This is a genomic window from Nocardioides phosphati (assembly GCF_014646375.1).
GTDB lineage: Bacteria > Actinomycetota > Actinomycetes > Propionibacteriales > Nocardioidaceae > Nocardioides > Nocardioides phosphati.
This window is the reverse complement of sequence record NZ_BMNI01000003.1, coordinates 183256-406696: the sequence shown is the minus strand read 5'-3', so window position 1 is coordinate 406696 and position 223441 is coordinate 183256. Positions and strand designations below refer to the sequence as shown.

General features: G+C 72.2%; 217 protein-coding genes, 2 tRNA genes, 1 other RNA gene and 2 riboswitches (2 of these 222 running past the window's edge). Of the genes, 89 read left to right on the top strand and 131 right to left on the bottom strand.

The annotated features are described in order from the left end of the window. The 4 genes from IEX47_RS09205 to ffs all read right to left on the bottom strand — a co-directional run. On the bottom strand, window positions 1-11 hold the 5' portion of the coding sequence (locus IEX47_RS09205; RefSeq protein ID WP_188783698.1) for a glycoside hydrolase family 25 domain-containing protein. Its footprint begins 967 nt before the window's first position; only the first 11 of its 978 coding nucleotides appear in the window; it begins with the start codon at window positions 9-11; its stop codon lies beyond the left edge, outside the window. Window positions 12-20: 9 nt separating this feature from the next. Then, window positions 21-1091 carry a DUF2252 family protein gene (locus IEX47_RS09200; protein WP_188783697.1) on the bottom strand — a complete coding sequence of 357 codons (1071 nt, stop codon included), beginning with the start codon at window positions 1089-1091 and terminating at the stop codon, window positions 21-23. Next, on the bottom strand, window positions 1088-2257 hold the full coding sequence (locus IEX47_RS09195) for a cation:proton antiporter (RefSeq protein ID WP_188783696.1): 1170 nt from the start codon (window positions 2255-2257) through the stop codon (window positions 1088-1090). The genes IEX47_RS09200 and IEX47_RS09195 overlap by 4 nt, the downstream gene beginning before the upstream one ends. A 13-nt stretch (window positions 2258-2270) precedes the next feature. Next, window positions 2271-2361, bottom strand: an RNA gene (gene ffs, locus IEX47_RS09190) — signal recognition particle sRNA small type. A 97-nt stretch (window positions 2362-2458) separates the two neighbouring features. On the opposite strand from ffs, the gene IEX47_RS09185 reads away from it, so the two are divergent. Beyond that, a tRNA-Ser gene (locus IEX47_RS09185) sits at window positions 2459-2546 on the top strand. A gap of 62 nt (window positions 2547-2608) precedes the next feature. Here the strand turns inward: IEX47_RS09185 and IEX47_RS09180 are convergent. Beyond that, window positions 2609-3235, bottom strand: a complete 627-nt coding sequence (locus IEX47_RS09180; RefSeq protein ID WP_188783695.1) for a TetR/AcrR family transcriptional regulator — start codon at window positions 3233-3235, stop codon at window positions 2609-2611. Window positions 3236-3333: 98 nt separating this feature from the next. Between IEX47_RS09180 and IEX47_RS09175 the strand changes: the two genes are divergently transcribed. Together IEX47_RS09175 and IEX47_RS09170 are read left to right on the top strand one after the other, a co-directional pair. After that, the gene (locus tag IEX47_RS09175; RefSeq protein WP_188783694.1) at window positions 3334-4788 is read left to right on the top strand and encodes an MFS transporter; all 1455 of its coding nucleotides are present in this window, start codon (window positions 3334-3336) and stop codon (window positions 4786-4788) included. A 176-nt stretch (window positions 4789-4964) separates the two neighbouring features. Then, window positions 4965-5414 carry a cyclic nucleotide-binding domain-containing protein gene (locus IEX47_RS09170; RefSeq protein ID WP_188783693.1) on the top strand — a complete coding sequence of 150 codons (450 nt, stop codon included), beginning with the start codon at window positions 4965-4967 and terminating at the stop codon, window positions 5412-5414. A 72-nt stretch (window positions 5415-5486) separates the two neighbouring features. Here the strand turns inward: IEX47_RS09170 and IEX47_RS09165 are convergent, their stop codons facing one another. From IEX47_RS09165 to IEX47_RS09125, 9 genes are all read right to left on the bottom strand, one after another. After that, on the bottom strand, window positions 5487-5891 hold the full coding sequence (locus IEX47_RS09165; protein WP_188783692.1) for a hypothetical protein: 405 nt from the start codon (window positions 5889-5891) through the stop codon (window positions 5487-5489). Beyond that, window positions 5888-7036 carry a serine/threonine-protein kinase gene (locus IEX47_RS09160; protein ID WP_188783691.1) on the bottom strand — a complete coding sequence of 383 codons (1149 nt, stop codon included), beginning with the start codon at window positions 7034-7036 and terminating at the stop codon, window positions 5888-5890. Before IEX47_RS09160 ends, IEX47_RS09165 begins: the two co-directional genes overlap by 4 nt. Before the next feature lie 55 nt (window positions 7037-7091). Beyond that, the gene (locus IEX47_RS09155) at window positions 7092-7892 is read right to left on the bottom strand and encodes an alpha/beta fold hydrolase (protein ID WP_188783690.1); all 801 of its coding nucleotides are present in this window, start codon (window positions 7890-7892) and stop codon (window positions 7092-7094) included. Between the two features lie 141 nt (window positions 7893-8033). Then, the gene (locus IEX47_RS09150) at window positions 8034-8759 is read right to left on the bottom strand and encodes an acyltransferase (protein WP_188783689.1); all 726 of its coding nucleotides are present in this window, start codon (window positions 8757-8759) and stop codon (window positions 8034-8036) included. Between the two features lies 1 nt (window position 8760). Next, complete coding sequence (locus tag IEX47_RS09145) at window positions 8761-9354, bottom strand: TetR/AcrR family transcriptional regulator (protein ID WP_188783688.1); 594 nt, start codon at window positions 9352-9354, stop codon at window positions 8761-8763. Window positions 9355-9394: 40 nt separating this feature from the next. Continuing rightward, entirely contained in the window at window positions 9395-9772 is a 378-nt protein-coding gene (locus IEX47_RS09140; RefSeq protein ID WP_188783687.1) for a hypothetical protein, read from the bottom strand. 18 nt (window positions 9773-9790) lie between these two features. Then, entirely contained in the window at window positions 9791-10576 is a 786-nt protein-coding gene (locus IEX47_RS09135; protein WP_188783686.1) for a CbtA family protein, read from the bottom strand. Further along, on the bottom strand, window positions 10576-10761 hold the full coding sequence (locus IEX47_RS09130) for a CbtB domain-containing protein (RefSeq protein WP_188783685.1): 186 nt from the start codon (window positions 10759-10761) through the stop codon (window positions 10576-10578). The genes IEX47_RS09135 and IEX47_RS09130 overlap by 1 nt, the downstream gene beginning before the upstream one ends. A 21-nt stretch (window positions 10762-10782) precedes the next feature. Then, window positions 10783-10949: riboswitch (cobalamin riboswitch) on the bottom strand. A 148-nt stretch (window positions 10950-11097) separates the two neighbouring features. Continuing rightward, window positions 11098-11295 (bottom strand): hypothetical protein, encoded by a 198-nt coding sequence (locus tag IEX47_RS09125; protein WP_229662748.1) that lies wholly within the window; start codon window positions 11293-11295, stop codon window positions 11098-11100. A 209-nt stretch (window positions 11296-11504) separates the two neighbouring features. Here IEX47_RS09125 and IEX47_RS09120 point away from each other — a divergent pair, with 209 nt between their 5' ends. Further along, on the top strand, window positions 11505-12086 hold the full coding sequence (locus tag IEX47_RS09120; RefSeq protein ID WP_188783684.1) for a DUF421 domain-containing protein: 582 nt from the start codon (window positions 11505-11507) through the stop codon (window positions 12084-12086). Here the strand turns inward: IEX47_RS09120 and cobC are convergent. From cobC to IEX47_RS09085, 7 genes are all read right to left on the bottom strand, one after another. Further along, window positions 12048-13508 (bottom strand): Rv2231c family histidinol phosphate aminotransferase CobC, encoded by a 1461-nt coding sequence (gene cobC, locus IEX47_RS09115; RefSeq protein ID WP_188783683.1) that lies wholly within the window; start codon window positions 13506-13508, stop codon window positions 12048-12050. The genes IEX47_RS09120 and cobC overlap by 39 nt on opposite strands. Then, a complete protein-coding gene (locus IEX47_RS09110) occupies window positions 13505-13801 on the bottom strand; it encodes a DUF1905 domain-containing protein (protein ID WP_188783682.1) in 297 nt (98 codons plus the stop codon). Before IEX47_RS09110 ends, cobC begins: the two co-directional genes overlap by 4 nt. Beyond that, on the bottom strand, window positions 13798-15180 hold the full coding sequence (locus IEX47_RS09105) for a cobyrinic acid a,c-diamide synthase CobB (protein WP_188783681.1): 1383 nt from the start codon (window positions 15178-15180) through the stop codon (window positions 13798-13800). Before IEX47_RS09105 ends, IEX47_RS09110 begins: the two co-directional genes overlap by 4 nt. Before the next feature lie 7 nt (window positions 15181-15187). After that, window positions 15188-15802: a cob(I)yrinic acid a,c-diamide adenosyltransferase gene (gene cobO / locus IEX47_RS09100; RefSeq protein WP_188783680.1), complete on the bottom strand. Its 615-nt coding sequence runs from the start codon at window positions 15800-15802 to the stop codon at window positions 15188-15190. After that, window positions 15802-17826: a magnesium chelatase subunit D family protein gene (locus IEX47_RS09095; protein ID WP_188783679.1), complete on the bottom strand. Its 2025-nt coding sequence runs from the start codon at window positions 17824-17826 to the stop codon at window positions 15802-15804. Before IEX47_RS09095 ends, cobO begins: the two co-directional genes overlap by 1 nt. Continuing rightward, window positions 17823-21425, bottom strand: coding sequence for a cobaltochelatase subunit CobN (gene cobN / locus IEX47_RS09090; protein ID WP_188783678.1), 3603 nt, complete (start codon window positions 21423-21425; stop codon window positions 17823-17825). Before cobN ends, IEX47_RS09095 begins: the two co-directional genes overlap by 4 nt. Window positions 21426-21477: 52 nt before the next feature. Continuing rightward, window positions 21478-21562: riboswitch (cobalamin riboswitch) on the bottom strand. A 106-nt stretch (window positions 21563-21668) separates the two neighbouring features. Then, window positions 21669-22673, bottom strand: a complete 1005-nt coding sequence (locus IEX47_RS09085; protein WP_188783677.1) for a Gfo/Idh/MocA family protein — start codon at window positions 22671-22673, stop codon at window positions 21669-21671. 55 nt (window positions 22674-22728) lie between these two features. Between IEX47_RS09085 and IEX47_RS09080 the strand changes: the two genes are divergently transcribed. From IEX47_RS09080 to IEX47_RS09070, 3 genes are read left to right on the top strand one after another with little or no spacing between them, the layout of a single operon-like run. Beyond that, window positions 22729-23955: a ferredoxin-like domain-containing protein gene (locus IEX47_RS09080; RefSeq protein ID WP_188783676.1), complete on the top strand. Its 1227-nt coding sequence runs from the start codon at window positions 22729-22731 to the stop codon at window positions 23953-23955. After that, window positions 23955-24587, top strand: a complete 633-nt coding sequence (locus tag IEX47_RS09075; protein ID WP_188783675.1) for a precorrin-8X methylmutase — start codon at window positions 23955-23957, stop codon at window positions 24585-24587. Before IEX47_RS09080 ends, IEX47_RS09075 begins: the two co-directional genes overlap by 1 nt. Next, window positions 24584-26113: a precorrin-2 C(20)-methyltransferase gene (locus tag IEX47_RS09070; protein ID WP_188783674.1), complete on the top strand. Its 1530-nt coding sequence runs from the start codon at window positions 24584-24586 to the stop codon at window positions 26111-26113. Before IEX47_RS09075 ends, IEX47_RS09070 begins: the two co-directional genes overlap by 4 nt. A gap of 10 nt (window positions 26114-26123) precedes the next feature. Here IEX47_RS09070 and IEX47_RS09065 read toward each other — a convergent pair whose 3' ends face one another. Continuing rightward, entirely contained in the window at window positions 26124-26837 is a 714-nt protein-coding gene (locus IEX47_RS09065) for a cobalt-precorrin-6A reductase (protein WP_188783673.1), read from the bottom strand. Window positions 26838-26873: 36 nt separating this feature from the next. Between IEX47_RS09065 and IEX47_RS09060 the strand changes: the two genes are divergently transcribed. Further along, complete coding sequence (locus tag IEX47_RS09060) at window positions 26874-28016, top strand: cobalt-precorrin-5B (C(1))-methyltransferase (RefSeq protein WP_188783672.1); 1143 nt, start codon at window positions 26874-26876, stop codon at window positions 28014-28016. A 12-nt stretch (window positions 28017-28028) separates the two neighbouring features. On the opposite strand, the gene IEX47_RS09055 is transcribed toward IEX47_RS09060, so the two are convergent. Further along, a complete protein-coding gene (locus tag IEX47_RS09055; RefSeq protein ID WP_229662747.1) occupies window positions 28029-29027 on the bottom strand; it encodes an AraC family transcriptional regulator in 999 nt (332 codons plus the stop codon). A gap of 45 nt (window positions 29028-29072) precedes the next feature. Between IEX47_RS09055 and IEX47_RS09050 the strand changes: the two genes are divergently transcribed. Continuing rightward, complete coding sequence (locus IEX47_RS09050; RefSeq protein WP_188783671.1) at window positions 29073-29324, top strand: DUF4242 domain-containing protein; 252 nt, start codon at window positions 29073-29075, stop codon at window positions 29322-29324. A 19-nt stretch (window positions 29325-29343) separates the two neighbouring features. On the opposite strand, the gene cobM is transcribed toward IEX47_RS09050, so the two are convergent. From cobM to IEX47_RS09015, 7 genes are read right to left on the bottom strand one after another with little or no spacing between them, the layout of a single operon-like run. Then, window positions 29344-30090 carry a precorrin-4 C(11)-methyltransferase gene (gene cobM, locus IEX47_RS09045; protein ID WP_188783670.1) on the bottom strand — a complete coding sequence of 249 codons (747 nt, stop codon included), beginning with the start codon at window positions 30088-30090 and terminating at the stop codon, window positions 29344-29346. Further along, a complete protein-coding gene (gene cbiE / locus IEX47_RS09040; RefSeq protein ID WP_188783669.1) occupies window positions 30087-31298 on the bottom strand; it encodes a precorrin-6y C5,15-methyltransferase (decarboxylating) subunit CbiE in 1212 nt (403 codons plus the stop codon). Before cbiE ends, cobM begins: the two co-directional genes overlap by 4 nt. After that, window positions 31295-32776, bottom strand: coding sequence for a cobyric acid synthase (locus tag IEX47_RS09035; protein WP_188783668.1), 1482 nt, complete (start codon window positions 32774-32776; stop codon window positions 31295-31297). The genes cbiE and IEX47_RS09035 overlap by 4 nt, the downstream gene beginning before the upstream one ends. 4 nt (window positions 32777-32780) lie before the next feature. Then, complete coding sequence (locus IEX47_RS09030) at window positions 32781-33788, bottom strand: cobalamin biosynthesis protein (protein WP_188783667.1); 1008 nt, start codon at window positions 33786-33788, stop codon at window positions 32781-32783. Window positions 33789-33813: 25 nt separating this feature from the next. Further along, a complete protein-coding gene (locus IEX47_RS09025) occupies window positions 33814-35037 on the bottom strand; it encodes an EsaB/YukD family protein (RefSeq protein ID WP_188783666.1) in 1224 nt (407 codons plus the stop codon). A 2-nt stretch (window positions 35038-35039) separates the two neighbouring features. Next, window positions 35040-35333 (bottom strand): WXG100 family type VII secretion target, encoded by a 294-nt coding sequence (locus IEX47_RS09020; protein WP_188783665.1) that lies wholly within the window; start codon window positions 35331-35333, stop codon window positions 35040-35042. 9 nt (window positions 35334-35342) lie between these two features. Continuing rightward, complete coding sequence (locus IEX47_RS09015) at window positions 35343-35657, bottom strand: WXG100 family type VII secretion target (protein ID WP_188783664.1); 315 nt, start codon at window positions 35655-35657, stop codon at window positions 35343-35345. Between the two features lie 168 nt (window positions 35658-35825). Here IEX47_RS09015 and IEX47_RS09010 point away from each other — a divergent pair, with 168 nt between their 5' ends. After that, entirely contained in the window at window positions 35826-38573 is a 2748-nt protein-coding gene (locus IEX47_RS09010; RefSeq protein ID WP_188783663.1) for an FtsK/SpoIIIE domain-containing protein, read from the top strand. On the opposite strand, the gene IEX47_RS09005 is transcribed toward IEX47_RS09010, so the two are convergent. Then, entirely contained in the window at window positions 38551-40293 is a 1743-nt protein-coding gene (locus IEX47_RS09005) for a helicase HerA-like domain-containing protein (RefSeq protein ID WP_188783662.1), read from the bottom strand. The two genes, IEX47_RS09010 and IEX47_RS09005, sit on opposite strands and share 23 nt — an antisense overlap. A 51-nt stretch (window positions 40294-40344) precedes the next feature. Next, on the bottom strand, window positions 40345-40992 hold the full coding sequence (locus tag IEX47_RS09000) for a LysE family translocator (RefSeq protein WP_188783661.1): 648 nt from the start codon (window positions 40990-40992) through the stop codon (window positions 40345-40347). 54 nt (window positions 40993-41046) lie between these two features. On the opposite strand from IEX47_RS09000, the gene IEX47_RS08995 reads away from it, so the two are divergent. Both IEX47_RS08995 and IEX47_RS08990 read left to right on the top strand, forming a co-directional pair. Further along, window positions 41047-41343 carry a type II toxin-antitoxin system VapB family antitoxin gene (locus IEX47_RS08995; RefSeq protein ID WP_188783660.1) on the top strand — a complete coding sequence of 99 codons (297 nt, stop codon included), beginning with the start codon at window positions 41047-41049 and terminating at the stop codon, window positions 41341-41343. Window positions 41344-41354: 11 nt separating this feature from the next. Continuing rightward, window positions 41355-41867 (top strand): LytR C-terminal domain-containing protein, encoded by a 513-nt coding sequence (locus tag IEX47_RS08990; RefSeq protein ID WP_188783659.1) that lies wholly within the window; start codon window positions 41355-41357, stop codon window positions 41865-41867. A gap of 30 nt (window positions 41868-41897) precedes the next feature. On the opposite strand, the gene IEX47_RS08985 is transcribed toward IEX47_RS08990, so the two are convergent. Continuing rightward, on the bottom strand, window positions 41898-43403 hold the full coding sequence (locus IEX47_RS08985) for a potassium/proton antiporter (protein WP_188783658.1): 1506 nt from the start codon (window positions 43401-43403) through the stop codon (window positions 41898-41900). Window positions 43404-43504: 101 nt separating this feature from the next. Here IEX47_RS08985 and IEX47_RS08980 point away from each other — a divergent pair, with 101 nt between their 5' ends. After that, window positions 43505-44677: a glycerophosphodiester phosphodiesterase gene (locus tag IEX47_RS08980; protein ID WP_188783657.1), complete on the top strand. Its 1173-nt coding sequence runs from the start codon at window positions 43505-43507 to the stop codon at window positions 44675-44677. 175 nt (window positions 44678-44852) lie between these two features. Here the strand turns inward: IEX47_RS08980 and IEX47_RS08975 are convergent, their stop codons facing one another. Next, a complete protein-coding gene (locus tag IEX47_RS08975; RefSeq protein WP_188783656.1) occupies window positions 44853-46268 on the bottom strand; it encodes a vWA domain-containing protein in 1416 nt (471 codons plus the stop codon). A 3-nt stretch (window positions 46269-46271) separates the two neighbouring features. Continuing rightward, entirely contained in the window at window positions 46272-47144 is an 873-nt protein-coding gene (locus IEX47_RS08970) for an AAA family ATPase (protein ID WP_188783655.1), read from the bottom strand. Between the two features lie 136 nt (window positions 47145-47280). Here IEX47_RS08970 and IEX47_RS08965 point away from each other — a divergent pair, with 136 nt between their 5' ends. Next, window positions 47281-47445: a hypothetical protein gene (locus tag IEX47_RS08965; RefSeq protein WP_188783654.1), complete on the top strand. Its 165-nt coding sequence runs from the start codon at window positions 47281-47283 to the stop codon at window positions 47443-47445. Between the two features lie 34 nt (window positions 47446-47479). Here IEX47_RS08965 and IEX47_RS08960 read toward each other — a convergent pair whose 3' ends face one another. Genes IEX47_RS08960 through IEX47_RS08945 form a run of 4 tightly spaced genes read right to left on the bottom strand, consistent with a single transcriptional unit; the run spans window position 47480 to window position 52204 of the window. After that, complete coding sequence (locus IEX47_RS08960; protein ID WP_188783653.1) at window positions 47480-48961, bottom strand: flavin-containing monooxygenase; 1482 nt, start codon at window positions 48959-48961, stop codon at window positions 47480-47482. Then, window positions 48961-49800, bottom strand: coding sequence for an SDR family oxidoreductase (locus IEX47_RS08955; protein ID WP_188783652.1), 840 nt, complete (start codon window positions 49798-49800; stop codon window positions 48961-48963). Before IEX47_RS08955 ends, IEX47_RS08960 begins: the two co-directional genes overlap by 1 nt. Next, window positions 49797-51263: a flavin-containing monooxygenase gene (locus IEX47_RS08950; RefSeq protein WP_188783651.1), complete on the bottom strand. Its 1467-nt coding sequence runs from the start codon at window positions 51261-51263 to the stop codon at window positions 49797-49799. The genes IEX47_RS08955 and IEX47_RS08950 overlap by 4 nt, the downstream gene beginning before the upstream one ends. After that, the gene (locus IEX47_RS08945; protein WP_188783650.1) at window positions 51260-52204 is read right to left on the bottom strand and encodes a patatin-like phospholipase family protein; all 945 of its coding nucleotides are present in this window, start codon (window positions 52202-52204) and stop codon (window positions 51260-51262) included. The genes IEX47_RS08950 and IEX47_RS08945 overlap by 4 nt, the downstream gene beginning before the upstream one ends. A 77-nt stretch (window positions 52205-52281) precedes the next feature. Here IEX47_RS08945 and IEX47_RS08940 point away from each other — a divergent pair, with 77 nt between their 5' ends. Further along, window positions 52282-52929, top strand: coding sequence for a TetR/AcrR family transcriptional regulator (locus tag IEX47_RS08940; protein ID WP_188783649.1), 648 nt, complete (start codon window positions 52282-52284; stop codon window positions 52927-52929). Window positions 52930-53077: 148 nt separating this feature from the next. Further along, window positions 53078-53881 (top strand): zinc metalloprotease, encoded by an 804-nt coding sequence (locus IEX47_RS08935; protein ID WP_188783648.1) that lies wholly within the window; start codon window positions 53078-53080, stop codon window positions 53879-53881. 227 nt (window positions 53882-54108) lie between these two features. On the opposite strand, the gene IEX47_RS08930 is transcribed toward IEX47_RS08935, so the two are convergent. The 4 genes from IEX47_RS08930 to IEX47_RS08915 form a co-directional block, all read right to left on the bottom strand. Further along, window positions 54109-54969 (bottom strand): oxygenase MpaB family protein, encoded by an 861-nt coding sequence (locus tag IEX47_RS08930; protein ID WP_188783647.1) that lies wholly within the window; start codon window positions 54967-54969, stop codon window positions 54109-54111. A 1-nt stretch (window position 54970) separates the two neighbouring features. After that, complete coding sequence (locus IEX47_RS08925; protein WP_188783646.1) at window positions 54971-55849, bottom strand: oxygenase MpaB family protein; 879 nt, start codon at window positions 55847-55849, stop codon at window positions 54971-54973. A gap of 67 nt (window positions 55850-55916) precedes the next feature. Further along, entirely contained in the window at window positions 55917-56195 is a 279-nt protein-coding gene (locus tag IEX47_RS08920; RefSeq protein WP_188783645.1) for a hypothetical protein, read from the bottom strand. A gap of 118 nt (window positions 56196-56313) precedes the next feature. Next, a complete protein-coding gene (locus tag IEX47_RS08915; protein ID WP_188783644.1) occupies window positions 56314-56943 on the bottom strand; it encodes a TetR/AcrR family transcriptional regulator in 630 nt (209 codons plus the stop codon). Window positions 56944-57066: 123 nt separating this feature from the next. Here IEX47_RS08915 and IEX47_RS08910 point away from each other — a divergent pair, with 123 nt between their 5' ends. Then, window positions 57067-59103, top strand: a complete 2037-nt coding sequence (locus IEX47_RS08910) for an SDR family oxidoreductase (RefSeq protein WP_188783643.1) — start codon at window positions 57067-57069, stop codon at window positions 59101-59103. A 122-nt stretch (window positions 59104-59225) separates the two neighbouring features. Here IEX47_RS08910 and IEX47_RS08905 read toward each other — a convergent pair whose 3' ends face one another. The 4 genes from IEX47_RS08905 to IEX47_RS08890 form a co-directional block, all read right to left on the bottom strand. Next, complete coding sequence (locus IEX47_RS08905) at window positions 59226-60191, bottom strand: DUF6159 family protein (RefSeq protein ID WP_188783642.1); 966 nt, start codon at window positions 60189-60191, stop codon at window positions 59226-59228. Between the two features lie 131 nt (window positions 60192-60322). Next, a tRNA-Ser gene (locus tag IEX47_RS08900) sits at window positions 60323-60412 on the bottom strand. A 57-nt stretch (window positions 60413-60469) separates the two neighbouring features. Beyond that, window positions 60470-60904, bottom strand: coding sequence for a nucleoside deaminase (locus IEX47_RS08895; protein ID WP_188783745.1), 435 nt, complete (start codon window positions 60902-60904; stop codon window positions 60470-60472). Window positions 60905-60930: 26 nt separating this feature from the next. Beyond that, complete coding sequence (locus IEX47_RS08890; RefSeq protein ID WP_188783641.1) at window positions 60931-61413, bottom strand: tRNA adenosine deaminase-associated protein; 483 nt, start codon at window positions 61411-61413, stop codon at window positions 60931-60933. 71 nt (window positions 61414-61484) lie between these two features. Here IEX47_RS08890 and upp point away from each other — a divergent pair, with 71 nt between their 5' ends. Next, window positions 61485-62126 carry a uracil phosphoribosyltransferase gene (gene upp / locus IEX47_RS08885; RefSeq protein ID WP_188783640.1) on the top strand — a complete coding sequence of 214 codons (642 nt, stop codon included), beginning with the start codon at window positions 61485-61487 and terminating at the stop codon, window positions 62124-62126. A gap of 79 nt (window positions 62127-62205) precedes the next feature. Here the strand turns inward: upp and IEX47_RS08880 are convergent, their stop codons facing one another. The 3 genes from IEX47_RS08880 to IEX47_RS08870 form a co-directional block, all read right to left on the bottom strand. Beyond that, complete coding sequence (locus tag IEX47_RS08880) at window positions 62206-63051, bottom strand: hypothetical protein (protein WP_188783639.1); 846 nt, start codon at window positions 63049-63051, stop codon at window positions 62206-62208. A 32-nt stretch (window positions 63052-63083) separates the two neighbouring features. Continuing rightward, entirely contained in the window at window positions 63084-65255 is a 2172-nt protein-coding gene (locus tag IEX47_RS08875) for a HelD family protein (RefSeq protein WP_188783638.1), read from the bottom strand. Between the two features lie 80 nt (window positions 65256-65335). After that, window positions 65336-66088: an enoyl-CoA hydratase family protein gene (locus tag IEX47_RS08870; RefSeq protein WP_188783637.1), complete on the bottom strand. Its 753-nt coding sequence runs from the start codon at window positions 66086-66088 to the stop codon at window positions 65336-65338. 89 nt (window positions 66089-66177) lie between these two features. Here IEX47_RS08870 and IEX47_RS08865 point away from each other — a divergent pair, with 89 nt between their 5' ends. The 9 genes from IEX47_RS08865 (at window position 66178) to IEX47_RS08825 (ending at window position 75707) form a co-directional block, all read left to right on the top strand. Beyond that, window positions 66178-67770 carry a molybdopterin-dependent oxidoreductase gene (locus IEX47_RS08865; protein WP_188783636.1) on the top strand — a complete coding sequence of 531 codons (1593 nt, stop codon included), beginning with the start codon at window positions 66178-66180 and terminating at the stop codon, window positions 67768-67770. A gap of 97 nt (window positions 67771-67867) precedes the next feature. Then, window positions 67868-68485 carry a fasciclin domain-containing protein gene (locus tag IEX47_RS08860; RefSeq protein ID WP_188783635.1) on the top strand — a complete coding sequence of 206 codons (618 nt, stop codon included), beginning with the start codon at window positions 67868-67870 and terminating at the stop codon, window positions 68483-68485. 28 nt (window positions 68486-68513) lie between these two features. Beyond that, window positions 68514-69113 carry an ECF RNA polymerase sigma factor SigK gene (sigK, locus tag IEX47_RS08855; protein ID WP_188783634.1) on the top strand — a complete coding sequence of 200 codons (600 nt, stop codon included), beginning with the start codon at window positions 68514-68516 and terminating at the stop codon, window positions 69111-69113. Beyond that, a complete protein-coding gene (locus IEX47_RS08850; protein ID WP_188783633.1) occupies window positions 69110-69811 on the top strand; it encodes an anti-sigma factor in 702 nt (233 codons plus the stop codon). Before sigK ends, IEX47_RS08850 begins: the two co-directional genes overlap by 4 nt. Beyond that, window positions 69811-71808 (top strand): FAD-dependent oxidoreductase, encoded by a 1998-nt coding sequence (locus tag IEX47_RS08845; protein WP_188783632.1) that lies wholly within the window; start codon window positions 69811-69813, stop codon window positions 71806-71808. Before IEX47_RS08850 ends, IEX47_RS08845 begins: the two co-directional genes overlap by 1 nt. Then, a complete protein-coding gene (locus IEX47_RS08840; protein WP_188783631.1) occupies window positions 71805-73121 on the top strand; it encodes an SAM-dependent methyltransferase in 1317 nt (438 codons plus the stop codon). The genes IEX47_RS08845 and IEX47_RS08840 overlap by 4 nt, the downstream gene beginning before the upstream one ends. Beyond that, window positions 73118-74413: an SAM-dependent methyltransferase gene (locus IEX47_RS08835; RefSeq protein ID WP_188783630.1), complete on the top strand. Its 1296-nt coding sequence runs from the start codon at window positions 73118-73120 to the stop codon at window positions 74411-74413. The genes IEX47_RS08840 and IEX47_RS08835 overlap by 4 nt, the downstream gene beginning before the upstream one ends. Further along, complete coding sequence (locus tag IEX47_RS08830) at window positions 74413-75216, top strand: DUF1295 domain-containing protein (RefSeq protein WP_188783629.1); 804 nt, start codon at window positions 74413-74415, stop codon at window positions 75214-75216. The genes IEX47_RS08835 and IEX47_RS08830 overlap by 1 nt, the downstream gene beginning before the upstream one ends. Beyond that, window positions 75213-75707, top strand: a complete 495-nt coding sequence (locus IEX47_RS08825; protein ID WP_188783628.1) for a glutathione peroxidase — start codon at window positions 75213-75215, stop codon at window positions 75705-75707. Before IEX47_RS08830 ends, IEX47_RS08825 begins: the two co-directional genes overlap by 4 nt. Before the next feature lie 15 nt (window positions 75708-75722). Here IEX47_RS08825 and IEX47_RS08820 read toward each other — a convergent pair whose 3' ends face one another. Continuing rightward, window positions 75723-76196, bottom strand: a complete 474-nt coding sequence (locus IEX47_RS08820; RefSeq protein WP_188783627.1) for a GNAT family N-acetyltransferase — start codon at window positions 76194-76196, stop codon at window positions 75723-75725. A 152-nt stretch (window positions 76197-76348) separates the two neighbouring features. Between IEX47_RS08820 and IEX47_RS08815 the strand changes: the two genes are divergently transcribed. Further along, window positions 76349-76699, top strand: coding sequence for a DUF6054 family protein (locus tag IEX47_RS08815; protein ID WP_188783626.1), 351 nt, complete (start codon window positions 76349-76351; stop codon window positions 76697-76699). Between the two features lie 72 nt (window positions 76700-76771). Here the strand turns inward: IEX47_RS08815 and IEX47_RS08810 are convergent, their stop codons facing one another. From IEX47_RS08810 to IEX47_RS08775, 8 genes are read right to left on the bottom strand one after another with little or no spacing between them, the layout of a single operon-like run. Further along, window positions 76772-77938 carry an acyl-CoA dehydrogenase family protein gene (locus IEX47_RS08810; RefSeq protein WP_188783625.1) on the bottom strand — a complete coding sequence of 389 codons (1167 nt, stop codon included), beginning with the start codon at window positions 77936-77938 and terminating at the stop codon, window positions 76772-76774. Next, window positions 77938-79920, bottom strand: coding sequence for an acetyl/propionyl/methylcrotonyl-CoA carboxylase subunit alpha (locus IEX47_RS08805; RefSeq protein WP_188783624.1), 1983 nt, complete (start codon window positions 79918-79920; stop codon window positions 77938-77940). Before IEX47_RS08805 ends, IEX47_RS08810 begins: the two co-directional genes overlap by 1 nt. 11 nt (window positions 79921-79931) lie before the next feature. Then, window positions 79932-81545 carry an acyl-CoA carboxylase subunit beta gene (locus IEX47_RS08800; RefSeq protein ID WP_188783623.1) on the bottom strand — a complete coding sequence of 538 codons (1614 nt, stop codon included), beginning with the start codon at window positions 81543-81545 and terminating at the stop codon, window positions 79932-79934. Next, window positions 81542-82711 carry an acyl-CoA dehydrogenase family protein gene (locus tag IEX47_RS08795; RefSeq protein ID WP_229662746.1) on the bottom strand — a complete coding sequence of 390 codons (1170 nt, stop codon included), beginning with the start codon at window positions 82709-82711 and terminating at the stop codon, window positions 81542-81544. Before IEX47_RS08795 ends, IEX47_RS08800 begins: the two co-directional genes overlap by 4 nt. After that, window positions 82708-83877 carry an acyl-CoA dehydrogenase family protein gene (locus IEX47_RS08790; protein WP_229662745.1) on the bottom strand — a complete coding sequence of 390 codons (1170 nt, stop codon included), beginning with the start codon at window positions 83875-83877 and terminating at the stop codon, window positions 82708-82710. Before IEX47_RS08790 ends, IEX47_RS08795 begins: the two co-directional genes overlap by 4 nt. Beyond that, complete coding sequence (locus IEX47_RS08785; protein ID WP_188783622.1) at window positions 83874-85622, bottom strand: acyclic terpene utilization AtuA family protein; 1749 nt, start codon at window positions 85620-85622, stop codon at window positions 83874-83876. Before IEX47_RS08785 ends, IEX47_RS08790 begins: the two co-directional genes overlap by 4 nt. Continuing rightward, window positions 85619-86461 (bottom strand): TIGR03084 family metal-binding protein, encoded by an 843-nt coding sequence (locus IEX47_RS08780; RefSeq protein WP_188783621.1) that lies wholly within the window; start codon window positions 86459-86461, stop codon window positions 85619-85621. Before IEX47_RS08780 ends, IEX47_RS08785 begins: the two co-directional genes overlap by 4 nt. Beyond that, a complete protein-coding gene (locus IEX47_RS08775) occupies window positions 86458-87069 on the bottom strand; it encodes a TetR/AcrR family transcriptional regulator (protein WP_229662744.1) in 612 nt (203 codons plus the stop codon). The genes IEX47_RS08780 and IEX47_RS08775 overlap by 4 nt, the downstream gene beginning before the upstream one ends. Window positions 87070-87158: 89 nt before the next feature. Here IEX47_RS08775 and IEX47_RS08770 point away from each other — a divergent pair, with 89 nt between their 5' ends. The 3 genes from IEX47_RS08770 (at window position 87159) to IEX47_RS08760 (ending at window position 89272) form a co-directional block, all read left to right on the top strand. Further along, window positions 87159-87671, top strand: a complete 513-nt coding sequence (locus tag IEX47_RS08770; RefSeq protein ID WP_188783620.1) for an RDD family protein — start codon at window positions 87159-87161, stop codon at window positions 87669-87671. Between the two features lie 81 nt (window positions 87672-87752). Then, on the top strand, window positions 87753-88352 hold the full coding sequence (locus IEX47_RS08765; RefSeq protein WP_188783619.1) for an RNA polymerase sigma factor: 600 nt from the start codon (window positions 87753-87755) through the stop codon (window positions 88350-88352). Further along, entirely contained in the window at window positions 88349-89272 is a 924-nt protein-coding gene (locus IEX47_RS08760) for a hypothetical protein (protein ID WP_188783618.1), read from the top strand. Before IEX47_RS08765 ends, IEX47_RS08760 begins: the two co-directional genes overlap by 4 nt. Before the next feature lie 94 nt (window positions 89273-89366). On the opposite strand, the gene IEX47_RS08755 is transcribed toward IEX47_RS08760, so the two are convergent. Genes IEX47_RS08755 through IEX47_RS08745 form a run of 3 tightly spaced genes read right to left on the bottom strand, consistent with a single transcriptional unit; the run spans window position 89367 to window position 93264 of the window. Next, window positions 89367-91946, bottom strand: a complete 2580-nt coding sequence (locus IEX47_RS08755) for an FtsX-like permease family protein (RefSeq protein WP_188783617.1) — start codon at window positions 91944-91946, stop codon at window positions 89367-89369. Then, window positions 91943-92671 (bottom strand): ABC transporter ATP-binding protein, encoded by a 729-nt coding sequence (locus IEX47_RS08750; RefSeq protein ID WP_188783616.1) that lies wholly within the window; start codon window positions 92669-92671, stop codon window positions 91943-91945. Before IEX47_RS08750 ends, IEX47_RS08755 begins: the two co-directional genes overlap by 4 nt. Continuing rightward, a complete protein-coding gene (locus tag IEX47_RS08745; RefSeq protein WP_188783615.1) occupies window positions 92668-93264 on the bottom strand; it encodes a PadR family transcriptional regulator in 597 nt (198 codons plus the stop codon). The genes IEX47_RS08750 and IEX47_RS08745 overlap by 4 nt, the downstream gene beginning before the upstream one ends. 137 nt (window positions 93265-93401) lie before the next feature. Here IEX47_RS08745 and IEX47_RS08740 point away from each other — a divergent pair, with 137 nt between their 5' ends. Beyond that, window positions 93402-93917: a hypothetical protein gene (locus IEX47_RS08740; protein WP_188783614.1), complete on the top strand. Its 516-nt coding sequence runs from the start codon at window positions 93402-93404 to the stop codon at window positions 93915-93917. Window positions 93918-94007: 90 nt separating this feature from the next. On the opposite strand, the gene IEX47_RS08735 is transcribed toward IEX47_RS08740, so the two are convergent. The 6 genes from IEX47_RS08735 to IEX47_RS08710 all read right to left on the bottom strand — a co-directional run bounded on the left by IEX47_RS08735 (window position 94008) and on the right by IEX47_RS08710 (window position 102021). Continuing rightward, on the bottom strand, window positions 94008-96185 hold the full coding sequence (locus tag IEX47_RS08735) for a 3-hydroxyacyl-CoA dehydrogenase NAD-binding domain-containing protein (RefSeq protein ID WP_188783613.1): 2178 nt from the start codon (window positions 96183-96185) through the stop codon (window positions 94008-94010). Between the two features lie 30 nt (window positions 96186-96215). Continuing rightward, a complete protein-coding gene (locus tag IEX47_RS08730; RefSeq protein ID WP_268238964.1) occupies window positions 96216-97427 on the bottom strand; it encodes an acetyl-CoA C-acetyltransferase in 1212 nt (403 codons plus the stop codon). A 109-nt stretch (window positions 97428-97536) separates the two neighbouring features. Continuing rightward, window positions 97537-98073 carry a DUF4334 domain-containing protein gene (locus IEX47_RS08725; protein ID WP_188783612.1) on the bottom strand — a complete coding sequence of 179 codons (537 nt, stop codon included), beginning with the start codon at window positions 98071-98073 and terminating at the stop codon, window positions 97537-97539. Then, entirely contained in the window at window positions 98070-99752 is a 1683-nt protein-coding gene (locus IEX47_RS08720) for a GMC oxidoreductase (RefSeq protein WP_188783611.1), read from the bottom strand. The genes IEX47_RS08725 and IEX47_RS08720 overlap by 4 nt, the downstream gene beginning before the upstream one ends. Next, a complete protein-coding gene (locus tag IEX47_RS08715) occupies window positions 99749-101218 on the bottom strand; it encodes a flavin-containing monooxygenase (protein WP_188783610.1) in 1470 nt (489 codons plus the stop codon). Before IEX47_RS08715 ends, IEX47_RS08720 begins: the two co-directional genes overlap by 4 nt. Next, entirely contained in the window at window positions 101215-102021 is an 807-nt protein-coding gene (locus tag IEX47_RS08710; RefSeq protein ID WP_188783609.1) for an alpha/beta fold hydrolase, read from the bottom strand. The genes IEX47_RS08715 and IEX47_RS08710 overlap by 4 nt, the downstream gene beginning before the upstream one ends. A 90-nt stretch (window positions 102022-102111) precedes the next feature. Between IEX47_RS08710 and IEX47_RS08705 the strand changes: the two genes are divergently transcribed. Further along, entirely contained in the window at window positions 102112-103137 is a 1026-nt protein-coding gene (locus tag IEX47_RS08705; protein ID WP_188783608.1) for an AraC family transcriptional regulator, read from the top strand. Window positions 103138-103144: 7 nt separating this feature from the next. Here the strand turns inward: IEX47_RS08705 and IEX47_RS08700 are convergent, their stop codons facing one another. From IEX47_RS08700 to IEX47_RS08690, 3 genes are read right to left on the bottom strand one after another with little or no spacing between them, the layout of a single operon-like run. Continuing rightward, window positions 103145-104752, bottom strand: a complete 1608-nt coding sequence (locus tag IEX47_RS08700; protein WP_188783607.1) for an acyl-CoA carboxylase subunit beta — start codon at window positions 104750-104752, stop codon at window positions 103145-103147. Next, entirely contained in the window at window positions 104749-105351 is a 603-nt protein-coding gene (locus IEX47_RS08695; RefSeq protein ID WP_188783606.1) for a TetR/AcrR family transcriptional regulator, read from the bottom strand. Before IEX47_RS08695 ends, IEX47_RS08700 begins: the two co-directional genes overlap by 4 nt. A 45-nt stretch (window positions 105352-105396) precedes the next feature. Next, window positions 105397-105945: a TIGR03086 family metal-binding protein gene (locus IEX47_RS08690; RefSeq protein ID WP_188783605.1), complete on the bottom strand. Its 549-nt coding sequence runs from the start codon at window positions 105943-105945 to the stop codon at window positions 105397-105399. A gap of 67 nt (window positions 105946-106012) precedes the next feature. Here IEX47_RS08690 and IEX47_RS08685 point away from each other — a divergent pair, with 67 nt between their 5' ends. Continuing rightward, window positions 106013-106285, top strand: a complete 273-nt coding sequence (locus IEX47_RS08685) for a DUF7218 family protein (RefSeq protein ID WP_188783604.1) — start codon at window positions 106013-106015, stop codon at window positions 106283-106285. Window positions 106286-106336: 51 nt separating this feature from the next. Beyond that, complete coding sequence (locus tag IEX47_RS08680; protein WP_188783603.1) at window positions 106337-107227, top strand: NAD(P)H-binding protein; 891 nt, start codon at window positions 106337-106339, stop codon at window positions 107225-107227. Between the two features lie 53 nt (window positions 107228-107280). Here IEX47_RS08680 and IEX47_RS08675 read toward each other — a convergent pair whose 3' ends face one another. After that, window positions 107281-107967 carry a CPBP family intramembrane glutamic endopeptidase gene (locus IEX47_RS08675; RefSeq protein WP_229662743.1) on the bottom strand — a complete coding sequence of 229 codons (687 nt, stop codon included), beginning with the start codon at window positions 107965-107967 and terminating at the stop codon, window positions 107281-107283. Window positions 107968-107999: 32 nt separating this feature from the next. Here IEX47_RS08675 and IEX47_RS08670 point away from each other — a divergent pair, with 32 nt between their 5' ends. Next, window positions 108000-108866: a prephenate dehydratase gene (locus IEX47_RS08670; protein WP_229662742.1), complete on the top strand. Its 867-nt coding sequence runs from the start codon at window positions 108000-108002 to the stop codon at window positions 108864-108866. 150 nt (window positions 108867-109016) lie between these two features. On the opposite strand, the gene IEX47_RS08665 is transcribed toward IEX47_RS08670, so the two are convergent. The 3 genes from IEX47_RS08665 to IEX47_RS08655 all read right to left on the bottom strand — a co-directional run bounded on the left by IEX47_RS08665 (window position 109017) and on the right by IEX47_RS08655 (window position 112732). Then, entirely contained in the window at window positions 109017-110573 is a 1557-nt protein-coding gene (locus IEX47_RS08665) for a DEAD/DEAH box helicase (RefSeq protein WP_188783600.1), read from the bottom strand. Between the two features lie 182 nt (window positions 110574-110755). Next, window positions 110756-111760, bottom strand: a complete 1005-nt coding sequence (locus IEX47_RS08660) for a family 43 glycosylhydrolase (protein WP_188783599.1) — start codon at window positions 111758-111760, stop codon at window positions 110756-110758. Window positions 111761-111937: 177 nt separating this feature from the next. Next, window positions 111938-112732, bottom strand: a complete 795-nt coding sequence (locus IEX47_RS08655) for a crotonase/enoyl-CoA hydratase family protein (protein ID WP_188783598.1) — start codon at window positions 112730-112732, stop codon at window positions 111938-111940. A 69-nt stretch (window positions 112733-112801) separates the two neighbouring features. Between IEX47_RS08655 and IEX47_RS08650 the strand changes: the two genes are divergently transcribed. Then, a complete protein-coding gene (locus tag IEX47_RS08650) occupies window positions 112802-113593 on the top strand; it encodes a transglutaminase-like domain-containing protein (protein WP_188783597.1) in 792 nt (263 codons plus the stop codon). Between the two features lie 25 nt (window positions 113594-113618). Here the strand turns inward: IEX47_RS08650 and IEX47_RS08645 are convergent, their stop codons facing one another. The 4 genes from IEX47_RS08645 to IEX47_RS08630 all read right to left on the bottom strand — a co-directional run bounded on the left by IEX47_RS08645 (window position 113619) and on the right by IEX47_RS08630 (window position 119574). After that, on the bottom strand, window positions 113619-114524 hold the full coding sequence (locus tag IEX47_RS08645; protein WP_229662741.1) for a transglutaminase family protein: 906 nt from the start codon (window positions 114522-114524) through the stop codon (window positions 113619-113621). Further along, complete coding sequence (locus tag IEX47_RS08640) at window positions 114521-117082, bottom strand: circularly permuted type 2 ATP-grasp protein (RefSeq protein ID WP_188783596.1); 2562 nt, start codon at window positions 117080-117082, stop codon at window positions 114521-114523. The genes IEX47_RS08645 and IEX47_RS08640 overlap by 4 nt, the downstream gene beginning before the upstream one ends. A 79-nt stretch (window positions 117083-117161) precedes the next feature. Continuing rightward, window positions 117162-118400, bottom strand: coding sequence for a fatty acid desaturase family protein (locus tag IEX47_RS08635; RefSeq protein ID WP_188783595.1), 1239 nt, complete (start codon window positions 118398-118400; stop codon window positions 117162-117164). Window positions 118401-118428: 28 nt separating this feature from the next. Next, the gene (locus IEX47_RS08630; RefSeq protein ID WP_188783594.1) at window positions 118429-119574 is read right to left on the bottom strand and encodes a ferredoxin reductase; all 1146 of its coding nucleotides are present in this window, start codon (window positions 119572-119574) and stop codon (window positions 118429-118431) included. A gap of 95 nt (window positions 119575-119669) precedes the next feature. On the opposite strand from IEX47_RS08630, the gene IEX47_RS08625 reads away from it, so the two are divergent. Continuing rightward, window positions 119670-120809 carry a PucR-like N-terminal domain-containing protein gene (locus tag IEX47_RS08625; RefSeq protein ID WP_188783593.1) on the top strand — a complete coding sequence of 380 codons (1140 nt, stop codon included), beginning with the start codon at window positions 119670-119672 and terminating at the stop codon, window positions 120807-120809. Between the two features lie 122 nt (window positions 120810-120931). Then, window positions 120932-122035 (top strand): lysozyme family protein, encoded by a 1104-nt coding sequence (locus tag IEX47_RS08620; RefSeq protein WP_188783592.1) that lies wholly within the window; start codon window positions 120932-120934, stop codon window positions 122033-122035. Window positions 122036-122097: 62 nt separating this feature from the next. On the opposite strand, the gene IEX47_RS08615 is transcribed toward IEX47_RS08620, so the two are convergent. Further along, window positions 122098-122940 (bottom strand): DUF72 domain-containing protein, encoded by an 843-nt coding sequence (locus IEX47_RS08615; protein WP_188783591.1) that lies wholly within the window; start codon window positions 122938-122940, stop codon window positions 122098-122100. Between the two features lie 33 nt (window positions 122941-122973). Between IEX47_RS08615 and IEX47_RS08610 the strand changes: the two genes are divergently transcribed. Then, window positions 122974-124431 carry a flavin-containing monooxygenase gene (locus IEX47_RS08610; RefSeq protein ID WP_188783590.1) on the top strand — a complete coding sequence of 486 codons (1458 nt, stop codon included), beginning with the start codon at window positions 122974-122976 and terminating at the stop codon, window positions 124429-124431. Between the two features lie 12 nt (window positions 124432-124443). Here the strand turns inward: IEX47_RS08610 and IEX47_RS08605 are convergent, their stop codons facing one another. Beyond that, on the bottom strand, window positions 124444-125592 hold the full coding sequence (locus IEX47_RS08605) for a CaiB/BaiF CoA transferase family protein (protein WP_188783589.1): 1149 nt from the start codon (window positions 125590-125592) through the stop codon (window positions 124444-124446). Window positions 125593-125708: 116 nt separating this feature from the next. After that, the gene (locus IEX47_RS08600; protein WP_188783588.1) at window positions 125709-126221 is read right to left on the bottom strand and encodes a DUF4396 domain-containing protein; all 513 of its coding nucleotides are present in this window, start codon (window positions 126219-126221) and stop codon (window positions 125709-125711) included. 104 nt (window positions 126222-126325) lie between these two features. On the opposite strand from IEX47_RS08600, the gene IEX47_RS08595 reads away from it, so the two are divergent. Both IEX47_RS08595 and IEX47_RS08590 read left to right on the top strand, forming a co-directional pair. After that, window positions 126326-126892, top strand: coding sequence for a PadR family transcriptional regulator (locus tag IEX47_RS08595; protein WP_188783587.1), 567 nt, complete (start codon window positions 126326-126328; stop codon window positions 126890-126892). After that, window positions 126892-128925: an NADPH-dependent 2,4-dienoyl-CoA reductase gene (locus IEX47_RS08590; protein ID WP_188783586.1), complete on the top strand. Its 2034-nt coding sequence runs from the start codon at window positions 126892-126894 to the stop codon at window positions 128923-128925. Before IEX47_RS08595 ends, IEX47_RS08590 begins: the two co-directional genes overlap by 1 nt. Window positions 128926-128997: 72 nt before the next feature. On the opposite strand, the gene IEX47_RS08585 is transcribed toward IEX47_RS08590, so the two are convergent. From IEX47_RS08585 to IEX47_RS08575, 3 genes are all read right to left on the bottom strand, one after another. Further along, window positions 128998-130041: a hypothetical protein gene (locus tag IEX47_RS08585; protein ID WP_188783585.1), complete on the bottom strand. Its 1044-nt coding sequence runs from the start codon at window positions 130039-130041 to the stop codon at window positions 128998-129000. A 121-nt stretch (window positions 130042-130162) separates the two neighbouring features. Further along, complete coding sequence (locus tag IEX47_RS08580; RefSeq protein WP_188783584.1) at window positions 130163-130840, bottom strand: pirin family protein; 678 nt, start codon at window positions 130838-130840, stop codon at window positions 130163-130165. Window positions 130841-130901: 61 nt separating this feature from the next. Further along, entirely contained in the window at window positions 130902-131798 is an 897-nt protein-coding gene (locus IEX47_RS08575; protein WP_188783583.1) for a diacylglycerol/lipid kinase family protein, read from the bottom strand. 104 nt (window positions 131799-131902) lie between these two features. On the opposite strand from IEX47_RS08575, the gene IEX47_RS08570 reads away from it, so the two are divergent. Further along, complete coding sequence (locus IEX47_RS08570) at window positions 131903-133168, top strand: AAA family ATPase (protein WP_188783582.1); 1266 nt, start codon at window positions 131903-131905, stop codon at window positions 133166-133168. Between the two features lie 82 nt (window positions 133169-133250). Next, a complete protein-coding gene (locus IEX47_RS08565) occupies window positions 133251-134645 on the top strand; it encodes a LuxR C-terminal-related transcriptional regulator (protein ID WP_188783581.1) in 1395 nt (464 codons plus the stop codon). A gap of 1 nt (window position 134646) precedes the next feature. Here IEX47_RS08565 and zwf read toward each other — a convergent pair whose 3' ends face one another. From zwf to IEX47_RS18105, 4 genes are all read right to left on the bottom strand, one after another. Next, window positions 134647-136083, bottom strand: coding sequence for a glucose-6-phosphate dehydrogenase (zwf, locus tag IEX47_RS08560; RefSeq protein ID WP_188783580.1), 1437 nt, complete (start codon window positions 136081-136083; stop codon window positions 134647-134649). A gap of 63 nt (window positions 136084-136146) precedes the next feature. Then, the gene (locus IEX47_RS08555) at window positions 136147-137541 is read right to left on the bottom strand and encodes an NAD-dependent succinate-semialdehyde dehydrogenase (RefSeq protein ID WP_188783579.1); all 1395 of its coding nucleotides are present in this window, start codon (window positions 137539-137541) and stop codon (window positions 136147-136149) included. A gap of 64 nt (window positions 137542-137605) precedes the next feature. After that, window positions 137606-138871 carry an MFS transporter gene (locus tag IEX47_RS08550; RefSeq protein WP_188783578.1) on the bottom strand — a complete coding sequence of 422 codons (1266 nt, stop codon included), beginning with the start codon at window positions 138869-138871 and terminating at the stop codon, window positions 137606-137608. 189 nt (window positions 138872-139060) lie between these two features. Beyond that, window positions 139061-139189, bottom strand: a complete 129-nt coding sequence (locus tag IEX47_RS18105; protein WP_268238963.1) for a hypothetical protein — start codon at window positions 139187-139189, stop codon at window positions 139061-139063. A 242-nt stretch (window positions 139190-139431) separates the two neighbouring features. Between IEX47_RS18105 and IEX47_RS08545 the strand changes: the two genes are divergently transcribed. Further along, entirely contained in the window at window positions 139432-140250 is an 819-nt protein-coding gene (locus tag IEX47_RS08545; RefSeq protein ID WP_188783577.1) for an alpha/beta fold hydrolase, read from the top strand. Between the two features lie 4 nt (window positions 140251-140254). After that, the gene (locus IEX47_RS08540; protein WP_188783576.1) at window positions 140255-141955 is read left to right on the top strand and encodes an FAD-binding dehydrogenase; all 1701 of its coding nucleotides are present in this window, start codon (window positions 140255-140257) and stop codon (window positions 141953-141955) included. A 118-nt stretch (window positions 141956-142073) separates the two neighbouring features. Here the strand turns inward: IEX47_RS08540 and IEX47_RS08535 are convergent, their stop codons facing one another. The 4 genes from IEX47_RS08535 to IEX47_RS08520 all read right to left on the bottom strand — a co-directional run bounded on the left by IEX47_RS08535 (window position 142074) and on the right by IEX47_RS08520 (window position 145729). Continuing rightward, window positions 142074-142478 carry a DoxX family protein gene (locus IEX47_RS08535; protein ID WP_188783575.1) on the bottom strand — a complete coding sequence of 135 codons (405 nt, stop codon included), beginning with the start codon at window positions 142476-142478 and terminating at the stop codon, window positions 142074-142076. A 212-nt stretch (window positions 142479-142690) separates the two neighbouring features. After that, window positions 142691-144613 carry a DEAD/DEAH box helicase gene (locus IEX47_RS08530; RefSeq protein WP_229662740.1) on the bottom strand — a complete coding sequence of 641 codons (1923 nt, stop codon included), beginning with the start codon at window positions 144611-144613 and terminating at the stop codon, window positions 142691-142693. Between the two features lie 76 nt (window positions 144614-144689). Then, window positions 144690-144929 (bottom strand): hypothetical protein, encoded by a 240-nt coding sequence (locus tag IEX47_RS08525; RefSeq protein ID WP_188783574.1) that lies wholly within the window; start codon window positions 144927-144929, stop codon window positions 144690-144692. Window positions 144930-144973: 44 nt separating this feature from the next. Continuing rightward, window positions 144974-145729, bottom strand: coding sequence for an SDR family oxidoreductase (locus IEX47_RS08520; protein WP_188783573.1), 756 nt, complete (start codon window positions 145727-145729; stop codon window positions 144974-144976). A gap of 180 nt (window positions 145730-145909) precedes the next feature. Here IEX47_RS08520 and IEX47_RS08515 point away from each other — a divergent pair, with 180 nt between their 5' ends. The 5 genes from IEX47_RS08515 (at window position 145910) to IEX47_RS08495 (ending at window position 151335) form a co-directional block, all read left to right on the top strand. Continuing rightward, on the top strand, window positions 145910-146086 hold the full coding sequence (locus IEX47_RS08515) for a YegP family protein (protein WP_188783572.1): 177 nt from the start codon (window positions 145910-145912) through the stop codon (window positions 146084-146086). Window positions 146087-146239: 153 nt separating this feature from the next. Continuing rightward, entirely contained in the window at window positions 146240-148375 is a 2136-nt protein-coding gene (locus IEX47_RS08510) for an MMPL family transporter (protein WP_188783571.1), read from the top strand. A gap of 333 nt (window positions 148376-148708) precedes the next feature. Beyond that, window positions 148709-150274: an SDR family NAD(P)-dependent oxidoreductase gene (locus tag IEX47_RS08505; protein ID WP_229662739.1), complete on the top strand. Its 1566-nt coding sequence runs from the start codon at window positions 148709-148711 to the stop codon at window positions 150272-150274. Window positions 150275-150332: 58 nt separating this feature from the next. Further along, window positions 150333-150773 carry an SRPBCC family protein gene (locus tag IEX47_RS08500; protein WP_188783570.1) on the top strand — a complete coding sequence of 147 codons (441 nt, stop codon included), beginning with the start codon at window positions 150333-150335 and terminating at the stop codon, window positions 150771-150773. Window positions 150774-150906: 133 nt separating this feature from the next. Then, a complete protein-coding gene (locus IEX47_RS08495; RefSeq protein ID WP_188783569.1) occupies window positions 150907-151335 on the top strand; it encodes a VOC family protein in 429 nt (142 codons plus the stop codon). Window positions 151336-151453: 118 nt separating this feature from the next. On the opposite strand, the gene IEX47_RS08490 is transcribed toward IEX47_RS08495, so the two are convergent. From IEX47_RS08490 to IEX47_RS08470, 5 genes are all read right to left on the bottom strand, one after another. Then, window positions 151454-153277, bottom strand: coding sequence for a CocE/NonD family hydrolase (locus IEX47_RS08490; protein ID WP_188783568.1), 1824 nt, complete (start codon window positions 153275-153277; stop codon window positions 151454-151456). An 81-nt stretch (window positions 153278-153358) separates the two neighbouring features. Next, complete coding sequence (locus IEX47_RS08485; RefSeq protein WP_188783567.1) at window positions 153359-153526, bottom strand: hypothetical protein; 168 nt, start codon at window positions 153524-153526, stop codon at window positions 153359-153361. Between the two features lie 82 nt (window positions 153527-153608). Then, entirely contained in the window at window positions 153609-153773 is a 165-nt protein-coding gene (locus IEX47_RS08480; protein ID WP_188783566.1) for a hypothetical protein, read from the bottom strand. Window positions 153774-153843: 70 nt separating this feature from the next. After that, window positions 153844-154614: a crotonase/enoyl-CoA hydratase family protein gene (locus IEX47_RS08475; RefSeq protein WP_188783565.1), complete on the bottom strand. Its 771-nt coding sequence runs from the start codon at window positions 154612-154614 to the stop codon at window positions 153844-153846. Then, complete coding sequence (locus IEX47_RS08470; protein ID WP_188783564.1) at window positions 154611-156263, bottom strand: acyl-CoA dehydrogenase family protein; 1653 nt, start codon at window positions 156261-156263, stop codon at window positions 154611-154613. The genes IEX47_RS08475 and IEX47_RS08470 overlap by 4 nt, the downstream gene beginning before the upstream one ends. Before the next feature lie 58 nt (window positions 156264-156321). On the opposite strand from IEX47_RS08470, the gene IEX47_RS08465 reads away from it, so the two are divergent. After that, a complete protein-coding gene (locus tag IEX47_RS08465; protein ID WP_188783563.1) occupies window positions 156322-157068 on the top strand; it encodes a PaaX family transcriptional regulator C-terminal domain-containing protein in 747 nt (248 codons plus the stop codon). A gap of 3 nt (window positions 157069-157071) precedes the next feature. On the opposite strand, the gene IEX47_RS08460 is transcribed toward IEX47_RS08465, so the two are convergent. Beyond that, entirely contained in the window at window positions 157072-157917 is an 846-nt protein-coding gene (locus IEX47_RS08460) for a hypothetical protein (protein WP_188783562.1), read from the bottom strand. A gap of 165 nt (window positions 157918-158082) precedes the next feature. On the opposite strand from IEX47_RS08460, the gene IEX47_RS08455 reads away from it, so the two are divergent. Together IEX47_RS08455 and IEX47_RS08450 are read left to right on the top strand one after the other, a co-directional pair. Further along, window positions 158083-159258, top strand: coding sequence for an alpha-hydroxy-acid oxidizing protein (locus IEX47_RS08455; protein WP_188783561.1), 1176 nt, complete (start codon window positions 158083-158085; stop codon window positions 159256-159258). A 40-nt stretch (window positions 159259-159298) separates the two neighbouring features. Then, a complete protein-coding gene (locus tag IEX47_RS08450; RefSeq protein ID WP_188783560.1) occupies window positions 159299-159535 on the top strand; it encodes a DUF1272 domain-containing protein in 237 nt (78 codons plus the stop codon). A gap of 3 nt (window positions 159536-159538) precedes the next feature. Here IEX47_RS08450 and IEX47_RS08445 read toward each other — a convergent pair whose 3' ends face one another. Further along, window positions 159539-159877 carry an ArsR/SmtB family transcription factor gene (locus IEX47_RS08445; protein WP_188783559.1) on the bottom strand — a complete coding sequence of 113 codons (339 nt, stop codon included), beginning with the start codon at window positions 159875-159877 and terminating at the stop codon, window positions 159539-159541. 171 nt (window positions 159878-160048) lie between these two features. On the opposite strand from IEX47_RS08445, the gene IEX47_RS08440 reads away from it, so the two are divergent. Both IEX47_RS08440 and IEX47_RS08435 read left to right on the top strand, forming a co-directional pair. Continuing rightward, window positions 160049-161872 (top strand): phosphoenolpyruvate carboxykinase (GTP), encoded by a 1824-nt coding sequence (locus IEX47_RS08440; RefSeq protein ID WP_188783558.1) that lies wholly within the window; start codon window positions 160049-160051, stop codon window positions 161870-161872. Window positions 161873-162066: 194 nt separating this feature from the next. Continuing rightward, window positions 162067-162462: an SRPBCC family protein gene (locus IEX47_RS08435; protein WP_188783557.1), complete on the top strand. Its 396-nt coding sequence runs from the start codon at window positions 162067-162069 to the stop codon at window positions 162460-162462. Window positions 162463-162491: 29 nt separating this feature from the next. On the opposite strand, the gene IEX47_RS08430 is transcribed toward IEX47_RS08435, so the two are convergent. From IEX47_RS08430 to IEX47_RS08420, 3 genes are all read right to left on the bottom strand, one after another. Then, a complete protein-coding gene (locus IEX47_RS08430) occupies window positions 162492-162935 on the bottom strand; it encodes a DUF4383 domain-containing protein (protein ID WP_188783556.1) in 444 nt (147 codons plus the stop codon). Between the two features lie 72 nt (window positions 162936-163007). Further along, window positions 163008-163958 carry a succinylglutamate desuccinylase/aspartoacylase family protein gene (locus tag IEX47_RS08425; RefSeq protein ID WP_188783555.1) on the bottom strand — a complete coding sequence of 317 codons (951 nt, stop codon included), beginning with the start codon at window positions 163956-163958 and terminating at the stop codon, window positions 163008-163010. Continuing rightward, a complete protein-coding gene (locus IEX47_RS08420; RefSeq protein ID WP_229662738.1) occupies window positions 163948-164463 on the bottom strand; it encodes an ATP-dependent zinc protease family protein in 516 nt (171 codons plus the stop codon). Before IEX47_RS08420 ends, IEX47_RS08425 begins: the two co-directional genes overlap by 11 nt. Window positions 164464-164489: 26 nt before the next feature. Here IEX47_RS08420 and IEX47_RS08415 point away from each other — a divergent pair, with 26 nt between their 5' ends. Further along, a complete protein-coding gene (locus IEX47_RS08415; protein WP_188783553.1) occupies window positions 164490-165680 on the top strand; it encodes a RimK family alpha-L-glutamate ligase in 1191 nt (396 codons plus the stop codon). A 14-nt stretch (window positions 165681-165694) separates the two neighbouring features. Here the strand turns inward: IEX47_RS08415 and IEX47_RS08410 are convergent, their stop codons facing one another. Further along, a complete protein-coding gene (locus tag IEX47_RS08410) occupies window positions 165695-166534 on the bottom strand; it encodes a metal-dependent hydrolase (RefSeq protein WP_188783552.1) in 840 nt (279 codons plus the stop codon). Window positions 166535-166586: 52 nt separating this feature from the next. Between IEX47_RS08410 and leuE the strand changes: the two genes are divergently transcribed. Beyond that, entirely contained in the window at window positions 166587-167240 is a 654-nt protein-coding gene (gene leuE, locus IEX47_RS08405; protein WP_188783551.1) for a leucine efflux protein LeuE, read from the top strand. Window positions 167241-167255: 15 nt separating this feature from the next. Here leuE and IEX47_RS08400 read toward each other — a convergent pair whose 3' ends face one another. Beyond that, the gene (locus IEX47_RS08400) at window positions 167256-167651 is read right to left on the bottom strand and encodes a DUF4870 domain-containing protein (protein WP_188783550.1); all 396 of its coding nucleotides are present in this window, start codon (window positions 167649-167651) and stop codon (window positions 167256-167258) included. A 136-nt stretch (window positions 167652-167787) separates the two neighbouring features. Here IEX47_RS08400 and IEX47_RS08395 point away from each other — a divergent pair, with 136 nt between their 5' ends. The 3 genes from IEX47_RS08395 to IEX47_RS08385 all read left to right on the top strand — a co-directional run bounded on the left by IEX47_RS08395 (window position 167788) and on the right by IEX47_RS08385 (window position 168981). After that, the gene (locus tag IEX47_RS08395) at window positions 167788-168174 is read left to right on the top strand and encodes a hotdog fold thioesterase (RefSeq protein WP_188783549.1); all 387 of its coding nucleotides are present in this window, start codon (window positions 167788-167790) and stop codon (window positions 168172-168174) included. Next, window positions 168171-168542 carry a hypothetical protein gene (locus tag IEX47_RS08390; protein WP_188783548.1) on the top strand — a complete coding sequence of 124 codons (372 nt, stop codon included), beginning with the start codon at window positions 168171-168173 and terminating at the stop codon, window positions 168540-168542. Before IEX47_RS08395 ends, IEX47_RS08390 begins: the two co-directional genes overlap by 4 nt. 76 nt (window positions 168543-168618) lie before the next feature. Beyond that, on the top strand, window positions 168619-168981 hold the full coding sequence (locus tag IEX47_RS08385; RefSeq protein WP_188783547.1) for a hypothetical protein: 363 nt from the start codon (window positions 168619-168621) through the stop codon (window positions 168979-168981). Window positions 168982-169003: 22 nt separating this feature from the next. Here IEX47_RS08385 and IEX47_RS08380 read toward each other — a convergent pair whose 3' ends face one another. After that, window positions 169004-169444 carry a MarR family winged helix-turn-helix transcriptional regulator gene (locus IEX47_RS08380; RefSeq protein WP_188783546.1) on the bottom strand — a complete coding sequence of 147 codons (441 nt, stop codon included), beginning with the start codon at window positions 169442-169444 and terminating at the stop codon, window positions 169004-169006. A 38-nt stretch (window positions 169445-169482) separates the two neighbouring features. Between IEX47_RS08380 and IEX47_RS08375 the strand changes: the two genes are divergently transcribed. The 4 genes from IEX47_RS08375 (at window position 169483) to IEX47_RS08360 (ending at window position 172919) form a co-directional block, all read left to right on the top strand. Next, window positions 169483-169911 (top strand): organic hydroperoxide resistance protein, encoded by a 429-nt coding sequence (locus IEX47_RS08375; RefSeq protein ID WP_229662737.1) that lies wholly within the window; start codon window positions 169483-169485, stop codon window positions 169909-169911. Between the two features lie 95 nt (window positions 169912-170006). Then, complete coding sequence (locus IEX47_RS08370) at window positions 170007-170528, top strand: DUF2231 domain-containing protein (protein ID WP_188783544.1); 522 nt, start codon at window positions 170007-170009, stop codon at window positions 170526-170528. Between the two features lie 2 nt (window positions 170529-170530). Then, window positions 170531-170989, top strand: a complete 459-nt coding sequence (locus tag IEX47_RS08365) for a hypothetical protein (RefSeq protein ID WP_188783543.1) — start codon at window positions 170531-170533, stop codon at window positions 170987-170989. A 4-nt stretch (window positions 170990-170993) separates the two neighbouring features. Continuing rightward, on the top strand, window positions 170994-172919 hold the full coding sequence (locus IEX47_RS08360; RefSeq protein ID WP_188783542.1) for a glycoside hydrolase family 15 protein: 1926 nt from the start codon (window positions 170994-170996) through the stop codon (window positions 172917-172919). A gap of 16 nt (window positions 172920-172935) precedes the next feature. Here IEX47_RS08360 and IEX47_RS08355 read toward each other — a convergent pair whose 3' ends face one another. After that, the gene (locus IEX47_RS08355) at window positions 172936-173715 is read right to left on the bottom strand and encodes an SDR family oxidoreductase (protein ID WP_188783541.1); all 780 of its coding nucleotides are present in this window, start codon (window positions 173713-173715) and stop codon (window positions 172936-172938) included. A gap of 24 nt (window positions 173716-173739) precedes the next feature. Continuing rightward, window positions 173740-175197 (bottom strand): MFS transporter, encoded by a 1458-nt coding sequence (locus tag IEX47_RS08350; protein ID WP_188783540.1) that lies wholly within the window; start codon window positions 175195-175197, stop codon window positions 173740-173742. 103 nt (window positions 175198-175300) lie between these two features. Here IEX47_RS08350 and IEX47_RS08345 point away from each other — a divergent pair, with 103 nt between their 5' ends. From IEX47_RS08345 to IEX47_RS08335, 3 genes are all read left to right on the top strand, one after another. Beyond that, window positions 175301-176056, top strand: a complete 756-nt coding sequence (locus IEX47_RS08345; RefSeq protein ID WP_188783539.1) for a TetR/AcrR family transcriptional regulator — start codon at window positions 175301-175303, stop codon at window positions 176054-176056. A gap of 59 nt (window positions 176057-176115) precedes the next feature. Next, the gene (locus IEX47_RS08340) at window positions 176116-176961 is read left to right on the top strand and encodes an aldo/keto reductase (RefSeq protein WP_188783538.1); all 846 of its coding nucleotides are present in this window, start codon (window positions 176116-176118) and stop codon (window positions 176959-176961) included. Between the two features lie 203 nt (window positions 176962-177164). Then, window positions 177165-178763 (top strand): ABC-F family ATP-binding cassette domain-containing protein, encoded by a 1599-nt coding sequence (locus IEX47_RS08335; protein WP_188783537.1) that lies wholly within the window; start codon window positions 177165-177167, stop codon window positions 178761-178763. Here IEX47_RS08335 and IEX47_RS08330 read toward each other — a convergent pair. Both IEX47_RS08330 and IEX47_RS08325 read right to left on the bottom strand, forming a co-directional pair. Further along, complete coding sequence (locus IEX47_RS08330; RefSeq protein WP_188783536.1) at window positions 178760-179995, bottom strand: MFS transporter; 1236 nt, start codon at window positions 179993-179995, stop codon at window positions 178760-178762. The two genes, IEX47_RS08335 and IEX47_RS08330, sit on opposite strands and share 4 nt — an antisense overlap. Before the next feature lie 79 nt (window positions 179996-180074). Further along, on the bottom strand, window positions 180075-180962 hold the full coding sequence (locus IEX47_RS08325) for an HpcH/HpaI aldolase/citrate lyase family protein (protein WP_188783535.1): 888 nt from the start codon (window positions 180960-180962) through the stop codon (window positions 180075-180077). Between the two features lie 168 nt (window positions 180963-181130). On the opposite strand from IEX47_RS08325, the gene IEX47_RS08320 reads away from it, so the two are divergent. Beyond that, window positions 181131-181373 carry a hypothetical protein gene (locus tag IEX47_RS08320; RefSeq protein ID WP_188783534.1) on the top strand — a complete coding sequence of 81 codons (243 nt, stop codon included), beginning with the start codon at window positions 181131-181133 and terminating at the stop codon, window positions 181371-181373. A gap of 12 nt (window positions 181374-181385) precedes the next feature. On the opposite strand, the gene IEX47_RS08315 is transcribed toward IEX47_RS08320, so the two are convergent. The 5 genes from IEX47_RS08315 to IEX47_RS08295 form a co-directional block, all read right to left on the bottom strand. Next, window positions 181386-181859, bottom strand: coding sequence for an FBP domain-containing protein (locus tag IEX47_RS08315; RefSeq protein WP_188783533.1), 474 nt, complete (start codon window positions 181857-181859; stop codon window positions 181386-181388). A gap of 65 nt (window positions 181860-181924) precedes the next feature. Beyond that, the gene (gene map / locus IEX47_RS08310) at window positions 181925-182701 is read right to left on the bottom strand and encodes a type I methionyl aminopeptidase (protein WP_188783532.1); all 777 of its coding nucleotides are present in this window, start codon (window positions 182699-182701) and stop codon (window positions 181925-181927) included. 70 nt (window positions 182702-182771) lie between these two features. Continuing rightward, window positions 182772-183530 (bottom strand): NUDIX hydrolase, encoded by a 759-nt coding sequence (locus tag IEX47_RS18145; protein ID WP_188783531.1) that lies wholly within the window; start codon window positions 183528-183530, stop codon window positions 182772-182774. Then, on the bottom strand, window positions 183527-184147 hold the full coding sequence (locus tag IEX47_RS08300; RefSeq protein WP_188783530.1) for an isochorismatase family protein: 621 nt from the start codon (window positions 184145-184147) through the stop codon (window positions 183527-183529). Before IEX47_RS08300 ends, IEX47_RS18145 begins: the two co-directional genes overlap by 4 nt. 1 nt (window position 184148) lies before the next feature. Beyond that, window positions 184149-185519: a nicotinate phosphoribosyltransferase gene (locus tag IEX47_RS08295; protein WP_188783529.1), complete on the bottom strand. Its 1371-nt coding sequence runs from the start codon at window positions 185517-185519 to the stop codon at window positions 184149-184151. A 154-nt stretch (window positions 185520-185673) separates the two neighbouring features. On the opposite strand from IEX47_RS08295, the gene IEX47_RS08290 reads away from it, so the two are divergent. After that, window positions 185674-186306 carry a class I SAM-dependent methyltransferase gene (locus IEX47_RS08290; RefSeq protein WP_188783528.1) on the top strand — a complete coding sequence of 211 codons (633 nt, stop codon included), beginning with the start codon at window positions 185674-185676 and terminating at the stop codon, window positions 186304-186306. Between the two features lie 8 nt (window positions 186307-186314). Here IEX47_RS08290 and IEX47_RS08285 read toward each other — a convergent pair whose 3' ends face one another. Next, window positions 186315-186941, bottom strand: coding sequence for a TetR/AcrR family transcriptional regulator (locus tag IEX47_RS08285; RefSeq protein WP_188783527.1), 627 nt, complete (start codon window positions 186939-186941; stop codon window positions 186315-186317). 123 nt (window positions 186942-187064) lie between these two features. Between IEX47_RS08285 and IEX47_RS08280 the strand changes: the two genes are divergently transcribed. Continuing rightward, window positions 187065-187931 (top strand): lipase family alpha/beta hydrolase, encoded by an 867-nt coding sequence (locus IEX47_RS08280; RefSeq protein ID WP_188783526.1) that lies wholly within the window; start codon window positions 187065-187067, stop codon window positions 187929-187931. 28 nt (window positions 187932-187959) lie between these two features. On the opposite strand, the gene IEX47_RS08275 is transcribed toward IEX47_RS08280, so the two are convergent. From IEX47_RS08275 to dnaB, 3 genes are read right to left on the bottom strand one after another with little or no spacing between them, the layout of a single operon-like run. After that, complete coding sequence (locus IEX47_RS08275) at window positions 187960-188412, bottom strand: GNAT family N-acetyltransferase (RefSeq protein ID WP_188783525.1); 453 nt, start codon at window positions 188410-188412, stop codon at window positions 187960-187962. A gap of 4 nt (window positions 188413-188416) precedes the next feature. Then, the gene (locus IEX47_RS08270) at window positions 188417-189202 is read right to left on the bottom strand and encodes a DUF6498-containing protein (protein WP_188783524.1); all 786 of its coding nucleotides are present in this window, start codon (window positions 189200-189202) and stop codon (window positions 188417-188419) included. Between the two features lie 10 nt (window positions 189203-189212). Continuing rightward, window positions 189213-190634, bottom strand: a complete 1422-nt coding sequence (dnaB, locus tag IEX47_RS08265) for a replicative DNA helicase (RefSeq protein WP_188783523.1) — start codon at window positions 190632-190634, stop codon at window positions 189213-189215. Between the two features lie 398 nt (window positions 190635-191032). On the opposite strand from dnaB, the gene IEX47_RS08260 reads away from it, so the two are divergent. Together IEX47_RS08260 and IEX47_RS08255 are read left to right on the top strand one after the other, a co-directional pair. Continuing rightward, window positions 191033-192406 carry an MATE family efflux transporter gene (locus tag IEX47_RS08260; protein WP_188783522.1) on the top strand — a complete coding sequence of 458 codons (1374 nt, stop codon included), beginning with the start codon at window positions 191033-191035 and terminating at the stop codon, window positions 192404-192406. Then, a complete protein-coding gene (locus tag IEX47_RS08255) occupies window positions 192403-192966 on the top strand; it encodes a hypothetical protein (RefSeq protein ID WP_188783521.1) in 564 nt (187 codons plus the stop codon). The genes IEX47_RS08260 and IEX47_RS08255 overlap by 4 nt, the downstream gene beginning before the upstream one ends. A 338-nt stretch (window positions 192967-193304) precedes the next feature. Here IEX47_RS08255 and rplI read toward each other — a convergent pair whose 3' ends face one another. From rplI to IEX47_RS08230, 5 genes are all read right to left on the bottom strand, one after another. Then, window positions 193305-193754: a 50S ribosomal protein L9 gene (gene rplI, locus IEX47_RS08250; RefSeq protein ID WP_188783520.1), complete on the bottom strand. Its 450-nt coding sequence runs from the start codon at window positions 193752-193754 to the stop codon at window positions 193305-193307. Window positions 193755-193768: 14 nt separating this feature from the next. After that, the gene (gene rpsR / locus IEX47_RS08245) at window positions 193769-194005 is read right to left on the bottom strand and encodes a 30S ribosomal protein S18 (protein ID WP_107701205.1); all 237 of its coding nucleotides are present in this window, start codon (window positions 194003-194005) and stop codon (window positions 193769-193771) included. A 95-nt stretch (window positions 194006-194100) separates the two neighbouring features. After that, window positions 194101-194685, bottom strand: coding sequence for a single-stranded DNA-binding protein (locus IEX47_RS08240; RefSeq protein WP_188783519.1), 585 nt, complete (start codon window positions 194683-194685; stop codon window positions 194101-194103). 85 nt (window positions 194686-194770) lie between these two features. Then, complete coding sequence (rpsF, locus tag IEX47_RS08235; RefSeq protein ID WP_188783518.1) at window positions 194771-195058, bottom strand: 30S ribosomal protein S6; 288 nt, start codon at window positions 195056-195058, stop codon at window positions 194771-194773. Between the two features lie 104 nt (window positions 195059-195162). Beyond that, entirely contained in the window at window positions 195163-195621 is a 459-nt protein-coding gene (locus IEX47_RS08230; protein WP_188783517.1) for a hypothetical protein, read from the bottom strand. Between the two features lie 57 nt (window positions 195622-195678). On the opposite strand from IEX47_RS08230, the gene IEX47_RS08225 reads away from it, so the two are divergent. Both IEX47_RS08225 and IEX47_RS08220 read left to right on the top strand, forming a co-directional pair. Then, the gene (locus IEX47_RS08225; RefSeq protein WP_188783516.1) at window positions 195679-196479 is read left to right on the top strand and encodes a deoxyribonuclease IV; all 801 of its coding nucleotides are present in this window, start codon (window positions 195679-195681) and stop codon (window positions 196477-196479) included. An 80-nt stretch (window positions 196480-196559) separates the two neighbouring features. Further along, window positions 196560-197621: an alanine racemase gene (locus IEX47_RS08220; RefSeq protein WP_188783515.1), complete on the top strand. Its 1062-nt coding sequence runs from the start codon at window positions 196560-196562 to the stop codon at window positions 197619-197621. On the opposite strand, the gene IEX47_RS08215 is transcribed toward IEX47_RS08220, so the two are convergent. Further along, window positions 197571-198980: a glycosyltransferase family 87 protein gene (locus IEX47_RS08215; protein ID WP_229662736.1), complete on the bottom strand. Its 1410-nt coding sequence runs from the start codon at window positions 198978-198980 to the stop codon at window positions 197571-197573. The two genes, IEX47_RS08220 and IEX47_RS08215, sit on opposite strands and share 51 nt — an antisense overlap. Continuing rightward, window positions 198977-201184, bottom strand: coding sequence for a transglycosylase domain-containing protein (locus IEX47_RS08210; protein WP_188783514.1), 2208 nt, complete (start codon window positions 201182-201184; stop codon window positions 198977-198979). Before IEX47_RS08210 ends, IEX47_RS08215 begins: the two co-directional genes overlap by 4 nt. Window positions 201185-201472: 288 nt before the next feature. Here IEX47_RS08210 and IEX47_RS08205 point away from each other — a divergent pair, with 288 nt between their 5' ends. The 3 genes from IEX47_RS08205 (at window position 201473) to IEX47_RS08195 (ending at window position 204996) form a co-directional block, all read left to right on the top strand. Continuing rightward, window positions 201473-202048 carry a PadR family transcriptional regulator gene (locus IEX47_RS08205; protein WP_188783513.1) on the top strand — a complete coding sequence of 192 codons (576 nt, stop codon included), beginning with the start codon at window positions 201473-201475 and terminating at the stop codon, window positions 202046-202048. 42 nt (window positions 202049-202090) lie between these two features. Further along, window positions 202091-203173 (top strand): inositol-3-phosphate synthase, encoded by a 1083-nt coding sequence (locus tag IEX47_RS08200; RefSeq protein WP_188783512.1) that lies wholly within the window; start codon window positions 202091-202093, stop codon window positions 203171-203173. Between the two features lie 152 nt (window positions 203174-203325). Next, a complete protein-coding gene (locus IEX47_RS08195; RefSeq protein ID WP_229662753.1) occupies window positions 203326-204996 on the top strand; it encodes a TIGR03767 family metallophosphoesterase in 1671 nt (556 codons plus the stop codon). Between the two features lie 12 nt (window positions 204997-205008). On the opposite strand, the gene IEX47_RS08190 is transcribed toward IEX47_RS08195, so the two are convergent. Then, complete coding sequence (locus IEX47_RS08190; protein WP_188783511.1) at window positions 205009-206457, bottom strand: CCA tRNA nucleotidyltransferase; 1449 nt, start codon at window positions 206455-206457, stop codon at window positions 205009-205011. A gap of 46 nt (window positions 206458-206503) precedes the next feature. On the opposite strand from IEX47_RS08190, the gene IEX47_RS08185 reads away from it, so the two are divergent. The 8 genes from IEX47_RS08185 (at window position 206504) to IEX47_RS08150 (ending at window position 216724) form a co-directional block, all read left to right on the top strand. Next, on the top strand, window positions 206504-208771 hold the full coding sequence (locus IEX47_RS08185; RefSeq protein ID WP_188783510.1) for a DUF6049 family protein: 2268 nt from the start codon (window positions 206504-206506) through the stop codon (window positions 208769-208771). Then, window positions 208768-210438 (top strand): murein biosynthesis integral membrane protein MurJ, encoded by a 1671-nt coding sequence (murJ, locus tag IEX47_RS08180; RefSeq protein WP_188783509.1) that lies wholly within the window; start codon window positions 208768-208770, stop codon window positions 210436-210438. The genes IEX47_RS08185 and murJ overlap by 4 nt, the downstream gene beginning before the upstream one ends. A gap of 102 nt (window positions 210439-210540) precedes the next feature. Continuing rightward, the gene (locus IEX47_RS08175) at window positions 210541-212346 is read left to right on the top strand and encodes a protein kinase family protein (protein ID WP_188783508.1); all 1806 of its coding nucleotides are present in this window, start codon (window positions 210541-210543) and stop codon (window positions 212344-212346) included. A gap of 13 nt (window positions 212347-212359) precedes the next feature. Continuing rightward, the gene (sigM, locus tag IEX47_RS08170) at window positions 212360-213022 is read left to right on the top strand and encodes an RNA polymerase sigma factor SigM (protein WP_188783507.1); all 663 of its coding nucleotides are present in this window, start codon (window positions 212360-212362) and stop codon (window positions 213020-213022) included. Between the two features lie 27 nt (window positions 213023-213049). Further along, window positions 213050-213823, top strand: coding sequence for a hypothetical protein (locus IEX47_RS08165; protein WP_188783506.1), 774 nt, complete (start codon window positions 213050-213052; stop codon window positions 213821-213823). Between the two features lie 84 nt (window positions 213824-213907). Beyond that, window positions 213908-214891 (top strand): thioredoxin-disulfide reductase, encoded by a 984-nt coding sequence (gene trxB, locus IEX47_RS08160; RefSeq protein WP_188783505.1) that lies wholly within the window; start codon window positions 213908-213910, stop codon window positions 214889-214891. A 120-nt stretch (window positions 214892-215011) separates the two neighbouring features. Beyond that, window positions 215012-215338 (top strand): thioredoxin, encoded by a 327-nt coding sequence (gene trxA, locus IEX47_RS08155; RefSeq protein WP_308423263.1) that lies wholly within the window; start codon window positions 215012-215014, stop codon window positions 215336-215338. A gap of 165 nt (window positions 215339-215503) precedes the next feature. After that, window positions 215504-216724 carry a pyridoxal phosphate-dependent aminotransferase gene (locus IEX47_RS08150; protein ID WP_188783504.1) on the top strand — a complete coding sequence of 407 codons (1221 nt, stop codon included), beginning with the start codon at window positions 215504-215506 and terminating at the stop codon, window positions 216722-216724. 120 nt (window positions 216725-216844) lie between these two features. Here IEX47_RS08150 and IEX47_RS08145 read toward each other — a convergent pair whose 3' ends face one another. Next, window positions 216845-217708, bottom strand: coding sequence for an endonuclease domain-containing protein (locus IEX47_RS08145; protein ID WP_188783503.1), 864 nt, complete (start codon window positions 217706-217708; stop codon window positions 216845-216847). 87 nt (window positions 217709-217795) lie between these two features. Next, complete coding sequence (locus IEX47_RS08140) at window positions 217796-218440, bottom strand: GNAT family N-acetyltransferase (protein ID WP_229662735.1); 645 nt, start codon at window positions 218438-218440, stop codon at window positions 217796-217798. Between the two features lie 29 nt (window positions 218441-218469). Here IEX47_RS08140 and IEX47_RS08135 point away from each other — a divergent pair, with 29 nt between their 5' ends. The 3 genes from IEX47_RS08135 to IEX47_RS08125 all read left to right on the top strand — a co-directional run bounded on the left by IEX47_RS08135 (window position 218470) and on the right by IEX47_RS08125 (window position 221616). Further along, window positions 218470-219795, top strand: a complete 1326-nt coding sequence (locus tag IEX47_RS08135) for an aminotransferase-like domain-containing protein (RefSeq protein ID WP_188783502.1) — start codon at window positions 218470-218472, stop codon at window positions 219793-219795. 26 nt (window positions 219796-219821) lie between these two features. Then, on the top strand, window positions 219822-220793 hold the full coding sequence (locus IEX47_RS08130; protein ID WP_188783501.1) for a D-alanine--D-alanine ligase family protein: 972 nt from the start codon (window positions 219822-219824) through the stop codon (window positions 220791-220793). Between the two features lie 61 nt (window positions 220794-220854). Beyond that, a complete protein-coding gene (locus IEX47_RS08125; RefSeq protein WP_188783500.1) occupies window positions 220855-221616 on the top strand; it encodes a lysophospholipid acyltransferase family protein in 762 nt (253 codons plus the stop codon). Between the two features lie 32 nt (window positions 221617-221648). On the opposite strand, the gene fdhD is transcribed toward IEX47_RS08125, so the two are convergent. Both fdhD and IEX47_RS08115 read right to left on the bottom strand, forming a co-directional pair. Further along, window positions 221649-222470, bottom strand: a complete 822-nt coding sequence (fdhD, locus tag IEX47_RS08120) for a formate dehydrogenase accessory sulfurtransferase FdhD (protein WP_188783499.1) — start codon at window positions 222468-222470, stop codon at window positions 221649-221651. A gap of 4 nt (window positions 222471-222474) precedes the next feature. Further along, window positions 222475-223441, bottom strand: partial view of an FdhF/YdeP family oxidoreductase gene (locus tag IEX47_RS08115; RefSeq protein ID WP_188783498.1) — the end only. Its footprint extends 1364 nt past the window's final position; 967 of the gene's 2331 nt are visible here — the last part of the coding sequence; its start codon lies off the right edge, out of view — the gene reads right to left on this strand; it ends in the stop codon at window positions 222475-222477.

Sequence of the window (223441 nt, the reverse complement as noted above, 5' to 3'; positions counted from 1 at the left end):
CGGAGGGGCACGAAGCGAGCCTAGGCGCGTCCGACGACGTAGGAGGCGTGGTCGGCGAGAACCACCTGGTGCATCGTCCCCACGGCCTCGCGGAACCGGTGCGGGTCGAGGGCGTGCGCCTCGGCGCGCGCCTTCTCCTGCGCGGACGCGTCGACGCCGTGGACGTCGACCGTCGCCGCTGCCATCGAGCCCAGCAGCCGGCCGCCGTCCTTGCGCCGGAGGCCGGAGAGCTCGATGCGAGCCAGGTCCGGAGCGAGGTCGCGCACCTGCCAGCCGTCGACGCGGACCGCGTCGGGCGAGCAGCCGAGCTGCTTCGTCGTGCGTGCGAAGAGACCCGCGTCGGGCTCCGGCATGCCGTCGACCTGCGTGGCCGCCCACACCGCGGTGCCGGGGCCGGTCTCCTTGGCCTCGCGGGCGTGCCAGGTGCCGTCGGCGGCCTTGCCCACCCCGACGATCCGGCGGTGCCCGAGCGAGCCGGTGCCGGCGGCGTGCACGTGCCAGGTCGGCTCCCAGCCGGGAGGGGCCGTCGCAGCCGAGGCCTTCGCGACGGCCGCCGGCACCGCGGCCGTCGCACCCTTCAGCAGCCTCCGGTAGAACCGGTCGGCGTCCGGCGGCTCCGGGAGGAGCGGGCGCAGGTGCTTCGCGTCCTTGCCAGCGAGCTCGATGCCGGCAGCCGGCCGCGCGTCGGCGTACGCCGCGAGGAGGAGGTCGCAGACGTCGTCGTCGGCGACCTTCACGTGGGGCGCGACCTGCGCCGAGACCGCGACCCGCAGCAGGTCGAGCAGCCAGGGGCCGCGGGCGAGCTCGTCGAGGTCGTTGACGCCCCAGCGCGGGGTGTCGTGGACGTCGCGCCAGGTGCCGAAGTTCTCGACGTGGAGGTCGCCGACGACCGGCAGCCGGACGGTGTCGAGCACCCAGGGCACCTGCTCGGCCACGCGCACCAGCCACAGGTAGTAGGTCCCGCGGAGGAACCGCAGCCGGTCCGTCGCCAGCTCCTCGTGCTTGCGCGCGACGTCGGCGGCGACGACCGGGATCTGCCCGGCCAGCCACCCGTCGTACGCCGCGGTGAGGGCGCGTGCGTCGCGCGTCATGCGACCGGCGCCCCCGTTGCGGGGCGGGGCGACGTGGTGACGAGTCCGCTGCGCGCGGCGAGGGCACCGCCGGCCACGGCGACCGCGATGGTCACGAGCGCGCCGAGCATGAGCGCCGCCGCCTCGCCCGGGCGGAGCACGCCGAGCTGGGTGCCGACCGTCGCCGCCGCCACGGGCACGCCGAGCTGGGCCGCCGCGAGCAGCGACAGCGAGAGCGGCTGCTTCACCGCGAGGGCGACGAGGTGGGTGAGCGCAGCACCGGCGCCGAGCATGAGCCCCAGGACGACCATGTCGGGATGGCTGCCGAACGCGCGCAGGTTGAGCGTCGCGCCGAGCCAGACGAAGAAGAGCGGCCCGAAGAATCCCTCGGTCAGCGCGAAGAGCTGCTTGGCGAGGCGCCGCGGCTCCCCCACCGCGGCGACGCCGAGGCCGAAGGCGAAGCCGGCCAGCATGATCGAGACGTGCATCTCGAGCGCGAGCGCGGCCAGGGCGAAGAGGAGCACCAGCTGGATCCGGAGCTCGGCGGCGAAGAGCCGTTCCTCGGAGACGTCGTGCACCCGGTCGCGGATGCCGCGCCGCTCGAGCCAGCCGAGCAGGAAGAAGAGCGCGACCGCGGCCGCCACGACGGTCATCGCACCGAGGGCCGCGCGCCCCGCGTGCGCAGGGTCGATGACGAGCGGGAGCGCCACGATGCAGGCCGCATCGGCCACCGCGACCTGCGGCAGCAGCCCGATGACCGCCGGGCCGCCGAGGCCGAGCGAGTCGACGACCGGCAGCACCAGCGCGGCGGACGACGACGCCATCAGCACGGCGTACAGCGGGGCGTGGTGGACGCCGGAGGCGAGCGCGACGCCCCAGCCGAGCGCAGCCGCGGCCACGGCTACGAGCACTGCGCGCACCACACCGGACCGGAGCGCGGGGCGCAGGGCGGGGTCGCGCACCGGCACGTGCGTGCCCGCCACGAACATCACCAGCGCGAAGCCGATGTCGGCCAGGAACGTGAACGTCGGGTCGGACGGGTCGACCCAGGCGATGCCGGTGCGGCCGATCGCGATGCCGGCGAGGAGCTCGCCGAGCACCACGGGCAGGTGCCACGAGCGCCGCAGCGCGAGGAGGGGCCCGGCGAGGGCGACGAGCCCGATCACCGACAGCTGGGCGAACGTCATGGGCTGAACATACAAAGGCCCCCCGTGCACCCGACAGAGCTCGCCTGCCCTTGCTGCCTTCCGGCCCTGGGGGAGTTCAGCGAGATGCCGCCGCACGGGGGGTTGCCCCGAAGTCTAGAGGGCGGCACCCGCGGGCCCAAATGGCGGGTCGGGCCGGGGGCGATTTCTCCACAGGGGCGAGCCACCGGTAACGTGCTCCACGGATCTGTCGCCTAGTGGCCTATGGCGCACGGCTGGAATCCGTGTTGGGTTAACGCCCTCGGGGGTTCGAATCCCCCCAGATCCGCCACCTGGACGCCGCTCTTCGGAGCGGCGTCCTTGCATTTCGGCCAAGTACGGCGGCGCGGGCCCTCAGGCGGCCGGGGCGGTGCCGTAGAGCATCCGCAGGACGACCTCGGTCAGCTCGTCGAGCGCACGGTCGAGGTCGTCCGGCGCCAGGTCGCTCATCGCGCGGAACCGCGCGTCGCGGACGTCCCAGACCATCGCGGCGAGCGACGCGGCCGCGATGCCGTCGGGAGCCAGGCCGGCCGCGCGGTCGCGCTCCACCTTGGCACCGAGGCCGGCCTCGAAGCGGTCCCGCAGGCGGGCGGCCCACTCGAGCACGGGCTCGTAGTCCACCGATCCACGGGCGCAGACCAGGATCTCGCGGTGACGCCGCCAGACCTCGGCGACGATCCGGTGCTGCTCACGCAGGCCGGCCCGGTCAGGCCCCTCGCTCGCGAACCACGCGTGCGAGGCACCGAAGTCGTCCCACAGCTCGGCGAGGAGCGCGGCGACGACGGCGTGCTTGGTCGGGAAGTAGAAGTAGAACGCCGTGCGGGTCACGCCCGCGGCCTTCGCGATCGCGTCGACGGTCAGGTCGGCGGCGCTCCGCTCGGCGAGCAGCGCCCGCGTCGCCTCGAGGATCTGCGCCTCGCGCTGGTCGCCCTTCGTGGGCCCGCCGCGACGACGTACGGGGGTCGTCGTCTCGGTCGTCATGCGGCCAGTGTACGGGCGCGACGCCGCGACGACAGCGGTGTTTGACGTCACGTCATAACTTTTCGACACTCCGTCAATTCTGTGTCACGCTTCTCGGCATGACCACTCACCTCGACACTGCCGTCGAGGCGCCCTCGGCGGCCCACCAGGCCAGCCCCGCGACGTACTCACGGCTCGTGCTTCCCGCCATGGCGGCGAACGTCTTCCTCCTCTCCCTGATCCAGACGATCGTCGTCCCGGCGCTTCCCCTGATCGGCCAGCAGCTGCACACCTCGGCGACGACCGTCGGCTGGGTCGCGACCGCGACGATGCTCGCGGCCTCCGCCGTCACGCCGCTCTTCGGCCGCCTCGGCGACGTCTTCGGCGCGCGCCGCGTGATCCTCGCGGCGCTCGTCCTGACCCTCGCCGGCTCGCTCATCGCCAGCCTCGGCGACTCGATCGGCGTCCTCATCGCCGGCCGCGCGCTGCAGGGCGCGAGCTTCGGCCTCTTCCCCCTGGCGATCTCCGTGATCCGCCATGAGCTGCCGCCGGCGAAGATCGCGCACGGGATGTCGATCGCCGCCTCCGCGCTCGGCTTCGGCTCCGGCTTCGCGCTCGTCGCGACCGGCGTCCTCACCCAGAACGGCGGCGACTACCACCGCATCTTCTGGCTCACCCTGGCCGCGTCGGCCGCGATGCTCGTCCTCTCGGCCCTCGTCCTCCCCCGTCGCGCCGGCCTTGGTGGTCGCGTCGACTACCTCGGTGCCGTCGTCCTCGGCGCCGGGCTCGTCGCCCTGCTCCTGCCCGTCTCGCAGGGCCACGAGTGGGGCTGGGGCTCCACCCCGACGATCAGCCTCTTCATCACCGCGCCGGTGATCCTGCTGGCCTTCGGCTTCCTGCAGGCGCGCACCGCCCAGCCGCTCATCAAGCTCTCGGTCCTCGGCCACCGCGAGGTCCTCGCGACCAACCTGGCCTCGCTCTTCGTCGGCTTCGCGATGTTCAGCGTCTTCCTCGGCGCGACGTACTTCGTGCAGTCACCCGAGGCGCTGACCGGCTACGGCTTCAGCGCGAGCGTGCTGCGCACCAGCGTCCTCTACATGCTGCCGGGCACGCTGCTCTCGATCCCGCTGGGCCCGATCGCCGGCCGCTACGTCGTGCGCCACGGCGCCCGCCTCGTACTGCTCGGTGCGGCCGTGCTCGGTGTCGCCTCGATGGCCTCGCTGGCCCTCCTCCACGCGGACACCGCGGAGTTCATCGTCGCCCTGGTCGCGGGCAACGCCGCCATCGCCGTCGCGTACGCCGCCATGCCGGCGCTGCTCTTCCAGCACGTCGCTCCGCAGGACACCGGCGTCGCCAACTCGGTGAACTCGATCATGCGCACGGTCGGCGGCGCCATCGGCTCCGCGGTCGTGATCACGATCCTGGCCGCCTCGGCGACCACCTTCGCCACGCCCTCCGGGCCGGTCGCCCTGCCCACCGAGGGCGCCTACGTGACGGCGTTCGTGCTGGGCGGGATCGCCTTCGCACTGGCCGCCCTGCTGGCGGCGTTCGGCCTGCGGCGCGACCAGCACTGACCCCGGAGCAAGCCCCTCAGGCCGTGACGGCGGTCATGGCCTGAGGGGCTCGTCACATGCCATAGACGCAGGTCACACGGTCTTTTCCTTGCTTCTGGGCACTGCCCGGAGGAGAGTTTCAGTGTACGGGTGATCACTGAGTTCACCTCGTGTTCGCACTCAAAGGAGAGTGACCCATGAACCCCACGAACAAGGCCCTCCGTAGCCAGGGCATCCCCAAGGTCAACGCCGACGCCGCCCGCATCGCGTCGCGCCTCGGCACCTTCCCGCTCTTCGCCGACGCCGAGCGCGGCGACCTCGTCGCGATCGCGGCCTCCGGTGTCGAGCTCAACGTGCCCGCCGGCTGGTCGCTGATCTGGGCGAAGACCCCGGCCGACAAGGCCTACGTCATCCTCGAGGGCGAGGTCGACATCAAGCTCGAGTCCGGCAAGACCGTCCGCCTCGGTGCGGGCGACGTCATCGGCGAGAAGGCGATCCTGGAGCACTCCCTGCGCTCCGCGACCGTCGTCGCCGCGACGCCGCTCGTCGTCCTCCACTTCACCGCGGACGCCGTCACGAGCCTGTACGCCGACGTCCCGGCGTTCCGCACCGCCATCGACACCACGCTGGCCAAGCGCGTCGCCTGATCCACCGGGCTCCGGCCCGCCGCGCAGCAACGCCCTGTCCGTCACGGACAGGGCGTTGCTCGTCTCCAGGGGTCAGTGCTTCTTGCCCTTGTGCTTCTTGCCCTTGCCGGCCGGCTTCGGCTGCGGCGCCTTCTGCGTCGTGGGCTGGGTGACCTTCGGCGCGGACGTGCTGGGCGTCGGCGTCGCGCTCGGGGTGGCCACCGGCGTGGGCAGGGCCGCGAGCAGCCGCTGCGCCGAGGCCACCACGCGGTCAGCGGCGATCTCGTCGAGGTCGCCGTCGTCGCGGGCCGCATCGGCCTCACTGATGATCCTGCGGAGCTCCGCCCTCGCCTTGTTCCAGTGATGCGCGGCCATGAGGGTGTCGACCTTCGTCAGCGCGGAGCCCAGCGCCGGCACCTGGTCGGCAGCCGTCGTCGCGGAGCCGTTGCCGCACCCCGCGAGCAACAGCACGCCGGCGGCCAGCACGGCCCGCCTCATGGCGTGCTCCCGTGGATCGCCTCGTGCAGGTCGGCCAGCGGCGCCCGCAGCCCCGAAGGTACGCCGGACGGCACCGGCGTCACGCTGCTCGCGGGCGGCGCGGGGTCGCGGAGCGCGAGCCAGAGCGCGCCCACGAGTGCCAGCACCGCGAGCACGGCAGCCGCGGCGACCAGCCGGGAGAGCCCGCTCGAGCGCGACGGCCGCTCCGCCGGGCTGGCGGCCGCGCGGGCACCACTGCCCTCCTCGGCCGCGGCCGGCGTCACGGCCAGCAGCTGCGTGCGATCGGGCTGCTCGGCCACGGCGAACGGGGCCGTCGCCTCGGGATCGGCGGGCGCCAGGTCCTCACCGTCGAACGCGGCCAGGGTCGTGGCCACCTCCTCCGCGGTGGGGCGGTCGGCAGGGGCGACGGAGGTCATCGCGCGCAGCAGCGTCGCCCAGCCCAGCGGCAGGTCGGCCGGGACGGCGGGCGGCCCCTGCAGCCGCGCATAGACCATCTCGGTCGTGGTGCCGCGGAAGGGACGCTCGCCGGTGAGCGCCTCGAGGAGGAGCAGTCCGAGCGAGTAAACATCGGTCGCTCCCGACAGCTCCCCCGCGGACGCCTGCTCCGGGGCCAGGTAGGCGGGCGAGCCGATCGCCTGGCCGACGGCGGTGTGGCGCGACGTGCCGTCGAGGAGGTGGGCGATGCCGAAGTCGGCGATGAGGGCACGCGCGCCGGGCGCGAGCAGGATGTTGCCCGGCTTCACGTCACGGTGGACGACGCCGCACGCGTGGGCGTAGGCCAGGCCCTCGGCGACCTGCCGGCCGATCTCGGCCACGTCGGCGGCGGGGACGGCTCCCCCGGCGAAGCGGGAGGCGAGCGTCGCACCCTCGACGAGCTGCATCGCGAGCCACGGCTGGTCGTCCTCGAGGCCCGCGTCGAGGAGCGTCACGACGGCGGGATGGTCGAGCCGCGCGAGCGTGTGCGCCTCCGCGGCGAAGCGCTCGCGGTCGGTCTCCGACGCGGCCTGCACCCGCAACAGCTTGAGCGCCACCGGGCGGCCCAGCCGCTCGTCGTCGGCGCGGTAGACGTCGGCCATGCCGCCACTACCGAGGAGGTCGCCCAAGCGGTAGCGGCCTGCGACGAGGGACCCAGTTGCGGCTGACATGCCCCGACCGTACCCGCCGGGGACGCGCTCGAAGCGCGGCCCCCGGGGGCCGGAATCAGGCGGCGTTGGAGGAGTGCTCGGCGCGCGCGACGGTGTCGAGGATGGTGCGGGCGACCAGCTCGGGGTCGTCCATCATCGGGACGTGGCCGACGCCCTTGAGGATGGTGTGGAACGCCTCCGGGAGCACCTTGCGGGCACGACGGCCCTGGTAGGGCAGGAGGACCTTGTCGTGCTGCGACCAGGCGATCGTGGCCGGCACGGGCAGCGGGCCCTGGAACTGGAACGCGCCCAGGAAGAGCTCGCGGACGGCCGGGCGCGCGGCGAGCATGTTGCGCAGGTCGCCGACGGCGACGTCGGCCGGGATGCGCGACGGGTGCGAGGAGAGCCAGCTGAAGCCGATCGCCTTGCCCAGCTTCGTGCGGAAGAGGTGCGGCGCGATCGGGGCCAGCAGGCCACCAGCGGTGATCATCGTCCTGAAGAGGCCACGCACGTAGAGGAAGTCGAACGTGCCCTTCCAGAAGCCGGCGGGCGAGAGCGCCACGACGGAGCTGACGTGGCCGTTCATCGCCGCCTCGAGGGCGATCAGGCCGCCGAGGCTGTTGCCGACCACGTGGGGCGTCTCGATGCCGAGCTCCTCGTAGAAGGCTTCGAAGACCTCGTGCAGGTAGACCCGTGCGCTCTTGCCCTGCGCGTCGTACGCCGGGGAGTCACCGTGGCCCGGGAGGTCGACGGTGATCACCTCGTGGCCGGCTGCGACCAGCAGCGGAACGATCGGGTCCCATCCCTGGCGCCGGTGACCGATGCCGTGGACGAGGACGATCGGAGTGCCGGAGCCGTGGCGTTCGTGGGCGAGCATCGAGACCAACCTTTTGCGTGGGGGACCGATCCGCGATGACCGGCACAACGACGCTACTCGCGACATCGAGTCACACACAGTGTCCGGCCTCACCTCGCGCACGTGACGTGCGCCACGCCGTACGCCGTTGACGAAGGCAGGTCAGGGGGTGTCGTCGCCCGACCAGGTCACGCCCTCGCGGATCACGCGCGCAGGCGTGCCCGCGACGGCCGTGCGCGCGGGGACCTTCTGGTTGCGCACGAGGCTCCGCATGCCGACGACCGCGCCGTCGCCGATCTCCACGTGGCCGCTCACGATCGCGTCGCGGCCGAGCCACACGTGGCGGCCGAGGCGGACATGGGCGCCGTACGGGTTGAGGCGGGCGCCGGTGGCGACGTCCTCGAGGCGGTGCATGTCGTCGGTGACGACGTACGCACCCGCGGCCCAGAGCTGGTCGGGCTGCGCGATGACCGAGCCGCCGTTGCGGGCGTCGACGATCGCCTTGCCGGTGGCCACGACGTGGGAGTTGAGCACGATCGTCGAGCGTGCATCGCAGTAGAGGTCGGCCGCAGCCATGAACGTCGCCGGGCCGACGAAGACGGTCGCGCCGTCGCCGCCGACCAGCAACGAGGAGAAGAACTCCATGCCCGTCGCGCAGACGACCAGCGCGTCGTGGAAGGGGTAGGTGGTCAGGACCGCGACCATCTCGGCCGGGATCGACATCCGCTCGGCGAGGTAGAGCGCGTTGCCGTTGGCGTGCCACCAGTCGGGCAGCGGCGCGGTCACCTCCTGCAGGACGAGCCCGTCGAGGACCTCGGCCAGCACCCCGGAGGCGAGGAGTCGCGTGCGGTGGTCAGGGCGCAGTGCAGCGCCGCGGGTCCACGGCACCTCAGGCGCCCGCGACGGAGCTGGTGGTGCGCTCGGCCGTGTCGACGATCAGGCCGACGCAGTAGCCGACCAGGACGTCGCGCTCGACCGGGAGGGTGCCGCTGAGGAACTGCGTGAAGAGCGAGGTGAGGGCCCCGACCAGCGCCACCGACGTCAGCCGGCGCTGCGCCGGGTCGAGCCCGTCGGGGAATGCAGCGTCGACCACCGCGAAGAAGTCGGGCATGTGGCCCAGGCCGAGCTCGGCGATCGCCGGCTCGCGGTACGGCGCGAGGAGCAGCACGCGGCCCATGTCCGGCCGGTCGATCATCAGCGCCACGAACGCGTCGACCGCGCGCGTGGCGACGTCGCGGAACTCGCCGCCCGCCGCCGACGCCGCGACCAGGGCCTGGCGGGCCTGCTCGCTGACGTCGTCGTAGACCGCCCGCGCGTAGTCGTCACGCGTTCCGAAGATCTCGTAGAAGTACCGCTCCGTGACGCCCGTCGAGCGGCAGGCCGCGCGCACGTTGACCGCCCCGGCCTCCTCGGCCCCGAGCAGGCCGATGCCGGCGTCGAGCAGTGCCCGGCGGCGTACGGCGTTGCGGTCGGTCGGCGTCACGGCTGCAGGCTACGGCCTCACGCGGGGCCGGAGCACGGCTTTAGAAAGGATCCGTCTCCCAGAATCCCGGACGCGGCGCGACCTTGCCCAGCAGCTTCGTCGGGACGTCGACGACGCCGGGGCCGCCCGCGTTGACCCAGTCGATGACCGCCTGGGTCTCGGCCGGGAAGAGGATGCGGGAGAGCCAGACCGGCTTCGCGCCCTGCTTGCGGGCCGCCGGCGTCGGCGTCACGACGACGACGTTGGAGCGCTCGCAGGCGAGGAGGCACTGCGAGACGACCACCCGACCGGAGTCGGAGAGGCCCTCCCGCAGCGCCTCGACCTGGGCGTCGTGGTCGACGCCCGGATGCTTGCGCACAGTGCCGCAGCAGCAGTCACGACAGAGCGTGACGGTGGGTCCTGCGGGTGCTGCGCTCATGCGGAGTCCTGACGAAGGTCAGGCGGCGACGGTCTCGCGCGCCTCGACCGCCGGGACCTTGCGGCCGACCAGCGCACCGAAGATCGCGCCGAGCGCACCCCACAGCACGACGAACTGGCCGAGCGAGGCCATCCGGAAGTTCCAGATGAGCTCCGGCGAGGCGTTGAGCGCGAGGGAGAAGTCGCGGCTCTGCACCGTGTCGGGGGTGTTGGGGATCAGCAGCTGCAGGCCGACACCGGCCAGCACCACGAAGGCCAGCACGAGCGCCGTGCGGACCCCGCCGTCGACCGTGCCCTGGAGCGCCTTGTCGAGCGCGAACGCCGCCAGCACGAGCACGACGCCGAGCACCATCGCACCGAGGTAGATCAGCGTGCGGTCCTCGATCGTGGACGGGTCGCCCACAGCCGGCGGGTTGCCCGGGATCGCGACGAACGGGAAGAACGTCACGCCGAAGAAGGCCAGGCCAGCGAGCGCCAGGGCCTTGGTCCGGTCGTGGTAGCCCGGGAGGCGGCCGCGCGCCGCGGCGTACACGACGGCGAAGACGAGGCCGACGAGCGCGCCGACGACGACCAGGGCGAGGACCGCGAAGAGCACCTGCTGGGGGTGGCTCACGAGCTCGTCGTGGTGGTGGACGTGGTTGCCCTTGGCGGCGACGGCCGCCGCCTCGCGTGCGTTGCGGGCGTCCTCGATGGCGAGCGCCTGGTTGATGAAGCGCTCGGTGATCAGCAGGAGCCAGACCGCAGCAAGGCAGCCGGCAGCGGCTCCGGCCGCGAGTCCGCGGCGGAGCAGGTCACCGATCTGCATCAGTGGCAGGGAACGCCGAGCGCGTGACGCGCGTCGTGCGTCAGCTCGTGCAGCCACATGGCCTTGTCGGCACCGAGGACGGCGTCGTTGGCCTGCAGGGCGAAGAGAACGGCGAAGGCGGCGAGCGCGAGGAGCGCCCAGGCCCAGGCGGGGACGCGGATCGCGGAGAGCTGCGTGGGGGTCATGGTGTTTCCTTCCAAGTGCCTCGTGGACTTACCGCTGCAGCCGGTCTCCTGGCTTCCGGATCAGCGCTCCGTCTCACCTTCCCAGCCCGGAGGCCAGTGGCTTGTCGAGGGGAGCTCCCCGGTCACAGTGGCGAGGACCACGTCGGAGTCACACCGACTTCCCGTGCACTGCAGCTTGGTCGCACTCTCTCATGGATCGCCCGGGCCTGACCACCGCGGATGAGGTCCCGGACACGACGTCCGGACATGGCCGTGGGCGTCCGTCACACGACGGACGCCCACGGGCGGTGCTCAAGTCTGTGCTGAGGTCAGCGCTGAGTTGCGCGTGGCCGCGGGTCAGGCGGTCCAGCGCACGGCGTCGTCGAGGAAGTCGGCCATCGCGTAGACACCGCGCAGCTCCTCCTTGCGGCCGAGCAGCTCGACGATCTCGCGGGCGTGGCGGGGCTCGAGGCGCTGGCGCCGGGTCGGTGCCTCGGCGAGCGTAGTGGATGCCTCGGTGGTGGTGAGGTCGGGTCGGATCTGGTGAATGGTCATCGGGGGCCCCCTTCGTGTCGTCCTTGTGGGATGCACCGATCCTTGTGGGCCCGCATGAGCACGCGGTTCACACAGGGTTACAAATGCGTAAGAGGGGCTGAGGGCTGCGTCACTCCGCCCTTTCCGGCCCGCGCAGCGATGTCGGTGACGCGCGCCCGGGCGCCTAGGCTTCCGGGGACCCACGCACGGACAGGACCTCGGGAGCCCCCATGACCAGCGAGCTCAGCAACGGCGTCTTCAGCGACCACCTGTGGACCGACATCGGGATGACCGTGCTCGTGTCGATGGCCGCCACCGTGGTGATCTACCTGGCCCTCTTCACGCTCGTCCGCGTGCTCGGCAGCCGCACGCTGGCCAACCTCTCCACCTTCGACTTCGCCTGCGTGATCGCGGTCGGAGCGGTGGTCGGGCGCACCGCGGTGCTCGGACACCCCAACCTGCTGACCGGCCTCGTCGCGCTGGTCACCCTCTTCGCGTTGCAGGGCCTCTTCGGCTGGGCACGCGGCCGGGAGCGCGGCGGCCGTCTGGTCAACCCGAAGCCGGTGGTCGTCGTGCGCGACGGGGTGGTCGATGCGGCCGCGATGCGTCGGGCACGCCTCACCGAGGACGAGCTCCGCTTCGCCGTACGCCGGGCGGGGCTGCCGGGCCTCGCGGCTGTCGGGCTCGTCGTGCTCGAGCAGAACGGCACGCTGAGCGTGGTCCGCGCCGGCGAGCGCGAGCCGTGGCTGGAGGCGGACCTCTCCGCGTCCGCGTCAGCGGGCCAGGTCGTCGAGCGCGTCGGCCAGCGCTGACGTCCCGGCCGGGCCGCGCGCGGCGAACCGGAGCCACGTGCCGTCGAGCCCGGGGAACGTGTCGGCACGGCGTACGGCGATCTTGCGGGCACGGAGCTCCTCGCGGATCCGCGTGGCCTCGGGATGCTGCGCCAGGACGAACGGACCGCGCGGGTCGTCGACGACGGTGAAGCCGCGGGCGCTCAGCGTCGCGACAAGGGCGGCGAGCTGCTCCGGGAGCTGGCGCCGGACCCCGGCGGCGTAGGCGAGACCCTCGGGGCTCACGCAGGCCTCGGCGGCGACGGCGGCGAGGGTGCTGACCGGCCAGGGGCTGCGGCGTGCGGCCAGGCGGCGGAGCACGTCGGGGTGGCCCACGAGGTAGCCGATGCGCAGGCCAGCGATCGAGTAGGTCTTGGTGAGGCTGCGGGTGACGAGGAGGCGCGGATCGGTCGCGGCGTCGCGCACGAGCGAGTCGCGCGGGGCGTCGATCGGCTCCACCACGTCGAGGAACGCCTCGTCGACGAGGACGGTCACGCCGTCCTGGGCGAATCCGCGGAGCGCGCCGCGCGGGTGGAGGCGGCTCGTCGGGTTGGTCGGGTTGCCGACGATCACGAGGTCGGCGCCGCGCGGGTCGGTGCTCGTCAACCGGAAGCCGGTCTCCGCGGTCAGGAGCAGGCGCGCGGGGTCGTGGCCGTGGGCACGGAGGGCGGCCTCGGGCTCGGTGAACTGCGGGTGCACGACGGCCGGCCGCTCCCACGGCTGCTGGGCGACGAGGCCGAACGCCTCCGCCGCACCGTGCGTGAGCAGCACGCTCTCGGGGTCGATGCCGTGCGCGCGGGCGACGGCGTGCGTCGCGCGGGTCGGGTCGGGGTAGCGGGCGAGGTCGGCGACCGCCCCGCGCAGCGCCTCGGCGAGGAACGCCGGCGGCTCATCCGCATGGACGTTGACCGCGAAGTCGAGCATCCCCGCCTCGACCTCCACGTCGCCGTGGTGCGCGAGGTCGTGGGAGGGGGCGGCCGCACCTGGTCGCGACCGGCCGGACTCCGGTCGCGCAACCTGCCCTTCAAGACCAGGTGCGGAGTTGCTCCGGCCGATGACGACGACCCAGTCGTCGGCCTTCGCGGGCTGGGCGAGCGGGGACGCACCGGCGGCGAGGACGGCAGCCTCGGCGACCGACGGCGTACCGCTGTGGGAGGCGACCGTCGCGGAGGGATGGGCGACGGGCTGGGCGGCGAGCTCGTCGGCCGTGAAGGCGCGGATGCCGGCGTCGAGGCTGACCGCGAGGAGCTGTACGCCGGGGTGACCGGCGCGTGCCTCGATGGTCGCGACCGTGTCGACGTCGGCCGGCGAGAGCCCGTGCGCGGCGAGCTGCTGCTGGACGAGCGCGACGAGCGCGCCCGGATCGGAGGAGGGGCGGCCGCCGACGCCGAGGACGACGCTCACGCCTGCTCCAGGGCGATCGCGACGGTGACGGTGTCGCCCTCGTCGATGCCCTCGGCCGTGCGGACCGCCTTCTTGACCGGCAGCACGTAGGGGCCGGCCTTGCCCTCGGGAAAGAGGCTCGTCGCCCAGCTGCTGGCGCCGATCGCGACCTCGACGCGGACCGAGCCGAAGCCGCCGGGCGGCCCGGTCAGGGTCTCGCGGACGTCGTCGCTCAGCTCCTGCGGCAGCCGCACGAAGAACCACGACGCGTCCGGCTTCCACCGGAAGAGCTCGGCGTCGAAGCTCCAGCTCACGCCGGCACGCTCGCGGCGTACTGCCGGGCCGCCTCGACCAGGCGGGCGGCGTGCTCGGGGTGGCCGGCGCCGTGGACGTGGAGGTACGACGCGTGGACGCTGCCCCGGACCCAGCCCTCGGTCGCGGAGGTGCCGTCGTGCAGCTCCCACCGCCAGGCGGGGTTGGCGGCGTCGGTGTCGTAGGTGACGGCCGTCTTGTGGAACTCGTGGCCGGTCACCTGCTCCCCCGCGCGCACGATCGGGCCGTCGACGAGGGCCGTCGCGCGGCGGTAGCCCAGGGTGAGGCGCCGCGTCATCTCGGCCGACATCGGCACGGCACCGGCCATCGCGACACCGTCGAGCGCGCGGCCGAGGTAGAGCAGGCCGGCGCACTCGGCGACCGTCGGGCCGCCGGCCTCGACGAAGCCGCGGACGTCCTCGAGCAGGTCGGCGTTGGCCGCCAGCGCGTCGAGGTGCATCTCCGGGAAGCCACCGCCGACCACCAGGGCGGCGGTCCCGAGCGGGAGGCGGTCGCCGGCGAGCGGGTCAACCGTCACCACGTGGGCGCCGGCGGCGGTGAGCTGCTCGACGTTCTCGGCGTACGTGAAGGAGAAGGCGGGGCCCCCGAAGACGGCGACCGTCGGCCCGGTGGTATCGACAGGCTCACCCACGGTCGGCGACCAGGGGGTGGCGTGCAGGTCGGGAGCGGTGCGGGCGAGCTCGAGCAGCGCGTCGAGGTCGACGTGCTCACCGATCAGGTCGGCGAGGGCGTCGACGGCGGCGACGGCCTCGGGGGTGCGCTCGGCGACCGGGATGAGGCCGAGGTGCCGGCTGGGCACGACGATCTCGGGGAGCCGCGGGACGACACCGAGCACCGGGATGCCCACGATCGAGGCGCGGACCTCGGCCTCGTGGCGCGGGGAGGCGACGTTGTTGAGGATGACGCCGGCGACGCGCACCTCGGGGTCGTACGTCGTGAAGCCGTGCACCACGGCGCCGACCGAACGCGAGGCGGCGGCGCAGTCGACGACGAGCACCACGGGAGCGGCGACCAGGCGGGCCACATGTGCCGTCGACGAGAAGCCCTCTCCCCCGAGCTGGCCGTCGAAGAGGCCCATGACTCCCTCGATGACCGCGACGTCGGCGACGGTCGGTGTCGACGCACCGTGGAGCAGCAGCGGGACGATCCGCTCCTCCCCCTGGAGCATCGGGTCGAGGTTGCGACCGACCCGGCCGGCGGCGAGCCCGTGGTAGCTCGGGTCGATGTAGTCCGGCCCGACCTTGTGCGGCGACACCTCGAGGCCCCGGGCACGCAGCGCAGCCATCAGCCCGGTCGCGATCATCGTCTTGCCGTGCCCGGAGCCGGGCGCGGCGACGACGAAGCGAGGAAGTCGCGTCACCACAGGGTCACCACTCGATGCCCTTCTGGCCCTTCTGGCCGTTGTCCATCGGGTGCTTGATCTTGGTCATCTCGGTGACCAGGTCGGCGACCTCGATGATCTCCGGCGCGACGTTGCGGCCGGTGATGACGACGTGCTGGTGGCCGGGTCGGTTCTTGAGGAACTCCGCCACCTCGGCAGCGTCGACCCAGCCCCACTTCACCGGGTAGGCGAACTCGTCGAGGATGTAGAGGTCGTGCTCCTCCGCGAGGATGCGGCGCTTGATCTCCTCCCAGCCGTCGCGCGCGACCTGGGCGTGGTCCTCGTCGTCACCCTTCTTGCGCGACCAGGACCAGCCGTCGCCCATCTTGTTCCACTGCACGGGGCCGCCCTGGCCGGTCTGCTCGTGGATCTGGTTGAGGGCCAGGTAGGCGTTCTCCTCGCCGACCTTCCACTTCGCCGACTTCACGAACTGGAAGACCGCGACGTTCCAGCCCTGGTTCCAGCCGCGCAGGCCGAGGCCGAACGCCGCCGTGCTCTTGCCCTTGTTCTCGCCCGTGTGGACCATCAGCAGCGGCCGGTTGCGGCGCTGGCGGGTGGTCAGGCCGTCATCGGGGACGGTGGTGGGGACTCCCTGCGGCATTACGCGGCTCCTCGCTCACGGACGATCTTCTTCAGGGTGGTGGCGGCGACCTCGCCCAGCGGCAGGTGGTCGGCACCGAGGCGGGTGGCCAGGTCCTGCGCCAGCCCCAGGCGTACGACGGCCCGCGGGTCCTCGGCGTCCACGACGACCCACGGGGTCTGGTGGGTGCCGAGCACGTCGGCGACCTGCTGGGCCCGCGCGAGCGCGCCCTTGCCGGACGTCGCGCGGCCGTCGGTCACGAGGACCACGAGCGGCCGGCGCTGGGGGTCGCGCGCCCGCTCGCGGCGTACGACCTGCTCGGCGGAGACGAGCGCCTCGGCGAGCGGGGTGCGGCCGCCGGTGGGGACGTCGCCGAGCATCCGCTCCGCGCGGTCGACCGAGCTGGTCGGCTCGAGCGCAACCGTCGCGCGGTCACCACCGAACGTCACGACGGCGACCTTGTCCCGGCGCTGGTAGGCGTCGAGCAGCAGGCTGACGACGGCGGTCTTGACCTCCCTGACGCGCTTCGCTGCGCCCATCGAGCCGGAGGTGTCGACCACGAAGACGACGAGGTTGCCCTCCTTGCCCTCGCGCAGGCTGCGCCGCAGGTGCTCCGGCCGGAGCACCATGCCGTCGCGGGCAGCGGCGAGGAGGGTGCCGGTGACGGAGAGCCCCTGGCCCTGCGGGTGCTCCAGCGGTACGGCGCGGAGGTGGCGCCCGACCGTCGTGATCGCGGTCGAGCGCTTGCCGGTGACACCCTGGCCGACGCGGTCGACCTGGATCAGCCGGGCCTGGAACGGCGTGCCCGCGGCCTCGCGGGTCCGCTCGGCGGCGTCCTGGCTGAGGTCGGCCCCGCGATCCTGCGGCTCGCCCTGCGGCAGCTGCGGAGCGGGCACGTCCATCGACGGCGCGTCGGAGTCCGGCGTCCGGTCGGTCTGCTCGGCCGAGCGGTCCGGCCCGACGTCGGGGTCGCCCTCGGGACCGTCGCCGCCGCCGTCGGGCGGCGTCGGGTCGTCGTCCGGGTCGATCTCCGGCTTCTCGGGGGCGTGCTCGTCGAGCAGCTCCTCGAGGTCCTGGCCGGAGTCGTGGGAGTCGAACGGGTTGCGGCGCCGGCGGTGGGGCAGCGCGAGGCGGGCGGCGACGCGCACGTCTTCGGCCGTGACCACCGTGCGGCCGCACCACGCAGCGTGGGCGACGGCCGTGCGGGCGGTGACCAGGTCACCGCGGAGGCCGTCGACGTCGTAGGCGGCGCAGAGCGTCGCGATCTGGACGAGGACCTCATCGGGCAGCGACACCGACGGCAGCAGGGCCTGGGCCTTGGCGATCCGGTCGGAGAGCTCGCTGTCGGCGTCGGAGAACCGCGCCTCGAACGACGCCGGGTCGGCCTCGAAGGCCATCCGCCGGCGAATGACCTCCACGCGCTCCGACGGCTCCCGCGAGGCGACCACGTCGACCGCGAGACCGAACCGGTCGAGGAGCTGCGGGCGGAGCTCACCCTCCTCGGGGTTCATGGTGCCGACGAGGACGAACGACGCCGCGTGCGAGACGGAGACCGCCTCGCGCTCGACGCGGGCGCGCCCCATGGCCGCCGCGTCGAGGAGCGAGTCGACCAGGTGGTCGGGCAGCAGGTTGACCTCGTCGACGTACAGCAGGCCGCGGTGGGCGCGGGCCAGCAGTCCGGGCTCGAACTCCACCGAGCCGGAGCCGACGAGCTTGTCGAGGTGCAGCGAGCCGACGACGCGGTCCTCGGTGGCACCGACCGGGAGCTCGACGAGCGAGACCGGCCGCGTCAGGACGCCCGATCCGTGCACCGACGCGTCGGGGCAGGACGGGTCCGGCGCGTCGGGCGCGCACGAGAAGCGGCAGCCCTCGACGACGTCGATCGGCGGCAGCACCGAGGCCAGGCCCCGGACCATCGTCGACTTGGCGGTGCCCTTCTCGCCGCGCACCAGCACGCCGCCGATGCCGGGCGAGACCACGGCCAGTGAGAGCGCCAGGCCGAGGTCGTCCTGCCCGACGACCGCGGAGAACGGGAAGGTGGTCACGAGCGACCCTCGATCTCGCCCTCGGTCTCGAGCAGGACCTCCGCGAGCGCCTGCTTCATCTCCGCGGGCGGCTCCTCCCAGAGGCCACGGGCCTGCGCCTCGAGCAGCCGCTCGGCCATGCCGTGCAGCGCCCAGGGGTTCGCCTCCTCGAGGAACTTCCGGTTCTCGTCGTCGAGGACGTAGGACTCGGTCAGCTTCTCGTACATCCAGTCGGCGATGACGCCGGTCGTGGCGTCGTACCCGAAGAGGTAGTCGACGGTCGCGGCCATCTCGAAGGCGCCCTTGTAGCCGTGGCGGCGCATCGCCTCGATCCAGCGCGGGTTGACGACGCGGGCACGGAAGACGCGGGAGGTCTCCTCGACCAGCGTGCGCGTGCGCACCGACTCCGGGCGCGTCGAGTCACCGATGTACGCCGCCGGCGCGGTGCCGGTGAGCGCACGCACGGTCGCGACCATGCCGCCGTGGTACTGGAAGTAGTCGTCGGAGTCGGCGATGTCGTGCTCGCGGGTGTCGGTGTTCTTGGCCGCCACCGCGATCCGCTTGTACGCCGTCTCCATGGCGTCGCGGGCCGGCTCGCCGTGCTGGTCGCGGCCGTACACGTAGCCGCCCCAGGTCGTGTAGACCTCGGCCAGGTCCGCGTCGGTGCGCCAGTCCTTGGAGTCGATCAGCTGCAGCAGGCCGGCGCCGTACGTGCCGGGCTTGGAGCCGAAGATGCGGGCCGTGGCTGCAGACGGCTCGGTGCCGGCGGCGACGTCCTCGGCGACGTGGGCGCGGACGTAGTTGTCCTCGGCCGACTCCTCCTGCGCGGCGGCGAGCTTCACCGCGTCGTCGAGGAGCGCGACCACGTGCGGGAACGCGTCGCGGAAGAAGCCGGAGATGCGCATCGTGACGTCGATGCGCGGGCGGCCGAGCTCGGCGAGCGGCACGACCTCGAGGTGCGTGACGCGGCGCGAGGCCTCGTCCCAGACCGGGCGGACGCCCAGGAGCGCGAGGCACTCGGCGATGTCGTCGCCGGCGGTGCGCATGGCCGACGTGCCCCACATGGAGAGGCCGACGGACTTCGGGTAGGCGCCCGTGTCGGTCTTGTGGCGCTCGAGCAGCGACTCGGCCAGCAGCACGCCGGTCTCGTAGGCCAGCTGCGACGGGATCGCCTTGGGGTCGACCGAGTAGAAGTTGCGGCCGGTCGGCAGCACGTTGACCAGGCCGCGCAGCGGCGAACCGGACGGGCCGGCCGGCACGAAGCCACCACGGAGCGCGTTGACGATGTTGGCCAGCTCGTCGGTGGTCTGCTCGAGGCGCGGGGCGACCTCGGCGATCGCGAACTCGAGGACCCGGCGGACCTCAACAGCGTCGGCGCCGGTCGGGACCAGCTCGAGCGCCTTGTCGATCGCGGCGTCGGACCAGCCGCCACCGTCGATCGCGACGAGCATGTCGCGCGCGATCGCCTCGAAGCGGTCGGCACCGGCGCGGTCGCGTGCCGACTCGTCGAGGCCGAGCGCCTCGCGCAGGCCGACCACGTGGGCGTTGCCGCCCCAGAGCTGACGGGCCCGCAGGATCGCCAGGACCAGGTCGATCTTGGCCTGGCCCGCCGGCGGGGCGCCGAGGACGTGCAGACCGTCGCGGATCTGGGAGTCCTTGATCTCGCAGAGCCAGCCGTCGATCTGCATGATGATGTCGTCGAACCGCTCCTCGTCGGGCTTGTCGATCAGCCCGAGCTCGCGGTCCATCTTGGCGGCCTGGAGCAGCGTCCAGATCTTGCCCTGGAGCGCCGGCACCTTGGCGGGGTCCATCGTGGCGACGTTGCCGTACTCGTCGAGGAGCTGCTCGAGGCGGCTGATGTCGCCGTACGACTCGGCACGGGCCATCGGCGGCACGAGGTGGTCGACGAGCGTCGCGTGGGCGCGGCGCTTGGCCTGCGTGCCCTCGCCCGGGTCGTTGACGAGGAACGGGTAGATGACCGGCAGGTCGCCGAGGATCGCGTCGGGCGCGCAGTCGGCGGAGAGGCCGGCGTTCTTGCCCGGGGTCCACTCGAGGTTGCCGTGCTTGCCCAGGTGGATGATCGCGTCGGCGCCCCAGCCACCCTCCTCCTGGCTCGCCTCGAGCCAGCGGTACGCAGCCATGTAGTGGTGGCTCGGCGGCAGGTCGCCGTCGTGGTAGATCGCGATCGGGTTCTCGCCGAAGCCGCGCGGCGGCTGCACGAGGACGACGACGTTCTTGCTCTGGATCGCGGCCAGGATGATGTCGCCGTTGTCGACGAAGAGCTCGCCCGGAGCCGCGCCCCAGGTCTCCTCCATGTCGGCGCGGAGCCCGGCGGGCACCTTCTCGAACCACTTCGCGTACGTCGACGCGGGCACGCGGTTGGTGTTGGCGTCGAGCTGGCCCTGGGTCAGCCAGTCCTGGTCGTAGCCGCCGGCCGCGATGAGCGCGTGGATCAGCTTGTCGCCGTCCTTCTCCGCCACGCCGGGGAGCTCGTCGGCGCCGACCCAGCCCTCGTCGGCGAGGCCCTGGAGCAGGGCCATCGCGGAGGCGCCGGTGTCGAGGCCGACCGCGTTGCCGATGCGGGCGTGCTTGGTCGGGTAGGCGCTCAGCACCAGGGCGATGCGGTGCTCCGCGGGGTCGACGTGGCGCAGCCGGCCGTGGCCGATCGCCAGGCCGGCGACGCGCAGCGCACGCTCCGGGTCGGCCACGTAGGCGGGCAAGCCCTCCGTGTCGAACTCCTTGAAGGAGAAGGGCACGGTGATGATCCGGCCGTCGAACTCCGGCACCGCGATCTGCGTCGCGGCGTCGAACGGCGAGACGCCCTCGTCGTTCTCCTCCCACGCGTCGCGGGAGGAGGTGAGGCAGAGGGCCTGGAGGATCGGGCGGTTGAGACGCGAGAGCGCACCGGCGTCCCACGACTCGTCCTCGCCGCCGGCCTGGGCCTTGGCGGGGGTCGTGCCGCCGGCCGCGAGGACCGTGGTGACGATGACGTCGGCCTCGCCGAGCGCCTCGATCAGGGTGGCGTCGGCGTCGCGGAGGCTCGCACACCAGATGGGGAGGGCGACGCCTCCCTTGGCCTCGATCGCGTCGGCGAGCGTGTGCACGAACGCCGTGTTGCCGGACATCTCGTGGGCCCGGTAGTAGAGGACGGCGACCTTGGTGCCGGTCGTCGTGGTGGCCTCGCGCTCGAGGCGGCCCCACGCGGGAGCGGCAGCGGGGGCGTCGAAGCCCTCACCGGTCAGCAGCACGGTGTCGGAGAGGAAGCGCGCCAGGTGCTCGAGGTTCGCCGGACCACCGTGGGCCAGGTAGGCGTGCGCCTGTGCCGCGACACCAGCCGGCACGGTCGAGTGGCCCATCAGCTCCGCGTCGGGCGCCTGCTCACCGGTCAGGACGACGACCGGCTTGCCGGAGGCCAGCAGGGTGTCGAGGCCCTCGGCCCAGGCCTGGCGGCCGCCGAGGAGCCGCACGACGACCAGGTCGGAACCATCGAGCAGCGCAGGCAGCTCGTCGAGCGCGAGTCGCGCGGGGTTGGCGTAGCGCCAGGCGACCGGCGCCCCGGCGGCGTTGGCCGCGCGGGCGCTCATCAGGTCGGTGTCGGAGGTCGACAGGAGCAGCAGCACTTCGATCCCTTCGTGGGGTTTCCTCGCCCCGGAGTGCAGGGTGGGGCGACGGGAGTTCCTGACTCACGACCACCCTCATGGCTGGGGGCGGGTCGCTCACAGTGGCGGGACCGTGCCGGAGTCGCACCGGCTTCCTCGCTCGTCACCCAACGTTCTGGGTCGTGCACCCGGCCGGGCGCACGCCCGATGAGCATAAACCGGGTGCCCCGGGCCACGCCTAACCCGGACGGACCGGACGCGGGGTCAGCCGCGGGGCGCCTCGACCACGTCGCGGCCGACCTCACGGAGCATCTCCTCCAGCACCCACTGGACGGCGAGCGTGTCCTCCAGCGGCACGACAGGGCTCTCGGTCAGGCCCGCGCGCAGGCAGCGGTTGACCTCCTCGACCTGGTGGCTGTAGCCGTGGCCGGTCGGGGCCAGCTCCTCGACGACCGGCTCCTGGCCCGCGCGGGTCAGCGTGATGGTGGCCGGGCGGTGCACGGTCGGAGTCACCTCCAGCGTGCCGGCGGTGCCGATCACGAGACCGCGGTTGGGGCCCCCGGCCTGCAGCGTACTGGTCAGCGTCGCGGAGCGGCCGTCGCGCCAGCGCAGCAGAGCCGAGACCGTCGCGTCCGCGCCGTTGGGGAACGTCGTGCCCGCCGCGTGCACCTCGTCGGGCCGGCCGAGGAAGTGCTGCGCGAACGACGCGACGTACACGCCGAGGTCGAGGGTGGTGCCGCCGCCGAGCTCGAGGTTGAAGAGGCGGTCGGCCTCGTCGTACGCACGGAAGGCGCAGAAGCTGGCCTGCACCGCCTGGGGGTGGCCGATCGCGCCGCCGAGGACGAGCTCGCGCGCCCGGACGAACGCCGGGAGGAAGCGCGACCACATCGCCTCCATGAGGAAGACGCCCTTCGTGCGGGCGAGCGCGACGACCTCCTCCGCACCCGCGAGGGAGACGGTGAACGGCTTCTCGACGAGCACCGCGACGCCGCGCTCGATCGCCGCCAGCGCGAGGCCGTAGTGCTGCGGGTGGGGCGTGGCGATGTAGAGGACGTCGATGGCGTCGTCGGCGACGAGGTCGGCGTAGCTGCCGTGCGCACGCGCGACGCCGTGCGCCTCCGCGAAGGCCTGCGCGCTGGCGAGGCTGCGCGAGCCGACCGCGACGAACTCGACGTCCTCGAGGTGGCGGACGTCCTGGACGAACTTCGCCGCCATCCGCCCGGTGCCGGCGACGGCCCAGCGGATCGTGGGCGGATACGTGGCGCTCATCCCGCCATCGTGCCCGAGAGCGGGTGACCCGCGCGCGAGCGCATACCCTTCCGGGGTGCCCGACCTTCCTGCCCGTCCCTCCGCGGACGACCGCTGCCCGGGTGCGGTGCGCCTGCACTCGGCCGACGACGGCTTCGTCGCGCGGGTGCGGATCCCCGGCGGACGGGTCTCGCCCGCGCAGCTGGTCGCGCTCGCCTCGCTGGCGTCGTCGCTCGGTGACGGGATGCTGTACCTGACGTCGCGCGGCAACGTGCAGCTGCGCGGCCTCGCCTCCGGATGCGGCCAGGACGTCGCCGATGCGCTGTACGCCGCCGGGCTGCTGCCGTCGCTCACCCACGACCGCGTGCGCAACGTGGTCGCCTCGTCGCTCTCGGGGCTCGGTGGTGTGGCGGACGTCGAGGACGTGCTTCGCGAGCTGGACGATGAGCTGCTCGCGGACGAGGCTCTGGTGGCGCTGTCCGGCCGGTTCCTCTTCGGCATCGATGCCGGCGAGGGCGATGTGCTGGCGCTCGAGCCGGACGTGGCGGTCGCGCTGGAGACGTCGACGGACTCGGCCAGCGGCAGTGCCTCGACCAACGACGGCTCGACCGACGACAGCCTGTGGCGGCTCGTCATTGCGGGGCAGCCAACGGCGGTCACCGCGCCGCACGACCTGGGGGCCGATCTCCTGATCGGTGCGGCCCACCGCTTCCTGGCGCTGCGCGCCGAGCACGCGCCGAACGCCTGGCGTGTGAAGGAGCTGCCCGCCGAGGCCCTCGCCGAGCTCGCCCCCGGTCGCCCGGGGCCCGTCCTCGCGCCCGTGCACCGAGACCCCGTGAACCGAGCAGTACGAACGGTCTCGGAGGCAGATGACGTTCGTACTGCTCGGTTCACGGTGCGGGACGGATGGGCGGAGGCCGGCGTCCCGCTTGGCAGCGCGCCCGCCGAGGCGTGGCTCGCGATCGCGGAGCTGACCAACGACCTCCGGGTCACCCCGTGGCGCTCGGTGGTGCTCGTCGACCCGGCGCCGGGCGCCGAGGACGTGCTGCGCGCGCATGGCTTCCTGCTCGACGACGCGGACCCGCTCGCCCAGGTCACCGCCTGCATCGGCAAGCCGGGCTGCGGCAAGGCGCTCGCCGACGTCCGCGCGGACGCTGCCGGGCTGGCGCGCGCCCACCCCGGCGTCCGGCTTCACCTGTCCGGGTGCGACCGCAGGTGCGGGCACCCGACGGGACCCCACCTCGCGGCGGTCGCGACCGCCGCGCCTGACGGCACCACGAACTACAGCCTGGAGCAGCACTGATGCAGTACGAGAAGGACGGCAACGCGATCTACGAGGAGTCGTTCGCGATGATCCGGCGGGAGTCGGACCTGGCGCGGTTCGACGAGCTCACCGAGCCCGTCGTCGTCCGGATGATCCACTCGTGCGGCCAGACCGACCTGCCCGCCGACGTCGCGCACTCCCCCGGCTTCGCCCGCGCGGCACGGGAGGCACTCAAGGCCGGCGCGCCGATCATCACCGACGCCAACATGGTCGCGTACGGCGTGACCCGCGCCCGGCTCCCGAAGGACAACGACGTGCTCTGCCTGATCCGCGACGAGCGGGTCGCCCCGCTGGCTGCGGAGCTCGGCACGACGCGGTCGGCGGCGGCGTTCGAGCTGCTCCGCGACCGGCTCGAGGGCTCCGTCGTCGCGATCGGCAACGCGCCCACCGCGCTCTTCCACCTGCTCGAGATGATCGAGGCGGGCGGCCCCCGCCCGGCTGCCATCCTCGGCATCCCGGTCGGCTTCGTCGGCGCGGCCGAGTCGAAGCAGGCACTCGCCGACTCCGACCTGGGCCTCGAGTGGCTCGTCGTTCACGGCCGCCGCGGCGGCTCCGCCATCACCGCGGGCGCGCTCAACGCGCTCGCCTCGGACGTGGAGATCATCCGATGACTGGAAAGCTCTATGGCGTCGGCCTCGGCACCGGCGACCCCAAGCTGATGACCCTGCGGGCCGTCGAGGTGATCCAGGCCGCCGACGTCATCGCCTACCACTCGGCGAAGCACGGCCGCTCCAACGCGCGGCGCATCGCCGCGGCGTACATCCGCGAGGACCACGTCGAGGAGCACCTGGTCTACCCGCTCACGACGGAGACCACCGACCACCCGGGCGGCTACCGCGGCGCGATCGAGGAGTTCTACGAGGAGGCCGCTGCCCGGCTCGCCGCGCACCTCGACGCCGGTCGCTCGGTCGCGATCCTCAGCGAGGGCGACCCGCTGATCTACTCGTCGTACCAGCACATGCACAAGCGCCTCGCGCACCGCTACGAGACGGAGACCGTCCCGGGCGTCTCCTCGATCCAGGCGAGTGTCGCGGCGCTCGGGGTGCCGCTCACCGAGGACCGCGAGGTGCTCACCGTCCTGCCCGGCACGCTGCCGGCGGAGGAGCTCGCGGCGCGCATCGCGTCCACCGACTCCGCCGTCATCCTCAAGATGGGCCGCACCTTCCCCGCGATCCGTGAGGCCCTCGAGGCGGCCGGTCGCCTCGACGACGCCTGGTACGTCGAGCGCGCGACGATGGCGGAGCAGCGCGTCGAGCGGCTGGCCGACGTCGATCCCGAGACCGTCCCGTACTTCTCGATGGCCGTGCTGCCGTCGAAGGTCGCCGGCCTCGCGGTCGAGGACTACCTGCCGACCCGCGCCGGGACCTCCTTCGCGGAGCGCCCGACGAAGCCCGGCAAGGTCACCGTCGTCGGCACCGGCCCGGCCGGACCGCTCTGGCTCACCCCCGAGGCCAAGGGCGCGCTCGCCGCGGCCGACGACCTCGTCGGCTACACGACGTATGTCAGGCGGGTGCCCGAGCGCGCCGGCCAGGTCCGTCACCTCAGCGACAACAAGGTGGAGTCGGAGCGGGCGGAGTTCGCGCTCGACCTCGCCTCGCGCGGCCGCAACGTGGTCGTCGTGAGCTCCGGTGACCCGGGCGTCTTCGCGATGGCCACCGCCGTGCTCGAGGTCGCCTGCGAGGAGCGCTGGTCGGGCATCGAGGTCCGTGTGCTGCCCGGCATGACCGCCGCCCACGCCGCCGCCTCGCGCGTGGGTGCGCCGCTGGGACACGACTACGCGACGATCTCGCTCAGCGACCGGCTCAAGCCGTGGGACGTCATCGCTCGCCGCATCAGGGCAGCCGCCGAGGCCGACCTCGTGCTCGCGATCTACAACCCGGCGAGCAAGGAGCGCCGCCAGCAGGTCGTCGACCTCAAGGACCTCCTCCTCGAGGTGCGCAAGCCCGACACCCCCGTCGTCCTCGCGCGCGACGTCGGCGGCCCGACCGAGGTGATCCGGATCCAGACGCTCGGCGACCTCGACACCGACGTCATCGACATGCGGACCCTGATCCTGGTCGGCTCCTCGCAGACGCAGAAGGTCGACCGGGCCACCGGCGAGACCGTCGTCTGGACGCCGCGGCGCTACCCCGACTGAGCCGGCGCCCTCAACGGGCGAGGACGTGCATGACGTCCTCGACCGTGGGGACCACCTCGGCGCCATCGGGCGCGGGGGGCCGGGCGACGACGATCACCTCGATGCCGAGCTGGGCCGCGGCCTCGAGCTTCGCGGCCGTCGCGGCACCGCCGGAGTCCTTGGTCACGAGGGTGTCGACCCCGTGGCGCTGCATGAGCTCGATCTCGTCGTCGAGCGCGAACGGCCCGCGCTCGAGGAGCAGCACGTGGTGCTTGGGCAGCACGCTCGGCGGGTCGATCGCGCGGATCACGAACTTCGCGTCCACGTGCCCGAACGCCGCCACCTGCTGGCGCCCGATCGTCAGGAAGACCACCGCCCCCGGTGGCAGCACCTCCGCTGCCGCGTGGACGTCGGGAACCACGACGTACTCCTCGCGGAGGGGGAAGCCGGGGCGGCGCAGCAGCAGGTGCTGCGTGCCGGTCTCGCCGGCTGCGGCGAAGGCGTTGGCGGAGATGTGCTCGGCGAACGGGTGCGTCGCGTCGACGAGCGCGTCGACCTGCTCCTCGACGAGGTACGACGCGAGGCCGGCGGGTCCGCCGAAGCCGCCGACACGGACCTCGCCGTCGGGAAGGTTGGGTGCGCCGATCCGGCCCGCGAGGGAGCTGACCACGTCGTGGCCGGCGTCGGCCAGGCGCGTGGCGAGCTCGCGCGCCTCCGACGTTCCGCCCAGCAGCAGGATCCTCACGCCTGACACAGTAGCCGCGTCGTTAGGCTGGCCGACGTGACCAGCGAGCCGGAATCTGCCGCAGCTGGCGAGGCCACGCCCAGCGGGCGCCCCGCCCAGCTCGAGCGCACCGGCCTGCGCAGCGGCTGGACCACCGGCGCCTGCGCCACCGCGGCGACCAAGGCGGCGTACGTCGCGCTGCTGACGGGCGAGTTCCCGGACCCCGTGACGATCACGCTGCCGACCGCCTCTCCGGCGTTCGCGCTGACGGTGGAGTCGCTCGCCGCGGACGGGTCGTCCGCGATGGCGGGCATCACCAAGGACGCCGGCGACGACCCCGACGTCACACACCTGGCCCTGGTCCGCTCGACGGTGCGCCGCGGGGCGCCGGGCTCCGGGGTGACCTTCGTGGCCGGACCGGGTGTCGGCACCGTGACCAAGCCGGGCCTGCCGCTGGCCGTCGGCGAGCCGGCGATCAACCCCATGCCGCGGCAGTTCATCGCGGAGCACGTCGCCTCGGTCGCCGCCGAGCTCGGCGACCCGGGCGACGTCGTCGTCGAGATCTCGATCGACAACGGCGAGGAGCTGGCCCGCAAGACCTGGAACCCCCGCCTCGGCATCCTCGGCGGCCTGTCCGTGCTCGGCACGACGGGCATCGTCGTCCCCTACTCCTGCTCGGCGTGGATCGACTCGATCCGCCGCGGCATCGACGTGGCGAAGGCCGCGGGACACACGCACGTCGCCGGGTGCACGGGCTCGACGTCGGAGAAGGTGGCTGTCGCGGAGTACGACCTGCCCGACGACGCGCTCCTCGACATGGGCGACTTCGCGGGTGCGGTGCTGAAGTACCTCCGCCGCCACCCGGTCCCTCGCCTGACCATCGTCGGCGGCTTCGCCAAGCTCTCCAAGCTAGCCGCCGGCCACCTCGACCTCCACTCAGGGCGGTCGCAGGTGTCGCTCGCACACCTCGCGTCTCTTGCCGCGGCGGGTGGCTACGAGCTCGACCTGGCCGACTGCAACACCGGCCTCGAGGCGCTCCACCGGGCGCAGGCCTCCGGCGTACCGCTCGGTGACCTGGTCGCGGCTGCCGCTGCCGACGAGGCCCTCGCAGTCCTGCGCGAGGCCCCCGTCGCCGTCGACGTGGTCTGCATCGACCGCGCCGGCACCATCGTCGGTCGCTGCGAGCCGCGCTCGCGCTGACCCGCGGCCGGCTCAGCCGCGGGCGCCGCTCGGCGAGACGCCGTGGGCTCGCTTGAAGGCGCGGCTGAACGCCTCCTCCGACGCGTAGCCGACCCGGTGCCCGATCGCGGCGATGCCGAGGTCGGTCGAGCGGAGCAGCTCGCGCGCCACGTGCATGCGCCAGGCGGTCAGGTAGCGGATCGGGGCGAGGTGGAGCACGGCGCGGAAGCGTTCGTCGAGGAAGGAGACCGACACGTTCGCCTCCCGCGCCAGGCTGCCGACGCTCCACGCCTCCTCCGGTGCGGCGTGCATCGCGGCGAGCACCGGCGCGAGCACCGGGTCGCGGAGCGCGGTCAGCCACGCCGACTCGTACGACGGGGCGCCGGCCAGGTGGAGCCGGAGCACCTCGCGCACCAGCAGCTCCGGCAGCTGCGTCGGGCCCTGGAGCCCTCCCGCGGCCGCGGGCGAGGTCTGCTGCAGTGCGTAGCCGATGCTCGCGCGCACCCAGTCACGGGCCGGGCCGTCGGGCGGCCGGACCACGAAGAGCGGCGGCAGCGCGCCGAGACGCCGGTCGAAGAGCGGGTCCTCCGCGTGGAGGTAGCCGCAGATGACATCGGTGCGCGAGCCACCCTCGCCGTGGCGGATCACCGGCATCGCGGACCACGGCGGCGGCTCCAGCAGGGCCGCCATCGAGACGGGTGCCGCGTCCGTCGTACCGCCCATGGTGTGGAGGTCGCCGTAGGGCAGGACGATGACGTCGCCGGCCTCGGCCCAGTGGCGCACGCCGTCCTCGAGCGCGACCCAGCAGCGGCCCGCGCCGACGACGTGGAACAGGGCGACGCTGGTCGCTCCGGGCTGCAGGACGGCGGCGGTCTGCTCCGGGGGAAGGGCCGTGTAGGACCAGGCCTCGGAGTACTCACCGCGCAGGAAGACCGCCCCCTGCAGGTGGACCCGGCCGAGGATCGCGTCGAGCGTGGCGTCCGGGTCAGGGGCTGCGGGGACGCGGTCATGGTCGTCGAGCCGCGCCGGCACAAGACTCAGTGTGTCAGCGAAACCACCCACCGTCAGGAGAAGACGATGCCCCTCTTCATGGACGTCCACGAGAACCTTCCCGGCGCCACCGCGGCCGACGTCGCCGGCGCGCACGCCAAGGACCTGGCCATCCAGGAGCAGTACGGCGTGAGCTACCGCAGCTACTGGGTCGACGAGGCCAACGGCAAGGTCTTCTGCCTGGTCGAGGCGCCCGACGCGGAGTCGGCCAACAAGGTCCACCAGGAGGCGCACGGCCTGGTCGCCGACCGGATCCACGAGGTGGTGGAGGGCTCCTGAGGCTGCGACAGGCGAGGGGTCAGGCCTCGCGCACGCGGTCGCAGCTGTAGAGGTGCGAGTCGCGGAAGCCGGCAGCCGCGAGGGAACGGCCGACGAGGATGACGGCCGAGCGCTTGAGGCCGGCGTCCTTGACCTGCTGGGCGATGTCGCCGAGCGTGCCGCGCAGGATCAGCTGGTCGGGCTGCGAGGCCTGGAAGACGACGGCCGCGGGGCAGTCGTCGGCGTAGTTCGGGCGGAGCTCGGCGACCACGTCGTCGACGAGGTGCGTCGCGAGGTGGAGCACGATCAGCGCGCCCGCGGAGCCGAGGTTGGCCAGCGTCTCGCGCGGCGGCATCTTGCTCGCCTGGCGACTCAGCCGCGTCAGCACGACGGACTGGTTGACCTCGGGCACGGTCAGCTCGACGCCCAGCGCGGCCGACGCCGCGGCGTACGCCGGGACGCCGGGGCACAGGTCGTAGTCGATGCCGAGGTCCTCGAGGCGGCGCACCTGCTCGGCGACCGCGGAGTAGAGCGACAGGTCGCCCGAGTGGAGGCGTACGACGTCCTGCCCCGCGGCGTGCGCCTCGGTGAAGACGCCGACGATCTCGGCGAGGTCGAGGTGCTGCGTGTCGATCTTGCGCGCGTCGGCGGGCACCTCGGCGAGGAGCTCCTCGGGGACCAGCGCGCCGGCGTACATGACGACCTGGGCGCTCTGGAGCAGCCGGAGGCCGCGCACGGTGATGAGGTCGGGGGCACCGGGGCCCGCACCGACGAAGTGAACGGTCACTGCTTCTCCTTCTGGGCGATCCACTGGACCACCGTCATCGCCGCGCGCCAGCCGGTGAACCCGCCGATCGGGGTCGTCTGGGCCACGTCGACCTTGACCAGCTCGCCCCCGTGCTCCTTCTGCAGCCGCATGACCATCGCCTGCGACTCGAGCGTGACCGCGTTGGTGACGAACCGGCCGCCGACGGGCAGCGCCGCCCAGCACGCGTCGAAGACGCCATGGGCGGTCAGGCCGCCGCCGACGAAGACGACGTCGGGCGCCGGGAGGTCGACCAGCGCGTCGGGTGCGGCGCCGGTGACGACCTGGAGCCGCGGCACGCCCAGCGAAGCGGCGTTGCGGACGATCCGGCCGACGCGGGCCTGGTCGCGCTCGACGGTGATCGCGCGGGTGGTGTCGTGGGCGCGGAGCCACTCGACCGCGATCGAGCCGGAGCCGCCGCCGACATCCCAGAGCAGCTCGCCCGGTCGCGGCGCGAGCGCGGCGAGGGTGAGCGCGCGGACGTGGCGCTTGGTCAGCTGGCCGTCGGTCTCGAAGAGGTCGTCCGGCAGCCCGGGCGTCTCCTGCACGGCGCGTGGCCCGGCGAACTCCACCGCGCTGACGCTGACGCTCTCCGGCAGCTGGCCGGCCCAGTAGTCGGCCTGGTCGGCGAAGCCGCGCAGGCTCCGCTCGGCGCCACCGAGGTCGGCCAGCACGGTGATGCGCGAGCCGCCGAAGCCGTGCGCGGTGAGGAAGGCGGCGAGGGCCGCGGGCGTCGACGTGTCGCGGTTGAGGACGAGCAGGTGCTGCCCGGCACCCGCGTGGCGCATGACGACCGCGAGCGGAGCGGTCAGCGTCGAGACGACCGGCGTCGACTCCACCGGCCAGCCCATCCGCGCGCAGGCGAGGCTGACCGAGCCGGGGTGGCTGATCACCTTCACCGCGTGGGGGCCGAGCTCCTCGGTCAGGGTGCGGCCGATGCCGTGGTGCATGGGGTCGCCGCTGGCCAGCACGACCATGCCGCGCTCGGCGTACTGCTCGGCGAGCTTCTTCACCGCAGGGCGCAGCGGAGACGGCCAGGTGACGCGCTCCGCGGTGACGGTCTCGGGCAGGAGGTCGAGCTGGCGCGGGGCGCCGACGACGACGCCTGCGCTCTCGACTGCTGCGCGGGCGGGGTCGGTGAGGCCGGCCCAGCCATCAGCGCCGATGCCCACCACGACGATGCGGTTCATGCCTGCACTCCTCCGTCGACCAGGTCGAGCAGCGGCTGGAAGCCCACGGCGTCGTCGAGCGCGTCGGCGAGGCGGTCGAGCATGTCCTCGCGGCGGTCGGCGTAGCCGGGAGCGCCGGGCTCCGGCGTCCACGGCGAGCCGCTGCGGGAGGCGACCTCGGTGAGGAAGGCGCGGCGGAAGCCGTCGGACTCGAACGCTCCGTGCCACGTCGTGCCCCACACCGCGCCCCGGCTGAAGCCGTCGAGGAACGCCTCTGCGTCGTCAGCGCCGGCCTGCTGCGGGTCGAGCGTCGTCAGCCCGTGGTGGATCTCGTACGCCGCGACGTGCTCGCCGCGCCACGTGCCGGTCGGGCGGCCGAGGAGCTTCTCGACGCCGAAGTCGACCCGGGTCGGGAGCAGCCCCAGGCCCTCGGCGCGGCCGCCGGCCTCGATGCCGTGCGGGTCGTGGATTGCGGCGGCGAGCATCTGGTTGCCACCGCAGATGCCCAGGACCGGCTTGCCCTCGGCGGCGCGCTTCGCGATGGCGGTGTCGAGGCCGCGCGACCGGAGCCACGCGAGGTCGCTCATCGTGGCGCGGGAGCCCGGCAGGACGACGAGATCGGCGTCGGCGAGCTCGCTGGCGGAGGTGGTGAAGGCGACCTCGACGCCGGGCTCGGCGGCGAGCGCGTCGAGGTCGGTGGCGTTGGAGATCCGCGGGAACCTGATCGCAGCGACCCGCAGCGTCGCGTCGACGGCGTGCTGCCAGCCGGCGATCGCGAGGGCGTCCTCGGAGTCGAGCCAGAGGTCGGTGAGCCACGGGACGACACCGAGCACCGGGCGACCGGTGCGCTCCTCGAGCGTGGTGAGGCCGGGCCGCAGCAGCGCGAGGTCGCCACGGAACTTGTTGACGATCCACCCCTTGAGGTGGACCTGGTCCGCGGGGTCGAGCAGGCCGAGCGTGCCGAACATCGCCGCGAGCACGCCACCGCGGTCGATGTCGCCGACCACGACGACCGGCAGGCCCATCTCGCGGGCGAGGCCCATGTTGACGTAGTCACCGCCGCGCAGGTTGACCTCGGCCGGGCTGCCCGCGCCCTCGGCGAGGACCACGTCGTAGCGGCTGGCGAGGTCGCGGTAGGCCTCGAACGCCGCCTTGGCGAGGTGTGCCCGGCCGGTCGCGAATTCGCCCGCCTCGAGCGTGCCCGCGGGCTGGCCGAGCAGCACGATGTGGCTGCGGCGGTCGGAGCCGGGCTTGAGCAGCACGGGGTTCATCGCGGTCTCGGGCTCGGCGCCGGCCGCGACCGCCTGGAGCCACTGCGCCCGCCCGATCTCGGAGCCGTCGGCGCAGACCATCGAGTTGTTGCTCATGTTCTGGCTCTTGAACGGCGCGACCTTGATGCCGTTGCGCGCGAAGAGCCGGCACGCCGCCGCCGTCACGAGGCTCTTGCCCGCGTCGGAGGTCGTGCCGGCGAAGAGCAGCCCGCGCGTCTGGGTGGTCACGGCGTCATTCTCGTCCACGACGGCCGATCGCGAGCGCGGTGCCCGCTGCGACGAGCACCGCGGCTGCTGAGACCTGCCGCGAGAGCCGGTTGGCACGGGCGACGTCACGCACCTCGACCGGGCGCCCGTCACCGAGCACGCCCCGCGCTTCGGCCTCGCCGTCGTAGGTGTTCGTCCCTCCCAGCCGTACGCCGAGTGCTCCCGCCGTCGCCGCCTCCACCGGGCCGGCGTTGGGCGACGGGTGCAGGCGGGCGTCGCGCCGCCAGACGCTGAGCGCCTCCCGCCGACCCGTGACCACGAAGACCAGGAGGGCGGCAAGTCGGGCGGGCAGGAGGTTGAGCAGGTCGTCGAGGCGGGCACTGGCCCAGCCGAAGCTGCGGTAGCGCTCGGACCGGTAGCCGACCATCGCGTCGAGGGTGTTGGCCGCGCGGTAGCCGAGCAGGCCCGGCGCACCGAGCACGGCGCCCCACACCAGCGGGGCGACGACGGCGTCGGAGGTGTTCTCCGCGAGCGACTCGACCGTTGCCCGGGCGAGGTCGTCAGGGGTCAGGTCGGTGGCGTCGCGGGCACAGAGGTGGCTGAGCCGGCGTCGCGCGCCGGGCACGTCACCGGACTCGAGCAGCCGGGCCATCTCGTCGCCCTCGCGGACGAGTGACGTGCCGCCCAGCGCGACGAACGTGGCCGTCGCGACGGTCAGGAACTCGGCCGCGGGCCGGCCCCGACGGGGGCCGCGTTCGGGGCCGCGACGGGGGCCGCTCGGGGCCAGAGCGCCGACCGCCCGCTGGGTCGCGAGCTGTACCGCGGCGGTGCCGAGGAAGGTCCCGCCCACCAGGGCCGCGGTGTAGCCGGCACCCACCGCACGCGAGTCGGCATGGACCCGCTGCTCGAGGCGACGGGCGGCGGTGCCGAAGAGCGCAACCGGGTGGTGCCGCTGCGGGTCGCCGAGGGCGACGTCGAGCGCGTAGCCGGCCAGCAGGCCGGCTGCACGTGCAGCCCCGGAGTTCGCGTTCACGGTCGGCGAGCCTACGTCGTCGCGCTCATCGGTGGACCAGCCCGGTCACGAGCGGGACGACCCGGCCGACCCCGACGAGCAGGGGAACCAGCGCCACCAGGGCCGCCGCCTCGAGTCGGTCGACCGCCAGCGCGAACCGGGGGCCGCCGCCCGTCACAGCAGGCCCACACAGGGCGGCCGCACAGGCTGCTCCCGCGCACACGAGGCAGCTCACCCCGACCACGCCTGACCACCCGGGATGGACAAGCGTGGTCACGACCGCGGCGACCAGGACGATCACCACACCGGTGACGAGCGCCGTCGCCACCTCGACCGCGCCGTGGTGGCGCGAGCCGCGGCACACGACCAGGACCCCGACCACCGCGGCGAGCGCTGCCCCCGCTCCCCCGGACGCTGCCGTCGGTGCGGCGAGCACGACCATGACGACCGCCATCGCCCCGAGCAAAGCACGCAGCAGCTCACGGGCTGGGCCGGCACGGTCGCGCGCGGCAGCGAGGGCCAGCCTCGGGAGCGCCGGAACCAGCAAGCCAGCGGCGCTGAGGCCCAGTGCCGCGACCAGTCCGGCAGCCAGCCCGGTGCTCCCCGCCAGGAGCGCGAGGCCGCCCAGGAGCACTGCCGCGCCGCCGGCAGGGAGCAGGAGAACCCCGACGTCGCGGAGCGCCCGGGCCAGGACCAGCGCCATCCCGGCGGCCGCGATGCAGGCGGCGACCGGGCCGGCGTACTGCTGGCCGGCGATCGCGGCGAAGCCGGCCGCACCCCAGCCGGCAGCGACCGCCAGCAACCGGTCGTGGCGCCGCCGGGCCACTCCCGAGGCGCCCGCCAGCAGCACCACCGCCGACGCCGCGACCGCCCCGGACCAGGCAGGTCCGCGGGCGAGCGCCGCCCCACCCACGACCAGCAGGAGGAACGCCACGGCCAGGGCGACCGGCCGCAGCAGCCGGACGTGCCAGCCGAGGACCTCGGCCGTCACCCGGGCGGCGAGCGCGCAGGCTGGGTCGTCCACCGGAGGGTCACCGACGTCTGCGCGCACCAGGGCGAGGACGGCGCCGTCGGCCACCTCCTGCTCGGACAGACCGGCTGCGACCCCCAGCTCGCGCCCGGCCGCCGTGACCAGCCGGGCCGCGAACGTGAGGCGCGCAAGCCGGGCGAGCTCGGGCAGCAGGTCGGCCACAGGCACCGCACCCGGCAGCGCGAGGTCCAGGGCCGCGCCTGCCTCGGGCACCACGCGCACGCGGACCAGGCCAGCCATGGTCAGCCGCCGAACCTGCGGGCGTTGGCCGACTCCGCCGCCCGGTACTCGTCATTGGCCGACGCGACGGCCAGGCCGATGGCGTGGAGCACCTCCTTCATGTCCCGCATGGCGGCGTCCCAGCGGTGCCGGGCCTCGTCGAACGAGTCCGAGGCGTGCCCTGTCCACTCCGGGGCACGGCCGGCCAGCCGCCGGGCGAGGTCGTCGAGGGTCGTCTCGATGCCTGCCGCTGCCGACCGCAGGCCCGCAGACGCGTCGTCGAGGGCGGCGTGACCGACCTTCAGCATTCCGCTCATCACGACCCCTCAGCCCCGGCCCGCGAAGCGACCGAGCGCGGCAGCGACCTGGTCCTCCGCGTCGTCGTACGTCGACTCGGTGGCACGCAGCTGCGCCTCGAAGTCGTCGAGGCTGCGCACCACACGGTCGGCCGTCGCCTGCCAGGAGTCGACGGCGTTCATGAAGGCGCGGTGGCCGCGCCCCTCCCACTGGCCCGCGAGGTCGTCGAGCCGTGAGCGCAGGGCGGCGAGGTCGCCCTGCAGCTCTGCCCTCGTCTGTCCCACGTCGGCCGCGGCCGCGAGGACCACCCCGTCGGCCTTGCCGATGCCGGCACCACTGTTCATCGCGCATCCCTTCGTCCGGCCACCTCTCGTGGCGTCGTACGGGTGGATGCCCAAGTGGCGTCGCCACCATCCAGCGGTTTCCACAGGCGCGCTCCGCGCAGGTTGTTCTCCACAGGCCGGCCGGCGCCCGGCAGACGGACGTCGGTGCTTCGACCTAGCGTCACCGCCATGACCACGACCGACCAGCGACCGGTGCTGCGCCTGCCCCCGCCGCCACCGATGCGCCCCCGTGAAGGTGGGGCGCTGCTGATCGCGCTGCCCGCACTCGGCGGCGTCGGCTCGGCCGTCTTCGTGGCCTCCTCCAGCCTGGGCGACTCGGGCGCGATGCGCACGCGCAGCCTCGTGGCGGCCGGGCTCTTCCTCGTGGTGACGGTCGCCTTCGTCGTCCTCCAGGTCGAGCGCCAGCGACGGCAGCGCCGCGACCACACCGGGATGAGCCGCGAGGACCACCTCGCCCATCTCGCCCGGGCCCGCGCCACCGTCGGCGCCGCCCGCAGCGGCCAGCGCGAGCGCACCCTGGCCCGCCACCCACCCCCGGCCCTCCTGCTCACCAGTCCGCTGCCCACGCCGCGCACGACCCTCGACGTGCGCATCGGTTCGGCGACCGGGCCGCTCACGCTCGGCCTCGAGGTCCCCGAACCGGTCCCCGGGCAGCCGGCCGACCCGGTCGCACAGCGGGCGCTCGACCGCTTCGTCGCTGCACACGGCCACGTGACCGATCTACCCGTGGAGGTGGACCTGGCGGCCACACCCGACATCGTCCTGACGGGGCCGACCGAGGCCACGCGCGCCAGCGCCCGCGCGCTCGTCTGCTCGGCCGCGCTGGGGCGCGACGCCTCCACGCTGCGGATCGCCGTCCTGCTCGATCCGGGTGACAGCGAGGCTGCGGCAGCGTGGGCCTGGCTCGCCTGGCTCCCGCACCACGGCTCCCCCATCGAGGTCGACGGCGTGGGGGCCACCCGCCTCGTCCTCGACTCCCGGGAGGCACTGGAGACGCTGCGCACACCCGGCGCGCACCTCCTCGTCGTCGACGAACGCAGGCAGGACCCGCGAGGCACGGACCGCCCGGTCACCACCCTGGTCCGGCTCGGCGGTGCCCCGACCTCCACGAGCACAGCGCTCGTCCTCGGGCCCGCAGCCCGCGTGCTCCGCGGCGGCGCCGACGTCACCCCGACGGCGTACGTCGCCGACAGCTGCGACACCGCCACCGCCGGCGCCTTCGCGCGCCGTCTCGCTCCCCTCTCGCGTGGGCAGGTCACGGAGGACGTCCTGACGCTCCTGCGCCGCGGTCCCCATGAGCCGCTCCGCGTCCCGATCGGCACCGACGAGAGCGGCGGAGTCACGCACCTCGACCTGCGCGAGCCGGCGGCGGGCGGCCACGGGCCGCACGGGCTCGTCATCGGCGCCACCGGCAGTGGCAAGTCCGAGCTGCTGCGCACGCTCGTCACCGGGCTCGCGCTCGCGCACCCGCCGGAGCAGGTCAACCTGCTGCTCGTCGACTTCAAGGGCGGCGCGACGTTCGCGGGGCTCGCCGAGCTGCCTCACACGGCCGGGCTGATCACCAACCTCGCCGGCGACCTGGCGCTGGTCGATCGCATGCAGGACGCCCTGGCCGGCGAGCTGACCCGGCGCCAGGAGCTGCTGCGCACGGCCGGGCGCACCACTGCACGCGAGCTCGACGGCGGTCCGCCCTCGCTGGTGGTCGTCGTCGACGAGTTCACCGAGCTGCTGGCCGCGCGCCCCGACCTGGCCGAGCTGTTCGCTGCCATCGGCCGCGTCGGACGCTCGCTGGGCGTGCACCTGCTCCTCGCCTCACAGCGGCTCGACGAAGGACGACTGCGCGGCCTGGAGTCACACCTCGGCTTCCGGATCGCGCTCCGCACCTTCTCCGCGGCCGAGTCACGCGCGGTCATCGGCGTGCCTGACGCGCACCGCCTCCCGTCGGCCCCGGGCGCCGGCTACCTCGCCACGGGGCCCGACGCGCCTGTCCGCTTCCAGGGCGTGCTGGTCTCCGCCCCGGGCCGCACGACGGTCCCCGGCGGCACCGTTCTCCCCTTCACCGCAGCCCGCGTCGACGACCCGGGCGCGCGGGTGGTCGAGACGCCGCCCCTCCTCCAGCGCGTCGTCGCCTCCGCGCGGGAACGCGCCGGCTCCGGTCGGCAGGCACGTCGGCTCTGGGTGCCCCCACTCGCCACCCCGGTCGCACTCGATGACCTGCTGTCCTCGGTCCCGGGCGCGGGAGCCGAGCGGCTGCCGGTGGGCATGGTGGACCTCCCGCGCGAGCAACGACACGAGCCGCTCCTGCTCGACCTGACGGGAACGACCGGGAACCTCGTCGTCGTCGGCGCGCCACGCACCGGCCGGAGCACGCTGCTCGCCACCGTCGTCAGGAGCCTCGCGGCGACGGCACCCGCCGGCAGCCTGCGCTTCGCGCTCGCCGACCTCGGCGGCGACCTGGCGGCGCTCGGCGACCTGCGCGACGTGGCGAGCCACGTCGACCGTAGCCAGCCCGCACAGCTGCGGGCGCTGGTCGAGCAGCTCTCGGCGGAGGCCTCACGCCGACGGAGCAGCCCCCGCACCGACGATCCCGAGGTGTACGTCGTGGTCGACGGCTGGTCGACCCTCCGCGACCGGTGGCCCGACGTGGAGCACGACCTGACCGCACTCGCGCAGGAGTCGCTCGCGGTCGGCATCCACCTCCTGGTGAGTGCAACCCGCTGGGGCGACCTCCGCCCGGCGCTCCGCGACGTCCTCGGCACGAAGCTCGAGCTCCGGCTCGGCGACCCGGCGGAGTCGGTCCACGGCCGTCACCGCGCCCAGGCCGTGCCGGCTCGGCCGGGCCACGGCCTGACGCCGGGCGGCCACCACTTCCTGGCGGCCGCCCCGGCAGCCGTCAGCGCCGGAAGACGCCCTTGAGGATGTTGGTCACGTTGCGGGCCAGCTGCTTCTTGCCGCGCGGCGCGAGGGCCGCAGCGATGTCGTCGGCGCTGTTCCACGCGGCGTCCGCGAAGGCGCCGCTGTGCTTGCCCTTGGCCTTCGGAGCGGGCTTCGCGGCCTGCTTCTCCTCCGCGGCCTTCTCCTTCGCCTGGGTCGCCTGGGCCGCAGCCTCGTCCGCCGCCTTCGCCGAGGCCGCCTCCTGGGCGCCGAGCTTCTCGGCTGCCGACTCGCTGTCCTGGACCTGGGAGTACTTCGCGTACAGCGGGCTCGCCTTCACCGCGGCCTCCATGCCTGCGGCCGGTGCGGCGTCCATGAGCGACTCGGGCGCACGCAGCCGGGTCCACGCGACAGGCGTCGGCGCGCCGCGTTCGTTCATGACCGTCACGACGGCCTCACCGATGCCGAGGGACGTGATCACCTCACCGAGGTCGGCGTACTCGCTGTCGGGGTACGTGTTGACCGTCGCCTTGAGCGCCTTGGCGTCGTTCGGGGTGTGGGCGCGGAGCTGGTGCTGGACGCGCGAGCCGAGCTGGGCCAGGACCTCGTCCGGCACGTCGGTGGGCGACTGGGTCACGAAGAAGACGCCGACACCCTTCGAGCGGATCAGGCGGACGGTCTGCGTGATGAGCGTCAGGAAGTCCTTCGACGCATCGGCGAAGAGCAGGTGGGCCTCGTCGAAGAAGAAGACCAGCTTCGGCTTGTCGAGGTCGCCCTCCTCGGGCAGCGAGCGGAAGAGCTGCGCGAGCAGCCACATCAGGAACGTCGAGAAGACAGCCGGCCGGTCCTGCAGGTTGGGCAGCTCCATGAGCGAGATGACGCCCTTGCCGTCGTGCACCTGGAGGAAGTCGGCGACGTCGAACTGCGGCTGGCCGAAGAAGAGGTCCGCGCCCTGGTCGGAGAAGGCGATCAGCTCGCGCAGGATGACGCCGGCGGTCGCCGAGGACAGGCCGCCGAGGTCCTCGAGCGCCGGCTTGCCCGCGTCGCTGGTCAGGAACTTCACGACCGCGCGGAGGTCCGCCAGGTCGACGAGCTCGAGACCGGCCTGGGCGGCGTAGTGGAAGACGAGTCCGAGGCTCGACTCCTGGGTCTCGTTGAGGCCGAGGACCTTCGCGAGCAGCGTGGGGCCGAACTCCTTCATCGTGACCCGGACGGGAGTGCCCGTGCCCTGGCCGCCGAGGGCGAAGAACTCGGTCGGGAACCCCTGCGCCTTCCACTCCTGGCCGACGGAAGCCGCCCGGGCGGTGATCTTGTCGCCGCCCTCGCCGGGCACCGAGATGCCGGAGAGGTCACCCTTGATGTCGGCTGCGAAGACCGCGACGCCGTTGCTGCTCAGCTGCTCCGCGAGGAGCTGCAGCGTCTTGGTCTTGCCGGTGCCCGTCGCGCCGGCAACGAGGCCGTGGCGGTTGAGCATGCCGAGCGGGATCCGGATGTGGACGTCGGTCAGCGTGTCCGCGTCGGCCATCAGGCCGCCGAGCTCGAGCGCCGCACCCTCGAACGCGTAGCCGGGCCGGATGGCGTCGGCGAGCTTGCTCCCACCGGCGGGAGCAGCGGGCGCTGCCTCGGGAACAGGCGCGGCGGGCGCCGCGGCAGCAGGTGCCGGAGCGGCCTCAGGAGCAGCGGCCGGAGCCTCGGCGGGAGCGGGGGCAGCGGGGGTCTCGGCCGCAGGGGCGGCGGGCTGCTCGGCAGGCGTGTCGGTCATGGCGCGAAGCCTAGATCTCACTCCACCACGAGCACAGCAGGTCGCGCCGTGTCAGTGCGACGCGGATCCCGTGGTGGCGAGCGTGGCGCCGAGGCCGATCATCATCACGCCACCCGCCGTCCCCATCCGGTCGAGCCGCTGCGGCTCGCGGGCAAACCAGTCACGCGCCCGCGAGGCGACCAGCACCCAGACCGAGTCGGAGGCGACGGCCATCGCCGAGAAGACGATGCCGAGCGCGAGCAGCTGCGGCGCCGCTGCTGCCCGGTCGTTGAGGAACTGCGGCAGGAACGCCGCGAAGAAGACGATCGTCTTGGGGTTCGTCGCCCCCACGACGAAGCCGGTGCGCACCGACCCCGCCGCCGACGTACGCCGGACCCCGCCGCGGGCGGCGAGCATCGCAGCGCGCGCGTCCCCGCGGTGGCGGATCGCCTGGACGCCGAGCCAGACGACGTACACCGCACCGACGAGCTTGAGCGCGGTGAAGGCGGCCGCGGAGGCGGCGACGAGCGCGCCGAGGCCGAGCGTGACCCCGAGGACCTGCACGAAGAGGCCGAGCGCGTTGCCGACGACGGACCACAGCGCGTCGGATCGCCCGACGGTCAGCGCGCGCCCGAGGGTGAAGAGCAGCGACGGGCCCGGCACCTGGATGAAGAGGATCGAGGCGACGAGGAACGTGGTCAGCTGGGCGAGGTCGGGCACCTCCCGATTGTGGGCGGCGTCCGGTCCGCAGGCAATCGGATTAGGATCGCGGGCGTGATCTTCAAGCGCGTCGGCGATGGCCGGCCCTATCCGGAGCACGGGACGACCTCCCAGGCCTGGACCAAGGTGCCGCCGCGACAGGTGCGCCTCGATCACCTGGTGACGACCAGGGACACGCTCAGGCTCACCTCGCTGCTCGATGAGGACTCGACCTACTTCGGTGACCTCTTCGCCCACGTGGTGCAGTGGCGTGGCGAGCTCTTCCTCGAGGACGGCCTGCACCGCGCCCTGCGAGCCGCACTGCAGCAGCGCAACGTCGTCCACGCCCGCGTGCTCGAGCTCGACGACTGATCAGGAGCGACATGGACCCGCACGAGACCTCCGGCCGCACCCTCGCAACCCTCGCCGGGTTGACGGTGCTGATGCTGGTGCTCGGCCTCTACTGGACGACCCGGCCGTTCCCTTCGCTGAGCAACTACAGCGACTCGTCGGCGTGCGCCGACACGCAGGTCACCGCGGGCCAGAAGGTGCACCCGAGCGAGGTCGTCGTCAGCGTCTACAACGCCGGCCGCAAGGCCGGCGGCGCGAGCACCGCGATGAAGAAGCTGATGAAGCGGGGCTTCGTGCCCGGCGACACCGGCAACGCAGGGACGGCCGACGTGAAGCGGGCCCAGGTCTGGGCCGACCCGAGCAGCCCCGCCGCGAAGCTGGTGGCGGCGCAGTTCGGCCCCGGCACCCAGATCCTCGACGGCAAGCCCGCGCTCGGCGACGGCATCGTGGTCGTCGTCGGCGACAACCTCCGCCGCTGGCACCCCCGCGTGGCGGCGGTCGTCGCCCAGGCTGACACCTTCATCTGCGGCCCCAAGGTCCCCTGAGCCACTCCGCGCGTACGACGGCCGACCCGGCTACTCGGCGGGCTCGCTGCCGAGCCACTGGGCGAGGCGACCCCCGCGGGAGACGAGGCGGAGCCGTTGCTCGGTGGCGTGGCGTTGCTTGCGCGGGGTGACGACGAGGAGCTCGTCGCCGTGGCGCAGGACGGTACGCCGCTCGGGCACCTTCATCTCGCCGTCACGGATGACGAGGGAGACCGAGGCGCCCTTGGGCAGGCGGAGCTCGCCGACCTCGACGCCGTGCATCTTCGACCGCGAGGTGACCCGGACCTGCAGGAGGTCGGCGGCGATGCGCTCGAGCGGCGCGGCTTCGATGGCGACCTCGCGCGGCTCGGCACGCTCTGCGACCCGGAGGAGCCGGGCGACGTACGGCAGCGTCGGGCCGGTGACGAGGGTGAAGACGACGACCATCACGAAGACGATGTCGAAGAGCCGCTGCGACCCGTCGATGCCCTCGGCGAGCGGGATCGTGCAGAAGACGATCGGCACCGCGCCGCGGAGGCCGGCCCACGACAGGAAGACCTTCTCGCGCCGGCCGAGCCCCGAGCCCAACGCCGACAGGTAGACCGACAGCGGCCGGGCGACGAGCGTCAGCAGGGCGCCGGCGGCCAACGCCAGCGCGATCGTCCCGAGCGTGATCCGCCCGGGCGAGAGCAGCAGGCCGAGCATGACGAAGAGCCCGATCTGCGCCATCCACGCGACGCCCTCGGCGAACGACCTCGTGCTGGCCCGGTGGGGCAGCTCGGCGTTGCCGAGCACCAGAGCGGCGACGTACACCGCGGCGAAGCCGGAGGCGTGGATGAAGGCTCCGCCGCCGTACGCGAGGATGCAGAAGGAGAGCACGGCCAGCGGGTAGAGGCCCGACGCCGGCAGCGCGGCGCGGCCCATCGTCCAGGCGCCGAGGTAGCCGACCGCGAGGCCGAGCAGCACGCCGACGACGAGCTCGTAGACGACCAGGCCGACCATGGCGGCGATGCCGTGCGACGAGCCGGCGCCCGACGACAGCAGCACGACGAGGACCACCACCGGCGCGTCGTTGAGGCCCGACTCCGCCTCCAGCGCGCCCGTGATGCTGCGGGGTAGGGGAACCGTGCGGAGCACGCTGAAGACCGCGGCCGCGTCGGTCGCGGAGATGGCGGCGCCGAGGAGAGCCGCGAGGTGCCAGTCGAGGCCCAGCAGGTAGTGCCCGAAGAGCGTCATCAGGCCGACCGAGACCGCGACGCCGACCGTCGCCAGCAGCACGCCCAGCCGCATCGCCGGCTTGATCGACTCCCACGACGTGGTCAGGCCGCCCTCACCCAGGATCAGCACCAGCGCCGCGAAGCCGAGTGCGTGCGCGAGCTCCGCGTCGTCGAACGGGATGCCGATGACCGACTCGCCGAGGACGACGCCCATGAGCAGGTAGAGCAGCAGCGACGGCAGGCCGAGACCGGCCGAGAGGCGCACCGCGAGGATCGCCAGGAGCGTGATCGCCGAGCCGGCCAGCAACGCGATGTCGAGCTGGTGGGCGTCGAAGGTCAAGAGGTCACCTCGGCGTCATAGGCGGCGGGATCGAAGTCTAGCGGCGCAGCGTTCACCCGGCTGCGACGTTGACGTCACCCGCGCCTGCTTGCCTCGACCCCATGAACCTCCGCCGCTCGGGCCGCGCCATCGCCCTCGTCCTCACCACCGCCTCGCTCTCGCTCACCGCCACCACCGCGTACGCCGCGTCCCCGGCACCCGCGCCCACGCCGACGCCGTCCGCCTCGGCCGCCACGAACGCCTCGGCCGCCACCGCGACCACCGCGCCCCTCGTCACCCGGCCGCTCGTCATCGGCCACCGCGGCGCCTCGGGCTACCGGCCGGAGCACACGCTGGCGTCGTACCGCCTCGCGATCGCGCAGGGCGCCGACTACGTCGAGCCCGACCTCGTGTCGACGAAGGACCACGTCCTCGTCGCGCGCCACGAGAACGAGATCAGCGGCACCACCGACGTCGCCGACCACCCGGAGTTCGCCGCCCGTCGCACCACGAAGGTGGTCGACGGTGTCTCCGAGACCGGCTGGTTCACCGAGGACTTCACCCTGGCGGAGCTCAAGACGCTGCGCGCCAAGGAGCGCCTGCCGCAGGTGCGGCCGGCCAATACGGCGTACGACGGGCGGTTCGAGATCCCGACGTTCCAGGAGGTGCTCAACCTGGTCCGCGCCGAGTCGAAGCGCTACGGCCGGACGATCGGCGTGTACCCCGAGACCAAGCACCCGTCGTACTTCGCCTCGATCGGGCTCAGCCTCGAGGAGCCCCTCGTCGCCGCGCTGCGCAAGGCCGACCTCGACGATGCCGACGACCCGGCGTTCATCCAGTCGTTCGAGACCGCCAACCTGCGCGAGCTCGACGGCCTGGTCGACACCCCGCTCATCCAGCTCGTCGACGCCTCCGGCTCCCCGTGGGACCTCACCGCCGCCGGCGACCCGCGCACCTACCGCAACGTGGTCTCGCCCGCCGGCCTCGCCGACGTCGCGACGTACGCCGACGGCATCGGCGCCAACAAGAACCTCGTGCTCCCCCGCACCGCCGGCGCCATCGGTACGCCGTCGAGCCTCGTCGCGGACGCCCACGCCGACGGCCTGCTCGTCCACGTGTGGACCATGCGCCGCGAGAATCAGTTCCTGCCGACCAACTTCCGCATCGGCACCGACCCGAACGCCCCCGGCGACCTCCCCGGGGAGACCCGCGCGTTCCTCGACGCCGGCGTCGACGGCGTCTTCAGCGACAACCCCGACCTCGCCGTCACCGCCCGCAACGCCTGGCTCAGCTGATCGCCCGGCCGGCCGGCGCAGCCGCGCGAGGGGGCCTGGCGGCCGGCCGGCTCCGGCAGGACGAGGTGCCCCACCCCCGGCACTTGGCGCCAGGAGCGAGGAACGAGCGGATGGTGCCAGCCGGGCGGTGGGGCGGCCTCGGCCGGCTGGAGCCGGGCGGCCACACCGACCCGCCTCAGAGGATGTCGTGCACGAACTCCGAGAGCTGGGTCAGGTTGCGGCACTCCACCATCGGCACCAGGTCCGCATAGCGCGTCGCCACGGAGTCACCCGTGTCCCAGTTGCGGCGTACCTCGGGATTGAGCCACCACTGCTTCTTGCTGCGCTCGACAATCGTCTTCAGCGCGTCGATCTTCAGGTCGGCGTAGTTGGAGCGCGCGTCGCCGAGCACGAGGAACGACGTCTTCGGGCCGAGCGCGTCGGGGTACTTCTCCACGAACTTCGAGAACGCCCGGCCGTAGTTGGTCCGGCCGAACCGCGCCGCCTGGGCCGACTGCGCGACGAGCCCGGTCATGATGTCGACGAGGTCGCCGCCGGGCACGAACTGGTCGGTCACCTCGACCACGTCGTCGACGAACGTGAAGGCGCGCACCTTGCCGAACTGCTCGCGCAGCGCGTAGACGAGCAGCAGCGTGAACGCCGCGAAGTTGGCCACCGACCCGGACACGTCGCAGAAGACGACGAGCTCGGTCTTGTGCGGCCGCTTCGGCTTGTGGTGCGTGGTGAGCGGGACGCCGCCGGTGGCGATCGACGCCCGGACCGTACGCCGGAAGTCGAGCGGACCGCGGCGCCGGGCGTGGTGCTCCTGGGTGAGCCGCGTGGCCAGCCGCCGCGCGAGCGGGTAGATCTGCCGGCGGAGCTCCTCGACGTCGTCGCGGCGCATCGAGAGGAAGTCGAGCCGGTCGAGCGTCGGGCGGACGACGGTCTCCTGGACCTTCTCGACGCCCTTCTCCTGCGCGATCCGGCGGACCGCGTCGGCCTCGGACAGGCCGGTGAAGACGCCGATCCGGCGGGTGGCGACCGCGCGGGCCTCCTCCTCGCCGAACCCCTGGGCCTCGAGGCCCTGCATGATCCGGAAGGCGAGGTCCTCGGGCCGGATCCGCTTCATCGCCGTGTAGGCGCTCCAGGTCGAGCGGCCGGGCCCCTGCCCCGGCAGCGCACCGAACTGGCCGACGCCGAAGATCGCGAGCTCGGCGATCCGCTGCCGGTCGTCCTCCTGCAGCGCCCGGCCGAGCTCCTCGCGGAACTCCTCGAGCGCCTGCGGTCCGTCGTCGGCGAGCTGCTGGGCGAGCTCGTTGTCGCCCTCCTTGGTGACCAGCTCGTAGCCGTCGGTGTCGCCTGCGGAGATGCCGGCGCCCATGCGCCCGTCGCCGATCAGCGCGGGGAACCAGAGGTCGAAGAGCTGGTCGAAGCCGGGCCGGTGGCCGTCGCGCTTGCAGAGCGTCGCGGCGTACACCGCGCGGACGGTCTCGCGGTCATCGAGCTCGATGTGCGTCAGCGCACGGGCGGCGTCGATGTCCTCGGCGAGGCTCACCGACAGGCCGGCGGCGCGGAGCGCCTCGACGAAGCCGATGTGCCGGTCGAGGAGCACGGGTCAGCGCCCCAGCTTCAGCTCGCGGACCGCGCGCTCCTGGTCGGAGCGGTGCTTGAGCACGACGCCGAGCGTGCGGGTGATCGCGGCGTCGTCGAGCTTGCCGATCTGCAGCGCGACGAGCGTGCGGGCCCAGTCGACGGATTCGGCGATCGACGGCGACTTCTTCAGCTCGAGGTCGCGCATGCGGCCGATCGTCTCGACCAGCTGGCCGGCGACCTTGTCCGAGACGCCCGGCACCTGCGAGAGGACGATCTCCTTCTCGCGCTTCGCGTCGGGGTAGTCGAGGTGGAGGTAGAGGCAGCGGCGCTTCACGGCCTCGGACAGCTCGCGCGAGGCGTTGGAGGTGAGGATGACGAACGGCTTGCGCACCGCCGAGACCGTGCCCATCTCCGGGATCGTGACCTGGAAGTCCGACAGGATCTCGAGCAGCAGCCCCTCGACCTCGACGTCGGTCTTGTCGACCTCGTCGATGAGCAGCACCGTCGGCTCGGTACGCCGGATGGCAGTCAGCAGCGGCCGGGTCAGCAGGAACTCGTCGGTGAAGATGTCGTCGTGGGTCTGCTCCCAGTCCTGCGACGTGTCGGTGGCCTGGATGCGCAGCAGCTGCTTCTTGTAGTTCCACTCGTAGAGCGCCCGCGCCTCGTCGAGCCCCTCGTAGCACTGCAGGCGGATCAGCTCGGCGTCGGTCGCGCGTGCCACCGCCTTGGCCAGCTCGGTCTTGCCGACACCGGCCGGGCCCTCGAGCAGGAGCGGCTTCTCCAGCGCACCCGTGAGGTACGCCGTGGTGGCGGTCGGGGTGTCGGTCAGGTAGCCGACCGCGTTGAGCCGCGTGGCGGCGTCGTCGGGGCTCTGGAACCAGGTGCTGGTGCTCACGTCGCGATCGTAGGGCCGGATCACATCAACTCGTCCCGAGAGTGACCGATCACGCAGTGGCCGGGCAGTAGCCAAATCGAGCCTGCGCCGTTGAACCAGCGTGAACTTCCGGGGCCCGCGCACTCTCTCGCAGACGATGACCTTCGCCGTGGCGAAGGCCTGCGTGGCGACGTTCGCGGTGCTCGCCGGCCACGTGACCCTCTCCGTGGCCAGCGACCTCTACGGCTTCGCGAGCCCGGCCGAGCCGGCCCCGGCCCAGGTCGTCGAGGTCCAGCAGTCCGAGCTGGTCCTCGCCCCCTGACGGCCGCGACAGGCTCGACCACGGCGTACGCCGCTCACGCGTAGGCGTAGTCCTCCAGCGGGAAGCGGACCGCCTCACGGTGCGCCGCGATCGTCGACGTGGGCCGCAGCAGCGTCGCCTCCCCGTGCTGGTTGAAGTAGTACGAGTTGGCCGAGGCGCACGAGCCGAGGGTGAAGACCGAGTCACTGAGCTTCGCGGTCATCCGCGCGAGGAAGCGGTCGTTGGCCTCCTGGGTCACCTCGAAGACGGTCGCGCCTCGCTCCTGCATCGCGCCGAGCAGCCGGTCCATGTGCTTCATCTGCGACTCGACGGTGGTGAAGTACGACAGCCCGCTGTACGAGTAGGGGCTGTTGAGCGACAGCAGGTTGGGGAAGCCCGGCATCGTGATGCCCTCGTAGGCCTGGAAGCGGGTCTCGCGCCACCACTTCCCGAGGTTCTTGCCGTCGCGGCCGATGATCTCGATCGCCGGGAAGTTGGCGTCCCAGAGGTTGAAGCCCGTGGCCAGGATCAGCACGTCGATCTCGGTGCGGTGGCCGTCGACGGTGCGGATTCCGGTCTTGTCGACCGCCGCGATCGAGCCCGTCTCGAGGTGCACGTGCGGCTTGTTGAACGTCGGGTAGTACGTGTTCGAGAACGTCGGGCGCTTGCAGCCGAAGGTGTAGTCGGGCGTGAGCTTCCGGCGCGTCTCGGGGTCGCGGACCTGGCGGGCGAGGTGGCGCAGCGCGATCTTCTCCGCGACCTTGCTGAACGGCCGGAACTCCCGGTACTTCAGCACGCCCGCGACCATCAGCACCTCCAGCACCGAGGTCCCGCCGAGGCGGACCGCCTTCTGCGTGAAGGGCAGCGCCGCGAAGGCCTTCTGCACGGCCTTCGGGATGGCGACGTCCGACTTCGGCGTCACCCAGATCGGCGTGCGCTGGTAGACGGTCAGCTCGGCGACCTCCTTCGCCACCTCCGGGATCAGCTGGACGGCGGTCGCGCCGGTGCCGATGATCGCCGCGCGCTTGCCGGCCAGGTCGTAGGAGTCGTCCCACGCGGTCGTGTGGATGACCTTGCCCGCGAAGGTGTCGATGCCGTCGATGTCGGGCATCTTGGGCTGGCTCAGGAAGCCGGTCGCCGTCACGAGCCAGACCGCGGACAGGGTCTCGCCACTCTCGAGGGACACATGCCAGAGCCGCGCCTCCTCGTCCCAGCGGGCACCGGTCACCACGGTGTCGAAGCGCATGTGCCGCTTGAGGTCGTAGGTGTCGGCGACGTGGACGGCGTACTTCTTGAGCTCGGCGCCGGGCGCGTAGAGCCGCGACCAGTACGGGTTGGGCTCGAAGGAGTAGGAGTACGTCGACGACGGGATGTCGACGGCGAGCCCGGGATAGCGGTTGACGTGCCAGGTGCCGCCGAGGTCGGACTCGCGCTCGAGGATGACGAGGTCGTCGTAGCCGAGCCGCCTCAGCTGGATGGCGGCGCCCATGCCGCCGAAGCCGGCGCCGACGATGATCGCGTCGTGGTGGCTGCGCATCACTGGTTCTCCACTCGGTCGAGGTAACGCTGACGGACGGTCGGGTCGACGCGGCTGATCGCGGCATCGTCGTGGGCCAGCCGGCGGATCAGCCGGACGGCGCCTTCGGGGATGAGCGGGACGGTCTTGGTCGCCAACCCGACGTACGACGGTACGGCGATCTCGGCGGCCCGCGACCTCACCGAGCCGACGATCGCGGCGGCGATGTCCTCGGGGTCGACAGTCGGCAGCACGCCGAGGTCGATGCCCGAGCTGAGCTCGGTGCGGACCGCGCTGGGCAGCACGCAGGTGACGCTGACGCCGGTGCCGGCCATCTCGAGGCGCACCGCGGCGGTCAGGCCGACCGCGGCGAACTTGGTGGCGTTGTAGACCGCGAGGCCCTGGAGCGGGAACTTGCCGGCGAGCGAGGCGACGTTGACGACGTGGCCGTGGCCCCGCTCGACCATCGCCGGGAGCACCGCGCGCATGCCGTGGATCGGGCCGTGGACGTTGACGTCGAACTGGAGCCGGTCGATCCGCTCGGCGCCGTCGAGGAAGGCGCCGTTGGGCATGATGCCCGCGTTGTTGACGAGCACCTCGACGTGCGTGCCGTGCGCGGTCTCCGCCGCCTCGACGTACGCCGCGAAGGACGCCTTGTCGCTCACGTCGAGCGGGTGCGCGGTGACGGTCGGGCCGAGCCCGGCCGCCGCCGCCCGGGCCAGCTCGAGGTCGAGGTCGCCGATCGCGACCCGGGCACCCTTCGCCACGAAGGCCTTCGCCGTGGCCAGCCCGATGCCGCGCGCACCGCCGGTGATGGCGACGAGCGTGCCGTCGAGCTGGATCTTCGGGTAGCGGCTCATGCGGAGACCTCCTGGAGGGACGGGCTGGTGCTGTAGACGGTCGGGTCGAAGCGGCTGAAGCGACGCGTGAGCGCCCCGCTCGACCACGGCCAGGCGAAGCTGTTGCGGCCGTTGGCGTCGCGGTAGTAGCTGTTGCACTCCGCGCGGTTGTACGCCGTCCCCTCGAGGCCGGCCTGTACCTCGTCGACGTAGTCGCGCATGACGTCGGCGCGGACGTCGAGCGTGACCTCGGCAGCACGCGCATGGCCGATCGCCTGCACGACGTACGCCGTGACGGCCTCGACGATCTGGAAGGCGCTGGTGTGGCCCGTGCCGAGCGACGGCCCGAGCACGATGAAGGCGTTGGGGAAGCCGGGGACGACCGTGCCGAGGTAGGCCTCGGGCGAGCCGGCCCAGACGTCGGCCAGCGTCTGGCCGCCGGCGCCCCGCACGTGCTCGGCGACCGGCATGTCGAGGATGTGGAAGCCGGTGCCGAGGATGATCGCGTCGACCGCGGCCTCGCTGCCGTCGGCGCCCACGACCACGTCGCCGCGGATCTCGCGCACGCCGGTGGCGAGCACCTCGACGTTCGGCTGCTGCAGCGCCTGGAACCAGTTGTTGGAGAAGAGGATCCGCTTGCAGCCCATCGCGTACCCGGGGGTCAGCCTCGCGCGCAGGCCGGGGTCGCGCACGGCCGCCTTGAGGTAGCCCTCGGCGACTTTCTGCAACCCCACCATCACGGGCTTCGGGCGGTGGAAGCCGCGGCCGACGAGCTCCATCGCGGCGTACTCGACCCGCTTCATCGAGCGGTTGAGCAGCGGGACGTGGCGCAGCGCCAGCTTCTCGAGCGACGGCACGGCGTGGTCGGCCTTCGGAAGCACCCAGTGGGCGGTGCGCTGGAAGAGCGAGAGGTGCGCGACCTGCTTCTGGATCTCGGGCACGAACTGCACCGCCGATGCGCCCGTGCCGATGACGGCCACGCGCTTGCCGGTGAGGTCGTAGTCGTGGTCCCACTGCGCGGAGTGGAAGACCCGGCCCGGGAAGTCCGCGAGGCCGGGGAGGTCGGGGATGTTCGGCGCGTCCCACGGGCCGGCCGCGGAGATCAGGAAGCGGGCGCTCATCGGGCCGTCGCTGGTGGCCAGCTGCCAGGCCTGCCCGTCCCACGCCGCGTCGTCCATCCGGACGCCGAAGCGGGTCACCTCGTCGACGCCGTGCTCGCGCGCCACCCGCTCGACGTACTCCTTGATCTCGGCCTGGCCGGCGTAGACGCGCGACCAGTCGGCGTTCTGCGCGAAGCTGAAGGAGTAGAGCCGCGAGGGCACGTCGCAGGCGCAGCCGGGGTAGGTGTTGGCGCGCCAGGTCCCGCCGAAGCTGTCGCCCTTCTCGAGGACGACGACGTCGGTCACGCCCGCCTCGCGCAGCTTGATCGCGGCACAGATGCCGGAGATGCCGGCGCCGATGATGACGACCTCGTGGTGGCTCATGCGGGGGTCCTGTTCGAGTGGGCGAGCGCGGTCGCGACGGTGGCGGGCAGCGCCGCGCGGGCGGCGGCCAGGGTGGCCGGACGGCGCCGGAGGTCCATGAAGTTGGCACCCATCGCGGCGAGCTCGGCAGCACCCGGCTCGACCCGGACGACCGTGAGGCCGGCGGCGCGCAGCGCGGCGACCTCCCGGTCGAGGCCGGCGGTCATCTGGCGGCGGAGCAGCCGCTCGATCCGGCTCGCACCCCGGCCGGGCACCCCGCCAGCGGTGGTCATCGGCGCGAGGACGACGACCTCGTCGAGGTCCTGCCCGAGCAGCAGGTCGGCGGAGACCGAGGAGCTCGAGCCGCCGTCGAGGTAGTCGCGCCCGGCGATCGTGACCGGCGGGAACCAGCCCGGGATCGCCCACGACGCCGCGATCGCATCGTCCAGCGCTGCCTGCGGGGCACCGTCCGAGCCGAACGCCACGCGCTCGCCACTGCGGGTGTCGGTGCCGACGATCCAGGTCGCCGGGTGCGCCACCCAGCCGGACGGAGCGGCCAGGGACGCGCCGTACTCCCGGAGGAAGGTGGCGTCGCCACGGCCGCGCGGCAGCAGCCCCGCCATCACCGTGTACGCCGCGTGGTTGCGGAACCCGGCGGCGACCAGGCCGCGCGCCGGCAGGGCGGGGCGCGGGACGGGCGGCAGCATGCCCGGGTGCGCCGCGACGTGGCGGGCGAGGACCGGGTCGGCGCCCTCGACGCCGTCGAGCGCGTCGAGCAGGTCCTGCGGGGTGCGGCCGCTGCCCAGGGCGGCGACCAGCTCGGAGCCGGCGGAGGTGCCGAGGAGCACGGCGGCCTCGCGGACGTCCCAGTCCAGCGCCTTCTGCACCTCGTCGAGGGCGACCGCCGTCCAGGCGAACCCGAGGGTGCCGCCGCAGCCGATCGCCAGCGCGCGCTTCGTCATGAAGATCCTTACGGAATGGAATGTCAGTGCCGGAACGGTATGTCATTTTCTGGGCCGCAGCAATAGACTCACCCACCATGAGCGCCCAGCAGACCGCCGCGGAGGTCGCCCCGCTGAGCCGCGTCGAGCGGCGCAAGGCCGAGCTGCGCCGCGAGATCATCGACGCGGCGTTCGAGTGCTTCGCGGCCAACGGCTACCACGCGACCGGCATCGCCGACATCGCCGCGCGCCTGGGCATCGGGCACGGCACCTTCTACCGCTACTTCGCCAACAAGCGCGACATCGTCGAGCACGTCATCAACGACCTGATCGAGCGCGTCGTCGCGACCCTCACGGCGGAGAACGCCCCCGACGCCCCCCACTCGCTGGAGGAGTACCGCGCGCAGACCGCCCGCATCGGCGACGCGCTGGCCGACGTCTTCGGGGAGGACCCGCGCGTCCCCCGGATGCTGCTGCTCGTGGCGCCCGGCATCGACAAGGAGATGGGCGCGCGGATCCTCGACTTCTTCGCGCTCGCGACGACCCTGACCGCCGCCTACGTGCAGCACGGCGTCACGGAGGGCTACCTGCCCGACGACCTCGACGTCGACAACACCGCACGCGCGATCAACGGCATGATCCTCGCCTCCGTCCTGGCCGCACTGCACGACCCGGAGCTCGACCAGCAGCGGCTCCGCGCCGCCATCCAGCGAGTCATGTACGACGGCATCTCCGGACGCCGCTGACCACTCCACGTGTGCCGTGATCGGGCCGTGACCTGCACGTTCCTGCATTGCAGAAACGTGTAGTCCGCACACTCTTCCCGCCGTCGAGCGCCGCTTCCTACCGTGACGTCACCTGCTACCGCAGGCCCTGACACCCGGAGGACACACCATGCCCCTCAGCAAGTGGAAGGCGGTCCTGGCGGCCGCCGTCGGCACCACCGCCATCGCCGGCACCGCGTACGCCGCGGACATCCCGTCGTGGCAGCAGTTCGAGGCCTCGACCTACACCGACCCGACCGGCGTGCGGATCGTCAACGGCGACGAGCCGGTCGACAGCACCGGCGAGCTCCGCCAGTTCTACGACTCCCTGACGAGCACGCCCAAGCAGGGCAAGAAGCTCGAGGAGGGCCTGATCGTCAACACCGTCAACGGCGCCGACGACAAGTGGTCGGCGAGCCAGGTCGGCAACCTGACCTACTGCGTGAGCGACAAGTTCGGCGCTGACAAGGCCGGCATCGTCGCGGCGATGAACGGTGGTGCAGCCCTCTGGGAGAACGCCTCGTCGGCGATCGACTTCGTCTACGTGCCGAGCCAGGACTCCTCGTGCAGCACCCGCAACAACAACGTCCTCTTCTCGGTCGAGCCGGTCTCCACGTCGCAGTACATCGCGCGCTCCTTCTTCCCCTCCACGCCGAAGCGCTCGCGCAACGTGCTCGTCGACGACTCGATCTTCACCTCGGGCAGCTGGACGCCGTCCAACATCCTCGGCCACGAGCTGGGCCACACGCTGGGCTTCCGCCACGAGCACACGCGGCCCGAGGCCGGCACCTGCTTCGAGGACAACAACTGGCGTCCGCTGACGCCGTACGACTCGGTCTCGATCATGCACTACCCGCAGTGCAACGGCGGCTCGGACAACCTCCAGTTCAGCTCGTACGACGCCCAGGGTGTCCGCGCGCTCTACGGCTCCTGAGACGCCCCGCCCCCCAGGTCCCCGCATCCCTCCCCCGCGGGTGAGGCCCGCCCGGCAACCAGCCGGGCGGGCCTCTTTCTGCATCTGCGGCGGTTCGGGGCGTTAGCCGAGGCGCCGAGCGGGTACGCGGAGGGTGGCCCGTCCCCGCCAACCAATCCCCCGGCGCGGGGCGGGTCCACCACGAAGGCGCCGGGCCGCGCACTTCAGGCCACGCTTCAGGCCACGCTTCAGGCCACGCGCTGGCGCTCGATCCGGGCCACCGCGGCGTCGAAGCCGGTCCGCCCCTGCCGGCGGTACGCCGCCCGGGCGCGCGGCAGCAGCCGGACCCTCTCCGGCACCCGCGGCCAGGCGACCCGCATCGAGGCCATGAACGCCGCGTGCCCGGCCGCCTGCGCCGGGCCCCACGCGAAGCCGCACCGCTCGCGCAGCTGCGGGGGCAGGCAGCCCACCGCGACATCGCGCGCGGGCAGTCCGCCGAGCCGCGAGGCGACCTGCCACAGCGGCCCGGGCAGCCAGGGCTGCTCCATCCGCCACGGCCGGTTGAGGTAGTCGATCAGGCCCTGCGCGGCCGGCGTGACCTCGAGGACGTGGTCGACGTGGTGGTCCCAGTACTCCAGGAAGTCGCCGTACGTCCGCGGGACGACGCGCATCGTCATGCCGTACATCCGCCACCAGTCGACGGTCTCGGCGTAGTACGCCTCCCGGACCGTCGGCGACATGCGGCGCTTGACCAGGTCGTCGACCCGGAAGGCCACGTCGACGAAGGTGGCGTGCGCCCAGAAGAAGGTCTCCGGGTCGAGCGCGTGGTAGCGCTCGCCCGACGGCATGGAGCCCTTGATGTCGCGGTGGAAGTCGCGGACCCGGTGCGCCTGCCGGTCGGCCGTGTCGCCATCGAAGATCATCCCGAGGATCTGCGGGACCGACCGGGTCAGTCGCTGGAACGGCTCGTCGTAGAAGGCCGAGTGCTCCTCCACCCCCTTGCCGAGCGCGGGGTACATCAGCTGCATCAGGCCGGTCGCCGGCGCGAAGACGAAGCCGGCGCGGTCGCCGTACGACTCGTAGAGGAGCGATCCGGGGCCGAATCCCATCTCAGGCTCCGTCGGCGATCGGGCGGGCGTGCGGTACCGGGCAGCCGGGGGCGAAGGTGCCCAGCTCGTCGACCGTGAAGCCGTCGGGGTAGCTGCGGATCCGGCGGAGGTCGCGGACGTGGACCGGTCGGCGCCGCGCCGGGAGCAGCGCGACGACGCGGGCGCGCAGCCTCAGGGCCGTCCGTGCGAGGCGGCGGGCGAAGGCGCCCGGCTCCTCCAGCCCGAAGGCCGCCAGCAGCTCCGGCTCCATCAGCGACCGGCTGAAGACGTCGACCACCCGGCGGGCCGGTCGCGGGTAGAAGGACGCGAGCAGGTCGAGCGTGGCCCGCGCGACCCGCGCGGCGCCCTCGTCGTAGGCGAAGTGGGCGGCCTCGTAGTCGTCCATCAGCCGCGCGAACCCGTCGTACGTCGTCGGGACGTCACGGATCCCCATGTGGCGGCCGAGCTCGCGGTAGTACTGCACGCCGGCCTCGATCTCGAACGGCTCGAACGGCCGCCAGCCGAAGTCGGCGTTCCACCGCACCGGCACGACGACGAACGTCGCCAGGACGTAGCGCATGTCGTCGTTGCTGATGTCGTACATCCGGTGCATCTGGTTGATCCGGCGTACGGCGGCACGGCCCTGCGGGCTGGCGAAGCCCTCGAGCCCGACGGCCTCGAGCAGGATCGCGGTGTCGTCGTAGCGCTTCTGCGTCGCGCTCGTGAACGCACCCGTCCGGTCGAGGAGCCCGCCGATGCTCGGCACGGCGTACGTACGGAAGAGGGCGAGGCTCAACGCCTGCAGCGTGTCCCACGGGAACTCGTAGAGGGACAGGTTGCGGACGATCTCCAGGTGGTCGGTCGCGGGATCGAGACCGGCACTCCGGCTGCGCGTGGCCATGCCTCAGGAAAGACCCTGGCAACGCCTGTTGTCAATGGCCCGGACGGGCCGGTCTCGCGGAGCTGCCTCAGGCGGAGAAGCGGCGCTGCGGCGCGTGGGCGAGCCGGAGCACGTGGGCGCAACGCGGGCAGGCGCCCTTGGCGGTGGCGTCGAACGGACGGCCCCAGAAGACCGGCCAGGCGATCGCGGACTGGCCACACGCGGTCACGAGGGAGCCCTCGAGCTTGACGTGGTGGGTGCCCCACGGCTCGCGGTCCTGGCGGTGCGGCGCGAGGTGGGGTGCGGTGACCTGCCAGTCACGGCGCTCCTCGACGACGAACACGGACGGGGACACAGCGCGGGCCATGAGGGGGAACTTCCTTCAGTCGGGGGAGTGGCTTGCGTCACCATTCTCCGACCGCGGAACCCATGCGTCCAATGCCTCATTGCAGGGTTAGGCATGCGCCCGCCGCATGCTTCGAGCGTCAGCCCAGGGCGCGGACCGCGATCGCAGCCGCGGCATCGACGACCGCCGCCAGCCCCGCCTCGTCGCCGCCCGCCCGGATGTGACGGCTGAGCAGGTGCTCGAAGCCCGCCACGAGCGCGACACCGAACTCCGCGGGCACGTCGCCCCGGTCGCCGTCGCCGAACCGCGCGACGAGGAGGCGCTCCCCCACCGCCTCCATCACCCGGTCGTGGAGCGCACGGACCTCGTCGCTGCCCCGGAGCATCTCCACGTGCAGCGCGCGCGTGGCCCCGGGCGTCGCGGCCAGGAGCTCGATGTAGGCGCCGAGGAAGCGGCGTACGCGGGCCTCGAAGTCGTCGCCGTCAGCCGGCGCCGTGGCGTCGATCGCCTCGATCAGCCGGGCGAAGCCGGTTTCGATCGCCGCGGTGAAGCAGTCCTCGAGGCCGTCGAAGAGCTCGTAGAACGTACGCCGCGAGACGGCCGCCGCGGCGACGACGTCGGCGATGCGGGTGCCGCTCCAGCCGCGCTCCCCCACGACCTGGACGACGGCCCGCAGGAGGCGGGCGCGCTGGGAGGCGACGACGGCCTCGGCATCGATGCCGTGGCGGCCGCGCGGGAGGCGCTCGGGGGTGATGTCGGACACAGACACGTGGATGACCCTATCGATCCGGAGGAAAGTTCCCTATCTTGGTACCACAGCGTACCCAAAAGCATCGAACCTCCCGAGCCCGCCCCTTGACCGGGCCCTCCCCAGAACGGCAGCGTGCAACCCATGTCCGACTACTTCGTCACCGGCGCCACCGGCTTCATCGGCCGCTTCCTCGTCCAGGAGCTCATCGCCAACCGCGAGGGCCAGATCTACGTCCTCTGCCGCGCCGGCTCGCTCGGTCGCCTGCAGAAGCTGATCGACGAGTGGGGCTCGGACCGGGTCGTCCCGGTCGTCGGCGACCTGTCGGCGCCGCAGCTCGGTGTCGACGCGGAGTGGGTCGCGGCGCACCGCGGCACGATCGGTCACTTCTTCCACCTCGCCGCGATCTACGACATGACCGCCGACGACGCGACCAACGACGCGATGAACATCGACGGCACCCGCAACGCCCTCGAGCTCGCGGGTGCGCTCTCCGCCGGCACGTTCCACCAGGTCTCCTCGGTCGCTGCCGCCGGTGACTACAAGGGCGTCTTCACCGAGGACATGTTCGACGAGGGGCAGCCGCTCCCCTCGCCGTACCACCGGACGAAGTTCGAGTCGGAGAAGATCGTGCGCGAGGAGTCGCCGGTGCCGTGGCGCGTCTACCGTCCGGCGATCGTGGTGGGTCACTCGGAGACCGGCCAGATGGACAAGATCGACGGCCCCTACTACTTCTTCCCGCTGATCAAGCGCCTGCGCGACTCGCTCCCCGGCTGGATCCCGCTGCTCGGCCTCGACCTGCGCGACACCAACGTCGTCCCGGTCGACTACGTCGCCAAGGCGATGGACCACATCGCCCACGTCCCCGGCCAGGACGGCCAGGCGTTCTTCCTCACCAACCCGGACCCGCAGGGCGCGATCGAGATGATCAACCTCTTCTGCCGCGCGGCGCGGGCGCCGAAGTTCGCCACCCCGATCGACCGCCGGATCTCGGACTCCCGCGCGATCCAGGCGCTGCCGTCGGGCCTGCGTCCCGCCTCCCTCTTCGCGGCCGCCGTGCACTCCAAGCCGGTCACCGCCGTCTTCGACCAGACCGTCGGCCGTCTCGGCATCCCGTCCGAGGTCCTCGGCCACGTCAACTTCACCGCCGTCTTCGACTCCTCCAAGGCCCAGGCGCTGCTCGCCGGCTCCGGCATCAGCGTCCCGCCCCTCGAGTCGTACGCCGAGAAGCTGTGGAACTACTGGGAGGAGAACCTCGACGACAGCACGTCGCGCGACAAGAAGGCGAAGCGCGCCCTCGAGGGCAAGTACGTCGTGATCACCGGCGCCTCCTCCGGCATCGGCGAGGTGACCGCCAAGAAGGTCGCCCAGCTCGGCGGCATCCCGGTCCTCGTCGCCCGCGGCCGCGAGAAGCTCGAGACCCTGCAGCGCACCATCGAGATGCGCGGCGGACAGGCGTTCGTCTACCCGTGCGACCTCTCCGACTACGAGGCGATCGACGCCCTCGCCGCGAAGCTCTCCGCCGAGCTCCCCCGCATCGACTTCGTCGTCAACAGCGCCGGCCGCTCGATCCGGCGTTCGATCAAGCTGTCGCTCGACCGCTTCCACGACTTCGAGCGCACCATGCAGCTCAACTACTTCGGCGCGATCCGCCTGGTCATGGGACTGATCCCGAAGATGTCGGCCACCGGTGGCGGCCACATCGTCAACCTCTCCTCGATCGCGGTCCTCACCAAGATCCCGCGCTTCTCGGCGTACGCCGCGTCGAAGGCCGCGCTCGACTCCTGGTCGAACGTCGTCGGCTCGGAGCTCCACAGCGACGGCATCTCGTTCACCACGATCCGGATGCCGCTCGTGCGCACGCCGATGATCGCCCCGACGAAGATGTACGAGAAGTTCCCGACGATCTCCCCCGGCCAGGCCGGCGACATCGTCGTGCGGGCGCTCGTGGAGAAGCCCGAGGCGATCAACACCCTCGGCGGCCAGTTCGGTGCGGCCCTGCACACCGCTGCCCCGAAGACCGCCCACAAGGTGCTCAACATCGCCTACCAGGCGTTCCCCGACTCGGCTGCCGCCCGCGCCCACGCTGCCGACGAGGAGGCCGCCGCCCACCCCCGCGAGACCGCCTCGCAGAAGGAGATGGTCGGCCGCCTCCTGAAGGGCCTGCGCTGGGGCCGCTGACGCCTGGCCCAGCGCTGTAAAGCGCAGTTACTCGCACTACCGCGCCCGTACACGGGCGCGGTAGTGCTGTTTTCAGCGCTCCAGTCGCGACGAAGCGCTCCGGACCGCGGGGCCCAGCGCGGTCAGTCGATCCGGGTGGGCATCCAGCGCGGGTCGACACCGGGGACCGGTTCGCCGACGGCGTACCGGTAGATGGTGGCCTGCAGGGTCGCGGAGAGCGCCGCGGACGTGGCGCTGGTGAAGCAGAGGCCGGCGACGCCGAGCGCGAGGCAGACCGCTCCGACGAGCGTCATCAGGAGGCTTCCTCCGATCGCCAGGACGATTCCGCCGACGACGGCGAGGACGCCGGCGCCCCAGCCGAGGACCACCCAGGGCAGGGCGAGGCTGATCGATCCGATGGTGGTCACGCCGAAGTTCTGGCGCATCACCGACGCCGAGCGGCGGAGCGTCGCGAGCGGTCCCGTGCCCTCCACGAGCAGGACGGGAGTGGCGAAGACGGTCGCGACAGCCCACCCGACGTTGAGGGTCAATGCAGCGACGAGGCCGCCGAGCCCGAACCGCTCGAGCACCCGGACGACCATGCCGACCAGGGCCGAGACGAGTGCCCATGCCAGCAGCTGACGGCGACGGCTCCACGTCAGGCGCACCGCTGCCCCGAAGGTCACCGGACGACCGGCGGCCCGCTCCAGCGCGCTCGCCACGACGACGCCCATCGTCAGCTGCATGACCAGGCTGGCCACGGCGAACGCAGCCGCCGCCAGGGCGAGGCCTGCCCAGTCACCGGGGGTGAAGCTCGGCTCGACGTCGCGCCACAGCCAGACCGGGCCGACCACGCTGCCCGCCGCGGCGGCTGCCACGAGACAGCCCGCGAAGACGAAGAGGATCATCCGGCGATCCGCGAAGAGCAGCCGGTACGTCGCGTCGACCAGCTGGCCCGAGGGCTTGAAGACCTTCCGCTTCGACGTCCGCCCATACTCCTCGGCACGCCCGGTGCGGAACGTGCGGTCGGTCCACGCCTGTCCGTCCCAGTAGCGGACCTGGTCGGGCGTCCCGTCGAGGTACCACCCGGGCTCAGCGTTCTCGGCCATGCAAGCTCCCCGTCGTCGTTCGTCCTCCGAGCATTCCACCCTGGGGGCAGCGCCGCCCACCGTTTTCGGTGCGGACCCGCCGTACGCCGGAAATGCGATCAGCCCCGGGCGTGAACCCGGGGCTGATCGACTGGCGGTGCCGGAGGGATTTGAACCCTCGGTGGAGTCACCCCCACAAACGCTTTCGAGGCGTTCTCCTTAGGCCGCTCGGACACGGCACCGTGCGGAACCTTACCGGAGCCGCGCCGTCGGTCGAAAATCGGCCCGGGCGACGCGCGTCAGGCGCGCTGGCCGCGGAAGAAGTCGTCGAGCAGCCCCGACGCCTCGCGGGCGAGCACGCCCGCCACGACCTCGGGCCGGTGGTTGAGGCGGCGGTCGCGCACGACGTCCCAGAGGGAGCCCACAGCACCCGCCTTGTCGTCGTACGCCGCGAACACGAGGCGCGAGAGGCGGGAGAGGACGATCGCGCCGGCGCACATCGTGCACGGCTCGAGGGTGACCAGGAGGGTGCAGCCGGAGAGGCGCCATTCACCCACGGCGGCGGCCGCCTCGCGGATCGCGACGACCTCGGCGTGGCCGGTCGGGTCGCCGACCGCCTCGCGGATGTTGCGGCCGCGTCCGATGACCTCGCCGGCGGACGACAGGACGAGCGCACCGATCGGGACGTCGCCGGTGGCCAGCGCGCCGCGCGCCTCGTCGAGGGCGAGGCGCATCGGCTCGACCCACTGCTGGTGCGGGATCACGCGCTGGCCAGCCCGACCAGGTCGTCGAACCGCTCGCCGAAGCCGAGCCGGGCCGCGATCTCGGAGAGCATCTCGTCGGGGTAGAGGTCCATGTCGTCGATGAGCGCGCCGAGGTCGTCGGCGTGCATGCCGAGGTCGGCCACGATGCCGAGGTCGCCGGCGGGCACGGGCTCGTCGTCCTCCTCGGGGTAGGGCAGTGCCAGGTGCTCGATCGCCTCGCGGGCCAGGTCGAAGATGTCGGCGGCGGTGACGTCGGAGAGCAGGATCCGCACGTGGGGGCCGATCACGCGGACCAGCAGGAAGACGTCCTCGTCGAGGGCGAGGAGGCCGAGCGCGCCACCGTCGCCGGGGAAGCGCCGGAGCCCGGAGATGACCGTGTCGAGGCTCGTCAGCACCGGGTCAGCCAGCTCCTCGAGCTGCCAGACCCCCTCCTCGCGGTACGCCGCCAGGGCGATGTCGACGTCGTCGGGGCTCGCCATGGGCCCAGCGTGACAGGTTCGTGACCGGGGACCAACCCCGTTTGTGTTACGGCCGTGGGAAAGTTCCGTGCATGCAGACCGTCGTCGTCGACCACCCCCTCGTCGCCCACAAGCTGACCACCCTGCGCGACGTCGGCACCGACTCGCCGACCTTCCGCCGCCTGGCCGACGAGCTGGTCACCCTCCTCGCCTATGAGGCGACCCGCGAGGTGCGCGTCGTGCCCCGGTCGATCACGACGCCGGTGGCCGACACGGTGGGCACCGCGCTCGCCTCCCCGAAGCCGCTCGTCGTCCCGATCCTGCGCGCCGGCCTCGGCATGCTCGACGGCATGATGCGGCTCCTGCCCACGGCCGAGGTGGGCTTCCTGGGCATGGTCCGCGACGAGGAGACCCTCGAGGCGACGACGTACGCCGAGCGGCTGCCCGCCGACCTCTCCGGCCGGCAGGTCTACGTGCTCGACCCGATGCTGGCGACCGGCGGCACGCTGGCCGCCGCGATCCGCTTCCTCGTCGACCGGGGCGCCGACCACATCACCTGCGTCGTCCTGCTCGCCGCGCCCGAGGGCTGCGCGGCGCTCGAGGCGGGGCTGGAGGGCGTCGAGGTGCCGGTCACGATCGTCACCGCCGCGATGGACCAGCGGCTCAACGAGAACGGCTACATCGTCCCCGGCCTCGGCGACGCGGGCGACCGGCTCTACGGCCTGGCCCACTGACTGGGTCACTCGCCCGCCGCACCGACGACGAAGGGCCCCGCCACGCGCGTGCGTGACGGGGCCCTTCGCTCGTGCGGGGTCAGGCGACGGGCACCGGCATCTGCCCCTGCAGGAAGCGGAACGTGTACGCCGCGGCGATCGTCAGCAGCGGGATCGCGACCAGCAGGCCGACGAGGCAGGCGAGCGCGCCGAGGAGCCCGATCAGGATCGCCATCAGGAAGAGGAGCAGCAGGTTGCCGAGGTTGTCGGCGGTGAACCGGAAGCTCGAGCCGATCGCCTCGACCGCCGACTGCGCGTTGCCGACGACGAAGTACATGCCGAACCACGTGAAGAAGAGGAAGACGATGCCGGGCAGCACGCAGAGGATGAAGCCCACCATCGTGCCGATCGACACGAGGACCGCCAGCAGGATCACCTGGCCCTTGTTCCACCGCGTGAACGCCGCTCCGAGGTCGACGCGCCGCCCCTCCGTGACGTCGAAGGCCGCCCGGATGGACGCGGCGGTGAAGAAGAGCGAGAGCACCTGGGCGGCGATGCTGAACACGAAGCCGAGCAGACCGCCCGTGGCACCGAACCCGATCCGCATGCTGCTGGAGGTGCCGTCGGCGAGGGCGGACCCACCGGCGTTGAACGCCGAGCCGACAAAGCTGACGATGCCGGGGATCACGATGGCGAGGATGCCGAGCAGCAGGAAGGTGCCCGCGTTCGCCTTGAAGCCCCTCCAGCCGTAGCTGACCGCGGCCATCACGTCATAGGCCGGCGGGCCGTACTGCGGGGCGCCGTACGCCGGCGGGGCGGGCGGCGGAGGCGGCGGGGTGCCCGGCGGCGTGCCGTAGCCGCCGTAGGGCGGGGTCGGCGGCGGCGTCGCGGCGCTGGGCGGGAGGTTCGGGTCGGGCGCGGAGGGATACTGCGGCGGCTCGGTCATGTCCGCATCCTGCCCGACCCGCCCGGCGCGGGCTAGGAGACGACGGAGAGCAGTTGGGTGGCGCGGGTGAGCACGACGTAGAGCGTCGCCTTGCCGGTGGAGGCCTCGTCCTCGATCTCCTGCGGACGCACGACGACGATGCCGTCGAACTCGAGGCCCTTGGTGTCGAGGCCGGTGAGGACGACGATCCGGTCCGTCGAGGTGTCGCGGCCGGTGCCGGCGTTGGGCGCCTCGTCGGCGACCTCGGACCAGCCGGCCAGCCAGCGCTCGACCTCACCGCGACGGGCCGCGGGGACGACGATGCCGACCGTGCCCTCGACCTCGCCGGCGAGGCGGACGACCTCGGCGCGCACGCCCGACTCCAGGTCGTCGACCCGCTTCTGCACCGGCTCGACACCGGTCGACCGGACGGCCGTGGGGAGGTCGGCGTCGAGGCCGACCCGGGCGGCGTACGCCGCGGCGTACGCGTAGATCTCGGAGGAGTTGCGGTAGTTGGTCGAGAGGTGGAACTCGTGCCACTCCTTGCCCTCGAGCGCGGCGCGCTTCGCGGCCTCGGCCTCCTCGCGGATCGGCCACGACGACTGCGCCGGGTCGCCGACGATCGTCCACGAGGCGGTGCGGCCGCGGCGGCCGACCATGCGCCACTGCATCGGCGTGAGGTCCTGGCACTCGTCGATGAGGACGTGGGCGAACGGGTCGTCCTCGATGCGGTGCGTGGGCGGGGTCCAGGCGCGGGCCGAGCGGAACTCACGCTCGGACGTGGTCGTCAGCTCCTGGATGTCGGAGCCGACGAAGTCGCCGAAGCCGGAGTCCTCGTCGGTCTTGAGCGGGACGTCGCCGATCGCGTAGCGGAGCTCGTCGAGCAACGGCACGTCCTCGATGCTGAGCTCGTCGGAGACCGACCACGACTTGAGCAGCAGCGCCTGCTCGTCGGCGGAGAGGATGCCGTCGGAGACGCGCGCCAGGAAGTCGGCGTCGCGCAGCCACGCGAGCACGGAGCGCGCCTCGAGGGGCGGCCACCACTCGGAGGCGAACTCGAGGAACTCGTGGTTGTCGAGCATGTCCTCCTCGAAGGCCTTGCGGCCGCGCTCCTTGCCGCGCTCGGACTTCACCTGGCGCCACAGGGCGTCGAGCAGCGTGGACGCGACGCGGGGGATCTGCTTGTTGCGGCGGCCCTGCGAGAGCATCTGGCGCCGCAGCTGCCCGAGGATCCGGTTGTCGAGGAGCAGCACGTTGTCGCGGTAGAAGATCCGGAACTCGCGCGGTGCACCCGGCACGGCCTGGCGCGCGGCCCGGCGCAGCACCTCGGCCATGCGCGCGCTGCCCTTGACGTCGGCGAACGCCGGGTCGTCGTGGCGCGACGCCTTCACGCCGTCGACGACCTCACCGAGGGAGCGCAGCGCGATCGCGGTCTCGCCGAGCGACGGCAGCACCCGCTCGATGTAGCGCATGAAGACGCCGGACGGGCCGACGATCAGGACGCCGCCGGTCTCGTAGCGACGCCGGTCGTTGTAGAGGAGGTACGCCGCGCGGTGCAGCGCGACGACCGTCTTGCCGACGCCCGGGCCACCGGAGATCGAGGTGACGCCCTTGCCCGGCGCACGGATCGCCTTGTCCTGCTCGGCCTGGATGGTCGCGACGATCGAGTGCATGCGGCGGTCGCGAGCGCGGCTGAGCTGGGCCATGAGCGCGCCCTCGCCGACGATCGGCAGCTCCTGCGCGCGCGGGTCCTCGGCGTTGATCAGCTCGTCCTCGACACCGAGGACGGTCGTGGACTTCGAGCGCAGCACCCGCCGGCGTACGACGCCCTTCGGGTCGGCCGCCGTGGCCTGGTAGAAGACCGCGGCCGCCGGGGCGCGCCAGTCGATGAGGAGCGAGTCGCGGTTCTCGTCGCGCAGGCCGATGCGGCCGACGTAGCGGGGCTCGGGGTCGATGTCGGCCGACAGGTCCAGGCGGCCGAAGACGAGGCCCTCGGCGGCTGCGTCGAGCTGGGCGATGCGCTTCGCGGCCTGGTAGAGCATCGCGTCACGCTCGACGAGGCCGCCCTCGTGCCCGAGCTGACCGCGGCCGCGGCCCTCCTTGGCGAGCTCGGCGGCCTGCGCCTGCGAGGCCGAGAGCTGGGCCTGCACACGGTCGACGAAGGCCTGCTCCGCCGCGACTTCGGCGGCGGCGATCTCTTCGGCGGACTGGGCGTCGGTCGACACGTGAACCCCTGTGGTGACTCAGAAGACGGAAGCCCCCAAGACTACGGGCACCCGGCGGGCGTGTCCGCACCCGGGTGGGGCTACTTCCCGCGGGTCAGGAACGCCATCATCGCCTCGCGCGCCTCGTCGGTGCCGAAGAGGCGGGCGGAGAGCTGGGCCAGCTCCTCACCGCGGGCGTCGATGTCGGCGAGGAGCTCGCGGTTGAGCAGCTTCTTGGTCTCGCGCAGGCCCTGCGGATGGCCGGTGGCGAGGCTGGCGCAGACCGCCTCGACGCGTGCATCGACCTGGTCGGCAGGCACGGTCTCCGTCACCAGTCCGTACGCCGCCGCCTGGGCCGCGCTGAACTTCTCGCCGCCGAGGCAGGTCAGCGCCGCCGCGCGGCTCGTGAGGCGCGGCAGCACCGTGAGCGAGATGATCGCCGGCGCGACGCCGAGCTTCACCTCGGTGAGCGCGAAGTGGGCGTCCTCGCTGGCGATGACGACGTCGGCAGCGGCAACGATGCCGGTGCCGCCCGCGCGGACCGGACCGTCGAGGCGCACGACGACCGCCTTCTCCGACGCGACGATCCGGCGCTGCAGCTCGACGATCGCGCGGGTGCCCTCCTCCATCGGCGTCGTGGCGGCCTCGGAGAGGTCCGCGCCGGAGCAGAAGACCCGGTCGGCGGAGCGGAGCAGGATCACGCGGACCGCGTCGTCGGCCTCGGCCTGTGCAAGCCCGTCGAAGAGCTCGGTCACCAGCTTGCGCGAGAGCGCGTTGCGGTTGTGCGGCGAGTCGAGGGTGAGCGTCGCGACGGCACCGTCGACGGCGTAGCGGACGTACGGGGTCTCGGTCATGGGGTCCTTTCTACCGGGGACAGGTCGTCCCCGGTAGAAGGATCGCCGGGCGAGGCAATCCGTCCCGCTCCCGGCGACGAACCACCCCCATGGCCACCCCCCTGCCCCAGCCCTCCCGTGCGGCGTACGCCGGCGCGGGCCTGCTCGCCACGATCGCCGGCATCTCGTTCGGCCACCTCGCCGCGGCCTTCGTCGCGCCAGCGGCCTCGCCGGTCCTGGCGGTCGGCTCGACCGTCATCGACCTGACCCCCACACCGATCAAGGAGTGGGCGGTCCGTGAGCTCGGCAACAACGACAAGCCTGTCCTGCTGGCCTCCGTCGCCGTCGGCACGCTGCTGCTGGCGGCCGGCGCGGGCGTCCTCGTCCGCCGCTCGTTCGCGCTCGGCGCCGCACTGCTGGTCGCGCTCGTCGCCCTCGCCGGCATCCTGGCCGTGACCCGTCCTGCCGCCCGTCCCGTCGACATCGTCCCGGCCGTCGTCGCGGGCATCGTGGGCGTGGCGGTGCTCGCCTTCGTCACGAGCCGGCTCCGCGCCGCCTCTCCGACGGGCCGTCGCGCCCGACCGGGCTCGCGCCGCCTCGCTGCCGCACCCGAGCCGGGCACCGCCCAGGCCGTGCTCGGAGCGCGGACGGGCCGTCGTGGCCTCCTGCTCGGCGTCGGCGCGGTGGCCGCGCTGAGCGGCGCCGCCGCCGCGACCGGACAGTGGCTGGTCCACACGGGCACCCGGATCGCCGACATCATGCTGCCGCGGCCCGCCGAGCCGCTCGCCGCGCTCCCCGTCGGCCTCGAGACCAAGCACAAGGGCATCACGCCGTTCCGCACCCCGACGCGCGACTTCTACCGCGTCGACACCAACCTCGTCGTCCCCCGCGTCGACGTCGACCGCTGGAAGCTCACGATCGACGGCGACGTCGCCCACCGGCTCGAGTTCAGCTTCGACGACCTCCTCGCGATGCCGCTCGTCGAGCGCGACATCACCCTCACCTGCGTCTCCAACGAGGTCGGCGGCAAGTACGTCGGCGCCGCCCGCTGGCTCGGCGTACCGCTGAAGGAGCTGCTCGACCGCGCCGGCGTCGGGACCAAGGCGGACCAGCTGCTCAGCACCGCGGTCGACGGCTTCACGATCAGCACCCCGCTCGACGTCGTACGCGACGGGCGTGACGTGCTCCTGGCGGTCGGCATGAACGGCGAGCCGCTCCCCGCCGAGCACGGCTTCCCCGCGCGGCTCGTGACGCCCGGCGTCTACGGCTTCGTCGGCGCCACCAAGTGGCTCGAACGGCTCACCCTCACCACCTACGCGGCGAAGAAGTCGTACTGGACCAAGCGCAACTGGGCGACCGACGCCCCGATCAAGGTGTCGGCCCGCATCGACACGCCCAAGCCGTTCTCCACCGTCAAGGAAGGCACGACGGTCATCGGTGGCGTGGCGTGGGCCCAGCACCGCGGCATCGCCCGCGTGGAGGTGCGCATCGACGGCGGGGCGTGGCAGCCGGCTCGTCTCGGCCCCGACGCCGGCCTCGACTACTGGCGCCAGTGGTACCTGCCCTGGGACGCGCCCAAGGGCCGCCACCTCGTCGCGGTCCGGGCCGTCACGAAGGACGGCGACGTGCAGACCGCTGTCCGCCGTACGCCCTTCCCCGACGGCTCCAGCGGCATCCAGGAGGTCGTGGTCAACGTCGCGTGACGCAGGCCACAAAAAGGATCCAATCCGCTCCCGCCGCCGCTCCGAATCCCCCTCACAAGTTCACCCACCAGTAAATGACCGAACGAAAGGCACCACCATGAACCTCCGTCGCACCGGCTCCGCCGCCCTCCTCCTCGGCACCCTCTCGCTCTCCCTGATGGCGTGTGGCTCCGACAACAACTCCGGTTCCTCCGCTGCTCCCGAGAAGTCGGACAGCTCCTCGTCCGCCGCGATGAACGCCGGCGACCAGACCTTCGGCCCCGGCTGCAAGCTGATCCCCAAGGGCGGCGCCGGCTCGTTCAACGGCATGGCCACCGCCCCGGTCGCCACGGCCGCCAGCGCCAACCCGCTGCTGAAGACCCTCGTCGCCGCCGTCGGCGCCGCGGACCTCGGTGACACCCTCAACAGCGCCGACGGCATCACCGTCTTCGCGCCGACCAACGACGCCTTCGGCAAGATCCCGAAGAAGGCCCTCGACGCTGTCCTCGCCGACAAGGCGACGCTGACCAAGATCCTCACGCACCACGTGGTCGCCGGCCAGCTCTCCCCCGACGAGCTCGCGGGCACCCACAAGACGCTCGAGGGCGACACGATCACGGTCAAGGGCTCCGGTGAGGACTTCACCGTCGGCAAGGAGAACGCTGCGGTCCTCTGCGGCAACATCCCCACCGCGAACGCGACGGTGTACGTCATCGACACCGTCCTGATGCCCTGATCCTCACGGATCGGCAAGGATGAAGCACATGACTGGGCTTCGCTCCGTTCCCTCCGGCGACTCGTCGCCGGAGGGAACGGCCTCCCCTGACCTCGCCGCACTGCTGCGGCTCTCCGCTCGCGGAGACGAGCAGGCCTTCGCCACCCTGTACGACGCCATGTCGTCCCGGGTCTACGGCCTCCTCCTCCGCGTCGTGCGTGATCCCGCCCAGGCGGAAGAGGTCACCCAGGAGACCTTCCTGGAGATCTGGCGCACGGCCTCCCGGTTCGACCCGAGCCGGGGCAGTGCCGTCGCCTGGATGCTGACCATCACGCACCGCAAGGGCGTCGACCGGGTCCGCTCCGCAGAGTCGGCCTCGCGCCGCGACGCGACGTACCACCGCGAGACCCAGCCGGTCGAGCGTGACGTCACCGCCGAGGCCGCGACGGCCTCCCTCGAGGCCGGCCGCGTCCGGCAGGCCCTCGAGACCCTCACCCCGACCCAGCGCGAAGCCGTCGAGCTGGCCTACCTCGGGGGTTACACCCACACGGAGGTGGCAACCATGCTCGAGTTGCCACTCGGCACCGCCAAGACAAGAATCCGAGACGGACTGATCCGTCTCCGCGACACGATGGGAGTCGGACAATGAGCGACATCCACGCCCTGTCCGGGGCCTATGCGGTCGACGCCCTCGACGAGCACGAGCGTGCCCAGTTCGAGCGGCACCTGGCCGAGTGCGCGGACTGCCGCGCCGAGGTCGACAGCCTCCGCGGAGCAGCCGCCTCGCTGGCCGAGACGACCGAGGTCGCTCCCCCGCCCCAGCTCCGCGCCGACGTGCTCAGCGCGATCAAGACGGTGCGCCCGCTTCCTCCGCTGCCGCGCCAGGAGCAGGGCCGCAACGCTGGCCGTGGTCGCCGATTTCGCGGCCTCCTCGTGGCCGCCGCGGCGGTCGCCGCGGTCGGCACCGGAGCCGTGGTGACCCAGCCCTGGCACGACGACCAGAACCCGGTCGACCAGGTGATCTCCGCCGCCGACGCCGACCACGTGTCGACGAAGGTCGACGGCGCCAGCCTCACGGTCTACCGCTCGGAGAAGCTCGGCAAGGCCGCCCTCGTGGCCGACAACCTGCCCCCGGCCTCGGCCGGCAAGGTCTACGAGCTCTGGCTCCAGGTCGACGGCGCCATGGTGCCCGCCGGTCTCCTCGACGCCTCCGGTGACCAGGAGGTGCTGCTCGAGGGCGACGCCGCCAAGGCCACCGCCGCCGGGATCACCGTCGAGCCCGACGGCGGCTCGAAGCAGCCGACCTCCGCTCCGATCGCCCTCTTCGACCTCACCCAGGACACCTGATGTCAGGCACCACCCCGGCCCGGGAGACCCCGCGCCGGGTGGCTGTCGTCGGCTCAGGAGTCGCCGGACTGACCGCCGCCCACGTCATCGCGAAGTCCGCCGACGTCACCCTCTTCGAGGGCGACGACCGCCTGGGCGGCCACGCGGACACCCACCGGGTGACCGACGCGGCCGGCCGCGAGCTCGCCATCGACACCGGCTTCATCGTCCACAACGAGCGCACCTACCCCACCCTGCTCCGGCTCTTCCGGGAGCTCGGCGTGGAGACCCAGCCGTCGGAGATGTCGATGTCGGTGCGCGACGACGCCACCGGCCTGGAGTACGCCGGCGCGCTGGGCCTGCGCGGCCTCTTCCCGACCCGCGCCAACCTGGGGCGGGCGGCGTACGTGCGGATGCTGCGGGAGATCCCGCGCTTCCACCGCGCGGCCCGCCGGCTGCTGGCGACCCCGGACGAGACCGACGAGACGCTCGCCGCGTTCCTCGAGCGGCACGGTTTCTCGGCGTACTTCCGCCGGCACTTCATGGAGCCGATGGTCGCCGCGGTCTGGTCCTGCGACCCCGACACCGCGCTCGCCTACCCGGCGCGCTACCTCTTCACCTTCCTCGCGCACCACGGGATGCTGAGCGTCTGGGGCTCGCCCGAGTGGCGCACGGTGACCGGCGGCTCGCACGCGTACGTCGACCGGCTCGCCGCCCGGCTGCACGACATCCGCACGAGCACGAAGGTCACCTCGCTGCGCGAGCTCCCCGACGGCGTGGAGGTGACCGACGGCAACGGCCGCACCGAGCGCTTCGACGCGGTGGTCGTGGCCACGCACCCGCACCAGGCGCTGGCGATGCTCGCCGAGCCGACCCCGGAGCAGGCCGAGGTGCTACGGGCGATCGAGTACTCCCCCAACACCGCCCAGCTCCACACCGACACCTCGCTGCTGCCGCAGGCGCGGCGGGCGCGTGGGTCCTGGAACTTCCGTCGGCGCACCGACGCAGCTGGCAGGGTCACGGTCACCTACGACCTGACCCGCCTGCAGCGGCTGGGGACCGACACCGCCTACCTCGTCACTCTCGGCGGGACCGACCTCGTCGACCCCGCGACCGTGATCGCCACGCGGGAGTACGAGCACCCGCTCTACACGCCCGCGTCGGTGGCGGCGCAGCGCCGGCTGCCGGCCTGCGACACCGGCCGGATCGTCTTCGCCGGCGCTTACCACGGCTGGGGCTTCCACGAGGACGGCGCGCGCTCCGGTGCGCAGGCGGCCGAACGGCTCGGCTTCACGTGGCAGGCGCCAGCGGCCCTGCCGCGCGGCGGGCGGGTCTACAGCACGACGATCCGTCACGCGCGCCGCGCGCCGCGGCGTACGTTCAGCTACCGGTCGCGGACCTGGCTGGTCGACCTCGACGACCTGCCGCGGGCCCGGGCGCACCGGGAGTTCCGCGCCGCAGACCACCTCGGTGACCCGACGCGGTCGATCCGCGAGAACGTCGTCGACTTCCTCGCCCGGCGCGACATCACCGTCGACGGCACGATCCTGATGCTCGCGCACCCGCGGGCGTTCGGGCACTGCTTCAACCCGATCACCGTCTACTGGTGCCACCGCGCGAGCGGCGAGCAGGCTTGCGTCCTGATCGAGGTGCACAACACGTACGGCGACCGCCACGCGTACGTCGTCCACCCGGACGGCGACGGCCGCGCCACCGTGCCGAAGCAGATGTACGTCTCGCCGTTCCACGACGTCTCCGGCGAGTACCGCGTGGTGGTCCCTCCGCCGGGCCAGCGCGTCGCCGTCAGCATCACGCTGCAGCCCCACGGGTTCGCTGCGTCGCTGGCCGGCACCGCCCTGCCGCCCGGCCGGCGCGCCGCGCTCGGCACCCTCGTCCGCACCCCCTGGCCAGCCCTCCTCGGACGGCTCCGCATCCAGTGGCAGGGACTCCTGCTCTGGGCGCGCCGCGTCCCCGTCGAGCCCAGGCCCAGCCACGACTCCCAGGAGGGAATCCGATGACTGTCACCTCCTCCCCCACCGCTGTCGCCCGCGCGCCGCAGCCCAACGCCGAGCTCTGGCCCGACCTGGCCATGGTGCCCTCCGGGCCGCGGGCCCGGGCGTCCGCAGCGGTCGCCGGAAAGATCGTCACCGCGGCCTGCCGCCGTCTCGAGATCCAGCTGGTCAGCGCCGAGACCGCGGTGCTGCCTGACGTCGCGGCGATCGTCGTGCACGACCAGGACGAGTTCCTGCGCCGCATCGGTGCCGACGGACTCATCGGCTTCGGCGAGGCCTACCTCACCGGCGCCTGGGACTCCCCCGACATCGCCCTGCTGGTCACGAAGCTGGCCACGAGCGTCGACCGCCTCGTGCCCCAGTGGATGCAGCGCCTGCGACGCGTGCACGTACGCCGCGAGCCGAGCCGCCACCAGAACACCGTCACCCAGAGCCGGTCGAACATCTCGCACCACTACGACCTCTCGAACGACCTCTTCGCCCTCTTCCTCGACCCGACGCTGAGCTACTCCTCGGCGCTGTTCGACACCGACCTCGTGGCAGCCGGCGACCACCGCGTCGCCGTTGCGCCGGCGCCGGTGAGTGCGCACACGAGCGAGCTGTTCCGCGAGGCGCAGCAGCGCAAGATCGACCGCCTCCTCGACGAGGCGGGCGTCACTGAGGGCGCCCGGGTGCTCGAGATCGGCACCGGCTGGGGCGAGCTCGCCCTGCGTGCCGCGGCCCGCGGGGCGACGGTCCGCACCGTCACCCTGTCGCAGGAGCAGCTGGAGCTGGCGCGCGAGCGGGTCGCCGCCGCCGGCTACGGCGACCGGGTCAGCATCGAGCTGCTCGACTACCGCCTGATCGAGGGCGAGTACGACGCGGTCGTCTCGGTCGAGATGATCGAGGCGGTCGGGGACGAGTACTGGTCGGAGTACTTCCGCAAGATCGACGACCTCCTCGTGCCGGGCGGCCGGTTCGCGCTGCAGGCGATCACGATGCCGCACCAGCGGATGCTCGACACCCGCGACGACTTCACCTGGATCAAGAAGTACATCTTCCCCGGCGGCCTGCTGCCCTCGGTGGAGGCGATCGAGGAGATCACCCGGCGCGAGACCGGCCTGCGGGTCACCGACCGGCTCTCGTTCGGCCAGCACTACGCCGAGACCCTCCGTCTGTGGGACGAGACCTTCCGCGCCAACCTGGACCAGGTCCGCGCGCTCGGCTTCGACCCGACGTTCCTGCGGATGTGGCACTTCTACCTCGCCTACTGCCAGGGCGGCTTCGCCGCCGGCTACACCGACGTCCAGCAGATGACGTTCGTCAAGGAGATCCGATGACCACCACGCTCCACCCCGTCCAGTCCCCGGCGGGCACCGGCATCGCCCAGGAGCTGGCGCGCGGCCTCGAGCCGGTCGTCGGCGGCGAGCTGCCCGTCCGCCTGCGTGCCTGGGACGGCTCCGAGGCCGGCCCGGTCGACGCTCCGCTCGTCGAGATCCGCAGTGCCGACGCGCTGCGCCGGATCTTCTGGCACCCGGGCGAGCTCGGTGCCGCGCAGGCCTACGTGACCGGCGAGCTCGAGGTCCACCACGACCTCGACGACGCCCTCACCCATGTCTGGGAGGTGGTCCGGCAACGCGGCCTCGACGGACGTCCGGGGCTCACGGCCCTGGCCCGCGCCCTCGGCACGGCCGCTCGCGCCGGTGCGCTCGGCCGTCCCCCGGCACCGCCGGCGACCCAGGCCCGCGTGCGCGGCCGCCTCCACAGCAAGCTCCGCGACCGCGCCGCGATCAGCCACCACTACGACCTCTCCAACGAGTTCTACGGCCTGATCCTCGACGAGACGATGGCGTACTCCTCGGCGTACTGGCGCAAGGCGCCGGGCACCACCGGCTACACGCTCGCCGACGCGCAGCGCGACAAGCTGTCGCTGATCTGCCACAAGCTCGGGCTCGAGCCGGGCATGACCCTGCTCGACGTCGGCTGCGGCTGGGGCTCGCTCTCGCTGCATGCTGCCGAGACGTTCGGCGCCCACGTCACCGGTGTGACGATCTCGGCCGAGCAGAAGGCCTACATCGACGAGCAGGTGCGCCAGCGCGGCCTCGAGGACCGGGTCACGATCCTGCTGCAGGACTACCGCGAGGTCGTCGGCCGCTGGGACGCCGTCGCCTCGGTCGAGATGGGCGAGCACGTCGGCCAGGCCAACTACCCCGAGTACGCCGCGGTGCTGGCGGGCTCCGTGCGCCGCGGTGGCCGCGTGCTGGTGCAGCAGATGTCGCGGCGCGGCCGGCACCCCGGCGGTGGCCCGTTCATCGAGTCGTTCATCGCCCCCGACATGCACATGCGGCCGGTCGGCGCGACCGTCGACCTGATCGAGGGCTCCGGCCTGGAGGTGCGGGACGTCCACGCGCTGCGTGAGCACTACGTGTGGACCGTCGACGCCTGGATCGACAACTTCACCGAGCACCGCGCGGCCCTGCGTGACCTCGTCGGCGAGGAGGCGATGCGCGTCTGGGAGCTCTACCTCGTCGGCGGCCGGATGGCCTTCCGCGACGGGCGCATGGGTGTCGACCAGATCCTCGCGGTCCGTCCGGGCGAGCCGCACGACCTGCCGCCGGTCCGGAGCTGGTGATGGACCTCCTCGTCGTCCTGGCAGCGCAGGTCGTCGTCATCACCGCGGCGATGGCCGTCACGGCGTACGCCGCGCGACGCGCCGGGCGCTACTCGGTCGTCGACACGACCTGGGGCCTCGCCCTGGCAGCCGTCGCCGTGACCGCGGCGGTGGCCGGAGGACTCCTCGGCTCAGGTGAGCCGTGGCGGTCCTGGCTGCTCGCCGGCCTCGTCAGCGTCTGGGGCCTGCGCCTGTCGTGGCACATGCACCGCCGCAACGCGGGTCACGGCGAGGACCCCCGCTACGCGGCCATGCTCGAGGGCACCACGCCCGCGCAGCGGGTGCTCAAGGTCTGGGTGACTCAGGGCGCGGCAGTGGTACTGGTGGCACTGCCGGTCACCGTTGGAGCGGTGACCTCGGGCTGGCGCGGACCTGTGGTCCCCGGCCTGGCGCTCTGGCTGCTGGGCGTCTCCTTCGAAGCCGTCGGAGACGCCCAGCTGGCCCGGTTCAAGGCCGACCCGGCCAACCGTGGCCGGATCATGGACCGCGGGCTCTGGTCCTGGACCCGCCACCCCAACTACTTCGGTGACGCGTGCGTCTGGTGGGGCGTCTGGCTGGTCTCGCTCACGACCTGGTGGTCGTTGCTGACCGCCGTGGGCCCGCTCGCCATGACGTACTTCCTGGTCTTCGCGACCGGCGCCCGGCTGCTCGAGCGGCACATGGGCGACCGCCCGGGCTGGGCTGACTACGCTGCCCGCACCTCGTTCTTCGTGCCGCGGCCACCCCGCCGCGGCGTACGCCGCTCTACCCCGGAGGTCCGATGACCACGCTGTCCGACTTCACCGCCACCACCCTCGCGGGGCAGGAGCAGCCGCTCGCGGCGTACGCCGGGCAGGTGGTGCTCGTCGTCAACACCGCCTCGCAGTGCGGCTTCACCCCGCAGCTGACCGGCCTGCAGGAGCTCCAGGAGCGCTTCGGCGACCGGGGCTTCACCGTCCTCGGCTTCCCGTGCAACCAGTTCGGTGGCCAGGAGCCGGGCTCGGCCGAGGAGATCGGGGCGTTCTGTCAGCGCAACTACGGCGTCGACTTCCCGATGTTCGCCAAGGTCGACGTCAACGGGCCCGACGCGCACCCGCTCTTCCGGTGGCTGACGCGCGAGCGCCCCGGCCGGCTGGGGCGCAAGATCCGCTGGAACTTCACGAAGTTCCTGCTCGACGGCGAGGGCGCCGTGGTCGCCCGCTACGGCAGCACCACGAAGCCCGAGCGGATCGCCGCCCGGATCGAGGACGCGCTCAGCGAAGCCCGGATGCGCTGAACCCCGGCCGGGCGCTCAGGAGGCCTTGAGCAGCATCAGGTTGGTCTTGCCCGCGTGCTCGAGCTCGCCGACCTGGCGGTAGCCGCGGCGTTCGTGGAAGGCGAGCGACGGCTCGTTGGTGTCGTAGACCTCGAGGGCGACGGGCAGATCGGCCTCGACCGCGTCGTACAGGCGCGAGGCCACGCCCTTGCGCCGGTGGGCGCGGGAGACGACGATCCGGTCCAGGTAGACGTAGTCGTCGAGCCGCGCCTCGAACCAGTCGTAGCGCGTGGAGTCGTAGACCGAGCCCGGCGGCAGCGTGATCACGAAGCCGGCAATGTCGCCCGCGTCCTCCACGACGAGGGCCTGGTCGGCCTGCTTGACGAGGAGCGCAAGGCCCTCGTGGTCGAGCTCGCCGACCCCTTCGAGGGCGGTCTGGTTGAGCTCGACGATCGCGTCGAAGTCGTGCTGGCGGACAGGGCGGAGGGTGGCGCTGTTGGCTGGAGTCATCCCTTCGACCGTAGGCAGCAACCGCCCCTGAGCTGCAACTTTCGTGGGCAGGCTCACGCGGCGAATGCGACGAAACCGGGCGACCCGGGCGTTCATGGCACGCTGCGGCCGGCGCCTCGGGCCGGGCTGGGCAGGCTGGATAGCCTCGGCCCATGGCGCACCTCGAGTACACGCTCCGCGGCGACGCGGACCAGTTCCTCACCCACCTCGACTCCGCGATCCTCGGCCGCAGCATCACCGCGTCGGCCGAGGGCGGCACCGACCAGCGGATCGGCGATGCCCGGATGGTCGTGCGGTCGTACGAGCGGTTCGGCGCCCTCGGCGGCAACCGGGTCGCCCTGACCCTCAGCATCCTCGCGGTCGGCGACGAGCTCGCGGTGTCGGCGTTCGGCACGGGCGGGAGCCAGGCGATGTTCTTCAAGGCCAACACCTTGAGCGAGAGCAGCTTCCTCGGCGTCGCCGCGCGCGCCATCGAGTCGTTCCCGGGCCAGGGCGACGCCTGACGGCACCGGGGTTGCCGTGTCGTCCGCCCGGACGTCACGCGGACGTGACCCCCAGGCGGACGACCTCGACGATCAGTAGGACTTCGGCAGACCCAGCGAGTGCATCGCGACGAAGTTGAGGATCATCTCGCGCGAGACCGGGGCGATCCGGCCGAGGCGGGCGGCGACCATGAGGTTGGCCAGGCCGTACTCCTCGGTCATGCCGTTGCCGCCGTGGGTGTGGACCGCCACGTCGGAGGCGTTGCAGGCGATCTCGCCGCCGGCGTACTTGGCCATGTTGGCGTACTCGCCGGCGCCGAAGTCGTCGCCCGCGTCGTAGAGGGCCGCAGCCTTCTGCCAGAGCAGGCGGGCCTGCTCGAGCTCGATCTTCACCTTGGCGAGCGGGTGCTGGATGCCCTGGTGGGCGCCGATCGGGGCGTCCTTCCAGACCGAGCGCTCCTTCGCGTACGCCACCGCCTTCTCGAGCGCGTAGCGGGCCATGCCGCACGACATCGCGGCGCCCATGATCCGCTCCGGGTTGAGACCGGCGAAGAGCTGCCAGAGGCCGCCGTCCTCGTCGCCGACCAGCGCGTCGGCAGGCACGCGGACGTTGTCGAGGAAGAGCGTGAACTGCTTCTCCGGGGCCTTCCACGCCATCGGGATGACCTGCTTGGTGAAGCCCGGGGCGTCGGTCGGCACCATGAAGAGGGCCGGCTTGAGCTTGCCGGTCTTCGCGTCCTCGGTGCGGCTCACGATGAGGATCACCTGGGCCTCGTCGACGCCGGAGATGAACGTCTTCTGGCCGTTGATCACCCACTCGTCACCGTCGCGCGAGGCGGTCGTGGTGATGTTGTGGGCGTTGGAGCCGGCGTCTGCCTCGGTGATGCCGAACGCCGCGGTCACCTCGCCCGAGGCGATCTGCGGGATCCAGTGCTTCTTCTGCTCCTCGGTGCCACAGCGGGCGAGGATCGAGCCGACGATCGCGGGGCTCACGACCATCATCAGCAGGGGCGCGCCGGCCGCCGACGCCTCCTCGAGCACCGCGGCAAGGTCGGACATGCCGCCGCCACCGCCGCCGTACTCCTCGGGGAGGTTGACGCCGAGGAAGCCGTTGCGGCCCATCTCGGCCCACATCTCCGTCATCTTGCCGCCCTCGCGGGCCTGCTTCTCGACGAACTCCCGGCCGTACTTCGAGGCCAGCTTCTTGACCGCCTCGCGCAGGGCGACGCGCTCCTCGGGCTCAGTGAACATGGTGCTCATCAGTTCTCCTCCTCGGAGCTCTCGTTGCTCTGGACGACGGCGAGCACGGTGCCCGCCTCGACCTGCTGGCCCGCGGTCGCGGACAGCTCGGTGACCGTGCCGGCGTACGGCGCGGCGATGGTGTGCTGCATCTTCATGGCCTCCATGACCAGCAGCGGCTGGCCCTCGGCGACCTCGTCGCCGACCGCGGCGTGCACGGCCACGACCGAGCCCGGCATCGGCGCGAGGAGCGAGCCCTCCGCGACCTGGCTCGACGGGTCGACGAACCGCGGCTTCCTCCGCAGCGCGACGTGGCCGAGCGACGACTCGACGTCGACAGCGTCACCAGTCACGTGGATCTGGAAGCCGCGACGGACGCCACCCTCCTCGAGCACCACCTGCTCCGGCGTCACCTCGTGGACGACGACACCGTCGAGGTCGGCCGAGCGGAACGACCGGCCGCCGTACCAGCGGACCTCGAGCTCGTCCTCGTCCGACCCGCCCCGGAGGAACGTGGTGAGCTGCGGCTGGGAGACCACGTTGCGGAAGCCCGCCGGGATCCGGCTCTGGACGGGGCTGGCCAGGCGGGCCCGCTCGGCCAGCGCGATCGCGGCCGCGAAGCCCGAGAGCGGCACCGCGTCCGCGCCACCGACGGGGGCGCCGAGCACCGCGAGGTCGGCGCCATCGAGCCACGTGGTGTGCATGGTGGCGTCGACGACGACCGGGTCGCGCAGCAGGTTCACCAGCAGGTCGCGGTTGGTGGTCAGGCCGTGGAGCTCGGCCTTGGCGAGCGCACCGGCGAGCTGGCGCAGTGCCTGCTCACGGGTCGGCGCGAAGGCGATCACCTTGGCGATCATCGCGTCGTAGAAGGTGCCGATCTCGTCGCCGGCGCCGACACCCGAGTCGAGCCGGATGCCGTGGCCCTCGGTCGTGAACTCCGACCGGACACCGGGCAGCTCGAAGCGCGTGATCCGCCCGGACTGCGGCTGGTAGCCGTGGGCCGGGTCCTCGGCGTACAGGCGGACCTCGATGGCGTGGCCCTGCGGCTCACCGATCGTGACGTCGCCCAGCGAGCGGCCCTCGGCGACGGCGATCTGCAGCGCGACCAGGTCGACGCCGTACACGGCCTCGGTGACGGGGTGCTCGACCTGGAGGCGGGTGTTCATCTCCAGGAAGTAGAAGCGGTCCTTCGCCACGTCGTAGAGGAACTCGACGGTGCCCGCGCCGCGGTAGTCGATCGCCTCGGCGGCGGCCTTGGCGGCCTCGTGCAGCGCCTTCCGCGTCGCGTCGGGCAGCGCAGGAGCCGGGGCCTCCTCGATCACCTTCTGGTGGCGGCGCTGCACGGAGCAGTCGCGCTCACCGAAGACGAGCGTGCCGTCGGCGGTGCCCATGACCTGGACCTCGATGTGGCGGCCGGTCTGGATGTAGGGCTCGACGAAGACCGTGCCGTCGCCGAACGCCGAGGCGGCCTCGGAGGAGGCCTTCTCGATCTCGCCCGGCAGGTCCGCCAGGGCGTTGACGATGCGCATGCCGCGGCCGCCACCACCGGCCGAGGCCTTCACGAGCAGCGGGAGGTCGGCGTCGGTGGCGGTGTCGGCCGTGAGCGACCCGAGCACCGGGACGCCGGCGGCTTCCATGAGCTTCTTGGACTCGATCTTCGAGCCCATCTTCTCGATGGAGTCCGGGGCCGGGCCGACCCAGGTCAGGCCCGCCTCGACGACGGCGCGGGCGAACGCGGCGTTCTCCGAGAGGAAGCCGTAGCCGGGGTGGATCGCGTCGGCGCCGGCGGCCTTCGCTGCCGCGATGACGAGGTCGCCGCGCAGGTAGGTCTCGGCAGGCGCGTTGCCGGGCAGGTGCACCGCGGCGTCGGCGTCGCGCACGAAGGGCATGCCCTCGTCCGCGGACGAGAAGACGGCGACGGTCTCGATGCCGAGCTCGCGGCAGGTGCGGAAGACACGGCGGGCGATCTCGCCGCGGTTGGCGACCAGAAGTCGATTGATCACGTGGGGCCCCATCACATGCGGAAGACGCCGAAGTTCATGGCGCCCTCGATCGGCTGGTTGTCGATGACGGAGAGGCAGATGCCCAGCACCGTCCGGGTGTCACGCGGGTCGATCACGCCGTCGTCGTAGACGAGGCCGGAGAGGAACTCGGGCAGCGACTGGTCCTCGACCATCTGCATGACGAAGGCCTTGATCCCCTCGAACTCCTCCTGGTTCCACGGCTGGCCCTTCTTCTCCGCGGACTCGCGGGCCACGATCTCCATGACGCCGGCGAGCTGCGCGGGGCCCATGACCGCGGACTTCGCCGACGGCCAGGTGAAGAGGAAGCGCGGGTCGTAGGCACGACCGTTCATGCCGTAGTTGCCGGCGCCGAAGGACGCTCCCATGATCACCGTGAGGTGCGGGACCTTCGAGTTGGAGACCGCGTTGATCATCATCGCGCCGTGCTTGATGATGCCGCCCTGCTCGTACTCCGCCCCGACCATGTAGCCGGTCGTGTTGTGCAGGAAGAGCAGCGGGGTGTCCTTCTGGTTGGCCAGCTGGATGAACTGCGCGGCCTTCTGCGCCTCCTCGCTCATCAGCACGCCGCGCGCGTTGGCGACGATGCCGATCGGGCGGCCGTGGAGCTTCGCCCAGCCGACGCAGAGCGCGGTGCCGTAGAGCGGCTTGAACTCGTCGAACGGCGTGCCGTTGGTCGCGGAGGTGCCGTCCACGATCCGCAGGATCGCGTCGCGCGGGTCGAACGGCTCCTTGAGGTCCTCGGGGAAGAGCTCGATGAGCTCCTCGGGGTCACCGTCCGGCTCGGCGTACGACGTGGGGTCGGGCGAGGTGCCCTTCTTGCGCCAGTTGAGCCGGGCCACGCAGCGGCGCGCCAGGCGGATCGCGTCGTGCTCGTCGACGGCGAGGAAGTCGGAGGAGCCGGAGATGCGCGAGTGCATCTCGGCGCCGCCCAGCGACTCGTCGTCGGACTCCTCGCCGGTCGCCATCTTGACCAGCGGCGGGCCGGCCAGGAAGACCTTCGCGGCCTCCTTGACCATGATCACGTAGTCGCTCATGCCGGGGACGTAGGCGCCGCCCGCAGTGGAGTTGCCGAAGACCACCGAGATCGTCGGCTGCTTGCGCGCGGAGGCACGGGTCAGGTCGCGGAACCCCTTGCCGCCCGGGATGAAGATGTCCTTCTGCGTGGGCAGGTCGGCGCCACCGGACTCGGTCAGGTTGATCGTCGGGAGCCAGTTGCGCTCGGCGATCTCGGCCGCGCGGAACGACTTGCGCAGCGAGAACGGGTTGAGCGCGCCACCCTTCACCGTCGGGTCGTTGGCGACGATCATGCACTCGACGCCCTCGACCACGCCGATGCCGGTCACCATCGAGGCGCCGACCGCGAACTCCGAGCCCCAGCCGGCCAGCGGCATCAGCTCGAGGAACGCCGACCCCTCGTCGACGAGCAGCTCGATCCGCTCGCGGGCGGTCAGCTTGCCGCGCTGGTGGTGCCGCTCGATGTACTTGCCACCGGCCTGGACGGCCTTCTGGTTCTGCTCGTCGATGTGCGCGATCTTGGCGAGCATCGCCTGGCGGCGGCTCTCCTCCACCGTGAGCTCGACGGCCTCGGGTGCTTCTGTGCTCATGCCTTCTTCTCCGGTGAGTAGCCGAGGAGGCGGGCGGCGAGGTCGCTGAGCACCTCGGTCGCACCTCCTCCGATGGGCAGGATCCGTACGTCGCGGTAGTGGCGCTCGACCTCGGTCTCGCGCATGTAGCCCATGCCGCCGTGCAGCTGGACCGCCTGGTCGGCGACCCAGACGGCGGTGTCGACAGCGGGCTGCTTGGCCATGCAGGCCTCGGCGATGACCTGCTCGCCGGCGTCGTAGCGGCGGGCGACCTCGAGCGTGTAGCTGCGCGCGACCTCGACCTGGCGCCGCATCTCCACGAGCTTCGCCCGCACGACCTGGTTGGCGTTGAGCGGCTTGCCGAAGGCGGTCCGCTGCGCGACGTACTCCGCGGTGAGGTTGAGGCAGCGCAGGGCGTGGCCGTAGCCCAGGAGGGCGAGGAAGATCCGCTCGGTGACGAAGTTCTGGGCGATGTAGTAGAACGCCGCGTTCTCCTCGCCGACCAGGTGGTCGAGCGGGACCCGCACGTCGACGTACGACAGCTCGCCGGTGTCGGAGGCGAGCCAGCCCATCTTCTCGAGCTTGCGCGACACGGTGAAGCCGGGCGTGCCGTGCGGGACCACGATCAGCGACAGTCCGTGGGCACCGGCGTCCGCGGTGCGGCAGACCGTGACGACCCAGTCGCCGCGGACCGAGCTGGTGATGAAGGTCTTGGCGCCGTTGATGACCCACTCGTCGCCGTCGCGCACCGCCCGGGTGGTGATGCCGGCGACGTCGGAGCCCGTGCCCGGCTCGGTGATCGCGAGCGAGCTGATGGCGTCGCCGGCGAGGACCGGTCGCACCCAGCGGTCGACCTGGTCGGGCGTGCCGTTCTGGTGGACGTGGGGCACGGAGATGCCGTGCGTGAAGGCACTGGCCATCGCGCCGCCGGACCAGCCGGCCTCCATGAAGCCCTCGTTGATCGCGCAGACGTCGAGCAGGGTCCCGCCGTCGCCACCGGCCTCCTCGGGGGCGCCGACAGCGAGCAGGCCGGCGTGCGCGAGCTTCTTCTGCAGCTCGCGGGGCAGCTCGCCCTCACGCTCCCAGGCGTCCAGGTGGGGCACGACCTCTCGGCGCGTGAACTCCATCGCGGACTGCTTCAGCGCCACCTGCTCCGGCGTCCAGCCGGAGGTCGGCGAGTACCTCACTTCTTCTCCGGGGCGTAGCCGAACAAGCGGGCGGCCAGGTCGGAGAGCACCTCGGTCGCGCCTCCTCCGATCGGCAGCAGGCGTGCGTCGCGGTAGTGGCGCTCGACCTCGGTCTCGCGCATGTAGCCCATGCCGCCGTGCAGCTGCACCGCCTCGTTGGCGACCCAGCAGCCGGCCTCGACGGCGGTCTGCTTGGCGAGCACGGCCTCGGCGATCACGGACTCGCCGGCGGCGTACCGGCGGGCGACCTCGAGCGTGTAGGTCCGCGCGACCTCGGCCTGGCGACGCATCTCCACGAGCTTCGCGCGCACGACCTGGTTGGCGTTGAGTGGCTTGCCGAACGCCGTGCGCTGCGCGACGTACGCCGCGGTGAGGTTGAGGCAGCGGATCGCGTGGCCGTAGCCCTGCAGTGCGAGCCCGATCCGCTCGGTGACGAACTGGTCGGCGATGTAGTAGAAGCCGTGGTTCTCCTGGCCGACCAGGTTGCCGAGCGGGACCCGTACGTCGTCGAAGGTGAGCTCGCCGGTGTCGGAGGCGAGCCAGCCCATCTTCTCGAGCTTGCGCGAGACGGTGTAGCCGGGCGTGCCCTTGGGGACGACGATCAGCGAGATGCCGTGGGCGCCCGTGTCGGCGGTGCGGCACGCGACCGTCACGAAGTCACCGCGCACCGACGAGCTGATGAACATCTTCGCGCCGTTGATGACCCACTCGTCGCCGTCGCGGACCGCCTTGGTGGTGATGCCGGCGACGTCGCTGCCCGTGCCGGGCTCGGTGATGCCCAGCGAGCCGATCAGGTCGCCGGCGAGGGTGGGCTTGACCCACTTCTCGATCAGCTCGGGCGAGCCGTTGCGGGCGATGTGCGGGACGGCGATGCCGTGCGTGAACATCGCGGTGAGGGCGCCGCCGGAGACGCCGGCCTCCATGAAGCCCTCCTGCAGGGCCAGGTTGTCGAAGAGGGTGCCCCCGTCGCCACCGACCTTCTCGGGGAACCCGACTGCGAGCAGACCCGCCTTCGCGAGCTTCTTCTGGACATCGCGCGGCACCTCGCCGGCGCGCTCCCACTCCTCCATGTGCGGCATCAGCTCGCGCTCGGCGAACGCCCGCGCGCTCTGCTTGAGGGCGACCTGGTCCTCGTTGAATCCGGCGGTCGGCGACCAGGCGGTCACAGCAGGCTCCCTTCGATGTTGGCCAGCCGGCCGCGGACCCACTCCGCCAGGCCCTTGGCCTGCGGGTCGAACCGGGCGGTGGCGGCGACGCCCTCGTCGAGGAGGCCGTGGATGAGGATGTTGACGCCACCGAGGTTGGGCAGCGGGTAGACCTCGACGTCGAGGTCCTTCGCCTCCGGGATCAGCTCACGCACCTGCCGCGGCGACATGAACTTCGTCAGCCACGTGACGCGCTCGGCGTACTTCGGGTGGCCGTCGTGCTTGACCCAGAGGCCGATGTTGGCGTCGCCGCCCTTGTCGCCCGAGCGCCCGTGGACGAACGTGCCGAGCGGCAGGCGCCGGGTCAGCGTGTCGGCCGGTGCGGGGAACGGCGACGGCCGCAGCCCCACGGTGCGGTCGAGCGGCTGGTCGCTCACCTTCGGGTCGGCGATCACCTCGACCGAGCCGTCGTGGTGGACCACGGTGTGCTCGACGACGCTCCGGTCGACGTACGCCGGGGTGTAGACGCCGTACGCCGTGCCGGGGCCGGGCATCCGGCAGGGGACGAAGCCCGGGTAGGAGCCGAGGACCTGCTCGATGACCGGCCCGGTGAAGCCCTTCGCGACCTTGGCCGCATCAGTGTCGAACGCGGTGATCCGCAGGATCGCGGAGGCCGCCTCCTGCGTCGCCGCGTCGGTGTCGGGCTGGACGACGTCGGACCAGACGACACGCCCCGGGCCCTTGTCGCCGAACGCCGCGGTGGCCTGCGCCTGGATCCAGGCGGCCTTCTCCTTGACGTCGAGGCCGGTGAGGATCAGCTCCATCGAGTTGCGGTAGCCGGCGAAGTAGTTGAGGCAGGCCTTCAGCTGCGCGGGCGGGAGGTCGCCGGTGACGCCACTGACCCGCACCCGGTCGGGTGCCTCCTGGGTCAGCTCCATCGTCGTGAGGTCGACGGTGACGTCCGGGTTGAGGTACTTCGTCGTCTGGATCTCGTAGACGAGCTGCGCGGTGACCGTGTCGAGCGTGACCGCTCCGCCGGTGCCCTCGTGCTTGGTGATCACCATGTCGCCGTTGGCCGAGATCTCGGCGATCGGGAAGCCGAGGGGCTTGCTCCGCGCCTCCTCGGGCAGCTCGAGGAAGCCGGAGAAGTTGCCGCCGACCGCCTGCGTGCCGCACTCGATGATGTGCCCCGCGATGACCGCGCCGGCCAGCGCGTCGTACGACTCCGGCGTCCAGCCGTGGTGGTGGATCGCCGGGGCGACGACGACGCTCGCGTCGGTGACGCGGCCGGTGACGACGAGGTCCGCGCCCTTGCCGAGCGCGCTGGCGATGCCGAACGCGCCGAGGTAGGCGTTGGCCGTCAGCGGGTTGCCGTACGTCGGGTGCGCGAGGCCGAGCGCCTCGGTCTGGCTGCGGATGTCGTCACCCGCGACATAGGCGATCTTCGGGCTGAGGCCGAGGCCGTTGCTGACCTCGGCGAGCTTCTCCGCGAGGCCCTTCGGGTTGAGGCCGCCCGCGTTGACGACGACCTTGACCCCCTTCTCGAGCGCGAGGCCGAGCGCGTCCTCGGCCTGCCGCACGAACGTGCGCGCGTAGCCGAGGTGCGGGTCCTTGAAGGTGTCCTTGCCGAGGATCAGCATGGTCAGCTCGGCGAGGTAGTCGCCGGTCAGGTAGTCGAGCGGCCCGCCCTCGAGCATCTCCCGGAACGCCGTCAGGCGGTCGCCGTAGAAGCCGGAGCAGTTGCCGATGCGTGCTGCGGTGGTCATGCCTTCTCCCCCTGGGACTGGTCGTGCCCGGACTGGTCCTTCTGTGCGGGGCGTCCGCCGCCGGCAGGGCCGGCGAACGCCTGGGCGATCGCCAGCCACTTCTCGGCGTCGGGCCCGTCGGCGACGAGGCCGGTGTCGTCGCGGTGCACGCGCTGGGTGACCAGCGCCGCGAAGTCGTACGCCGACCCGGTCACCGTCTGGCCCGCGTCGTCCGGGCCGAGGACGAGCGGCTCGCCCGACGGGAGGGTGAGCTCGAGCCGGATCGGCTCGGCCGGCGCCTCGAGGCCGTTCTGGGCGAAGGCGAAGTTGCGGGTGCGGAAGCCGATGCTGACGACGTGGCGGATCCGGTCGGTGACCGAGTGCGGGGCACCGACCGCGTCGGCGACGTCGAGGCCGTGGGCCCAGGTCTCCATCAGGCGGGCCGTGGCCATCGACGCCGGTGCCATCGGCGGGCCGAACCACATCAGCTTCTGGCCGTCCGGGACGGTGCGGAGCGCGGCAGCGAGCGCGGCCTTCGACGCCTGCCAGCGCTCGAGCAGCTCAGCGCCCGTGTGGGTCTTGGCGATCGTCAGCGCAGCGGTGTCGACGAAGCCGGTCGGGTCGGCGAACGCCTCCATGACCAGCGCGTCCCACCGCGTCTTGTCGCCGAGGGTCCCCTCGATCGCGGTCACCGACGACTCGTCGGTCCACAGCAGGTGCGCGATCGTGGTGGCCACGTCCCAGCCCTCGGCGGGAGTGGCGGTGCGCCAGCCGGCCTCGTCGAGGTCGGCGACCAGCGACTCGACGTACGCGCTCTCGGCCTGGAGGTCCGCGAGGACCCCGTCCAGCACGTCACTCATGCGAGCTCCTTCAGTTCGTGGTCGAGGGTGATGGCCCAGCGGTCGAGGATCCGGGCCCGCCGGTGCGAGTCGTCGCCCAGCGTGTTGGCGAGGCCAAGGCCGCGGAGGAGGTCGAGGGTCGCCTGCACGAGCTCACGCACGCCGGGGCGCGACTCGTCGACCTCGAGCAGCTCGACGGCGATGCGGTGCAGGCCGCGACCGGTCTCGATCTCGAGCGGGCCCACGGCGGCGAGCAGCTGCTCGTCGCTGCGGGCAGCGACCCAGAGCTCGAGGGCCGCGGTGAAGAACGGCGAGGTGACGTACTCCGCGAGGATGTCGAGCACCGCCCGCGTGCGCCCCTCGCCCACCGGCAGCTCCCGCTGCGCGGCCTCGAACTCGATCGCGCGCTGGTCGGCGAGGTGCCGGACGGCGGCGACGACGAGGTCGTTCTTCGTCGGGAAGTGGTGGAGCTGCGCGCCCCGGCTCACCCCCGCGATCTTCGAGACGAGCGTGGTCGACGTGCCGGCGAAGCCCGCGTCGACGAGGCACTGGATCGTCGCCTCGAGCAGCCGGGCCCGCATCGCTCGCGTGCGCTCCTCCTGGGGCACGCGCGCGGTCGTCTGGGTCACGGGTACAGGGTGTCCCACATACTTAGAAACAGTCAAGACTGACTTTTAGTGTCCTTTCTGCGGCTTGTCGCACGTGAGAAGGTGCGGCCATGACCGAGCAGCCCCCGCCGTACGCCGTGCCCGCCCAGCCGCAGCCCACCTCGACGTACGCCGAGTGGGGCGACCGCGCGGTGGCCACGCTCTGGGACGTCGTCTACTACCTGCCGCCGCTGGTCCTCACGCTGCTCTCTGTCGTCGCGTTCATCGCGGGCGCGGTGGCCTCCGACACCGACGACGACGGGCTCGCCGCTGCGATGTTCATCCTCGGCGCGGTCCTCTTCCTCGGCGGCGCCATCTGGGGCGTCGTGCGGCAGGTCAACAACTCCGTCGTGCGCCAGGGCCGCACCGGCCAGACCTGGGGCAAGGCGAAGGTCGGCATCTGGGTCCTGCAGGAGCAGACGGGCGCGGCACCCGGCTGGGGCAGCTGCCTGGGGCGCTGGCTGCTCCACGGACTGATCAACCAGGCGGTCTACCTCGACTACCTGTGGCCGCTCTGGGACCAGCCGAAGCACCAGACGCTGACCGACAAGATCCTCGGGACCGTGGTGGTCAAGCGCGTCTGAGGCGGGGGCCCGCCCCCGGCCCTGGCCTGCCCGACTCCGGCGCACGTGAACGCGATCGCCTCCCCGTGCGATGGACTGGTCATGAGAGCCCACGACCTGGCCCTGAGCCCACCGGAGGACCCCGTGCAGCCTGTCGACGACCACGCGATCATCGCGTTGTCGCTCACGCAGCCCGACGCCTTCGGTGCCCTCTTCGAGCGCCACTCCCGCGAGCTGCACCGCTTCCTGTCCCGGCGCCTCGGCGCGATCGCCGACGACCTCCTCGGCGATCTCTTCGTCGCCGCCTTCGAGCTGCGCACCCGCTACCGGGCCGAGCTCGCCGATGCCCGGCCGTGGCTCTACGGCATCGCCGCCAACCTCGTGCGCCGCCACCACCGCGCGGAAGCCACTCGCTACCGCGCCCTCGGCCGGACGCCGCTCGCGCTCGTCGCCGCCGACGGGTCCGGCGAGGCGGTCGCACTGGCCGATGCCGCGGCGCTGCGGCCCCGGCTCGCCACGGCGCTGGCCGAGCTGAAGGCAGCCGACCGCGACGTACTCCTCCTGCTGGCGTGGGGCCAGCTCGAGCAGGCCGAGGTGGCCGCCGCCCTCGGCATCCCGCTCGGGACCGTGCGGTCCCGCCTCCACCGGGCGCGCCAGCAGCTGCGCCCCGTCCTCGACGACCTGCAGGGAGAGCTCCGATGAACGACCTCGATCTCCTCGACCGCTTCGGCCCCTCGGCCCCGGAGCCCTCCGACGCCGCCCTCGCCGCGGCCCGCGCCCGGCTCTCGGCCGCCCTCGACGCAACCACCCCCGGCGTACGCCGCACCCGCCGGCTGCCCCTCCTCGTCGCCGCCTCGGTGGTCGCCGCCGGCGGCGCGGGCATCGCCGTCGCCCCCGCGCTGATGGGCTCGGACCACTCCATCGCCCTGGCCGCCGTCGACCCCCTGACCTTCCCCGTCACGCCCACCTGGCTGCCGGCGGGCCTCGGCGACCCGGTCTTCTCGAAGGACAGCAGCACCTTGATGTTCGCGTCGTACGGCCGGCCACAGGACGGGATCAACGTGGTCGTCTCGCCGACCCCGGACAACTGGGAGGACCGCGAGCACGAGCGGGCGATCGAGGTCCGGGGCCACGATGCCACCGTCTTCGAACAGGACCCCGGCGACGTCGTGGTCGTCTGGAAGCAGGACGACGGTGACTACATCGGCGTCTCGGGGCGCGGCGACTTCGCCGACGAGCAGGTGATCGAGCACGTCGCGGAGTCCGTCGCGGACCGCAGCCAGCGTGTTGACCTCTTCCTCACCGTGGCCCCCGCTGGCTGGCAGGTGCAGGCGTACCAGTCGGACATGCACGTGTCTTACGGCGAGCGCGGCGAACTCAGCGTGACCCTGCTGTCGTCGCAGGCGGATCCCTCCTCCGACTTCGGCGCGAAGAACGTCCACGACGTCAGCGTCGACGGCCGCACGGGCTGGATCGGCAACTACGTCGGCGACAGCGGCACTCCGCGCGACTGGGTCCTCGTCGCACCCGCTCCCGACGGTCGGGAGTTCGTCCTCCAGGCGCCCGGCGAGCTGAGCGAGGACCAGGTCATCGAGATCGCCGCCGGCGTACGCCACCGCTGACTGCACCCACCAACGCCGACGCGGGCGAGGCCCTCCCCCGAGGAGCCCCGCCCGCGTCGTGTTCCTTGCCCCCGCTGGTCCGGGTGCAGCGCGCTCAGTCGATGCGCGCCACCAGCGGGAGCCGTGACCGGGCACAGAGTCCGACCACGAGCGCGAGGAGCACCGGCACGCCGACGGCGACCTCCGCGAGCAGCAGCCACGGGATGTCGATCGTGTGGGCGCTACCGCTGGAACCGCCGTAGTAGTAGGCGTGCGAGGTCATCGGCCAGGTGACGGCGATGCCCGGCACAGCACCGACGACGACGCCGAGCACGGCACCGACGCCGCCGATGACGAAGGCGATGCCCATGGCGACCGCCCGGCTGGTGCGCGGTGCGGCACCCACCGCCGACAACGTCCCGAGGTCAGGTCCGGCGTCGGCCAGCGCGAGCACCGTCGCCGTCACGGTGCCGCCGACCATGAGCAGCGCGCCCACGACCATCAGGACCAGCATCATGAGGGCGTACTCCGGGTCCGGCTGCCAGCCCCGCTCGACGTACACGTCACCGCCGTCGGCGACGTCCAGGACCGCCTCCTCGAGGGTCTTGGCCTCGGCCGTCGACACGGTCCGGTTGATCAGCGCGCCGGCGACGCTGACGCGGGCGCCGAGGCGCTCGGCGGCGCGGTCCGCCACGATGGCGGTCGCCAGCGGGCGTCCCTTCACCGCGAAGGCAACGGCAGGCACCCTGAGGCGCTGCGCCTCCTTCATGCCGTCGGCGTCCTGGGCGTCGGCGGAGTCATCGACGTACCGCACCAACGTCAGGTGGCTGAGACCGCCCGCCTGCCTGCCCATCACCACGGCTCCGCCGCGGGCGAGGACCGCGTCGGCCTGCTCCACCTCGGACTGCGAGAGGCCGAAGTCCACCGCCGGGACCTTCGACGCGACTGCGACGCCGTTGTTGAACGGCCCGCTGAAGTCGCCGTACAGGTCGTCGCCGCCGCCCCTGAGCATGATCGACTGGCCACCTTCGTCGGCCATGCCGCGGACGACGACAGCGTCGGGCGCGAGCCGCTTCAGCACCGGTACGACGGCAGTCCACTGCTTCGCCACGTCGTCGGTGGCGCCGTAGTCGCTCCAGACGTTGACCTCGGCATGGCCCATCGGCAGCCGCGGCTCGTAGGTCTTCTCCCCCGCAGCCTCCTGACTCGCGTTGGCGATGCCGAGCGCGACGACACCGGCGACGGTCGCCATCACCGCGCCGATGGCAGGCACCGTGCGCGTGCGGTGGCGCAAGCCGTCCCGGAGGGCATACCTCACCGCAAGGGGCGCCCGGCCGGTCGACCGCGCGAGGAGGCGCAGGATCAGCGGCATGAGCGCGACGGCTCCGAGAACGGTCGTCACGGCGCCGAAGCCGATCCAGATCTCGCCGTAGCTGCTGGCCCCGACCAGGCCGACGAAGGTCAGCAGCCCACCGATCACCATCAGCACGATGCCGAGCAGCGGCGAGAAGCGCGCCGGTGCCGGGTCGCCGCGGCGTCCCGCCAGCACGCGTACGACGTCCTGCCGCGAGGCGAGCCACGACGGGACGAGAGCGGCGAGCACCGCGCTGACGAGGCCGAAGAGCGCCACCCCTGCAACCTGCAGCGGGCTCCAGTCGCGCGGCCCGAACCACGTCGAGCCGAACTGCTCGGCGACAGGGGAGACGAGCCAGCCCACCAGGACGCCACCGGCCGCGCCCACCGCGGCCGCCAGGCCACCGATGACGAACGCCGTCGTGAGCACGGCCGCGCGCACCTGCCGCGGCGTACCTCCGTTGGCGCTGAGCAGGGCGAGCTCGCGCTGGCGGCGCCGCGCACTGACCGCGAACGCCGGACCGGCGAGGAGCGCGACCTCCGTCAGCGCCATCACGACGACGAGCACGAAGACCGCCAGGTCCGGTCCGTTGAGGCCCCTGCCCCCGCTGTAGTTGGCGACGTCCTGGTCGCGGGTGGTCGGGTAGTACCCGTCCTTGCCGAGGTCGGCGAGCCTGCGGAGGTCGAGCGCTCCGGCCGCCTTGGCGAAGACGGTCACGTCACCGACCGAACCAGGCGCACGTCGGTCCGGAATTAGCTCGCCCGGCCGGCCCCAGGCCCGGCCGGAGTCCTTCTCGAAGGGGTCCTCGACAATGCCGACGACGCGGAGCGAGGAGCCCCCACGCACCTCGAGGGTCTCGCCGACACCAGGCCCGCGATCAGCCAGCCAGCCGTTGACGGCGACCTGGCCGGCAACGCGCGGGAGATGCCCCGAGACGAGGCGGTAGGTGCCGGTCAGGAGCGGGTTGGCGAGATCGGCCTCGTAGGCGTCGACGCGGGTCGCGCCCTTGTCGGTGCTCGCCCGGAGCGTGCCGTGCGCGCGGAGCGCCGTCGCGGTGCCCGCCCCCAGGGCCGCGCGGACCTGCCCCTCCATCTTCGGGAGCACGTCGACGGCGTGGACCGTGTTGTCGTTGTTGCCGTTGAAGCCGAGCACGATGTCCGCGGTGCCCATGTCGCCGACGACCCGCTCACTGCCCGTCACGCTGGCGGTCGCGATCACCGTCGAGGCCGCACTGACACCGAGGACCGGCAGCAGGATCATCAGGAAGACGACGAGGCTCCGGCCCTTGTTGCGCCACAGGTCACGCCAGGCCAGCCGCAACAGCGGCGTGAACCCGGTCATCGCGCGCCCTCCACGTCGAGCAGGTCCTCGGGGCCGCGGGTCCGGCCGGACTCGTCGACGACGAGGCCGTCACGGAGGAAGACGACGCGGTCCGCCCACGCCGCGTGCCGCGGGTCGTGGGTGACGAGCAGGCCGGCCGCTCCGGCGTCCACGCGGGAGCGCAGGAGCTTGAGCACCTCCTCGCCAGTGGCGGTGTCGAGGGCGCCCGTGGGCTCGTCGGCGAGGATCAGGCGGCGCTGGCCCACGATGGCCCGCGCGATCGCCACCCGCTGCTGCTGGCCACCGGACATGTCGTCGGGGTAGCGGTCGGCCGCCGCGCTCAGGCCGACCTCCTCGAGCGCGAGCAGCGCCGCGTCGCGCGCCTCGCCACGGCGTACGCCGTCGAGCTCGAGGGGCAGCGAGACGTTCTCGGCTGCGGTGAGCGCCGGGATCAGGTTGAAGGACTGGAAGACATACCCCACCGACGTACGCCGGAGGGCCGCGCGGCGGCTCTGGGAGAGGCGGACCAGCGAGGTGCCGTCGATGACCACGTCCCCCGACGTCGGGGTGTCGAGGCCACCGGCCAGGTTGAGCAGCGTCGACTTGCCGGAGCCCGAGGGGCCCATGACCGCGACGAGCTCGCCGGGCGCTGCGGTGACGGTGACGCCACGGAGGGCGCGGACCTCGGCGGCGCCGGCACCGTGGACGCGGGTGACCTCGGCAAGAGTCAGGATCGGAGCGGTCATCGCGTTGCCTCCTCGGCGACGGTGGAGCGGGACGGGGTGGCGCGGCGCGCCAGCCGCGCCTCGCAGTGGTCGAGCCAGCGGATCTCCGCCTCGGCGTTGAAGATCAGGGAGTCGAGGACGAGGCTCCAGGCCAGGTCGGCCGGCTCGTCGGTGGAGCCGCTGCGCTTGAGGCGGGTGTACTCGTGGAGGGCGTTCATCGTCGCGGTGCGCTGGCGCTGCACCAGCGAGCCGACGTCGACGCCGGGGATCGTCACGGCGATCGCCAGCTTGATCGCGAGCTCGTCGCGGGGCGGCTCGCCCCGGCCGACGGGCTCGTCGAACCAGGTGGCCACCTCGACCCGGCCGTCGGTGGTGATCGCGTACCGTCGCTTGCCGCCGTCACCGTTGGAGCCGTTGCTCTCGTCGGCCGCGACCGCCTCGTCCGACGCCGCCTCGATCATCCCGTCGCGCTCGAGGCGCGCCAGCGTCGTGTAGACCTGCCCGATGTTGAGCGGCCAGGTCGAGCCGGTGCGCCCCTCGAACTCGGTGCGCAGCTGGTAGCCGTACATCGGCCCCTGCTCCAGCAGCGCCAGCAATGCGTGTCGTACTGACATCAGTCCCCCTTCCGGACAACCCGGTGACTGCATACTAGGTATGCATACCGAGTATGTGTCAAGACCATCCGCCCCGCTGCGCCCCAATCGGCGGGATCGCTCGCCCGGCTTTCGCCTCGCGTGGTTGACTCCCCGCCATGCGCCTGACCACTCCCGCCCTCGGCCTCGTCCTGCTCACCTCGGCCCTCGGGCTGACCGCGTGCGGAGACAACGGCAGCGGTGACGACGAGATCGCGATCGCCGCCCTGGGCTCGCAGATCGCCTACCAGCTTCCCCCCGCCCAGGCGGAGTGCACGGCGAAGAAGATCGTCGAGGGCGTCGGCGTCGCGAAGCTGACCAAGGCGGGCGCGCTCACCAAGGACCACATCGCCCAGCTCAACGGCCAGTTCGACAAGGACGTCGCCACCCAGATCGCCGACGCCACCGTCTCCTGCTGGGACTGGCGCAAGAACACCGAGGCGTGGGCGTCGCAGTACCCCACGGCCGACGCCACGGACTGGGACAAGTACGTCGCGTGCGCCGAGAAGCTCGACGACAAGCTGCACGCCTCGATCCTGGCCGCCAACCTGAAGGGCGGCTCCGCCGCGCCCCGCGAGGCGTTCGCCAAGGCGCAGGCGAAGTGCCAGCAGGTGCTCGGCCCGGCGACCCACTGACCGCAGGCCACCAGCAGCCCCCGCGGCCCCCGCACAGACGGAAGGGCCCCGCCTCCCTCACGGGAGACGGGGCCCTTCTGCGTTGCTGGATCAGGCGGGGAAGGACTCGCCGTTCTTCGCCATGTCGCGCAGGTACTGCGTCGGGCGCAGCTGCTCGCCGTACTTGTCGGCCAGCTCGTCGGCGCGCTTGAGGAACGCCTCGATGCCGTAGGTGCCGTCAGCGGCGTCGTAGCCGGTGATGAACTGCGCGGCGCCACCGGTCATCGGCGGGAAGCCGATACCGAAGATCGAGCCGATGTTCGCGTGGGCGGCCGAGGTGACCACACCCTCCTCGAACGTCTTCGCGGTCTCGATCGCCTCGCGGAACATCATGCGGTCGCGCATGTCCTGCAGCGGGTACTGCACCTCCGCACGCGGGAAGAGCTCGGCGACGACGTCCGAGATCGAGCCGCGCTTGCCGTCGACGTACTCGTAGAAGCCGGCGCCCTTGAGCTTGGACGGGCGACCCGCCTCGATCATCTTGTTGACGACCTTCTCCGTCGTGGTCAGCTCCTCCTGGCCGAGCGCAGCGCGCGTGGCCGTGGCGATCTTGACCATGAGCTCCATGTTGAGCTCGTCGGTGATCTGGAGCGGGCCGACCGGGTAGCCGGCGGAGGTCGCCGCGCGCTCGATCGAGTACGGCGCCTGGCCCTCGAGCAGGAGCGCGAGGCCCTCCTCGATCTGGGTGCCGATGACACGCGAGGTGTAGAAGCCACGCGAGTCGTGCGCGATCATCGGGGTCTTCTTGATCAGCAGCGTGATGTCGTACGCCTGCGCGAGCGTCTCGTCGGAGGTCTCGCCGCCGCGGATGATCTCGACCAGCGGCATCTTGTCGACCGGCGAGAAGAAGTGCAGGCCGATGAAGCGCGCAGCGGCGCCCTCGCCGTCGATGCCCTTGGCGAGCTCGGTGATCGGCAGGGTCGAGGTGTTGGAGCAGAGCAGCGCGCCCTCGTTGAGGAACGGGATGACCTCGTTGAAGACCTTCTGCTTCAGCTCGACGTTCTCGAAGACGGCCTCGACGACCGTGTCGCAGCCCGCGGCGTCAGCCGGGTCGATGGTCGGCGTGATCCGGTTGAGGATCTCGTCGGCCTTCTCCTGCGTGAGCTTGCCGCGCGAGACGGCCTTCTCGTTGAGGCCGGCGGTGTAGGCCTTGCCCTTCTCGGCGGCCTCGATCGTGACGTCCTTGAGGACGACCTCGACGCCGGCACGCGCCAGGACGTAGGCGATGCCCGCGCCCATCATGCCCGCGCCCAGGACGATCGCCTTGGACGGCGTGTACTTGTCGACGCCGGCCGGGCGCTCCTTGCCCGCGTTGATCGAGCCGAGGTCGAAGAAGAACGCCTGGATCATGTTCTTCGCCTGCTGGCCGGTGACCAGCGAGGTGAAGTAGCGCGACTCGATGCGCGAGGCGGTGTCGAAGTCGACCTGCAGGCCCTCGGTGGCGGCCGCGAGGATCGCCTTGGGGGCCTTGTAGTCAGCCTGCTTGATCTGCTTCTTCAGCATCGGGGCGAACGCCGGGAGCATGCCCGCGAGCGACGGGTGCGACGGGGTGCCACCGGGGATCTTGTAGCCCTGGGTGTCCCACGGCTGCGCCCACGCCTCGGGGTTGGCCTTGATCCACGCCTTGGCGGCCGGGATCAGCTCGTCCTGGGTGGCGACGAGGTCGTTGACGAGGCCCTTCGCCTGCGCGGCGGCCGGCTTGAACTCGGTGCCCTGGCCCAGGATCTCCATGAGACCGGTCGCGAGGCCGAACATGCGGACGATGCGCGTGACGCCGCCACCACCGGGCAGCAGGCCGAGCTTCACCTCGGGCAGGCCGATGGAGTACTTGCCGTCGACCGCGATGCGGTGGTTGGCAGCGAGGGCGATCTCGAGGCCGCCGCCGAGCGCGGCGCCGTTGATGGCGGCGACGACCGGCTTCTGGAGCAGCTCGAGCTTGCGCAGGGTGGCCTTGACGCCCTCGACCATGTCGAAGACCTCCTGGGCGTTCTCCTTGCGGATGCCCATCATGCCCTTGAGGTCACCACCGGCGAAGAAGGTCTTCTTCGCCGAGGCGATGACGACACCGGTGATCTTGTCGGCGTCGGCGACGAGCTGGTTCACAGCGGCGTCCATCGAGCTGACGTACAGCTCGTTCATGGTGTTGGCCGACTGGTTCGGGTCGTCCAGGGTCAGCGTGGCGATGCCATCGGCATCGATGTCAACGCGGACAGCGGTCTGCTCAGTCATGTCTCTTGTCTTTCCTTCTCAGTCCGCTGCTCAGAGAGCTTCGACGATGGTCGCGATGCCCATGCCCGCGCCGACGCAGAGCGTGGCGAGGCCGTAGCGCTTGCCCTGGCGCTGCAGCTCGTCGACGAGCGTGCCCAGGATGATGGCACCGGTGGCACCGAGCGGGTGACCCATGGCCATGGCGCCACCGTTGACGTTGGTGACCTCCTGGCTGATGCCCATGTCCTTCATGAAGCGGAGGGCGACGGCCGCAAAGGCCTCGTTGATCTCCCACAGGTCGATGTCGTCGGCCGTGAGGCCGGCCTTCTCGAGCGCCTTGTGGGCCGCCGGGGCCGGGCCCGTGAGCATGATGGTCGGCTCGGAGCCGATGACCGCGGTGGCGACGATGCGGGCCTTGGGGGTCAGGCCGTGCTTCTTGCCCGCCTCCTCGTTGCCGATGAGCATGAGCGAGGCACCGTCGACGACGCCGGAGCTGTTGCCACCGTGGTGGACGTGGTTGATCTTCTCGACCTCGGTGTACTTCGCGAGTGCGACGTCGTCGAAGCCGGCGTCGACGCCCATGGCGACGAACGACGGCTTGAGGCGGCTCAGGCCCTCCACGGTCGTGTCCGGGCGGACGGTCTCGTCCGTGTCGAGGATGACCAGGCCGTTCTCGTCCTTCACCGGGACGACGCAGCCGTCGTAGTAGCCGTTGGCCCAGGCCTTGGCAGCACGCTGGTGCGACTGGGCAGCGAGGGCGTCGACGTCCTCGCGGGTGAAGCCCTCGATGGTCGCGATCAGGTCGGCGGAGACGCCCTGCGGGATGAAGTAGGTGTCGAGCGACGTCTTCGGGTCCATCGCCCAGGCGCCACCGTTGGAGCCCATCGGCACGCGGCTCATCGCCTCGACGCCACCGGCGAGGATCAGGTCCTCCCAGCCGGAGCGGACGCGGGCCGCGGCCTGGTTGACGGCCTCGAGGGCCGACGCGCAGAAACGGTCGATCTGGACGCCGGCGACGGTCTCGGCGAGGCCGGCCTTGACGGCGGCGACGCGCGCGATGTCGGAACCCTGGTCACCGATCGGGGTGACGCAGCCGAGGATGACGTCGTCGATGCCGCCGGTGTCGAGCGTCTCGTTGCGCTCCTCGATGGCGTGCATGAGGGTGACGACGAGGTCGATCGGCTTGACCTCGTTGAGCGAGCCGGTCTTCTTGCCTCGACCACGCGGCGTACGCACGTGGTCGTAGATGAATGCTTCAGCCATCAGGGTTCCTCACAGAGCGAATTGGTACACCGTGTACCCGGTGAATGGTAGCCGCACCCCGGCCGAAGGTGTATGCGTGCTCCCCGTCACATGGAAAGGACAGCGCGCGTCAGGCGCGCGCGAGCACGAAGACGTACGGCGCCGGGTGGCGCCGGTAGTCCATGACACCGAGCAGCGTGTCGGGGTCGACCCGGCGGAACGCGTCGATGATCGGGAGGTCGTCGTAGACCATCGCGGCGCTGACCACGCCGCGGAACGCGACGTCGCGCAGCCGCGCCTGGTGCCGTCGCGTCTCCAGCAACGGACGCAGCCGGCTGCTCACCGGCCTCGTGCGGCCGAGCTGGGCCGGCGACACGCGACCCGCGAGGCCGAGCGGCAGCCGACGCGGGCTCACGGGGTACACCGCCCCCGAGGCCGCTTCGAAGAGCAGCGGGTGGACGTGGTCGACGTCGTCGAACTGCTTGCCCCACCAGCCCGAGGGTTCCAGCAGACCGTCCATCGGATGGCCCGTCGCGATCTCCCGGCCGCGCCAGCGCCCCGTGATCTCGACGGCGGCGACGGGCGGCAGGTCGTCGAAGAGCGCGAGCGCCGCCTCGAGCGGAGCAGCCTCGCCGAGCGCCGCGAGCCGGTCGGTCGCCGCGCTCATGCGCTCGCCGGCAGTCGCAGGGCACCGGGCGCCGTGGCCGGCACGGCCGGCCGGGCCGGAGCCACCGGCGCCACCCGCTCGTACGGCGCACCCAGCGGCGGGCGCGGATCGGCCTCGCCCCGGTTGGGCCAGAACGCCATCGCCCGCTCCGCCTGGGCGGTGATCGTGAGCGACGGGTTCACCCCGAGGTTGGCGGTGACCGCGGAGCCGTCGGCGACGTGCAGGCCCGGGTGGCCGTAGACCCGCTGGAAGGGGTCGATCACGCCGGACGCTGCCGAGTCACCGATCGTGCAGCCGCCGATGTAGTGGGCCGTGGCGGGAATGTTGAAGAGGTCGGTCGCGACCGCGCCGGTGTCGCCGTCGACCTTCGCGGCGTACTCGCGGGCGATCTCGTGCGCGACCGGGATCCAGTCCGGATTGGGCTCGCCACTCCCCTGCCGCGTCCTGAGCAACCCGCGCCGGCGGTAGGAGGTGAGCGAGTTGTCGAGGGACTGCATCACCAGCAGGATGACCGATCGCTCGGAGGCACCGCGGGCGTTGACCAGCCGGAGGAACGCGATCGGGTGCAGCAGCACCGACAGCACGAAGCGGAGCAGCCGGAACGCACCGCCGTCGATCATCGGCATGATCTGCATGAACATCGAGTTCTGGCCCTTGCCGTAGGTGCAGACCTCGACGTGGGTCTGCGGCTCGGGGTGGATGGACGACGTGATCGCGACGCCCTGGGCGAGGTCGTCGCGGCTCCGGCTGGAGACGCTCAGGATCGCCTCGGAGTTGGAGCGCGTCAGCTCGCCGAGCCGGTCCGACAGGCCCGGCAGGGTGCCGTCGTCCTTGAGCTTGTGCAGCAGCTTCTGCGTGCCGAGGGCGGCGGCCGCGAAGACCACCTGCTGCGCGGTGAACGTCCGGCGTCCCTTGCGCAGCCTGCCGTCGGACCGCTCCGTCTCCACGACGTAGCCGCCCCTGCCGTCCTCGGCCACGGAGGTCACCGTCGTCAGCGGATGGACCTCGGCCCCGTTGGCCTCCGCGAGGTGCAGGTAGTTGGTCGTGGTGACGTTCTTGGCGTTGTGCTTGCAGCCGGTGAAGCACTCCGAGCAGTGGATGCAACCCCGGCGTCGCGGGCCGGCGCCGCCGAAGTAGGGGTCGTCGACCTCGACTCCCTCGTTGCCCTCGTTGAAGAAGACGCCGACGTTGGTGCGGTGGAAGGTGTCCGCCACGCCGCGGTCGCGGGCGACCTGCAGGAGGATGTCGTCCTTGGGGCCGGTGCGCGGGTTCTCGACGACGCCGAGCATCCGCTTCGCCTGGTCGTAGTACGGCGCCAGCTCGCCGGCCCAGTCGGTGATGTGTGCCCACGCGGGGTCGCGGTAGAAGTCCGGCAGCGGCTCGTAGAGCGTGTTGCCGTAGATCAGCGAGCCGCCGCCGACGCCCGCACCACTGAAGACCATGCACTTGCCGAGCACGCTGATCCGCTGCGGGCCGGTCATCCCGAGGCGCGGCGCCCAGATCGACTTGCGGAGGTTCCAGTTGGACGTCGGCAGGTCCTCCGCTTCCCAGCGGCGCCCCGCCTCGAGGACTCCGACGCGGTAGCCCTTCTCGGTCAGCCGGAGCGCGGTCACGCTGCCACCGAAGCCCGAGCCCACGACGATCACGTCGTAGTCGTAGGCGTGGTCGTGTGCAGTCATCGGGCAACCACCTCATAGTCCGCCGCGCGGAACTTCGCGCGGGCCTTGTACTGCGCCCCGATCCAGGGCCAGTTGGTCGTGATCCGGCCGTCCGGCTGGCGGTACCAGGAGGTGCACTGGCTCCAGACGCTGCCGGAGAGCTCCGCCTGCACCTCCTGGTCGTAGGCCTGCTCCACCTCGGACCGGACGTCGAGTGCGCCGGCACCGGCGGCCAGCTGCTCGACGTACGCACCGAGGTAGCGCGCCTGCGCCTCGAGGAAGTAGATGATCGACCCGCCGCCGGTGTTGGTGTTGGGGCCGTACATCACCACCAGGTTTGGGAAGCCCGGCACGGTCATGCCGTAGTAGGCGTGCGCGCCCTCCTTCCAGACCTCGGCGAGCCGCCGGCCACCGCGGCCGGTGATCTCCATCGGTGCGAGGAACTCGGTCGCCTTGAAACCGGTGCCCCACACCAGGACGTCGCACGGGTGCTCGGTGCCGTCAGCGGTGACGACGCCCGTCGGGGTGATCGCCGTGACGCGCTCGGTCACCAGGTCGACGTTGGGACGCGCGAGAGCGGGCAGGTAGTCGTTGGAGAACAGGATCCGCTTGCACCCCACCGGATAGTCCGGCCAGACCTTCTCGAACAGCCCCGGCTTCGCCTTCGTCTGCCGCTTCATGTGGGCACGGGACAGCGCGCGGACCGCACGCGCAAGAGGCCTGGAGTAGACCCACGCGATGCTGAGGCTCTCGACCACGGCGTACCAGGTGGCGCGCTCCGCCAGCTCCGTCACCGGCAGCTTCTCGAAGACCCGCTGGTGCAGCGGCGAGAAGGTCCGGTCCATGCGCGGCACGATGTGCGGGGGCGTGCGCTGGAAGAGGTCGAGATGGTCCACCTGCGCCTGGAGCTCGGGCACGAACTGCACAGCGCTGGCGCCGGTGCCGATCACCCCCACCCGCTTGCCGGCCAGGTCGACGGAGTGGTCCCACTGCGCGGAGTGGAACGCCGGCCCGGCGAACGTGTCGCGCCCTGCGATGTCGGGGAACGCCGGACGGGAGAGCTGCCCGACCGCCGGGACGAGCACGTCCACCTCGAGCGTGGAGCCGTCGGCGAGGGTGACCGTCCAGCGGCTCGTCGCGTCGTCGTACGCCGCGGTGCTGACCTCGGCGCCGAAGCGGAGGTGACGGCGCAGGTCGTAGGTGTCGACGACGCCGCGGATGTAGTCGAGGATCGCGGGCTGCCGGGAGAAGCGGTGGGGCCAGCGCGGGTTCGGCTCGAACGAGTAGGAGTAGAACGGCGAGGGCACGTCGCACGCCGCGCCGGGGTAGGTGTTCTCGCGCCAGACGCCGCCCACGTCGTCGGCCTTCTCGAGGATCACGAGGTCGTCGAAACCCCGCTTCTTCAGCTCGATGGCCGCCGCCAGGCCACCGAAGCCGGAGCCGATGATCGCCACGGAGGGAGCCGCCCCGCGGTGCGTCGCGGTCATCGGGCACCCCGGGCCGAGGCGTCCTCGAGGATCAGCCGGGCACACGCCTCCGGGTCGTCCGCGAAGGGGAGGTGCCCACAGCCGACGAGGTCGACGTGGCGCGCGAACGGCAGCGCCAGGCGGGCCCGGGCACTCTGGGTCCGGTGCAGGAGCACGACGTCACGGGTGCCCCAGGCGACCGTGACCGGCAGCTCCGGGAGCGAGCCCGGGTCGTCGTCGGGGGTGAGGCGGTAGCGACCGAAGTCGGACCGGGCTGCGGCGAACGCCGGCGCGGCGACCAGCGCTGCCAGATCCGCGCGGGCCGCCTCCGGGGAGACGCGCGTGGGGTGGCCGAAGAAGCCACCGAGCAGCGCGGCGCGACCGGCGGAGTGCCCGACCGCACGACTCAGCAGCGGCCCCGCGACCCGCCCGCTGGCCCGCATCGCCGTGACCATGCCCTGGGTCCAGCGCAGGCCCGGCGCCTGCCAGAACCCCACGGGCGAGAACGCCGTCACGGCCGCGGCCACGCCCTGCCGGCCGAGCTCGAGGGCGACGCCGCCGCCCATCGAGCTGCCCACCACGTGCGGTCGTTCGATGCCCTCTGCCCGGAGCCAGTCCGCGAGCCACGCGGCGTACCCGCGCGGACCGGGGGCGACGCCGTCGACCATCGGCGAGGCCCCGAAGCCGGGCAGGTCGATCGCGATGACCTCGTGGTCGCGGGCGATCCGGTCGAGGACGGGCTCGAAGACCTGCCATCGGCTGCCGATGCCGTGGACGAAGAGGACCGGGTCACCCGAGCCGGCGCGGTGGAGAGAGATGCTCATGGACCCATTAGAGCGACGCCGCGTCACGGTTCCCATCCGATCCGGCGCCGAGTTCTTTCGAATTCCCGCCACCGCTGGCAGGATCAGTCCGTGCTGCCGCAACTCCCCCGCTCGACCGCCGGCGCCGCGGCGCTCGTCGAGCTGGCCGCGGAGTACGCCGTCCCGGCCGAGCGCCTGCTCGCCGGCAGCGGCATCACCGAGACAGCCATCGCCGACCCGGCCGCCGAGGTCACCGCGGCCGCGGAGCTGGCCGTGGTCCGCAACCTGCTCCGCGAGCTCGGGCACGTCCCCGGGCTCGGCCTGATCGCCGGCCACCGCTATCACGTCGGCCTCTTCGGGATCTGGGGCTTCGCACTGCTCACCAGCCCGACCATCCGCGACGCCCTCGGCCTCGCGGTCAGGTTCGTCGACCTCACCAACTCCTTCTCGCGGCTGGCCTACACCGAGTCGGCCACCGAGGCGCTGCTGGAGTTCGACGACTCCGGGGTGCCCGCGGACGTCCGGACCTTCCTGCTGGAGCGCGACGTGGCCTCAGCCCTCCGCCTCCAGCAGGACATCCTGCGCGCTCCGCTGCCCGGCCTGCGGCTGGAGCTCACGCTCCCGGAGCCGCCGGAGGCCGGCGTCTTCGCGGAGGTCACCGGCGTGCACCCGGTCTTCGGTGCGCCACGCAACGTCCTCGTGGTGCCCCACGAGGCGCTGGACCGACCGCTGCCGCAGGCGCATCCGCTCGTCGCCGCCACCGCCCAGGACCAGTGCGCCGCCCTGCTCCGGGCCCGGCACGAGCGGGTCGGCGTCGCCGGCCGGGTCCGGCAGGTGCTGCTCGCGGGGCGCCCGGGCCGGATCCGCCAGGAGGAGGTGGCCGCCGCACTCGCGCTGAGCCCGCGGACGCTGCACCGCCGGCTCGCCGCGGAGGAGACGACCTTCCGGGACCTGGCCACGGAGACGACCGTGCTGCTCGCCCAGGAGATGCTCGCGGCCCATCTCACCGTCGAGGACGTCGCCGCCCGTCTCGGCTACGCCGGCGCGCCCGCCTTCACCGTCGCGTTCAAGAAGGCCACCGGGACCACGCCCGGCAGCTGGGCCCGCGCGCGACGGACCCCGACGCGCCCGTCCTGACCGGAGCTCAGGCCGGGGCGATCGTGCGGCGCTTGCCCGGCACGCGAGGAGCGCGACGGGGCACCGCCCGTGCGAAGGTCTCGATGAGCAGTCGCCGGGTCTGGCTCGGCAGCACCACGTCGTCGATGCCGAAGCCGTCGGCCGCCAGCACCGGGTCGATGTTGGCGCGCATCAGCTCGATGAACTCCGCCCGCTTCTTCTCCGGCTCGGGGTCGTCGAGGTAGACCGACTTGAAGGCGATGTCGACCGCGCTCTCGACCGGGATGGCGCACAGCTCCGCGGTCGGCCACGCCAGGCTGAGATCGGCGTCGATGCTCCGGCCACCACCCATGACGACGTACGCCGCGCCGTACGCCTTGCGGGTGGTGATGACGACGCGGGGGACGGTGGCGTTGGCGAGCTCGAAGGCGATCCGCGCGCTGCGGCGTACGAGCCGGCTCTCCTCCGCAGCGGTGCCGACCTGGAAGCCGGGCATGTCGATGAGCACGACGACGGGCAGGCCGAAGGTGTCACAGACGGCGACGAAGCCGCCGAGCTTCTCGGCCGCGGCACCGTCGATCGCGCCGCCGAAGACCTGCGGCTGGTTGGCGACGATGCCGACCGGGCGGCCGGCGAGGCGGACGAGGGCGCAGACCATGTTCGGCGCGTAGCCGGGCTTGATCTCGAAGACGGTCTCGTCGTCAGCGAGCCCCTCGATCACGTCGCGTACGTCGTAGGCCTGGCGCATGTTGGCGGGGATCAGCGTGTCGAGGCGGTCCGCGAGGTGGCCGGGCCCGGCGTGCGGATCACCGAGGTTCTGCGGGCCGTCCTGCCAGGAGGGAAGGTAGGAGAGGTAGAGCCGGATCGCGTCGAGCGCCTCGTGCTCGTCATCGACGGCGAGGTCGACGACGCCGCGGCGGGCGCAGTTGTCGGCGCCGCCGAGCTCCTCGTTGGTGGCGTCCTCGCCGGTGCCGTTCTTCACCAGGAAGTCCGAGGAGAGGCCCATCGTGCCCTGGCCGCGGACGATCACCACGAAGTCGCAGCAGGCCGCGAGGTTGCCGGGTGCGCCGAACCCGGGGCCGAGCATCGCGGAGACGAGCGGCACGTAGCCGGAGAGGTCGCACATCTTCATCAGCAGCTCGGAGCCGGGCGCGGCGAGACGGGAGTCGAGCGCCTCCTGCATGCGGTGGCCGCCGCCGTCGTGGAGCAGCACCATCGGGATCCGGTCATGCAGCGCCCGGTCGGCCATGCGCATCACCTTCGCCATGCCGACGGCCCCGTTGCTGCCGCCGAGCACGGTGAAGTCGAACGCCGCCAGCGCGACCGGGCGGCCGTCGACGTAGCCGATGCCGGTGATGACGCCGTCGGCCGGAGCCACGAGCGGGGCCGCGCCGGTGTTGGACGGACCCGGGCCGGCCAGGCCGCCGAACTCGCCGAACTCCTCGCCCGCGAGGTAGGCGATCCGCTCGCGCGCGGTCAGCTTGCCGCGGGCGTGCTGCTTGGCCACCTTGTCGGCGCGGGCCTCGTCGAGGAGGGCAGCCTTGGCCGACGCGACGTGGTCGATGAGTGCCTGCTCGGCGGTGCGCTCGGTGGTGCGCTCGGTGATGGGGTCGGTGGCCGGGTCGGCGGTGGTCATCGGGCGTCCTCGAGGGTGGTGGCGGCGAGCGTGGACAGCAGGAGCGGCTTGAGCGAGCGCCAGTCGGCGTCGAGATCGGCGTCGACGTAGAGCGTCCGGCGCATGGCCAGGCCGCGCATCGTGGCGACGGCGTAGCGGCCGGCAAGCGCTCCGGCCGGCGTCGTCAGCTCGGGGGCGATGAGGGCGGCCAGCGCCACGCCCTCGCGGTCAATGCGCTCCTCGACGGCGAGCAGATGCGCACGGAGCTCGGGGTTGGTGCGCGCGGCGACCCAGAGCTCGAGCGCGATGACGAACGTCGGGCCGGCGTAGAACTGCCAGACCACGTCGAGCGCCGCCTCGGCCCCCCGGCGCGGCTCCCGCTGGAGGTCGGCCCGGACGTCAGCGATCCGTCGGGCGGCCAGCTCGTCGACCGCGGCGGTGACGAGGGCGGCCTTGGTGCCGAAATGGTGCAGGTGCGTGCCGACCGAGCGCCCGGCGCGCTGGCAGACCTCGGCAACGGAGACACCGGCGTAGCCGACCTCCTCCATCAGCTCGAGGGTGGCCGCGATCAGGTCGGCACGGCTCGCCTCACGGCGTTCGGCCTGGGTCCTGCGGGTCATGGCCGCGACGGTAACGCATTTCCGTTACGTACGTAATGTTTCTGGTCAGACGCGGCGGCCGATGAAGGCGAGCAGCTTGGTCTGCGCGTCGGCATCGTCGGCCACCGCCACCCGCGGGCCGTAGTGGCCGCTCGACCGCAGGATCTCGTCCCACGGCTCCATGCCGGCGAGCATCGCCGCACAGCGCTCGGGGTCGAGCGTCTCGTCCTGCCCCGTCGCCCGTGCCAGGTCCCACGTGTGCAGGAAGAGGTCGCTGGTGAAGAACTGGTCGATGGCCCGGTCGAGCGGGTGGGTCCCCGGAGGCCCGGTGTAGGTCAGCTCCGCGGTCGCCGGGTCGTCGAGCAGCGCCTGGACCTGGGCCGCGAAGAAGTCCCACGCACCAACCGGGTCCTCATCGACGCTCGGCCCCTTCGCCAGCTCCACCCCCGCGCCCGAGGAGAGGAACGCCGGCAGCCATTCCACGAGGTGCCGGACCACGTCGCGCGCGACCCAGCCCTCGACCGGCGCCGGGTCGTCCCAGCGGCCGTCGGGCACGCCGTGCACCCGGGCGGCGAAGGCGGCGCTGGTCTGGCGGAAGGAGTCGGCGGCGCTCATGGAGCGAGCCTAGGCGGGTACGGCCCCAAGGACCCTGACAACGAAGGACGTGCGGAAGGAGGGCGTCATGCCCGGAAGGAGAAGCCCCGGCCCGAGCGTGAAGGACAAGGAGCTCTACGAGAAGCTCCGCGACGAGGGCAACAGCAAGGAGAAGTCGGCGCGGATCGCGAACGAGGCCGCACGGAGCGGACGTTCGACGGTGAGCAGCCGTGGCGGCCACGGCGGCGACTACGAGGACCGCACCGTCGGCGAGCTGCGCAAGCGCGCCCGTGAGGTCGGCATCAAGGGCCGCTCGCACATGAGGAAGGGCGAGCTGATCAAGGCGCTGCGGAACCATTGACGGTCCGGTCCACGATCCCAGCGCCCTTCGGTCGTGCGGGAGGATGACCGGGTGAGCGCCTCCCGCACCGCACTCGTCACCGGCGCGACCGGCTTCGTCGGTCGCCACCTCGTCCCCGCCCTCCTCGCCGAGGGCTGGGACGTCCGCGCCCTCACCCGGCGCCCCGAGGCGTACGACGGCCCGGGCACCGTCGTCGGCGGCGACGTCGACGACCCCACCACGCTGGCCCCGGCGCTCGAGGGCGTCGACGTGGCCTTCTACCTCGTCCACGCGCTCGACCACGCCGACTTCGAGCAGCGCGACGCACGCGCCGCCACCGCCTTCGCCCGCGCGGCCGAGCAGGCCGGCGTACGCCGGATCGTGTATCTCGGCGGACTCGGGGCGGACGGCGAGACCCTGTCGCGCCACCTCCGCTCACGGCGGGAGGTCGAGCACCTGCTGGCCGGGACCTCCGTGCCGGTCACGGCGCTCCGGGCCGCGATCATCGTCGGCGCCGGCGGCATCTCCTGGGAGCTCACCCGCCAGCTGGTCAAGAACCTCCCGGCGATGGTCGTGCCGCGCTGGGCGAGCACGCGCACCCAGCCGATCTCGCTCGACGACACGGTGCGCTACCTCGTCGGCGTGGCCGACCACCCCGATGCCGAGGGCCGCACGTTCGAGATCGGCGGCGCGGACAGCCTCACCTACCAGGAGATGCTGCAGGTGACCGCGGAGCAGGTGGTCGGCCATCGCGTCCCGATCGTGCGCGTGCCGGTGCTGACGCCGCGGCTCTCGTCGTACTGGCTCGCGCTGGTGACCGACATCGACATCCAGACCGGCCGCAACCTGATCGACTCGCTCGGCACCGAGGTGGTCGTCACCGACTGGTCGATCCGCGATGTCGTGCCCGGCGACCCGCTCCCCTACACCGAGGCCGTACGCCGCGCGCTGGCGCAGCGCTGACGCAGCGCTGATGCAAGGGGTCGCGCGCCTGGCGTGGCCACGGCCGCGGGTGCTCAGCCGAAGAGGAGCGGCAGGCCGAAGAGCATCGCCAGCGACCAGGTGAGGTGCGTGATGACGGGGCCCAGGATGCCGCCGGAGGCACGCCGCTCGAGCCCGACGACGACGCCGAGGCCCGCAGCGGCCAGCGTCAGCAGCAGGTTGCCGGTCGCGATGGTCGTCACGGTGTACGCCGCCGAGGAGACCAGCACCGGACGCCGCGGGAGGGCGGCGTACACCGCACCGCGGAAGAAGAGCTCCTCCGCGATGCCGTTGACGACCGTGACCGCGACGATCGCCGGCATCGCGCCCTGGGCGGCGTGGTCGAGGACGTCGGTCACCTGGTCGGCCACCAGCGACACCGGCCGCAGGACCAGGCCACCGACGAGGAAGATCGCCGCAAGTCCCAGCCCCAGCACGAACGGCGCGAGCACCGGTCGCCTGAGCCGGTCGCGCACCGCGATGCGACCGAGGTGGAGCGGGCCGGACAGGAGCGCACCGCCCGTCCACACGCCTGCGAGCAGCAGCGTGGCCGGGTAGAACCAGGCGCTGCCCGGCTCGATCCGCAGCGAGACACCCAGCACCAGCGCGCCGACGAGGATCGTGGCGCCCGCGACGACCTGGCGTCGCAGGAGCCCCCGCGGGGTGTCGCGTTGGTCGCGGGCGACCTTCTCCCACAGCGAGCGACGCAGCCAGGCGCGCACGTGCGCACCTCCCCTCATGGATGATGTTCCCTGTGACTGCCTCGATCATCGCCTACCAGGGCGAACCCGGCGCCAACTCCGACATCGCCTGCCGCGACGTCTACCCCGACTGGGAGACCCTGCCGTGCGCGTCGTTCGAGGACGTCTTCGCCGCGATCCAGGAAGGCCGCGCCGAGCTGGGCATGATCCCGATCGACAACTCGCTGGCCGGCCGCGTCGCCGACATCCACCACCTGCTGCCCAAGTCGGGGCTGCACATCGTGGGCGAGTACTTCATGCCGATCCACTTCCACCTGATGGGCGTGCCCGGCGCGTCGCGGTCGGACATCAAGACCGTGCACTCGCACGTCCATGCGCTCGGGCAGTGCCGGCGGATCATCGCCGAGCTGGGGGCGCGGCCGGTGATCGCGGGTGACACCGCCGGGTCCGCGCGCGAGGTGGCCGAGTGGGGCGACCCGTCGCGCGCCTGCCTCGCGCCGCCGCTGGCCGCCTCGGTCTACGGCCTCGACGTCCTCGCGGAGAACGTCGAGGACGAGGACCACAACGCGACCCGCTTCGTCATCCTGTCGCAGGAGTACGTCGAGGCCCCCGCGCCTGCCTCGGACGCCGAGATGGTCGTGACGACCTTCGTCTTCCGGGTGCGCAACCTGCCCGCCGCGCTCTACAAGGCGCTCGGCGGCTTCGCGACCAACGGCGTCAACATGACCAAGCTCGAGGCGTACATGGTCGACGGCGAGTTCACCGCCACCATGTTCCTCGCCGACGTCGAGGGGCATCCCTCGCAGCCGGGCCTGGCGCGGGCGCTGGAGGAGCTGGAGTTCTTCACCGACGAGCTAACCGTCCTCGGCGTCTACCCCGCCGCGGAGTTCCGCATCGAGGGCGAGCACCAGCCGAAGTAGCCCGGGCCGTCGCGCCGAGAGGGCAAGCAACAAGGGGTGGACTCCTCGTCACCATGTGACGAGAAGTCCACCCCTTGTGCGACGTGCAGATCAGCGCGGAAGCTCCGTGCCGCTGGGTGGCACCGGGCTTCCGTCTGAGGTCTGGCTGGGTCAGCGACCGCCGCTGAAGCGGGCCGCCGAGTGGCTGTTGCCCGCGCCGGCACCCGAGCGGCGCTGGCCACCCTGACCGCCGGAGCGCTGGCCACCCTGACCACCCGAGCGCTGACCGCCCTGGCCGCCGGAGCGCGCCTGGCCACCGCCGGCGGAACCACCGGAGCGCGAGCCGCCCTGGCCACCCTGGCCGGAGCCGCCACGCGAGCCACCCGAGCGCTGGCCGGAGGCCGAGGCACCGGAGCCGCCGGCGTTGCCGCCGTTGCCACCGCGCGAACGGGAGCGGTTGCGGCCGCCACCCGAGCCTGAGCCCGAGCCAGCGCCACGACCGGCGGGCTGCGCCGGGGCCTCCACCTTGAGGCCACCCGCGACCTCGACGCGCTCACCGGGGGCGAGCGACTTGAGGATCGGGTGCGAGGCGTCGCCGACGACCGTGGTGGTCGGCTTGATGCCCGCGGCACGAGCCAGGGCACGCACGTCGCGGACCTGGTCGTCGGTCATCAGCGTGATGACGGTGCCCTCGGCGCCGGCTCGCGCCGTACGGCCGGAGCGGTGGAGGTAGGCCTTGTGCTCGGACGGCGGGTCGGCGTGCACGACGAGCGCCACGTCGTCGACGTGGATGCCGCGCGCTGCGACGTCGGTCGCGACGAGCGTGGTGGCCGCGCCCGAGTGGAACGCCTCCATGTTGCGGGTGCGGGCGTTCTGCGACAGGTTGCCGTGCAGGTCGACCGTCGGTACGCCGTTGGCGTTGAGCTGGCGGGCGAGCGCCTTGGCGCCGTGCTTCGTGCGCGTGAAGACGACCGTGCGGCCGGGGGCCCGGGTCAGGTCGACCAGGATCGGCAGGCGCGACTCGCGGCGTACGTGGAAGACGTGGTGGTCCATCTTCGCGACCGGCGACTGGGCCGAGTCGGCCTCGTGGGTCACCGGGTCGTTGAGGAACTTCTTGACCAGCTGGTCGACCGCGTTGTCGAGCGTCGCCGAGAAGAGCAGGCGCTGCGAGCGCGGCGGCGTGGCCTGGAGCAGGCGGCGCACGGCCGGGAGGAAGCCGAGGTCGGCCATGTGGTCGGCCTCGTCGAGGATCGTGATCTCGATGTCCTTGAGCGAGCAGTGACCCTGCTGGATCAGGTCCTCGAGGCGGCCCGGGCAGGCCAGCACGACGTCGGCGCCGCGGCGGAGGCCGGCGACCTGCGGGTTCTGGCCGACGCCACCGAAGACGGTCTGCGTGGTGAGGCCGAACTCGGCCGCGAGCGGCTTGAGGGAGGCCTCGATCTGGCCGACGAGCTCACGCGTCGGGGCCAGGATCAGCGCACGGGGAGCGCCGGCGCGCGGCTTGCGGCCGGAGGCCGCGAGGCGGGCGACCATCGGGAGCAGGAAGGCGTAGGTCTTGCCGGAGCCGGTGCGGCCACGGCCGAGCACGTCGCGACCCGCGAGGGAGTCGCCGAGCGTGGCCGCCTGGATCGGGGTGGGAGTGGTGATGCCCTGGGCAGCCAGGACGGTGGCCAGTGGCGTGGGTACGCCGAGGCCAGCAAAATCAGACGTGAAGTCAGAAGTAGACAAGGAGTCATTCAATTCGTTCGGTGTCTCACCAGAACGCCCGCGGTGACCGCGGAAGTGAGCCTCGAGAAGCGAGGCGCAGCCAAACAAGGGCTGCCGGTCCGCGGCAAGACTGGGCGGACTCGACCACTGTACGGGACCCGGCCCTGACCTGCGAAAACGCGGAGGGTGAGATCGCCCACCCCTCAACGGCGGGCGACGACGGGGTGGCCGTGCCGCCAGCGGAGCCGCGCGACGAACGGGACGCGCCGGCCACCGGTCCACTCGGTGCCGTGACGCCACGCGTGGAAGTAGAAGCGCACGGTCCGGCCGGTCCGCAGCACCTCGCCACCGCCGGCTCCGCAGAGCACCCGCCCGGCGCGCGAGCGCAGCACCAGCCGCCCGTGGTGCGGGCCGGCGGGCGTGAAGCGGCCGCCCGGCGTACGGGCGCGGTAGACCTCGGTGCGGTAGCCGCAGCCGCGGTAGGAGTGGCGGCTGACGAAGAGCCACGTGGCGCCGCCGTACGTCAGCATGCTCGGCGCCTCGGTGATCGTGCGGCCGTTGCTGACCAGGACCCGCGAGCGGGCGCCCGGCCGGAGGCGCAGACCGTCGCGGCGCAGCGCGATGATCCGGATCTGCCCGACGCCGCTCACCCGGTCGCGCCGGACGAAGGTGAGCCAGCGCCGGCCCTGCGGGCCGACGTACACCGACGGGTCGATCGCAGTGGCCCGCCGGCCACCGCAGACCAGCGGCCCGCCCACGGTCCGGAAGCCGTGCGCCGGCCGCGACGAACGTGCGACGCCGATGCAGTCGCGGCCGCCGCGGCGCGTGGCCGCGAAGTACAGGTTGTACGCCGGACCCCGCCGCCCGCGGGCCGGCGCGACCCGCGCGACGTGCGGCGCCCAGAGGTGCCGCGTGCCGCCGATGCCGGTGCCGAACCAGCGCGGGAGGCCACTGCGCGGCATCGCGAAGCCCGATGACCGGAACCCGCGGCCGTAGCGCGTCGAGACCAGCACCGGGAAGCCCGGGCCGGTGCCGAAGACGGCCACGTGGCCGCGCGCCCGGAGTGGCGACGGATCGGGGAGCCCTCCCTCCGCGAGCTGGGCGACGGCCCGTTCGTGCCCGCGCGCGGAGGCCGCTCCCTCCCCCACGACACCGACCATCACGACCACGGCCACCAGGACGCCGAGCGCCCGTCTTACTGCCTGCACTGCTGCCCCAAACACGTGTCCCCGGTGTGCCTGCCGCACACCCGGGGACGAGGGTCCGTCAGCAGTGGTCCAGACGTCCCGGAAATGAGAGAACGCCACCCGTCCGGGCCACGGAATGGCCCGAACGGGTGGCGTCGATCAGTCCTGCTTGTCGGACTCCTGCGGGTTTGTGCCGCGTCAGCGCTGGCGCGGGCCGTACGACGGCGTCGACTTCTGGAACGCCGCGTTGCGCGCCGCCGCGGTGTTGCGGGCGAAGAGGAGGAAGAGCTGCTCGAGGCGCTCGCGGGCGAAGGTGCGTCGCGGCGAGGAGGTCCAGCTGTCGTTGAAGAGGCGCTTGGCAGCCGCGAGCTGGTCGGGCGAGCGACCCTTGAGCTGCTCGGCCAGGGCGAACGCCGCGGCGAGGGGGTCGGAGTCGAGCTCGGTGACCAGGCCCAGGTCGCGGGCCTCCTTGCCGGAGATCATCTCGGCGGTCATCGTCAGCTTCTTGGCGACGTCGATGCCGACGAGCTCCTTGAGCGCCTGCACGCCGGACATGTCGGGGATCAGGCCCCACTTGCCCTCGAGCACCGACCAGGTCGAGTCGGGCGTCGCGAACCGGAAGTCGGCCGCGAGCGCGATCTGCAGGCCGCCGCCGAGGCAGTTGCCGTGGACCGCCGCGATCACCGGCACCGGGATCCGGCGGAAGCCCCACGGCGCCTCCTGGAAGAGGTTGGTGCCGCGCAGCGGGTTGGGCACGAACGCCTTGAGGATGCCGGCGGGCGACTTCAGCACCTTGGCGAAGTCGAGGCCCGCGCAGAACGAGGCGCCCTGGCCGCTCACGACCACGGCCCGCAGCGTCTTGTCCTTGCTCAGCTTCCGCGTCGTGCGCTGGAGGTCCGCGAGGAGGTCCAGGGTCAGCGCGTTCATCTTGTCGGGACGGGCGAGCTGGACGTGCGCGATGCCGTCGACGGTGGTGCAGGAGACGTAGGACATGGCTTGAGGTTACTCGCGAGTACGCCGCGGGGCGAGGGCGATCTGGGCCACACGGCTACCGTGCTGGGCATGCGTCAGGTCAGCAGCTCCCTCCAGCTCGACGTCCGGACCGACGCCCACCTCGTCTTCTCCGTCGCCGTCGCGCAGAGCCACCCCCTCAGCGACGAGCACCTCGACATCACCCTCGACGGCGCCCCGCTGGCGGCCACCGAGATCACCGACGTCCACGGCACGCGGCTGCACCGGGTCGCGGCCGGGCCCGGCCGCCTCGAGATGACGTACGCCGCGACCGTCGGCCCGGCCGAGCCCGCGCCCGTGCTCCCCGCCGACGACATCGTCTACCTCCGCCCGAGCCGCTACTGCGACTCCGACCGGCTCGCCAACACGGCGTACTCCCACCTGGGCGACGCGACCGGCCAGGAGGTCGTCGAGAAGGCGCGGCAGTGGATGCTCGGGCACATCGTCTACGCGCCGGGCAGCAGCGGCCCGGCCGACGGCGCGCTCGAGACCTACCTCCACCGCGCGGGCGTCTGCCGCGACACCAGCCATCTCCTGATCGCGTTCCTGCGGGCGCGCGGCGTGCCGGCGCGGCTGGTGTCGGCGTACTCCCCCGGGCTGCAGCCGATGGACTTCCACGCGGTCGTCGAGGTGCTCGTCGACGGCGCCTGGTGGGTGATCGACGGCACCGGCCTCGCCAGCCGGCCCGACCTGGTCCGCATCGCGACCGGGCGCGACGCCGCGGACACGGCGTTCCTCACGGTGCTGGCGGGCAACGCCGACCTGCGCGGCCTGCGCGTCGACGCGACCAACGCCGAGGGCCTCACCCCCGACGACGGCGTACGCCGGGTGCAGCTGCGCTGACGCCCGCTCGCGCCCGGCAGGCGACTCAGACGCGCGTCACGTCGACCGCGACGGCGAGCGTGGAGGCGCCCGCGGCCTCGGCCATCACGATGCCCTTGAGCGGGGAGACGTCGCGGAAGTCGCGGCCCCACGCGGTCACGACGTAGCGCGAGTCGGCGAGGTGGTCGTTGGTCGGGTCGAGGTCGATCCAGCCGCCCCCGGGCACCATCACCGAGGCCCAGGCGTGGGAGGCGTCTGCGCCGGCGAGCTTGGCCTGGCCCGGTGGCGGCACGGTCTCGAGGTAGCCCGAGACGTAGCGCGCCGGCAGCCCGAGCGACCGCAGGCAGCCGATCGCCAGGTGGGCGAAGTCCTGGCAGACGCCCTGCCGCAGCTCGAGCAGCTCCGGGAGCGTGGTGCGCACGGTCGTGACGCCGGACTTGTAGGCGAAGTCGCGGTGGATCCCCCGGGCCAGCGCCACGATCGCCTGGCCCAGCGGCATCCCGGGCGCGATGACGGAGCGGCAGTAGTCGAGGACCTCGGGGGCCGGCTGGACGAGCGGCGACGGCAGCAGGTGGCCGACGCGGTCGACGGGGTCGGCGTGCGCGAGCAGGTCGGCGGCGGCCGCCTCGACAGTCCACGCGTCGAGCGCGTCGAGGTCGGGCTGCGGCCAGTGCACCTCGAGGTGGCTCACCTTCTCGACCACGAGCTCACGGTGCGGGGTCTGGATCTCGACGTAGAACGACGGGTTGCCGAAGTGGTCGACGTGCTCGGTCAGCAGCTGCGGCTCGGGCGAGACGTGGACCTCGTTGGCGAGCACCCGCTGCGAAGGCGTCGCGCGCGGGGCGAGGAAGCCACGCTCGAAGCAGGCCTCCACCGCCCCTTCGTAGGTGTACGTCGTGCGGTGCCGCACGGTGTACTGCCGCGGGGTCCAGTCGTCGGGGCCCTGGCTCACGAAGTCACCGCCCAGTTGATCGGCAGCGTCTGCTGCGAGGTCTTGCGCGCGAACCGGCGGCGGGTCAGGTCGTCGGAGACCGCGAACAGGGAGGCGCGCACCTCGCCGAGGATCTCGGCCAGCCCGGTCCGGTCACCGGCGCACGCCTCGACGAGATCGACGCGGGCCACCTGGCCGGCGAGCGCCTCGGCCTTCGCGGCAAGCACCTCGTCGCCGACGAGGTGGAGGTCCTCGGCGAGCCGGTCGATGCTGAACGCGACCGAGCGCGGGTTGCCCCTGTCGAGCAGGAGCAGCGAGACGGCGGAGTGGATCGGCCAGACCGGCCCCTCGCCGGCGACCGTGCGGCGGCGGTGGGTCAGGATCGACTCGCCCACCTCGAGCACCGCCTCGGTGAGCTGGCCGTCGATGATCGGCGGCCGCTCCTGCGCGAGCGTGGCGGCGAGCAGCGCGACCGTGAACTGCGCGCGCTCCAGCCGGATGCCGCCGTCGAGGAAGCCCCAGGTCTCGTCGCGCACCATCGACTCGGCGATGACGCCGGAGACCGCGAGCAGCGACTCGAGCACGTCGTAGAGGTGCGGCTGGAGCTGGTGCTCGTCGGACGGCACGTGGGCCAGCGTGCGGTCGAGTCGCGAGAGGACGTGCCAGATGTCCTGCGAGAGCTGGTCGCGCACACGCTGCGCAGCGTCGCCGAGGCGGTCGGCGGCGTAGCGGAGGCTGCCCGACTGCCGGGGGTCGGTGACCATCGTGCGCACGTGCGCGCGGGGCTGCGCGGGGTCGCCCGGCACCCGCGTGATCGTCGTGGCGGCCGCCAGCAGGGCCCGCATCGCCTGCTCGCCCGGGGTGCCCGGACGCGACGCGTGGTCCTCGACCAGGTCGTCGCAGACACGCAGCACGCGGCCCGCGGCCTCGGCGCGCTCGGCGTACCGGCCGAGCCAGAAGAGGTTGTCGGCGACGCGGGGCGCGACCACCGCGCGCGGGCGGACGGCGACGAGCTCCGGGCGTACGCCGGGGTCGCCCCAGCCGCTCTCGGCGGTCTCGGGCGCCAGCACCCAGACGTCCTTGGCGATCGCGCCCGCGGAGCTCGAGACGTGGAGCTCGGGGGCACCCACGCCCGCGCGGGCGAGACCGCCGGGCATGACGTGGCGCTCGCCGTCGCGCTGCGCCCAGAACGTGCGGACGACGACGCGGCCGGGCACGAGGCCGCGCGGGGTGACGACCGGCGCCGTCGAGAGCGGGAGCGGCTCCTGCCCGACCCAGGCCCAGGGCTCGGCCTGGATCCGGCGCCGGAGCTCCTCGCGGGCATCGGGCGCCAGGTGCGCGCCGAGGTGTGCCCGCTCGGGGCCACCGGTCGCCAGCGGACGGATCACCAGGCGGTCGAAGCTGTCGAGCACGTGGGCGAGGCCGTCGCGGTCGCCGCACCACCAGGCCGGCTTGCCGGTCAGCTGGAGGTCCTCGCCGAGCAGGGCCTGCGACGCGGCCTGCAGGAAGGGCGCGAGGCCGGGGTTCTCGAGCACCTGGGCGCCGAGGGGGTTGGCCACGGTGAGGGTGCCGCGACGGGTCGCCTCGACCAGGCCCGGCAGGCCGAGCTGGGAGTCGCCGCGCAGGTCGAGCGGATCGCAGTACTCCGGGTCGACGCGGCGCAGCAGCACGTCGACCGGCTCGAGCCGGCCCGCCGCGCGCAGCCACACGCGGCCGTCACGCACCACGAGGTCGTCCGACTCCGCCAGCGGGAAGCCCAGCAGGCTGGCCAGGAAGCTCTGGTCGTACGCCGTCTCCGACATCGAGCCGGGCGAGTAGAGGACGACCCGGGGCACCTCGGAGCTCGGCGGAGCCGCCTCGCGCACGGCCGCCGACATGGTGTGGAAGAAACCACGCAGGCGGGCCAGCTCGGTGGAGCGGTGGAGGCCGGCGAGCACGCGCGTGGTCACGCGCCGGTTGGCCATCGCGTAGCCGGCGCCGGACGGCGCGGACATCCGGTCGGCGAGCACGCGCCAGCTGCCGTCGGCGTCACGGCCGAGGTCGTGGGCTCCGACGACGAGCCCGCCACGGCTGCGGACGTGGTCGACCTGGCGCAGGAAGCCGGGGTGGCCGAGCACGACCTCGGCCGGGATCACGCCACGGCGCAGCAGCAGCCGCTCGCCGTACAGGTCGTCGTGGATCAGCTCGAGCAGGGCGGCGCGCTGCTGCAGGCCGCGCTCGAGGCCGGCCCACTCGGCGGCGCTCAGCACCACCGGGAGCGGGTCGAGGCGCCAGTCCAGGTCGCGGACCCCGTCACGGCCGCTCACGCCGTAGCGGATGCCGTCGTCGTGGACCAGGCGCCGGGTCTCGTGGCGGGCCGCGAGCAGCCCCGGCATGCCCATCGCGTCGACGGCGTCGGCAAGGAGCTGCTGCTCCGGGCGGAGCCCCTCCCCGGCCACCAGCTCGTCGACTCCACGCAGCGGGTCAGCCGGGCGGTCGCGCAGCGTCGCGGCGTACGCCGCCAGTACGCCGGAGGACACGGCCGTGGGCGCGCCGGAGGCCGGCGCGGCCCCATCGGCCGGGTTGAGCGGGGTGGTCACGCATCGACCCTACGGTCGATTCCCCGGGAGAAGCGCCGCGCCGTCACGCGACGGGTGGCGCGTTCCGCCGGGTTCCGGATCAGGCAGCCGGCGTGAACTCGCGCGACGAGGCGGCCGCGTCGAGCTCGGCCTGGATCGCCTTGCGGGCCTTCCGGCCACCGGTCGACATCTTGTAGAGCTGCGCGACGCGCTTCGGGGCGTTCTTCGGCGTCGTCGTGGCGAGCCAGCCGTTGGGCAGCGAGAGACGGAAGACCTTGTGCCAGGCCGACCCGAGCTGCTTCGGCAGCGAGCCCGCGACGTACGGCAGGCCGTACTTCTCGAAGACCGCCTTGACCTGCGGCGCCACCTCGGCGAGGCGGTTGGAGTTGAGGTCGGGGAAGAGGTGGTGCTCGATCTGGTGCGACAGGTTGCCGCTCATGATGTGCATGAGCTTCGAGCCGGTGATGTTGGCCGAGCCGAGGCCCTGGCGGAGGTACCACTCGGCCTTGGTCTCGCCGTCGATCGAGCTCTTCTCGAAGACCGCGACGCCCTCGGGGAAGTGGCCGCACATGATGACCGAGTGGCTCCAGACGTTGCGGCCCACGTTGGCGATGAAGTTCGCCACGAGGGTCGGGAGGAAGCCACCGAACGGCGCCGCGAGCAGCGGGTGCACGAGGTAGTCCTTGCCGGCCTGCTTGCGGATCTTCTTCAGCACGTCCTTCGCACCCTTGGTGAAGTGCTCCGGGCGGTCCTCCTTCTTCATCGGGAGGTACTTGCCGAGCTGCAGGTCGTAGGCCGCGATGCCGTACTCGAAGAAGCAGGCGTTGACGGCGTTCCACAGCGGCTGCAGCAGGAAGAACGGGTGCCAGCGCTGGTCCTCGTCGACGCGCATGATCGAGTAGCCGAGGTCGTTGTCCTTGCCGAGCACGTTCGTGTACGTGTGGTGGAGCTCGTTGTGGCTGTGCTTCCACGCCTCGGCCGGGGTGGCGTTGTCCCAGTCCCAGTTGGTCGAGTGGATCTTCGGGTCACGCATCCAGTCCCACTGGCCGTGCATGACGTTGTGGCCGATCTCCATGTTCTCGAGGATCTTGGCAACGGTCAGGCCGGCGGTGCCGACGACGAACGCCGGCGGGAAGACGCTGGCCAGCAGCGTGGCCCGCGAGCCGACTTCGAGCCAGCGCTGGAAGGCGATCAGCCGGCGGATGTACGCCGCGTCGGACGCGCCGCGCTTGGCGAGGATCTCCTGGCGGATCGCCTCGATCTCGGCGCCGAACGCCTCGATGTCCTCGGGGCTGAGGTGGGCGGTGGGGTTCTCGTCGAGCTTCTGGATGGCAGTCATGATGTTCCTCCTGGGGTCGAGCGAGAGATCAGTGGTCGAGGTGGCAGGCGCCGGCGGCGGCGCTGATGCAGGTCTGGACGGCGACAGGGCCGGTCATGGCGTCGGCCATGGTCACGTCGCCGGTGCGGAGGTCGCGCACGGCGCCCTCCTTGAGCGGCAGGACGCAGCCCATGCAGATGCCCATCCGGCAGCCGCTGGGCATGAGGACGCCCGCCTCTTCGGCGGCGTCGAGGATCGGGGTGGCGCCGTCGGCGGCAATCTCCTTGCCGCCGACGTGGACCGTGCCGCCGTCGCCCGCGACCACGGTCGCGGCGCGGAACTGCTCGGTCTGGAGCGGCAGGCCCTTCGCGGTGTGGTGCTTCTCGAGCGCCTCGAGCAGGCCCGCCGGGCCGCAGGCGTACGTCGTACGGGCGGCGAGGTCGGGGACCAGCTGGCCGAGGGTCTCCATGTCGAGGACGCCGTGCTCGTCGTCGTAGCGGGCGACCAGGTTGATCGCGCCGGCGGCGTCGAGGGCCTGCAGGTCGCGCAGGAAGATCGAGTCGGGCTGCGACGGCGCGACGTGGACGACGACGATGTCGAGGTCCTTGCTGCGGGCCGGCTTCAGCACACCGGAGTCGGTGGACGGGAAGAGGTTGCGCAGCATGCCGACGACGGGCGTGACGCCCGAGCCTGCGGTGACGAAGAGGAGCTTGCGGTGCGACGCGGGGGTCACGCCGTGCTCGTCGGCGGGGAGGACGAACTCGCCCGCGGCCTGCTCGAGGTGGAGCAGGGTGCCGCGCTGGGTGCGGTGGACGAGGTGGTTGCTGACCTTGCCGTCCGGCACCGCCTTGACCGTGACGGAGATGAGGCCGTCGCGGCGCGGGCCGTGGGTCAGGGAGTAGGCGCGCCAGTGGCGGACGCCGTCGACGTCGACGGCGATCCGGACGTACTGTCCCGGCACGTGGCCGGCCCAGTCGGCGCCCGGCTTGATCACGATGGTGGCCGCGTCGGCGGTCTCGGGCTCGACGGAGACGACCCGGCCGCGGAGGTCCGCGCCCGGCCGCAGTGGGGCGACCAGGTCGAGGTAGTCGGCCGGCAGCAGCGGCGTGGTGGCGGCCTCGAAGACGCGGGTCAGCCGGTGGCCGATCCGGGCGCCGGGCCGGGTGCCGGTCTGCGGGAGGAGTGTCGAGCTCATGTACTTCAGTGTGGTGGCGGCCCGGGTTAAACTCCTGACCGTGGCTGGTGAATCCAGCCGTTGTTCTTGTTCGTGACGAACAAAAGCGAGAGACCATGGCGCACGCACCCCAACCGCTGGACCTGACCCAGGCCCAGGCCGAGGCGCTGCGCGAGCGGCTGCCCCGGGTCGGTGAGAAGGTCGTCGCCGCGGTCGTCGCCGAGGTGCCGAGCTACTCCGTCGCCTTCCAGGGCCGGATGGGGCGTGCGATCGAGGGGGCCGTCGCGCTCGCGCTGGCCGGCTTCCTCGACATGGCGGTCGACGCGGCCGACCGGCCCGAGCAGGTCTTCGCGGCGGCGTACGAGCTGGGGCGGGGGGAGGCGCGGTCCGGGCGGACGATGGACGCCCTCACCTCGGCGTACCGGATCGGCACGGCGTGCGCCTGGCGCGAGATGAGCCGCACGGCGGTCGAGCTCGGCATGCCGGCGGAGGGGCTGGTCCGCTTCGCGGAGCTCGTCTTCGACTACCTCGACCAGCTCTCCGCGGTGAGCGTCGCCGGCCACACCGACGAGCTCGCCCGCACCGGCCACCTGCGCGAGCGCCACCGCGCGCAGCTCGCCGTTGCCCTGCTGGCCGGGCGCGAGGAGGAGCGGCTGGCGCAGCTCGCCGAGCAGGCCGAGTGGCCGCCGCCGTCGACGCTGACCGCCGTGCTGCTCCCCCAGGCCAGCACCCGCACCGTCCGCGTGCAGCTCGACCCGCGCACGCTCGAGGTCGCCGGTGACGCGGAGGCGCTGGAGGCGTGGCCCGACCACGCGGTGATGCTGGCCGTCGGACGCTCCCGCCCCGCGCTGCTCCGCACGCTCGAGGGCGTCCCTGCCGTGGTCGGCCCGACCGTGCCGTGGACGGCCGCCGCGACGTCGTTCGCGCGGGCGCTGCGGGCGCTCGACCTCGGGCTCGAGGGCGACACCGACACCCACCTCGCCGCCCTCGTCGTCGGCGCGGACGCCGCGGCCCGCGAGGACCTGCGCGCCCACGTGCTCGCACCGCTCGCCGAGCTGCGCGAGGGCCAGCGCGAGAAGCTCACCGAGACCCTGCGCGCCTGGCTGCTCCACCAGGGCCGCCGCGACGACATCGCGGCCGCGCTCTTCGTCCACCCGCAGACGATCCGCTACCGCATGGGACAGCTGCGCGAGGCGTACGCCGAGCGGCTCGAGGACCCCGCCTTCGTCCGCGACGCGACGATCGCCCTCTGCTGAGCGACCGCGCCCGGCCCACCCCGGCGCCCACCCCAGCCCGGTCGTACTAGCCCTCTTCTGGCCACCCCAGTCCCGGGCAGGAAGCGCTGCGGGCCCCGGTCAGGCAGCCGAGCATCGAAGACATGAAGCGGTCCCGACTCGCAGCTGTCCCCCTCGGTCTCCCCCTCGGCATCCTCGGCGTGGTGGCGACCGGCGCGCCCGCCCAGGCAGCCGCGGAGCCGGACCCCGTCGACGCGACGTCGGTGGCCGCGCCGTCCGTGTGGCGCCCGATCCCGGGCCGGGACGTGCCGACGCCCGAGGACCTCGCGGGGCAGGACCTGATGGACGTCCCCGAGCCCGCCCTGGCGGCGTATGAGCGGGCGGCGACGGTCCTCGCCGAGGCCGTGCCCGACTGCCACCTGGACGCCGCCTTCCTGGCCGGGATCGGGAAGGTCGAGAGCGACCACGGCCGCTTCGGTGCGTGGCGCCTCGGCTCCGCGGCCGTCATGCGACCCCAGCTCATCGGCGCTCCCGTGGCGGCCCGCACGCACGTGGTGCCGACGGTCGCCGACAGCGACGGCGGCACGTGGGACCACGATCGCCGCGCCGACCACCCGCTCGGGCCGCTGCAGCTCACTCCCTCCCTGTGGCAGCAGGTCGCGGTGGACGGCGACGGCGACGGTCGCCGGCGCCCCGCCGACCTCGACGACGCCTCCCTGGCGCTCGGCGTCGCACTCTGCGCCGACGACGCCGACCTCTCCCGCGCGGCCGACCGCCGGGCTGCGCTGCGCGGCCTCAACGACCGGCACGCGTACGTCGAGGCGGTCGAGGACTGGCGCACGGTCTATGCGGCTCCCCTCGCGCTCCCGCCGGTCTCCGTGCAGACCTACGGGATCGTGCTGCCCGACCCGGCACCCGCCGCGGTCCCCGAGCCCCCTGCCGCCGACCCCACGCCGAAGCCGGCCCACCACGCGACGCACCACCAGGCGCCTGCGCCGAAGCCGACCCCCACCCCGACTCCTCCGCCGGCACCGAAGCCGACCCCGACTCCCGCGCCGACCCCGCCGCCCGTGACGCCCCCGCCGGCACCCACCCCGCCGCCCGCGCCGACTCCCGACCCGACCGCGCCGACGCCGGACCCGAACGCGCCGGTGGCACCCACGGACACCCAGACCACCGCCACGGACCCGGCCACCGGGCTCACCTCCGCGGTGCCGGGCGACGCCCTCGTCGCCACCGCCTCCTGACGGACCCGACCGCACGGGGCTCGGTCGGGTCCGCGAGGCGGACCGGGAGCGCGGGCTCCGGCTCAGGCGGAGTCCGCCTCGACGCCGACCGGCGCGAGGCGTTGCAGCAGCCCCACCGCATCATGCGGCGCCCGTCCCCGCGCGTCGTTGTCGAAGTAGACGAAGACGTCGTCGCCCTCGGCCGCCCACAGCCGGCTGCGGGTCGCCCAGGTGTCGAGCGACCGTGACGAGTAGCCGCTCGCGTAGAGCTCCGAGTGGCCATGGAGCCGGACGTAGCGCAGCGATGACGTCCGCTCCTCCGAGTACGGCCACCGGCCAGGACTGTCCGCGACGACCAGTCCGACGTCGTACGCACGGAGCAGCTCGAGCGCGGGCTCGGTGAGCCAGGACTCGTGGCGCACCTCGAGGGCGTGGCGCACGGGCCGTCGCACCAGGGGCTTCAGGACCACCTGGTCGGGCGCGAGGCGGTCGTCGTGCAGCTTCGCCAGGTGCGCGAGCTCGTACGTCGTGCGCGGGAGCAGGCCGAAGAAGGCGCGGGCGACCAGCTCGTCGTACGCGAGGGTGGGCGGGAGCTGCCACAGGAGGGGGCCGAGCTTCGGGCCGAGCGCGAGCAGGCCGGAGGCGAGGAAGTTGGCGAGCGGGACCTCCACGTCGCGCAGCTGCTTGAGGTGGGTGATGTAGCGGCTCCCCTTCACTGCGACCACGAAGTCGTCGGGCGTCTCCGCGACGATCCGGGCGTACGTCGAGGGGCGCTGCAGCGAGTAGAACGACCCGTTGAGCTCGACCGACGACATCCGCGAGGCGAGGTGCTCGAGCTCGCGTCTCTGCACCAGCCCGCGGGGGTAGAAGTCACCCCGCCAGCTCGTGTAGCGCCAGCCGCTGGTCCCGACCCGGATCTCTCCCATGCGGGTCCTGTACCCAACCACTAGCGTGCACTCATGGCGAGCCCCACAATCGCGATCATCGGCAGCGGATTCGGCGGCCTGGCTGCGGCGATCGAGCTGAAGAAGCGCGGTCACGACGACCTGGTGATCCTCGAGAAGGCCGACGAGGTGGGCGGCGTCTGGCGCGAGAACACCTACCCGGGTGCCGCGTGCGACGTCGCCTCGCCGTTCTACTCGTTCTCGTTCGAGCAGAACCCGCACTGGCCGCACCGCTTCTCGCGCCAGCCCGCGATCCTCGACTACATCCGCGGCGTCGTCGACACCTACGACCTCCGCCGCCACCTCCGGCTCGGCGCCGAGGTCGCCTCCGCGGCGTACGACGACGCGACGGGCCGCTGGACCGTCACGCTGGCCTCGGGCGAGGAGCTGGTCGTCGACATCGTCGTCTCCGCGGTCGGGCAGCTCTCCCGTCCGGCGTTTCCCGCCATCGCGGGCCGCGAGACCTTCGCCGGGCCGGCGTTCCACTCGGCCGAGTGGGACCACTCCGTCGACCTGGCCGGCAAGCGGGTCGCGGTGATCGGCACGGGCGCGAGCGCGATCCAGTTCGTGCCGGCGATCCAGCCGGCGGTGGGCCACCTGACCGTCTTCCAGCGCACCGCGCCGTACCTCCTGCCGCGGCCGGACCGCGAGTTCACGCCGCTGCACCACAAGGTCTTCGAGCGGGTGCCGGTGACCGCGCGGGCCGAGCGGCTGACCTGGTACGCCATGGTCGAGTCGCTGAGCGTCGCGTGGATCTACGCAAAGCCCTACGCCCGCGTGCTGCGGACGATCTCGCGCACCTTCATGCGCAAGCAGGCGAAGGCGAAGCCGGGCCTCTTCGAGAAGATCTGGCCCGACTACCCGATCGGCTGCAAGCGCGTGCTCTTCTCCGACGACTACGTGCCGGCGCTGACCCAGTCCAACGTCGACCTGGTCACCGACTCCGTCGCCTCGATCACCCCGACCGGCGTCGTGACCGCCGACGGCGCCGAGCACGCGGCCGACGTCCTCGTGTGGGGCACCGGCTTCAAGGCGACCGAGTTCCTCGCGCCGATGAGCATCACCGGCCGGGCCGGCCGCTCGCTCCACGACGACGCGTGGAAGGACGGCGCCCGCGCCTACTACGGCATGACCGTCCCCGACTTCCCGGGCCTCTTCGTGATGTACGGCCCCAACACCAACTCCGGCGGCGGCTCGATCATCTACTTCCTCGAGACCCAGGCCCGCCACCTCGGTGCGTACGCCGACGCCACCGTCGCCGCCGGCGCGCCCCTCGACGTACGCCGCGAGGTGGAGGACGCCTACGACGCCGAGGTGCAGGCGTCGCTCGCGGGGTCGGTGTGGAGCGCCTGCCGGTCCTGGTACCGCCAGGCCGACGGCCGGATCACGACCAACTGGCCGTGGCTCGGTGTGCAGTACCGCGCCCGGGCGAAGTTCCGCCCCGAGGACTACGAGGTCGTCCCCGTCGGCTGACCCGGGTTCGGGTCAGGCCTGGGCCGCGACGCCGGTCTCGATCAGCTTGTCGACGTCCTCGACGCCCCAGGCGGCGAGCGCCTCACGGGTGTCGGCGCCCGCGTTCGCGGCCGGGGTGGTCAGCGACGGCGCGGTGCGCGAGAAGCGCGGGGCGGGCGTCGGCTGCAGCATGCCGTCGACCTCGGTGAAGATGCCGCGGGCCTTGACGTGCGGGTGCTCGGCGGCCTCGGGGATCGTGAGGACCGGCGCGACGCAGGCGTCGGTGCCCTCGAAGATCGCGGTCCACTCGGCCATCGTCTTCGTCTTGAACTTCTCGACGAGCACCGGGCGCAGGGCCTCGGCGTCGAACTGCTGCGGGGCGTCCTCGTCGAGCTCGAGCAGCGTGGCCATCGCTGCGTAGAACTGGGGCTCGATCGCGCCGACGCTCATGTGCCGGCCGTCGGCGGTCTCGTACACGTCGTAGAAGGCCGCGCCGCCGTCGAGCATGCCCGCGGCGCGCTGGTCGGCCTGGGCCAGGCCGGTGCCGACCATCATCGTGCCCATGGCGTTGAGGACGGCCGTGCCGTCGATGATCGCCGCGTCGACGACCTGGCCCTTGCCCGACGTACGGGCCTCGAGGAGCGCGGCGAGGACGCCGATGACGAGGAAGAGCGAGCCGCCGCCGAAGTCACCGAGCAGGTTGGCGGGGAAGTGCGGGCGGGACTTGTCCTGGCCGAGGCCGAAGAGGGCGCCGGCGAGGGAGATGTAGTTCATGTCGTGGCCGGCGGTCAGCGCGAGCGGACCGTCCTGGCCCCAGCCGGTCATCCGGCCGTAGACGAGCTTCGGGTTGCGGGCCCAGCAGTCCTCGGGGCCCAGGCCGAGGCGCTCGGTCACCCCGGGGCGGTTGCCCTCGATCAGGACGTCGGCACTCTCGACGAGCTGGAGGACGGCCTCGACGCCGGCCGGGTCCTTGAGGTTGAGGGCCGCGCTCGGGCGGCCGCGCCCCATGAAGTCCTTCTCGCCGAACGACAGCATCTGCCCGCCGGGACGGTCGACACGGATGACGTCCGCCCCGAGGTCGGCCAGCATCATCGCCGCGTGCGGACCGGGGCCGATGCCGACGAGTTCGACGACCTTGATGCCGCGGAGTGGACCGGTGCCCTGACCGAGTTCGATGCTCATGGGTACGGACTGTACCCGGAACGGGGCTCCCCACGTCCAGCCCTTCGCGCACAACTGGTCAGGAGTGCCAGGAATCCGGGCCGATCTGCTGCCACTCCTGACCAGTTGCGGGCGAGTCAGTGGTGCATGTGCGTCTCATGGCCAGCGTGGCCCTCATGCGCGGCGTGGCCCTCGTGCGCGGCGTGGCCGGCGTGCAGGTGGTGGACGGCGGCGTGGCCGAGGCCGCGCGCGATCATCCAGCGGTTGACGGGGACGGTCACCACGAAGGCGATCGCCAGCGAGGCCCCGAGGGAGACCCAGAAGAGCGCGTCGGTCAGCATCGCGTCGATGGCGCCGGGCACCGCGAGGACGAAGCCGTTGTCGACCAGCTCCATCACCAGGATCGAGACCGTGTCAGCGGCGACCGCGGCCCGCACGGCCGTGCGCACGTCGGCGCCCGAGCGGCGTACGCCGGTGAAGGTGAGCAGGTAGCCGAAGAAGAAGGCGAGGCCGATCGCGAGGGCGATGGAGGCGGCATTGCCCCAGCCCCACCAGGTCGCCAGCACCATGCCGAGCACCTCGCCGACCGCGCAGCCGGTGAGGCAGTGAAGGGTGGCCGTGATCGCAGTGCGCCATGAGTTCGTGTCCATGGCTCCCGAACCTATACCCCCTAGGGGTATATTCCCGAGGAGTGATCCAGATCGCCCACGGCTACCCCTTGCAACTTGTTGCATAGGTGCTCCACACTCGTCGCATGGCCCTCGAGCACGCCCTCCTCGTCTCCCTGCGCGAACGCGCGGCGAGCGGCAGCGAGCTCACCCGCCGCTTCGACAAGTCGTTCGGCTACTTCTGGTCCGCGACGCACCAGCAGATCTACCGGACGCTGGCGCGCATGGAGGCCGACGGCTGGCTGACCTCGACCGTCGTCCCCCAGCAGGGCAAGCCCGACACGAAGGTGTACGACGTGTCCCCCGTCGGCGAGAAGATCCTCGCCGCCTGGCTCACCGAGCCGCCCGCGACCACCCCGCTGCGCAGCGACCTCGCCGTGAAGCTCCGCGGTGCCTCGTTCGCCGACGACCGGGCCGGGGTGCTCGACATGGCGCGCGGCCAGCGCGCCGAGCACGAGGCCCGCGCCGCGGCGTACCGGCAGATGCTGGCGCGGCAGTTCCCTCACCCCGAAGACCTCCCCGACGCCGACCTGGACCGCTACCTGGTCCTGCGCGCCGGCGTGCGGGTCGAGGAAGGCTGGATCGGCTTCCTCGATGAGTACCTCTCCACCCACGAGCGCCGGGCCGCCGGCGTACGCGCAAAGGAAGCATGATGAGCAACAGCACCAACGGGTATCCCCACCTCCTCGCGCCCCTGAAGGTCGGCACGACCGAGCTGCGCAACCGCGTGGTGATGGGCTCGATGCACAACGGCCTCGAGGACAAGGTCGCCGACATCCCGAAGCAGGCGGCGTTCTTCGCCGAGCGTGCGGAGGGCGGCGTCGGCCTCATCGTGACCGGCGGCTACGCGCCGGAGTGGCAGGGCTGGGTGAAGCCGTTCGCCGGTGGCATGCGGACCCGCAAGGACGCCATGCACCACCGCGAGATCACCTCCGCGGTGCACGAGCACGGCGCCAAGATCGTCATGCAGATCCTGCACACGGGCCGCTACTCCTACCAGCCGTTCAGCCTTGCGCCGTCGGCCATCAAGGCGCCGATCAACCCCTTCAAGCCGAAGGCGATGTCGGCCAAGCGCATCGAGAAGACGATCAACGCCTTCGCCCGCTCTGCCTGGCTCGCGCAGAAGGCCGGCTACGACGGCGTCGAGATCATGGGCTCCGAGGGCTACCTGATCAACCAGTTCCTCGCCGAGCGCACCAACAAGCGCACCGACGAGTGGGGCGGCTCGGCGGCCAACCGCATGCGCTTCCCGATCGAGATCGTGAAGCGGACCCGGGCCAAGGTCGGCCCCGACTTCATCCTGCAGTACCGCATCTCGCTGCTCGAGCTCGTCGAGGGCGGCCAGAGCTGGGACGACATCGTCACCCTGGCCCAGGAGCTCGAGAAGGCCGGCGTCGACATCTTCAACACCGGCATCGGCTGGCACGAGGCGCGCGTCCCCACGATCATCACCCAGGTCCCGCGCGGCGCCTGGGTCGACACCACCGCCGCCCTGAAGCCGCATGTCAACGTCCCGGTGATCACCTCCAACCGGATCAACACCCCGCAGATGGCGGAGGAGATCGTCGCCGAGGGCAAGGCCGACGCGGTCTCGATGGCGCGCCCGTTCCTCGCCGACTCGTTCATCGTCCAGAAGGCCGCCGAGGGCCGCGAGGACGAGATCAACATCTGCATCGCCTGCAACCAGGCCTGCCTCGACCACGCCTTCAAGAACCAGAAGGTCTCCTGCCTGGTCAACCCGCGCGCCGGTCGCGAGACCACGCTCGTCCTCTCCCCCACCCGCTCGAAGAAGAAGGTCGCCGTCGTCGGCGCCGGCCCCGCCGGCCTCTCCGCCGCGGTCTCCGCCGCCGAGCGCGGCCTCGCCGTCACCCTCTTCGAGAAGAACGCCGAGATCGGCGGCCAGTTCCGCCTCGCGATGCAGGTGCCGGGCAAGGAGGACTTCAAGGATTCCGTGGCCTACTTCGGCCGCAAGCTCGAGGTCCTCGGCGTCGACCTCCGCCTCAACACGACGGCCGACCCGGCCGCGCTCGCGGCGTACGACGAGGTCATCATCGCCACCGGCGTCGAGCCGCGCACCCCGGCCATCCCGGGCATCGACCACCCCAAGGCCGTGTCGTACGCCGACGTGCTGGCGGGTCGCGTGGTCCCGGGCAAGAAGGTCGCCGTCATCGGCGCCGGCGGCATCGGCGTCGACATCTCGGTCTTCCTGACGCACGAGGACGAGACCCTCGACGAGTGGAAGGCGCACTGGGGCGTCGGCAACGCGACCCTCGACCCGGCCGGCCTGGTCGACCCCAAGCCGCGCACCCCCGCCCGCGAGGTGTGGCTGCTCCAGCGCAAGGCCGAGCGCATCGGCAAGGGCCTCGGCAAGACGTCCGGCTGGGCGCACATGGCCCACCTCCGCCAGGACGGCGTCCACCAGATCACCGGTGCGTCGTACGACCTGATCGACGACGAGGGCCTCCACATCACCGTGACCACGAAGGACGGCGCGGTGTCGAAGCAGGTGCTCGACGTCGACCACGTCGTCATCTGCGCCGGCCAGGAGTCGGTCCGCGGCCTGTACGACGAGCTGCACGTCGCCGACCGCCCCGGCCTCCACATCATCGGCGGCGCCGACGTCGCCGCCGAGCTCGACGCCAAGCGCGCGATCCTGCAGGGCACGGAGACCGCCGCCGCCCTCTGAGTCACCGCCCACCGCTCGTGAACCGAGCAGTACGAACCACTTCAGGGTCCTGACCCGTTCGTACTGCTCGGTTCAGCGCATCTGGCGCTCGAGATCGCGCGCAAGCTCGGCGACCACCCGGGCCTCCAGGAGCTCCTGGTGCAGCGAGGGAGCTCGCGCCACGAAGCGATACCGCCGGCGCTCGTCCGGAGTCTCGAGTGCCCGCTGCCTCGCCGCACGCATGGTGGCGACCAACCCTTCGGGTTCGCCGAGCATGGGGGTGGTGACCCGCAGGACCTCGGCGCCGGCCGCGCGCAACCGCTCGAGCTTGATCGCGTCCCCGTGCCGCCGAGGTTGCTCTTCGTGATCCGCGCCGTCGAACTCCACGACCAGCCCGCTCGTCGGTTCGGCGAGGTCGACCTCGCCGATCCTGCTCCCGTCGAGCGTGTACGCCGTCGCGTTGACGAGCAGCGCCGGCAGTCGGGCTACGCGCTCGGCGATGAATCGCGTGCGCACTTCCTGCGGTGACCGACTGAACTCGCTCGCCAGCTGGGCTGCCTCGCGCGCTTGCCGAACCCCTTGGGTGCCGCGCTTGGCCTCGATGAAGTCCCTGACCTGTTCGATCGAGGCGATCCGCCCCATGACCGACTTCTCCAGCTCGACGATCGCTTCGACCAGCGAGTCAGCCGCAAGCATCGCGTCGTACGTCGCCCTGACCGGGTCCGTCACCGGGACACCGGCCGCGACCTGGATGGCGGTCGCGTCGAGGCCGAACAACGAATAGGCCAGCCCAGCCCGACGTCGGACCCAGCCCCGGGTGCCGACGGCAATCGGGACCGGCAGCCGGGTGATGCCGTCCCTGCCCAGCCCGTCGTGGAATGCCGCTCCGTGGAGCCGGCACGCGGCCCAGCCCGTGAAGGCTCCGAGGGGCGGCAGGTGCGGGGCGGCGTTCAGGATCCGCTGCTCGACCGCGTCGACCTCGCTTCCAGCCGGCAGGTAGAAGCCGCGCGCCTTGCGGTCCCACGCCGCGCTCCGCGCAGTGCTCTGCGTCGGACCTGCCCCTGTCGAACCCACAGGCACAGGAATCTGCAGCCCCTGCGGCAACCCGACCTGCGGGTCCCAACGATGTCTCCCCATGGGTCCACCCTGTGCCGAGTCGACGCGGCCACGTCGCGGCCTCTCCACAGGGCGCGTGAACCGAGCAGTACGAACGTGTTGCGGCGCCGAAGACGTTCATACTGCTCGGTTCACGGACCGGTCAGGCGTCGAAGGTCCAGAGCATCAGCTGGCCCGGTGCCTCCGCGCGCAGGTCTGCTCCCTGACCGACCATCCGCACCGCGTCACCCTCGGCGAGCTCGACCTCACCGAGACGCGCAGCGCCGGTCGCGACGAAGAGGTGCGCGTGCGGCGCCTCCGGTACGACGAGCCGGTCGCCGGCCGCTGCGTCACTCACCCACAGCGTCGCGCCCGACGCCCCGACCGGGAGGCCGTCACCACCGACGACCGCGGTCCAGCCGCTGCCCGGGTCCGCGACCGCGGACGCGTAGGAAGGCGTCGCGCCCCAGGCATCCGGCCGCACCCAGGTCTGCACGAACCGCGTCTCCCCGGCACCGGGCGCCGCGAACTCCGCGTGCACCACCCCCGTGCCCGCCGACATCACCTGCACCTGCCCCGGCTCGAGCACGCCCGACGACCCCGTGGAGTCCTGGTGCGCGAGCGCGCCCGACAGCACCCAGGTGACGACCTCGATCTCCTGGTGCGGGTGGTCGGGGTAGCCCGCCCCCGGGGCGAGCAGGTCGTCGTTGTGCGAGACGAGCAGCCCGAACCCGAGGTTCGCGGGGTCGTAGTGCGGCCCGAACGAGAACGAGTGCCGCGTCTCCCGGCCCGCCTCGACGGTCACGAAGCGCGAGCCGGCCCGGCGTACGTCGAGGGTCATGCGACCAGTCTCCCCCACCGGCGTCCGCCGCTCGGCGTGCCCGGACCCGGTTTCGCAGTCGTCAGGGGACGAGGACCTGCAGCGCACCCGGCAGCGCCTCGATCCGTCCCGGCGGTGCCTGGCGAGCCGGCAGGTCCGGCAGCGGCTCGCCGTCGGCGCCCATGGGGACGCGCGGGCTGCCGTGGATCTCGACGACGCGTCCCCGCAGCACCACCACGTCGTCGCGCAGCACGTGGCGGCCGCCGTAGATCGTCGGCATCGCGGTGATCAGCGCCCGCCGCGACGAGGAGGCGACGACCACGACGTCGAGCAGCCCGTCGGTCACCGAGGCGTCGGGGGCGATCCGCATCCCCGCCCCGTAGTACGCCGAGTTGGCCGCGACCACGGTCGCCGCACCGAAGCAGTGGCCGATGCCGTCGACGACCACCTCGACGTCGACCGGCGTGTAGGAGGCGAGCGCACGGACCGCCGCGACGGGGTACTGCAGCACCGTCGGCAGCCACCGCATCCGCTCGACGAGCTCGACCGCGCGTGCGTCGACGCCGGCGTACACCGAGCCAACGGCGACCTGCCGCGGCTGCCCGGGGACCGTGCAGGCGACCAGGTCGACCCGCTCCACCCGCCCGCCGAGCAGCACCCGCGCGGCGCCCCCGGGGTCCGGGGGCACGCCGAGCATGCGCGCGAAGTCGTTGCCGCGGCCTGCGGGGACCAGTCCCAGCACCCCGCCGCGCCCGGCCACCAGCCCGGCGACCGAGGAGACCGTGCCGTCACCGCCGACGGCCACGACGACGTCGCCCCGCTCGCAGGCCCTTCCCACGGCGGCAGCCGTGGTCGCCCGGTCGTCGCAGCGCACCACCTCGACCGCCTGGCCCGCGCCGACGAGCACGGCGCGCGCGGCCTCGGCGGCCCCCGCTGCGGCACCGCCGGCGCGCGGGTTGACCAGGAGTGCGTACGTCACCGGAGCAGCATGACACTGGGGTCACCCCAGCGGAGGTCTAGTCCTGTCGGCCTATTTGCACAGTTGCACTCCCCAGCAACGCCCCAGAGGCCTAACGTCGAAGGATGCGCTCCCGACTGATCGAGCGGGACGCTGAGACCGCCAGTCTCGGGCGGCTCCTCGACCGCGCCCGGGGCGGTCACGGGGAACTCGTGGTGCTCGAAGCGGCTCCCGGTATGGGCAAGTCCAGGCTCCTGTGGCACGTCCGGGACGCCGCACTGCGCGACGGCTGGCGCAGCCTCGACGTCCGCGCGACGCCGATGAGTCCCACCATCGAGTACGGCGTGCTGCGCGACTGGTTCGGGCCGCTCGCGCACCGCCACCGCTCCGGCGAGCACCCCTTCGACGGACCCGGCGCCGCGCTGGCCGACCTGGCCGACGGCACTGCGCGCACCCTCGGCGACCTGGCGTACGGCGCCCGGTGGGTGCTCGAGGATCTCTGCGCCGAGCGGCCGCTGGTGCTGACCATCGACGACGCCCAGTGGCTCGACGAGGGCTCGCTGCAGGTCCTGGACCTGCTCGCGCCCGCCCTCCGTCAGCTGTCGTGCGTGCTGGCCTACACGGTGCGCGTGGGCGAGGAGCCCACGTCACCGGACTCCCTGGCACGGCTGCGCGAGGTGAGCCGCGTCCTCCACCCGGGTCCACTGACCGTCGGTGGTGTGGCCCTGCTGCTCGAGCACCACAGGCTCGACCCTGCGCAGGCCGACAGGATCCACACCGTGACCGGCGGCGTGCCGCTCTTCGTCGGCGAGGTGATCGCCCACGGCGGCGAGGAGGTGCCCGACTCGCTCGTCGGCGCCATCACCGGCCGGCTGCGACGCCTGTCGGTGACCGCGATCGACACCGCCTCGGCGCTCGCCGTGCTCGGGGAGCACGGCACCACGGGCGCGGTCGCGGAGCTCGCCGGCCTGCCGCCCGCGACGGTCGTGCAGGACCTCGCCCTGCTCTGCACCGCTCAGCTCGCCGAGCGCTCCGAGGGCACCCACCGCCTGCGCCACCCGCTGATCGGAGACGCCGTGCTCGCGGCGCTGACCGCGACGGACGCCTCCGACCTCCACGCCCGGTGTGCCGACGTACTCGCGCGTCGGGCTGCTCCCCGCTCCGTCGTGGCTGCGCACCTCTGCCTGACGACCCCCGGGGACGACCCCGACACCCGTGAGCGCCTGACCGAGGAGGGCCGGCACGCACTGTCGTCCGGCGAACCGGCGCAGGCCCGCCGCTTCTTCGACCGGGCGCTGGCCGAGGGGCCGGTCACCGGAGGCCGAGGTCCCGCTGCTCGCGAGCGCCGCAGGAGCGCTCGCCGCCCTCGGCGAGATCGAGGCCGCACGTGAGACCTGGCGCCTCGCCCGGGAGCTCACCACCGACCCGGACGTCCTCGCGTCGCTCCGCGCTGCCGAGGGCGACGCGCTGCTCGTGGCCGGCGAGCACGCCCAGGCCCGCTCGACGTTCGGCTCCTTCGACGACGTGGCCACCGACGGCTCCCACGCCGCCCACGTCCTGACCGAGCGCGCCGTCTTCGCCCACCTGCTGATGGGCTCCCCCGCCAGCGAGACCCGCGAGCAGTTCGAGCGCCTCGTCGGGGAGCCCGAGGACAACTCCACCCCCGACGAACGCCGTGCCCTCGCCGCCGCTGCCGCCCTCGCCGTCGCCGACGGCGGCACCGCGACCGACGCCCGCCGGCTCGCCCTGCGCGCGATCGACCGGGGCGCCCTCTTCGAGCACGCGAACGCCGACGGCACCGCGGTCTTCATGGCGAGCTGCTCGCTCATCTGGTCCTCGGCACTCGACGAGGCCGACCGGCTGCTCACCCAGGCGATGGACGATGCCCGCCGGCGTGGCTCGGTGCTCGAGTTCGCCAACATCGCTGCCTGCCGCGGCACCGCCCGGGCCCGGATGGGCCTGACCACCGAGGCCGAGCGCGACTTCCAGGCCACCCTCGAGCAGCGCGCGCACGGCTGGAACGCCGGCCTCGGCTTCGTGCTGGCCGGTCTCGTCGAGAGCCACATCGCCCGCGGCGAGCTCGAGAAGACCCTCCCCTGGCGCTCCAGCCTCGAGCGGATCTCCGGTGAGCGGACGCTGCTCGCCGCCTACGCGCTGCACGCCCTCGGCGACGTCGCCGCCGCCAACGGCGACCACGACACCGCCGCCCGCCGCTACGCGGACGTCGGCCGCCAGCTCCACCTCAACCTCGACAACCCCGCCGTCCTGCCGTGGCGCGCGGGTCGCGCTCTCGCCCTGATCCGCCTCGGCGAGGGCCGCGAGGCGATCGCCCTGGCTCGCGAGAACGCCGAGCGGGCCGAGGCGTTCGGGGCGGCGTACACGGTTGCCCAGGCGCTGCGGACCCTCGCCGCAGTCGACCCGACGAGCGACCGGATCGGACTGCTCCGCCGCGCGCTGGCGACGCTCGACGGCGTACCGGCCGGGCGGCTGGCCGCGCAGGTCTCGGCCGATCTCGCCGGGATGCTCATCCTCCTCGACGGCGCGGGCGCGAGCCCGGAGGTGGTCAGCCTGCTGCGCAGCGCGGAGGCGTTCGCGCAGACCCGCGGCCTGCGCCCCCTCGAGGACCGCGTACGCCGCCTCCTCGACCGCATCGGGGAGCCGGCGAACCGCCCGCCCGCCGAGGCGCTCGCCCTCCTCACCCCGTCCGAACGCCGGGTGGCCGACCTCGCCGCCAGCGGCCTGACCAACCGCCAGGTCGCCCAGGAGCTCGTCGTCACCGTGAAGGCGGTCGAGTGGCACCTGTCGAACGTCTACCGCAAGCTCGGCATCCACTCGCGCGCCGAGCTTCCGGCCCTCCTGGCCCGCTAGGTCAGTCGCGCCACTTGCGCTCGAACGGCAGCCGCCAGGCAAAGGGCGCGATCAGCTGGTGGATCTGGTTGGGCCCCCACGAGCCGGGCGCGTAGCGGCGCACCGGCGGCGGGTTGTCGAGCAGCGGCTGGCTGATCTCCCAGAGCCGCTCGACGCCGTCGGCGGTGGTGAAGAGCGTGTGGTTGCCCTTGACCGCCTCGAGGATCAGCCGCTCGTAGGCCTCGAGCACCGAGCCCGACCACTCCGTGCCCTCCATCTCGAACTGCATCGAGAGCTTCTGCAGCCGGAAGCCCGGGCCGGGCCGCTTGCCGTAGAACGACAGCGACATCTTCGCCTTGTCGGAGAGGTCGAAGGTGAGGTGGTCGGGGCCGTCGTCGCCGATGCCCGAGCCTTCGGGGAACATCGACTTCGGGGGCTCCTTGAAGGCGATCGAGATGATCCGCTGGCCCTCGGCGAGCCGCTTTCCGGTCCGCAGGAAGAACGGCACGTCGGCCCAGCGCCAGTTGTCGACGAAGCACTTGAGCGCGATGAAGGTCTCGGTCTCGGACTCCGGCGAGACGCCCGGCTCCTTGCGGTAGCCGTCGTACTGGCCGCGGACGACGTGGTGCGGCTCGATGGGGAGCATCGAGCGGAAGACCTTGTTCTTCTCCTCGGTGATCGACTGCGGGTCGAGCGCCGTCGGCGTCTCCATCGCGGCGAAGGCCATCACCTGGAAGAGGTGGGTGACGACCATGTCGCGGTAGGCGCCCGTGCCCTCGTAGAAGCCGGCGCGTCCCTCGAGGCCGAGCGCCTCGGGGATGTCGATCTGGATGTGGTCGATGAAGTTGCGGTTCCACATCGGCTCGAAGAGCCCGTTGGCGAAGCGCAGCGCGAGGATGTTGAGCGCCGCCTCCTTGCCGAGGAAGTGGTCGATGCGGAAGACCTGCGTCTCGTCGAAGACCTCGTGGATCGCCTTGTTGAGCACCCTGGCCGACTCCAGGTCGGTGCCGAAGGGCTTCTCCATGATGATCCGGCTGTTCGTGACCAGGCCGGCCTCGTGGAGCTCCTGCACGACGGCCAGCGCAGCCTTCGGCGGGACGCTCAGGTAGTGCAGCCGCAGGCGGTCCTTCGACGATCCCTCGGCCTTGGCGACCGCGGCCTTGATGCTGTCGACTCCCGGGTCGGCCCAGCTGAGCAGCTTGGCGAACTCGTGGAACTCCTTCTTGTCGTCGGCGTCGTCGCTGAACTCCTCGATCGCCTTGCGGGCGATCTCGACGAACTGATCGTCGTCGAGGTCCTCCAGCGACGTGCCCACCACGCGTACGTCGGGCAGCAGGCCGCTGCGCCACAGGTGCAGCAGGCCGGGCAGGAGCTTGCGACGAGCGAGGTCTCCGGTCGCGCCGAAGAGCAGCACCGTGGTCGGCGGGCCGGGGGTGCCTTCGGGGTTGTTCGCAGCCATGGCGTCACCCTAGTCCGCGGTGCCGGACCGGCGCCTCAGTCGCTCGCGCGTTCCTGGCGCGACTCAGTCGGCCGCGATGCCGACGTACGTCGTGTCGAGGTACTCCTCGATGCCGGTGAAGCCGCCCTCGCGACCGAAGCCCGAGGACTTCACCCCACCGAACGGCGCAGCCGGGTTGGAGACCAGGCCGGTGTTGACGCCGACCATGCCGAACTGGAGCCGCTCGGACACGCGCAGCACCCGCCCCACGTCGCGGGTGAAGACGTAGGAGGCCAGGCCGTACTCGGTGTCGTTGGCCATCCGGATCGCCTCGGCCTCGCCGTCGGCGCCGCTCGGGAAGACCGTCACCGGCGCGACCGGCCCGAAGATCTCCTCGTGGTTGACCCGCGCGTCCGCCGGTACGTCGACGAGCACCGTCGGCGGGAAGAAGTTGCCGTCCGGGTCCCCACCCACGACGCGGCGCGCACCACTGGCCACCGCGTCGTCGACGAGCTCCCGGACGCCGGCGACCGCCTTGGCGTCGATCAGCGGGCCGACGTCGACGCCGTCGTCCTGGCCGCGCCCGACCTTCAGCGCGCCCATCCGCTCGGCGAGGCGGCGGGAGAACTCCTCCGCGACCCCGGCCTGGACGAGGAACCGGTTGGCCGAGGTGCAGGCCTCGCCCATGTTGCGCATCTTGGCGACCATCGCGCCGTCGACCGCCTTGTCGAGGTCGGCGTCGTCGAAGACGAGGAACGGGGCGTTGCCGCCGAGCTCCATCGAGACCCGCTGCAGGTTGTCGGCCGACTGCGCGACGAGCGCCTTGCCGACCGCGGTGGAGCCGGTGAAGGAGACCTTGCGGAGTCGCGCGTCGGCCATCAGCGCGGCCGTCGTCTCCTTGGCGTGCGTGGTCGTCAGCACCTGGAGGACGCCGTCGGGCAGCCCGGCCTCGGCCATCACCTTGGCGAACTCGATCGTGGTCAGGGGCGTGGACTCCGCGGGCTTCACGATCATCGTGCAGCCGGCGGCCACCGCCGGGCCGATCTTGCGGGTCGCCATCGCGAGCGGGAAGTTCCACGGCGTGATCAGCAGGACCGGACCGACCGGCTTCTTCATCGTCAGCAGCCGCGAGCCCCCGGCCGGGGCGGTCAGCCACGTGCCGCTCACGCGCACGGCCTCCTCGGCGAACCAGCGCAGGAACTCCGCGCCGTACGCCACCTCGCCCTTCGCCTCGGCCAGCGGCTTGCCCATCTCGAGGGAGATGGTGCGGGCGAAGTGGTCGGCGCGCTCGGTGACCAGCTCGAAGGCGCGGCGCAGGATCTCGCCGCGCTCGCGGGGTGGCGTCGCCGCCCACTCCGCCTGGCCGGCGGCCGCCGTGTCGAGCATGGCCCGGGCGTCGTCGACGCCGAGGTCCGGCAACGAGGCCAGGACGGAGCCGTCAGCAGGGTCGAGGACGTCGAACGTCGCAGAGTCGCTCATGGCTCCAGACTAGGCATGCCCGGGGAGGACCGCGCGGAGACGAGGTCCCGCTGGGGGCGCACCCTCACGCGGCGCGCGAGGAGGCTTCGCCGGGCGCGGCGTCGACGCCCGCGCGGGCACGGCCGGCCTCCAGCACGAGCGCGATGCCCGCGGCGACGAGGGCGACCACGCCGCCGGCGACGAACGCGCCCTGCCAGCCCTGGTGGTCGATCAGGAAGCCGGCGAGCGGCGCACCGGTCGCACCACCGATCGTGAACGCGACGCCCTGCCACCCCATCGCCTCACCCAGCGACCCCGCAGGTACGGCGCGGCTCAGCGCATCGCTCGAGGCGGTCAGGGTCGGGGCGCAGAAGAGGCCGCAGACGAAGAGCAGGAGCACCAGGCTGAGCCGGTCGTCCGCGAGCGCGACCGGGATCGTCGTGGCCGCCAGGAGCGCGAGCAGGACGTTGAGCGGCACGTGGCGGTGGAGGGTGCCGTAGACCAGCGCGCCGACCGCCGAGCCGGCGCCCCAGATCGTCAGCACCCAGCCGATCGACTCGGGCTGGCCCAGGTGCCGCAGCGCGGCGACCACGCCCAGGTCGGTGCCGGTCAGCACGATCGTCGTCGCGGTGCCGGCGAAGAGGACCGCCAGCACGGTCGGGTTCCGCCACAGCGGACCCGCCGGGGCGACCACCGCGGTCGCTGGCGCGGCCGCCGTCGGGGAGGCCACGTCGGTCGCCGCGGAGCCGCCCGCCGAGGCGGAGGCACCCGCCCGCACCAGCGGCGGGTTGGCCAGCCAGAGACCGACACCGCCGGCGAGCGCGATCAGCTGGGTCCCGAGCAGCGCCCAGCTGGTCTCCAGCTCGGTCGCGGCGAAGACCCCGAGGACCGGCCCGACCATGAAGGAGAGCTCGGTGCCCAGCGCGTCGAGCGAGAGGACCGCCTTGCGGTCGGCCTCCGGGACGGCGCTGATCAGCGCCTGGCGCATCACCGAGTAGTGCGGGACGTTGGCCAGCCCGCCGACGACCGCGAGCGCCAGCAGCGCGGCGTACGGCACGAAGGGGGCGATCGACCAGACGACCGCGAGGACGACGAGCATCGGCCCGATCGTGGCGCGCAGGCCGATCCGGTCGAGTGCGCGGCCACGCCAGGGCGCGGCGATGGCCATCGCGACCGTGAAGACGGTCTCCAGCAGGCCGGCGGCGGAGTAGCTCCGGTCAAGCCCGGTGACCACGTGCAGCGTGAGCACGATGAACGAGGCGAAGACGGGGACCCGGATCATGAAGCCGAGCACGAGGACCGACCGGACGGTGCGGATCCTCAGCAACCTCCGGTACGACGCCATGCCCATGGGCTCGATGGTTGCAGTGCACAGGTGGCCCGGGCGAGCCATTTACCGGACCGTTACGGACGCGGCACCCGAGGGAGACACCGGCTTCGCCGAGGGGCTCGACGGAAATGAAGAAGCCCCTCTCGACTCATGGGGTAATCGAGAGGGGCATCACGAATGTAAGTCGCGGAAGGGCCCGCGTCAACTGGTTCAGGCAACGTGGGGCTGAGCGGGGCGCACGCGCACCCAGTGGGCGACGAGCCGCTTCTTGCCGTCGACACCCTTCTCGCGCTTCCACACAAGCTCCATGTGGTCGCGGTTTGCGAGCGTTTCAGTCATGGGCCACCTCCTGTTCACCGTTTGTTCACTTTCCAGTGTGCCACACGAACGGGCAGATCGCACCTCTTCGCGGAGGAGGTTCGCGCCACCCCCCCACCACGGCCGGAAAATCGCACTCGAGAGCGCGCATCTCCTCCACTTCGGCGGCGGGGCAGGCGGCGAGACACTTTTCCGTGACGCCCTGTCGCGCTCATCGCTACTGGAGTGCCAGACTTTCCGTGTTCCGACGTCAGGAGGCCACCGTGTTCCCCTCGCTCGCCCACGACCGCTCGGGTTCCGGCGTACCCGTCGTCCTCGTGCACGGCATCGGCCATCGCCGCCAGGCGTGGGACCCGGTCGTCGCGCGGCTCGCGACCGACCACGAGGTCATCGCCGTGGACCTCACGGGCTTCGGCGAGTCACCGGGCCACCCGCGCGGCAGCCGGCACGACGTCGAGGCGTTCGCCGACCACCTGGTCGCCGCCTTCGCCGCGTGGGGCGTCGAGCGCCCCCACCTGGCCGGCAACTCGCTCGGCGGCGCGATCGCGCTCGAGCTCGCCCGCCGCGGGGCGGTCTCGTCGGCGGTCGCCATTGCGCCCGCGGCGTTCATCGACTGGAAGGGCGCGGGCGCCGCCCTGCCCCTGGTCGCGATGCGGCTCGGCGCGCTCTGCCTGCCGGCCCCGGCCCTGCGCCAGGCGACCCGCTCCGCCGCCGTGCGCCGCGTCATCGGCTGGCCTCTCTACGCCCACCCCGATCGCCACGACGCCGCCGCGACGTACGCCGACGCGCTGGCGATGAAGCGGGCACGCGGCTTCGAGCTGACCGCGATCCGCTGCCTGCGCCCGGTCTTCCGGCCCTTCCGCGGGACGCCGAAGGCGCCCGTCACGATCGCCTGGGGCACGAAGGACCGGATCCTCCCCTACGGCCAGATGGCGCGGGCGCGACGCCTCGTCCCGCAGGCGCGCTTCGTGCCCCTCGAGGGCGCAGGCCATGTCCCGATGACGGACTGCCCCGAGGCGATCGCCGAGCTGATCCGCGGGACGATCGCCGAGGTCGAGGCTGGGCGTCCGGCCGTAGCCTGAGCCCATGAGCGACGCGTTCGAGCCCGAGGTCATCGTCGTCGGAGCCGGCCTCGCCGGTCTCGTCGCCACCCACGAGCTGGCGAAGGCCGGCAAGCGCGTCCTGGTCCTCGACCAGGAGAACCGCCACAACCTCGGCGGACAGGCCTTCTGGTCGCTCGGCGGGCTCTTCTTCGTCGACAGCCCCGAGCAGCGCCGGATGGGCATCAGCGACTCCCTCGAGCTCGCCCTGCAGGACTGGCACGGCAGCGCGCAGTTCGACCGCCTCGGTGACGGCACCGCAGGCCCCGACCGCGGCGAGGACCACTGGCCGCGGCAGTGGGCCGAGGCCTACGTGCGCTGGGCAGCGGGCGGCAAGCGCGACTACGTCCACGAGCTCGGGCTGAAGAGCCTCACCTTCGTCGGGTGGGCCGAGCGCGGCGACGGCCGGGCGGAGGGCCACGGCAACTCGGTGCCCCGCTTCCACATCACCTGGGGCACCGGCCCCGAGGTCGTGCGGATCTTCCTCGAGCCCGTCCTCGCGGCCGAGGAGGCGGGCCTCGTCCGCTTCGGCTTCCGCCACCAGGTCGACGACCTGGTGCTCGACGGCGGCGCGGTGGTCGGCGTACGCGGGTCGGTGCTGGCAGACGACGACAGCCCGCGCGGGGTGAAGTCCTCGCGCGAGGTGGTCGGCGAGTTCGACCTGCGTGCCCGGGCGGTCGCCGTGAGCAGCGGCGGCATCGGCCACAACTTCGAGCTCATGCGCCGCAACTGGCCGACGGACCGCGTCGGGCCTGCGCCGCAGCACATGATCGCCGGAGTCCCGGCCCACGTCGACGGCCGCATGCTCGCGATCAGCGAGGCGGCCGGCGCGACGCTGGTCAACAAGGACCGGATGTGGGCCTACGTCGAGGGCGTCCACAACTGGGACCCGATCTGGCCCGACCACGCGATCCGGATCCTGCCCGGCCCGTCGTCGATGTGGTTCGACGCCACCGGCAAGCGGCTCGAGGGCATGTCCGGCGTGCCCGGCGCCGACTCGATCGGCTCGATGACCCAGATCCTCGCGACCGGCCACGACTACTCGTGGTTCGTCCTCGACCAGACGATCATCGAGAAGGAGTTCGCCCTGTCGGGCTCCGAGCAGAACCCCGACTGGACCAACAAGGACGTCCGGCTGATGCTCAGGGACCGTGTCCTGGGCAAGGGCGCGACCGGCCCCGTCGAGCGGTTCAAGAGGTACGGCGAGGACTTCGTGGTCGCCGACGACCTCGCCGCACTGGTCGACGGGATGAACGAGATCGCCCGCGGGCCGAAGCTCTCGTTCGAGGAGATCGAGCGGCAGGTCGTCGCGCGCGACCGCCAGGTCGACAACCCGTTCACGAAGGACGCCCAGGTCATGGCGATCCACAACGGACGCCTCGACCGCACCGGCAAGTTCATGCGGGTCGCGAAGCCGCACAAGATCCTCGACCCCGAGCACGGTCCTCTGATCGCCGTGCGCTGCAACATCCTGTCGCGCAAGACCCTCGGCGGCATCGAGACCAACCTCGACTCCGCCGCGATCGCCGCCGACGGCTCCGTCATCCCCGGCCTGTACGCCGCGGGCGAGGTCGCCGGCTTCGGCGGCGGCGGCGTCCACGGCTACAACGCGCTCGAGGGCACCTTCCTCGGCGGCTGCATCTTCAGCGGCCGGGCCGCCGGCCTGGCCCTCGCCCGCGACCTCTGAGCTGACCGAGGCCTCCCCGAGGCGGCACACGTTGCGCGCCGAGAGGGCACATCTGGAGTGGATTCCCTCCAGATGTGCCCTCTCACGGCACCGGATCTGCGCCTCGGCGCAGGGTGGGTCAGGCGAAGAGACCGTTGGTCAGCGTCAGGCCCGGGTTGGTCGAGAAGGCGAAGGCGAGCGCGAGCGCACCGCCGGCGAGGGCGAGGTCCTTGTTGAACATGATCTGGGTCATCGCCTTGGCCTGCGCGTCGGACTCCTTCCAGAACGTGTGGAAGATCAGCGCGGTCGGGACGAGCACGAGCGCCAGGACGACGCCGGCCAGGTCGCCGTACACGCCGAAGGCGATCGCCAGGCCCGCGACGGCGAAGACGGCGCCGGAGGCGAGCACGTTGAGCTTCGCGAACGGCAGGCCCTTCGACTTCGCGTAACCGGCCATGTAGTCGGTCTGGGCGAAGTGGCCGACCGCCGAGAGCAGGAAGAGAACGACGAACAGGATGCGGCCGACGAGCAGGACGATGTCCATGGGGTGTACCTCCGGATGAGTTTCTTCCGGCGGCCGTGCGGCCGCCTCGATGACTCAATGGTGACACGTCATCTAGTTAGATGATAAGTCATCTACTTGTCGTGCGCGCCACATCGGGACATGCCGGGACGGCACCACAAATGCGCAGAGACGCCGCGCGCTCGCAGGGTTCCTGCGCGCACGCGACGTCTCGGCGATCTGGCTGAGGGGCGTCAGTTCTTGTGACGGGGCTTCTTCTCGGCCCAGGCCGACTCGGCGCCGCTGCGGTCGCTCGAGCGCGGCTTGTCGCCCCAGTCCTTGCGCGGGCCGCGGTCGTCGCGGTCACCGTAGGACTTGCGGGGGCCACGGTCGCCGTACGACGACTTGTCGCCGTAGCCGCGGTTCGGAGCGGAGCTGCGGATGCCCGGGCCCTTGTCGGGGGCGAGCTCGATGAGCTTGCCGGAGATCCGGGTCTGCTCGAGCAGGCGGTAGGTCTCCTGGCTGATGTCCGCGGGCAGCTCGACGAGCGAGAAGTCCGGGCGGATCTGGATCTTGCCGAAGTCGCTGCGACGCAGGCCGCCCTCGTTGGCGAGCGCACCGACGATCTGGCGGGGCTCGACCTTGTGCCGCTTGCCCACGTTGATGCGGTACGTCGCGAGCTGGACGCCGCTGCGGTTCTCGCGCGGGCCGCGGTCCTTGGCGCCGAACTCGCCGCGCGCGCCACGGTCCGGGCGGTCGCCACGGTCGGGGCGGTCGGCGGAGACGGTGTTGACCTTGGGCATGTCGCGCTCGTTGAGCAGCAGCGGCGTCTCGCCCTGGAGGACGACGGCGAGCGCGGCGGCCACGTCGGCCTCCGGGACGTCGTTGTTCTTGACGTAGTGCGCGATGACGTCGCGGTACTCCGCGATCTTCTCGCCCTGCAGCGCCTCGGTGATCGCCTCGTCGAAGCGGGCCAGGCGGGTGGCGTTGATGTCATCGACGGACGGGAGGTCCATCAGCGCCATCGGGGACTTGGTGTGCTTCTCGATCATCCGCAGCAGGCCACGCTCGCGCGGGGTCACGAACGAGATCGAGTCGCCCTTGCGGCCGGCGCGGCCGGTGCGGCCGATGCGGTGGACGTAGGACTCGGGGTCCGTCGGGATGTCGAAGTTGACGACGTGGGTGATCCGGTCGACGTCGAGGCCGCGGGCGGCGACGTCGGTCGCGACGAGGATGTCGAGCTTGCCGGACTTGAGCTGGTTGACCGTGCGCTCACGCTGGGCCTGGGCGACGTCACCGTTGATCGCGGCGGCCGAGAAACCACGGGCGCGGAGCTTCTCCGCGACCTCCTCGGTGGCCTGCTTGGTGCGGACGAAGACGATCATCGCCTCGAAGTTCTCGACCTCGAAGATCCGCGTGAGCGCGTCGACCTTCTGCGGGAACGAGACCATCAGGTAGCGCTGCGTGATGTTGGTGGCGGTCGCGGTCTTGTTCTTGACCTGGATCTCGATCGGGTCGTTCATGTACTGCTTCGACATGCGACGGATCGAGCTCGGCATGGTGGCCGAGAAGAGCGCGACCTGCTTGTCGGACGGAGTGTCCTTGAGGATCGTCTCGACGTCCTCGGCGAAGCCCATGTTGAGCATCTCGTCGGCCTCGTCGAGGACCAGGAAGCGGAGCTCGGAGAGGTCGAGCGTGCCCTTCTCGAGGTGGTCCATGATCCGGCCGGGGGTGCCGACGACGATGTGGACGCCGCGGCGCAGCGCGGAGAGCTGGACGCCGTAGCCCTGACCGCCGTAGACGGGGAGGACGTGCACGCCCTTGATGCCGCTGGCGTACTTCTCGAACGCCTCGCAGACCTGGAGCGCGAGCTCACGGGTCGGGGCCAGGACGAGCGCCTGCGGAGTCTTCTGGGAGACGTCGAGCTGCGACAGGATCGGCAGCGCGAACGCCGCGGTCTTGCCGGTGCCGGTCTGCGCCAGGCCCATGACGTCGCGGCCCTCGAGCAGCGGCGGGATGGTCTGCTCCTGGATGGCGGACGGCGTCTCGTAGCCGACGTCCTTCAGCGCCTTGAGGACCCGCTCGTCAAGGCCGAGGTCGGCGAACTTCACCGTCTCGGCGACCGCCTCGGCAGGCTCGGTCACGGCAGCATCAACGTCATTCACAAGGTCACTCACCGGTCAAGGGTAGTGGGCCGGGGGCTTATACGACGATTCCCGATCGCGGTGAGTCCCGACACGCCGGACGGCCTCCTCAGTCGAGGCTCGTGGCCGACTCGGCAGCGTCGTCGGGGTCCACGTCGTCACGCTCCACGACCCCACCGCCGCTGACCACCGCAGCGTCGTCGGTCTCGCCCTCCTCGGCCATCCGGTCGCCGCCCGTCGACCCCGCACCGGTCGAGCCGCCGTCGCCGGTGGGCTCGTCGGTCCAGTCGTCGGGGCCGATCCCGCCGTCGGCTGCGCCGTTCGTCGCGTCGTTCGTCTGCTCGCTCATGACGGTGCGTTACCCGCAGCCGCGCGGGGCACACGCCCGGTGCGTCAGAAGAGCTTGCGGACCACCGACATCGGGGCGTTCTTCAGCGCGAAGCCGAGCGGGACCCACGGCCACGACGGGACGAGCGCCTTCTCCTTGCGCTTCTCGATCGCGGCGACGATCGAGCGGACGCCGGTCTCGGTGTCGACCATGAACCGGACCTTCTGCTCGACCTTGTCGTTCATCTCCGAGCGGATGTAGCCCGGGTAGATGATCGAGACGTCGATGCCCTTGGCCTTCACGTTCTCGTTGATCAGGCCCTCGGCGAGCGCGGCGACGCCGGCCTTCGTCGCGGCGTACGTCGTGATGGCGGAGCGCATGCCGCGCATCGCGGAGACGGAGCTGATCATCACGAGGTGGCCGGACTTCTGCGCGCGGAAGATCTCCATCGCCGCCTCGGTCTGGGCGAGCGCGGCGACGAAGTTGGTCATCGCCGTGGCCTTGTTGGCGTCGTAGCGGCCCTTGCCGAGCGGCGCCCCCTTGCCGAGGCCGGCGTTGATGATGACCCGGTCGAGCGTGCCGAGCTCCGCCGCGACCTCCTTGAAGACACGGAAGACGGCGTCGTCGTCGGTGACGTCGAGCGCCTTCGTGAGCACGCGCCGGTCCGGGTGCTTCGCGGTGATCTCGGCCTTGAGCTCGTCGAGCCGGTCCGTACGCCGGGCGGTGATCGCCAGGTCGTAGCCGAGGTCGGCGAACTGCCGCGCCATCTCGGCGCCGAGGCCCGAGCTCGCGCCGGTGATCAGGATGGTCCCAGTGGTCATGGCGCGAGCGTAGGCGGTCGCTCCGGTGCCGCGGCAGCCCCTCCGGCCGCGCGCTCAGGAAACCTTCACTCGCCAGCCCTTGCCTGCGCGGACCCTGCGTGGTCGACTCGCTCCGGGCACCGCCCAGCCGGAGCGCAGGCTCCGATCTTTCGCAGTGAGACGCTTTCGGAAGGTGATGGCATGGCAGGGAAGTTCGAGGTCTACGAGGACAAGGCCGGCAAGTTCCGGTTCCGCCTGAAGGCCAGCAACGGCCAGGTGGTCGCGGTCGGCGAGGACTACGAGACCAAGTCCGCAGCGATCAAGGGCTGCGAGGCCGTCCAGCGCGCCGCCGACGGCGCGGCGGTCGTAGAGGTGTGATCGAGCCGAGCGCCACGGCGAGCTTGCTCGTCCGTGGCCGAGGCGATTGAACACTGCGGCGAAGCCGCTGGTCTGACGCGCCTCGGGTGCGCTCGTCGACGTCTTCCACGAAGGCGGGCGCACTCAGGCCGGGCAGGGACTACGTTGCCCGCCATGCTCGATCGCATCAGCGCCCTCACGTGGCGCCGGCCCCGCGCCGTACTCGCGGCCGTCCTCCTCTTCGCCGCCGTCGCGGGCTTCTTCGGCCACGACGTGGAGCACCACCTCGAGGCAGCCGGGTTCGCCGACCCCGCCTCGCAGAGCGAGCGTGCGGGGCGGGTGCTCGCCGACGACCTCGGGTACACCGCCGAGCCCAGTCTCGTCGTGCTGGTGCGCGCGAAGGACGGCGGCCGGCTCGACCTCCACGACCCCGCGGTCGTCACCGAGGTCGACCGGCTCGCCACCCAGCTCGCCAAGGGCGCGTACGTCGGCAAGGTCGACAACCCGCTGGCGGCACCCGACCCCGCGAAGACCGGCCTGGTGGCCGCCGACGGGCGCTCGCTCGTGCTCGGGGCGCACCTGACCGACCCCGACATCGAGGACAAGGGCGGCATCGCCGACGAGTCGGTGCGCACGCTGGTCACGTCGACGACGCTCGACGTCGGCTACGGCGGCTATGCGCCGGCGTTCAACGAGGTCAACGACCAGACCCGCAAGGACCTCAACAACGCCGAGCTGATCGCTTTCCCGATCCTCGGCATCCTCCTGCTCCTCGTCTTCCGCTCGGTCGTGGCGATGTTCATCCCGCTGATCGTGGGGGGCCTGGCGATCGTCGGCACGCTCCTCGGCCTGCGGATCCTGGCGACGTTCACCGGCACCTCGCTCTTCGCGCTCAACATCGCAACGGCCCTCTCGCTCGGCCTCGCGGTCGACTACGCGCTGCTGCTGATCTCGCGCCACCGCGAGGAGGTCGCCCGCCACGGCTACACCGAGCTGGCCCTGCGCAACACCGTCGCCTCGGCCGGCCGCACGGCGGTCTTCTCCGGCCTCACCGTGGCCGGCGCGATGGCCGCGCTGACGCTGATGCCGCAGCGCTTCCTCTACTCGATCGGGGTCGCCGGCGGCCTGGTCGGCATCCTCTCCGCGACGATGGCGGTCCTCGTCGTCCCGGCGCTGCTCGCGTGGCTCGGCCCGCACATCAACAAGTGGTCGATCCGCCGCGGCCCCGCCGTCTCCGACGCCTCCACCGGCTGGCTCCGGCTCGCCCACGGCGTGATGAAGCGCCCGGTCCTCGTCGCGGTCTCGACCACGACGATCCTGCTCGCGGTCGCCTTCCCGCTGCTCGGCACGCACCTGACGGGCCCGAGCGCCCAGGCGGTCCCGCCGGGCCAGCAGTCCTACGGCGTGATCAAGTACCTCGACGCGCACTACCCGCGCGCCGTCACCGAGGGCATCTCCCTCACCGTCACCGGCGGTGCCTCCGACGCCGAGCTCGGCACCCTGCGCCGGGAGATCGCGGACGTCGACCACGTCGTCTCCGTCACCCCCTTCGCCCGTACGACGAACGGGCTGGCCTACGCGACGGCCTCGTTCGACGTACCGGCCCTGGACGACGGGGCACAGGCGTCGCTGACGAAGATCCGCGCCCTCGACGTGGCCCACGGCCAGGAGCTGCTGGTCACCGGCAACACCGCGCGGTTCATCGACCAGAAGGACTCGCTCGCCAGCAATGCACCGCTGGTGATCGCGGTGATCGTGCTGCTGACGCTGCTGCTGCTCTTCCTGCTCACCGGCTCGGTGCTGCTGCCGTTCAAGACGCTGCTGATGAACGCGCTGACGCTGAGCACCACGCTCGGCATCCTCGTGATCGTCTTCGAGAAGAAGGTCGGCAGCAGCCTGATCGACTACCCGGGGCCGTACTCCGTCGAGGTCACGTCGATGGTCTTCCTCTTCGTGGTGACCTTCGCCCTGGCGACCGACTACGCCGTCCTGGTCATGGCGCGGATCAAGGAGCTGCGCGACAGCGGGCTCGACAACACCGAGGCCGTCGCCCAGGGCATGGCCCGGACCGGCCGCATCATCAGTGCCGCCGCCGTGATGATCGCGGTCGTCTTCGCGGCCTTCGCGGTGAGCCCGGTCTTCTTCATGAAGCAGATCTCGGTCGGCATGGCGCTCGCGGTGCTCATCGACGCCACGATCGTCCGGGCGCTCCTCGTGCCGTCGCTGATGCGGCTCCTGGGCGAGGCGAACTGGTGGGCGCCGGGCCCCCTCCGGCGCCTCCACGACCGCTTCGGGATCCGCGAGGGCTGAGGAGCGAGCCCGCGTCGCGAGCTTGCTCGTCGACGTGTGGCGAGCGACGAGGTCCCGCCGCCGAAGGCGGCCGGGCTGAGGAGCGAGGGGCCGCGCGAAAACTCCTCAAAACTTTTTTCAGAACCTGCGTAACCCCCGGCTCCGCGCCGCGTTTATCAAGGCACAACGGTCGGGGAACAACCTCCCTCCCAGTTCCCTGACCGTCGAGCCCGTCTCCGCCAGCACTCCCTCCCTCCCGCTGGCCGAGACGGGCTCGAATGTATTTCGGGCCCTCCGCTTTGCGGCCCCGTCGCCGTTTCGGGGCGACCCCGCGCCGCGCCGTACGATTCGGCCGTGCCACACCGCGACGACCAGCCCCAGGACGACCACCCCTTCGGTGGTCCGATCGACGACGCCCCGCTCGAGCGGATCGACCCCGAAGAGCTGCGCATCGCCCTCAAGGTGCTGAGCGAGATCCCGCGGCTCGACCCCGAGCACGAGGACGTCCGCACGATGAAGCGCGGCGCGTCGTACATGTACAAGCTGATCAAGAAGCAGCGCCGTTCGGAGCTCCGCCAGGAGAAGCAGGCGCACGACCAGGCGATCATCGAGAAGACCGCGACCGGCTCCCCGATGCGCATCGACGACGAGACCGCCGGGATCCCGCTGGTCTCGACGGCTAAGGGTGCCTTCGCGGGCGAGCTGATCACCGCACGCGGCTGCTACATCTGCAAGCAGGACTTCACCCTCGTCGACGCGTTCTACCACTGGCTCTGCCCGACTTGCGCGGCCAAGAGCCACGAGAAGCGCGACCAGCGCACCGACCTCACCGGCAAGCGCGCGCTGCTGACCGGCGGCCGCTCCAAGATCGGCATGTACATCGCCCTGCGCCTGCTCCGCGACGGTGCGCACACGACGATCACGACGCGCTTCCCCAAGGACGCCGTGCGCCGGTTCGCCGCGATGGAGGACTCCGCCGACTGGATCGACCGGCTCAAGGTCGTGGGCATCGACCTGCGCGACCCCACGCAGGTCATCTCGCTGACCGACGACGTCGCGGCCGACGGCCCGCTCGACATCATCATCAACAACGCCTGCCAGACCGTACGCCGCCTCCCCGGCGCCTACTCGCACCTGATCGACGGCGAGAACGCACCGCTCGGGACCGCCGAGTCGCTCGGCATCAAGGCCCTGCCGGAGATGGTCACCTTCGACCGGATCTCCGAGGCACACCCCGCCGCGATCGCCGGTGCCCTGGCCGACACCGCCGTCGCGCACCACGAGGGCGAGTCGCACGAGGCGGCGCTCGCGGCCCACAACGCTGCGTCGATGACGGCCCTCGCACTGAAGGCCGGCAACGCGAGCCTCGAGCAGCACCTGGCCGGCACCGCGATCGACGCCGGCGGCCTGATCCCCGACATCCAGGACAACAACTCCTGGACCCAGGTGCTCGACGAGGTCGACCCTCTCGAGCTCCTCGAGGTGCAGTTCTGCAACTCGATCGCGCCCTTCCTGATCAACTCGCGCCTGCGTCCCGCCATGCGCCAGGCGATCGCCAACGGCGCGCGCCGCGCGTACATCGTCAACGTGTCGGCCATGGAGGGGCAGTTCTCGCGGCGCTACAAGGGCCCGGGCCACCCGCACACCAACATGGCCAAGGCCGCGCTCAACATGATGACGCGCACCTCTGCGGGCGAGTACTTCGAGACCGACCGGATCCTGATGACCGCCGTCGACACCGGCTGGATCACCGACGAGCGGCCGCATTACGAGAAGCTCCGGATCGCCGCCGAGGGCTGGCACGCCCCGCTCGACCTGGTCGACGGCGCCGCCCGCGTCTACGACCCGATCGTCATGGGCGAGCAGGGCCACGACATCTACGGCGTCTTCGTGAAGGACTACGAGCCCAGCCCCTGGTGATGGAGCACACGGCCGATCAGTACGACAGCGAGTCGCACTTTCCGGCTAGGGTCGCGGCATGGCCAACTCTGTCTCCGTGGAGAACGACGTCAACGTCGCCTCCGACGTCGCCTTCGCGTACCTCTCCGACTACACGAAGATCGCCGACTGGCTCTACGGCCTCAGCGAGCTCAAGGCGCTGACCGAGCAGACCCGCGGCGTCGGCGCGAAGTTCGACGGCACGATCAAGCTCGGCGCCAAGCTCCAGTCGCACCTCGAGGTCATCGAGTTCGAGGAGGGCCGGCTGATGGTGCTCGACTCCTTCAAGGGCATCAAGAACACCTCGCACTGGCTGGTCACCCCCACCGGTGCCACCACCTGCAAGATCAAGGTCACCTGGGACTACGACCTCGGCGGCGGCATCGCCGGCAAGGCGCTCGGCAAGGTCGTCGAGCCGGTCGTCAAGATCGCTGCCGGCGCTTCGACGAAGTCGCTCAAGGAGAAGCTCGAGTCCCTCTGACCCCCAGACACACACGTACGACGCCCGCGGGAAGACGCTTCCGGCGGGCGTTCGTGCGTCGTACGGCTGAAGGTGTGCCGTCGGGTCGGTGAAAGCCTCGACCGTTGTCGGTGGTCAGGTGTTGGCTGTCCCCATGACCAACATCCTGAACCCGTACATCAACTTCAAGGACAACGCCGCCGAGGCCATGGCCTTCTACCAGTCCTTCCTGGGCGGCGACCTCCGCGTCAGCAAGTTCGGCGACATGGGCGACACCAGCGAGGCCGCCGACCTGACGATGCACGCGATGCTCGTCACCGACGAGGGCTTCACGCTGATGGCCTCCGACAGTCACCCGTCAATGGGCGAGTTCATCGCCCCGGCCGGCTTCTCGGTCAGCCTCTCGGGCGTCGGCGAGGAGAAGCTCCGGGCCTACTGGGAGGCGCTCGCCGCCGAGGGCACGATCGGCATGCCGCTCGGCAAGCAGCCCTGGGGCGACGTCTTCGGCCACGTCATCGACAAGTTCGGCATCAGCTGGCTGGTCAACATCGTCTCCGCGGAGAACGCCGCCGCGCGCAGCTGAGCCTGCACTCCGGACGCAGCAGCGGCCCAGACCGTCACGGTGACAGTCTGGGCCGCTGTGACACTTCGGAGGTGTCACGCATGGCCGAAGTGTCGCGGTGACACTCCGGCGCGCAGGGTCAGGGCACGACTGGCAGGGTCAGCGTCTGGCCGCTGCCGCTGGCGATCGTCACCGGCGTCGACGTCAGACCACCGCGGTAGTTGACCGAGCCGCCCGCGACCACGAAGCGCAGCGTGTGGCCCGGGGCGAAGCGGTGCACGATCGCCGGCAGCGTCGTCGTGAAGGGCTTCGTCACGTCGGCGATCCGCACGGGAGCCTCGAGCGCGTTGATCGTCACCGCGTGGCCGGAGGCGTCGACGTCCTGGACCTTGAGGAAGAGGACCAGCTGGCCCGCCTCACCGGTGCCCTGCGTGAGCGCGGCCGAGGGCGCGTCGACCTTCAGCGTCGCGACCGGCGAGCCGACCACGTCGAGCTTGCTGCCCAGCGGGCCGGTCGACCACGCGGCGTACGTGCCGGGGACGTCGACGGCGTCGGCGACCGGGTCCTTCACGAAGCCGCTGACGACGTCGGTCTCCGGGAAGGAGACCGGCGCGCCGGCGCCCGGGGTGGTGAACGACTGCGAGCCGGCCAGCGGGGTTCCCGACGTGAGGGTGCCGGCACCCAGGAGGCCGCCGCCCGAGAGGCGCAGTGCCTGGCCGGCGCCGACCGGGAAGCTCTTCGACGAGGCGAACGTCGCGCCCGCGTCACCGGTGTCGAGCCAGTCGCGGTAGTAGGCGAACTCCGGGCCGGTGCTCACGTCCGTGCCCATGAGGTAGTGGGCGAACCACGCCGTGGCGCGCGACACGAGGTAGGCGTTCTCGCCCGGCAGCATCCCGTTGGAGCTGTGGCCGTAGTGCTGCCAGACCATCTTCACGGTGGTGCCCTGCGCCTTGAGCGCGCGGTAGGTCGCCGTCGCCTCGTTGAGGTTGAAGAGCGTGTCGGCCTGGCCCTGCATCAGCAGCGTCGGCGCCTTCACCCCACCCATGTACGACGCGACGCTGGCGTGGCGCGCGGCGGCGACCGACGCCGCGTCGAAGTAGCCCGTGGTGCCGGCGGTGAGGAGGGCGGGGCAGACCCAGTCGGCGAAGTTGGGGCACGGGATCGGGTCGCCGGGGATCTGCTGGTTCTGCACGTCCCCGGTGAGGCCGAGGGCCGAGAAGCCAAGGCCCCACGCGAGCTTCGTCGCGCCGGAGTTGGTCGAGGACACGCGATCCGACGCCACCTTGTCGGTGTTGTTCGGCGCGAGGCTGTAGGAGAGGTCGTTCCAGGTGATGATCGGCACGAGGGCGTCGACGCGCGGGTCGCGCCCGGCCACGGCGAACTGGAACCCGCCGCCGTACGAGCCGCCGATCAGGCCGACGCGCGGGTCGTGGGCCGACGTGCCGCCGTCGTGGTTGCGCTGGTCGAGCTGGACGACGTCGAGCGCCGGAGCAGCGGTGGTGTGCGCGGCATCCGTGTAGGCGATGCCGCCCGCGCCGCCGAGGTAAGAGACCAGCTGGCTGGCCGCCTTGCCGTCCCAGTCGGGGTCGTCGAGCGTGATCTTGCAGCTCGAGCCGCCGAAACCGAGGCCGGAGTAGGAGAGGACGGCGTAGCCCTTGGTCGCGAAGTCCGCGCCCCAGGCGGCCTGGTCGTCCTTGGAGCCACCGAAGCCGTTGGTGGTCAGGATCGCCGGGACGCGGCTGGCGCTCGACGCAGCGGCCGGCAGGTAGAGGTCGCCGACGATGTCGCACGGCGTCTCGTCAGCAGGACCGGTCGTGACGGCGAAGTGCAGCGTCTGCACGGTGTACGCCGGCGCGGAGACGGCAGGCGCGAGGGGCGCCACGAGGACCGTGGCGACGGCGGCGAGACCGGCCAGCGGCACGGCCTTCTTCAGGGGACGACGGGCATGACGACGAGGGGACATGCCTGCACAACTGTGAAGCACGCCACTTGGTTACGCATCGGCCCACAGGCGACTCCGTTGACGTAACGGTGCCGCCGGGCGTCAGCGGGCGTCGGCCTCGCCGTGCTCGTGGTCGAAGTGCTCGAGGTCGCCGTCCTCGGCGTCCTTGCGCGCCGACAGCGAGATCACGATCGAGAGCAGGAAGAAGAAGAGGATGGCGATCAGGATGAGCACCTGGTCACGCGTGAAGATCTCGATGAACGGTTGCACGGCGAACCTCCGGAAAAGAGTGCCCCTCTCTGTCGAGCGTACGCCCGATATGTCTGATGCGGCAGCCCTCAGGCAGCCGCGCTCAGATCGGCGACTCCTCCGACGGCGGCACGGGAGCGTCCGCGTCCAGGATGTCCGGGTGGTGCGCGGCGTCCGTGGGGTCCCACGGCCGGGCCACGCCCATCAGCGCGGCACCGATGAAGAACGCGACGATCACCAGCAGCACGATCATCTCTCCGGCACTCATGACTCCTCCTTCGACCGCACAATCCTACGCTCGGAGACCGCCCGGACCTACGCTCGAGGAGCGCCCGTTCCTACGCCCCGGCGCCGTGACGACCGGCCCCCTCGGCGAACCTGCCGGCACCCGTCATCGCCTCGATCAGCACCGCCTCACCGAGGCGCCACTCCTCCGCCAGCGCGTCCGCCTCAGGACGTCCGGCGGAGCCCAGCAGCGAGGCCCGGTCCGAGCGCAGGCAGGCCTGCGGGAACGCCGCGACGCGGGTGGCCAGCTCGATCGCAGCGTCGAGCGCCTCGCCCGGCTCCGAGACCCGGTTGACCAGGCCGGAGCCGAGCGCCTCGGCGGCGTCGACGGGGCGACCGGTGAGCACGAGGTCGAGGGCACGCGAGCGGCCGATGAGCTCGCCCAGCCGGATCGTGCCGCCGTCGATCAACGGGATGCCCCACCGCCGGCAGAAGACCCCGAACGTCGCCCCCGGGTCGGCGACGCGCAGGTCGCACCAGAGGGCGAGCTCGAGGCCGCCGGCCACGGCGTACCCCTCGACGGCGGCGATGACCGGCTTGGTGAGGCGGAGCCGGGTCGGCCCCATCGGGCCGAGGTCGTCGTCGGCACCGGTGGGCGGCGCGACCTCCATCGTCCCCCCGCTGACGGCCTTGAGGTCCGCGCCCGCGCAGAACGTGCCGCCGGTCCCGTGGAGCACCGCGACCGCGGCGTCCGGGTCGGCGTCGAAGGCGAGGAACGCCGCGTGCAGCGCCTTGGCGTGCTCGGTGTCGACGGCGTTGCGGACCTCGGGACGGTCGAGCGTGACGACCGTGACCGGTCCGCGCTTCTCGACGCGGACGCTCATCCGGGGAAGCCGGTCGCGGTGCGCTCGATGATCGGGTCCAGGTCGAGCCCGGGCGGCAGGGTGCCGAGCGCGCCGCCCCAGTCGCGCCCCAGCCGCGACGCACAGAAGGCGTCGGCGACGGCGGCCGGCGAGTGGCGCAGCAGCTGCGAACCCTGGAAGACCAGTGCCATCTGCTCGACGATCCGCCGCGCGCGCAGCTCGATGTCGTCGAACGACGTGAGCTCCTTCTTCAGCCGGTCGACAGCCTCGTCGTAGCGGGCGTCGACGCCCTCCGCCAGGGATGCCTCGGCGAAGAAGGCGTCGAGCGTGTGCGGCTCCTTCGCGAGGGCCCGCAGCGCGTCGAGGGCGGCGACGTTGCCCGAGCCCTCCCAGATCGAGAGCAGCGGCATCTCGCGGTAGATCCGCGCGATGTCGTGCTCCTCGATGTAGCCGTTGCCGCCGAGGCACTCGAGCGCCTCGCCGACCGCGATCGGGGAGCGCTTGCAGACGTAGTACTTGGTGACCGCCAGGGCGATCCGGCGCAGCGCCGCCTCGCCCTCGTCCCCACGGATCGCACGGTCGTTGGCACCGGCCAGCCGCATCATCGCGGTCGTCGACGCCTCGGACTCGACCTGGAGGTCGGCGAGCACGTTGCGCATCGCGGGCTGGTCCACGAGCAGCTTGCCGAACGCCGAGCGGTGCCGCGCGTGGTGCGCCGCCATCGTGACCGCCGTGCGCAGGCCGGCAGACGAGCCGATCACGCAGTCGAGGCGCGTCATGTTCACCATCTCGACGATGGTGCGGACGCCCCGGCCCTCCTCACCGACGAGCCAGCCGACGGCCGCGTCGTACTCGATCTCGGAGGAGGCGTTGGACCTGTTGCCGAGCTTCTCCTTGAGCCGGACGAAGCGCATCGCGTTGGGCTCGCCGCCGGGCAGGACGCGCGGCACGAGGAAGCAGGTCACGCCCGCAGGCGTCTGCGCCAGCGTCAGGAACATGTCGGACATCGGCGCCGACGTGAACCACTTGTGGCCACGCAGGACCCAGGTGCCGTCGGCCTGCCGGCTCGCGGTCGTCGTGTTGGCGCGTACGTCGGAGCCGCCCTGCTTCTCGGTCATCGACATGCCGGCGATCAGGCCACGCTTGGTCGCGGGGTCACGCAGGCCGAAGTCGTAGGCACGGTTGGTGAGCAGCGGCTCGAACGCCGCGGAGAGCTCCGGGTTCGCGCGGAGCGCCGGAACGACGGCGTACGTCATGGAGATGGGGCAGCCGTGGCCGGCGTCGACGTTCCAGGCGTAGAACTTCGCGGCGCGGGCGACGTGGGCGCCGGGTCGGTCGTCGGCCCACGGAGCACCGTGGAGGCCGTGCCCGACCGCGGTCTCCATCAGCTGGTGGTACGCCGGGACGTACTCCACCTCGTCGACGCGGTTGCCGTAGCGGTCGTGGGTGTGGAGCACCGGAGCCACGCGCTCCGCGAGCCGGCCCCAGGCCTGCGCCTCGGCCGTGCCCGCGAGCCGGCCGAGCTCGTCGACCTCGGGCACCGCCCAACCGGCACCCTCGCGCTCGAGCCCTTCGCGGAGCGTCGGGTCATCGGCGGTGTTGTGCCCCACCAGCGGCGGGACCTGGTTGCGGACCTCATGGGTGGAGAAGGCGTCGCGCGCGTTGGTCATCACTTTCCCGACATTACAGTTCGTCGATCAGTCGTGTCCAGATCTGTAGCGTGCGATCATGGCGCCCGTGACCAGCGCCGCCAAGCCCCTGCCCGCCCGCTCGGTCGCCCTCTCGCTGCTCCTGGGCAGCCACCCCGGGCGGATGAGCCCGGCGACGCTGACCTCCGCCGGCGAGCACTTCGGCATCCCGGCCTCCACCATGCGCGTCGCGCTGACCCGGGCTGTCGCCGCCGGCGACCTCGAGCGGGAGGGCGGCGACTACACGCTGGGTGCGCGCCTCGTTGCCCGCCAGCGCCGCCAGGACGAGGCCGTCGAGGACGCCGCCTCGCCGTGGCACGGCGAGTGGGAGATGGCCGTCGTCGTCGTCACCGGCCGGTCCGGCCAGGAGCGCTCGGCCCTCCGCGACCTGCTCGCGGCGCATCGGCTCGCCGAGCTGCGCGAGGGCGTGTGGACCCGGCCCGCCAACCTCCGCCGCCCCGCGGCGTACGCCGGCGACCCGGTGCTCTCCACCTTCACCGCCGTCCCCGCGGAGGATCCCGCCGAGCTGGCCGCCGGCCTGTGGGACCTCACCGCCTGGGCGCAGGACGGCGACGAGCTGGTCGCCCTCCTGGAGACCACGCGGGAGCCGGCCCTCCGCCTCGCGGCCGCCGCGCAGCTGGTCCGCCACCTCGCAGCGGACCCGCTGCTCCCCCACGAGCTGCTCCCGCCCGACTGGCCGGGCGAGCGCCTCCGCGCGGCGTACGCCGACTACCGCGGCGAGCTCCGCGACATCGCCCGTTCGAGCGGTCGCGGGCTCGCCGGCTGAGCCTCAGGCAGCCCGTCGCAGCGCACGCACCCGGAGGGCGACACCGCCGAGCAGGGTTGCCGCCGAGAGCAGCAGGAGTTCCTCCAGGCCGCTCGGCGCACCCGTCTGCGGCAGCTCGCCGGCGGCGGTGCGGACGGGCGCGGCCGTGGTGGCGAGGTGCCGGGAGGGCACGAACGTCGCCGTGTCACCGCCGAAGCTGCTGCCCCCGGTCGAGCCACCCGAGCCACCTCCGCCGCCTCCGCCACCCGTCGGCGTACGCGGGCAGTCGCTGAGCGAGACCTGCCGGGCCTGCTCTCCGGCATGCGCCCACCTGATCGCGACGGAGCGGAACTGCGCGTCACTGAACGCCCACGGGAAAGTGCCGGTGAAGCCGCGGCCGACAAGAGCCTGCTCGTTGACGATGATGACGTGGCTCGCCACCTCCGCCACGTGCGGCTTCCGCACGTACTTGCAGATCACCACCCGCTCACCCGCGGTGGTGTCGACGACAGGGGCCTTGACGGAGCCGCTGCCCGAGCCCCCTCCCGCGGCGGGATCTCCCCCTGCGGCAGGAGGCGCGGGCGGCGGGGCCGCAGGCGGCGCGGCGGGCGGCGCCGGGGGCGCCGCGGGCAGCTGCGCGGGGACCTGCGCCTGGCTGGCCGGCGGGTCGGCGGGCGGCGCCGGGGGCTGCTGGTCCCCCGGCTGCGCCTGTGCGGCTGTCGACGCGACAGCCGGCGCAGGGGCAGCCGGACCGCCGCGCTCCGCAGCAGCCGGGCCGCCGACCAGCAGGCTGGCCGACAGGAGCGGTACGGCGATGCCGAGCGCCATCGCCAGCGTGGACCGGGCCGGTCGTCGACCCCGTGTCGTCATCGTGTTCACGAAAGCCTCCGCGAGATGAGCGGAGCCTGTCCCGAGAGATCCAGAGCCCCAAGGTGGACCCTCCCCGCGGTGCACGTACCCCCGGGTAATCCGGACAATCGCCATAAATCACCGTCGCGACCCCAGTGTTTGCGCGGGGGACGGCATGATGCGGCCATGGCGAACTTCTCCGACTTCAACATCGGCGTCTACCTCAACGGGCTCTTCGGCACGATGCCCTCCTTCCCCCTGGAGTACGCCGGATGGGAGGCCGCCGCGCGCACGCACCTCGACGACGTGCTCTACGACTACGTCGCGGGCGGCGCGGGCGACGAGGCGACCCAGGACGGCAACGTCCACGCGTTCCGTCGCTGGGGCATCGCGCCACGGATGCTGGCCGGCGCGGCCGAGCGTGACCTCTCGATCGAGCTCTTCGGGCGCCGCTACCCCACGCCGCTCTTCCTGGCACCGATCGGCGTCGTCGGGATCATGGACGTCGCTGACGGCGAGGCCGGCCACGGCGACCAGGAGGCCGCCCGCGCGGCTGCCGCGACCGGCGTACCCGCGGTGATGTCGACGCTCATGCAGGACCCGATGGAGGACGTCGCGCCCGAGCTCGGCGAGACGCCCGGCTTCTTCCAGCTCTACACGCCCAACGACCGCGAGCTGGCCGAGAGCTTCGTGCGGCGGGCCGAGGCCGCCGGCTACGCCGGCATCGTCGTGACGCTCGACACCTGGTCGCTCGGCTGGCGCCCGCGCGACCTTCGTCACGCCTCGATGCCGCAGCTGCAGGGCAAGTGCCTGGCCAACTACACCTCCGACCCGGTCTTCCGCTCGCGGCTGGAGAAGACGCCCGAGGAGGACCCGGGCGCCGCGACGCTGGCCTGGGCGATGACCTTCGGCAACCCCGGGCTCTCGTGGGACGACCTCGAGTGGCTGCGCAGTCTCACCGAGCTGCCCCTGCTCCTCAAGGGGATCTGCCACCCCGACGACGTACGCCGCGCGAAGGACGGCGGCGTCGACGGCATCTACTGCTCGAACCACGGCGGTCGCCAGGCGGCCTCCGCGCCCGCCCTCGACTTCCTGCCCGACGTGGTCGCCGCGGCCGACGGGATGCCGGTGCTCTTCGACTCCGGCGTCCGCACCGGCGTCGACGTGGTCAAGGCGCTTGCCCTCGGCGCGACCGCGGTCGGCATCGGCCGCCCCTACGGCTGGGGCATCGCGATGGGTGGCGCCGCGGGCGCGCAGCACGTGCTCCAGTGCCTCCTGGCCGAGGCCGACCTGACGATGGGTCTCAACGGCTACGCGTCGATTGCCGAGCTGACCCGCGACATCCTCGTCCGGATCCCCTGAGAGGCGTCCGGATCCCGTCGGGAAGGAGCACAATCCGCTCATGCTGTCGATGAAGAGCAAGTGCGAGCTGTGCGCCGCCCCGCTGGACTACGCCGCCGAGGCGTTCATCTGCTCCTACGAGTGCACCTACTGCACCACCTGCGAGGCCGCACTCGACGCCTGCCCCAACTGCGCCGGCGAGCTCGTCCCGCGCCCCCGCCGCGTGACCGGCCTGCGCGAGATCGCCCGGCGCGCGCCCGCCCGCGTCGTACGCCGGGTCAGGCGGGCACGCAGCTGAGGGTCAGGACTCCGGCAGGTCCACGGCGAGCTCGGCACCGAGCTGCGACTGGGCAGCGGCGAGCTGGGTGAGGATCCGGCGGCCCGCCAGGAGCAGGTCGCGGACCTCGGGGACGGCGATCGAGTAGACCACCGCGCCGCCGGCCCGGTTGGACGTCACGAGCTGCGTGCGACGCAGGACGCCGAGCTGCTGGGAGAGGTTGGACGGCTCGATCGAGATCTTCTCGAGGAGCTCATGCACGGCATGATCCCGCTCACTCAGGAGTTCCAGAATCCGGATCCGGGCAGGGTGCCCGAGCGTCTTGAAGAACTCGGCCTTAGCCTGATACAGCGGTACTCCCACCACAGCTCCTCGCTCGCGACCTGATCCTGTCCGTCAACGGCGACGTCCATCACCATTGGACATGAAGGCTACATGACTTGCGAAACTCTTCATCTCAAGTAGCCTCACGAATGTGCGATCCGAGGGCGTGTCGTGTGCAATGACTTGTCAGAGTCGAGAGGACAGGACCAAATGACTGACGTCAACACCGTGCTTGACCAGGCTGGGCTGACCAACGAGGACGTGCGTGCGTACGTCGCCGAGTGGTTTGCCGTGACCGGCGCTGAGCGCATCGAGGTGGTCTCCGCCGCCGACGACGCGCGCCTGATCGCCGAGGCCCTGGAGGCGGGTGAGCTCCTGCCTGCCGGTGAGGGCTCCTACTACTCGCGTTCGTACTTCAAGGACACCGCGCGCGCCGAGGAGCGCACGATCGTGGCCACGGCCGACGAGCGTGACAAGGGCACCTACAACAACTGGCGCCCGTCGTCGGAGATGAAGCCGAAGCTCGTCGAGCTGATGACCGGCGCCTCCAAGGGCAAGACCATGTACGTGATCCCGTACCTCATGGCCCCTGCCGGTGGTCCGCTCGACAAGTTCGCCGCTGGCGTCGAGCTCACCGACAACATCAACGTCGTGCTGCAGATGATCCGCATGGCCCGCGTCGGCGTGGAGTACATCAACCACCTCGGCAACGACTTCGTCCGCGCCGTGCACGTCACGGGCGACCTGCCGAACCTCGGCCAGGGCACCCCGGACGACAAGCGCTACTTCGTGACCGTCGCCGACGAGCGCACGATCCTGCACTTCGGCTCGTCGTACGGCGGCAACGCGCTGCTCGGCAAGATCGCCCACGGCCTGCGCCAGGGCTCGTACGACGGCTGGAAGAACGGCTTCCTCGTGGAGCAGTTCATGCTCCTCGGCATCTCCGACAAGGAGACCGGCAAGAAGTACAACATCTGCGGTGGGTTCCCGTCGGCCTCCGGCAAGACGAACCTCGCGATGACGCTCTCGCCGGACGCCCTGGGCGACCGCTACCACGTCGAGTTCTACGGCGACGACATCGCCTGGATCTGGGTCGACGAGAACGGCGTGCTCCGCGGCTTCAACCCGGAGAACGGCGTCTTCGGTGTCGCCAAGGACACCAACGAGCACACCAACCCGACCGCGATCGAGTCGATCAAGCCGGGCCTGGGCGTCATCTACACCAACGTCGCCTACAACGAGAAGACGCAGGAAGTCTGGTGGGAGGGTCGCGGCGAGAAGCCGACGGACCTCGACGGATGGCTGGACTGGAAGGGCGAGCGCATCGCCGACCGGTCCCCCGAGACCGCCAGCGAGAACTGGGCGCACCCCAACTCGCGCTTCACCACGACCCTGGCCAACGTCCCCAACGTCGCTCCCGACTACGACGACGCTGCCGGTGTCGAGATCCACGGCATCATCTTCGGTGGCCGCACCCGCGACCGTGAGCCGCTGATCCGCGCGATCAACGACCTCGCCGAGGGCGTCTACGACGGCCTGACCCTGGGCGCTGAGGCCACCTTCGCGGCCGACGGCCTCGAGGGCGTGCTCCGCTACGACCCGATGTCGATGCGTCCGTTCATGTCGTACCCCGAGGCTGACTACGCGCAGCACTGGCTCGACGTCGTCGGCAAGGCCACGAACAACCCGATCTTCGCCCACGTGAACTGGTTCCAGCGTGGCGAGGACGGCCGCTTCCTGTGGCCCGGCTACCGCGAGAACCTCCGCCCGCTGGTCTGGCTCATGCAGTACCGCAACGGCGAGGTCCAGGGTGTCGAGACGCCCGTCGGCGTCATCCCGGCGCGTGACGAGCTCCTCCTCGACGGCCTCGACGAGCAGACGCTCGCCGACCTCGACACGGTGCTCACGATCGACACCAAGCGCTGGCAGCAGGAGATGGGCTACCGCGAGGACCACCTCAAGCAGTTCGACGGTCTGCCGGACGCCATCTGGGAGGCGCACAACCGCGTCGCCAAGGCGCTCGACGAGGCCTGATCGGCTCACCAGCTCGTACGGCGAGGGCCGCTCTTCCTTCGGGAGGGGCGGCCCTCGCTGCGTCTGCGGCCGGCCGTTCGGCGTACGCGCGGAAAGAATTCATCGTCGAACTGCGTCACTGTCGCGGGTTCTCGCCGTTTCTCCTGACGAGTGGCCAGTCAGGTAGCCGGCCCACCGACCCCGGAAGGCAGGCCATGAGCACCACGGTCGCAGCACCCGCCATGGACGTCACCGTCTCCTCGCTCGTACGCCGCCCGGTGGCGGAGGTTGCGCGGCACGCCGCCGACCCGGCCACCGCCGAGGCCTGGCTGCCGCACGTCCTGGGCCGCAAGCTGCCGCTCGGCTTCGAGCTGGTGTCGTTCGAGCCGGCCGTCGGCATGGTGCTGAGGACCGCGCAGGGCCCGGTCGCCCTGGAGGCGACGTACACCTGGGCGCCCGCGGGCGCGTGGACGAAGCTGACGCTGCGTCAGACCGGCGAGGCCCCGATCGTGGGCCTGGCCGCTCCCCTCATCGAGAAGGCAGCGGCCAAGGCCATGAGCCGCACGCTCGCGCGTGTGGTCGAGCTGATCGAGCACCGCTCCGCCGCCTGAGGCGACGCAGCTGCCCACGCGCCAGCAGGTCAGTGCGCGTCGATCGGTCGCGGACGCCCCAGCAGCAGGCCGAGCAGGACCATGCCGGCACCGAGCACGACGTGCAGCACGTCGTCGGCGTCGTTGACCGGCAGGAAGTTGGCCTTGTCGTGCAGTCCGACGACCAGGCCGTACAGGAAGACCACGAGGTAGAGCGCGCCGCCACCGATCAGGTAGCCCCGCGCGCCCGCGGCGGTGCGCGCCAGCACGAAGCCCGCGACGGCGAATCCGAGGTGGACCAGGTTGTGCAGGATCGAGACCTGGAAGATCCCGAGCAGCATGGCGCCGGAGTCGTGGCCGGCGAAGGTGAGGTCGCCGTAGTCGGTGGTGAGCCCGGGGACGAAGCCGGCCACGCCGACGATCCCGAAGGCCAGCGCCACCACGGCCGCGGCCGCCTGGACAGGTGAGGCGTCGTACCTGACATCGGTGTTCATCACACACTCCTCTCGAAACGGGTTTCCCTCAGGTACCCGCGACGAGCGTGTGGATGCAGCCGGTTGGCGACGTCAGTTGGCGATGTGCACGATCGCGTCGCCGGCGTTGACGATCGGGGCGCGGGTGAGGCCGATGACGACGCCCGTGCGGTCGGCGTGCACCAGGCGGACGCGTCGTCCGAGGGTGTCGGAGAGCCCGCCGATCCGCTGGCCCTCGCGCACCTCGGCGCCCAGGTCGACCTCGAGATGGAGGATGCCCGTGCCGCGGGCACGCACCCAGCCGCTGGAGCGGCACTCCTCGACGTACGGCGGCTCGATGAGCTCGGGGCGGAGGTCGATCATGTCCATCGCGGTCAGCACGCGGAGCACGCCGGCGACGCCGACCCGGATCGGCGCCTCGTCGAAGCGCATCGCCATGCCGGCCTCGTAGAGGAGCACGCGCGCGCCGACGTCGAGGCCGGCCTGGCGCAGCGAGCCGTCACGGAGCTTCGCGTGGAGCATCACGGGGGCGCCGAACGCCTGGGCGAGCTTGCGGGTCACCGGGTCGTCGAGGTCGGCCCGGATCTGGGGGTAGTTGTCGCGCTTGTCGGCCGCGGAGTGGAGGTCGATGCCGAGCTCGCACTTGGAGACGACCTCGTCCATGAAGAGCCGCGCGATGCGCGACGCCAACGAGCCGCGCGCCGAGCCGGGGAACATCCGGTTGAGGTCGCGGCGGTCGGGCAGGTAGCGGTCGCCGTTCATGAAGCCGAGCACGTTGACCACCGGCACGAAGACGACCGTGCCGCGCAGTGTCTTCGGGTCGAGGTCGGTCATCACCCGCCGGATCACCTCGACGCCGAGCACCTCGTCGCCGTGGATCGCCGCGTTGACCCAGATGACCGGGCCGGCGTCCTTGCCGTGCACCACGTGCACGGGAAGGCTCGCGTCGCCGCCGGTCACCAGGCGGGTGATCGGGAGCTCGACCGACTTCGCCGACCCGGCGCGCACGCGCACGTTGCCGATCGCGAACGACTCACGCGCCATCGGTCACCGCCTTGGCCACCTGCGCCACGCCCCGGTTCTTCCGGCGTACGACGCGGCGGGGCCGGCCGCCGACGTACGACCGCGCGGAGTCGACGACGAAGCCCTGGCGCAGCGCCTCGCGCCCGATCAGGAACCGGAAGCCCATCTCGTCGCGGCGGCTCAGCGTCACCTCGGCGGTGATCGTCTGCTCGAGGAGGCGGATCGCCATGAGCACGACGTAGCGCTCCTCGGCGTGGCCCGACGAGCTGCGGACCGTGCGCCGGTCGTGGACCGGGAGCTCGACCTCGACGGCGTCCTCGGCGCTGCGCTGCCACGGGTGGATCGAGAACCGGACCCACTCCCGGCCCTCGCGCTCGAAGGGCTCCAGGTCGAAGGCGTGAACCGCGGAGGAGCGGGCCCCGGTGTCGAGCTTCGCCTTGGTCCACGGCACGCCGAGGTCCGGCAGGCTGACCCACTCACGCCAGCCCGCCGTCTCCGGGGGTCTGGTTGGATGGGTGGCGGTCACGGCCCCCATCCAAGCAGAGGCACTCGGTGAAGCTCGCGATTCTCTCCCGCGCCCCGCGGTCCTACAGCACGCAGCGCCTCCGCTCCGCCGCGCTCAACCGCGGCCACGACGCGAAGGTGCTCAACACGCTCCGCTTCGGCATCGACCTGGCCGGCGACGAACCCGCCCTGCAGTTCCGCGGCAAGCCGCTGTCGGACTACGACGCGGTCCTGCCGCGCATCGGCAACTCGATCACCTACTACGGCACCGCCGTTGTCCGGCAGTTCGAGCAGATGGACGTCTACACGCCCAACACCGCAGCCGGCATCTCCAACTCGCGCGACAAGCTCCGCGCCACCCAGATCCTGTCGCGCCACAACATCGGCATGCCCGCGACGACCTTCGTCCGCGACCGCGCTGACGTGATCCCCGCGATCGAGCGGGTCGGCGGGGCACCCGTCGTCATCAAGCTCCTCGAGGGCACCCAGGGCATCGGCGTCATCCTCGCCCCCGAGATCAAGGTCGCCGAGGCGATCATCGAGACCCTGCAGAGCACGCGACAGAACGTCCTGATCCAGCGCTTCGTCAAGGAGTCGAAGGGCCGCGACATCCGCGCGCTGGTCGTCGGCGACCGCGTCGTCGCTGCCATGCGGCGTACGGCGAAGGGTGACGAGTTCCGCTCCAACGTGCACCGCGGCGGCTCGGTCGAGCGGGTCGAGCTCGACCCCGAGTTCGAGCGGGTGGCCGTGCGGGCGGCGCAGATCATGGGCCTCAAGGTGGCCGGCGTCGACATGCTCGAGGGCGCCGACGGCCCGCTGGTCATGGAGGTCAACTCCTCCCCCGGCCTCGAGGGCATCGAGGCGGCGACCAAGCTCGACGTGGCCGGCGCGATCATCGACTACATCGACAACCAGGTCGCCTTCCCCCACATCGACGTGCGCGAGCGGCTCGCGGTCTCGACCGGCTACGGCGTGGCGGAGATCGTGGTCCATGGCGACGGGTCGTTCGTCGGCAAGACGCTCGCCGAGTCGGGCCTGCGCGAGAGCGACATCACCGTGCTCACGCTCCACCGCGGCACGATCGTCATCCCCAACCCCGGCGCCCGCAACGTGCTCGAGGCCGAGGACCGCCTGCTCTGCTTCGGCAAGCTGGAGGAGATGCGCGGCATGATCCCCGACCGCAAGACCCGGCGTTCGAAGGTCAAGAAGCTCCCGAAGCACCCGCTCAACGAGACCTGAGCGAGCCGGGCGGCTCAGTGCAGGTGGTCGGCGAGTGAGCCGTGCTCGCCGAAGAGCTCGACCCGCCACCGCTCGATGAGCTCGTCGTTGGGGTGGTCGTCGGGGTGGAAGCCCTCGCGCCGGTAGTCCATCAGGCGGGTCATCACGTCGCGCTGCAGGAACGGGTTGTGCCGGAGCCGCAGGAGGGACGGCACGAGCCGGAACGGGTTCCACGCCGTGCGGTCGGTGAGGAACATCGACAGCAGCGTGCCGAAGACGGTGACCACCGTCAGGCCGAAGGTCGCCATCCGGAAGCCCTGGCGCCGCCGCCGCTCGGTGCCGCCGACGGCGCGGAAGACGTCGAAGGCGACGGCCCGGTGCTCGGACTCCTCCAGGGCGTGCCAGAGCAGGATGTTGCGGACCTCGTTGTCGCCGAGCAGTGCCTGCGCCTCGGGCTTGGTCAGCAGGGTCTCGGCGACGACCGCGGTGTAGTGCTCGAGGGCGGCGGTGTGGGCGAGCCGGAGGATCGGCGGGAGCCAGCGCTCGTAGCGGAGCAGCATGCCCTTGCTGTTGCGTGCGATCCGGTGGGCCGGGAAGCCCATCTCGTCGAGCCGCCGGTTGAGCTCGCGGTGCTCGCGCCCGTGGGTCACCTCCTGGCCGATGAACCCCTTCACCTGCTCGCGCAGCACCGGGTCCTCGACGTCGTCGGCGAAGTTGCGCACCGAGCGGACGAAGTAGTCCTCACCCGAGGGGAAGATCGCCGACAGCACGCTGACCACGTGGCTCATCACCAGGTCGCCCTGCACGTAGTGCCGGTCGAGCGACCCCTGGGGGTAGGAGAACCGGATCCGTCGTGCGTGCACCTCGCCCGTCATGCCTCGAACGTACGACGTGCGCCGGCACCCGTCGAGGGGGGATCATCAGCCCATGTTCGGCATCACCGACCTCGCGACGTACCTCGTCGGCCTGGTCTTCATCATCCTGCTGCCCGGCCCCAACTCGATGTACGTCGTGTCCGTCGCCGCCCGGCGCGGCACGCGCGCGGGCTACGCGGCGGCGGCCGGCGTGTGGACCGGCGACACGGTGCTGATGGTGCTGACGGCGGCCGGCGTGGCCTCGCTCCTGCGTGACAACCCGCTGCTCTTCGCGATCGTGAAGTACCTCGGCGCGGGCTACCTCGCCTGGCTCGCGACCGGCCTGCTGCGGGGCGCGTGGGCGACGTGGCGGACCCGGCGGCGTACGGTCGATCCGCTGGCGGACGCCCCGGTGGAGGCCCCCGGCGAGCGGCCCTACCACCGGGCGCTCGTGGTCAGCCTGGTCAACCCGAAGGCGATCCTCTTCTTCGTCGCCTTCTTCGTGCAGTTCGTCGACCCCGACTACGCGTGGCCGGCGCTCACCTTCCTGGTGCTCGGCGCGCTCGCCCAGATCGCCAGCGTGCTCTACCTCAGCGTCCTGATCTTCTTCGGCGCCCGCCTGGCCGACGCCGTGCGCCGCCGGCGCGCACTGTCGGCGGCGGGGACGTCGGCCATCGGCGCGATCTTCCTCGGCTTCGCCGCGAAGCTCGCCCTGGCGCACGCCTGAGCGAGCGCAGCGGCGTCAGCGCACGAAGCGGATCGTCAACGGCGGGGTGGTCCACTCGCCACGGGACGCAGCGAGCGCACCGAGCAGGTGGAGCGCGCCGGCCACGAACGGGATGACGGCGAAGAGGAGCCAGCCGACACCGATCGTGAGGATGCCGAACACGAGGACGGCGACGCCCCAGACCAGCGCGGTGAGCTGGATGTTGAGCGCGTTGGCCGCGTGGTGGCGGATGAACGGACCGCGGTCCTTGTACATCAGGTAGACCACGAGGGCGGCGACGAAGCCGAGCGTTCCTGCGCTCAGCACCATCGCGGCGCCGGTGACCGCGTGGACGCCGATCGACCAGCTGCGCTCCTCCTGCGGGGTGAGCTGGGGGGCGGAGGTCGGCTTCGGGGCGTACGGGTTCGTCATGGGTTCTCCTTGGTCGAGGACACCAGTGAAACGGACGGAGGCGTGCCTGTGGTTCCGGCAAGCCCCCGGAATCACCCCTGAGATCTCCCCGAGACGCGGTCAGGGAGAGCCTCCCGCGTCCTTCACACTGGGACCCATGACGTCCCAGAGCAACGCACCGGTCGACAACTACGCGAAGCACCTCGGCGTGGAGATCGTGCAGCACGGCGGCGGTCACGCGGAGTCCTTCGTGACGGTGACCTCCGACCACCTGAACCCGCACGGCACCACCCACGGCGCCTTCCTCTTCTCGGTCTCCGGCATCGCCCTCGCGGCGGCGGCCAACAACGAGACCCACTCAGGGGTCATCAGCCACGTCGCGATCGACTACCTCCGCCCGGTGCGCGAGGGCGACCAGCTCCGCGCGGAGGCGAAGGTCGACGTACGCCTCCCCAAGGAGGACATCTACGTGGTCAAGGTCTACCGCGGCGACGAGGTCGTCGCGCGGGCCACCGGCCGCGGCAACCGCCGGGAGCGCGCATGAAGTTCACCGAGCGCGAGATGACCGTCGGCATCGACCGCGTCGCGCAGCAGCTCTTCGAGGCCACCCTGGCCCCCTGGCGCAAGGCGAAGGACACGGCCTGGGAGCTCCTGCCGAAGTTCGAGAAGTACCAGCGCCGCGCCGCCGTCGGCGAGGCGGTCATCCCCGCCCTCCTCGCCCTCCCCGAGCGGCCCACGGTCGGCGCGACGCCGGAGTTCACCAAGGACGAGTACGCCGCCGCGGCCGGCTCGAAGCCGGCCGCGAAGCTGACCAAGCTCGTCGTCGAGGCCATGCCGGTCCGGCGTGACCCCGACGCGCTGCTGGGCGGCGACGACTTCGTCGTACCGGACACGCTCGAGGGCCTGGACTGACGCCCCTGACGCCCGAGGCGTGACCGACACCCCGCGGGGGTACCGCCTGACCAGGCAACCCCTGGAGGTGGTGACGATGGTGTGGGCTCCGATCGCCCTGGTGCTGGTCGGGCTGGTCGTCCTCGTGATGATCGGCCTCGCCGTGGCAGCCATGCTGCGCAAGGAGGAGGCGCTCGACGAGCGGCTCCACGACCCGTTGACGCCGACCGTGACGTGGGAGGTCCCGCCGGGCGTCGACCCAGTCGTCGTCGGCAGTGAGCTGACCGCGGCCGGCTTCCCGAACGCGCTCGAGGACCACGCCGGTGCGCCCTCGCTGTGCATCTCGTGCCCGCCCGGAGAGCGGTCGCACGTGCGGTCGCTGATCGAGGCGGTCGAGGCGGAGCAGTACGCCCCGGCCCTACAGCTCCCGCCGGTGATCTTCCTGGAGGACGCGGCCTGACCTGCTGACGAGGGCCCGGCGGTCAGTGGCCGTCGAGGCCCTCGAGCAGCGCGCCCAGGAGCCGGCGCAGCTCGCCGACGTCCCGGCGCGGGAGGCCCATCCGCTCTGCCATGCGCATCGGCACGTCCGCGAGCGAGTCGCGCAGTTCCCGGCCCTGCCCGGTCAGCGCGACGAGAACGCGGCGCTCGTCGGCGGGGTCGCGGTGGCGTGCCACGTGGCCGGCCGCCTCGAGCCGCTTCAGCAGCGGGGTGAGCGTGCCCGAGTCGAGGCGCAGCGCGCGGCCGAGGTCGCCCACCGTCATCGGACCGTCCGCGCCGCCGAGCGCCAGCACGGTGAGGTACTGCGGGTAGGTGAGGCCCGCCGGCGCCAGCAGGTCGGCGTACGCACCGGTGACGGCACGGGTCGCCGCGTACAGCGGGAAGCAGAGCTGCGCGTCGAGCTGGAGCTGGGGATGGTCGGTCACGGGGAAACTGTATCTTGCATTATTCGATTGTGCACAATATGGTTGTGCACATGAAGACCCTCTACACGACCAGTGCCGCTGCCACGGGCGACGGCCGCAACGGCCACGTCCAGTCCACCGACGGCCTCCTCGACGCCGACGTCCGCATGCCCGTCGAGCTCGGCGGCCCGGGCGGGGCCACCAACCCCGAGCAGCTCTTCGCCGCCGGCTACGCCGCGTGCTTCCACTCCGCACTCAAGCTCGTCGCCGGCAAGCTCGGTGGCGACGCGACCGACTCCGAGGTCGTCGCGGACGTCAGCCTGACCGCCCTGCCGAGCGGTGGCTTCGGCCTGGCCGTCGCGCTCGAGGTCACCCTGCCCGCCATGGAGACCGCCGCCGCCGAGACGCTGGTCAAGGCCGCCCACGAGGTCTGCCCCTACTCCAACGCGATCCGCGGCAACGTCGAGGTCGCGCTGACCGTCGCCTGACGGTTCGCGCACCGGCCCTCAGCACCGTCATCGACTGCGTGCGGCTCCTTCGCGGCGGGTACGTCTCCGGCGTACCGTCGTGAAGGAGGCGCACCATGACCGACCCCGACCTGCAGCGACTCTCTGCCAAGCAGCCGAGGACCCCGCTCGCCGGCCCCTACGGCCACCCGTTCCACCCCATCTTCGTCACCGTGCCGATCGGCGCCTGGGTCGCTGCCGTCGTCTTCCAGGTGGCCTCCGTGCTGACCGACGACGACGCCGAGATGTTCGCCGAGGCCTCCTACTGGCTGATCGGCCTGGGCCTCGTCGGCGCTCTCGCCGCGGCGCTCTTCGGGCTCCTCGACCTGCTGGTGATCCCGCGCGGCACCGTCGCGTTCCGCACGGCGATCACCCACATGGCGCTCAACCTGACCGTGGTCGTGCTCTTCCTCGTCGACTTCCTCGTCCGCCGGGCCCAGGGCTACGAGGAGATCAGGGCGATCGACTGGGTGCTGTCGCTCGTCGCGCTCGTCCTGCTCGGAGCCTCGGGATTCCTCGGCGGACAGCTCGCCTACCGCTACGGCGTCCGCGTCGCGAGTGAGCGGGTCCAGGCCGAGGGCTACGAGCGGCCCTCCTGACGATGCCGCGCCGCACGTGGGTGCGTGACGGTGTCGCCGCCGGGGCCTGGGCAGGCGTACTCGGCGGGGCACCGTCCACCCTCGTCGCGCTGGCGCGCGGGGAGGGCCCGCTGGAGGCGACCCGAGCCGCCGGCACGCTGCTGCTCCCCCACGAACGCCGCGACTCGCGGCTGCTCCCCGCCGCCGCGCTCGCCCACGGCGCGCTCTCGTTCGGCTGGGGCCTCGTGATCGCCCGCCTGCTCGCGCCCGGCCACCCGGTGGCGGGCGGCACGGGCGCCGGCCTCGCCATCGCCGCCCTCGACCTCGGGCTGGTCGGCCGCGCCTTCCCGCGCATCCACGCGCTCCCGCTGGCCCCGCAGGTGGCCGACCACGTCGCGTTCGGCGTCACCGCCGCCACGGTCGTCGAACGCCGGCGCCGCACCCGAGCGGACGGTGCCGCTTTTCCCCGGCGAGCATGCTGAGCCCATGGCGACGAGCAACGGACGGCCCCGCCCGGTGACCAGCGACCCCGGCCGGCCACGCGACGTACCGATCGGTGACTACGGGTTCCTCAGCGACGGCGAGGTGTCGGCGCTGGTGGCACCGTCCGGGTCCGTGGACTGGATGTGCGCGCCGCGCTTCGACTCCCCGAGCTGCTTCGGCGCGCTCCTCGGGCACCGGGCCGGCTCCTTCACGGTCGCACCGCTCGGGGTGAAGGTGCCGACCTCGCGTCGCTACCTGCCCGGCACGATGGTCCTCGAGACGAGCTGGGGCACGCCGACCGGCTGGATGATCGTGCGCGACGTGCTGCTGATCGGACCGTGGCACCACCCGGAGGACCGCTCGAAGACCTACCGCCGCACGCCGACTGACTACGAGGCGGAGCACACGCTGCTGCGCACGATCCGGTGCGTGTCGGGCGAGGTGCAGGTGGTCGTCGACTGCGAGCCGGTGCTCGACTACGGCCAGACGCCCGTCGTGTGGGACTGGACGGGCGAGAGCTACAGCCAGGCCCGCGCCGCGGCGCGCGGAGGGAAGGGCGGATCGGAGAGCGCAGACCACCCGGAGCTCACGCTCACCACCGACCTACGGCTCGGCTTCGAGGGCGGCATCGCCAGCGCGCGGACGATGCTCAAGCAGGGCGACCAGCGGTTCGTGGCGCTCTCCTGGGGCGGAAGCGTGCCGCCGACGACGTTCGAGGAGGCCTACGACAAGCTCGTGTGGACGGCGCACCACTGGCAGCACTGGCTCGCGCGCGGGACGTTCCCCGACCACCCGTGGCGCAGCTACCTGCAGCGCAGCGCGCTCACCCTCCGCGGCCTCACCTACGCCCCCACCGGCGCCGTCATGGCGGCGGCCACCACGTCCCTGCCGGAGACACCCGGCGGCGACCGCAACTACGACTACCGCTTCACCTGGATCCGCGACGCGACGTTCGCCCTGTGGGGGATGTACTCGCTCGGCTTCGACTGGGAGGCGGTCGACTTCTTCGCCTTCATCGCCGACCTCGCGGACCGCGACGACGACCTGCAGATCATGTACGGCATCGGCGGCGAGCGTGACCTCACCGAGCGCACGCTCGACCACCTCCCCGGGTACGCCGGGTCGCAGCCCGTGCGCGTCGGCAACGCCGCCCACGCCCAGCGCCAGCACGACGTGTGGGGCGCGCTCCTCGACTCGGCGTACCTCCACGCGCAGTCGGTGGACCACCTCGACAACCGGATCTGGCCGATCCTGCAGAAGCAGGTCGAGGCCGCGCTGGCCAGCTGGCGCGAGCCCGACGCGGGCATCTGGGAGGTGCGCGGGGAGCTCCAGCACTTCACCTCGTCGAAGATCATGTGCTGGGTCGCGGTCGACCGCGGGGCCCGCATCGCGCGGAAGGTCGGCGACGACGCCAAGGCGGACGAGTGGGAGCGCGCCGCCGAGGAGATCCGCGACGACATCCTCGCCAACGGCGTCGACGAGCGTGGGGTGCTGACCCAGTCCTACGGCAGCACGGCGCTCGACGCGTCGCTGCTGCTGGCGCCGCTGGTCCGCTTCCTGCCGGCCGACGACCCGCGGATCCGGGCGACCGTGATGGCGATCCGCGAGGAGCTGACCGTCGACGGGCTGGTGCTGCGCTACCGCACCGAGGAGACGGACGACGGCTTCCACGGGCGCGAGGGCAGCTTCACCATCTGCTCGTTCTGGATGGTGTCGGCGCTCTGCGAGATCGGGGAGTTCGACAAGGCGCGGAAGCTCTGCGCCAAGCTGCTCTCGCTCGCCGGCCCCCTCGAGCTGTACGCCGAGGAGCTCGACCCCAAGAGCGGCCACCACCTCGGCAACTTCCCCCAGGCGTTCACCCACCTGGCGCTGATCAACGCCGTCCTGCACGTGATCCGCCACGAGGACGGCGACGCGACCGAGGTGTGAGGCCCAGCTGGGGGTGTCAGCGCGCGGGGCGCTCCCGCGCCAGCCACTCCTCGAACGTGCCGCCGATGATCTCGGCCCGCGGCGAGGCCTGCAGGACGCCCTTACGGACCTTCTTCGCCGTGGCGCCGGGCAGCCAGACGCGCACCACCAGGAGCCGCTGGCCGCGGGCCTTGGCGATCGCCCGGGCCAGGTCGGCGAGCATCCGCTTGTCGGGGCCGGCGACGTCCTTGCGGGCGTGCTGCTCCGTCGGCTCCTCGAGCGCCAGGGCCACGAGCTCGTCGGCGACCGCATCGACCTCGACGGTCTGCACCGGCTGCTTCGGGCACGGCAGGACCCCGCCCACGGCCATCCAGTCGATCAGCTGGCCCGCGAACCCGTGGAACTGCGTCGCCCGCAGGATCGCGGTCGGCACCTCACCCGCCTCGGTCGCGGCCTCCTGCGCCCGCTTGCCGTCGTAGTGGCCGAACGCACCGCCGCCGAGGCCGTCGATCCCGACGATCGACAGCGTCACGATCCGGCGTACGCCGGCGGCGGCTCCGGCTCGCTGGAGGTTGGTCGCCACCGCGCGGAAGAAGGCCGTGGTCTCGGCCGGCTTGCGCGACTCGAGCGAGGTGCAGTCGACGACCGCGTCGACGCCGCGCAGCGCCTCCTCGAGGCCGTCGCCCGTGGTCAGGTCGATGCCCGTACGCCGGGTCAGGGCCACGGCGTCATGGCCGGCGGCCTCGAGGCGCGCGACGACCTTGGCTCCGACGAGGCCGGTGCCACCGGCGACCGCGATCCGCTTTCGGTTGCTCATGACGGGGAGCCTAGTGAGTCGCCGTCAGTGCACCTCCTCCACCGCGCGCGAGTCGGTCAGGGTCAGGGCGCCGAAGCCGGCGACGAGCCCGACGACGACCGCGAGGACGGCGTACGTGATCCGCTCGCCGTGGAAGAAGCTCGCCGCCAGGTCGCTGCTCCAGGCGCCGCCCGGGAGCGTGGTCGTGACGAGTGCGGCGATCAGGGTGCCGACCACGGCGGTGCCGATGCTCGTGCCGACCTCCTGGCCGGCGTCGTTGAGCGCGGCTCCGAGCGAGGTGCGGTTGGCCGGCATCGCGTCGACCAGGGCGACGGCACAGATCGTCATGACGGTCCGCAGGCCGACGGTCATCACCACCATGCAGGCGGCGATGACGGCGTACCCGTGGTCGACGCCCCAGGCCAGACCGGCCAGCGAGGTGGCCAGCAGCACCGCCCCGACGAGGGTGGCGCGGCGGTGGCCGAGGTGCTTGCCGAGGCCCTCCGAGACCGGGGTGGCGAGCAGCATCGTCAGGATCAGCGGCAGGTTGGCGAGGCCGGCGCGCACGGGGCTCCAGCCCCACGCGTACTGGAAGTGCAGGATCAGGCCGAACATCACGCCGGCCATCGCGATCGACGAGCCGATCTCGGCAAGCGTCGCGCCACGGACGGTGCGGTTGCGGAAGATCTCGAGGTCGATCATCGGCTCGCTGGTGCGGCGCTCGTGGAGCACGAAGCCGACGGCCGCGAGCACGGCACCGGTCGCCGTCGCGAGGGTGAGCGCAGCCGTCCAGCCGTGGTCCACGCCGCTGGTCAGCGTGTAGCAGCCGAGGCCGATGGCCAGGATCGACAGGACCGCGCCGGGCAGGTCGAGGCCGTCGTCGGTGAGGTCTTCCTCATGGTCCGCCGGCACGCCCCGTCGTACGCCGACCCACGCGATCGCGGCGATCGGGGCGTTGACCAGGAGCAGCCACTCCCAGCGGACATGGGCGAGGGCGGTGCCGCCGATCAGCGGGCCGAGGACGAAGCCGCTCATGCCGACGACGATCATCAAGGTCATCGCGCGCATCCGCAGGGCCTGCTCCTCGAAGAGCCGGAAGACCAGGGAGTTGGTGATCGGGGCCATCGCGGCCGTCGCGACACCGAGGGCAGCCCGCAGGGCGATCAGCTCCCCGGCGTTCTGGACGAGGGCGACGCCGAGGCTGAGGGTGCCGAAGACGGCGAGCCCGACGAGGAGGACGCGCCGACGGCCGAGGCGGTCGGCCGTGGCCCCCGCCGTCAGCAGGAGGCCACCGAAGGTGAGCGAGTAGGCGCCCGTGACCCACTGGAGGCCGGTCGTGCTGCTGCCCAGGTCGCGGCCGATCGTGGGCAGCGCGATGGTGAGCAGGGTGTTGTCGACCATCTCGACGAAGAACGCGAGACAGAGGGCGGCGAGCGGGATCCAGGCGGCACGCAACGAGGGGCAGGTGCGCGCCGGAGGGGCGAGAGCTGCGGTGTCGGTCATGGCCCGGCTCCTTCCAGTAGGTGTCGAACGATGTTCGGTCGAACGTGGTTCGAGAATAGAACAGTGTTCGAGAATGTCAAGCCGGACGGGTAGGGTGCGGACCATGGCCCCGCTCGAGAGCACTCCCCCCACCCGCCGCCGGCGTACGTCGGCGCGCGCGACGCACTCGCTCGAGAAGGTCGTGACGACCGCGATCGCGATGCTCGACCGCGACGGCATCAAGGGGCTCACGCTGCGCGGCCTGGCGGCCGAGCTCGGCGGCGGCCTCGGCAGCGTCTACTGGTACGTCGACGGCAAGGAGGAGCTGCTCTCGCTCGCCTGCGACACCCTCGTCGGCGAGGCGCTGGTGCGGGCGGCTGAGCCGTCCGGCGGCCAGCTCCCGGAGGACCTCCGCGTCGACGACCCGGCGATCGCGGCGGCGGTCGCCGACCTCCGGCGTACGGCGCTGGCGCTCTTCGAGCTGGCGGCCGAGCACCGCTGGCTCGCCACCCGGCTGCACACGCAGGGGGCGGCGACCGACAACGCGATCCGGTTCTGGAACCGGCTGGGCAGCGCCCTGGCGGCGATGGGGCTGACGACGCGGCAGCAGTTCCACGGCAGCACCGCGATCATCGGCTACATCGTCGGCGTCGCGGCCGAGATGGCCGCGCAGGACGTCCACGCCGATCCGACGCGGTCGAAGGAGGAGCAGCTCGACGCGATCGCGCAGGCCTGGCTCGCGCGCGACCCGGCGGACTTCGGCTGGATCCAGTCGATCGCCGACGAGTTCCGCGACCACGACGACGACGAGCAGTTCGTGGCCGGCCTCGACCTGATTATCGGCGGCCTGGTCCGGCAGGCGCTGGAGCAGCGCGGCTGACCTCGCGGCCTCGGCCCCGGGGGCCGGAATACGACAGGGCCTGACTGGTTGCACCCACCATGGACATTCCCACGCTCCAGCTCAATGACCAGACCTCCATCCCGCAGTTCGGCCTCGGTGTGTGGCAGGTGCCCGCCGACGAGACGCAGCGGGTCGTGACCGACGCCCTCGAGCTCGGCTACCGCCACATCGACACCGCGCAGATGTACGGCAACGAGGCCGGCGTCGGTGCCGCCCTCGCCGCCGCGGGCCTCGCGCGCGACGAGGTCTACGTGACCACCAAGCTCAACAACGGCTTCCACGAGCCTTCGCAGGCGAAGGAGTCGCTGGCCCGCTCCCTCGAGCTGCTCGGCCTCGACCAGGTCGACCTCTTCCTGATCCACTGGCCGCTGCCCACGCAGTACGACGGCGACTTCGTGGCGACCTGGCAGGCGCTCGCCGAGCTCCGCTCCGAAGGCCTCACGCGCTCGATCGGCGTCTCGAACTTCCAGCCCGGGCACCTCGACCGCATCGTCGCCGAGACGGGCGTCGTGCCGGCGGTCAACCAGATCGAGGTCCACCCGTACTTCGCCAACGAGGCCGCCCGCGCGGCCACCCTGCGCCACGGCGCGCTCGTCGAGGCCTGGTCGCCGCTCGGCCAGGGCGGCGGCGAGCTCACCGACGAGGTCGTCGTACGCATCGCCGAGGCGCACGGCAAGACGCCGGCCCAGGTGCTGCTCCGCTGGCAGCTCGACCGGGGCGACATCGTCTTCCCGAAGTCGATGAGCCGTGCGCGCCTGGCCGAGAACGCCGCGATCTTCGACTTCGCGCTGAGCGATGCCGAGGTCGCCGAGCTGGCCGCGCTCGACAAGGGCCCGGCCGGCCGCCAGGGCCCCGACCCGGACGTCTTCGACTGGATCCCCTGATCCTGCTGACGGCAGCCCGCTTCGTCGCCCACCGGGAAAACCGGTTGGCGGCGGGGCGGGCTGTCGCGCACCATGGTCAGGTCCCACTCCCGAGCACGAGGTGACAGGCTTGACTGGCAGCACCGGTTTCGCGCCGCTCTCCCTGCGCTGACCCGTCGAGTGACCACTCCGGGTCGGCGCTTCCGCCGAATCCCGGAGTTCCCATGCCTGCACCCCTGTCCTTCACCGACCTCACCCTCGAGTGGCCCGACGGCACCGTCGCGCTCGACCACCTGACCGGCACGTTCCCCGAGGGCCGCACCGGCCTCGTCGGCGACAACGGCTCCGGCAAGTCGACGTTGCTCCGTCTGCTCGCCGGTCTCCTCGCCCCGACCCACGGCACGGTCACGCGTGGCGGCGCGGTCGGCCACCTCCCCCAGACGCTCACGCTCGGGCGGGACGCGACGCTCGCCGACCTCCTCGGCATCACGCCCGTGCTCCGCGCGCTGCAGGCGATCGAGTCCGGGGACGCCGACCCACGCCACTTCGACGTGGTCGGCGACGACTGGGACATCCCCGCCCGCGCGGCCGCCACCCTCGACGAGATCGGCCTGCCCGGCGCCGGCCTCGAACGCCGCGTCGGCGAGGTCTCCGGCGGCGAGGCGATGCTCGTCGCGACCGCCGGCCTGCGGCTCCGCGGCTTCCCGATCACCCTTTTCGACGAGCCGACCAACAACCTCGACCGCTCGGCCCGCGCCCGCCTGCGTGAGCTCGTCCGCACCTGGAAGGGCACCCTCGTCGTCGTCAGCCACGACGTCGCCCTCCTCGACGAGATGGACGCCACCGCCGAGCTCCGCGGCGGCACCCTCACGACGTACGGCGGGCCGTACGGCGCGTGGCGCGCCCACGTCGCGGCCCAGCAGGAGGCGGCGACCCAGGCCCTGCGCAACGCCGAGCAGGCCGTCCGGGTGGAGCGCCGCCAGCGCCAGGAGGCGGAGACGAAGCTGGCGCACCGGGCCCGCGACGCGAAGAAGGCGCGGGCCAACAAGGTCGCCGCCAAGATCGTCATGAACGGCCGCGCGTCCATGGCGGAGAACTCCGCCGCGAAGCTCCGCGCCGGTCACGACGCCCGCCTCGAGGCGGCCCGGGCCCACGCCGCCGCCGCTGCCGACCGGGTCCGCAGCGACGACCACGTCAGCCTCGTGCTGCCCGACCCGGACGTGCCCAACAGCCGTCGGCTCGCAGTGCTGCGGTCCGCGTCAGGGGCGCGCGAGCACGTGGTGCAGGGTCCCGAGCGCGTCGTCGTCACCGGCCCCAACGGCGTCGGCAAGTCGCGCCTGCTCCACCAGCTCGTGACCGGCTCGGCACCGGTCGAGGGGCACGCGAGCGGCAGGCTCGAGACCCACCGCGTGGGCTTCCTGCCCCAGCGGCTCGACAGCCTCGACGACGACCTGAGCGCGGTCGACAACATCCGCGCCGTCGCACCGGCGGCCGACCCCGGCACGGTGCGCAACCAGCTCGGCCGGCTGCTGCTCCGCGGCGACAGCGTCTTCCGGCCGGTCCGCACTCTCTCCGGGGGCGAGCGCTTCCGGGTCTCGCTCGCCCGCCTGCTGCTGGCCGAGCCGCCTCACCAGCTGCTGGTGCTCGACGAGCCGACCAACAACCTCGACGTCTCGACGGTCACCCACCTGGTCGAGGCGCTCGCGGCGTACGGCGGTGGGCTGGTGGTGGTCAGCCACGACGACGACTTCGTGCGGCGGCTCGCGCCGACCCGCATCCTCGGGCTCGACGCCGAGGGCGAGCTGACCGAGGTCGAGCTCTAGGCGGCCACGCGGCGGGCGCGCACGAGCGTCCAGGCGACGAGCGCCGCCGCGACGACCTGCATGACCGCGACCACGGCAGCGAGCACGGGCAGGTGGTGCTCGACGAGCGCACCCGCGAGCGCGCCACCGCCGAGGGCGCCGAGGCCCTGCACCGCCGCGAAGACGCCGTACGCCGTGGCCCGGCGCGCGTTGGGCACCAGGTCGGCGACGTACGCCTTGACGGTGGAGTCCTGGATCGCGGTGGCCACGCCCCAGACCGCGATGCCGGCGAAGACCACCCAGACGGTGTCGGAGAAGACGAGCAGCGGTACCCCGGCGACGAGCGCCGGAACCGCGAGCAGCACACCACCGCCCCATCGGTCGAAGAGCTGGCCGGTGACCAGTGCGCCGACGGCCTCGATCGCCATGGCGGCCGCGTAGACCAGCGGGACGACCGCCGTCGAGATGATGTCGCGGTCGACCAGGCGGAACGAGATCACGCCGAAGGTCATCAGGCCTGCGGTCATGAAGGCGGTCGCCAGCGAGAAGACGTGGAAGGCACCCGGGAGCTCGGTGCCGATCGCGGTGCGGAGGCCGGCGAGCGCGCCCTTCGACGGAGCGGGAGCCTCGTCGTTCGACTCCTCGACGATCGGCGCGTGGCGGCGGAGCTGGGCCAGCAGGATCAGCGAGATCGCGCCGGGGATCGCGAGCAGCGCGAAGCCCGGCCAGAGGACGCCGGTGAGCGCGGCCATGCCCGAGAGCAGCAGCGGCCCGCTGAACGCACCCACCTGGTCCATCGCCTTGTGGACGCCGAAGCCCTTGCCGCGGCCGGTCTGGGTCGCCATCCGCGCGAGCAGCGCGCTCTTGGCCGGCGAGCGGACCGCCTTGCCCGTGCGCTCGAGCAGGATCAGGACGGCAGCGGTCGCGAGGCCCGCGGCGCCGATGAACGGCGTGACCGCCAGCAGCGGCACGCAGACCGCCGTCATCGCGTAGCCGATCACCGTGAGGCGCCAGTGGTTCTGCGCCTGGTCGGCCCAGGCCCCGGTCACCAGGCGGAGCATCAGCGCGATGCCCTCGCCCGCGCCCGTCACCAGGCCGACCGTCAGCGCCGACGCGCCGAGGTCGCCGAGCAGCGGGCCTGCCATCGCCCGCATGCCCTCGTAGACCATGTCGGCCGCGAGGCTGACGAGGCCGAAGGCGAGGACCGTGCGCCACGGGGTCCAGGCGCGACCGGTGGCGGTGGTGGCAGTCATGGCGCCACCGTAGCCATTCGGCCGCCGGACATTCGCACGCCCGACCAGGTACGCCGCAGCGTGCCCGCGTGCGTGCGGGTCACTCCGCCTTGGGCGGGCTGATCCGGTAGATCGCGGCGCGCTCCTTGATGACGTTGGCGCGGGCGATGCGCGGCTTGTAGGAGCCGTCCTTGATGACGCCACCCTCGGCCTCGAAGGCCGCGAGGAAGTCGAAGGCCCACGCCACGTCGGCGGCCGACGGGCTCATCTCCTCGTTGATCAGCGCGGGCTGCTCGCGGTCGAGGCAGAGCTTGCCGGTCATGCCGAGCGAGACGGCGTCGGCACAGTGCTCGCGGACGGCGGCGTGCTGGGTCGAGACGGTGGGCTGGTCGACGGGTCCGGTCAGGCCGCCGATGCGCGAGGCGACGACGAGGCGGGAGCGCGGGTAGGCCATCGCGAGCGGGGTGTTCTCCGCGCCGGTGTCCTTGCGGTAGTCGCCGCCACCGAACGCCAGGCGGAAGGCGCCACGGGCCTGCGCGACCGAGACCGCGGTCTCGATGCCGACCGCCGACTCGACGAGCGGGACGACGGGCGCCTTGGCACCGAGCCGGTCGAAGGTCGCGACGACCTGGTCGGGCGCCTCGGCCTTGGCCAGGATGACGCCGAGCAGCCCGGTCTGACCGGCGAGCGCGGCGACGTCGTCCTCCCAGAACGGCGTGGTCACGTCGTTGATGCGCACCCAGGCACTGCCGCCGGTGCCGAACCAGTCGAGCACGAAGCCGCGGGCGGCGTCCTTCTGCGAGTCGTCGACAGCGTCCTCGATGTCGAGGATGACGGCGTCGGCGTGGCCGAGCTGCGCGGGATCGAAGCGGTCGACGTGCAGGGCGTTGACCAGCTGCCAGCTCCGGGCGTGGGCGGGGTCCACGCGGTGGCGCTCACGGGTGGAGCGGCGGGCGGCGAGGTCGGGCGCGTCGACGGAAGATGACATGTTCGTCACGTTAGGCCCCCGTGGGGGCTACTCGGAAGTTGCGTTCATATCGGTCGCGCAGGGCGGGCGTTCCGCCCGTGTTTCCATCAACGTCTCGCGCAGGCGACATGCCCGAAACCTGCGCGCGGTTGGCTGGACTTCAGCAGCCGGCGCGGAGCGAGGTCCGACATGACGATGTACCCGATCGACCTGATCCTGCGACAGGCGCGCGGCCACCTCCTCCCGGCGCCGCTGCTCGTCCCCGACGGCGTGGCCGACCTGACGGCGTACCGGCTGCGCAGGCCGCTGCAGCGTCCCGTCGACGGCGAGGCTGCCGCGGTGCTCGACCTCGAGGCCGTGCGCGCACGCCGTTCCGCGGCCCGGGTCGCCGCGGCCCGGCAGGCGGGCCACCCGTCCGCCACCCGCCTCTGAGCGGCGCGGGCGTCAGGCCACCACGCGCGCGATGAAGTCGGCGAGGTTGGCCTCGAGGCGGGCCGCCTTCTGCTCGTTCGAGAGCGTCTCGTACGCCGGGGCCGACGGCGCCTTGCGCTTGCCGCGGATGTAGAGCGAGCAGGCGAGGTCGGCGCAGATCCAGGTGCCGACGGTGTTGCCGGCCTGGCCCGCCTTGCCGGCCCGGGGCGCGACCATCAGCGCGGCATCGCCGACGGTCATGCAGAGCGAGCACATCGTGCGGCGCACGGCCGAGCCGGAGGAGAGCCGCAGGCCGATCGCGCGGGTGGTGCCGTCGACGACCGCGACGAGGTAGGCGCGCTGCGGTGCCTTGGGGTCGCGCCAGCCGAGGTAGTCGAGGTCCTCCCACGGCTGCGCCGCCAGGTCGGGGACGAAGGCGCGCTTCGCCTCGCCGCCCGTCTGGTTGACGAACGCCTTGCGGATCGCGGACTCGGTGAGGGCCTCCATGGCGCCGATGCTAGGGCGCGCCTGGCAAACCGCAGGGTTTGTCAGACACGCCCTCGGTCCCCTGGTCAGCGCGGCGGCAGCGTCAGGATCTCGGGGCCGTCGTCGGTGATCGCGACGGTGTGCTCGCTGTGGGCCGTGAGGCAGCCGGTCGCACTCTTGAGCGTCCAGCCGTCGGTGTCGGTCACCAGCTCGGCGGTGTCGGCCATGACCCACGGCTCGAGGGCGAGCATCAGGCCCGGGCGGAGCGTGAAGCCGCGACCGGGGCGGCCGTGGTTCGCCACGTGCGGGTCCTGGTGCATCGTCGAGCCGATGCCGTGGCCGCCGTACTGGAGGTTGACCCGGTAGCCCGCGGCCTCGAGCACGGTGCCGATCGCGTAGGAGAGGTCGCCGACCTTGGCGCCGACCACGGCCGCGTCGATGGCGGCGGCGAGGGCGCGCTCGGTCGCGCCGATGAGGGCGTCGCACGCGGGGTCGGGCTGGCCACCGACGACGAAGCTGATCGCTGCGTCGGCTGCGACGCCACCGGTCAGCAGTGCGAGGTCGAGCGTGAGCAGGTCACCGTCGCGCAGCGCGTAGTCGTGCGGTCGCGCGTGGAGCACCGCGTCGTTGACGCCCGTGCAGATGTAGTGCGCGAACGGCCCCCGCCCGAAGCCCGACGGCACGTAGTCGACGTAGCAGGACTCCGCCCCCGCCTCCTCGATCATCGCCTTGGTCCAGGCGTCGATCTCGAGCAGGTTGGTGCCCGCCTTCGACCGCTCCTTGAGCGTCTGCAGGATGTGGCCGACGAGCGCGCCGGACTCCCGGGCCTGGGCGAGCCGCGCGGGCTTGAGGATCTCGATCACGGCAGCAGGGTACGGCGCGGCGGTTGCTGCGGCGCATGGGCCTGACCCGAGCCTGCCCTCCCGGCGGGACTCACTCGGCCTCCGCCTGCTCGGTCGCGTGCTGGCGCAGCATCGCCGGCTGCAGGATCGCGGCGCCACCGCGCTTGTAGAGCGTGGCGGGCCGGCCCGCCGCCTGGGTGTCGCCCTTGGTGTCGGTCGCCTCGACGAACCCCTTCGTGCTGATCACCTTGCGCCGGAAGGCGCCGAGCGACGGCGGCTTGCCCCACACCGCGGCGTACACGCGATGGAGCTCGGCGAGGGTGAACGGCTCCTCGACGAACTCGGTCGCGAGGGTCGTGTACTCGAGCTTCGAGCGGACCCGCTCGAGGGCGTCGGTGAGGATCTCGGCGTGGTCGAAGGCGAGCGGCGGCGCGTCCTCCGCGGCGAAGACCTCGTCGACCGCCCACCAGCGCGCGTTGCGGGCGTCGTCGCCGGCGACCGGGGCGGGCAGGTTGGGCGCGAAGGCGACGTGGGCGACCGAGACGATCCGGTGCCGCGGGTCGCGGTCGGGTGCGGAGTAGGTCTTCAGCTGTTCGAGGTGGCCGGCCCACTGCTCGACGCCGGTCTCCTCGGCGAGTTCGCGCCAGGCGGCCGCTTCGGCGTCCTCGCCCGGGTCCATGAAGCCCCCGGGCAGCGCCCAGTGCCCGCGGTAGGGGTCGTCGCCGCGCTGGATCAGCAGCACCGACAGCGCGCCGTTGCGGATCGTGAAGACGGCCAGGTCGACGGTCACGAAGACCGGCGGGTACTTCGACGCGTCGTAGGCGGTGGGGTGCTGGTCGGAGGTGGTCATGCCGTTTCCTTCCGTACGACGACGCCGCGCGCCGCCATCTCGTCGAGCGCTGCGGTGGTGGTCTCGGGGGCGACGCCGGCGTGCAGGCCGGGGAGCAGGGTGACCGCGAAGCCGGCGTCCACCGCGTCGAGCGCCGTCGCCCGGACGCAGTAGTCGGTGGCGATGCCGCAGACGTCGACCTCGGTGACGCCCTGCGCGCGGAGCGTGTCGGCAAGCGTCTCGCCGCTGCCGGTGAGGCCCTGGAACGCCGAGTACGCCGGCTCGCCCCTGCCCTTGCTGACGACGACCGCCTGCGCGGCCTCGAGCGCAGGGCCGACCGGCCCGGCGAACTGGGCACCCTCCGTGCCCGCCACGCAGTGCACGGGCCACGTGGTGGCGTAGTCCGGCTGCTCGCCGGCGGGCGGGAAGTGGCCGCCGTTGAGGTTGTCGGGGTCGTGCCAGTCGCGGCTCGCGACGACGACGTCGTAATCGGCCGCGCGGGCAACGAGGTGGTCGGCGATCGCCGCGGCGACGCCGAGGCCCCCGGCGACGGCGAGCGAGCCGCCCTCGCAGAAGTCGTTCTGGACGTCGACGACGACGAGCGCGCGACGTGGGGTCGGAGCAGTCGGTGCAGTCATGTCAGGCCTCCTGAGGGGCGGGGAGAAGGACGGTGGGGACGACGACGGGCTCGCCGTCGGTGACGTCGCGCTCGTGCGGCGAGAGCGCGGCGAGGGCGGCGGCGCAGGTGCGGCGGCTCTCCTCGATCGTCGGCACGTGCTGGACGACGCCCTCGCGGACGACCGTGACCTGCGGGCTCTCGTGGCGGGTGCCGCGGAGCCGCTCCGGCACCTCGGTCGAGCCCGGCACGTGGAGCTCCTGGACGATCGCGCCGTCGTCGTCGAAGACGCGCCAGACCGTCTTGCGACCGCCGACCGAGGCCTTGTCGCGCGCCTTCTTGGCGACCGGTCGCATCGTGCCGTCGGGCTGCTCGATCGCGACCAGCTTGTAGACCATCCCGGCCGTCGGGTGGCCCGAGCCGGTCGCGACGCGCGTGCCCGCGCCGTACCCGTCGATGGGGGCGTCCTGAAGCGCGGTGATGACGTACTCGTCGAGGTCGCTCGTCACCGTGATCCGCGTGTCGGCGGCGCCGAGCTCGTCGAGCAGGGCGCGCGCCCGCCAGGCCTCCTCGGCCAGGTCGCCCGAGTCGATGCGGATCGCGCCGGGGCCGGTCGCGCCGGCCTCGCGGGCCGCGGTGACGGCGTTGCGGATCCCCGTCGGGATGTCGTAGGTGTCGACGAGCAGGCTCGTGCCCGGCCCGTGTGCGCGCACCTGGCTGCGGAACGCGTCGAGCTCGGAGTCGTGCGCCAGCGTGAAGGCGTGCGCCGCCGTGCCGACCGTCGGGATGCCGTGGCGGTAGCCCGCCGCCAGGTTGCTGGTCGAGGCGAACCCCGCGATGTACGCCGCCCGGGCGGTCGCGACCGCCGCCTCCTCGTGCGTGCGCCGCGAGCCCATCTCGATGAGCGCACGTCCGCCGTCCTCGGGTCGACCACCGGCTGCCGTGACCATGCGGGCCGCGGCCGAGGCGATCGCGCTGTCGTGGTTGAGCACGCTGAGCACCAGCGTCTCGAGGACGATGCACTCCCCCAGCGTGCCCGCCACCGTCACGACCGGGGTGCCGGGGAAGTAGAGCTCGCCCTCCGGGATCGCCTCGATCGTGCCGTTGAAACGGAAGGCGCGGAGGTAGTCGGCGGTGGCCGCGTCGATGACCCGCTCGTCGAGCAGCCAGGCGACCTCGTCGGCGTCGAAGCGGAAGTCGTGGAGGAGGGGCACGAGCCGTCCCAGGCCTGCGACCACGCCGTACCGGCGCCCCACCGGGAGCCGCCGGGCGAAGGCCTCGAAGACCGCCTGCCGACCCACGGAGCCGTCGGCGATGAACGACGCGAGCATGGTCAGCTCGTAGCGGTCGGTGAGGAGGCCGGGGCCGCCGGCGGCGTTCGTCCTGGTGCTCATGGGTGCCTCCTGTGAATTATGAACACAGTGAGCATAAGCCGGATCACGGCCAGCGCAAGGCCTTCCGGGGATATTTCTTACGATGTGCGCAAAATTGGCGTCGGGGGCTCGGGCACAGGCGGCGGAACCCGGCCGCGCTCGCTAGCCTCGGCCCGTGTCACGAGCCAGGATCGCCTCCGCCTACGACGCCCGCGCGGACGAGTACGTCGAGAAGATGGGCGCGCTCCACCAGATGGCCGCGCAGGACCGCGCCACGATCAGGGACTGGCGCGATGCGACGGCGGGCCGACTGCTCGACGCTGGCTGCGGCCCGGGCCACTGGACCGACGTGCTGGCGGACGACGGCCGGCGGGAGGCGCTGGGCCTCGACGGCTCCGCAGGGTTCCTCGCCTCCGCCCGGCGGCGGTTCCCCGCGCAGGCGTTCCTTGCCGGCGACCTCGCCGCACTGCCGCTCGCCCCGGGAGCCGTCGGCGGCGTCCTGGCCTGGTACTCGATCATCCACACCGCCCCGGCGGGCCTCCCTGCGGTCCTGGGTGAGCTCGCCCGTGTCCTCACCCCCGGCGGCTCGCTCCTGCTCGGCTTCTTCGACGGCGAGCCGGGCCTCCCCTTCGACCACGCCGTCACCACGGCGTACTTCTGGTCGGCGGAGGCACTCACCGACCTGCTCCGCCCCCACGGCTTCGTGGTCGAGCGCTCTGCCTCGCGCCACGACCCCGGCGTACGCCGCCGGCACGGCGAACTGCTGGCGACCCGCTCAGCCACGTCGGCCCCACCCGGACGTCACTGACGCCCTGGTCAGCCGACGATCGCCTCCAGGCCGCCCCACACGACGGTCATGAAGTGGTCGACGAGGGTCTCGGTGGTCAGCGACGGGTGCTCGTGCCACCATTTCGCCAGCTGCTCGCAGGCGCCCGAGATGACATGCGCAGCAGCCGAGGCGACCTCGGCGTCCGTCGCCGGCGCGGCTGCGGCGACGAGCAGCGCGATCCGGTCGGCCGTCGCGTAGCGCAGCGCAGCGGCCTCGGCGGCCAGCGGGCCGGCGACCGCCGCCCCGGCCCCGTAGAGGAGGTCCCAGCGGTGCCGGCTGGTGCGCACGAACTCGAAGTACGCCGTCACGCCCGCCCGGAGCTGGTCACGGGGCGCCTCCTGCGCGAGCGCAGCCGTCGCGAACGCCTCCTCGAGCTCCGCGCGGGCGCTTCGCAGGCAGGAGAGGTAGAGCTCGTCGGTGTCGCGGAAGTACTTGTAGATGAGCGTCCGGGTCACCCCGGCCGCCGCGGCGACGTCTCCCACCGAGGTGCCCTGGTAGCCGTGCCGGGCGAACACGGTCGCCGCCGACTCGAGCAGCTGCGCGCGCCTGCGGTCGGCGGGCCAGCGCTCCCGCGCACGGGGCGAGGCAGCGGCGGTCGCGACGTCGTCAGGCACGTGCGAAGCATAGGCAGCCCTGCCCACGGACCGATCCGTTGACAGGTGACACTAGTGTCACTAACGTCCGAGTGGCGGCCGTCACACAGAGCGTCGGCCCTTTCCACGAAGGAGAACGACGTCATGGTGCGCACCCCCCACCGCTTCCGCAGGCTCGCCGCCCTCGCAGCGTCCGTCGCCGGCATTGCCCTCGTCCCCGCGCTCGCTGCGCCGGCATCAGCGACGACGAGCGGCGTGAACGACTGGTCCTGTACGCCGAGCGCGGCGCACCCGCGCCCCGTGGTCCTGTGGCACGGCCTGGGCTCCAACGGCCCGACCGACATGGGCAGCGACGCCCAGTTCCTCGCGCAGAAGGGCTACTGCACCTACTACACGACGTACGGCACGACGTACTACGGCCCCTACACCGGCGGCCTCGCCTCGATGAGGACCAGCGCTGCGGAGCTCGGTGGCTTCGTCGACCAGGTCCGCCAGGCGGCCGGCACCGCCACGGTCGACATCGTCGGCCACTCCGAGGGCACCACGGTGCCGGCGTACTACCTGAAGGTCCTCGGCGGCAGCGCGAAGGTGACGAACTTCGTCGGCTTCGGCTCGAACTTCAAGGGCACGACGCTCGGCGGCCTGCAGACCCTGGCCGACGTCACCGGCTTCCGCCCGATCCTGGACGCGGGCGGGTGCACCGCGTGCAACGAGTTCGCACCGGACTCCTCGTTCATCGCCGACCTCAACGCCGGCGGGGTCACCGTGCCCGGCACGAGCTACACGAGCATCGTCACGAAGTACGACGAGGCCGTGAACCCCTACACGAGCGGGGTCCTGGCGCCGGCAGCGAACGTCCACAACATCACCCTCCAGGACGTCTGCCCCCTCGACTTCAGCGGCCACGTGGCGCTGGCGGTCGACCCGAACGTCCAGGCGCTCATCGCCAACGCGCTCGACCCGGCGCACGCGACGCCCGTGCCGTGCATCCCCATGCCCTGGGTCTCCTGACACCGCCAGGAGCGGTCAGCGGAGCCGACTAGAGGTCACGCCACATCCGCACGTGCGGGCCGATGTCGGGGTCGATCCACGGGTCGCCGAGCTCCGCGAAGCCGGCCCGGAGGTAGAGGCCGACCGCAGCGGTGCGCGCGTTGCACCAGACCACCGCGGCGCCGCGGAGCCGCAGCTCGTCGAGCAGACGGTCGAGCACCGCGGCGCCGTGGCCCTGGCCGCGGTGTGCCGGATCGGTCGCCATGCCGCGCAGCCGCCACACGCCTTCGCGCGCCGCCGGCCCGTCCTCGCCGGGGAACGGGTCCGGATGAGCCACGACGCAGGAGACGAGCGACCTCTCGACGAGCGCCCCGATCGCGAAGAGCTCGGGGACGTCGGTCTCGGCCAGCACCTCGTCGTACGACTGGTGGGGGCGCAGCACGCGCTGCCGCAGCCAGACGGTGGCGTAGGGGTCGACCTGCTCGACGGAGAGACTCGTCACCGGATCATCGTCGCCCAGGCCGACCCGACCTGCCGCCCCGCGATCCGCCAGCGGGCCGGGGCTGCGCCTGCGGCTGCATCACGGCGGCGGCTCCGGGGAGCCGCTTCATCCACGCGGTGTGGCCGGACTCCAGCGAGATGTTGACGGCAGCGAGGAGCGCGACCAGCACGACCTCGAGGTGGAGGAACCGGAGCGCGGCCACCCCGACGCCGCTGACCGACATCACGACGAGCATCGGGACCATGCGGCCGAACGGCTGCATGAAGGCGAGCCGCGGGCTGCACAGGAAGCGCTCGCCCCGGGCGAACCAGCCGAGCAGCAGCGCGATCAGGTGGCTGAGGAAGAACCCGACTGCGGCCGGCAGCCACGCCCGCCCTCCGGCGATCGGCCCCTCGCCCGACCAGAAGCCGATCCGGTCGAGGTACGCCGCCACGATCGTCGCGTCGGTGGTGAAGAGCAGGACGAGGAACATCGCCTGGAGCGTCACCAGCAGGCCGTAGAAGAGCACGAACATGATCGGCCGGGCGATCGCATCGCCCCGCTTGTCACGCGGCTCACCCCTGGCGGTGAGGAGGCGCACGACGCCGAAGGCGCCGATGACCACCAGCTCGAGCCAGTACGCCGTGAAGACGTCGGCCGCGTTCATCCGGCCGATCAGGATGCCGACGACGGGCAGCAGGTTGGCGACCACGGTGACGCCGAGCGTGATCATCCGCGCCCGCGCCGGCGGGAGTCGGCGTACGGCCTCGCCGAGGGCCCGGAGACCGAGGATGCGGAGGACGACGTTCATGGCGCGGGCCTCAGCGCTGCATGTCGACGAAGCGCGAGTAGTGGCCCTGGAACGCGACGGTGATGTCGCGGGTGGGGCCGTTACGGTGCTTCGCGACGATGATGTCGGCCTCGCCCGGGCGGGTCGACTCGCGCTCGTAGACGTCGTCACGGTGCAGCAGGATGACCATGTCGGCGTCCTGCTCGAGGGAGCCGGACTCACGCAGGTCGGAGACCATCGGGCGCTTGTCGGCGCGCTGCTCGGGGCCACGGTTGAGCTGCGAGAGCGCGATGATCGGGACCTCGAGCTCCTTGGCGAGGAGCTTGATGTTGCGGGAGAACTCCGAGACCTCGAGCTGACGCGACTCGACCTTCTTGCCCGAGCTCATCAGCTGCATGTAGTCGATGACGATGAGCTTGAGGTCGTGCTTCTGCTTGAGGCGGCGCGCCTTCGCGCGGATCTCCATCATCGTCATGTTGGGCGAGTCGTCGATGAAGAACGGCGCGGAGGAGACCTCGCCCATCTTGCGCGCGATCTTGGCCCAGTCGTCATCGGTCATCTGACCGGTGCGGATGTGGTTGAGCGGCACCTTCGCCTCGGCGCTCAGGAGACGCATGGTGATCTCCGAGCGGTTCATCTCGAGGCTGAAGAAGCAGCTGGTCAGGTTGTTGTGGATCGACGCCGCGCGGCAGAAGTCGAGGGCGAGCGTCGACTTACCCATCGCGGGTCGGGCCGCGACGATGATCATCTGGCCGGCGTGGAGGCCGTTGGTGAGCTCGTCGAACTCGGCGAAGCCGGTCGGCACGCCGTAGACGCCGGCCTCGCGGTTGCCGATCGCCTCGATCTCGTCGAGCACGCCCTCCATCACGTCGCCGAGCGGGACGTAGTCCTCCTTCCGGCTGCCGTCGGCGAGGCCGTAGACCTCCGCCTGGGCCTGGTCGACGAGGCCCGCGATCTCGCCCTCTCCGGCGTAGCCGAGCTGGACGATCTTGGTGCCGGCGGTGACCATCCGCCGCAGGATCGCCTTCTCCTTGACGATCTCGGCGTAGTACATCGCGTTGGCCGCGATCGGCACGTTGGCCGCGAGCGTGTGGAGGTACGGCGCACCGCCAACGCGCTCGAGCTCACCCTTGCGACCGAGCTCGTTGGCGACGGTGATCGGGTCCGCCGGCTCGCCACGGCTGAGGTTGAGGTCGACGATCGTGTCGTAGATGACCTCGTGGGCGGGCCGGTAGAAGTCGGCGCCGCGCAGGATCTCGCCGACCTCGGCGATCGTGTCCTTCGACAGCAGCATCGACCCGAGGACGCTCTGCTCGGCCGCGTTGTCCTGCGGCGGCGTGCGGTCGCCCGGGCGGCGCGGCGCGTTGCCCGGCTCGTACGACGCGGGGCCGTCGCCCCACGTGTCCGCGGGCTCGGGGGCCGGCGGCACGTCGTCGTACTCGGTCACGCTCATGGGCTGACCGTAGGCCCTGCCCCCGACATCACCCAAAGAATTGACGGATGGTTATCCACAGGCCATGTGGAGAACCTCGGGAAACAGTGGACGACACGCCCGCACAATGTGCACGGGCTGCGGAGGAACCTGTGGACAACCACTCACCTACCCCAGGTATGTGGCTACTGACCTGCACAAACACTCGTCCACACCTGTGGACAGAAATCAGTTCGACGGTGCCTGCCCGCCCGCCCCGGCGCGCCGGACGCCATGTTGTCTTGTCGACAATCGCCATGTGACTCGCCGGTATTCACAGCTTGTCCACTGGTCGCGACCTGGACGATCGGCCAGCGGCCCGGAGCCACCCCGCCCCACCGCGAGCACCCACGCCTGACCAGCACGGATACGGTCACCGGGTGAGCACGCCAGCCGACGACCACGTCACCCGCCGGGCGCAGAGGGCGGCGACGGACGCCGAGATCCTGCGCCTCGCCTGGCCCGCGTTCCTCGCGCTCGTCGCGGAGCCCCTCTTCGTCCTCGCCGACGCCGTGATCGTCGGCCACCTCGGCACGACGCAGCTCGCCGCAGCCGGCGTCGCCGGGGCACTGATGACCACGCTCGTCGGCCTCTGCGTCTTCCTCGCCTACGGCACCACCGCCTCGGTCGCCCGACGGATCGGCGCGGGCGACACCGCCGGTGCGCTGGCCGGCGGCATCGACGGCCTCTGGCTCGCGGTCGCGATCGGCCTGGCGGTCACGGTCGCCGCCTGGCCCCTGGCGCCCACCCTCGTCCGCCTCCTCGGCGCGAGCGACGAGGTCGCCGGCCCCGCTGCCGGCTACCTGCGGATCGCGGCCGCCGGCACCACGCCGCTGCTGCTCATGCTCGCCGCCACGGGCGTGCTCCGCGGCCTGCAGGACACCCGCACCCCGCTCGCCGCCGCGGTCGGCGGCAACGTCCTCAACATCGTCCTCAACGTCGTCCTCGTCTACGGCCTCGGCTCCTTCGACGGCCTCGGCCTGTCCGGCTCGGCGCTCGGCTCCGTGCTCGCCCAGCTCGCCACAGCAGCGCTGCTCGTCGGGGTCGTCGCCCGCGGCGCCCGCCGCGCCGGCGTCTCCCTGGCCCCCGACCTCCCGGGCGTGCGCGCGGCCGGCCGCGCCGGCGTACCGCTGGTGGTGCGGACGCTCACCCTGCGCGCCGCCCTCCTCCTCACCGTGTACGCCGTCGCCGCGCTGCCGGCGGGCCGCGGCGGCGACGACGCGGGCCTGGCCGCGCACCAGGTCGCGATGGCCGTGTGGGGCTTCCTGGCGTACGCGCTCGACGCGATCGCGATCGCCGCCCAGGCGATCACCGGGCGGTCGCTCGGGGCAGGCGACCGCGCCGAGGCGAGGGCGCTGACCACCCGCATGCTGCAGTGGGGCGTGGCGGCCGGCGTGGCCACCGGGCTCGGGCTCGCCGCCCTCGCGCCGTTCCTGGGCCGGCTCTTCACCGACGACCGCACGGTGCTCGACCTGCTCGTGCCGGTGCTCCTCGTCGCCGCCCTCGCGCAACCGGTGGCAGGTGTCGTCTTCGTGCTCGACGGGGTGCTGATCGGGGCGGGCGACGGGCGCTACCTCGCCTTCGCCGGGCTGGTCACCCTCGTCGTCTACGCGCCGCTGGCGCTGCTGGCCCCGTCGCTCACGTGGCTGTGGGCCGCGTTCGCGTTCGGCTTCATGGCCGCGCGCGCCGGCGTACTGCTGCATCGCGCGCGCGGCGAGCGGTGGATGGTGATCGGCACTACGCTCGCCCGGTGACCACCAGCCCGAAGCCCGTCCCGGCCACCCCGACCATCCGGCCGATGGTCCTGATCGGGCTCGGCCTGCTGATCGACCTGGTCGACCCGGCGCTCAACGGCTGGGACCTCCTGCCCGACTGGGCGGGCTGGATCCTCGTGCTGATCGGCACCGCGGTCTTCGCACGGCAGCTGCCCAGCCGCGGCCTGATGCTCACCGCTGCCGCCGGTGCGCTCGTCCTGTCGGCCGCCCTGTGGCCGCCGGCCTCGATCGACTGGCTCAAGGACCAGGACGCGTCCGTCGCGTGGTCCTGCACCCTGCCCGCCATCGCCTGGGCGATCCTCTACAGCCTCGCCCTCTCCGGCCTGTCCCGGAAGGACCCGGGTGCGTCGTTCTGGTGGAAGTACATCGCCGCGATGAACGCCGCCGCGGCCGTCCTCCCCATCCTCGTGTACGGCGGCGGCATGGCGTCGCTCGAGACCTTCATGTTCGTCCTCGGCTGGCTCGGCCAGCTCTGCGCCACGGTCTTCAGCTTCCTGCACTCGCGCCGCGACTGGGCCCTCGTCCCCCAGCCCGCCTGAGGCCTGTCCGCTCGCCCACCCGGCGTACGTCGGAATGGGTCCTGCCCGCTCGCGCCAATGTGTCACTGCGACAGTTCGGCCAGGTGTGACAGTGCGGAAGTGTCACGTCAGCCCAAAGTGTCACAGTGACACTCTGGCCCGGCCGGACGTCACCGACGCAGGCGTGGGGAGGTGGCCGACCCCCGGCACTTGGGTCCTGGAGCGAGGAACGAGCGGAAGGGTCCCAGCCGGGTGGTCGGGCGTCCTCCCCACGCCGGAGGCGGGGACGACCGGCCTCCCCAAATGCACGAGGCCCCGGCCCGCCGAAGCGGACCGGGGCCTTGCTGTGTCAGGACGCGTCAGGCGGCGACGACGTTGACGGTGGCCGTGGCCACGACGTCGTCGTGCAGCTTGACGGTGACGGTGTGCGCACCGAGCGACTTGACGGCGGTCTTGACCGCGATCGTGCGCTTGTCGATGCCCTCGCCGGCGACAGCCTCGAGGGCGGTCGCGATCTCGGCGACGGTGACCGCACCGAAGAGACGACCCTCAGCGCCGGCCTTGACCTTGACGGTCGCAGCCGAGCCCTCGAGCTTGCCCTTGATCTCCTCGGCGTGGCCGAGGTCGCGGGCGGCACGCGCGTTGCGCGCGGCCTTGATCGAGTCGACGGTCTTCTCGGCGCCACGGGTCCACGCGATCGCAACGCCCTGCGGAAGCAGGAAGTTGCGGGCGTAGCCGCCACGAACCTCGACGACGTCGCCAGCCGAGCCGAGGCCGGTGACTTCCTGGGTCAGGATGATCTTCGCCATGTCAGTCCCCTTTCTCAGCGACCGGTGGACGTGTAGGGCAGGAGCGCCATCTCGCGGGCGTTCTTGATCGCGGTCGCGATGTCGCGCTGCTCCTGGACGGAGACGCCGGTGACACGGCGAGCGCGGATCTTGCCGCGGTCGGAGATGAACTTGCGGAGAAGAGCGGTGTCCTTGTAGTCGACCTTGGTGACACCCGCTGCCTTGAGCGGGTTCGCCTTCTTCTTCGGCTTGCGAATAACAGGCTTCGCCATTGTGGTGCTTCCCTTCTAGAAGCCCGGCTCACGCCGGAATGGTGAGAGATTTTTCGACGACTGCGCCCCGTAGATGAGGGGAGCAGCCGGGGGAATCAGAACGGCGGCTCGTCGCCACCGACGCCGGGCGCACCCCACGGGTCGTTCTGCTGCGGGGCGGGGGCTGCCGGAGCACCCCAACCGCCACCGGACTGCATGCCGCCGCCCTGGGCCGGCGCCGCGGGCGTCGCCCACGGGTCGTCGGCCGGAGCGCCGCCACCAGCAGGACCACCCTGCGGAGCGCCGCCGCCGAAGCCACCACCGCCGCCGCCCTGACGGGTGGCGCGGGAGACCTTGGCGGTTGCGTACTTCAGGGACGGACCGACCTCTTCGACCTCGATCTCGAAGACGGTCCGCTTCTGACCCTCGCGGTCCTCGTAGGTCCGCGACTTCAGGCGGCCCTGCACGACGACACGCATGCCGCGCTGCAGGGACTCGGCGACGTTCTCCGCGGCCTGGCGCCAGACCGAGCAGGAGAGGAACAGCGCGTCGCCGTCCTTCCACTCGTTGCTCTGGCGGTCGAAGGTGCGCGGGGTCGACGCGATCCGGAAGTTCGCCACTGCAGCGCCCGAGGGCGTGAAGCGGAGCTCCGGGTCGTCGACCAGGTTGCCAACTACCGTGATGACGGTCTCGCCTGCCATGTCAGGTCCCTTTTCTGATTCGTGGATGTCCGTGTCGGGCCATCTTGGTGGTCACCACCGACAAAATCGATAGCGACCGACAAGATCAGGCGTCGGCGCGGAGGACCTTGGTCCGGAGGATCGACTCGTTCAGGCCGAGCTGACGCTCGAACTCCTTGACGGTCGCCGGCTCGGCGTTCAGCTGGAGGACGGCGTAGATGCCTTCCTCGTTCTTCTTGATCTCGTACGCCAGACGGCGACGACCCCAGACGTCCACGGCGTCGACGGTGCCACCGTCGTTGCGGATGACGTTCAGGTACTTGTCGAGGGACGGCTCAATGGTCCGCTCGTCAAGGCTCGGGTCGAGAATGACCATGACCTCGTATGCACGCATAGCTGTCTCCACCTCCTCTGGACTCGGCGGCCACGGTATTTCCGTGGCAGGAGGGCTAAGCGATGTCCCCCGCCGGATATGCCGACAAGGGACAGGGCAGGTTATCAGCGCAGCGAGGGCACGGCCGAATCCAGCAGGCGCGTGCGCCAGCGCCGTCCCGACACCGCGAGACGCCCTGCGGCAGCGGAGACGCCTGCGGCCAGGCCGAAGTAGACGGCGGCCGCCTCCCAGCCATCGCCCAGCACCCCGAACAGGACGATCCCCAGCAGGCCCGCGACCACGCCGAACACCAGGACGTGCACCGCCTGCTGCCACACACCGCGGAGCGCGAGGTGGCCGACGACGGTCGTCACGAGCGCCACGGGAGCGCCGTACAGGGCCGCGAAGAAGACGCCGGGCACGAAGTACACGAGGAGATCCAGGGAGAAGCCGTCACCCACGGCCGTCGCCACGAGGAGGAGCACCGGCGCCACGACGGACGCGACCAGGAACATCACGACGTAGCCGGGCACCCCGGGGGTCGCGAACTCGATCTCTCCGTCGTGCTCGCGGGTCGCGGTCATGTGCGGCAGTCAACCATCTGGTCGCGACCTCTGTGCTCCGATTCCTAGACTGCCTCCATGAGCACCACTGCCCGCCTCGGAGCCCACGTCGACCAGACCGACCCGATCGCGGAGGCGAAGGCGCGCGGCACGGACGTCGTGCAGTTCTTCCTCGGCGACCCGCAGAGCTACAAGGGCCCCGTCATCAGGTACGCCGGCGGCGCGGCCGCGCTGAAGGCCGACGCGGAGGCGGCGGGCGTCGACCTCTACGTCCACGCGCCGTACCTGATCAACGTCGCCACGACGAACAACCGGCTCCGGATCCCCAGCCGCAAGCTGGTCCAGTCGCACATGGACGCCGCGGCCGAGATCGGCGCGAAGGGCCTGATCGTCCACGGCGGCCACCTCAAGGACGACGAGGACCCCGAGATCGGCTTCACCAACTGGCGCAAGGCGGTCGAGGCGACCGACATCAAGGTCCCGCTGCTCATCGAGAACACCGCCGGCGGCGACAACGCGATGACCCGCCGGCTCGAGGCGATCAAGGGCGTCTGGCACGCCATCGAGGGCACGGCGCAGGCCGACATGGTCGGCTTCTGCCTCGACACCTGCCACGCCCACGCCGGCGGCAACCCGCTCGAGACGATCGTCGAGGACATCACGAGAATCACGGGCCGCATCGACCTCGTGCACTGCAACGACAGCCGCGACGCGTTCGACTCCGGCGCCGACCGCCACGCCAACCTCGGCGCCGGCCACATCGACCCCGACCTGCTCGCCGCGGTCATCCGCGACGCGGGCGCCCCCGTCGTGCTCGAGACGCCGGGCGGAGCCTCCGAGCACACCGCCGACATGGGCTGGCTCCGCGAGCGCCTCTGACCACACGCCACTCCGGCCCGTCACGCCCACGCCACCCGCACGCCGCTGCCCGGTCACTGCGGGCGGATAGCCTCCGTTGCGTGAGCCTCACCCTGTACGTCGACGGCGCGCGGCTCCGCGACCACCTCACCGCGGTCGCGGAGCGCGTCCACGACCTGGTGCCCGTGGCGCGCGGCAACGGGTCGGGCCTCGGCAACAGCCGGCTCGCGCTCGAGGCGCAGCGGCTGGGCGTCGACGTCCTGGCGGTCGGCACGGCCGACGAGTGCAGCCAGGTGGCCGGTCTCTACGACGGCGACCTGCTGGTGCTGGAGCCGTGGCGCCCCTTCGCCCCCGTCGCCGCGGCTGCACCCGAGCGCGTCATCCACACCGTCAGCAGGCTCGACGACCTCCATGCGCTCCTCGACGCCGAGCCGCGCGCACGCCTGCTGCTCGCGCGGATGACCTCCACCCGCCTCCACGGCCTCTCCGGCCGCGACCTCCGCGCGGCAGCGCACGAGCTCGAGCGGCGCGGCGTCGGCACGCCCGACGGACCGACGCTCGAGGGCGTGCTCCTCTCCTTCCCGCTCAGCGGCGGCGGACGGCTCACGGAGCTGCACCGCCTGGCCCAGGACGTCCTCGTGAGCGGGCTCCCCACGCGCACCTTCTGGGTCGCCAGCCTGGCCGAGGCCGAGGTGCTCGCCGCCCACGGCGCCTGGCCCGAGCTGCACGTGCGCCCCCTGCTCGGCGACGAGCTCTGGCTCGGCGACACCGACGCGATCACGGTCCGCGCGCACGTGCTCGACGCGCACCGGCTCGAGCGCGGCTCCACCTTCGGCGAGCAGGGCCGGACCCTCCCCCGCCGCGGCCACCTGCTCGTCGTCTCGGGCGGGCTCGCCCACGGCATCGGCCTCGAGCCGCCGACCTCCGACCTCAGCCTCAAGGCACGCGCGACGTCGCTCGCCCGCGGCAGCCTCGACGCCGCGGGCCTGGTCCGCTCGCCGTACGTCGTCGACGGCAAGCAGCGCTACTTCGCCGAGCCGCCGCACAGCCAGAGCTCGGTGGTCTTCCTCCCCGAGGAGACCCACGTGCCGGCGATCGGCGACGAGGTCGAGCTACGCGTGCGCCTCGAGACGACGTCCTTCGACCGCACCGTCGTCAGCTGACCCCACCACGTCGTACGCCGGGTGGCGGATGTCGCGCACCACGACGCCGACCAGCCACAGCTCGCACGCGACGCGGACGATGATCGCCAGCCAGTAGAAGACCGGCTGGGTGCCGCCGCCGGAGTCGAGCTGGCCGTCGAGGTACCACCACACGCTGGCGAAGTAGAGGAGCTCTCCCGCCTGCCACACGAGCTGGTCGCGCCAGCGCGGGCGGGCCATGACGGCGAGCGGGAGCAGCCAGAGCGCGTACTGCGGCGAGTAGACCTTGTTGAGGACGAGGAAGCCGGCCACGATCAGGAACCCGAGCTGCGCCAGCCGCGGCGTCCGCGGCGCACGCAGGCCGACCGCCAGCACCACCAGGCACCAGGCCGCGAGGCCCAGCAACGACACCCGGTTGACCAGGTCGGTGGAGACCGGCACCCCGGCCTGCGAGAGGACCAGCCACAGGCTGCCGAGGTCGGGGCCGCGCTCGTTGTTGAACGACCAAAAGTGCATCCACTCGTCCCAGCCGGTCAGCATCGCCGGCAGGTCGGCCACGAGCCAGGCGAGCGCGGCAGCCAGGACGACGGTCGCGAACGTGCGCCACGCGCGCGTGCGCAGGCAGATCACCGCGATGCCACCGAGCAGGAAGAGCGGGTAGAGCTTGGTCGCCACCCCCAGCCCGATCAGTACGCCGGTCAGCACCGGCCGCTGCCGGGCCCAGGCGAGCAGCGCCCCGGCCACGAGGGCGACCGCGAGGAGGTCCCAGTTGACCAGGGCGTTGACCACGAGCACGGGTGAGGCGGCGAAGAGCGCGGCGTCGTAGGGCCGTCGTCGATGGACGCGTGCGAGCGCCCAGCCCGCGGCGAGCGTCGCGAGGGCGAGGCCCATCGTCGTCGCCACGATGAAGCCGCGCTGCTCCTCGAGCACGCCCGGCTGTTGCAGCAATGCGCCCGTACCGACGTCGGCACGAGCCTCGACCGACCCGCTCCCGACCAGCCAGTGGGAGACGTGGGCGGCCGCCCACGCGGCGTACGCGATGCCGACGGGGTACTCCATCACCTCGTACTTGGCGCGCACCTCGGTGTCGTCGTCGTACGGCCAGAGCAGCTCGGCGAAGCCGCGCCCGGTGTAGAGGTAGGGCACGTCGGAGTAGCACATCTTGACGTAGCGGTCGTGGCCGTCAGCCCAGTCCTCCGACCAGCACGGCTGCTTCTGCAGCATGCCCAGCGCGAAGGCGAGCGCCGTCAGGGCGAGCACGACCCGGACCGGCGTCCACCAGCGTGCCGGCCGTGCGTGGCGGCCGACCGGGCCGCCGATGCCCTCGCTCAACGCGGTCATGACCGGGTCGTCGAGCGAGGGCGCCACGCGCTCGGTCACTGCGTTGTGCCGCCTGCGGTGCCGTCATTTGGATTTTGGGTGCAAGCGGGGTCATTGGGGGTGGCTGTGCAGTCGACTGTGGGGCTCGATGACGCCGTCGGGAAGAGCGTGAGCGTCTTCGTTGGCTTGTTGCCGGGCTGCGACGGGCTCGGCGTAGGCGTCGGGCTCGGCGTGGCCGACACGGTCGGGGTGGGCGCGGCGGTCTTGCACCGCTTCTGCTTCGGGTCCTCCTTGCAGGACGGCTTCGGCGTCTTCGTCGGCTTCGCTGCGTGGCCGGACTCCGGCGCCTTGCCGTCGACCCAGGCCGGCGGCGGGAGGCTCTCCACCGGCTCGCCCTCGAGCGCCTCGCGCATCGCGACGGCCCAGGTCATCGCCGGGTAGTGGCCACCGAACTCGTTGGAGATGTAGCCGGCCAGCGGCAGCGGCTGGCCGCGGTCGCCGGTGCGGTTGTACATCACCGCGGTCGAGAGCTGCGGGGTGAAGCCGACGAACCAGGCCGACGAGGTGAAGTCGTGACCGCCGTTGGGGTCCTCCGACGTTGCGGTGCCGGTCTTGCCAGCGGCCGGGCGGCCGATCGCGGCGGCCGCCGTGGCGGTGCCGGACTTGATCACCTGCTGCATCGCGTACGTCGCGTCGGCGGAGACGTCTGCGTCGATCGCCCGGTGCGTCTTCGTGCGGTGCTTGTAGAGCACGTTGCCGTCGCGGTCGACGACCTTGTCGATCACGTACAGCTTCGCCGCCTCGCCCTGGTTGGCGAAGGTGGCGTAGGCGTTGGCCATGTTGACCGGCGCGATCGTCGCCTGGCCGAGCGCGATGCCGGAGTTCGCCTCGAGGCCCGGCGACTGGAACATGTTGTTGACGCCGCCGCGCGCGGAGTACTTCGGGATGCCCATGGCGTACGCCGTCTCGCGGATCTTGTCCGGGCCGTCGGGGATCGACATGGTCAGGTCGGCGAAGGCCGAGTTGATCGACTTCTCGGTGGCCTTGATCAGGTTGACCGGGCCCCAGTCATGGCCGGCTTCCTCGTTGACGACGTACTGCCCGGTGCCCTGGCCGTTGTAGTAGTAGGGCGAGTTGCCGTCGAAGGTGTCCTTGAGCGAGTAGCCCGCCTCGAGGCCCGCGGCCAGCGCGAACGGCTTGAACGACGAGCCGACCTTGTCGCCCGCGAGCGCCCAGTTGAGCTGCGACTTCAGGTAGTCCTGGCCGCCCCAGAAGCCGCGCAGGGCGCCGGTGCCCGGCTCGACGTTGGCGATAGCCGTGTGCAGCTGCGGCACGCCGTCGGGGCGGATCTGGTTGATCGCGTCCTCGTCGGCCTTCATGACCTTCTTGTCGAGGGTCGTGTAGATCTTCAGGCCGCCGCCGTCGATCTCGCTCTGGGTGGCGACGCCGAGCCGGAGCAGCTCGTTCTTGACCAGCGCCATCGCGTGGCCGCGCTGGCCGGCGAAGACGGAGCCCTGGCGTCCCTTGGCGAACTTCGGCAGGTGCCTGCCCGCGCGCTCGGCCTCGTCGGGGGTGATCTTGCCCATCGTGACCATGCCCTTGAGGACGTGGCGCGTGCGGTCGATCAGGGACTGCTTGTTGTGCTCGCCGTTGGCCGGGTCGTAGAGCGTCGGGTTGTTGATCACCGAGGCCAGCACGACCGACTCACGCAGGTTGAGGTCCTTGGCGTCCTTGCCGAACCACGTGGCCGCGGCCGCCTGGATGCCGTAGGCACCCCGGCCGAAGTAGATGGTGTTGAGGTAGCCGGCGAGGACCTCCTCCTTGGACTGCTCCTTGGCCACCTTGCGCGCGACGATCGCTTCCTTGATCTTGCGCTTGTAGGAGTGCTCCTGGGTCAGGTACAGGATCTTCACGTACTGCTGGGTGATCGTCGACGCACCCTGGGTCTCGTTGCCCTTGGCGTTGGAGAGGGCCGCACGGATGATGCCCTTGAGGTCGATGCCCGGGTTGGTCCAGAAGGTGCGGTCCTCGGCGGCGACGACGGCGTCCTTGACCAGGTCCGGCATCTCGGAGAAGGGGATGCTGTCGCGCTTCTGCTGCGCGAACTGGCCGACCTCCTGGTGGCCCCCGCGGTAGTACACGTGGGTGGTCTGCGTCTGGAACGCCGCGTTGGGGCTCGGCACGTCGATCGCCTTGTAGAGCACCGTCACCGTCAGCACCGCGAGCAGGGCGCCGACGACGCCCAGGATCAGAAGCGGCTTCACGAGCCGGCGGAGCCTGCCTCCTCGCGCGCTTGGCTGAGTCGAACGCTTGCCCTGTGCTGCCACTGACGGCCTCCACGATCCGTGTCCGCCCGCCGCACGCCGCGGCGTACGGGAGGACGGTCCTGCTGGGGGTGTGCGCTGGACAGGGTACGCGGCGGGTGGCCGGGCGTCAGGACGCCCGCCGGAGGGACCGCGGGAGGCCCCCGCGAAGTGGTTGGGATCTCCAACGACACGCCCACGGTTCACGTCACATTCACCTGACGGCGATATATCGCTACGATAGATCGCATGGCACGGCGTGGAGACACCATCGAGTTGGCAGTCCTGGGACTGCTGCACGAGTCACCCATGCACGGCTACGAGCTGCGCAAGCGGCTCAACCTGATGCTCGGCTGGCGGAGTCTCCTCTCCTACGGCTCGCTCTACCCGGCGCTGAAGAAGATGCTGCGCGCGGGCTGGATCGAGGAGCACACCGTTCCATCCACGGGTGCGACGAGCCGTCGCCCCCGGATCGTCTACGAGCCGACCGAGGCCGGCAGGGCCGAGTTCATCCGGCTCATGTCCGAGGCCGGGCCGTCGGCCTGGGAGGACGACAACTTCGACATCCGCTTCGCCTTCTTCTCGTCGACCGACATGGAGATCCGGCTGCGGGTGCTCGAGGGGCGCCGGATGCGCCTGCAGGAGCGCCTCGAGCGCGTGCAGGGGCAGCTGTCGCTCACGCAGAAGGAGATGGACCGCTACGCCGCGGAGCTCCAGCGCCACGGCGTCGAGCAGGTGGAGCGCGAGGTCCACTGGCTCTCCGAGCTGATCCAGGCCGAGCGTGCGGGCACCCCCGCGCCCCAGCCGCCGGCCACCCAGGCCTGAAGAAGACAAACATCACCAGTAACCCAGCAGGAAGAGGAAACGATGGGCTCCGTACGTGTAGGCATCGTCGGCGTCGGCAACTGCGCCGCGTCGCTGGTCCAGGGCGTCGAGTACTACAAGGACGCTGACCCGGCGGGCACCGTCCCCGGTCTCATGCACGTCACGTTCGGCGACTACCACGTCTCCGACGTGAAGTTCGTGGCGGCGTTCGACGTCGACGACAAGAAGGTCGGCAAGGACCTGTCCGAGGCGATCTTCGCGTCGGAGAACAACACCATCAAGATCGCCGACGTCCCGTTCGCGGGTGTCGAGGTCCAGCGTGGTCCGACCCTCGACGGCATCGGCAAGTACTACGCGCTGACGATCGAGGAGTCGGCGGCCGAGCCGGTCGACGTCGTCCAGGCGCTCAAGGACGCCGAGGTCGACGTCCTCGTCTCCTACCTCCCCGTGGGCTCGGAGCAGGCCGACAAGTTCTACGCCCAGTGCGCGATCGACGCCGGCGTGGCCTTCGTCAACGCCCTCCCCGTCTTCATCGCCTCCGACCCGGTCTGGGCCAAGAAGTTCGAGGACGCCGGCGTCCCGATCGTCGGCGACGACATCAAGTCGCAGGTCGGCGCCACCATCACGCACCGCGTGATGGCGAAGCTCTTCGAGGACCGTGGCGTCACGCTGGACCGCACGTACCAGCTCAACGTCGGCGGCAACATGGACTTCAAGAACATGCTCGAGCGCGACCGCCTCGAGTCGAAGAAGGTCTCCAAGACCCAGGCCGTCACGTCGAACCTCACCGGCCCGCTGGCCGGCCTGGTCGACAGCAAGAACGTCCACATCGGCCCGTCCGACTACGTCGCGTGGCTCGACGACCGCAAGTGGGCCTACGTCCGCCTCGAGGGTCGCGCCTTCGGTGACGTCCCGCTCAACCTCGAGTACAAGCTCGAGGTCTGGGACTCCCCCAACTCGGCCGGCATCATCATCGACGCCGTCCGCGCCGCGAAGATCGCCAAGGACCGCGGCCAGGGTGGCCCCGTCATCGCCGCCTCGGCGTACCTGATGAAGTCGCCGCCGCAGCAGATCGCCGACGACCTCGGCCGCGCGATGCTGGAGCAGTTCATCAAGGGCGAGTGATCGCTCCCTGAAGCACCGAAGCCGCCGGTTCCCTCCTGGGAGCCGGCGGCTTCGTCGTTCCCGACGAAGGGTTGGCACGGCGTTCACTGAGCCGACGACCCGGCGCCTCCCCGACCTCGCCCACGCCTGCGACAACGTGGGTCGTGGTGACGATGACCCGCCGGACGGCGGTGCAGACGGGCATGTACGGCGTGGGTGCGGCGGCGCTCCTGGCAGCGGGCTCCCGCGACTGGTGGGTCGACGACGAGCAGCCACCGGTCCATGCGCGCGGGACGACCCTCGACGGCACGATCCGGCCGGCGCGGCAGGGCGGCTACCGGCGGCTGGTCAGCGCGCCGGGCGAGGCGGTGGTCGTGCGCGACGAGCTGGCGGGAGCGCACCGCGGCCGGACCGGGCGGCGTACGGGTCTCGCGGCCGTGGTCCAGGTGACCGACCTGCACGTGGTGGACACCCAGAACCCGATGCGGTGCGAGTACCTCGACCGGCAGGTGCGCACGGCGTACCGGCCGCAGGAGCTGCTCGCGCCGCAGGGCACGACGGCGCTGGTCGAGGCGGTCAACGGCCTCGGTGTCGGGCCGCTCACCGGCCGGCCGCTCGACGCGGTCGTGGCGACCGGCGACCTCACGGACAACCACAGCGGCACCGAGCTCGACGTGCTGCTCGGCGTGCTCGCCGGCGGGATCGTGCGTCCCGACACCGGCGGCGCGGCGTACGAGGGGGTCGCGAACGCGGGCCTCTGGGACCACTGGCAGCCGGGCTCGACAGAGGAGGACCGCTACCGCAGGGCCGGCTTCCCGCACCTGCCCGGGCTCGTGGAGGCGGCGATGCGGCCCTTCGTCTCGCCGGGCTTCGCCGTGCCGTGGCTGGTGACGATGGGCAACCACGACGACACCGCGCTGGGCACGCTGATGACGCGCCCGTACGCCCGGGAGTGGGCGGTCGGCGACCGCAAGATCTTCGACGCCGCGGGCGACGCGACGGTCCACCTCGCCGAGCTCGCCAGCTGCCTCGCCCTCGAGCCGCGCCGGGTCGAGGAGGCGGGCGACCTCCTGCGGCAGCTCGCCCGTCGCGGCGACGTACGCACGGTCACGCCGGACCCGCGCCGCGCGCCGTTCACGACGGAGGAGTACCTCGCTGCACTCCGCGCGCCGGCGTACGCCGGGGCGGGACCCGTCGGCCACGGCTTCCCGCACGACGCCGACGCGGCGACGCTGTACTACGCCCACCGGCTGGGCGAGCAGGTCGTCGCGGTCAGCCTCGACACGACCAACCAGGCCGGCGGCGCCGACGGCTCGATCGGCGCCGCCCAGCTGGCGTGGCTGCGACGCACGCTGGCGGCGCACGCGGACGACTACGTCCTGGTCTTCAGCCACCACCCGTCGTGGAACATGACCAACCTCGTGCCCGACCCCCGCCTGCCCGACGAGCGGCGGCACGACGGCGACGCGGTGCTCGCCGCCCTGCACGAGAACGCCAACGTCCTCGCCTGGGTCAACGGCCACTGCCACAGCAACCGGATCGTCGCGCGCGGCCACCACGACCCGCGCCGCGCGTTCTGGGAGGTCAACACGGTCTCCCACGTCGACGCGCCGCAGCAGGCGCGGATCATCGAGGTCGCGCACAACCACGACGGCACCGTCTCGCTGCTCACCACGATGCTGGACGCCGCCTCACCCCTCCAGCCGGCGTACGACGAGCGGAGCACGGCCGCGCTCGGCGGGCTCTACCGCGAGCTGGCCTTCAACGACCTCGGGCAGCGCGACCGCAGCGGGCGGCGCGGCGACCGCAACACCGAGCTGCTGCTGCCGGACCCGCTGGCCTGAGCGAGCCAGCCGTCAGGCGCGGGCAGCCCACCAGGCGCGGAGGGCGGCCTCGGCCTCTGCCTCGGTCTTCGGGCCCTCGTCGAGGCGCAGGTCGAGCAGCCACCGGTAGGCCTCGCCCACCTCGCGGCCGGGGCCGATGCCGAGGATCTCCATGATCTGGTTGCCGTCGAGGTCGGGCCGGATCGAGGCCAGCTCCTCCTCCTCCGACAGCCGGGCGATGCGCTCCTCCAGCTCGTCGTAGGTACGCCGCAGCCGCGACGCCTTGCGCTGGTTGCGGGTGGTGCAGTCGGCGCGGGTGAGGATGTGCAGCCGCTCGAGCTGGTCGCCGGCGTCGCGCACGTAGCGGCGTACGGCGGAGTCGGTCCACTCGCCGGAGCCGTAGCCGTGGAAGCGGAGGTGGAGCTCGACCAGCGAGGAGACCGCGTCGATCTGCTCGTTGGAGAAGCGCAGCTCCTGCATGCGCTTGCGGGTGATCTTGGCGCCGACCACGTCGTGGTGGTGGAAGGTGACGACCCCGTCGTCCTGGAACTTCCGGGTCTTCGGCTTGCCCACGTCGTGCATGAGAGCGGCGAAGCGCGAGACGAAGTCGGGCGCGTGGCCGCGCTCCTTCTCGAGGTCGATCGCCTGCTCGAGGACGGTCAGCGTGTGCTCGTAGACGTCCTTGTGGCGGTGGTGCTCGTCGCGCTCGAGAGCGAGAGCCGGCAGCTCCGGCAGGACGTACGCCGCCAGCCCGGTGTCGACGAGAAGGCGGAGGCCACGGCGCGGCTCGGGCGACAGGACGAGCTTGACGAGCTCGTCACGGACCCGCTCGGCGGAGATGATCGTGATCCGCTCGGCCATCGCGGTCATCGCAGCGACCACCGACGGATCGACCTCGAAGCCGAGCTGGGCCGAGAAGCGGGCGGCGCGCATCATCCGCAGCGGGTCGTCGGAGAACGACTCCTCCGGGGTGCCGGGAGTCCGCAGGACACGGGAGGCCAGGTCGACCAGCCCGCCGTACGGGTCCTCGAGCTGGCGGCCGGGGACGGTGAGGGCCATCGAGTTGACCGTGAAGTCGCGGCGGCGCAGGTCACCGGCCAGCGAGGTGCCGTAGGCCACGGAAGGCTTGCGGGAGGCCGGGTCGTAGGACTCCGAGCGCCAGGTGGTGATCTCGATCTGCCAGTCGCCCTTGCGGGCGCCGATCGTGCCGAACTCCTTGCCGAGGTCCCAGACCGCGTCGGCCCAGCCCTTGAGGATCCGCTCCGTCACGTCGGGGTGGGCGGAGGTGGTGAAGTCGAGGTCGTTCTGCAGCCGGCCGAGCATCGCGTCGCGGACCGGACCACCGACCAGCGCGAGCTGCTCCCCTGCCGCGGCGAAGCGCTCACCGAGGGGGTCGATGACGGGTGCGAGGCGGTCGAGCTCGGCGGCCACCCGCGTCTGGACGTCGGCCAGGAGGAGCGGCGGCTGGCTGGGCTGGGACACGAGTGACAAGGGTAGTCGCCGCTCAGCCGTGCCCTAGGGTGAGGCCGTGTTCCGACTGCTGGCTGCCCTCCTCGCGCCGCTGGTCGTGATCGCCGCCCTGATCCTTGGGCTCCCCAGCCATCAGGGCGTGCACCTGCAGAAGATCGGCGGCGTCCACGCCGGCGCGCCCGCCGCCCTGGGCGACGCGATCGAGCAGCGGCACGGCCGGCAGGCCCGCCAGGCCGCCCCTGCGAGCCGCACGGTCGAGGGCGACCTCCGCAACACCGCGGCGACCGAGACGACGCCGACGCCCGAGCCGGCCCCCCTCCCGCTCGCGGTGACGATGGACGGCCTCTCGAGCGCGACGGTGCCGAAGCACGGCCCCGTCATCGTGCGCGGTCGCGTCGTCAACGACAGCTATGACACGTGGTCCGACATCAACGTCTACGCGTGCAGCTCGGGCACGCCGATCACCACCTCCCACGACCTGCGCCACGCTGCCGAGGCCACGACCGATGACGTGGTCTGCGGCCGCACCTCGGTCTTCACCACGATCGACGAGCTCACCCCCGGCGGCTCGAAGTCCTACCGGCTCAAGGTCCCGCGCGAGCAGCTGGGCATCGGCGACCGCCCGGGCGTCTACTGGTTCGGCGTCCAGGCGCTCGGCACCTCCACCGACGGCCGCGACGCGGTCGCCGACGGCACGATCCGCACGTTCCTGCCGCAGGTCGGCACGGGAGCCGAGCGGCCCACCGGCCGCTCGGCGTTCACGGTCGTGCTGCCGATCCGCGGCCGCACCCTCCACGACGCCGACGGCAGGCTCGCGGCCGCGGAGGGCTGGCAGCGCAGCCTCGCTCCCGGTGGCCGGCTCTCCAACCTGCTCGCCCTCGCCGAGGATGCCCCGGCCGACGGCGCAGCCCTGCTCGTCGACCCTGCCGTCCTCGCCGCGGTCCAGCAGATGGCCGCCGGCAACCCCGCGCGGACGCTCGGCACGCCCGTCCCGGAGAAGGGCGAGGAGAGCGCGAGCCCGTCGCCGTCCGCCTCCCCCGACGCCGACAGCGACACCGACAGCGACAAGAAGGCCGCGGCCGGCGACGCCGACGCCACCGCGTGGCTGAAGCGCTTCACCGACCTGACCAGCCGCCTCCCCGTCCTCGCCCTGCCGTACGGCGACCTCGACGTCGCGGGCGCCGCGCGCCACGACAGCAAGGAGCTGCAGCGGGCACGCACCGAGTCCGACCGGTTCTTCGCCGGCCTCGGCATCCACGCCTCGCCGGTCATCGCTCCCCCCAACGGCTTCCTCTCCCCCGAGACGCGCGCCGCGGCCGGCGGGGCCACCCTCATCGCCTCGTCCGGCGCGCTCCCTGCCGAGCTCGCCGAGGGCGTCGACATCCCCTCGTCAGTCACCATCGGCAGCCAGCGCGTCCTCGTCTCGGAGGCGGGGGTCGCGACGGGCGGCCCCGCGCCGACCTCGGGCACCCAGGCCCTCGCGCTCCGCCAGCGGCTGCTCGCCGAGGGCCTGCTCCGCTCGGGCGACGGGTCCACGACGCTCGTCGTCCTCCCGTGGGACAGCGACCCCGGCCCCAGCGCCCGCAGCTTCTTCGAGCAGCTCGACCGGCCGTTCCTCCGGACCACCGGCTCGCTGCCCACGACCGGCGACGACGTCGCGGTCCCCGACCTCGTCTACCCCTCCAGCCAGATCGCCCGCGAGGTCACGCGCAGCCAGTTCGACGCCGCGGACCACCTGGCCGAGCTCGGCGACACGCTCGACCGGCTGCTGGCCGAGGACGACGGCGTCGCCGACACGGCGACCCGCGAGGCACTCTCCGCCACGTCGTACCTCTCCCGCGACGCGGTCCTCGCGAACGCCGGGCTCAAGGGCGCGGCCACCAGCAGCGTCGCCGGCGCCACCGCCTGGTACGCCGACCGGCTGGGCCGGGTCGACGTCGCCGTGCCTCGGTTCGTGATCCTCGGCTCGACCGAGGGCCCCTTCGCGATGACCGTGACCAACGGCCTCGAGCGGCCGATCCGCCTCGGCGTACGCGCGTCGACGAGCGGGGGCCTCGACATCCGGGCCCCGAAGACGATCAAGGTCCCGCCGTCGTCGAGCCGCACGGTCAACCTCGAGGCGCACACGACCGAGCCGGGCGTCCACTCGCTCGTCCTGGTCGTGACCGACGCCGACGGTCATCCGGTGCGCAAGTCGGAGGACATCTCGATCCGCTCGCGTGACGTCGGCTGGGTGATCTGGCTGATCATGGGCACCGGCGGAGCCCTGCTGCTGGCCGCGATCGCCGTGCGCTGGCGCAAGCGGCTGCGAAAGGACCCTGCATGAGCGAGACCCGTTCGGTGATCGGCAACAGCGCGGTCATGGCCGCCGGCACGGTGGTGTCGCGGATGAGCGGCTACGTGCGCTCGATCCTGCTCGTCGCGGCCCTCGGCACCGCGCTCCACGCCGACATCTTCAACATCGCCAACTCGGTGCCGAACATCCTCTACGTGCTGCTGCTCGGCGGCGTCGTCAACGCCGTGCTCGTGCCGCAGCTGGTGCGCGCAGGCCGCGAGGACCCCGACGGTGGCGAGGCGTTCACCAACCGGATCATCACCCTGGCCGGCCTCTTCCTGATCGTCGTGACGGTCGTGCTGGTGCTGGCCGCGCCTGCCGTGATGGGCCTCTACCTCGACAGCTCCTACAACAAGCCGGAGCTCGCGGCGCAGCGCCAGTCGGTCATCGACTTCGCCCGCTTCTGCCTGCCGCAGGTCTTCTTCTACGGCATGTTCGTGCTGGTCGGGCAGGTGCTCAACGCGCGCGGCAGCTTCGCGCCGATGTTCTGGGCACCGATCGCCAACAACGTCATCTCGATCGCGGTGCTGGTCGTCTACCTGGTCTGGTTCGGGCCCGCCGCCCACGCCTGCGGTGCGTACGACGCGGGGCCGGAGCTGGTCCTCGGCATCGGATCCACCCTCGGCATCGCGGCGCAGTTCCTGATCCTGGTGCCCTACCTGCGCAGGGTCGGGTTCCACTACCGGCCGCGGTTCGACTTCCGCGGGTCCGGGCTCGGCCACACCGCCCGCCTCGGCATCTGGACGGTGGCGCTCATCGTCGTCAGCCAGATCGCCAACCTCTTCGTCGTCCGCCTGGCCTCCAGCGGCACGGCCCACGGCGCGCTCAACTCGTGCGGCGCCGGCACCGCCAGCCACGGCACCGGCTACACGATCTACTCCAGCGCCAGCCTGCTGACCCTGGTGCCGCACTCGATCGTGACCGTCTCCCTCGCCACCGCGATCCTGCCGCAGCTCACGCGCCTGGCCCACGACGGCGACCGGGCCGGCATGGCGCGCACGGTCAACGACTCCCTGCGCACCGCGCTCACGCTGGTGCTGCCCTTCGTCGCGCTGCTGCCGGTCATCGCCCTCAACCTGTCCAGCCTGGTCTGGGGCTACGGCGCCGCCTCGAAGTCCTACCGCGACTTCCAGCCGACCGTCATCGTGCTCGGTCTCTCGCTGATCTTCTTCACCTCGCACTACCTGATCGTCCGCGGCTTCTACGCGCTCGAGCGCACCCAGCTGGTCTTCTGGATCCAGTGCCTGATCGCCGGCGTCAACATCGCCCTCGCCTACTTCTTCGTGAACCGCGCGCTCGCCCACTCGGTCAGCCCGGCCCTCGGCCTCGCCTACACCGGGGCGTACGCCGTCGGCGCGCTCACGGCGTACCTCCTGCTGGCGCGGGCCCTCGGCGGCCTCGGCACGGCGCGCCTGGTCCGCTTCCTGGTCCGGATGGGGCTGGCGATCCTGCCCGCGCTGGTGGCCGCCTGGCTCCTCGCCGGCCAGCTCGACGGGCTCATCGGCGACAACCCGAACAAGATCGAGGTGATGGTCTTCCTCGGCCTCGTGGCGGGCGTCTACGGGGTGGTCTTCCTGGTCGCCGCGCGGATCTTCCGGATCGCCGAGGTGACCGAGATGGTCCGGGGCGTGAGCAGCCGGATCCCCGGCCTGCGCTGACCCTGCACCGACCCCGGGCGGACGCCCGCACGGACCTGCGCGGCTCACAGCGAACGACTAGGGTTCCCTCAACGGCTCCCGATCGAGGCGAGGAGGCAGGCCATGCGACCCGGTGACGTGCTCGCGTCCCGCTACCGCCTGACGGTGCTCCTGCACGACCGCAACGGTGGCCGGTTCTGGCGTGCCCACGACCTCGTCCTGGCCCGCGACGTCGCGCTCCACCTGATCCCGCAGGACGACCCGCGCGGGCCGCTGCTCGAGGAGGCCGCCCGGCGTTCGGCCACCGTGCAGGACCCCCGCCTCCTGCGGGTGCTCGACTCCAACAGCATCGACGGGCTCCACTACGTCGTCAACGAGTGGGGCGAGGGCGTCTCGCTCAACAACCTCGTCGCCGACGAGCCGCTCTCGCCGGTGCGCGCGGCCTGGCTGGTCGCCGAGGTCGCGTCGATGATCGCGGCCGGCCACAGCGCCGGCGTCGCCCACGGCCGCCTGGTCCCGGAGAACGTCCTCATCGACACCACCGGCGCGGTGAAGGTCATCGGCTTCGCCGTCGACGCCGCGCTCCACGGCCTGCCCGCGGGCCGCACCACCGCCGACCTCACCGACCTCGGCGGCCTGCTGTACGCCGCACTCACGGGCCGCTGGGCGGGCGTCTCCGAGTCCGCGGTCCCGGCCGCGCCGCTCGAGCACGGGCGTCCGCTGCGACCGCGCCAGGTGCGCGCCGGCGTCCCGCGGCTGCTCGACGGCATCTGCGAGAGCCTGCTCGGTGGCGGCACCCGCTTCACGAGCGCCGCCGACATCGCCGAGGCCCTGACGGAGTACGTCGGCGACCCGACGATCGTCGCCGAGGCCGAGGCCCACCGGCTGCGCACGGGCGCCATCCCGGTGCACCGTCCCGGCTCGGGCGACACCGACGCCACCGGGAAGCTCCCGGCCGTGCCCGCCGCACCGGCGGTGGCCGAGCCCGAGGACACGATGCTCGTCGACGTCATGGTCGACGACCCGGGTCCGTCCACGGGCGAGACGACCGGCGACGTGGCTGACGACGTGGAGCGCACCCAGGTGGGTGCCCCGGTCTTCGACGACCTGGCTGACGCGGCGGTCACCGACCCTGACTGGCACACGCCGTCCGAGGTGGCGCCTGCCCCACCCCCGCCGTTCGAGGAGCCGCCCGAGCGGCCGCTCTTCGCCCCCGACCCGCCGGAGGGGCGGCTGCGGCGCCTGCCGCCGCCGACCTCCGACGAGCGGGGCTACTGGCCCTTCGGCAGCACCGGCGAGCTCCCCGCGGTGCCCGTCGTCGAGGAGCGCGAGCCCCGCGCGGACTCCCCCGGGCGCAACTGGCTGCGCATCGCGCTGGTCCTGCTCGCCGTGCTCGTGCTGCTGCCGGTCGCCTACTTCGTGCTGGGCCTCGCCACCGGCGACGACGACACCAACACCGGCGGTCAGACCGGCGGCCCGGCAGGGTCCAGTGCCGTCGTTCGCGACGTCAGGGCGACCGCCTTCGACCCCACCGGCGACGGCGGCGAGCACTCCGACGAGGCTCCGCTCGCGGTCGATGGCAAGCCCGCCACGAGCTGGACCACCGAGGGCTACCACCAGCAGTTCGGCTCCGGCTTCAAGCCCGGCGTCGGCCTCGTGCTCGACCTCGGCACCAGCCGTTCGGTCAGCTCCGTGAAGGTGACGGTCGACGGCGGCGCCACCACCGTGCAGCTGCTCGCCGCCGGCGCCACGGCGCCGACCGGCGTCGACGGCCTCGAGAAGGTCGCCACCGGCACGGGCAGCGGCGCGATCACGCTGACCCCGGGCTCGCCGGTCGACGCGCGCTACGTCGTGCTCTGGCTGACCGCGGTCCCGCAGGTCGACGGCGAGTTCCGCGGCGCGATCGCCGAGGTCGAGGTCCGCGGGTGACGGCGGTCGACGGGTGACGGAGGAGCAGCGCTCCGACGCCGACCTGCTCGCCGCCCACGTCGCGGGCGACCCCGAGGCCTTCGGCGTCCTCTTCGGGCGCCACCGCGACCGGCTCTGGGCCGTCGCGCTGCGCACCCTGGGCGACCCCGAGGACGCCGCCGACGCCCTGCAGGACGCGATGATCTCCGCCTTCCGTCGCGCCTCGTCCTGGCGCGGCGAGGCGGCCGTGACCACGTGGCTCCACCGGGTCGTCGTCAACGCCTGCCTCGACCGGGTCCGCCACGAGAAGATCCGCACCGCCGACCCGCTCCCCGACGACCTCGAGACCCGGCTGCGGAGCCCCGAGCGCAGCCCGGCCGACCCGGCGGCGGTGGCCGTCGCCGACGAACGCCGCGACCTCGTCCTCGCGGCCCTCGCCGAGCTGCCCGCCGAGCAGCGTGCGGCGCTCGTGCTCGTCGACATGGAGGGCTACCCGGTCGCCGAGGTCGCGCTGATGCTCGACTGCGCGGTCGGCACGGTGAAGTCCCGCTGCGCACGCGGCCGGGCCCGCCTCGCCCTGCTCCTCGGCGTACTCCGTGAGGGCGGGGACACACCCGCCCCCGGGAACCCACCCGCCGCCCCCGGCGTCCCATCCACGGACCCGAGCCGCGCGCCACCCGGCGTTCAACCCGCCTGACCCACCCAGACACCCGAGGAGGTGACCATGTCCAGCGAAGACCCGGCAGACCTGACGCCGGCACAGACCGAGGCCGTACGCCGTGCCCTGCGTGCCGCGCGCCACGACGCGCCCCTGCCCGAGGACGTGGCCACCCGCCTCGACGCCACCCTCGCCGGCCTCGTCGCCGACGCTGCTGCGGACGGTGCAGCGGGCGGTGCAGCGGACGGCGACGTCGCGCCCGTGCTCCCGCTGCGCCGGCGCCGCTGGCCGGCCGTGCTCGCCGCGGCCGCCGCGGTGACCGCGATCGGCCTTGCCGGCACCCAGCTCGTCGACCGCTCCGACCGCCACGCCAGCTCCCTGAGCGCCGACGGGGCCTCCCGCGCCGAGCAGCGCCCCACTTCCGCCACCCCCGACGACGATGCTCTCGACTCGCTCGGCGACGACAGCCTCCTCAACCGGCAGCTCAACGGCACGGGGCAGCAGCTCACCGCAGCGCAGCGCGGGGCCCTGGCCGACGAGGGCTACCGGCGCGTGCGCCCCACCCCGTGGCTGGTCGCGGCACTCGCCAGCAAGGCCCGGGCCCCCGAGGCGGCGACGGCCGGGTCCGACAGCCCGTCGCCCCTGCCGGAGTACGACCAGAAGGCGGTGCAGCAGCCGGACTGCGAGCTGCCGGTCCTCCACCTCCCGGAGGGCGCCTTCCCGACGTACTACCTGGCCCGTCACGACGGCGAGCGCGTGGTGCTGGTGGTGCTCCCGGGGCCGCAGGTGTCGGCGTACCCGTGCGGGGGCGGCGACCCGACGCCCGTGCCGCTGGACTGAGGCCAGGCGCGGAACAACGCCCGCCTAGGATCGGTTGAGCACGCAGTACGTCAGTCGTCCCACCGGCCAGGAGGCCACGCGCTCATGAGCGAAGTCCGCAACGTCATCATCATCGGCTCCGGTCCGGCCGGCTACACGGCCGCGGTCTACGCCGCGCGCGCCAGCCTCAAGCCGCTGGTCTTCGAGGGTGCGGTCAGCGCCGGCGGTGCGCTCATGCAGACCACCGAGGTCGAGAACTACCCCGGCTTCCGCGACGGCATCATGGGCCCGGCCCTGATGGACGAGATGCGCGCCCAGGCCGAGCGCTTCGGCGCCGAGCTGGTCACCGACGACGTCACCGAGGTCGACCTCACCGGCGACATCAAGGTCGTCAAGACGTACGACGGCGAGTTCCGCGCCCGCTCCGTCATCCTCGCGATGGGCTCGGCCCACCGGAAGCTCAACCTCCCCAACGAGGACGCGCTCTCCGGCCGCGGTGTCTCCTACTGCGCCACCTGCGACGGCTTCTTCTTCCGCGAGCAGGCGATCGCGGTCATCGGCGGCGGCGACTCCGCCGTCGAGGAGGCCACCTTCCTCTCGCGCTTCGCCTCGAAGGTCTACCTGGTCCACCGCCGCGGCGAGCTGCGCGCGTCGAAGGCGATGCAGGAGCGTGCCTTCGCCGACCCGAAGATCGAGATGATCTGGAACTCCGAGGTCGCCAGCATCAACGGCACCGAGTCGCTCGAGGGCCTGACCCTGCGCGACACCGTCACCGGCGAGACCAGCGAGCTCGCGGTCACCGGCCTCTTCGTCGCGATCGGCCACGACCCGCGCTCCGAGCTGGTCAAGGGCCAGGTCGACGTCGACGACGAGGGCTACGTGCTCGTGAAGTCGCCCTCGACCCACACCAACCTGACCGGCGTCTTCGCCTCGGGTGACCTCGTCGACCGCCACTACATGCAGGCGATCACCGCCGCCGGCTCCGGCTGCGCCTCGGCCCTCGACGCCGAGCGCTACATCGCCGCGCTCGACCACGCCGCCTCCACCGCCGGCAGCGCCGAGAAGACCGCCGCCGAAGTCGCCGTCTGACCTCCACGGGAGCCGGGAATGCATCCGGCCGACGTACTGTTCAGACACCCGTACCAAGCCTCTGAGCTGACTACCCCACTGGCTCCACAGCGGAGCCAAGGCCAACCGAAAGGCAATACCGTGGGCAACATCCCCGCCGTCACCGACGCCGCGTTCGACGCCGACGTCCTCAAGTCCGACAAGCCGGTCCTCGTGGACTTCTGGGCCGAGTGGTGCGGCCCGTGCCGCCAGGTCGCCCCGATCCTCGACGAGATCAACGCCGCTCACGGTGACAAGCTCACGTTCCTCAAGATGAACGTCGACGAGAACCCCGTCACCCCGTCCAACTACCGCGTCACGGGCATCCCGACGCTCGCGGTGTTCCAGAACGGCGAGATCGTCAAGACGATCGTCGGCGCCAAGCCGAAGGGCGCCCTCCTGCGCGAGCTCGAGGACTTCATCGGCTGACGAAGTCAGGCCGATGAACATCTGAGCCGAATCGGCTGAATCAGCTGACCCAGCTTCACCGAAGGCCGTCCGTCCCCCAGGGGCGGGCGGCCTTCGTCGTACGCCGGGGTCAGCGGGCTTGCGACAAGCCCGGCCGGCGCGACCGCGCACCTGCGAGAATGCAGCGTGCGCCAGATTCGTCAGAGCAAGAAGCTGCAGGGTGTCCGCTACGACGTGCGGGGGCCGATCCTGGTCGAGGCCCAGCGACTGGAGGCCGAGGGCCACCGGATCCTGAAGCTCAACATCGGCAACACCGCGCCGTTCGGCTTCGACGCGCCCGAGCAGATCGTGGCCGACATGGTCCACCACCTGCCGAAGGCGGCCGGCTACAGCGACTCCAAGGGCATCTGGTCGGCGCGCACCGCGGTGATGAACTACTACCAGTCGCGCGGGCTGCGCGACGTGGGCGTCGACGACATCTACATCGGCAACGGCGTCTCCGAGCTGATCTCGATGGTGCTCCAGGCGTTCGTCGACGACGGCAACGAGATCCTCGTGCCCGCGCCCGACTACCCGCTGTGGACCGCGGCGGTGACGCTGTCGGGCGGCACGCCGGTGCACTACCTCTGCGACGAGGCCGACGGGTGGAACCCCGACCTCGCCGACATCGAGGCCAAGATCACCGAGAACACCCACGCCCTGGTGATCATCAACCCGAACAACCCCACCGGCGCGGTCTACTCCGAGGACGTCGTCAAGGGCCTCGTCGACATCGCGCGCCGCCACAACCTCGTGATCATGGCCGACGAGATCTACGAGAAGATCCTCTTCGACGACGCGGTGCACCACCACGCCGCGACGTACGCCGGCGACGACGTGCTCTGCCTGACCTTCTCCGGCCTCTCGAAGGCGTACCGCGTGTGTGGTTACCGCGCGGGCTGGGTGATGGTGTCGGGCCCGAAGGAGATCGCGACCGACTTCCTCGAGGGGCTCACGCTCATCGCCAACATGCGCATGTGCTCCAACGTGCCGGCGCAGCACGCGATCCAGGCCGCGCTCGGCGGCTACCAGTCGATCGAGGAGCTCATCGTGCCGGGCGGCCGGTTCTACGAGCAGTCGATGCTCGCCGACCGGCTGCTCAACGAGATCCCGGGCGTCTCCAACGTCCGGCCGAAGGGCGCGCTCTACTGCTTCCCGCGGCTCGACCCGGAGATCTACCCGATCGAGGACGACCAGCAGTTCGTGATCGACCTGCTGCGCGCCAAGAAGCTGCTGATCACCCACGGCACCGGCTTCAACTGGCCGAAGACCGACCACTTCCGGCTGGTCACCCTCCCCGACGCGAAGGTGCTCGAGGAGGCGATCGAGCGGATCGCCCACTTCCTCGAGATGCGCCGCCTGGGCTAGTCGCGCTGAGGGGCCCGCGGAGCTGCCGGCAGGACGTGCCTGCACGAACCGACACGTTGACGTGTCAACCAGCACGCGGCCGCGCTCGGCGGGGGCTATCTGACGCGTCAACGTGTCGGTTCATGCAGCCGCCCGCGTCTCGGCGAGTGCCTTCGCCTGCCGGAGGACGGCGCGCACGTCGTCCGGCTTGAACATCACGTCCTCCCACACCAGCCGGACGACGATCCAGCCGGCGACGGTCAGCGCGGTGTAGCGGCGTACGTCGGCACGGAACTGCTCGGGGACGGCATGCCACTCCCAGGAGTCGCACTCGACCACGACCCGGCGCAGGACGTCGGTCATGTCGGGTCGGCGGGCGTCGATCCAGTGCTGCGCGACGACGTCGAGGCCGACCTCGATGGCACGTGCGCGCGCCACCGACTCGAACGGGTTGGCCGCGGCACCGTCGGCATGCTCGATCACCCGCAGCACGCCGGCCCGGAAGCGCGCCGGAACCCTGGCGGCAGCCGCACGCAGCTCGTCGCGGTGCACGCGTCCGGAGCGGAGCGCCGAGTCCGCGACAGCGAGCGCCTCACCGAACTCGAGCGTCCTCGCACAGTCGACCACCGTGGCGACCGGCGTCAGCACCCCTCCACGCGAGGCCTCGGGTGGCAGGTCGCGGCGGCGTACGTCGAGGTGCGGGCGCTTGTGGCCATGGTTGCGCGGGACGATCACGACGGGCCGCTCCGGCGGGTGGGCCACCGCCCAGCCGTGGTGGAGTGCGGCGCTGGGCCCGGCCAGCACACCGCGCACCGCACGGGCCTCGTTGACCGCCGAGCGCGCTGCGGGGAGCGCGACCCACCGCCGGCCGAGGACGACCAGCTCGCCTGACGCCACTGCCCGCTCCGTCGCACCGCGCAGGCCGAGCGCACCCAGCTGGCGGCGAGGCACGACGCCGCCGGAGCGACGTACGAGTTCGAGGAGGTCGAGGTCGGGCCCGGTCATGGCGACAGCCTTGGCTGCTCCTGCCCGCGCCGCCAGCGCCGTCCCCCGGACCTGTGGACAGGCGCAGGGTCAGTGCGGCGGGAGGCCTCAGTCGCGCTGGCGCACGGCGGGCGGAGCGGGCTTCGGCGCCTTCGCCGGCCGCACGACGCCGAGCAGCGCGCCGATCGCCTGCTCGACCTCGTCCTTCCAGGTCAGCGTGGAGCGGAGCTCCATCCGCATGCGCGGGTGGAGCGGGTGCACGCGCTGGGTACGGAAGCCGACCGCCGAGAGGAAGCCGGCCGGCAGGACGCACCCGGCCGGGGCGACGCCCGACGAGCCGAACGCCTCGAGCGCGACGAACCCGCGGTCGACGAGGTCCTTCGCGGCCGCGCGCACCAGGAGTCGGCCCAGCCCACCGTCGCGGTACGCCGGCTCGACCCGCACCGTGAGCAGCTGGATCGCGTCGGGGGTCACCGGCGCGGTCGGCAGGCCGGCGCTGCCGGGGGCGAAGGCGGGCGGGACGTAGAGGGCGTGGGCGACGACTCGGTCGTCGTCGAGCAGCACGTGACCGCACGCGCCCCACTCGCGGAGCACCTCGGAGACCCAGTCGCGCTTCTCCTCCGCGGCCTCGTCCTCGGAGAGTCGTGAGCGGCGTACGGGGTCGAGCTGCCAGAAGAGGCAGTCGCCCCCGTGGCCGGACACGGCGGCGAGGTGGTCGACGGTCAGCCTGACCGGACGACGCGACAAACCCATGGACGCCACCTCCTATCCTTGGTCCCATCATGAGCGAGATCTCCCCCGGTGGCACGCGAGGCAGCACGCGACTCGACCACTACGTCGACCGCTACGCGGCACGCACCGAGGGGATGAAGGCCTCCGAGGTCCGCGCGCTCTTCTCCGTCGCCAGCCGGCCCGAGGTCGTGAGCCTCGCCGGCGGCATGCCCAACATCTCCGACCTGCCGCTCGACGTGGTCGGCAAGGGCATCGCCGACCTGATCGCGCACGACGGCCCGACGGCGATGCAGTACGGCTCCGGCCAGGGCACTCCGGAGCTGCGCGAGCAGATCTGCGAGGTGATGCGGCTCGAGGGCATCGAGGCGCACCCCGACGACGTCGTCGTGACCGTCGGCTCGCAGCAGGCCGTCGACCTGGTGACCCGCATCTTCTGCGACCCGGGTGACGTGGTGCTCTGCGAGGCGCCGAGCTACCTCGGCGCGCTGGGCGTCTTCCGCGCCTACGAGGCCGACATCGTCCACGTCGAGATGGACGCCGACGGCCTGGTGCCCGAGGCGCTCGAGCAGGCGATCGCCGCGACGAAGGCGGCCGGCCGCACGATCAAGTTCCTCTACACGATCCCGAACTACCACAACCCCGCCGGCATCTCGCTGAGCGCGGAGCGCCGCCCCGAGATCCTGCGGATCTGCCGCGAGGCCGACATCCTGATCCTCGAGGACAACCCCTACGGCCTGCTCGGCTTCGACGGCCGGATCCACCGGGCGCTGCGGGCCGACGAGCCCGAGGGCGTCATCTACCTCGGCTCGTTCTCCAAGACCTTCGCCCCCGGCTTCCGGGTCGGCTGGGCGCTCGCACCCCACGCCGTACGCGAGAAGCTGGTGCTGGCGCAGGAGTCGGCGACGCTCTGCCCGTCGGCCTTCAGCCAGATGGCGATCTCGCGCTACCTGGAGAACCACGACTGGCTCGGCCAGGTCGAGGCGTTCCGCACGATGTACAAGGAGCGGCGCGACGCGATGGTCAGCGCGCTCGAGGACTTCATGCCCGCGACCTGCCGGTGGAACGTCCCCACGGGCGGCTTCTACGTCTGGCTCACCCTTCCGCCGGGCATCGACGCGAAGGCGATGCTGCCCCGTGCCGTCACCGCGCGCGTCGCCTACGTGCCGGGCACGGCGTTCTTCGCCGACGGCTACGGCTCGAGCTCGATGCGGCTCTCGTTCTGTTACCCCACTCCCGAGCGCATCCGCGAGGGCGTACGCCGCCTGGCCGGCGTCCTCGAGGCGGAGATGGAGCTGCGCGCGACGTTCGGCGCGACCGGCCCGATCCCCACCCTGCGCGCCGGCGAGTACGACGCGCCCAGCAACGACCTGTCCTGACCGTGCCCCACCCCCTGGAGACGACCGTGACCGAGAACCCCGCTCCTTCCGGCCTCCCGACGGGGCGCATCGTGGTGCTCGCCGGCGGCCTGTCGCACGAGCGTGACGTGTCGCTGCGCTCCGGACGCCGCGTCGCCGAGGCGCTGCGCTCGGTCGGCCTCGAGGTCGAGGAGCGCGACGTCGACTCCTCGCTCCTGCCGGCCCTGCTCGCGGACAAGCCGGCCTGCGTCGTCCCGATGCTCCACGGCGAGACCGGCGAGGACGGCGCCATCCGCGAGGTCCTCGACCTCGTCGGCATCCCGTACGTCGGGGCGCCGCCCGCCGCCTGCCGCGTCGCGTTCGACAAGCCGGTCGCCAAGATCGTCGCCGGGCGTGCCGGCATCAGCACGCCCGAGTCGGTCTGCCTGCCCGCGGAGTCGTTCCGCGAGCTCGGTGCGACCGCCGTCATGGACCTCATCGTCGAGCGCCTCGGCCTGCCGCTGATGGTGAAGCCCGCCCGCTCCGGTTCGGCCCTGGGCTGCTCGGTCGTGCGCTCGGCGGACCAGCTGCCGGCAGCGATGGTGAGTGCCTACGCCTACGGCACGGTGGCGCTGCTCGAGCGGTTCGTCGAGGGCACCGAGGTCGCCGTACCGGTCATCGACACCGGCGACGGCCCCGAGGCGCTGCCGGTCGTCGAGATCCGCCCGGACGGCGGCGTCTACGACTACAGCGCCCGCTACACCGCCGGCAGCACCACGTTCGTGACGCCCGCCTCGCTCTCCGACGAGCTCACCGCCGAGTGCCAGCGGGTCGCGCTGGCGGCCCACGCGGCGTTCGGGCTGCGCGACCTGTCGCGCTCCGACCTGATCGTCGACAGCGAGGGCACGGTGTGGTTCCTGGAGGTCAACGTGGCGCCCGGCTTCACCGAGACCTCGACGGTGCCGCTGTCGGTGCAGGCACAGGGAGCCGACCTCGGCGAGCTGGTCGCCAGCGTGGTCGCGGCTGCCTCACGCCGCTGACCTGAGGCATGCTGGTGCCTCGCGCACGATCCCCGTTCGCCTTCTGAGGAGCTCGCCCGCCATGGACATCACCTACCCGATCATCATCGCCGCGGCCAAGACGTGGTTCCGGATCGGACTCAAGGTCGACATGCAGGGCGCGGAGAACGTTCCTGCCGAGGGCGGCGCGGTCATCGCGTGCAACCACAACTCCTACCTCGACTTCATCGCGAGCGGCTACCCCGGCGAGCGCAACAAGCGCTACACGCGGTTCATGGCGAAGAAGGAGGTCTTCGACCACAAGGTCGGCGGCTTCTTCATGCGCTCGTTCCACCACCTGCCGGTCGACCGGTCCAACGGCGCGGAGGCCTTCGAGGTCGCCGTCGACGCGCTCAAGCGCGGCGAGGTCGTCGGTGTCTACCCCGAGGCGACGATCTCGCGCAGCTTCCTGATCAAGGAGATCAAGTCCGGTGCGGTCCGCATGGCCGCGGCCGCCGGCGTCCCCGTCATCCCGGTCGTGCACTTCGGCTTCCACCGCGTCCAGACCAAGGGCCACTCCCGCGACCTGTCGCGCGGCACGGCGGTCGTGATCCGGGTCGGCGAGCCCTACTTCCCCACGGGCGAGGACGTCGCCGCCGAGACCGCCGAGCTGAAGCGCCGCATGGACGCGCTCCTCGAGCAGTGCATCGACGCCTACCCGGCCGACCAGAAGGAGCCGGGCGCGTGGTGGCTCCCCGCGGCGTACGGCGGCAGCGCGCCGTCGCTCGAGGAGGCCGAGCGCCTCGACGTCGAGGAGAAGAAGCTGCGCGCCGAGCGCAAGGCGGCCAAGGCCGCCAAGGCCTGAGCCCGCTCGCGCGGGGCGGGTGCCAGGTCGGCTCAGAGCAGGCGGTCGGCGCCGGCGTACACGTTCATCGAGCTGCCGCGCAGGAAGCCGACGAGGGTCATGCCCGACTCCTCGGCCAGGTCGGCGGCGAGCGACGACGGCGCGGAGACGGCGGCGAGCGCGGGGATGCCGGCCATGACCGCCTTCTGCACGAGCTCGAACGACGCGCGGCCGCTCACCATGAGCATGGTGCCGCGGGCGGGCAGCTGGTCGTTGAGGGCCGCGCCGCCGATCACCTTGTCGACGGCGTTGTGCCGCCCGACGTCCTCGCAGAGCCCGAGCAGGTCGCCGGCCGCGGTGAAGAGCCCGGCCGCGTGCAGGCCGCCGGTGCGGTCGAAGACCCGCTGGGCCTCGCGGAGCCGGTCGGGCAGCGACAGCAGCAGGTCGGTGGAGAGCCGGGTCGGGTCGGACGCGACCGACCAGCGCGACCGCGTGCGCACGGCGTCGAGCGACGCCTTGCCGCAGAGGCCGCAGGACGAGGTCGTGTAGAAGTTCCGCTCCAGGGAGGTCTCCGGCTCCGGCACCCCGGGGGCGAGCTGGACGTCGACGACGTTGTAGGTGTTGCTGCCGTCCTCGGTCGCGCCGGCGCAGTAGCGGACCGCCGCGACGTCCTCACGGGAGTGCACGACGCCCTCGCTCACCAGGAAGCCGACCGCGAGGTCGAAGTCGTGGCCCGGCGTGCGCATCGTGACCGTCACCGGGCGGCCGTTGACCCGGATCTCCATCGGCTCCTCGCCCGCCAGCGCGTCCGGCGCGTGCGACGTCACGCCGTCACGCACCCGCAGCACCTTGCGGCGTACGGTGACCCGCCCCATCGACTCAGGCCTCCGGTACAGCAGCGCGCTCGAAGCGGACCAGCACACCCTTGGACGTCGGGGTGTTGCTGATCTCCGCGACGCTGTCGAGCGGGACGAGCACGTTGGTCTCCGGGTAGTACGCCGCCGCGGAGCCGCGCGAGGCCGGATAGGCCACGAGCGTGAACCGGGGAGCGCGGCGCTCGACGCCGTCCTTCCAGATCGACACGATGTCGACGACGTCGCCGTCGGCGAAGCCCAGCTCGGCGATGTCGTCGGGGTTGACCATGACGATCCTGCGCGCGTTGTGGATGCCGCGGTAGCGGTCGTCCATGGCGTACGGGATGGTGTTCCACTGGTCGTGCGAGCGCAGCGACTGCAGGATCAGGTGGCCCGGCGGCGTCTCGAGCCACTCCAGGTGGTTGCCCGTGAACGTCGCCCGGCCCGTCGCGGTGCGGTAGACGCCGGAGTTGACCGGGTTGGGCAGCGTGAAGCCCTTCGGCTCCTTGATCCGCTCGTTGAACTCCTCGAAGCCCGGCACCACCGCGGCGATGTGGTCGCGGATCAGCCCGTAGTCACGCTCGTACGCCGGCCAGTCGATCGCCGGGGCGTCCTCGCGCGGGCCGAGGGTCGCCGCGGCCATGCGGCTGATGATCGCGACCTCGGAGAGCAGGTGCTCCGAGGCCGGCGGGAGCTTGCCGCGGGTGGCGTGCACCGCGCTCATCGAGTCCTCGACCGTGACGAACTGCTCGCCGGTCTCCTGGACGTCGCGGTCGCTGCGGCCGAGGGTGGGCAGGATCAGCGCGGTCTCGCCGACCACGGTGTGCGAGCGGTTGAGCTTGGTCGAGACCTGCACGGTCAGCGAGCAGTTGCGCAGCGCAGCCTCGGTGACGTCGCTGTCGGACATCGCCCGGACGAAGTTGCCCGCGACCCCGACGAAGACCTTCGCCTTGCCGTCGCGCATCGCGCGGACGCCCTCGACCGAGTCGACG

Excerpts from the sequence above, each read along its gene's own strand:
- upp (WP_188783640.1), top strand. The coding sequence starts at position 61,485 with ATGCAGACCGTCGTCGTCGACCACCCCCTCGTCGCCCACAAGCTGACC.
- IEX47_RS08510 (WP_188783571.1), top strand. The coding sequence starts at position 146,240 with ATGCTCGATCGCATCAGCGCCCTCACGTGGCGCCGGCCCCGCGCCGTA.
- IEX47_RS08865 (WP_188783636.1), top strand. The coding sequence starts at position 66,178 with ATGGCCACCCCCCTGCCCCAGCCCTCCCGTGCGGCGTACGCCGGCGCG.
- trxB (WP_188783505.1), top strand. The coding sequence starts at position 213,908 with ATGAGCGAAGTCCGCAACGTCATCATCATCGGCTCCGGTCCGGCCGGC.
- IEX47_RS09195 (WP_188783696.1), bottom strand. The coding sequence starts at position 2,257 with ATGACGTTCGCCCAGCTGTCGGTGATCGGGCTCGTCGCCCTCGCCGGG.
- IEX47_RS08430 (WP_188783556.1), bottom strand. The coding sequence starts at position 162,935 with ATGAACACCGATGTCAGGTACGACGCCTCACCTGTCCAGGCGGCCGCG.
- IEX47_RS08765 (WP_188783619.1), top strand. The coding sequence starts at position 87,753 with ATGAGAGCCCACGACCTGGCCCTGAGCCCACCGGAGGACCCCGTGCAG.
- IEX47_RS08635 (WP_188783595.1), bottom strand. The coding sequence starts at position 118,400 with ATGACTGCCATCCAGAAGCTCGACGAGAACCCCACCGCCCACCTCAGC.
- IEX47_RS08605 (WP_188783589.1), bottom strand. The coding sequence starts at position 125,592 with ATGAGCATCGAACTCGGTCAGGGCACCGGTCCACTCCGCGGCATCAAG.
- IEX47_RS08980 (WP_188783657.1), top strand. The coding sequence starts at position 43,505 with ATGAACCTCCGCCGCTCGGGCCGCGCCATCGCCCTCGTCCTCACCACC.
- IEX47_RS08920 (WP_188783645.1), bottom strand. The coding sequence starts at position 56,195 with ATGGCCCGCGCTGTGTCCCCGTCCGTGTTCGTCGTCGAGGAGCGCCGT.
- IEX47_RS08355 (WP_188783541.1), bottom strand. The coding sequence starts at position 173,715 with ATGAGCAACCGAAAGCGGATCGCGGTCGCCGGTGGCACCGGCCTCGTC.
- IEX47_RS08615 (WP_188783591.1), bottom strand. The coding sequence starts at position 122,940 with ATGGGAGAGATCCGGGTCGGGACCAGCGGCTGGCGCTACACGAGCTGG.
- IEX47_RS08700 (WP_188783607.1), bottom strand. The coding sequence starts at position 104,752 with ATGACCACCGCCGACCCGGCCACCGACCCCATCACCGAGCGCACCACC.
- IEX47_RS09120 (WP_188783684.1), top strand. The coding sequence starts at position 11,505 with ATGACCAGCGAGCTCAGCAACGGCGTCTTCAGCGACCACCTGTGGACC.
- IEX47_RS08240 (WP_188783519.1), bottom strand. The coding sequence starts at position 194,685 with ATGGCAGGCGAGACCGTCATCACGGTAGTTGGCAACCTGGTCGACGAC.
- IEX47_RS08195 (WP_229662753.1), top strand. The coding sequence starts at position 203,326 with ATGACCCGCCGGACGGCGGTGCAGACGGGCATGTACGGCGTGGGTGCG.
- IEX47_RS09085 (WP_188783677.1), bottom strand. The coding sequence starts at position 22,673 with ATGAGCGCCACGTATCCGCCCACGATCCGCTGGGCCGTCGCCGGCACC.
- IEX47_RS08390 (WP_188783548.1), top strand. The coding sequence starts at position 168,171 with ATGAAGTTCACCGAGCGCGAGATGACCGTCGGCATCGACCGCGTCGCG.
- murJ (WP_188783509.1), top strand. The coding sequence starts at position 208,768 with ATGAGCGAGACCCGTTCGGTGATCGGCAACAGCGCGGTCATGGCCGCC.
- IEX47_RS08165 (WP_188783506.1), top strand. The coding sequence starts at position 213,050 with ATGTCCAGCGAAGACCCGGCAGACCTGACGCCGGCACAGACCGAGGCC.
- IEX47_RS08295 (WP_188783529.1), bottom strand. The coding sequence starts at position 185,519 with ATGAGCACCAGGACGAACGCCGCCGGCGGCCCCGGCCTCCTCACCGAC.
- IEX47_RS08735 (WP_188783613.1), bottom strand. The coding sequence starts at position 96,185 with ATGACTGAGCAGACCGCTGTCCGCGTTGACATCGATGCCGATGGCATC.
- IEX47_RS08335 (WP_188783537.1), top strand. The coding sequence starts at position 177,165 with ATGCCTGCACCCCTGTCCTTCACCGACCTCACCCTCGAGTGGCCCGAC.
- IEX47_RS08315 (WP_188783533.1), bottom strand. The coding sequence starts at position 181,859 with ATGGAGGCCCTCACCGAGTCCGCGATCCGCAAGGCGTTCGTCAACCAG.
- IEX47_RS08740 (WP_188783614.1), top strand. The coding sequence starts at position 93,402 with ATGCGCCTGACCACTCCCGCCCTCGGCCTCGTCCTGCTCACCTCGGCC.
- IEX47_RS08800 (WP_188783623.1), bottom strand. The coding sequence starts at position 81,545 with ATGAGCACAGAAGCACCCGAGGCCGTCGAGCTCACGGTGGAGGAGAGC.
- IEX47_RS08140 (WP_229662735.1), bottom strand. The coding sequence starts at position 218,440 with ATGGGTTTGTCGCGTCGTCCGGTCAGGCTGACCGTCGACCACCTCGCC.
- IEX47_RS08540 (WP_188783576.1), top strand. The coding sequence starts at position 140,255 with ATGAGCGACGCGTTCGAGCCCGAGGTCATCGTCGTCGGAGCCGGCCTC.
- cobO (WP_188783680.1), bottom strand. The coding sequence starts at position 15,802 with ATGCCGCAGGGAGTCCCCACCACCGTCCCCGATGACGGCCTGACCACC.
- IEX47_RS08205 (WP_188783513.1), top strand. The coding sequence starts at position 201,473 with ATGGCACGGCGTGGAGACACCATCGAGTTGGCAGTCCTGGGACTGCTG.
- IEX47_RS08340 (WP_188783538.1), top strand. The coding sequence starts at position 176,116 with ATGGACATTCCCACGCTCCAGCTCAATGACCAGACCTCCATCCCGCAG.
- IEX47_RS08455 (WP_188783561.1), top strand. The coding sequence starts at position 158,083 with ATGGCGAACTTCTCCGACTTCAACATCGGCGTCTACCTCAACGGGCTC.
- IEX47_RS08695 (WP_188783606.1), bottom strand. The coding sequence starts at position 105,351 with ATGACCCGCAGGACCCAGGCCGAACGCCGTGAGGCGAGCCGTGCCGAC.
- leuE (WP_188783551.1), top strand. The coding sequence starts at position 166,587 with ATGTTCGGCATCACCGACCTCGCGACGTACCTCGTCGGCCTGGTCTTC.
- IEX47_RS08825 (WP_188783628.1), top strand. The coding sequence starts at position 75,213 with ATGACCACGCTGTCCGACTTCACCGCCACCACCCTCGCGGGGCAGGAG.
- IEX47_RS08535 (WP_188783575.1), bottom strand. The coding sequence starts at position 142,478 with ATGGACATCGTCCTGCTCGTCGGCCGCATCCTGTTCGTCGTTCTCTTC.
- IEX47_RS08550 (WP_188783578.1), bottom strand. The coding sequence starts at position 138,871 with ATGGGCATGGCGTCGTACCGGAGGTTGCTGAGGATCCGCACCGTCCGG.
- IEX47_RS08595 (WP_188783587.1), top strand. The coding sequence starts at position 126,326 with ATGGCCCTCGAGCACGCCCTCCTCGTCTCCCTGCGCGAACGCGCGGCG.
- IEX47_RS08440 (WP_188783558.1), top strand. The coding sequence starts at position 160,049 with ATGACTGACGTCAACACCGTGCTTGACCAGGCTGGGCTGACCAACGAG.
- IEX47_RS08465 (WP_188783563.1), top strand. The coding sequence starts at position 156,322 with ATGGCGCCCGTGACCAGCGCCGCCAAGCCCCTGCCCGCCCGCTCGGTC.
- IEX47_RS08880 (WP_188783639.1), bottom strand. The coding sequence starts at position 63,051 with ATGACCGAGCCGCCGCAGTATCCCTCCGCGCCCGACCCGAACCTCCCG.
- IEX47_RS09155 (WP_188783690.1), bottom strand. The coding sequence starts at position 7,892 with ATGCTCGCCCACGAACGCCACGGCTCCGGCACTCCGATCGTCCTCGTC.
- IEX47_RS18145 (WP_188783531.1), bottom strand. The coding sequence starts at position 183,530 with ATGACCACCTCCGACCAGCACCCCACCGCCTACGACGCGTCGAAGTAC.
- IEX47_RS08145 (WP_188783503.1), bottom strand. The coding sequence starts at position 217,708 with ATGACCGGGCCCGACCTCGACCTCCTCGAACTCGTACGTCGCTCCGGC.
- IEX47_RS09075 (WP_188783675.1), top strand. The coding sequence starts at position 23,955 with ATGCAGTACGAGAAGGACGGCAACGCGATCTACGAGGAGTCGTTCGCG.
- rpsR (WP_107701205.1), bottom strand. The coding sequence starts at position 194,005 with ATGGCGAAGCCTGTTATTCGCAAGCCGAAGAAGAAGGCGAACCCGCTC.
- IEX47_RS08760 (WP_188783618.1), top strand. The coding sequence starts at position 88,349 with ATGAACGACCTCGATCTCCTCGACCGCTTCGGCCCCTCGGCCCCGGAG.
- IEX47_RS09175 (WP_188783694.1), top strand. The coding sequence starts at position 3,334 with ATGACCACTCACCTCGACACTGCCGTCGAGGCGCCCTCGGCGGCCCAC.
- IEX47_RS08780 (WP_188783621.1), bottom strand. The coding sequence starts at position 86,461 with ATGAGTGACGTGCTGGACGGGGTCCTCGCGGACCTCCAGGCCGAGAGC.
- IEX47_RS08610 (WP_188783590.1), top strand. The coding sequence starts at position 122,974 with ATGGCGAGCCCCACAATCGCGATCATCGGCAGCGGATTCGGCGGCCTG.
- IEX47_RS08720 (WP_188783611.1), bottom strand. The coding sequence starts at position 99,752 with ATGACTGCACACGACCACGCCTACGACTACGACGTGATCGTCGTGGGC.
- IEX47_RS08400 (WP_188783550.1), bottom strand. The coding sequence starts at position 167,651 with ATGACGAACCCGTACGCCCCGAAGCCGACCTCCGCCCCCCAGCTCACC.
- zwf (WP_188783580.1), bottom strand. The coding sequence starts at position 136,083 with ATGGCTGCGAACAACCCCGAAGGCACCCCCGGCCCGCCGACCACGGTG.
- IEX47_RS08590 (WP_188783586.1), top strand. The coding sequence starts at position 126,892 with ATGAGCAACAGCACCAACGGGTATCCCCACCTCCTCGCGCCCCTGAAG.
- IEX47_RS08925 (WP_188783646.1), bottom strand. The coding sequence starts at position 55,849 with ATGGCCACGCGCAGCCGGAGTGCCGGTCTCGATCCCGCGACCGACCAC.
- IEX47_RS08755 (WP_188783617.1), bottom strand. The coding sequence starts at position 91,946 with ATGACCGGGTTCACGCCGCTGTTGCGGCTGGCCTGGCGTGACCTGTGG.
- IEX47_RS08280 (WP_188783526.1), top strand. The coding sequence starts at position 187,065 with ATGGTGCGCACCCCCCACCGCTTCCGCAGGCTCGCCGCCCTCGCAGCG.
- IEX47_RS08345 (WP_188783539.1), top strand. The coding sequence starts at position 175,301 with ATGGCCCCGCTCGAGAGCACTCCCCCCACCCGCCGCCGGCGTACGTCG.
- IEX47_RS09140 (WP_188783687.1), bottom strand. The coding sequence starts at position 9,772 with ATGAGCGCAGCACCCGCAGGACCCACCGTCACGCTCTGTCGTGACTGC.
- IEX47_RS08500 (WP_188783570.1), top strand. The coding sequence starts at position 150,333 with ATGGCCAACTCTGTCTCCGTGGAGAACGACGTCAACGTCGCCTCCGAC.
- IEX47_RS18105 (WP_268238963.1), bottom strand. The coding sequence starts at position 139,189 with ATGACTGAAACGCTCGCAAACCGCGACCACATGGAGCTTGTGTGGAAG.
- IEX47_RS08960 (WP_188783653.1), bottom strand. The coding sequence starts at position 48,961 with ATGCGCAGCCACCACGACGCGATCATCGTCGGCGCCGGCTTCGGCGGC.
- IEX47_RS09050 (WP_188783671.1), top strand. The coding sequence starts at position 29,073 with ATGCCCCTCTTCATGGACGTCCACGAGAACCTTCCCGGCGCCACCGCG.
- IEX47_RS08525 (WP_188783574.1), bottom strand. The coding sequence starts at position 144,929 with ATGAGCGAGCAGACGAACGACGCGACGAACGGCGCAGCCGACGGCGGG.
- IEX47_RS08860 (WP_188783635.1), top strand. The coding sequence starts at position 67,868 with ATGAACCTCCGTCGCACCGGCTCCGCCGCCCTCCTCCTCGGCACCCTC.
- dnaB (WP_188783523.1), bottom strand. The coding sequence starts at position 190,634 with ATGAGCGTGACCGAGTACGACGACGTGCCGCCGGCCCCCGAGCCCGCG.
- IEX47_RS08955 (WP_188783652.1), bottom strand. The coding sequence starts at position 49,800 with ATGAGCCGCTACCCGAAGATCCAGCTCGACGGCACGCTCGTCGCCATC.
- IEX47_RS08555 (WP_188783579.1), bottom strand. The coding sequence starts at position 137,541 with ATGAGCGACTCTGCGACGTTCGACGTCCTCGACCCTGCTGACGGCTCC.
- IEX47_RS08600 (WP_188783588.1), bottom strand. The coding sequence starts at position 126,221 with ATGGACACGAACTCATGGCGCACTGCGATCACGGCCACCCTTCACTGC.
- IEX47_RS08685 (WP_188783604.1), top strand. The coding sequence starts at position 106,013 with ATGCCCGGAAGGAGAAGCCCCGGCCCGAGCGTGAAGGACAAGGAGCTC.
- IEX47_RS08655 (WP_188783598.1), bottom strand. The coding sequence starts at position 112,732 with ATGTCCTACGTCTCCTGCACCACCGTCGACGGCATCGCGCACGTCCAG.
- IEX47_RS08965 (WP_188783654.1), top strand. The coding sequence starts at position 47,281 with ATGACCTTCGCCGTGGCGAAGGCCTGCGTGGCGACGTTCGCGGTGCTC.
- IEX47_RS08890 (WP_188783641.1), bottom strand. The coding sequence starts at position 61,413 with ATGGCGAGCCCCGACGACGTCGACATCGCCCTGGCGGCGTACCGCGAG.
- IEX47_RS08715 (WP_188783610.1), bottom strand. The coding sequence starts at position 101,218 with ATGACCGCGACGCACCGCGGGGCGGCTCCCTCCGTGGCGATCATCGGC.
- IEX47_RS08370 (WP_188783544.1), top strand. The coding sequence starts at position 170,007 with ATGACCGACCCCGACCTGCAGCGACTCTCTGCCAAGCAGCCGAGGACC.
- IEX47_RS09025 (WP_188783666.1), bottom strand. The coding sequence starts at position 35,037 with ATGGCTGGCCTGGTCCGCGTGCGCGTGGTGCCCGAGGCAGGCGCGGCC.
- IEX47_RS08135 (WP_188783502.1), top strand. The coding sequence starts at position 218,470 with ATGAGCGAGATCTCCCCCGGTGGCACGCGAGGCAGCACGCGACTCGAC.
- IEX47_RS08625 (WP_188783593.1), top strand. The coding sequence starts at position 119,670 with ATGGCGCACGCACCCCAACCGCTGGACCTGACCCAGGCCCAGGCCGAG.
- IEX47_RS08325 (WP_188783535.1), bottom strand. The coding sequence starts at position 180,962 with ATGTCATCTTCCGTCGACGCGCCCGACCTCGCCGCCCGCCGCTCCACC.
- IEX47_RS08810 (WP_188783625.1), bottom strand. The coding sequence starts at position 77,938 with ATGAGCACCATGTTCACTGAGCCCGAGGAGCGCGTCGCCCTGCGCGAG.
- fdhD (WP_188783499.1), bottom strand. The coding sequence starts at position 222,470 with ATGGGGCGGGTCACCGTACGCCGCAAGGTGCTGCGGGTGCGTGACGGC.
- IEX47_RS08580 (WP_188783584.1), bottom strand. The coding sequence starts at position 130,840 with ATGACCCTCGACGTACGCCGGGCCGGCTCGCGCTTCGTGACCGTCGAG.
- IEX47_RS08175 (WP_188783508.1), top strand. The coding sequence starts at position 210,541 with ATGCGACCCGGTGACGTGCTCGCGTCCCGCTACCGCCTGACGGTGCTC.
- IEX47_RS08930 (WP_188783647.1), bottom strand. The coding sequence starts at position 54,969 with ATGGGATTCGGCCCCGGATCGCTCCTCTACGAGTCGTACGGCGACCGC.
- IEX47_RS08470 (WP_188783564.1), bottom strand. The coding sequence starts at position 156,263 with ATGACCAACGCGCGCGACGCCTTCTCCACCCATGAGGTCCGCAACCAG.
- IEX47_RS08425 (WP_188783555.1), bottom strand. The coding sequence starts at position 163,958 with ATGGCGCGTGAGTCGTTCGCGATCGGCAACGTGCGCGTGCGCGCCGGG.
- IEX47_RS08125 (WP_188783500.1), top strand. The coding sequence starts at position 220,855 with ATGGACATCACCTACCCGATCATCATCGCCGCGGCCAAGACGTGGTTC.
- IEX47_RS08585 (WP_188783585.1), bottom strand. The coding sequence starts at position 130,041 with ATGGGGAGACATCGTTGGGACCCGCAGGTCGGGTTGCCGCAGGGGCTG.
- IEX47_RS08940 (WP_188783649.1), top strand. The coding sequence starts at position 52,282 with ATGAGCGCCCAGCAGACCGCCGCGGAGGTCGCCCCGCTGAGCCGCGTC.
- IEX47_RS08375 (WP_229662737.1), top strand. The coding sequence starts at position 169,483 with ATGGTTGTGCACATGAAGACCCTCTACACGACCAGTGCCGCTGCCACG.
- IEX47_RS09125 (WP_229662748.1), bottom strand. The coding sequence starts at position 11,295 with ATGACCATTCACCAGATCCGACCCGACCTCACCACCACCGAGGCATCC.
- IEX47_RS08840 (WP_188783631.1), top strand. The coding sequence starts at position 71,805 with ATGACTGTCACCTCCTCCCCCACCGCTGTCGCCCGCGCGCCGCAGCCC.
- IEX47_RS08845 (WP_188783632.1), top strand. The coding sequence starts at position 69,811 with ATGTCAGGCACCACCCCGGCCCGGGAGACCCCGCGCCGGGTGGCTGTC.
- IEX47_RS08520 (WP_188783573.1), bottom strand. The coding sequence starts at position 145,729 with ATGACCACTGGGACCATCCTGATCACCGGCGCGAGCTCGGGCCTCGGC.
- IEX47_RS08495 (WP_188783569.1), top strand. The coding sequence starts at position 150,907 with ATGACCAACATCCTGAACCCGTACATCAACTTCAAGGACAACGCCGCC.
- IEX47_RS08730 (WP_268238964.1), bottom strand. The coding sequence starts at position 97,427 with ATGGCTGAAGCATTCATCTACGACCACGTGCGTACGCCGCGTGGTCGA.
- IEX47_RS09170 (WP_188783693.1), top strand. The coding sequence starts at position 4,965 with ATGAACCCCACGAACAAGGCCCTCCGTAGCCAGGGCATCCCCAAGGTC.
- rpsF (WP_188783518.1), bottom strand. The coding sequence starts at position 195,058 with ATGCGTGCATACGAGGTCATGGTCATTCTCGACCCGAGCCTTGACGAG.
- IEX47_RS08365 (WP_188783543.1), top strand. The coding sequence starts at position 170,531 with ATGCCGCGCCGCACGTGGGTGCGTGACGGTGTCGCCGCCGGGGCCTGG.
- IEX47_RS08725 (WP_188783612.1), bottom strand. The coding sequence starts at position 98,073 with ATGAGCGCGGCGACCGACCGGCTCGCGGCGCTCGGCGAGGCTGCTCCG.
- IEX47_RS09180 (WP_188783695.1), bottom strand. The coding sequence starts at position 3,235 with ATGACGACCGAGACGACGACCCCCGTACGTCGTCGCGGCGGGCCCACG.
- IEX47_RS08350 (WP_188783540.1), bottom strand. The coding sequence starts at position 175,197 with ATGACCGACACCGCAGCTCTCGCCCCTCCGGCGCGCACCTGCCCCTCG.
- IEX47_RS08320 (WP_188783534.1), top strand. The coding sequence starts at position 181,131 with ATGACGATGTACCCGATCGACCTGATCCTGCGACAGGCGCGCGGCCAC.
- IEX47_RS09005 (WP_188783662.1), bottom strand. The coding sequence starts at position 40,293 with ATGACCGACACGCCTGCCGAGCAGCCCGCCGCCCCTGCGGCCGAGACC.
- IEX47_RS08570 (WP_188783582.1), top strand. The coding sequence starts at position 131,903 with ATGCGCTCCCGACTGATCGAGCGGGACGCTGAGACCGCCAGTCTCGGG.
- IEX47_RS08270 (WP_188783524.1), bottom strand. The coding sequence starts at position 189,202 with ATGAACGTCGTCCTCCGCATCCTCGGTCTCCGGGCCCTCGGCGAGGCC.
- IEX47_RS08200 (WP_188783512.1), top strand. The coding sequence starts at position 202,091 with ATGGGCTCCGTACGTGTAGGCATCGTCGGCGTCGGCAACTGCGCCGCG.
- IEX47_RS08770 (WP_188783620.1), top strand. The coding sequence starts at position 87,159 with ATGACCGAGCAGCCCCCGCCGTACGCCGTGCCCGCCCAGCCGCAGCCC.
- IEX47_RS09010 (WP_188783663.1), top strand. The coding sequence starts at position 35,826 with ATGACCACGACCGACCAGCGACCGGTGCTGCGCCTGCCCCCGCCGCCA.
- IEX47_RS09160 (WP_188783691.1), bottom strand. The coding sequence starts at position 7,036 with ATGTCAGCCGCAACTGGGTCCCTCGTCGCAGGCCGCTACCGCTTGGGC.
- IEX47_RS08690 (WP_188783605.1), bottom strand. The coding sequence starts at position 105,945 with ATGAGCGCCGCCGACTCCTTCCGCCAGACCAGCGCCGCCTTCGCCGCC.
- IEX47_RS09070 (WP_188783674.1), top strand. The coding sequence starts at position 24,584 with ATGACTGGAAAGCTCTATGGCGTCGGCCTCGGCACCGGCGACCCCAAG.
- IEX47_RS08490 (WP_188783568.1), bottom strand. The coding sequence starts at position 153,277 with ATGTCCCCTCGTCGTCATGCCCGTCGTCCCCTGAAGAAGGCCGTGCCG.
- IEX47_RS08895 (WP_188783745.1), bottom strand. The coding sequence starts at position 60,904 with ATGCGCCTCGCCCTCGACGAGGCGCGCGGCGCGCTGGCCACCGGCGAC.
- IEX47_RS08815 (WP_188783626.1), top strand. The coding sequence starts at position 76,349 with ATGGCGCACCTCGAGTACACGCTCCGCGGCGACGCGGACCAGTTCCTC.
- IEX47_RS09015 (WP_188783664.1), bottom strand. The coding sequence starts at position 35,657 with ATGAACAGTGGTGCCGGCATCGGCAAGGCCGACGGGGTGGTCCTCGCG.
- IEX47_RS08910 (WP_188783643.1), top strand. The coding sequence starts at position 57,067 with ATGTCCGACTACTTCGTCACCGGCGCCACCGGCTTCATCGGCCGCTTC.
- IEX47_RS09020 (WP_188783665.1), bottom strand. The coding sequence starts at position 35,333 with ATGAGCGGAATGCTGAAGGTCGGTCACGCCGCCCTCGACGACGCGTCT.
- IEX47_RS08785 (WP_188783622.1), bottom strand. The coding sequence starts at position 85,622 with ATGACCACCGCAGCACGCATCGGCAACTGCTCCGGCTTCTACGGCGAC.
- IEX47_RS08435 (WP_188783557.1), top strand. The coding sequence starts at position 162,067 with ATGAGCACCACGGTCGCAGCACCCGCCATGGACGTCACCGTCTCCTCG.
- IEX47_RS08835 (WP_188783630.1), top strand. The coding sequence starts at position 73,118 with ATGACCACCACGCTCCACCCCGTCCAGTCCCCGGCGGGCACCGGCATC.
- IEX47_RS08620 (WP_188783592.1), top strand. The coding sequence starts at position 120,932 with ATGAAGCGGTCCCGACTCGCAGCTGTCCCCCTCGGTCTCCCCCTCGGC.
- IEX47_RS08385 (WP_188783547.1), top strand. The coding sequence starts at position 168,619 with ATGGTGTGGGCTCCGATCGCCCTGGTGCTGGTCGGGCTGGTCGTCCTC.
- cbiE (WP_188783669.1), bottom strand. The coding sequence starts at position 31,298 with ATGAACCGCATCGTCGTGGTGGGCATCGGCGCTGATGGCTGGGCCGGC.
- IEX47_RS08475 (WP_188783565.1), bottom strand. The coding sequence starts at position 154,614 with ATGAGCGTCCGCGTCGAGAAGCGCGGACCGGTCACGGTCGTCACGCTC.
- IEX47_RS08360 (WP_188783542.1), top strand. The coding sequence starts at position 170,994 with ATGGCGACGAGCAACGGACGGCCCCGCCCGGTGACCAGCGACCCCGGC.
- IEX47_RS08820 (WP_188783627.1), bottom strand. The coding sequence starts at position 76,196 with ATGACTCCAGCCAACAGCGCCACCCTCCGCCCTGTCCGCCAGCACGAC.
- IEX47_RS08230 (WP_188783517.1), bottom strand. The coding sequence starts at position 195,621 with ATGACCGCGACCCGCGAGCACGACGGAGAGATCGAGTTCGCGACCCCC.
- IEX47_RS08410 (WP_188783552.1), bottom strand. The coding sequence starts at position 166,534 with ATGACGGGCGAGGTGCACGCACGACGGATCCGGTTCTCCTACCCCCAG.
- IEX47_RS08450 (WP_188783560.1), top strand. The coding sequence starts at position 159,299 with ATGCTGTCGATGAAGAGCAAGTGCGAGCTGTGCGCCGCCCCGCTGGAC.
- rplI (WP_188783520.1), bottom strand. The coding sequence starts at position 193,754 with ATGGCGAAGATCATCCTGACCCAGGAAGTCACCGGCCTCGGCTCGGCT.
- IEX47_RS08710 (WP_188783609.1), bottom strand. The coding sequence starts at position 102,021 with ATGAGCATCTCTCTCCACCGCGCCGGCTCGGGTGACCCGGTCCTCTTC.
- IEX47_RS08650 (WP_188783597.1), top strand. The coding sequence starts at position 112,802 with ATGCGTCAGGTCAGCAGCTCCCTCCAGCTCGACGTCCGGACCGACGCC.
- IEX47_RS08300 (WP_188783530.1), bottom strand. The coding sequence starts at position 184,147 with ATGACTGCACCGACTGCTCCGACCCCACGTCGCGCGCTCGTCGTCGTC.
- IEX47_RS08945 (WP_188783650.1), bottom strand. The coding sequence starts at position 52,204 with ATGACGAAGCGCGCGCTGGCGATCGGCTGCGGCGGCACCCTCGGGTTC.
- IEX47_RS09165 (WP_188783692.1), bottom strand. The coding sequence starts at position 5,891 with ATGAGGCGGGCCGTGCTGGCCGCCGGCGTGCTGTTGCTCGCGGGGTGC.
- IEX47_RS08950 (WP_188783651.1), bottom strand. The coding sequence starts at position 51,263 with ATGAGCCACCACGAGGTCGTCATCATCGGCGCCGGCATCTCCGGCATC.
- IEX47_RS08990 (WP_188783659.1), top strand. The coding sequence starts at position 41,355 with ATGGACCCGCACGAGACCTCCGGCCGCACCCTCGCAACCCTCGCCGGG.
- IEX47_RS08870 (WP_188783637.1), bottom strand. The coding sequence starts at position 66,088 with ATGACCGAGACCCCGTACGTCCGCTACGCCGTCGACGGTGCCGTCGCG.
- IEX47_RS08745 (WP_188783615.1), bottom strand. The coding sequence starts at position 93,264 with ATGTCAGTACGACACGCATTGCTGGCGCTGCTGGAGCAGGGGCCGATG.
- IEX47_RS08515 (WP_188783572.1), top strand. The coding sequence starts at position 145,910 with ATGGCAGGGAAGTTCGAGGTCTACGAGGACAAGGCCGGCAAGTTCCGG.
- IEX47_RS08480 (WP_188783566.1), bottom strand. The coding sequence starts at position 153,773 with ATGAGTGCCGGAGAGATGATCGTGCTGCTGGTGATCGTCGCGTTCTTC.
- IEX47_RS08225 (WP_188783516.1), top strand. The coding sequence starts at position 195,679 with ATGAGCACCACTGCCCGCCTCGGAGCCCACGTCGACCAGACCGACCCG.
- IEX47_RS08395 (WP_188783549.1), top strand. The coding sequence starts at position 167,788 with ATGACGTCCCAGAGCAACGCACCGGTCGACAACTACGCGAAGCACCTC.
- IEX47_RS08630 (WP_188783594.1), bottom strand. The coding sequence starts at position 119,574 with ATGAGCTCGACACTCCTCCCGCAGACCGGCACCCGGCCCGGCGCCCGG.
- IEX47_RS08850 (WP_188783633.1), top strand. The coding sequence starts at position 69,110 with ATGAGCGACATCCACGCCCTGTCCGGGGCCTATGCGGTCGACGCCCTC.
- IEX47_RS09200 (WP_188783697.1), bottom strand. The coding sequence starts at position 1,091 with ATGACGCGCGACGCACGCGCCCTCACCGCGGCGTACGACGGGTGGCTG.
- sigK (WP_188783634.1), top strand. The coding sequence starts at position 68,514 with ATGACTGGGCTTCGCTCCGTTCCCTCCGGCGACTCGTCGCCGGAGGGA.
- IEX47_RS08830 (WP_188783629.1), top strand. The coding sequence starts at position 74,413 with ATGGACCTCCTCGTCGTCCTGGCAGCGCAGGTCGTCGTCATCACCGCG.
- IEX47_RS08750 (WP_188783616.1), bottom strand. The coding sequence starts at position 92,671 with ATGACCGCTCCGATCCTGACTCTTGCCGAGGTCACCCGCGTCCACGGT.
- IEX47_RS09130 (WP_188783685.1), bottom strand. The coding sequence starts at position 10,761 with ATGACCCCCACGCAGCTCTCCGCGATCCGCGTCCCCGCCTGGGCCTGG.
- IEX47_RS08330 (WP_188783536.1), bottom strand. The coding sequence starts at position 179,995 with ATGACTGCCACCACCGCCACCGGTCGCGCCTGGACCCCGTGGCGCACG.
- IEX47_RS08935 (WP_188783648.1), top strand. The coding sequence starts at position 53,078 with ATGCCCCTCAGCAAGTGGAAGGCGGTCCTGGCGGCCGCCGTCGGCACC.
- IEX47_RS08905 (WP_188783642.1), bottom strand. The coding sequence starts at position 60,191 with ATGGCCGAGAACGCTGAGCCCGGGTGGTACCTCGACGGGACGCCCGAC.
- IEX47_RS09135 (WP_188783686.1), bottom strand. The coding sequence starts at position 10,576 with ATGCAGATCGGTGACCTGCTCCGCCGCGGACTCGCGGCCGGAGCCGCT.
- IEX47_RS08460 (WP_188783562.1), bottom strand. The coding sequence starts at position 157,917 with ATGACGACACGGGGTCGACGACCGGCCCGGTCCACGCTGGCGATGGCG.